Genomic DNA, 223,004 nt, shown 5'->3' with positions numbered 1-223,004 from the left:
GACGTATAGGGTGTGACGCCTGCCCGGTGCCGGAAGGTTAATTGATGGGGTTAGCGAAAGCGAAGCTCTTGATCGAAGCCCCGGTAAACGGCGGCCGTAACTATAACGGTCCTAAGGTAGCGAAATTCCTTGTCGGGTAAGTTCCGACCTGCACGAATGGCGTAACGATGGCGGCGCTGTCTCCACCCGAGACTCAGTGAAATTGAAATCGCTGTGAAGATGCAGTGTATCCGCGGCTAGACGGAAAGACCCCGTGAACCTTTACTGTAGCTTTGCACTGGACTTTGAGCCTGCTTGTGTAGGATAGGTGGGAGGCTTTGAAGCGTGGACGCCAGTCTGCGTGGAGCCATCCTTGAAATACCACCCTGGCATGCTTGAGGTTCTAACTCTGGTCCGTTATCCGGATCGAGGACAGTGTATGGTGGGCAGTTTGACTGGGGCGGTCTCCTCCTAAAGAGTAACGGAGGAGTACGAAGGTGCGCTCAGACCGGTCGGAAATCGGTCGTAGAGTATAAAGGCAAAAGCGCGCTTGACTGCGAGACAGACACGTCGAGCAGGTACGAAAGTAGGTCTTAGTGATCCGGTGGTTCTGTATGGAAGGGCCATCGCTCAACGGATAAAAGGTACTCCGGGGATAACAGGCTGATACCGCCCAAGAGTTCATATCGACGGCGGTGTTTGGCACCTCGATGTCGGCTCATCACATCCTGGGGCTGAAGCCGGTCCCAAGGGTATGGCTGTTCGCCATTTAAAGTGGTACGCGAGCTGGGTTTAGAACGTCGTGAGACAGTTCGGTCCCTATCTGCCGTGGACGTTTGAGATTTGAGAGGGGCTGCTCCTAGTACGAGAGGACCGGAGTGGACGAACCTCTGGTGTTCCGGTTGTCACGCCAGTGGCATTGCCGGGTAGCTATGTTCGGAATAGATAACCGCTGAAAGCATCTAAGCGGGAAACTAGCCTCAAGATGAGATCTCACTGGGAACTTGATTCCCCTGAAGGGCCGTCGAAGACTACGACGTTGATAGGTCGGGTGTGTAAGCGCTGTGAGGCGTTGAGCTAACCGATACTAATTGCCCGTGAGGCTTGACCATATAACACCCAAACAATTTGTGTGTTGTACGGTGAAGACGTAACGAACCGAAAGTTCGTGTGAACCGCAAATTACCTGTCACATACCCGAATCTGGATGAGCGTGTGCAACTGCCACGAGCGTCCATAAAGAATTGCTTGACGACCATAGAGCGTTGGAACCACCTGATCCCATCCCGAACTCAGTAGTGAAACGACGCATCGCCGATGGTAGTGTGGAGTTTCTCCATGTGAGAGTAGGTCATCGTCAAGCTCCTATCCCAAGACCCCTGGTCAGCTTCGCTGGCCGGGGGTTTTGCTTTTGCGCGCGGGAAAGTCACGTTCGCCTGGGTTGGCACGGCCGCTCGGTTTCCAGAGTTTTCGAGACAATTTCCGGGCACCGAATCGGAGGTTGTGTCGTCTACAATAGCGACAAATTTTCCCTGAGTGCCTACATGCCCGAAGTCGAAGGACATGCCTTGCAGGATCTGCCTCTGGAGGAGCTGACGGCTTGCCACGAGTGCGACCTGCTGATGCGCCGCGAGCCTGTTCCGTCAGGGCATCGCTCCGTTTGCCCGCGCTGCGGCTATGAGCTGGAGATCCATCGTCCCCATATGATCCGGCGTGCGCTGGCCCTGGTGCTGACGGCACTGTTGCTCTATATCCCGGCGAATTTCCTGCCGATCATGCACATCACCATTCTTGGCCAGACCAGCATGGACACGGTATGGAGCGGCGTAATCGGTCTGTACGAGTCCGATATGAAGGGCGTCGCGGTCCTGGTCTTCCTGTGCAGCATGGTGATCCCTCTGGCCAAGTTGCTGTGCCAGCTGTTTGTCCTGCTGACCATACGTTTCAAGGTCTGGCGCGACCAGGGGATGTTGTTGCTCCGCGGTTACCAGCACCTGCGCGAGTGGGGCATGCTGGAGGTTTACCTGATGGGGATCATCGTTGCCATCGTCAAGCTGATCGACATGGCCGAGTTGCATGTCAGTGTCGGCCTGGCTTGCTTCATCGGGCTGCTGTTCACCCAGGTGTGGCTCGAAGTGACCATGTCCCATCATCAGGTCTGGGGTGAACTGTCCGGGGAGTTCGATGATGCGAGCCATTGATGCCGATATTCTGGTTTGTGGCGAATGCCATCAGCTCAATCGCCGTGAAGTGGATGACGAGACCCATTGCAGCCGCTGCGGTGCGCTGGTGCATGAGCGACGCCCGAACAGCCTGACCCGTACCTGGGCCTTGCTGATCACCGCCGCGGTGCTCTACATCCCGGCCAACCTGCTGCCGATCATGACGGTCAACTTCCTCGGCAACGGTATGCCCGCCACCATCATGGAAGGCGTGGTGGAGCTGATCAATGCGGACATGCTGCCGGTCGCGGCGGTGGTGTTCATCGCCAGCATCCTGGTGCCGACGTTCAAGCTGGTGGGCATTGCGCTGCTGCTCTACTCGGTGCAGCGACACCAGCCGATGTCCGCCAAGCAACGCATCATCATGTATCGCTTCATTGAGTGGATCGGCCGTTGGTCGATGCTCGACATCTTCGTCATCGCGATCCTGGTGACGTTGGTGAACTTCGGCAATCTGGCGAGCATCGAGGCGAACCTCGGTGCAGCCGCCTTTGCCTGCGTGGTGGTCCTCACCATGCTGGCGGCAGTGACTTTCGATCCCCGGCTGATCTGGGATAACACGGACGCGGAAAACGACGATGAGTGATCTCCCCAAACCCAAGATGCGCAAGACCACCAACTGGTCGGCAATCTGGATCCTGCCATTGATCGCGCTGGCGATCGGTGCCTGGCTGGCCTGGCGTGCATACGACCAGGCGGGGATCGTGATCAACATCCAGTTCGAGAGCGGCGAGGGGATCCAGGCCAACAAGACCGAGGTGATCTTCAAGGGGATCGGCGTCGGTAAGGTGGTCGACCTTCACGTCAACCAGCCCACCCTTGGCGTCACGGCAACCGTGGAGATGCGCAAGGAGGCTGCCGAGTACCTCAGCAAGGGAACGCGTTTCTGGCTGGTCAAGCCGCGCGTCTCGATAGCCGGCGTCACCGGGCTGGAGACCCTTGTATCGGGCAACTACATCGCCATCGACCCGGTGAAGGGCGAACAGCAGAAGGACTTCACCGCGCTGAAAGAGCCGCCGCCGCTGTCCGACTCCCTGCCGGGCCTGCACCTGACCTTGAAGGCCGAGCGCCTCGGTTCGCTGGAGCAGGGGAGCCCGATCTACTACCGGCAGATCCAGGTTGGCCAGGTGAAGAGCTACCGCCTGGCGGAGGACCAGAAGACCATCGAGGTGAAGGTCCACATCGAGCCGGCCTATGCCAACCTGGTGCGCAAGCACACACGTTTCTGGAACGCCAGCGGCATCACCCTGTCCGGCAGCCTCAGCGGCCTGAAGCTGCGTACCGAGTCGCTGGCGAGCATCGCGGCCGGCGGTATCGCCTTCTCGACGCCTGACAATTACCCGGACAGCCCGCCCACCGACCCGACCAAGCCGTTCCGCCTGTATGAGGACTTCGACGCGGCTCAGGCCGGCCTCAGCGTCAAGGTGAAGGTCAGCGACGTCAGCGGCCTGACCCCGGGCAGTACGCCGGTGATGTACAACGGCGTGCAGGTCGGCACGGTGAAGAGCATCGACATGGACAAGGATTTCAATGGCGCCACCGCCACCTTGTCCATGGACCCGCGCACCGAGGACTTCCTCAACAGCAAGACCGAGTTCTGGATGGTCAAGCCGAGCATTTCGCTGGCGGGTATCACCGGGCTGGAGGCGCTGGTGAAGGGCAACTACCTGAGTGTGCGATTCGCCAGTGGCGGCGATCCGACCCGTGACTTCGTCATCCGCCCGAAGGCGCCCCCGTTGAATCTCGACTCGCCGGGCCTGCACCTGGTACTGACCACGGATCAACTGGGTTCGCTGGAGGTCGGTACACCGATCCTCTACCGCCAGATGAAAGTGGGCAGCGTGCAGAGTTACCAGCTCTCCCGCCGTGACCCCTCGCGGCTGATCATCGGTGTCCATATCGAGCCGGAGTACGCCAAGCTGGTGAACACCTCGTCGCGCTTCTGGAACATCAGCGGTGTCACCATCAGTGGCGGTCTGGACGGGATCAAGCTGAAGAGCGAGTCGCTGCAGACGCTGATCGCTGGCGGCATCGCCTTCGATACCCCGGACCCGAAGGCTGCGCCGGTGACCAAGGTGCGCCGCTTTGCGCTGTACGACAGCGAGGACGATGCGCACCTCAAGGGCCAGATCATCGACCTGCGCGCCGATACCGCGGATGGTCTGAAGGAAGGCACCGTCCTGCGTTACAAGGGCCTGGAGGTCGGTCGCGTCGAGCAGGTCGATCTGAGCAAGGATCTGCAGTCCGTGCAACTGAAGGCGCGCCTCACCCGGGGAGCGGATCGCATCGCTCGGCAAGGCACACGCTTCTGGGTAGTGGGCCCGCAGGTCGGTCTTTCCGGCGTATCCAACCTGAGCACCATCGTCAGTGGCCAGTACATCGAAGTGTTGCCGGCGCCCAAGGCCGGCCAGGCGCAGACCAGCTTCAGCCTGCTGGGCGGCGAACCCAACCGCCTCCTGGATGCTGACGGCCTGCGCCTGACCCTGAGTGCGTCTCGACGGGGTTCGCTCAAGGCCGGGGTTCCGGTGACTTACCGCGAGGTGCAGGTCGGGAAGGTTACTTCGTTCGAGCTGGGCGAGACGGCGGACCGCGTGCTGGTCCACATTCTCATCGAGCCACGTTATGCGGCGCTGGTGCGGACGGGCAGCCGCTTCTGGAATACCAGTGGCGTCGGTGTCGACGCAGGTTTGTTCAAGGGAGTGAAGCTGCGCACGGAGTCGATGGAAACCATCCTCTCCGGCGGCGTGGCCTTCGCGACACCGAACAACGACGAAATGGGTTCGCCGGCCAAACCCGGGCAGACCTTTGCGTTGTTCGACGAGTACGACGAGAAGTGGCTGGACTGGGCGCCGAAGATTCCGCTGGGGAAGGCGAACTGAGTTTCAGACGTACAGGAAAAGGGCCGCATCAGCGGCCCTTTTCATTCTACGCGTGCGGTGGATGCACGAGCAGCATTTGCAGGGTGGCTTGGTGCGCACCGGTACCCATCAGCATCGTCGCTGGAGGCATGGGTATCGGATAGGCTTCGGCGTTATGCGGTTCGCGAGCAAGCTCGCTCCCACAAGTGCAGGGCCACGCAGAGTCGGAAAGGAAAAAGCCCCGCATGGCGGGGCTTTTTCGTTAACGCTGCGAGAGCATCACGCCGGTTCGGCGCTGGCTTCCACGTCGTTGTGCGCAGCCTTTTCTGTGTCGCGCCGGCGGATGTACTTCCAGTCCGCCTCGTCGATGTAGATACCGTTGGGACCGCTGCCGCCCTCCAGGTCGATGGCCACCTGCGCCGACACCTGGGGCTTCACGCTCGCCAGGATCGGCACGAAGCCCAGTTGCAGGCTGGTCTCCAGCAGCGCCGACTGGTTGCGTTCGTCGATGTCCGCCGCCTCGTCGAGGTAGTAGGGCAGGCGCACGCGGCCGGCCTGCTCGCGGTCCATCAGGTGCAGCAACAGGTACATGTTGGTCAGCGCCTTGATGGTCATGGTGGTGCCGTTGGACGCGGCGCCGTCGATATCGGTGTGCATGATCGGCTGGCCGCCCAGCTTGGTGATCTCGAACGCCAGCTCGAACAGGTCCTTCAGGCCCAGTTGGTTGTTGTTCGCCGCCACCAGGCGCGACAGGTAGTCCTTGGCTTCCTCGTTCTTCGCATCCTGCTCGGCGCTCTGGGTCAGGTCGAAGACGGAGAGGTTCTCGCCCTCTTCGTACTGGCCGGCGCTGTGGATGATCTGGTCGATGTGCTTGAGCGCGTCCTTGTTGGGCGCCAGCACGATGCGGAAGCTTTGCAGGTTGGATACCTGGCGCTTGTTGATCTCGCGGTTGAACAGCGCCAGTTGGTGTTCCAGGTTGTCGTAGTCGCTGCGGATATTGCGCAGGGTACGGGCGATGTCAGTGACGGCTGCACGGCGCGCCTTGGCCAGGGTCATGGCTTCGTCGGTGCGGTGTGCGTAAGCGTTGATCAGCAGTTGCAGGCGACGCTCCGGATCATCCTCGCTATCGAACTTGGCCACGCCCTTGAGGCGCACCTGGGCGTACAGCGCCTCGATCTGACCGTCCACGCGCTGCAGCGATTGCCAGGTGTCCTGATAGTCGTTGAGCAGCGGCAGTAGGTTGTCCATGGAGTCGTCGACCGGGTCCATGAACGGGATGCCGAAGGGCAGGTTGGCCGGCAGCAGCTGGCGACGGCGCAGGGCGTCGTCGAGGGTGCGTTGCTTGGCTTCCATGTCGGCCAGTTGGCGGCCGATCAACTGCAGCTTGGCGGAGAGCTGCTGGACGCGTTCGGTGAAGGCGTCGGCGGAGCGCTTGAGCTCGTCCTGGGTGGCTTCCAGCTGGGCGAGCTGCTCCAGCTTGGCCGGCTCTTCGGCGTTGAGCGTCTGGCTGCGACGGAAGTCTTCCAGCGCCTTCTGCGCATCGAGCACGTCCTGATAGAACTTGTCCGCTTGCGCTTTGCTGGCGTTGCGGTCGGCGGCCACGGCCTGCTGGGTCTTGAGCTGCTTGAGCTCCTTCTCCAGGCGCTCCTTCTGGTCGCGCAGCGCGGCGCGGTCGGCCAGGGCCTGCAGGGCCGGCGGCTCGATGGTTGAAATGTCGATGGAGAGGCCGGGCACTTCGAAGCGCTCGCCCTTGAAGGCATCGAGGATCTTCTCGACGCTGCCGACCCACTGGCCGGCTTCGTCGAGGTCTACGCCTTTTTCGCCCAGCGGCAGGCTGAACAGCGCGCCGTTGAACAGACGCATCAGACGCTCCACGTCCTGCTGGGAGAATTCCTCGCGCAGGCGGGCATAGCTGTTGTTGTCGGCGTGCTCGAGTTGCTGGCGAACGCCCTTCAGGCGTTTTTCCAGATCGCGCATGCGTTCTTCCAGGTCTTCGCTGGAGAACTGCCGGGAGTGCGCCAGGGCGCCGGCCAGTTCGTCGTGAGCGTCCTTGGCGGCGAGCAGTTGCTGCTCCAGGACCTTGACGTCATCGACCAGCGCGAAGCGGTTCTTCAGCACGGCGAGTTCGCCCATCCAGCGCTGGATCTCGCTGATCTCGCGCTCCAGGCGCATCAGCTCGGCGGTGCTGCCGCGCTGCTCGTTCTGCAGGCCGTCCTGCTCGCGCTTGTAGTGCTCGGCCTGGATGACCAGCTCTTCCTTGCGCGCGCCGGAATAGTCTTCCCAGGTGCCCAGCAGGTTATCCAGCAGCGGCGAGAGGCGGTGCATCTTGCCGCGCAGCAGTTCGCGCTGCTGCACGCCGTTGGCCAGGGCCTCGACCAGCGGGCCGGCGGCGACCAGGGCCTGGTAGTCACCTTCCATGCGGCGTACGTCGCGGAAGGCTTCCTCGCAGGCGGCGATGTAGTCGACGCTGCCCGAACGCAGGCTGTGCTCGAAGGCATCGAGGAACAGCTGCTTGAGCTTGGCCGCGGTGATCTCGCGCATGTGCAGCAGGTTGATGAACAGCGAGCGGAAGGTCTTCAGGCTCTGTTCGCTGGTGGAGCGCAGCGGGATCAGGGTCAGGTCCAGCGGGATCGAGGTGTGGCCGCCGACCAGCAGGCGACGCAGCTCGTCGGGCTTCAGTTCATAGGACTTGATGCCCTCGCGCTCAAGGTTGGCATACAGCTCGCGCAGGCGCAGGCAGGTGCCGTTCTTCTGGTAGTGCTCCAGGTCCAGCTCGCCCTGGTAGGCGAAGAACTGGTGGCCGAAGCCGCCGCCTGGACCGCGGCCGCCGACGCCGATCACATGGCGGCCGTTGGGCAGGTCCAGCTCGATGAGGATGTAGCTGGTGTCGGTGGCGAAGTAGAACTTGCGCGAGGCTTCCAGGCTGTACTTGCCGAAGCTCATGTCGGACATGCGCGCGAGGATCGGGAACTGCAGCGCGTTGATCGACGCCGACTTGCCGAGGTTGTTCGCGCCGTACACCGACAGTGGCTGTTCCAGCGGGAAGATGCCGAGGCTGTAGCCGGCGGTGTTGAGCAGGGCGAAGCGGCGGATGCCGTAGCGTTCCTGGGTCATGCCTGGGCCTCCTGTTCTTCGGCGATGGCGCGGGCGAGGGCGTCTTCTTCGCTCTCTTCTTCCGCGACGGCAGCGGGTTCGTCGATCACCACGATGGCGTCTTCGCTGTCTTCCAGCGGTTCGTCGGCGTAGGACTCGAGGATCACCACCGGCTCGTCGTCTTCTTCCATCAGCGCGGGCGCGGTGAACTGCATTTCGCTGGCGTACAGGTTGCTGGCCAGGTCGCGGTCCTGCTGGACCGACAGGCAGACGTCGAGGAAGCGGTGGATGGGCGGCAGGAAGCGGTACACGCCGTTGTCCTCGGCGGCGAAGCCAAGCTGGGTGAGGCGACGCATGACCTTCTCTTCCAGTTCTTCCTGGGTGGTCACCTCGGCCTGCAGGAACAGGTCGCGGTACTTCTCCAGCAGCGGCGGCAGTTCGTCGCGGCCGATGCTGCCGCCGTCGAGGACGGCCAGCGGGTCGCGGCCCTGGTCGGCGAGGTGTTCGACCAGGATGAAGGTGAACAGTGCCAGGCGCTGGGCGGTCTTGTTCACCTGGGCGCCGGTCTGCTCGGGAACGAAGTAGTAGAAGCCGCGGGTATCGCAGACCAGCTCGTAGCCCAGGCTGCGGAACAGCGCGCGGTAGGCGTCCTGCTGGTTGGACAGCTGGCTGTACAGCTCCGGATCACGGCGGCTGATGTGGAAGCCCTTGAACAGCTCGCGGAAGATCGGCGCGAGCTGGGTCATTTCGGTGAGATTAATCTGCATGCGATTCGCTCTTGCTGTCCTTGCCAGCGGTCGGGCCGGCGATCAGGGCGAAGGAGCACAGGCTGACGCTGTGCTGGAGAGTGTCGTATTGGGCCCGCTCAAGGCGGTCGCGCTGGAAGCGGGCATCGCGCGACAGGCGCGAGAACCAGTAGAGCAGTTCGTCGGTGGCGCCTTCGGGTTCCTGCTCCAGCAGCCATTGCATCAGGTCCGGCAGGGGCAGCGCGGCCTGGCAGCGGTCGAGCATTTCCCGCGCGGTGCGCGGCGAACGCTGCGGGCCGTCGTTCTTGCGATTGCCGCTGGCCTTGGGGAAGTGCGCCGGCTTGGGCTGGAAGTTGGCGAGGGCGAAGACGTAGCTCTCGACCTGCGAGGCGGTGCCCAGGAAGTTGCTCTGTGGCCGGGTGAACATCGGCATCGCCGCCTGCGGCACTGCGTCGATGCCCTTGCGCCGGATGACTGACAGCGCCAGGGCTGCGCCGCGGGTGATCGCGTTATGCCGGCGCGCTTCCTCGCGCAGCGGCAGCAGCAGTTCGCGGGCGCGGCGCAGGGTGAGCTGGGCAGTGGTCTGCATCTCCAGGATACGCGCGTGGGTGCGCAGCAACTGGTCGTCGTCCACCAGTTGGCCCAGGCGTGCCTGTTCGCTGAGCAGGCGTAGCAGCACCTGTTCCACGCGGTGCACGCCCTGTTCGAAGGCGCCATCGGCGGAGACCAGCTGGATCATCGGTTCGACGTATTCGTCCCAGGTTGCCAGGACTTCGGCATAGCGCTGGCGCAGCGGAATCTGCCGGTCCTGGGTCTTGGCCCGATCGGCCACGGCGACCAGCGCCTGCTCGTCGTTGGCGAGCTTCTTCAGCACGTCGCGCACGCGCATGTCGAGCAGGCGCAGTTGCCGGGCAAGGTCGTTGCCGTCGCGTGCCTCGAAAGCCTCGCGAATGTAGCCGGCGAGGCGCTCGAGGTGGCGCAGGTAGGCTTCGATCTCCAGGCACAGGCCCAGGCGGTGCTCCTGGCGCAGGTAGGCGAGGAAGTCGTGGATCTGCGCGTTCAGCTCGAAGCGGTTGGGGCTCTTGGCCACCGGGACGAGGATGTCCAGGCGGACCCACTGGTCGAGCAGGGCGGTGATGTCCACCGGGGTACTGTCGGGCAACTGGCTGGTGAGCTGGATACGCAGCTCCACCAGGCTCAGGGTGCCGGCGTCGAAGCGCTCGCACAGCGGTTCGAGCAGCACCCAGTGTTCGGCGAGGGCGCGGAGTACGCGTCGTGGGTCGATCATCGGCTTGGTTGGGCCCGGAATGAACAAAGGGAGCGATTGTACTGCAAAGGTCCCCCCCTGGCCGACAGGGTGACGAAACGCGTCAGTTTGCGACCGCGACAGCGCCCAAGGTGTGCGCTGGTTCACGGAAAATCAGGGCTAACTCACTGAATTTTCTGGCAAGTTTTTTGCCATAGCCTGTTATCAGAGCCGGGATATCGAAAGGCTGATCGCTGCCATGACCTACGACGCCGCACTTGCCAAAGCCCGCTGGGCCGAACTGGAACGCCAGAACGACCTGGACTGGGACCTGGATGCGATCACCGATCGCAACGAAGCCATCGCTTTCCTGCAGCGCTTCGAAAATCGCTTGTGCATCTATTCGTCGTACGTCGAGAAGCTCTACAGCAACTACAGCTTCGTGATTCCGGAGAGCCAGGAGGGCGGCATCACCATCCTCCCCGACGAGCAGGCCTGGTTCGACACCTTCCACGACATTCCCGCCGAGGCGGTGGAGCCCACCGGCATCCATATCCTGCCCGGCGAGACGATGGGTTACAGCGGCCTGTACCTGAAGGTTCCGGGCGAGCACCGGCTGGTGGCCTCGCGGGAGTTGCCGTTCCAGGATGGCCTGAAGCTGCTGATCAACCGTTACCGCATGCGCGGGGACATCTTCCTGCCGGTGCTGGTGAAGGGTGACCTGCGCGAGTATGAGGCGCGCATGCCCTCGCTGCATCTGCACCGCTTGAACACCGCCAAGCTGCAGGCCCAGTCGCGGCTGAACCTGGATGCCATCAAGGGCGCCATCGCCGAGCATCTGATCGGTCTGTTCCGCCATCACTGAGCTTTCGGGCGCCCGAAGCTGTCACCCGGGTGTGACGATGGGTAACAACCTGGCCCGGACTTTCCTTTCCTCGTTTATCGTTCGAGGTGATTTACTCGACTATGGGTCGGCCCGCCGTGGCGGGTGAATTCCTATAGTGGCATCACGGCGCCGAGTCTCGACCTGTTTTCCGGCTCGCCTCGCCCGATGAATAACAACTAGGCGCTCACTCGACGTGCGCCAGGAAAGGAGAGTGCCATGCATCAGTCCTCCGGTCCGCTCATGCGTGCCCTTGCCTTGCTCTGCGGCGGCCTGCTGGCCTTTTCCGCTCAGGCGCGCATGCAGTCGATGGACGATGATGAGCTGTCCGCCATCTCCGGCCAGGGCGCGATGCTCACCGTCGACGCTTCCACCTACCAGAACTACCAGTATACCCGGCTCAACTTCGGCGCCGACATCAGCCTGCTGACCAACATCGATCAGTTGAGCCTGGGCAACTACAGCCGCACCGGCTCGACCACCGTCTCCGGCCAGCCGGCGGATATCCTGATCAACAACTTCGCCCTGGGCAGGGTCGACAACGCCAACTCTCCCGACGCCAAGGTGGTGCCGTTCCAGATCCAGGATCCGTACGTCGAGTTCGCCTTCCAGACCAACAACGGTGTGCGCCAACTGGTGGGCGCGCGCGTCGGTTTCGGCAAGGCGCAAGGCGATCTGTCCGGCGACATCCTGTCCCTTACCGGCAACCTGCAGGGGCAGATCTATGGGCCGGCGTCCATCGCCTACGACTACTACACCCGCAACGGCTGCCCGAATCTGATCAACTGCCTGGCGCTGGCCGTGGCCGGGGATACGCCGGTGTACGCCGACGTGGTGCTGCTCAAGGCCGGCACGGGCGAGGCCACCATCAACGGCCAACCGATCAACCGCGCCACGCAGATCGGGATCGCCAAGGGCGACTCGCTGCATTCGGACGCTGGCGGCCTGATCGCCGCGCTGATCCCGACCCTGTCGACCACCAACAATTGCCAGGCGCTGGGCCTGACTACCTGCTTCGACCTGACCAACTACAAGACGATCTATATCGGCAAGCCGGGCTCCACCGACATCAATACTGGCGCCCAGGGCATCTTCTTCTCCCTGCAGAACCAGAACGTGCCTTGGCAGGACCTGGCCAATGCCGGCAACTTCGTCAATACCCAGTCCGGCGCCTTCGCCAACTTCCCCAAAGTGGGCTCCGGCGCGGATTCGGTCTATCCGATCCTGATCAACCTCTACGATGCGTTGCGCGGCCTGCCCCGGCAGTCCACCTGCATGGGCGCGCAAGCGTCAGGTTGCTGAGATGAGGAGTGCTGAGATGAGCTGGCGCGCCGCGTTGTTCGCCTGCCTCGCCGGCTGCCTGGTCAGCCTCCCGGCGTTGGGCATGAAGGCCCTGGATGATGAGCAACTGGAAGAAGTCAGTGGCGCCGGCCTGGGCTTCTTCATCGACGGCTTCAGCTACGACCAGGCGACCGCCACCTCGAAGATCACCGGCGTGAAGAACAGCGCCAACCAGGACGTCCAGGTCGATATCACCGGCGCCTACATCAAGGGCGCCGGCAGCCAGCGCGGCACGCTGGACACCAAGGCCTACCTGGGCACGCCCATGCACCCCTTCACCCTCGGGCCGATCAAGTACAAGGCCGGGCTGAACATCCCGGCCAACCAGGAAGCGCTGCAACTGATGACGCCGACCTGGACCGACCCGATCAACGACACCCACAAGTTCGGCCTGTGGTCGTACTACCAGGGCTGCCTGTATGGCGACGCCGGTTGCACCAACCCGGCCCAGGCGACCAACAAGGTCAATGCCGAGCTGAGCGCGCTGAAGACCCAGCGCGACACGCTGCTCACCACGTATTCGAACAACATGGTAACGCTCAAGAGCGGCATCGACGCCGACATGGTGGTGGTCAACCAGCGGGAGACCCAGGTCGATGCGGCCCAGGCGGTGCAGAAGACCAACTACAACACCATGAACACTCGTTACACCTCGGCGCCTGCCCAGGTCTGCGGGCTCTGGTGCGTGGACCGCCCGGCGCTGGGGACGAAGTACGACTGCGGCATCCTCGCCGCCTGCAACAACAACACCGCGGTGAAGAACTACAACGCCTCGGTGGACACCTACAACACCAGCACCAGCGACCTCACGGCTGCCCAGCAGAACCTCAGCGCCGCCTGGAACGTCAGCCGCAACGGCGTCACCCTGAGCCAGCGCGCCAGCGACTACGACAAGTTCGTCCAGCTCTGCGGCGCCCAAGGCGGCAGCGCCACCACCTGCGTCAGCGGCACCATTACGCGCACCGAGAAGAATGTCTCCACGGTGCAACTGGTGGCCGGCGCCATGCAGAGCTCCTCCGGCACCCGCATCCAGGGACTGGATATCGGCATTGCCACCAAGTTCACCCTGCCCAGTACGGCCTACAACAGCAACGGATCGGCTGGCGCAACCACCTCGCGTACGGACTTCTTCTCCATCGCCCTGGAGAACTTCACTCTCAACGGCTCCTACCTCAACCTGTGGGGCGACGCCGCCGGGCTCAAGGCCTCCATGAGCCTGCAGATGTATGCTGACAAACTGATCATCGCCGGCTGCGAGAACTGCGCCGACAGCAACAAGGTGGTGGCCAAGAATGTCTACTTCGACCTCAACCTGGGCGACGCCAATTACCAGCCGGCAACGCTCTCCGTGGCCAGCAACGGTGACCTGGTGCTCAGTGCGCCGGGCGTTACCTGGGCCAACCACGAGGCCTTCTACCAGAACGTTCAGAAGAGCAATATCAGCATCGGAAACCTGAACATCAGCGGCACCGATGTCGGTTCCCAGGCCATTCGCGGCCTGCGTATCGACTACTTGAATGTCCGCACCGTGAACCTGCCGCGCTAGCGCAAGAGGAGACTCGCCGTGAACAGCGCACGACTTCCGCTTCTGGCAACGCTGCTGCTGGCCGCCACCACAGCCCACAGCGAGATGCGCGGCCTGGACGACAGCGAAATGGCCGATGTCAGCGGCCAGGACGGCGTCAGCCTGAGTGTCAACTTCAATCTTGCCGCCAACACCGCCGATACCCGCTGCACCGGTGGCTGCGGTGCGCGCCTGGCGATCCAGCCGCTCAACAGCACCGGCTATATCGTGCTGGACAACATCAAGGGCACCTTCAGTTTCGACGGCATGTCCATCGACATGGTGACCATCAACAATGGCTTCAACGGTGACGGCGCGCTGTTCAACCGCCAGGCCATGAAGATCGGCCTGACCAACGCCAGCGCCACCAACCTGCAGTTCACCCTGGGCGGCGCCAACCAGGGCAAGGTTTCCGGCAGTGGCCTGCAGCAGACCAACCTGCTCACCTACCAGGCTACCGGCGCGGTCAAGCTCACCGGCAACGTCTACGTCTTCGGCACTCCGTAAGCGAAACGCACGGGCTCTCCGCCCGCCGGCCTTTCCCCCCAGCGCGTTTCACGCGACAATCCCGCCTCGTCGTGTCGGCCTGCTCGCGCAGGCACCACCCACAGGTAAACGCCCCTTGATCGAAGAAGCCCGTCGCCGCGCCTACCTTGGCGCCATGCAGGTCGCCAGTTGGCTGCCGCGCGTGGTGCTGCCGTTCGCCGCTCCGTCGCGCCCGGAGTTGCTGGAAACGCCTGCGCCCGTCGTAGCCGAGCCGATTGCTCCTGCGTCCGTTGCGGTGGCTCGCGAGGCCGTCGCCCCGGTTGCCGCCCCCGCGCCTGCTGCACCGGCAATGCCTGCAGAACCCGGCTCGATCGCTGCGCGCCTGCTGCCCAAGGTCGGCGCTGCGGCCAAGCCGGCTGGCGCGGTCAAGGCCGAAGATCCGGCCGAGGCGGAAGCCGAACCGGCTGTCCGCGCGCCGATCGCGCCGCCGCCACGCTTCGCCCTGCAACTGCTGCGTGCCGGCGAATGCACCGTGCTGGTCGAACTGCCCACCGGCGAGCCGCTGGCCAGCCGCGACCCGGCCTACCTGCTGCTCAAGGACCTGCTGCGCGCCGCCGGCCTGCCGGACAGCCCGCAACTGATGGGCGAGCCGGTACGCTGGCCGCTGTTCTCCCGCGGCAACATGGACCAGGGCCCGCAAGCCGCCCGCGAGTTCGTCCAGGGGTTCGTCGCCGCGCGGCTGGAGGAGGGCGCCCCGTGTTCCTGCCTGTGGCTGGTCGGCATGCCCGCCGTGCGCTTCGCCGGCGAGGGCGATGAAGAGTCCCTGCTGCGCGAGCTGCAGGTCGAAGGCCTGGGCGTAGCCTGGGCACTGCCGGGCCTGGAGCGCCTGGCCGAAGAACCCACTTTGAAAGCCGACCTCTGGCGCGCCATGCGCCGAGTGCGGCAACGCTGGATGAGTCAGGCACCTGCATGAGCGACGCTGTTTCTTTCCGCCCGATGACCGAGGCGGACCTCGATGCCGTACTCAAGATCGAATACGCCGCCTTCAGCCACCCCTGGACGCGCGGCACCTTCGCCGATGGGCTGAAAAGCTATGAATGCTGGGTGATGTTCGAAGGTTCCCAGCAGGTCGGCCACGGCGTGATCCAGCTGATCCTCGATGAAGCGCACCTGCTCAACATCACCGTCAAGCCGGAGAGCCAGGGCCGCGGCCTGGGGCTGGCGCTGCTGGAACACCTGATGAAGCGCGCCCACGAGCGGGGCGGAGTGGAATGCTTTCTCGAAGTCCGCGCCTCCAATGGCCCTGCCTATCGCCTTTACGAGCGCTACGGCTTCAATGAAATCGGTCGTCGCCGCGATTACTACCCGGCAGTCGGCGGCCGTGAAGACGCGCTGGTGATGGCCTGCACGCTGGTCGACTGAGCGCCCACCACGCGGGCCTCTTTGCACTGACCAGGACGCAGGATGGGGGGGCGCGAAGCGACACTTATCAATCGGTGCGCCTGAGGCATGGGTATCGCTCCGCGCCACCCATCCTACGAGAACTTCCCCGACTCCCCGCGACCCCGCACGCCGGAATCCAGGAGTGCGTGGGAGCGGACGCTGTCCGCGATCATCTCCCCGCCGCACTGTTCGTTCCGACCTGTCCAGATCACTTCCATTCCGGGATAGCCCAAGCTAGAGCCCTCGACATTTTATCCCCCGCAAAGCCTGGAAATTTCCCACGATTCGGGTTTCTCCGAGGGCGATTCCTGGCTTACGCTTAAGCCCAATAACAACAAGAACATAGGGTCGCAGACATGAATCGCAGCGATGTGATCGTGGTGGGCGCCGGTATTTCGGGGCTGACCGCAGCCTGGCGTCTGGCGCAAGCCGGGCAACGGGTCAAAGTGATCGAAGCGAACAAGCGCGTCGGTGGGCGCACCCTCAACCATCGCTTCGCCAGCGGCGAGGTGGTCGAGGTGGGCGGCCAGTGGGTCGGCCCTACCCAGGAACGCATCCTTTCCCTGCTGGCCGAACTCGGCCTGTCGACCTATCCGCAATGGAACCAGGGCGACAACCTCACTCTCTTCGGGAATCGCCTGCGGCCCTATCGCGGCGCTATTCCGAAGCTTCCTCCCCATGTTCTGCTCGATGTCCTTCAGGCTCATGTACGCCTGGACCGCATGGCACGGGAAATCCCCCTGAGCGACCCCAGCCTGCACCCCAAGGCCGAGCTCTGGGACAGCCTCACCTTCGCCGAATGGCTGCGGCGCAACGTGCGCACGGCCGCCGGGCGCAAGGTCTTCGAGCTGATGAGCGGCGCCGTGCTTGCCGCCAGCCCCCATGACCTCTCGTTCCTCCATGTGCTGTTCTACATCCACAGCGGCACCAACCTGGATACCCTGCTGGGCGTCGAGGGCGGCGCCCAGCAGGACCGCATCCACGGAGGCTCCCAGCGGATCAGCGAAACACTCGCCGAGCGTATCGCAGACGTCATCACCGGCGAGCCGGTGCGCACCGTGCGGCAGAACGGCAGCAGCGTCGAGCTGATCACCGACCGCGGTACGCACCAGGCCGCCCGTGTCATCTTCGCCGTGCCGCCCACCCAACTGCTGCGGATCAGCCAGGAGCCGCTGCTGCCCAGCTGGCGCGACCAGTTGCTGCAACGCCTGCCGCAGGGCTCGGTGATCAAGTGCATGGCGCTCTATGACACCCCGTTCTGGCGCGACAAGGGCCTCTCCGGCCAGGCCACTAGCGAGATCGGCCCGGTCCGCCTGACCTTCGACAATAGCGTCCCCGACTCCGGACGCGGCGTGCTGCTGGGCTTTATCGAAGGCGACGAAGCGCGCCAGTGGAACGCCCGGCTTGCTGACGAGCGCCGCGGCCAGGTGCTGGAGTGCTTCGCCCGCTACTTCGGCGAGCAGGCGCTCCAGCCGAAGGATTACGTGGACAAATCCTGGGCCGAGGAACCCTTCGCCCGGGGCTGTTATGCCGCCCTGTTCCCGCCGGGACTGTGGAGCAGCGGCGCGGCGCGCCTGCGCGAACCCTACGGGCGTTTGCACTTCGCCGGCACAGAAACGGCGACGCGCTGGATGGGATATTTCGACGGAGCCGTAGAGGCCGGGGAGCGTGCGGCGCGGGAAGTGCTGGGCGCGCGGGAAGATCACGGGGAGGAAGACTATGTGCGACACCTTGGTATTGCGTAGCGGCGGGGCCACCTGGTTCGCCAAGAACAGCGACCGCGAGCCTGCCGAAACGCAACGCCTGATCCGCCTGCCTGCTGTGAGCGGCGACAGCGCGGCCAAGGTGCGCACCACCTATCTGGATATCCCCCAGACCTCCCATCGCCATGGCGTCATCCTCAGCCAGCCGGCCTGGCTGTGGGGCGCCGAGATGGGCGTCAACGACAAGGGCGTGGCCATCGGCAACGAAGCCGTGTTCACCAGACTGACCCAGCGCGACGGCGAAGCCCTGCTCGGCATGGACCTGCTGCGCCTTGGGCTGGAGCGCGGCAGCAGCGCCCGCGAGGCGTTGTCGGTGATCACCGGACTGCTGGAGCGCCATGGGCAGGGAGGCCCTGCCGGCTATCGCAACAAGCGCATGCGCTACGACAACAGCTACCTGATCGCCGACCGCGACGAAGCCTGGGTGCTGGAAACCGCCGGGCGCCTGTGGGCGGCGAAGAAGGTCGAGCGCTGGGCGATCTCCAATGCCCTGAGCCTCGGCCACGAGTATGATCTCGCCAGCCCTGACCTGGAAACCCAGGCGCGCCGCTTCGGCTGCTGGAATGGCCGCGGAGATTTCCACTTCGCCCGCGCCTTTGATGGACGCGTGCTGCCCTGGGTTGCCGGTGCCCACCAGCGCCGCCAGCTCAACGAAGACTTTCTCGCCCACTGCCCGGCGAAGGTCGACTGGCTGGCGCTGGTTGTCGCTCTGCGCAGCCACGGTCACCGCGGGCATCGCTTCGACCTGCACGACAACCGGCAGATCTGTCTGCACGCCGGCAGCTTCTGGCGCCCCTCGCAGACCACCGCCAGCCTCATCGCCCGGCTCGACGGTGAATCTCCGCGCCTGGCCGCCACCGGCACCTCTGCACCCTGCCTGTCCATGTTCCAGCCGCTGGGTTTCGAAGAGCGCGCCGGGGAAGGTCTGCTCAGTCTCGAAACCGACGCCGTGGAGGACTCGCTGTGGTGGCGCTTCGAGACTGTGCACCAGCGCGCCCTGGCCGATCCCGGTTTCGCCGATGCCTTGCGCGCCGGCCACGGCTGGCTGGAAACCGAGTTGCTCAGTGCCCTGGATCGGCGCACGCTGGACTGGCCGCGCCTCGCCGCCGAAGGTCAGGCCTGGCATGACGCCTGGTACCAGCTGGCGCTGCAGCAGGCGCCGCGTCCACCACGCTGGTGGCGGCTCAACGCCGTGCACTGATGCCGCTTGTCAGTCACGCCCGCGCTGCGTAAGGTGCCGCCAGCCAATGATGAGGAGCCGGACATGAGCGATCTGCAGGAACTGTTCGACAACAACGCCCGCTGGGCCGAAGCCATCAAGGAGGAGGACCCCGAGTTCTTCGCCAAACTGGCCCGCCAGCAGACTCCCGAATACCTGTGGATCGGCTGCTCCGATGCACGCGTGCCGTCGAACCAGATCGTCGGCCTGCTGCCGGGCGACCTGTTCGTCCATCGCAACGTCGCCAACGTCGTGCTGCACACCGACCTCAACTGCCTGTCGGTCATCCAGTTCGCCGTCGACGTGCTCAAGGTCAAGCACATCCTGGTCACCGGTCACTATGGTTGCGGCGGCGTGCGCGCCGCGCTGCAGCACACCCAGCTCGGCCTGATCGACGGCTGGCTGCGCACCATCCGCGACCTCGCCTACGAATACCGCGACCACCTCGGCCAGTTCGAGAAGGAAGAAGAGCGCGTCGACCGTCTCTGCGAGCTCAACGTCATCCAGCAGGTCGCCAACGTCAGCCACACCAGCATCGTCCAGAACGCCTGGCACCGTGGCCAGAAGCTCTCCGTGCACGGCTGCATCTACGGGATCAAGGACGGTATCTGGAAGGACCTCAACGTCACCGTCAGCGGTCTCGACCAACTGCCGCCGCAATACCGCCTGCGCCCACTCGGTCAGTCTTGAGCCGACGTCTTTGCGTCATCCCCGGTGACGGCATCGGCCGCGAGGTCGTGCCCGTCGCCATGGAAGTCCTGCACCGCCTGCTGCCCGATCTGCAGATAGAAGAGGCCGAAGCCGGCTGGGACTGCTTCCAGCGCCACGGCACTTCGGTGCCCGACACTACCTATGACCGCCTGCGCGACTGCGGCGCCGGATTGTTCGGCGCCGTTTCCTCGCCCAGCCACAAGGTCGAAGGCTACCGCAGCGCCATCCTCAGCCTGCGCCAGACGCTGGCGCTGAACCTCAACCTGCGCCCCGTGCGCTCGCGCCCAGTCGTCTCGCCGCGCGCAGGCATCGACTTGCTGGTCTTGCGGGAGAACAGCGAAGGCCTCTACAGCGGCCGTGAGCACTGGGAGGCGGAAGGCGTCGCCATCGCCGAACGAGTCATCAGCCGCACCGCCTGCGAACGCCTCGCCGCCGGCGCCGCGGAGCTTGCTCGCCTGCGCCACGCACGGCGCATCACCCTCGTGCACAAGGCCAACGTCCTGCCGCTCACCTGCGGCCTGTTCCGCGATACCTGCCGCGACCGGTTGGCCGAAGATGGCTGGAGCGACCTACTCGACGAACGCCTGGTCGATGTAGCCGCCCTGCAACTGGTCGAACGCCCGGAGTCTTTCGACCTCATCGTCACCACCAACCTCTTCGGCGACATCCTCTCCGACCTCGCCAGCCACTGGGGCGGCGGCCTAGGCCTTGCACCTTCGCTCAATCTTGGCGCCGGCATCGCCCTGGCCGAACCCGTCCACGGCAGCGCCCCGGACATCACCGGCACTGGCCGCGCCAACCCGCTCGCGGCCATCCTCAGTGCCGGCATGTTGCTGCGACATTACTGGCAGTTACCGGAACTGGCTGATCGCATCGATGACGCGGTGGATGCATTCCTGCGGGAGGAGGGGAGGGTGGACTTCGGGATCGAAACGACGCGGGTGATTGGGCAGGGTGTGTTGGAGCGGTTGGGCTGATTGAGCGATCTTGCCGGTCGCGGTGACCCTCGCTGACTATCGGCCCGAACTACGCTGAAAGCACCACTCTCCTGAGGTGCGCAGCATGTGCGGACGCTACGTCAGTCCTGAAGAGGCCGCCATCGAGCGCTACTGGCACATCGGTGCGCGCACACCGCCGCGCTGGTTGGAGGCCTGCTACAACGTCGCCCCGACCATGACCGTCCCCATCCTGCGCCACAACGAAAGCGGCCAGCTCGAACTGCTGCCCGCCCGCTGGGGACTGATCCCCAACTGGTGGAAGGACTCCACTCCGCCACGCTTCTCCTTCAACGCCCGCAGCGAAGAAGCTGCAGGCAAACCCCTCTGGCGGCACGCCCTGCGCAGCACTCGCTGCCTGATGCCCGCGCTGGGCTGGTATGAGTGGAACGAGAAGGAAAATCTGCGCAACCCGGCGGGCCGGCAAGTCCACCAGCCTTACTTCATCCACAGCGACACCGACCCCATCATCGCCATCGCGGGCCTCTGGTCCCTGTGGATGAGCCCCAATGGAGAGCCGGTCCTCTCTTGCGCCCTACTCACCAAATCCGCTGCGCCGAGCATCGAGAACATCCACCATCGCATGCCTGTGGTGCTGGCGCTGGAGAGCTCCGAGGAATGGCTGTCTACTGCCACCTGTAACGAGGCGGTCGACGACCTGATTCGTCACGCGCGGGAGGACTTTGCGGGACACCGGGTTTCCTTGCGGGTAAATGACACGCGGAATGATGGGGATGGCTTGCTGGCCGAGGCTGAGTAGTCGGGGAAAGAATGACTTTTCGCAGACAAATAAAAAGGGGTTTAGCTTTCGCTAAACCCCTTCTTTTATATGGTGGCTACACCGGGACTTGAACCTGGGACATCAGCATTATGAATGCTGCGCTCTAACCGACTGAGCTATGTAGCCGAGTGGCGCGCATTTTCCGCAGATCGAGGGGGGGTGTCAACCCCTTTTCTTGAATATTGTTCTGTTCTATCAATCGTTTAGCCGGTCGTGCGGGATTTTCGCGATGAGCGGCAGGGCGGGCAGCCATAAGAAAAAGCCCCGGCTGATGGCCGGGGCTTTTTCGTGTTTGGCTGGCGCTTAGACGTTGAAGCGGAAGTGCATCACGTCACCGTCCTTGACGATGTAATCCTTGCCTTCCAAGCGCCATTTGCCGGCTTCTTTCGCGCCCTGTTCGCCCTTGAACTGGATGAAATCGCCGTAGGCGACGACTTCGGCGCGGATGAAGCCTTTTTCGAAGTCGGTGTGGATCACCGCGGCGGCCTGCGGGGCGGTGGCGCCGACGCGCACGGTCCAGGCGCGGACTTCCTTCACGCCAGCGGTGAAGTAGGTCTGCAGGTGCAGCAGTTCGTAGCCGGCGCGGATCACGCGGTTCAGGCCGGGTTCTTCGAGGCCGAGGGATTCGAGGAACATGTCCTTCTCTTCGCCGTCGTCGAGCTCGGCGATCTCGGCTTCGATCTTGTTGCACACCGGTACGACCATGGCGCCTTCTTCTTCGGCGATGGCGCGGACGACGTCCAGGTGCGGGTTGTTCTCGAAGCCGTCTTCGGCGACGTTGGCGATGTACATGACGGGCTTGCTGGTCAGCAGGTGGAAGCTGCGCACGAGGCGCTTCTCGTCATCGCCCATGTTCTTCATCAGCGAGCGGGCGGGTCTGCCTTCGCTGAAGTGGGGGATGAGCTTTTCCAGCAGGGCTTTCTGGACCAAGGCGTCCTTGTCGCCGCCCTTGGCGTTGCGCGCGACCTTCTGCAGTTGCTTTTCGCAGCTGTCGAGGTCGGCGAAGATCAGTTCGAGGTCGATGATTTCGATGTCGCGCTTGGGGTCGACGCTGTTGGAGACGTGGATGACATTCTCGTCTTCGAAGCAGCGTACGACGTGGGCTATAGCGTCGGTCTCGCGGATGTTGGCGAGGAACTTGTTGCCCAGGCCTTCACCCTTGGACGCGCCGGCTACCAGGCCGGCGATGTCGACAAACTCCATGGTGGTCGGGATCACGCGCTCGGGCTTGACGATCTCGGCCAGCGCATCGAGGCGCGCATCGGGCATCGGCACGATGCCGCTGTTCGGCTCGATGGTGCAGAAGGGGAAGTTTTCCGCCGCGATGCCGGATTTGGTCAGGGCGTTGAACAGGGTGGACTTGCCGACGTTGGGCAGGCCGACGATGCCGCAGTTGAATCCCATGCTAGGTCCCTCGCGCCACGTGGCGGAAATAGAGGTGTAATCAGGCCTTCTGGCTGTGCAGCTTCTGCATCGCGCGGGTCCAATCCCCGTCGAGCATTTCCGGCAGCACGCCGAGGGCGAAGTCGATGCTGGTATCGAGCAGTTCCTGTTCGGCGCGCGGAGCGCGGCCGAGAACGAAACCGGAAACCAGGCTGCTATGCCCCGGATGGCCGATGCCAAGCCGCAGGCGATGGAAACCGTTCTGGTTGCCGAGCTGGGCGATGATGTCGCGCAGTCCGTTGTGCCCGCCGTGTCCGCCGCCCTTCTTGAGCTTGGCGACGCCGGGAGGCATGTCGAGTTCGTCGTGGGCCACCAGGATGGCTTCGACCGGAATGCGGAAGAATCCGGCGAGCGCCGCCACGGCCTGGCCGCTGCGGTTCATGTAGGTGGTGGGAATCAGTAGACGAACGTCGCGGCCCTTGTGGCTGAACTTGCCGACCAGGCCGAAGTACTTCTTGTCGAGAGACAGGTTCGCGCGTTGCGCGTCCGCCAGTCGCTCAACGAAAAGGGCCCCCGCGTTATGCCGGGTCTGGTCGTATTCAGGGCCTGGATTTCCCAGGCCAACGATCAGTTGTACGGCAGTCACGACGGGGGCCCCTTCCTTAAAGGCAATGGTGCGCGCGATTACTCGGCAGCAGCTTCGCCTTCACCTTCTTCTTTCACTACGCGGGAAGCGTGGATGTTGGCGACGGCCAGGTCGTTACCGTGGGCCAGTTGCACCAGCTCTACGCCTTTGGGCAGTTTCAGGTCGGACAGGTGAACGATCTGACCCAGTTCTACTTTGGCCAGGTCGACTTCGATGAATTCCGGCAGGTCTTTCGGCAGGCAGGAAACTTCGACTTCGGAGATCACGTGGGAGATCTCGCCGCCGCCAGTCTTGACGCCAGCAGCAGTAGCTTCGTTCAGGAAGTGCAGCGGAACGTGAGCGGTCAGCTTCTGGCCGGCAACGACGCGCTGGAAGTCAGCGTGCATGACGAAGCCTTTGGACGGATGGCGCTGCAGGGCCTTGATCAGTACGGTTTCCTTGGCGGAACCGACGTTCAGGCTGATCACGTGGCTGAAGGCAGCCTCGTTTTCCAGCAGTTTGGAAATCTCGCGCAGTTCCAGGGTGACGGATTGCGGGGCTTTTTCGCCACCGTAGATCACAGCCGGGATCAGGCCAGCATTACGACGCAGGCGGCGGCTCGCACCTTTCCCCAGGTCGGAACGCTCTTGGGCATTCAGTACAAAATCAACCATTTGACTATCTCCAAAATGACAAGATCGCCCGGACGCTTGCGACCAGCGTTCGGGCGATTTTGCTGATGCTCCGCCGACATGGCGAAGCGCTTTACGTCAGGCCTGTCCCGCCTTAGCGGAACATGGCACTGATCGATTCTTCATTGCTGATGCGGCGCATGGCTTCAGCGACAACCGGAGCGATGTCCAGCTGGCGGATGCGGCCACAGGCTTGTGCAGCAGCGGACAGCGGGATGGTGTTGGTCACCACCAACTCGTCCAGTACGGAGTTCTCGATGTTCTCGATGGCGCGGCCGGACAGCACCGGGTGGGTGCAGTAGGCGATGACCTTGGCGGCGCCGTGCTCTTTCAGAGCCTTGGCGGCGTGGCCGAGGGTGCCGGCGGTATCGACCATGTCGTCGACCAGTACGCAGGTACGGCCTTCGACATCACCGATGATGTGCATGACTTCGGACTGGTTGGCCTTCGGACGACGTTTGTCGATGATGGCCAGGTCGACGCCCAGGGACTTGGCGACGGCGCGCGCACGCACCACACCACCGATGTCCGGGGAGACGATCATCAGGTTCTCGAAGCGCTGGTCTTCGATGTCGTCGACCAGTACGGGCGAGCCGTAGATGTTGTCGACGGGGATATCGAAGAAGCCCTGGATCTGGTCGGCGTGCAGGTCAACGGTGAGTACGCGGTTGACGCCTACGACGGTCAGCATGTCGGCAACGACTTTGGCGCTGATGGCCACGCGAGCGGAACGCGGGCGGCGATCCTGGCGGGCGTAACCGAAGTAGGGGATGACTGCCGTGATACGAGTCGCCGAGGAGCGGCGGAAGGCATCGGCCATCACCACCAGTTCCATCAGGTTGTCGTTGGTCGGTGCGCAGGTCGGTTGAATCAGGAAGACGTCCTTACCACGAACGTTTTCGTTGATTTCAACGCTGATCTCGCCGTCGGAGAACTTGCCGACAGAAACGTCACCGAGGGGGATGTGCAGCTGCCGTACGACACGGCGTGCCAGATCGGGGTTGGCGTTCCCCGTGAAAACCATCATTTTGGACACGCTGCGGTACCTGTGTCGGCTTGAGGGTAGGCCCGGTTGAGCCAGAAGAAAATGGCAGGGGCGGCTGGATTCGAACCAACGCATGGCAGGATCAAAACCTGCTGCCTTACCGCTTGGCGACGCCCCTGTAGCTTACAACTTGCGGAGCAATGTGTTCGTTGACGCTGTACGTATAACCCCTTGGGTTAATGGCAGGGGCGGCTGGATTCGAACCAACGCATGGCAGGATCAAAACCTGCTGCCTTACCGCTTGGCGACGCCCCTGTATCGTACAACCGATTACATTACTGCTTCTCAGGCCTGGCCTTGCAGCTTTCGGTGCAACATCGAGATGTTACGGCCCTGGGCAACAAAACTCGGCAGAGTGGCCGGAAGTTGGCGGCGAACTTTATCAGCATCGCCCTTGTTTGGGAAGCTCCCAAACACACAAGCTCCGGTGCCGGTCAATCTCGCTTCGGTAAATTTACCTAGCTGGATCAGTGCGTTACGTACATCCGGGTAACGCTTCTCGACGACCGGCTGGCAGTCGTTATGACCGTCCACCCCGAGAAGGCTGCGAACTTTAATGGGCGGAGTATCCCGTGTCAACTCGGGATCGGAGAAAACTTCTGCTGTGGAGACAAAGACTTGCGGCACAACTACGAGGAACCAGGGCTCGTCGAGTTCCACTGGCGTGAGCTGCTCGCCGACGCCTTCGGCAAATGCCGCTCGGCCGCGTACGAATACCGGGACGTCTGCGCCCAGGCTCAGGCCCAGTGCGGCAAGGCGGTCTTCGTCCCAGCCCAGTGACCACAAATGATTCAGCGCCAGCAGGGCAGTGGCGGCATCGGAACTGCCGCCGCCAATGCCACCGCCCATGGGCAGGCGCTTGTCCAGCCAGACATCGGCACCCAGCTTCGTGCCGGATTGTTCCTGCAGCCGGCGTGCGGCTTTCACGATCAGGTTGCTGTCGTGGGGCACGCCTGCGATGTCGGTGTTCAGGCGGATTTCGCCGTCCTCGCGCACAGCGAACTGGAGTTCGTCGCCATGATCGAGAAATTGGAACAGGGTCTGCAACTCGTGGTAGCCGTCGGCGCGGCGGCCGGTGATGTGCAGGAACAGGTTGAGCTTGGCCGGTGCCGGCAGGGTCAGGCGGTCTTGCATGTCACTGCTGGCTCGCCTGGCCCAGCTGGCGCGGTTGCCAGGTTTTCACCACCAGGGTGACGTCCAGGTCCTGGCCGTGCAGCTTCAGGCGCTCGGGCAGCCAGTAGCCGTTCTGTTCGCTGTAGCGGGTGTATTCCACGTCCCAGCCGTCCTGTTGCAGCCTGGCCAGGCGGCTGTCGCTGTCGAGGGTTAGGCGACTCTTGCTGTCCGGGGCGGGCAGGCCGCGAATCCACCAGAGCAGGTGGGAAACCGGCAGGCGCCAGCCCATCTGCTGTTCCAGCAACTCTTCGGGGGAGGCGGCTTCATAGCGGCCCTGGCCGGCGACTTCGAGGGTCACGGCGCCTTCGCGGCCGGTCAGCCGCGCGGCGCCGCGGCCGAGCGGGCCGGACAGGCGGATGTCGTAGTAGTCCTGGCGCTGCAGCCAGAACAGGGTGCCGCTGCCCGAATCCTTGGGCGCGCGGATGCCGACCTTGCCGTCGATCTGCCAGCCGTCGAGGGTGGCGATACGGGCCTTGTGGGCATTCCAGGCGGTGGCGTTGCCCTGGCCTTCCAGGGCTTCGTGGGTGCCGAAGCTGGAGCAGCCGGCCAGCAGGGCCAGCGCGGCAGCGCCGATCAGGTGACGTAAACGCATAAATCAGAGGGTTCCGGAGCCGGTCAGGCGCAACATGGTGTCGCGCAGGACGGCGCTGTCAGGCTGGCTTTGCAGGGCGGTGGCCCAGACCTTGCGGGCTTCGCTCTGCTTGCCCTGGGCCCAGAGTACTTCGCCCAGGTGCGCGGCCACTTCGTGGTCGGGGAAGCGTTCCAGCGCCTTGCGCAGGTAGCTTTCCGCTTCGCTGAGGTTGCCCAGGCGATAATTCACCCAGCCCAGGCTGTCGAGGATCGCCGGGTCGTCCGGGTTCAGCGAGTGAGCCTTCTGGATCAGGTCGCGGGCTTCGCTGTAGCGGGTGGTGCGGTCGGCCAGGGTGTAGCCCAGCGCGTTGAGCGCCATGGCGTTGTCCGGCTCGCGCTGGATGATCAGGCGCAGGTCCTGCTCCATCTGCGCAAGGTCGTTGCGCTTCTCGGCGAGCATGGAACGGGTGTAGAGCAGGTTGAGGTCGTCCGGGAACTGCTTGAGGCCTTGCTGGATGACGCTCCAGGCGCGATCGACCTGGTCGCGGTTGGACAGGCCTTCCGCTTCGATCAGGTACAGCTGGATGGCGTAGTCCGGTTGGCGGTCGCGGGTTTCGGCGAGGCGGCGCGAGGCATCGTCATAGCGTTTCTGGTCCAGCAGGATCTCGGTGGAGCGCAGCTGGGCCGGGAGGAAGTCGTTGCCCGGTCCGACCAGGGCGTACTCCTTGAGCGCGGTTTCCGGGTCCTTCTGCTCCTCGGCCAGGCGGCCCAGGTTGAAGTGGGCGGAGTCGACGTGGCTGTCGCGCTCCACCAGTTCCTGCAGGTAGACCTTGGCTTCGTCCCAGGCCTGGGCTTCGAGGCAGACCAGGGCCAGGGAGAAGCGCAGGTCGTCGTCATCGGGGAATTGCTCGACCAGCGCGGAGAACTCGGCCTTGGCGTCTTCCAGGCGGTTCTGCTCCACCAGCAGGCGGGCGTAGGCGAGGTGGACGCGCTTGTCGTCCGGGTGTTCCTTGATGCCGGCCTTGAGCAGTGGCAGCGCTTCATCGCTGCGCTTCATGCTCTGCAGCAGGCGGGCGCGCAGCAGCAGCGGGGCGACGTCGTGCTTGCTGGCGGAATTGTCTTCGAGCAGGTGCAGGGCTTCCTGCGGGCGGCCGTCCTGTTGCAGCAGCAGGGCCTTGCCGAACAGCAACTGGCCGTTGTCCGGGTACTTCTTCAACAGGCGATCGAAGCTCTGCAAGAGGCCTGCGCGGGTATCCGGGTCGGTCTCGGCGGCGGACAGCGCGAGGAAGTCGAAGTGGGTGTCGCCCTGGCCATTGAGGACTTTCTCCATGTACACCATGGATTCGTCGTACTGCCCGGTGCGCGCCAGCTGGATGGCGGCGGCGCGCTGGGCGTCGAGGTTGTCCGGCGCGGCCTTGGCCCAGATCAGCGAGGTGTCCAGGGCTTCCTGGTCAGCGCCCAGGTATTCGGCGATGCGGAACGCGCGCTCGGCGACGCCCGGGTCGCGGGTTTCCTTGGCCTGCTCGACATAGTTGGCGAGGGCGATGTCGAAGCGGTTGCGCTGGCCTGCCAGTTCGGCGGTCAGTAGCGAGAACATCGTGTCCTCGCTGAAGGAGCCGTACTTCTGGTCCTTCTGGGCAGCCGCGGCCTTGTCCTTCTCCGCGGAAGCACTGTCGGAATTTTTCTGTGTAAGAGACTGGCAGCCGCCGAGCAGCAGCAGAGCAGTCAGCAGCGCAAGAGACTTGTTCATAGAGGAAGGACGAGGGCCTGACCTGCGAAATGGGACCATCATGACATAAGGAAAGTGCCAATCCCATGGGCAAGCGCCGCTGGATGGCCTGTATACGATTTGCAGTGTGCGATACGTCGCGGGTGGTTGTCCTTCACTGGCCTAAGTAGGACAATTGCGGGCTTTCCGATCAGCATCAGCGATTCTGCATGGCCTTCATTGCCCTCGGCATCAACCACAAGACCGCGTCCGTGGCCGTGCGCGAGCGCGTGGCTTTTACTCCCGAGCAGATGGTCGAGGCCCTGCAGCTGCTGTGCAGGCTGACCTCCAGCCGCGAGGCCGCGATCCTCTCCACCTGCAACCGCAGCGAGCTCTACCTGGAGATCGAACACCCGGATGCCGGCGACGTGCTGGCCTGGCTGGCCGATTACCACAACCTGGGCATCGATGACCTGCGCGCCTGCGCCTACGTCCACCAGGACGAGGAAGCCGTGCGCCACATGATGCGCGTGGCGGCCGGCCTGGATTCCATGGTACTGGGCGAGCCGCAGATACTCGGGCAGATGAAGTCCGCCTACGCGGTGGCCCGCGAGGCCGGCACCGTCGGGCCGATGCTCGGGCGCCTGTTCCAGGCTACCTTCAGCACCGCCAAGACCGTGCGCACCGACACGGCCATCGGCGAGAACCCGGTGTCGGTCGCATTCGCCGCTGTAAGCCTGGCCCGGCAGATATTCAGCGACCTGAGCCGCAGCCAGGCGTTGCTGATCGGCGCCGGCGAGACCATCACGCTGGTCGCCCGCCACCTGCACGAGCAGGGCGTGAAGCGCATCGTGGTCGCCAACCGCACCCTGGAGCGCGCCAGCCAACTGGCTGAGCAGTTCGGCGCCCGCGCCATCCTGCTGGCAGACATGCCGGACGAGCTGGTCAACAGCGACATCGTCATCAGTTCCACCGCCAGCCAGTTGCCCATCCTCGGCAAGGGCGCGGTGGAGCGAGCCTTGAAGCAGCGCCGGCACAAGCCGATGTTCATGGTCGATATCGCCGTGCCGCGCGATATCGAGCCGGAAGTCGGCGAGCTGGAAGACGTCTACCTCTATAGCGTCGACGACCTCCACGAAGTGGTCGCCGAGAACCTCAAGAGCCGCCAGGGCGCCGCCCAGGCCGCTGAGGAGCTTGTCGGCGATGGCGTCGTCGAGTTCATGCAGCGCCTGCGCGAACTGGCCGCGGTCGACGTGCTGCGCGCCTATCGCCAGCAGGCCGAGCGCCTGCGCGACGAGGAAACCCAGAAGGCCCAGCGTCTGCTGGCCAATGGCGCCGACCCGATGGAAGTCATCGCCCAGCTCAGCCGTGGCCTGACCAATAAATTGCTGCACGCCCCCAGCGTGCAGATGAAGAAACTCTCCGCCGAGGGCCGCATCGATGCGCTGGCCGTCGCGCAGGAACTGTTCGCCCTCGAGGAGGGCACTGACAAGCGATGAAAGCGTCCCTCCTGAAAAAGCTGGATATCCTCAGCGATCGCTTCGAAGAGCTCACTGCGCTCCTGGGCGACGCCGAGGTGATCAGCGACCAGACCAAGTTCCGCGCCTACTCCCGTGAGTACGCCGAGGTGGAGCCGGTGATCCTTGCCTTCCGCGAGTTCCGCAAGGTGCAGTCCGATCTTGAAGGCGCCCAGGCGCTGCTCAAGGACAGCGACCCGGACCTGCGCGAAATGGCCGAGGAAGAAGTCGCCGAAGCGAAGAGTGCGCTGGTTGGCCTGGAGGACCGCCTGCAGCGCATGCTGCTGCCCAAGGACCCCAACGACGGCCGCAACGTCTTCCTGGAAATCCGCGCCGGCACCGGCGGCGACGAAGCCGCGATCTTCTCCGGCGACCTGTTCCGCATGTACTCGCGCTACGCCGAGAAGCAGGGCTGGCGAGTGGAAGTCATGTCCGAGAACGAGGGAGAGCATGGCGGCTATAAGGAAGTGATTGCCCGCGTCGAGGGCGAAAGCGTCTTCGCCAAGCTCAAGTTCGAGTCCGGCGCACACCGCGTGCAGCGTGTGCCGGCGACCGAGTCCCAGGGTCGTATCCACACCTCGGCGTGCACCGTCGCGGTGCTGCCCGAGCCGGACGAACAGGCGGCCATCGAGATCAACCCAGCCGACCTGCGCGTGGACACCTACCGCTCCTCCGGTGCCGGCGGCCAGCACGTGAACAAGACCGACTCGGCGGTGCGCATCACGCACATTCCGTCGGGCATTGTGGTCGAGTGCCAGGAAGAGCGTTCGCAGCACAAGAACCGCGCCAAGGCGATGGCCTGGCTGGCGGCCAAGCTCAACGACCAGCAGCAGGCCGCGGCCCAGCAGGCGATCGCCAGCACGCGCAAGCTGCTGGTCGGTTCGGGTGATCGCTCCGAGCGCATCCGCACGTACAATTTCCCTCAGGGGCGCGTCACCGATCACCGCATCAACCTGACCCTGTATTCCCTGGGGGAAGTGATGGAAGGCGCGGTGGAGCAAGTGATCGAGCCCTTGCTGCAAGAGTTCCAGGCCGACCAGCTGGCCGCGCTCGGCGATTAAGAGAGCGACAGACCATGGCAACCATCATGACTCTGCTCAACGAGGCGCAATTGCCGGACTCGCCCAGTGCGCGCCTGGATGCCGAGCTGTTGCTCGCCGCCGCGTTGGGCAAACCGCGCAGCTTCCTGCGCACCTGGCCCGAACGCGTGGTCAGCCGCGAGGCGCACGACCTCTTCGACCGCTACCTGGCGCGCCGCCTAGCCGGCGAGCCGGTGGCCTACATCCTTGGCCGCCAGGGCTTCTGGAGCCTGGACCTGGAAGTCGCGCCGCATACCCTGATCCCGCGCCCGGACACCGAACTGCTGGTGGAGACCGCGCTGGCGCTGCTGCCGGCCTCGCCTTCCCGCGTGCTCGACCTGGGCACCGGCACTGGCGCCATTGCCCTCGCGCTGGCCTGTGAGCGCCTAAGCTGGCAAGTGCTGGGTGTGGACCGCATTCCCGAGGCCGTGGCCCTGGCCGAGCGCAACCGCGAGCGCCTGCGCCTGGCCAACGTCGCCTTCCGTGCCAGTCACTGGTTTTCTGCGGTCAATGGCGAGCGCTTCTCGCTGATCGTCAGCAACCCACCCTACATTCCCAGTACCGACCCGCACCTGAAGCAGGGCGACGTGCGCTTCGAGCCGTCGAGTGCTTTGGTCTCCGGCCAGGACGGGCTGGACGACATCCGCCTGATCATCAACCAGGCGCCGAACCATCTGGAAAATGGCGGTTGGCTGATGCTCGAACATGGCTTCGACCAGCCCGACGCCGTGCGCGACCTGCTGCTGGGCCGCGGCTTCACTGCCGTGGAAAGCCGCCGTGACCTGGGCGGCCACGAACGCATCAGCCTGGGGCGCTGGACATGCTGACCGACAACGAACTGCTGCGTTACAGCCGGCAGATTCTCCTGCCGCAGATCGATGTGGATGGCCAGCTACGCCTGAAAGACAGCCGTGTGCTGATCGTCGGCCTTGGTGGCCTTGGTGCGCCGGTGGCGCTGTATCTGGCCGCTGCCGGTGTCGGCGAGCTGCACCTGGCGGACTTCGATACGGTCGACCTGACCAACCTGCAGCGGCAGATCATCCACGACAGCGACAGCGTGGGAGTGAGCAAGGTGGATTCCGCCATTGCCCGCCTCACGGCGATCAATCCGGACGTGAAGCTGGTCGCCCATCGCCAGGCGCTGGACGCCGACTCCCTCGACGCCGCGGTTGCTGCCGTCGATCTCGTACTGGATTGCTGCGACAACTTCGGCACCCGGGAGGCGGTCAACGCCGCCTGCGTTGCCGCGAAGAAGCCGCTGGTGAGTGGCGCGGCCATTCGCCTGGAAGGGCAGCTCTCGGTGTTTGACCTGCGCCGTGAGGAAAGCCCCTGCTACCACTGCCTCTATGGCCATGGCAGCGAAGCCGAGCTGACTTGCAGCGAGGCCGGCGTGGTCGGTCCGCTGGTGGGCCTGGTGGGCAGCCTGCAGGCATTGGAAGCGCTGAAGCTGCTGGCTGGTTTCGGCGAGCCGCTGGTGGGCCGCCTGCTGCTGATCGATGCGCTGGGCTCGCGCTTCCGCGAGCTGCGGGTCAAGCGCGATCCGCAGTGCGCCGTGTGCGGAGCGGCACATGGCTGATGCCGCGCCGGTCGGTGTGTTCGACTCCGGCGTGGGCGGCCTGAGCGTCCTCCACGAAATCCGCGCGCGGCTGCCCCATGAATCGCTGATCTATCTCGCCGACTGCGGCCATGTACCCTACGGCGAGAAGACTCCCGAGTACATCCGCGCGCGTTGCCGTGCCATCGCCGAATTCCTTCTGGGCCGTGGCGCCAAGGCGTTGGTGCTGGCCTGCAACACTGCAACGGCCGCTGCGGCCGCCGACCTGCGCGAGCTTTATCCACAGCTGCCCATCGTTGCCATGGAGCCGGCGGTGAAGCCCGCCGCCGAGGCGACCCGCAGCGGTGTGGTGGGCGTACTCGCCACCACCGGGACCTTGAAGAGTGCGCGATTCGCCGCGTTGCTGGATCGTTTCGCCAGCGATGTGAGGGTTATCACCCAGCCTTGTCCTGGGTTGGTGGAGCGCATCGAGCTGGGCGATCTGGACGGCCCCCAGACCCGTGAACTGCTGATGAGTTATGTTGCGCCGCTGCTGGCCGAAGGCTGCGACACGCTGATCCTGGGCTGCACGCACTATCCTTTTTTGCGTCCGCTGCTGCGCCAACTGGTGCCCGCGGACGTTTCGCTGATCGACACCGGGGCCGCCGTAGCTCGCCAGCTTGAGCGGGTGCTGCAGGCACGGGGGATGCTGGCTGAAGGCCACGCAAAAAAAATTGAGCTATGGACCAGCGGCGCAGTCGAAGCCTTTGAACCGGTATTGCCAGTGCTCTGGGGAACTGACGAACCTGTCAGTCACTTCCCTGGCTGATGGAAAAATAGCTAGCTATCTACTTTGGTCTGTCAGTAAATGCTGACAAATGGCCTTATAATTGCCAGCTATTCGCGGGGATTTTTCATTCAGCTTTCTAATAAAGGACGTTTCGATGAAGAAACTGCTCTCGCTTGCCACTGTGGCAGCTCTGACTCTCGGATACATGGTCTCTTCGCAGGCAGCCAGCCTGACCGGCGCTGTCGGTTTCACCGGGCAGAACGACATGACCTACCGACTGGGCCTGGGTTTCGACTGGGACAAGAGTTGGTGGGAAACTTCGACGGGCCGCCTCACCGGTTACTGGGACGCCGGCTACACCTACTGGGAAGGCGGTGACCAAGCCAGTGGACGCCACTCGCTGTCCTTCAGCCCGGTATTCGTCTACGAATTTTCCGGCGAGAAGGTCAAACCCTTCGTTGAGGCAGGTATCGGCGTAGCCGTCTTCAGCGGTTCCCGTGTCGGCGACCAGGACCTGGGTGGCGCCTTCAACTTCGAGGATCGCCTGGGCGTCGGCCTGCGTTTCGGAGAGGGCCAGGCCTTGGGTGTCCGGGCCATGCACTACTCCAACGCCGGTATCAGCCAGCCGAACGATGGCATCGAATCCTACAGCCTTTATTACACGCATCCGCTGTAACAGATCGCTGATAAAAAGCCGGGCCCAGCGCCCGGCTTTTTTATGTGCGCCATATCGAGGTTCAGCCGCACCCACGAAGAGGGGCCTCAGCGGGAGTTTGCGAGGCTTTTGAACGCCTCCAGCGCCCGCTCCCGCGTGGCCGAGAGGTCGCACATCGGCTGTGGATAACCGTCAGGCCCGAACAGGCCCTGCTTCGACGGATCGTGCAGCGCGCGCCCCTGCAGTCCGGCCAGCTCCGGAACCCAGCGGCGGATGAATCGGCCGTCCGGGTCGAAGCGCTCGGATTGCGAGATCGGGTTGAAGATGCGGAAGTAGGGCGCCGCATCGGTCCCCGTGGAGGCGCTCCACTGCCAGCCGCCGTTGTTCGCCGCCAGGTCGCCGTCGATCAGGTGGCGCATGAACCAGCGTTCCCCCTCGCGCCAGTCGATCAGCAGGTTCTTGGTCAGGAACATCGCCACCACCATGCGCAGGCGGTTGTGCATCCAGCCGGTGGCGAGCAACTGGCGCATGGCGGCGTCGATGATGGGGAAGCCGGTACGACCCTGCTGCCAGTCTTCCAGGTCCTTCTTGTCCTGGCGCCACTTCAGCTTCTCGGTGTCTTCGCGGAATGCGCGGTGCCGGCTCACGCGCGGGAAGCCGACCAGGATGTGCTTGTAGAACTCGCGCCAGAGCAGCTCGTTGATCCAGCTGACTGCGCCACTGTTGCCGGTCTCGAACTCGCCATGGTTATTCGCCAGCGCCGCATGCAGGCATTGCCGGGGCGAGAGCACGCCAGCGGCCAGGTAGGGCGATAGGCGGCTGGTGCCGTCGCGGGCGGGAAGGTCGCGGGTGTCCTGGTAGGTCCTGAGGATCTCGTCGGTGAACAGCACGATGCGCTCGTGCGCGGCGTCTTCGCCGGCGGGCCATTCTTCGCGCAGTTGCGGCGGCGGAGGCTCGAAGCCTTCTATGTATTCGGGCACCTCATCGCTGGCGATATTCAGCTCCTGCTGTGAGCGGGGCGCAGGCACAAGGCTGGGTACGCTCAGGTTGAGGCGTTCGTAGCAGACCTTGCGGAACTGGCTGTAGACCTGGAAGTAGGTGCCGCTCTTGGTGAGGAGGGTGCCGGGTGTGAAGAACAGCTGGTCAAGGTGGCTGCGCAAGCGGACACCGCTGTGCACCAGCTCCCTCTCCACGGCGGCGTCGCGGGCCGTTTCGTTGACGCCGTACTCCTCGTTCACGTGCAGCGTCTCGATGTCCAGCTCGCGGCAGAGTTGCGCGATGACCTTCGGTGCCTCGTCCCAGTAGTCCGCTGTGCGGATGAGCAGCGGGATGTGCAGCTCGCCGAGGCCGGTGCGCAGCTCGCGCAGGTTGCGCAGCCAGAAGTCGACCTTGCTCGGTGCATCGTCGTGGCGTTGCCACTGGCTGGGGCTGAGCAGGTAAAGGGCTATCACCGGTCCGCGCTCGGCGGCGGCGTGCAGGGCACTGTTGTCGCGCAGGCGCAGGTCGGTGCGCAGCCAGACGAGTTGGCGCTTCATGCAGCCTCCCCGTTGAGCAGGTGCAGCTCGCGCAGCAGGTCGAACGCGGCGACTGGGTCGCTCGCCAGGTGCAGCGGCGGTTCGCCGATGGCCAGTTCCTGCAGCGCATCGGGGTGGATGGCAGTGGCGGGGCCGGCCAGCAGGCGCGGGCAGTCGACGCCAGCCAGCAGTCTGGGCAGTTGCAACAGATTCAGCGTGTGGCTGGAGTAGAGCAGCACGGCGCGTGGCTGCAGTCGCTCCACCGCCAGTGCCAACTCGCCCGGCGGTAGCGGGCAGTCGAGTATTTCCAGTGGGCAGCCGGCGCTGCTGGCCAGCCAGGCGGTGAGCCACAGGCCCGGCTCCAGCGGCAAGCCGGACTGGTTGACCAGCAGCAGCGGGGCACCGCGTTGCTGGCGGTTGTGGTGGTACAGGCGGGTGCCGAACTTGGTGCGCAGCCAGGTATGGAAGAACACCCGTTCCAGCTGCGCGCCGAACTGGCCCTGCCAGCGCCGTTCCAGTTCGTCCAGCAGCGGCAGCATCAATTGTTCGCAGAGTGTCTGTGCGGGGTAGATCGCCAGCGCGCCATTGAACAGTTCGTCCAACTGGCGCTCGCTGATTCGGCCGATGGCGGCGATGCATTGCTGGCGCAGGTCGTCCCAGGGGGAGGCGGAGGTGTCCACCGGCAGCGGCGCGTTGTCGTCGAGTAGCGCGCGGATCTTGCTCACTGCCACGCCTCGGCCGAGCCAAGTAAGGATGGCCTGGATGCGCGAGATCTGCGCTTCGGAGTAGAGGCGGTGGCCCTTGGGCGTGCGCTGGGGGACGACCAGGCCGTAGCGGCGTTCCCAGGCGCGCAGGGTGACCGGGTTGACGCCGGTGCGCCGGGATACTTCGCGGATCGGCAGCCAGCCGTCGGCCAGGGCCTGGCGGTAGTCGTCGTCCGACTCGCGGTGAGGGTGGTCGGGGTTCATGGGGATCCTGTGGGTACGTCAGATGGCATTGCGCAGGCTCAGGTCTTCCGGGTGCGGTTGCAGGTAAGCCTGAGCGTCGATGTAGGGGTGCGGGTGCAGGCGGAAGTGGTGCTTGAGCAGGGTCAGCGGCACCACCAGCGGTATCACGCCTTCGCGGTACTGATCGATCAGGCGCTGCATCTCGGCCTTCTCGGCGGAGGGCAGGTCGTGCTTGAGGTAGCCGGCCAGGTGCTGCAGGACATTGCTGTGGGTACCGCGGGTGGCGCAACTACCCAGGGCCTGCATGAAGTCGCGGAAATATCCCGGGGCGAAGTCTTCCAGCGGTTGTTCGCCGATCTTCGCCAGACGCTGGCCGAGGGCGCTGTACTGACGCGGGTTGTGTGCCAGCAGCTGGTACTTGTAGCGCGAGTGGAAGGTGATCACTGCATGGCGCGTGAGGCCCTGGGTACAGAGCTTCTGCCATTCGGCGCAGGCGAAGACGCGAGTGAGGAAGTTCTCGCGGATTACCGGATCGTTGAGCCGGCCTTCTTCTTCCACCGGCAGTTCCGGGCGCGCGGCGCAGAAGGTTTCCGTATACAGCCCGCGCCCGCCCGCTGAGCGCAACTGGCCGTCGAAGCGGTACAGCTTCACCCGGTGCAGGCCGCAGGAGGGCGATTGCTGCATGAAGATGTAGCCACAGATGTCCTGCTGCAGAGTGGCCTGCTGGCGGCCGAAATTGCGCAGGGCTTCGCTGACGTCGCGGCCGCCCTCGCGCTGGATCAGCGCGCGGGGATCATCCTGGTCGCCCACCAGACGCAGGGTTGGGCGTGGCACGCCGAGGCCGATGGCGACTTCTGGGCACAGCGGGACGAAGTCGAAATAGCGGCTGAGCACGTCCAGGCACAGTCGCGAGGCCTTGTGCCCGCCGTTGTAGCGCACCGGTTCGCCCAGCAGGCAGGCGCTGATGCCGAGCTTGGGACGTGGCGGGATGCTGGACATGGTTTTGACCGATTTCTTGTACATGATGATTTATTTGTACAACTATCGGCCAGGATAGACGCAAGCCTGTACAAGTGCAAAGCTTTGTACAGGGGCGGGACGCCAGCGTGGGGCTTCACGGCCTCTCCGGAAGGTGAGGGCCGTGCGCGATCAGAGGTGTTCGAGCAGGCGGCGGGCGGCTTCCAGGCCGCTCAGCCAGGCGCCTTCGACGCGACCGGAAAGGCACCAGTCGCCGCAGGCGTAGATGCCCAGGTCAGCATCGGCGAGGGCGCCGAACTGATGGGCTTCCATGGGCCGGGCGTAGAGCCAGCGGTGGGCGAGTGCGAAGTCGGGCGCGTGCACGGCGCAGCCGATCAACTCGGCGAAGGCCCCGCGCAGGTGTTCGATCACGCTTTCCTTGGGCAGGTCGATGTGCTGCTTGCTCCAGCCGCTGGCGGCGTGCAGCACCCAGGTGTCCAGTTGTTCGTCGCGCCCCGGCTTGGAGTGGTTGCTGGCCAGCCAGGACAGCGGGCCCTCGTGGACGAAGCAGCCTTGCACCGGCGTATCCAGCGGTTCGCGGAAGGCCAGGGCGACGGCCCAGGTGGGTTCCATGGGAATGCTCGCGGCGGCGGCGGCCAGCTTAGGCGCGCTGGCCAGGAGGGCGGCGGCCTGTGGCGCAGGGGCGGCGACCAGCACGCGGCTGAACGGACCGTGCGTCTGCCCCTCGGAGTCCTGCAGGTGCCAGTGCTCCTCGCCGCGGTATACCTCGGTGATGCGGCAGGCGAAGGTGACGACCTGGTCCTGCAGCAGTGCACGAGTAATCGCGCTCATGCGCGGGGTGCCGACCCAGCGTGGCTGCTCGTCGGGAGAGGGGCTGAGCTCGCCGTCGCGGTACTGGTAGAGGGCTGGGTCCCATTCGGCGACCCAGCCATGCTCGCGCCACTGCTGAATGGCGTCGAGGAAGCGGCGGTCGCGGGCGGTGAAGTACTGTGCGCCGAGGTCCAGTGCACCGGCCTCGCTGCGCTTGCTGGCCATCCGGCCGCCGCTGCCGTGGCCCTTGTCGAACAGCTGGACGTCCTGTCCGGCGTCACGCAGGGCGTGGGCCGCCGAGAGTCCGGCGATACCGGTGCCGATAATGGCAATGGGGGCGCTCATGACATGCCTCGTATTCTGGGTCTTTCAGCGTAACGAGCGGGATACTCTTGTACAAACGAAACTATCTGTACAATTGTGTTTCAGTTGCCTGCGCTCGTCATCGATAGGAATCCGATCATCGGAACCTTCGGTGCCGCATCGGTTCATTCAGAGATGAGCCCGGCTCGGGTTCCGGCACTTACAGCGTAGACCTCGCCGCAGAGGGAGTGTCAATGCAATCGCCTCCCTCTCGTCCAGACTGATGGAAGGTGGAACAACGCAACAAGGAGTTCGCCATGCATATTCTCTTGACCGGCGGTACCGGCCTGATCGGCCGCCGCCTCTGCCGCCAGTGGAGCGCCAAGGGGCACCAGCTCACCGTGCTCAGCCGCCAGCCGCAGCGCGTTCCGTCGCTGTGCGGCGAGACGGTGCGCGGCATCGCCGACTTCGAAGGCTATGGCGATGGGCCGCTGGACGCAGTGGTCAACCTGGCCGGCGAGCCGATTGCCGACAAGCCGTGGAGTGCCCGGCGCAAGGCCTTGCTGTGGGACAGCCGGGTGCGCCTGACCGAGCGCCTGGTGGCCTGGCTGGAAAGCCGCAGCCAACGCCCGGCAGTGCTGATCAACGGCTCGGCGGTCGGCTGGTATGGCGACGCGGGTGAGCGCCCGTTGGAAGAGAACAGCGCAGCGGCCGGCGAAGACTTCGCCAGCGAGCTGTGCTTGGCCTGGGAGCAGATCGCCCGCGAGGCCGAGGCACTGGGCATCCGTGTGGTCCTGGTGCGTACCGGGTTGGTGCTGGCGCCCGAAGGTGGCTTCCTCAAGCGCCTGTTGCCGCCGTTCCGCCTGGGCGCGGGCGGGCGATTGGGGGACGGTCGCCAGTGGATGTCCTGGATCCATATAGAGGACCAGATCGCCCTGATCGATTTTCTTTTGCGCAAGGCCGATGCCGAGGGTCCCTATAATGCTTGCGCGCCGCAGCCGGTGCGCAACCGTGACTTCACCCAGGAGCTGGGCCAGGCACTGCACCGGCCGACGCTGATGCCCATGCCGGGTTTCGCCCTGCGCCTGCTGCTGGGCGAGATGTCGACCCTGCTGCTGGGCGGCCAGCGCATCGTGCCGCGACGCCTGCTGGACGCCGGCTTCGAGTTTCGTTTCCCGGAGCTGAAGGAGGCCCTGGCCGACGTGCTTCGCGAGGCCCGCTGAACCCCGGCCTGCCGAGGCCCTGCGACATCGGTGACAGCCTCGGGGCCTCTTGATGGAGCGAGCTGCGTGTAAACTGCGCAGCCCGCACGATGACCGCCTACCGCACCGGTTTAAGGACACTGCATGACCCAAAACGCCCTCCTGCTGGTCAACCTGGGATCGCCGGCTTCCACCCGGGTCGAGGACGTGCGCCGCTACCTCGATCAATTCCTCATGGACCCCTACGTGATCGATCTGCCCTGGCCGATTCGCCGGCTGCTGGTTTCGCTGGTGCTGCGCAAGCGCCCGGAGGAGTCCGCCCATGCCTATGCGTCGATCTGGTGGGACGACGGCTCGCCGCTGGTCGTGCTGAGCCGCCGCCTGCAGGAGGCCGTCCGGCCGTTCTGGTCGCATGGCCCGGTGGAGCTGGGCATGCGCTACGGCGAGCCGTCCATCGAGGGTGCGCTGCTGCGCCTGAGCCAGCAGGGCATTACCCAGGTGACCTTCGCGCCGCTCTACCCGCAGTTCGCCGACAGCACCACCACCACCGCCATCGAGGAAGCCCGCCGGGTCATGCGCGAGCATGGCCTCAAGCTGGAGCTGAAGGTGCTGCCGCCGTTCTACGCGGAGCCCGAGTACCGCCAGGCGCTGGTGGATAGCGTGAAGCCCTATCTGGAGCAGCCCTATGACCATCTGTTGCTGAGCTTCCATGGCTTGCCCGAGTCTCACATCCGCAAGCTGGTGAAGGACAAGAGCCACGACCTCACCGCCAGCTCCAGCCGGGGCGTGCACGAGGACGTCATGGCTGTCTGTTACCGCAGCCAGTGCCTGCGCACGGCCGAAGACTTCGCCGCGGGTGCCGGGCTGGAGGACGGGCGCTGGTCGGTGTCCTTCCAGTCGCGTCTGGGACGCAACAAGTGGATCGAGCCCTATACCGAGGCACAGCTGGACAAACTCGGCAAGCAGGGCGTGAAACGGCTGCTGGTGATGTGCCCGGCCTTCGTCGCCGATTGCATCGAGACGCTGGAAGAAATCGGCCAGCGCGGCAACGAGCAGTTCCGTGCGGCAGGTGGCGAGGAGCTGGTGCTGGTGCCTTGCCTGAATGACCAGGAGTTGTGGGCGCGGGCGTTGGCGAAGTTGTGCGAGCGGACGCCGGCCGCGATCTGATCGACTTTGGCGCTCTGGCTTCCCCTCACCCTGACCCTCTCCCTGAGGGAGAGGGGAGCGTTCGGTACAGGATGAAAGCTCAGCGTCAGCCGGCTCGGATTGCACCCTCTCCCTTTGGGAGAGGGCTGGGGTGAGAGTATCTCCGGTACTTGCCTGCTCTTCGTAGGAGCGCCCCTGCTGAAACCCGGCGGCCAGCCTCTGACCACCCATTCATCAGCCAACGGCCGACGCACGCATTCAGAGACCTGATAGTGCGCGCGCTGTGTGTTCGCAATGCCTACTCTGCGGGTCTCCCCTTCGCCTTCGCCGCGATTGGCGGCGTATCAGGAGCCCGGCATGAACAACAACAATAACGGCTACCCCTCCAGTGCCGTGGCCTGGTCCACGGTTGCGATCCTCATGGTCGCCTATGTGCTTTCCTTCATCGATCGACAGATTCTCAACCTGCTGGTCGGCCCGATCCGTCGCGACCTGGAAATCAGCGACACGCAGATGAGCCTGCTGATGGGCCTGTCCTTCGCGCTGTTCTACACCCTGTGCGGCATTCCCCTCGGGCGCATGGCGGACAGCCGCAGCCGCCGCGGGCTGATCACCGTCGGCGTGCTGATCTGGAGCGCCATGACCGCCGCCTGCGGCCTGGCCAAGCAGTACTGGCACTTCCTGCTGTTCCGCGTCGGTGTCGGCGTGGGCGAGGCGGCATTGTCGCCGGCAGCCTATTCGCTGATCGCCGACAGCTTTCCGGCCAATCGCCGCGCCACCGCCATCAGCGTCTACTCCATGGGCATCTACCTCGGCTCGGGCCTGGCCTTCCTACTCGGCGGCCTGGTGATCAAGTTCGCCTCGGCCCAGGGCGACGTGCACCTGCCGGTCCTCGGTGAAGTGCGCCCCTGGCAGCTGATCTTCCTGATTCTCGGCGCGGCCGGCGTGCTGTTCACCCTGCTGATGCTCGCAGTCAAGGAGCCGACCCGTCGTGGCGTGGGGGCCGGCGTGGTGGTGCCAATGAGCGAGGTGGGCGCCTACCTGCGCGCCAACCGCAAGACGGTGATCTGCCACAACTTCGGCTTCGCCTGCATCTCCTTCGCCAGCTACGGCAGCGGCGCCTGGGTGCCGACCTTCTTCGTCCGCACCTATGGCTGGGACGCCGGCCACGTGGGCGTGGTGTACGGCAGCATCGTCGCCGTGTTCGGCTGCCTGGGCATCGTCTGCGGTGGCCGCCTGGCCGACTACTGGGCCAAGCGCGGGCGCACCGACGCCAACATGCGCGTGGGCCTGCTGGCCGCCATCCTGGCCATCCCGCTGAGCCTGGTCTACCCGCTGCTGGACAGTGCCAATGCGGCTGCCGCGATGATGGCGCCCATCGTGTTCTTCCTCAGCATGCCCTTCGGCGTCGCCCCGGCGGCGATCCAGGAAATCATGCCCAACTCCATGCGCGGCCAGGCCTCGGCCATCTACCTGTTCGTGGTCACGCTGCTGGGCCTGGGCGTCGGCCCCACCGCCATCGCCCTGGTCACCGACTACGTGTTTGCCGACGACATGGCGCTGCGCTATTCGCTGCTGATCGTCAGCGCCGTGGCCCTGCTGGCGGGCGCGCTGTTCCTGGCCAACGGCCTGAAGCCTTACCGGGCCAGCCTCGAGCACCTCAAGAGCTGGAGCCTGAAGGGCGACAGCGGCAGCGGCGCGATGCAACGCCAGCCGGCCTGATACTGCCAGTTCGGCACCGAGCCCCCGCGCAGCGATGCGCGGGGGCTTTTCTTTGTGCGTGGCACAATGCGACGGAACATGGGTTCGAGGGGAGATTTCCAGCATGGAAGGAAAGGGCATTCGTGCAGGGCTGCTTGTCCTGGGGGCACTGGCGCTGTGCGCTCCGGCAGGAGCGAACGAGCCTTGGGTGGCGTTCACGCAGAACGACCTCATCGGCTTCAAGGATGCGCAGGGCACGGTGCAGGTCCGGCCCAGGCTCAGCCCGATGTTCACGATGGCGCGGCGTTTCGAGCACATCATCGCCGCCGGGGAGGAAACCGCCGACGGTTACCGCACCTACCACCTGCTGCGCGATGGTCGTCGGGTGGCGCCGGATGCGGTCTACTTCTTCGACAACGCGCCGGTCTGCGAGAGTGAGAACAGCATCCGCTTCCGCGATCGCCAGCGTGACAAGGTGGGGTTCCTCGATGGCCATGGCCGGGTGCTGATCCCGGCCGAGCTGAGCGACGCCAGTGCCATGCGTAACGGCATGGTCGTGGCGCTGACGGGGGCCAGCCGAACCTGCGCCGATCCGGGTATCAGCCTGGAGCATTGTGAACACCGAGGCTGGAAGGGCGGCACCGAGTTGCTGCTCGACCGCCATGGCAAGGCGCTGGTGTCGAACTTCGACAGCACCCGTGCTGGCGCGCTGGACTGGTTCTCGCAGCAGGTGAGCGAACAACCCTCCAACGACCCGCGCCGCGTCTCCTTCCTGGGAGTCGACGGTCGTTACATCAGCTTCGTCGACATCGAGAAGGACTTCGCTCTCTGGTTCAGGGACGTTTTTCTCGCGCAGCTCGATGATGATTCGCTGAAGGCGCACAGCTACTCGCGAGTCTGGCACGGTCAGGGCAGCGAATCGCTGGATGACTGGCAGGCCGCTCCGGTGGACGATGTTTTGCGCCAACACGTGGCCGAGCTGCGCAAGCGCCTGGAAACCCTGCGTGCGTCAGGTGGCTATGGCGTGCGCCAGGACGACATGGGCTGGCCGTTCGACCCCGAGAGCGACCCGCAATACTTCGACAACTGCGGCGACTTCGCCCAGTGGACGACGCCCAAGGTCTCGGCCATGGAGCACTGGGAGCAGGGCTCATTCGAGCCGGCCAAGCATGCGAGTTTCGATTTCATCCGCACCGCCGACGGGTATCGGCTGGTGGCGTTTTCAATTCCGAAACAGTGAAGTCCCGGTTGTGCAGGAACTCTAGGAGCGAGCTTGCTCGCGAACGCGGTTTCGCCAGGGACATTGGCATCAGGCGGTTCGCGAGCAAGCTCGCTCCTACAAGGGCCAGGCGCGCGGATCAAACAGAGAAAAAAGCCCCGCGGATGCGGGGCTTTTTCATTCAGTGCGCCGTGGCTGGCGTGCCGGCTTCAGCAGGCTTCTTGTCCGGCTTGGCCAGCAGCGTGTACACGCAGGGCAGGACGAACAGGGTGAACAGCGTACCGACGCTCATGCCCGTGGCGATCACCACGCCGATGTCGAAGCGGCTCACCGCGCCGGCGCCGCTGGCGAACAGCAGCGGGGTCACGCCCAGCACCATCGCCGCGGTGGTCATCAGTACCGGGCGCAGGCGGATCGCCGCGGCTTCCTCGACCGCCTCGCGCACCGACAGGCCACGCTCATGGCGCAGCTGGTTGGCGAACTCGACGATGAGGATACCGTGCTTGCTGATCAGGCCGATCAGCGTCACCAGGCCGACCTGGGTGTAGATGTTCAGGCTCGACAGGCCGAGGAACAGCGGGATCAGCGCGCCACAGATCGACAACGGCACGGTGACCATGATCACCAATGGGTCGCGGAAGCTCTCGAACTGTGCCGCCAGCACCAGGAAGATCACTGCCAGTGCCAGGGCGAAGGTGATCATCAGCGCGCTGCCTTCCTGCACGAACTGCCGCGAGGCGCCTGCGTAGTCGAAGGAGAAGCCGCGCGGCGATTCCTCTTCGGCGAAACCGCGCACCGTCTCGATGGCCTCGCCCATGCTGACCATGGGCACGCCGGAGATGATTGCCGAGTTCAATTGCTGGAACTGGTTGAGCTGGCGCGGGCGGGCGCGCTCGTGGAAGGTCACCAGGGTGGACAGCGAGATCAGCTGGCCGCTCTGGCTCTTCACGTAGTAGTTGTTCAGCCAGCTCGGGTTGTCGCGGTAGGCGCGCTCGACCTGGGCGATCACCTTGTAGCTGCGCCCGTCGATGGTGAAGCGGTTGATCTCGCCTTCACCCAGCAGCGCGCCGAGGGACACGCCCAGGTCCTGCATGCTGACGCCCATCTGCGCCGCCTTGGCGCGGTCGATGTCGACCACCAGTTCGGGCTTGTCGAAGGCCAGGTCGAGGTCGAGGAAGGCGAACTTGCCTGATTCCTCGGCACGCTTCTTCACCCGCTCGGCCACCTGCAGCAGGGACTGGTAGTCGCTGGCGGTGTTGATCACGAACTGGAACGGCAGGCCCTCGCCGGTCCCTGGCAGCGACGGCAGGTTGAAGCCGAAGATCTGCAGGCCGGGAATCTTGTTCAGCTCTTCCTGTACCGCGTGCAGCAGCTCCATCTGGCTGCGGTCGCGCTCGTCCCAGGGCTTGAGCAGCATGCCGCCGATGCCGGTCTGCACGCCGTTGTAGCCGTTGATCTGGAACGCCGAATAGTACTCGGGGAACTTGCGGAAGATACCCTCGAACTCGGCGGTGTACTTCGACAGGTAATCCAGGTTCGCCGTCTGCGGTGCGTTGGCCATGATGAAGACGATGCCCTGGTCTTCCTCCGGCGCCAGTTCCTTGTGGGTGAACATCAACAGCAGCGGGATGATCGCCAGCACCAGCAGGGCGAAGACGATTACCACCGGACGGCTGTTCAGCGTGCCATGCAGGGCGCGCTGATAACGCTGCTTGAGACCCTCGAAGATCAGGTCCAGGCGATGCGCCAGGCCGCTGGGGTTTTCGTCGTGGCGCAGCAGGCGCGAGCACATCATCGGCGACAGCGTCAGGGCGACGATGCCGGAGATGATTACCGCACCGGCGAGGGTGAAGGCGAACTCCTTGAACAGCGCGCCGGTCAGGCCGCTGAGGAAGCCGATGGGCGCATACACGGCGGCCAGGGTGATGGTCATGGTCACCACCGGCACGGCGATTTCCCGCGCGCCCTCGATGGCGCCCTGGAACGGCGACTTGCCCTCCTCGATGTGGCGGTGGATGTTCTCCACCACGACGATGGCGTCGTCCACCACCAGGCCGATGGCGAGCACCATCGCCAGCAGCGTCAGCAGGTTGATCGAGTAGCCCATCATCTGCATGAAGAACAGCACGCCGATCATCGACAGCGGGATGGTCACCACCGGGATGATCACCGAGCGGAACGCGCCGAGGAACAGGAAGACCACGACGATGACGATCAGGATCGCCTCGGCCAGGGTCTTCACCACCTCGTCGATGGACGCCTGGATGAAGCGCGTGGCGTCGTAGGCGATGGAGACTTTCAGGCCCGGCGGCAGCTGTTCTTCCAGCTCCGGCATCTTGGCGCGGACTTCCTTGATCACGTCCAGCGGGTTGGAGCTGGGCGTGCCCTTGATGCCGATGTACACCGACGGGATGCCGTTGAACGAGCTGACCGCGTCGTAGCTCGCCGCACCCAGTTCGATGCGCGCCACGTCACCCATCAGCACGCGGCGGTCGCCTGCGGTCTTCAGCGGAATGGCGGCGAAGGCTTCCGGGGATTTCAGGTCGGTGGTGGCGTTCACCGAGGTGACCACCAGCTCGCCTTTCACCTCGCCGGCGGCGGAGAGGAAGTTGTACTCGCGCACTGCACTGGCCACGTCGCCGGCGGTAATGCCGTAGGCGGCCATTTTCACCGGGTCCAGCCACAGGCGCATGGCGAACACCTGGTTGCCGAGGATCTCGGCTTCGGCGATGCCCGGCAGGGTGGCGAGCTTGGGCTGGATCACCCGCGACAGGTAGTCGGTGATCTGCGGGTTGTTCATCTGCTCGCTGAAGAAGCTGATGTACATCAGCGCCGAGGCGTCGGCCGCTTCCTTGTCGAGGATCGGGTCCTCGGCATCCGGCGGCAGTTGGGTCTTCACCTCGCCGATCTTCGACAGCAACTCGGTGACCAGGCGATCGGTGTTGGCGCCGATGTGCGCGTAGATCGAGATCACCGAGTAGTTCTGCCGGCTCACCGAGGTCATGTAGTCGATGCCTTCGGCGCTGGCGAGGCTCTGCTGCAGCGGCTGGGTGATGTAGCCCTGGATGGTCTCGGCGTTGGCACCGGCATAGAAGGTGGTGACGGTGATCAGCGCGTTTTCCATCTGCGGATATTCGCGGATCACCAGCTTGCTGAACGCCTGCATGCCGAGCAGGACGATCAGCAGGCTGACCACGGTCGCCAGCACGGGGCGACGGATAAAGGGATCGGTGAACATAGCTCAATCCTTTAATGCGGACCCTGCCGGATGACGGCGGGGTCTGTTGGCGCGCAGCATCGAGCGACGCGCCGGCTATGCGATTACCGCGGGTCCTTGACGATGGCCACGGCGGTACCGTTGTCCAGCTTGAGCTGGCCGGAGGTCACCACTTCTTCGCCGGCCTTCAGGCCCTCGAGGATCACCACGTTGCCTTCGCGGCGTTCGCCGGTCTTCACGAAGCGGCGTTCGACTTCCAGCCTCGGTGCGTCTCCGGCCTTGGCCTCTGCGGCTTTCTCTCCGTCCTTGGGCTTGTGCGGCACCACCACGTACACCGAGTTGCCATACAGGGTGAAGGCCACGGCGGTTTCCGGCACCACGACGCGCGGCGCACTGTCGGGCAATTGCACTTCCAGGTTGGCGAACATCCCCGGCAGCAGCTTGCCCGCCGGGTTGGCCATGCTGGCGCGGACCAGCAGGTTGCGCGTCTGGTTGTCCACGCGCGGGCTGATGGCGTCTATCTGCGCGTCGAAGCTCTGGCCCGGATAGGCTGCCACGCGCACCACCACCTTCTGCCCGCGCTTGAGCAGCGGGAAGTCCTGTTCGGGCAGGAAGAAGTCCACTTGAAGGGTGGAAAGGTCCTGCAGGGTGACGATCTCGGTGCCGGGGGAAACGTAGTCGCCCACGTCCACCTGGCGGATGCCGATGGTGCCGGAGAACGGCGCGAGGATGCGCTTCTTCGCCAGCGCCGCCTTGAGCTGCGCGACGGTGGCGGTGGAGCGGTTCAGCTGGGCGGCGAGGCGGTCGTACTCGCTCTTGGAGATAGCCTGGCGGCCCACCAGGCTCTTGCCGCGCTCGTACTCGACCTGGGCCAGCCCCAGGTCCGCCTCGGCGGTGCGCAGGGTGGCCTGCTCGACGTCGGATTCCAGTTGCACGACCGGCTGGCCGACCTTGACCTTATCGCCGGAGACGAACTGCACGGCGCTCACAGTGCCGGAGACTTCCGCAGTCAGGGTCACGCCCTGGATCGCGCGCAGGGTGCCGATGGCTGCCAGACGGCTCTGCCAGTCGCGTTCTTCGGCTTGGGTCGCGTTCACGCTCACCGGCGGGCGGGGAGCCGAGAACATGGCGATCTGTTTGGTGATGGAGAGGTATTTCGAGCCGGCGAGCACCGCAACGATGACGGCAACTACGCCCAGCATGATCAGCATGCGGCGCAACATCTTCCTGTTCCTTGGTACGTGCCTGGCAGCTATCGAGCGCGATCGCTCGCCCACTATTGGCCGGGCGGCCTTCCGTTCGCGCAGATGTCGATCAGGCTCTGAAGCCTATACGTGGGACGCCCCATTGCGGGGCGCAATTGCGCACCTTATTCCTGAATCGGTGGCGAGTCAAAGGGCCGCGTTTACAAGACGTTTCCCGCTGAAACTGAAGGGTTTACGAGAAATGCGCGCTGAATCGGTGCAAATCTGGATGCAGCGCGCGGGCCGTAATCAAGCCAGGTGCAGGTGGTTGTCCCAGAAGGCCGGCGGCAGGTCCAGCGGCGTGCCGGCGATGCGTTCCTGGCGGCAGTCGTAAATGCGGCAGCGGCCCTGGCCGGAGGTGACGACAAAGCCGTCTTTCACCGCGCCGACGCCGGCGCAGTCGGGCAGCGGCGCGTCCAGGCGCACGGCGCCGGAGTCCAGGTCCCAGATGAAGAAGCGGTTGCCACGCGGCGCGGTGAGGGCGACCAGGCGCAGCTCGTTGTGCACGGCGACGCTGGCGGTGTACTGGGTCATCGCCAGGCGCTGCTCGTCGGCCAGCGGGAAGGGCTGGAAGGCCTCGCCGGGGCGCTTGATGGCGAGCAGGTCGGCGCGGTCGTGAGCATCGCCCATATACTGTTGACCGGCGACGATGGTGCCGTCCCCGGCGATGGCCAGGTGGCGCACGCTGTTCATCTGCTGCGGCAGGGTTTCCTTGGAGATCAGCGAGCCGTCGCGGCGCATCAGCACCAGGCTCGGCTCCATGGCGTCGAGGTTCATTTCCACGCGGCTTTCGGCTTCGGTACGGATACCACCGTTGGCCACCACCAGCGTCTCGCCATCGGGCATCCAGGACACCTGGTGCGGACCGAGGCCGTGGGTGGAAATCTCGCCGGTGTGGCTCAGGCGCTCACCGTCGAAGCGGTACACACCGAGCATCCCGCGCCCCGGATCGGTGGTGTCGTTCTCCGTCGCGTAGAGCCATTCGCCGTCCTTGTGCCACACGCCGTGGCCGTAGAAGTGGCGGTCGGCCTGCGAGTCGAGGGTCTGCAGCAGGCGGCCGTCGTTCAGGTCGATCAGGTAGCTCTGCCGGCCCGGCCGGCGGGCGACGAACAGCGCCAGTGGCAGCTCGGGATGCTGCACCACGTCGTGGCAGCGCAGGCCGACTTCGGTGGCGAAGGCGCAGCTGCCGTCCAGGCGATAGCCCACGGCGTAGTGCTTGCCATCCGCGTCGTCACGGGCGGACAGCACCAGGGGCTCCTTGCCCTTGCGTGACAGCGTCCAGCCGCCGAAGGTCAGGGCACCGAGCAGCAGGCTGCCCAGGCCGATCACGTGACGTCGCAACATGGCGTTCACCTCTATCACTTCTCGTATTCCATCGGTCTTGCGAGCTAGAGCCAGGTTAGGCGGAAAGGTGCGGCGAATGCGGAGTTGGCTTCCAGCCAATGAGCAATTCGACGTATTTTCCAACGACACCTGGCCGACGCGCAGCAGACCGAATCAGTCGCCGTCGTTGGCGTTGAACCCCAGCTGTACGCCGAGGGCTTTCGCCAGGTCGCTTTCATGCAGGCGGTGGACGACGTTGAGGCTGTCGTACAGCTCGTTCAGTTGCTTGATGCCGGCATCGTCCTGCAGCAGTTCGCTCAAGGGTTTATTGATGGCTTTCAGCTTGCCGTGGACATCGGCGTAGGCCGCGTCGATCTTGCCGGCCAGCTCTTTCTGCTCGGCCGGCAGCAGGGCGCGCAGGCCCTTCTTGTCGGTGCCGTCCCACAGCGCCTGGGCGCCGGTCAGGCTGGAGTCCAGGCTCGCCAGCGACATGTCGCTGCGCCAGCCTTCGGCCTGGAACGGCTGCGGGATGCCCTTGCTCTGGCGACCCAGCGGGGTGCCGAGTTTCTTCTTCAGCATGTCCAGCGCGGTGACCTGCACGCGCAGCAGTTCGGCGATGGCCTCGTGAGCGTCAGCGTAGCGGTCGTTGGGGAATTTGGAGAGCTGGGCGAGCATGCCGCCGTCCTGCTTCCACTGCGCCAGGATGTTCTCCGCCAGGGCTTGCTGGTGGCTGCCGATGGCTTCCAGCAGCGGGCAGTAGCGCGCCTTGGTCTCGGCGTTGGCCAGGTCGATCTTGGCGTCGTAGAGGATGTATTCGTAGGCGGTCAGGCCCTGGACCACGACGCTGGATTTATCCAGGGTCGCCGGGGAAATCGCGTTGCCGCTGCTCAGCAGTTGCTCGACCTGGCGCGCCACGAGGTTCTTCTTGTCCGGCCAGAACTGCACCTGCCAGGAACGGTTGCCTTCGGCCAGTGGGCCGACCAGCAGCGGCTGCAGCTCGGCCCAGGCCTTCTGGGCGGCCATGAAGTCGGCGCGGGCCTTGCTCAGGTCTTCCTTGCCCTGGCAGTAGGCCAGGGCGCTGGCGGCCAGCGCGCGGTCGGCGTCGACCCAGCGGCTGTAGGTCGGCAGGATCACCTGCTGGGCCAGCGTGGCGCTGGTGGTCGCCTGCGGATCGGTGGGCGAGCAGGCGCCCAGGGCGATGGCGAGGCTGGTGATCAGAAGTCGGGGGCGGAACATGGTGGGCTCGGCTCCTTAGAGTGAGTTCAGGAACGCCAGCAGGGCGTCGCGCTGCCCGGCGTCGAAGTTCAGTACGCGTTGCTTGGCCGCTTCGGCTTCGCCGCCGTGCCAGAGCACGGCTTCGAGCAGGTTGCGGGCGCGGCCGTCATGCAGGAACTGGGTATGGCCGTTGACCGTCTCGGTCAGGCCGATGCCCCACAGCGGCGCGGTGCGCCAGTCGCGGCCGCTGGCGAGAAATTCCGGGCGATTGTCCGCTAGTCCCTCGCCCATGTCATGCAGCAGCAGGTCGCTGTACGGGCGGATGACCTGGTTGGCCAGTTCGGGCTCGGCGGCGTTCGGCCCGGTGGTGAATTTGGGCGTGTGGCAGCTGGCGCAGCCGGAGTCGAAGAACAGCCCCTTGCCGGTCAGCACCTGTGGGTCGTCGACCTTGCGCCGCGCCGGTACCGCGAGGTTGCGGGCGTAGAAGGCGACCTGGTTGAAGATGTGCTGGCTGACTTCCGGCTTGCCGCCGTCGATGGCGTTCTTGCAGGCGGTCTGCGCTGCCGTGCAGTCGTCGCTGGGCAGCAAATCACTGGTCAGGCCCATGTCGCCGGAGAAGGCGTGGGCGTTCTGCTGGGCGACGTTGGGCTGCCCGGCCTTCCAGCCGAAGCGGCCGAGGACGGTCTGTTGCGTGGCATCGTCCCAGACCCGGTTCGGTCGGCCGTGGATGCCGTCGCCATTTTTGGCTTGGCGTTCCGCGTTGGCGAGGATGTCCGCCTCGCTGATGGACTCCAGCAGGCCCAGGCCGATCATCGGCGGGGCGATGCGCGCGGAGAACATCGTGTCCGCGTGCATCGGGCCGTAGCCCAGGTCGCTGATGCGCAGTTTCGGCTTGCGCAGCTCGACCACGGTGCCGTCCTTGAAGGTCACCGGCACCGCGTCGTACTCCACGCGGACCTTGCCTTCGGGCGCCACGCCGGGGATCGCCGAGTCCTGGAACTGGCCGCCGTACACCGGCTCGGGCACTACGCCCAGGCGCTTGATGGTTTCGGCGTCGGCGGAGCCGGCGGGGATCGACAGGCGTACCAGCATCGATACGGCGTTGACGTCGTTCAACTCCGGAGGATGGCCGCGGCCGTCCTTGATGTGGCAGTTCTGGCAGGCGTTGGTGTTGAACAGCGGGCCGAGGCCGTCGCGCGCGGTGGTGGTGGTCGGCGCGATCACCCAGGGATTGCGGAAGAAGCTGTTACCCACGGCGAAGTCCAGGCGGCGGCTCGGCGTGAGGTTGGCCGAGGGCATGGAATAGGCGTTGCGGTCGCTCTGCTTGACCGTGGTGGCGCCGCCGGAAAGCGCTTCGCCAGGTTCGCTCACGGCGTGCTGGGAGGTCTCCGGCTTGCACGCGGCAAGGGCGAGGGCAGTCAGCAGCGGCACGAGGTGCAGGGCGGTACGGCGGTGGAGCATCGACGGGTTCCAGAGCGGTGACATGGCAGCGAGCCATGTTATCAGGGGCGTCAAATGCAAATATGAAAAATTTGTATTTGCGAACGACATCGTTTGCCGCCCGGAAACGACAAAGCCCCGCAGTGCGGGGCTTTGCCTTTGCCATTTCAGTAGCTGCGGCCTGGAGCCGCAGTCACTTCAGGACGCGCGGATCAGAACTGGTGATCGGCGTTGTCCGGCTTCAGGTCCTGCACGCCGACCGCGGTAGCGGCCTTCTCGATGGCGCCGGTCTGCTTGACCAGCGAGGCGATGGCGTCGCGGATCTTCTGCTGATCGTCCTTGTCTTCCGGAGCGATCATCTGGTCGAAGTGCACACCGTCCTTCTCGGCACGGTCGACGATGACCTGCATCTTGGCTTCGGTGTTGGCCAGGTCATTCTTCAGGTCGGTATCGGCGGCGGCGTCAGCCTTGGCGACCAGGTCGGACAGGCTCGGGCCCTTCACGACGCTGCCGTCGGTGCGCTTGTATTCGCCCAGGTAGATGTTGCGGATGGACTTGGCGTTGAAGAACAGGGTGTTGTGGGTGTTGTCGCTGAAGCAGTCGTGCTCGTCTTCGGTGGAGTTGGCTTCCAGCGCGACTTTCATGCGCTCGCCGGCCAGCTCGCCGAGGGACAGGGAGCCCATGCCGAAGAACATCTTGCGCAGATTGTTCTCGGCGGTGTCGGCCTCGACCTTGGCGCGGTAGTTGTCGGCGACGCCGGACTTGAAGTTGCCGTGCATTTCTTCCAGGTCGGAGACCAGCAGGTCGGTGACGGCCTTCAGGTAGGCAGCGCGACGGTCGCAATGACCATTGGTGCAGTCCTTGCCCTGGGCGTAGTCGGTGTACTTGCGATCGCCGGCGCCCGGCTTGGTGCCGTTGAGGTCCTGGCCCCAGAGGAGGAATTCGATGGCGTGGTAGCCGGTGGCGACGTTGGCTTCGGAACCGCCCAGCTCGTTCAGGCCCTTGAGCTTCTCGCCGGTGATTTCCTTGACGTCGATCTTGTCTTCGCCGACCTGGATCTCGGTGTTGGCGATGATGTTGGCGGTGGCGCCGGCGTTGCCTTCGGCGTGCTGGTAGTCCTTGGCGACGTAGTCGATCAGGCCTTCGTCCAGCGGCCAGGCGTTAACCGCGCCTTCCCAGTCGTCGATGATCGAGTTGCCGAAGCGGAAGGCTTCGCTCTGCGAGTAGGACGGGCGGGAAGCGATCCAGGCTTCGCGGGCGGCCTTCAGGGTTTCTTCGCTGGGCTTGGCGATCAGCGCGTCGACGGCGGTCTGCAGGGCCTTGGCGGTGGTCAGGGCGTCGCCGTAGGTGGCTTCGGCGATGTCCAGGTAGTTCTTCACCACGGCCTTGACCGCGGCCTCGTCGACCTTGGCAGCCGCTGCCGGGGCAGTGCTCTGGGTGCTGGCAGCCGGCGCGGCGGCGGGGGCTTCGGCTTTCTTGTCATCGCCGCAGCCGGCGAGGGAAATGGCGATGGCGAGCAGGCTGGCAGTGGCCCAGGGCATACGAGTCATGACGGGTTCCTTTGCATGGAGAGGAGGCGCACGAAAAAGGACTGCGCAAGAAAATCCGCAACATAATGCGAAAGATTTGCATTTTTGAAAAGAGAGATCGCTGGCGCCATTCGCCGCGGGGCCAGTAAGTTGCCACCAGAGCGGCCGCTCGCCGGAGTATCACGTGATTTAAGCGGGAGGCCGTTGTAGGGTGAAAAACACCTCTGGCGTTATCCACCGACATTGGAAGCGCAGGCGCCGGATAAAGCGTTCCGCGTTATGAGGCCTGCGGTAAGGCGGAGTCAGTGACGTTCGACGGAACCGTTGGAGTTGCCGCCGGCAGCCTCGGCCAGGCGCCGCGCCTGCTTGAGGTAGAGGGTCAGCTCGCGCGCCGGCAGCGGCTTGCTGTAGAGGTAGCCCTGACCTTCGTGGCAGCCCTGGGCGATGATGTAGGCCTCCTGCTCGACGGTCTCCACGCCCTCGGCGATCACCTGCATGCCCAGGCTCTTGCCCAACTGGATGATGGCGCGAACGATGGTGGCGTCGTCGTCGTCCAGCAGCAGGTCCTGGACGAAGCTCTTGTCGATCTTGATCTTGTCCAGCGGCAGGCTCTTCAGGTAGCTCAGCGAGGAGTAGCCGGTGCCGAAGTCGTCGATGGCGATCAGCGCGCCGGCGCGGCGCAGGCTGAGCAGGTGCTGGGCGGCGGTGGAGATATCTTCCATCAGGCCGGTCTCGGTGACTTCCAGTTCCAGCGAGCGCGGCGGCAGGCGGTGCATCTGCAACAGGTTGCTGACCACGCGCGGCAGGGCGTTGTGGCGCAACTGCACGGTGGACAGGTTGACCGCCAGGCGCAGGTCGTCAAAACCCTGGTCGTGCCACTCGCGCAGTTGGCGGCAGGATTGGTCGAGCACCCATTCGCCGATGCTGAAGATGCTGCCGTTCTGTTCCGCCAGCGGGATGAACAGGTCCGGCGCGACCCAGCCCTGGGTCGGATGCTGCCAGCGCAGCAGCGCCTCGACGCCGACCACGCGGTGATCGCGGTAATCCACCTGCGGCTGGTACACGAGGTGCAGTTCGTTGCGCGCCAGGGCTTCGCGCAGGTCCTTCTCCAGTTCGCGGCGGCGGCGCATCTCGCTGTCGACGCTGGCGATGTAGAACTGGTAGCGGTTGCGCGAGCGGCTCTTGGCCAGGGTCATGGTCTGTTCGGCTTTCTGCAGCAGCTTCTCGGTGGTCTCGCCGTCCTCGGGGAACAGGGTGATGCCGATGGTGGCGCGCAGGTGGACCAGGTGCTGGTCCAGCTCGAAGGGCGCTTCGAGGTCGTCGAGGATCTGCTGGGCGAGTTCCGCTGCTTCGTAGGGCTGCTCGATGTCGGCCTGGACCAGGGCGAACTGGTCGCCGCCCAGTCGCGCCAGGGCGCCGAGGTGCGCGCTGCGGGTGCGCAGGCGGTCGGCGAGGGCGATCAACAACTGGTCACCGAACTGGTAGCTGTACTGCTCGTTGATGCCCTTGAAGTCATCCAGGCCCAGGCAGAGCACGGCGACGCGGCGCTGCAGGCGAGAGGCGCCTTCGAGGATCTGGTCCAGGCGCTGTTGCAGCAGCTTGCGGTTGGGCAGGCCGGTGAGGAAGTCGTACTGGGAGATGCGCAGCAGGCTGTCTTCGGCCTCGCGGCGCAGGTGGCCGTTGCGCTCGATGGAGGCCAGCAACTGGTTGGCGGTATTCACCCACAGGCCCAGTTCGTCCTTCTCGTGGCCGTCGGGCATCGGCAGCTTGTGCTGGCTGGGGCGGTCCGGGTTGATCGAGGCCAGGTGCTCGATGATCTTCGACAGCGGCTTGGTCAGCAGCCAGTGGTAGACCATGAACAGCACCAGGCTCAGGGCCATGGCGCGGAGGATGCCGGAGATGAAGATGATCACCGAGGTGGCGACGAAATCGTTGCCGTAGGGCGCGGTGTCGAGGGTGATCTTCAGGTCGCCGTAGTATTCGTTGGAGCCGCCCCGGCCAGCGAGGCGGATGGAGTAGTTCTGCTCGGCGCCGAGGATCGGGTCGGTCAGCCAGCGGGTGTTGGAGTCCAGCAGCGGGCGGGATTTTTCCGCCAGCATGGGTTCGTCCGGGTGGCCGATGGCGGCATAGCGCACGGCTTCGTGCTGGAACAGGCCTTCGAGGACCTGCATCGCCATGTCGCGGTCCAGGCTGTAGACGGCCTGGGTGGAAGGGTCGCGGACCATCGCCAGGATGCGCTGGGCGTCGTTGTGTACGTTCTGGCGCGCCTTGTGGGCGTCATAGACGATCTGGGCACAGCTGAGTACCACCCCGACCACGAGGGCCGCGAGCAATACCATTCGCAGCAGCTTGAGGGAGAGGCTGTGCCGGGGATCCAGTTTCAAGGTCTTTCCTTGTTTCTCGCCAGGGGCGAACGACTGGGGCTGAGTATTGGCAATTGGCGCAATGGCGTCAAAGGGCCATCGTTGTGTTTCGTGACTGTACCGGCCTTTCAGGTTAGCCGACACGAAGGCGTTACGCGCCCATTACGAAAAAACCCGGCACGGGGCCGGGTTTTTTCAGATCAATCGGGGTGCGATCAAGCAGCGAACTGCTCGGCCACGAAATCCCAGTTGACCAGGTTCCAGAATGCCTCGACGTACTTCGGACGCAGGTTGCGGTAGTCGATGTAGTAGGCGTGTTCCCAGACGTCGCAGGTCAGCAGCGGGGTGTCGCCGCTGGTCAGCGGGCAGCCGGCGCCGATGGTGCTGGCCAGGGCCAGGGAGCCGTCGGCTTTCTTCACCAGCCAACCCCAGCCGGAGCCGAAGGTGCCGATGGAGGTCTTGCTGAACTCTTCCTTGAACTTGTCGAAGGAACCGAAGGCAGCGTTGATGGCGTCAGCCAGGGCGCCGGTGGGCTGGCCACCGCCGTTGGGGCTCAGGCAGTTCCAGTAGAAGGTGTGGTTCCACACCTGGGCTGCGTTGTTGAAGATGCCGCCCGACGAGGTCTTGACGATGTCTTCCAGGCTCTTGCCTTCGAACTCGGTACCCGGAACCAGGTTGTTCAGGTTCACGACGTAGGTGTTGTGGTGCTTGTCGTGGTGGTATTCCAGGGTTTCCGCGGAAATGTGCGGCTCAAGGGCGTTCTTCGCGTAAGGCAGCGGCGGCAATTCGAAAGCCATGGTCTCTCTCCTATCTCACTCAGTCTGGGCTAGCGCGACGAGCGCGCGACCGGTACACGGGGCCGGTTCGATGTTTGTCGCGGCATCCGGGCGTAGCTGCAATGCGCCCCATCAAGAGGCAGGCAGCGCGCCAGTTGCGTCCGGAAGGCTCAGAGCCCGCCGGCGCCGCGAAGGTCGGATCATAGCACCCGACCTGTGGCATATCCACGCAGCAACTGTAGGGGCAAAGGCCCAAGGTCGCGGGCTGCGTGCAATCACTCCACCTTAGACTGACCGGGACGGCGGATCGTCGTTCGGACTATTTTCCCGCGAAGTGCTTGGATCAGGCGGCAAACACCAGTTGCGCGGCCATGCCCAGCATCATCACGGCGACCATCAGGTCCACCAGGCGCCAGGTGGCAGGGCGCGCCAGCCAGGGCGCGAGCCAGGCGGCACCGAAGGCCAGGGTGAAGAACCACAGCAGGGATGCGCTGGCCGCGCCCATGGCGTAGGCGCCGGGGGCGGCCTGCTGGGCGCCGAGTGAACCGATCAGCAGCACGGTGTCGAGGTAGACGTGGGGATTGAGCAGGGTAACCGCCAGCGCGGCCATCAGCACGGTGCGGCGCGAGCGCGGGCCGGTTTCTCCGGCGTTGGCCATGGCCTCGGGTGCGACTGCACGACGCAGTGCCTTGAGGCCGTACCAGACCAGGAAGGTGACACCGCCCCAGCGGGCGACGGCCAGCAGCGTCGGGTTCTCGGCGAGGATCTTCGCCAGGCCGAACACCCCGGCGCTGACCAGGATGGCGTCACAGGCCACGCACAGCGCGGCGACCGACAGGTGATGCTCGCGGCGCAGGCTCTGGGAGAGGACGAAGGCGTTCTGCGCGCCGATGGCGATGATCAGCCCGGCGGCGACCAGGATGCCGTTGAGATAGCTCTGCCACATGATTCAGATCCCTTCCGGGTCGAGCGTGAGCGCGTGCAAGACGTCCAGCGCGCGCGGGCCGTCGGCGTGGGCGACGAACAGATGGTCGTGGTACCAGGCGGCGACCACGTTGCAGCTGATCCCGGCCTTGGCCAGGGCCGTCGCGACGGCGGCGGTGAGGCCCACCGCCTGCAATGCCGAGTGCACTTCGAGGGTCAGCCACGCGGCGACGTAGTCGAAGGCCAGCCCGGCCTGTTCTGCCTCGGCGCGGGGCAGGATCAGCGTCAACCCTTCGCTTTCACGGAAGCTGCCCAGCGGCTGCAGGCCGGCGGGTATTTGCCCGTCGGGCAAGGTGCAGTAGACGTATTCGCCGTCATTGAGCACCGGGGTCATGTCGCGCAGCAGCGCGGCCAGGGAGGTTTCGCCAGCCATGAGGATCAGTCCGTCGAGTAGGGAGTGCTGGCGATTGTCTGGTTTTCGCGAGTATAAGAAAAACCAATACTGCTGATATCTCATTAGGAAAAATGATCATGTTCGACTACAAGCTGCTTGCCGCCCTGGCCGCCGTGGTGGAACAGGGTGGTTTCGAGCGCGGCGCCCAGGTGCTGGGGCTGTCGCAGTCGGCGATTTCCCAGCGCATCAAGCTGCTCGAGGCGCGGGTCGGCCAGCCGGTGCTGGTGCGCGCGGCGCGGCCGCAGCCGACCGATCTCGGCCAGCGCCTGCTCAACCATGTGCAGCAGGTGCGCCTGCTGGAGGGCGACCTGCAGCAATCGGTGCCTGCGCTGGACGACGGCGCTGCGCCCGAGCGCCTGCGCCTGGCGCTGAACGCCGACAGCCTGGCGACCTGGTGGGCGCAGGCGGTCGGGGACTTCTGTGGCGAGCGCCATGTGTTGCTGGACCTTGTCGTCGAGGACCAGGAAGTCGGCCTCAAGCGCATGCGCGCCGGCGAGGTGGCCGGTTGTGTCTGTGCCAGCCCGCGCCCGGTGGCCGGCGGGCGCTGCGAGGCATTGGGCGCCATGCGCTATCGCGGGCTGGCCAGCCCGGAATTCATTGCCCGGCATTTTCCCAAGGGAGTGAAGCCCGAAGGGCTGGTGCGCGCCCCGGCCATCGTCTACGGGCCGGACGATCAACTGCAGCACCGCTACCTGAAGGCCCTGGGCGTCGATGGTCACTTCAGCTACCACCTGTGCCCGTCTTCCGAGGGCTTCGTGCGCATGACCAGCGGCGGCCTCGGCTGGGGCCTGGTGCCCGAGCAGCAGGTGCGCGGCGAGCTGGAACGCGGTGAGCTGGTGGACATGCTGCCGGGGCGGGTGATCGACGTTCCGCTTTACTGGCACCACTGGCGCAACGGCGGCGAACTGCTCGCCGCGCTGACCCGGCACCTGCTGGCGAAGGCGCCGGGGCTGATGGTGCCGATCAGCCGCGAATGACGATGCTGCCGCTGCCGGGCAACTGCTCGATGCAGCGCGCGCCGAAGAGCTTCGACGGTGTGAAGTAGCCGACGCTGGTGGGATTGGCCAGCAGATGGCGCACCGCGAAGAGCACGCCGTGGATGGTCACGTCATAGCCGTTGGCCGTTTCCAGGCGCGCCGTGCAGCGTTCGCCACGGGCATTGCGCACTTCGCCCCAGACCCAGGTACGCAGCTTGCCGCGCGCCACTTCGTCCGGGCCTTGGACGCGCTTCTCCACCTGCTCCTTGAGCCAGTCCTGCACGCGGTCGCGGCCCAGCAGCGGGCGCAAGCTGTCCATCACGCGCATGCCGATGGCGGCGGCGGGCGGCACCGGCAGGTACACCGCGATGTCGCCGATGCCGGTGGAGTAATAGGCTGTCGCCACGTCGCCCCAGGGAATGGTCACGGCATGCTTGAGGCCGCGGCCGAAGTCGATGTCGCGGCGCTTGTAGCCCAACGGCACGTCGCGCAGGCGGCCGGCTTCGCGCACCTTGCCGCCCAGCTTGAGGCCTTCGACGGTGGTCTTGGCGGTACCCGGCGAAAGGCCGCTGCCGCTGTCGAAGCCCAGCGCCAGGGACGTGGCGTCGGGCATGGCTTCCTTGAGGCAGGCGGCGACGCAGTCGGTGGGGATCACGTCGAAGCCGACGCCGGGGCAGATCGCCACGCCAGCCGTGCGCGCCACTTCGTCGAGGCCGTGGGCGTATTCGAAGACGGATATCTCCCCGGTGATGTCGACGTAATGGGCGCCGCTGGCGATGCACGCTTCGATCATCGGCGCGGCGGTGGCGGAGAAGGGGCCCGCGCAGTTGGCGACCACGGCGATATCTTCCAGCGCGGCCAAGGCGGCGGCGCTGTCGTTCAGGTCGAACACCCGGCACTCCAGTCCCAGCGAACTGCCCAGCGCATGCAGGCTGGCCGGGTTGCGGCCGCCGAGGATCGGCGTCAGGCCTTCGCGTTGCGCCTGCTCGGCCACCAGCCGGCCGGTGTAGCCGTTGGCGCCGTAGATCATCCAGTGGGACTTGCTCATGATGTGGCCTCGTGGATACGCGTGAATGCCTCAAGGGTAGTCGCAACCACCCCCGGCATGTCGCCGATCTCAAGTCGTGCAACCCTGCCGGCTCGCTGCGGTCTGCAAGGATTCGTTTCTGGCGTGCAAGGCCAGAGTGGTAGCGTGCGGCGGCTGATAGAGTCGCCGGAAATAACAACAGGAGTGGCGTGCATGAAGATTCTGGTCACCGGAGCCAGCGGGTTCATTGGCGGGCGTTTCGCTCGCTTCGCCCTGGAGCAGGGGCTGGCGGTACGGGTGAACGGACGCCGCGAGGAAGCGCTGCAGCCGCTGGTGGCGCGTGGCGCGGAGTTCATGGCCGGCGACCTGTCGGACCCGGCGCTGGTGCGCGCGCTGTGCAGCGACGTCGACGCCGTGGTGCATTGCGCTGGTGCGGTCGGTGTGTGGGGCAGCCACGAGTACTTCCACCAGGCCAACGTGGTGATGACCGAGGCCATCGTCGAGGCGTGCCTGAAGCAGAAGGTCCGCCGTTTGGTGCACCTGTCCTCGCCATCGATCTATTTCGACGGCCAGTCCCATGTCGGCATCAATGAAGAACAGGTGCCCAAGCGCTTCGCCAACCATTACGGCTCGACCAAGTATCAGTCGGAACTGGTCGCCCTCGGCGCCCAGGAGTTCGGCCTGGAAGTGCTGGCGCTGCGCCCGCGTTTCGTCACCGGCGCCGGCGACACCAGCATCTTCCCGCGGATGATCGCCGCGCACCGCAAGGGCCGCCTGCGCATCATCGGCCAGGGCCTGAACAAGGTGGACTTCACCAGCATCCAGAACCTCAACGACGCACTGTTTTCCAGCCTGATGGCCGGCGACGCGGCGCTCGGCCAGGCCTACAACATCAGCAACGGGCAGCCGCTGCCGTTGTGGGACGTGGTGAACTACGTGCTGCGCCGACTGGACATGCAGCCGGTGGAGCGGCACATGCCCTACGGGTTGGCGTACAACCTGGCGCTGATCAACGAGGGCGTGTGCAAGGTCCTGCCCGGTCGCCCGGAGCCGACCCTGCATCGCCTGGGCATGGCGGTGATGGCCAAGGACTTCTCCCTGGATATCTCCCGTGCGCGCCAGTACCTCGACTACGACCCGCAGAACAGCCTGTGGGATGCGCTGGACGAGTTCTGTGACTGGTGGCGGTTGCGCGGCATGTAGAGGCTCGCTCCTGCGAGAGCCTTCTCTGCCTAGCGTGGTGCGCGAGCACCGCCACGCAGTGGGCCGGAATACTGTTGCTCGCCGCCGCCCTGCATTGGCAGGAAGCTCGGCTCCTGCACCAGGCGCGGTAACTGTATGCCGCTCAGCTCGCTGAGGCGCTCGCCCAACTGGCGGGTCTCCTCGCAACTGGAATCGGCACAGGCGCGCAGCATTCGCTCGATGGCATCGCTCTGCTGGTACTGGATCTCCAGCGCCTGTTCTTCACGCAGACGGCGGCGCAATTCGCGCATGCAATCCAGGATGGCCTTGTTGAGTTCGATCACCCGACTTCCTCCCCCGCGAAGGGCGCCAAAGCGGCGCCAAGTATCGGGAGCAGGAGCAAGGGGCGTGCCACGATGTCGCAAAGCCACTATTGGCGGGTCGCCTGGGGAACTGCGCCCTCCGTCACGGGTCTTCTGTGCGCCGACGAGGTGCGTGACGCCCTGTGATGGCACGCTGCTCCCAGGCTGCTCTCAGAGTCATGCGAACGGATATACTGCGCCCTGCGCAGGCAACACGCCGCTTCATCCCCACAGGTTCATTCCATGCGTAATGACACGTTCGACGAATTCGATGATGTGCCCCACCTTTCCACCGACGCCGCCGACCGCGACGAATTCGGCCATCACCCGCGCCGTGTGGTCGAGCCCAGCGGACGTCCGCTGCCCTCGCCGGTGAAACGTGGCGGCGGGACCGGTGCGCTGTGGGCGCTGGTCGCAGCCATGGCCATCGCCCTGGCCGGTGTGGGCTGGTGGAGCCACCAGCAACTGCTGCTCATGGAGCAGCAACTGATCGCCACCCAGGAAAGCTTCGCCAAGATCAGCGAGGAGGCCGCCGGTCGCCTGGACGACATCCGCGGCAAGTTCGTCGCCAACGAATCCAATGGCATGAGCGACCGCGAAGCGCTGAAGCTGCAGGTCAAGCAACTGCAGGGCCGCCTGGCCGAGCAGGCCAAGGCGCAGCAGATTTCCCTGTCGGAATTCGACGGCGCCCAGGGCAAGCGCCTGGCGCAGATCAGCGACGACCTCAAGGCGCAACAGGAAAGTGCCGCGCAACTGGTGGCCCAGCTGGACGCCAAGCTCAAGACCATTTCCGATGAGCAGGCCAAGTTCAAGAACGTGCAGGCCGACCTCGCCGCCGCCAACCAGCAGATCCAGGCGCTCAACACGGAAATCGCCAACCTGAAGAAGGACGGCAGCCAGTCCAAGGCGATCAAGAGCCTGCAGGACGACCTTTTCGTGCTGCGCTCCGAAGTCGATGGCCGCCAGGGCCAGGCCAACAGCGATACCAAGGAGTTCGATGTATTCCGCATCCAGGTGATGCGCAACATCAACACCCTGCAGCAGCAGATGCAGAACCTCCAGCAGCAGATCAGCACGCGCTGAACCGCGGTCTGAAAAAGGCCCCCGCACCGAACGGTCCGGGGGCTTTTCATTGGCCATCCCTCTTTGGGAGTAGTCACGGCAATTCTTGTCTTGAATCAGTTTCAGGGCGGGCTTCGAAGCGAATAATCGCTAACAAATGAGAGTTATTCTGATTCTCCCCTTGTTCGATCATTCGCCCGGAGGCTTTCCATGCACGATCTTCAAGCGCAACGCCGGTATCGCATCGCGGGGTACCGGCCCGGGATCGGCGCCGCCTTCCGCCAGCGACTGTTCTCCATGGGGCTGCTGCCAGGTGCCGAGCTGAAGGTTCGCCGCGTGGCGCCGCTGGGCGATCCGGTGCAGGTGGATACCCGCCAGTGCAGCCTGGTCCTGCGCCGCCGCGATCTGGCCTTCCTCCAGCTCGAAGCGCAGGACTGATCGACCCATGGATGAACTGCGCATCGGTTTGATCGGCAACCCCAACGCGGGCAAGACCACCCTGTTCAACCAGCTCACCGGCTCGCGCCAGCGCGTGGGCAATTGGGCCGGCGTGACCGTCGAACGCAAGGAAGGCAGCTTTCGCACCGCCCGCCACCACGTACGCTTGGTGGATCTGCCCGGCACCTATTCGCTGACCACCTTGTCGACCCAGGCCTCGCTGGACGAGCAGATCGCCCGGCGCTGCATCGTCGATGGCGAGGTGGACGTGCTGGTCAACGTGGTGGACGCCACCAACCTGGAACGCAACCTCTACCTCACCGTGCAGCTGCGCGAGATGGGCCTGCCCTGCGTGGTGGCGCTGAACATGCTCGATATCGCCCGCACCCAGGGCCTGAACATCGACCGCGAGGCGCTGGCGCGGGAATTGGGTTGCCCGGTGGTGCCGCTGGTATCGACCCGCGGCGAAGGCATCGATGCACTGAAGGAGGCCATCGACAGCCTGGGTGTACAGCAACCGCTGCAGGTGCCGTATCCTGCCGCGCTGCGGGACGCCGTCACTCAACTGCTACCGGCCGACGCACCGCCGGCCCACACCTGGATGGCCCTGCTGGCGCTGGAAGGCGACTTGCACAGCGCCAGCCAGCTCAAGCTCGACCCGACGAGCCTGCTGGCCGCGCGTGACTCGATTCGTTGCGCCTGTGGAGAGGACCCGGAACTGCTGCTGGTGGACGCGCGCTACCGGCTGATCGGCAAACTCTGCGAGCGCGCCAGCAACCACCGTGAGGCCGCGCCGCATCGCTTGACCCAGATGCTGGACAGCATCGCGCTGAACCGCTGGCTGGGCATCCCGGTGTTCCTCTTGGTGATGTACCTGATGTTCTTTTTCGCCATCACTCTGGGCGGGGCGCTGCAGCCGATCTTCGACCAGGGCTCCTCGGCGCTGTTCATCGACGGCATCCAGTGGCTGGGCGCGCGCAGCGGCGCACCGGACTGGTTGACCGCGCTGCTGGCCCAGGGCCTGGGCGGTGGCATCAACGCGGTGCTGCCGCTGATCCCGCAGATCGGCCTGATGTACCTGTTCCTCGCCCTGCTGGAAGACTCCGGCTACATGGCTCGCGCGGCCTTCGTCATGGACCGCCTGATGCAGGCCCTCGGCCTGCCGGGCAAATCCTTCGTGCCACTGATCGTCGGTTTCGGCTGCAACGTGCCGTCGATCATGGGCACCCGCACCCTGGATAACCCGCGCGAACGCCTGATGACTTCGATGATGGCGCCGTTCATGTCCTGCGGCGCGCGGCTGGCGATCTTCGCGGTATTCGCCGCGGCCTTCTTCGGCCAGAACGGTGCGCTGGCGATCTTCTCGCTGTACCTGCTGGGAATCGTCGTGGCGGTTCTTACCGGGCTGCTGCTCAAGCACACGCTGATGCGCGGCGAGGCCTCGCCCTTCGTCATGGAACTACCGCTTTACCACGTGCCGCACCTGCGCAGCCTGCTGCTGCAGACCTGGACGCGCCTGCGTGCCTTCATCGTCCGCGCCGGCACCGTGATCATCCTGGTCAGCCTGGTGATCGGCGGGCTGAACAGCGTCACCCTCGATGGCCGCCCGGTGCAGGGCGACATCGCCGACTCGGCGCTATCGAGTCTCAGCCACAAGGTCACGCCGCTGCTGGCGCCCATGGGCGTGCACCCGGACAACTGGCAGGCCACCGTTGGCCTGGTCACCGGCGCGCTGGCCAAGGAAGTGGTGGTCGGAACACTCAACACGCTCTACACCGCCGAGCACATCCAGGGCGAAGCGTTCGACGCCGACGGCTACGACCTCTGGGCCCAGTTGAAGCAGGCCGGGGCGGATACGCTGGACGGCCTGCGCGACTCGTTCAGCCTCAGCGTGTTGGCCAACCCGGTCGCCGCGAGCATGGCAGATGGCGAGATGGAAGAGGGCTCCATGGGCACCTTCGCTGCCAAGTTCGGCAGTCCGTTGGCCGCCTACAGCTACCTGGTCTTCGTGCTGCTCTACGTGCCCTGCGTGGCGACCCTTGGAGCGCTGACACGCGAAAGCGGCCGGGGCTGGATGACCTTCTCGGTGCTCTGGGGCCTGAACGTCGCCTACTCGCTGGCGACCCTCTGCTACCAGGTGTTCAGCTTTGCCGAACATCCGCCATACAGCGCGGTGGCCATCGGCCTGGTGCTGGTGTTCAACCTGGTGCTGTTCCTCATCCTGCGCTGGGTCGGCCGGCGCGGCCTGGAACTGAATGGCGAGCGAGAACTGCGCGCCACTCCGGCCGGGAGCTGCCACTGATGACCTCGGCAATCGCCGTGCGTAACCTGCTGGGTGAGATGGGCGAGGCGGATGTGCCGACTCTGGCTCAACGCCTCGGCGCTTCGAAGGCTCTGCTCGAAGCCCTGCTGGAGCGCTTGCTGGCGATGGGCGTGGTGGAAAAGGTCGCGTCCGAGCCGGCGGCCTGCGGGAGCTGCAAGGGATGCGCGGAGACGACGCCGTGCTCGACGACAGGGTATCGGTTGTCGTCGAGAAACACTGTTGCGCCACTGCGCTGGAGCTCTGTGTAGGGCGTATAACCCGGAACGGGTTATACGCCGCAATGGCGGATAACGCCTGAGGCCTTATCCGCCCTACGAATTGGCACCGGCATGGAAAAAGGGCGCCTTCGCAAGAAGGCGCCCTTTTCGTTGGCGCTGGTACCGGCGCTTACAGGCGCGGGTAGTCCAGGTAGCCGACCGGGCCTTTGCCGTAGAAGGTTTCCGGGTGCGGCTCGTTCCAGGCGGCGCCTTTCTGCAGGCGGGTTACCAGGTCCGGGTTGGCGATGAACGGGATGCCGAAGGCGACCGCGTCGGCCTTGCCGCTTTCCAGCCACTCGGTGGCGGTTTCCTGGGTGAAGCGCTCGTTGGCGATGTACACGCCGCCGAAGATTTCCTTCAGTTTCGGGCCGATGCTGTCGTCAGCGGCCTTCTCGCGGGTGCAGATGAACGCCACGCCGCGCTTGCCCAGCTCGCGGGCCACGTAGCCGAAGGTGGCCAGCGGGTCGGAGTCGCCCATGTCGTGGGAGTCCATGCGCGGCGCCAGGTGCACGCCGACACGGCCGGCGCCCCACACGCCGATCACGGCGTCGGTGACTTCCAGCAGCAGGCGCGCGCGGTTCTCCACGGAGCCGCCGTACTGGTCGGTGCGCTGGTTGGTGCTGCTCTGCAGGAACTGGTCGAGCAGGTAGCCGTTGGCGCCGTGCACTTCCACGCCGTCGAAACCGGCGGCCTTGGCGTTTTCCGCGCCGATGCGGTAGGCCTCGACGATGTCGGCGATCTCTTCGGTTTCCAGGGCGCGCGGGGTGACGAACTCCTTGATCGGACGCACCAGGCTGACATGGCCGGCCGGCTTGATCGCACTCGGCGCCACCGGGGTTTCACCGTTCAGGTACAGCGGGTCGGAGATGCGGCCGACGTGCCACAGTTGCAGGAAGATGCGGCCGCCATTGGCGTGCACGGCCTTGGTGACGTTGGTCCAGCCGCGCACCTGGTCGTCGGACCAGATGCCGGGAGTGTCGGGGTAGCCGACGCCCATCGGGGTCACCGAGGTGGCCTCGCTGAGGATCAGGCCGGCGTCGGCGCGTTGGGTGTAGTACTCGGCCATCAGCGCGTTGGGCACGCGGCCTTCGTCGGCGCGGCAGCGGGTCAGCGGGGCCATGATGATGCGGTTGGGCAGTTCCAGGTCACCGATGACGATGGGATCGAAAAGCGTAGTCATTGCATTACTCCGGGGCGTGAGGGTGGAGGTTCAATCGAGGACGGTTTGTGTCTGGTTGGGCTTGCCGCCGAACGCGATCATCACCGCGATCAGCGCGAGTACGGAGAGCACGGCGCCGGCCAGGGGCACGCGGGTCAGGCCCAGGCCGTGGTCGATGACGCTGCCGCCGACCCAGGCGCCGATGGCGTTGCCGACGTTGAAGGCGCCGATGTTCAGGGTGGCGACGAGGTTGGGCGCGGCGCCGCCGACGCGGACCACGTTGACCTGCAGGGCGGGCACCGCGGCGAAGGCGGCAGCGGCCCAGATGAACAGGGTGATTTCGGCCGGGATCAGCGCGGCGCTGGTCCAGCTCAGCACAGTGGAAACCACCGCCATGGTGGCGAACACGCCGGCCAGGGTGGTGCCCAGGCGCCAGTCGGCGAGGCGGCCGCCGATGATGTTGCCCAGGGTCAGGCCGAGGCCGATCAGTACCAGGCTCCAGGTGATGCCGCGCGGCGAGACCTCGGTGACTTCGCCGAGCAACGGCGCGACGTAGGTGAACAGCGCGAACACCGCGGCGGAGAACAGTACGGTGGTGCCCAGCGCCAGCCACAGCGGGCCGTTGCGCAGCGCGGAGACTTCCTTGCGCATGTCCACCGCTTCTTCATCGTGTTGCTTGGGCAGCACGCGCCACAGGCTGATCAATGCGATGACGCCGATCAGCGTGACTGCCCAGAACGGCGAGCGCCAGCCGGCGACCTGGCCCAGCGCAGTGCCGGCCGGAACGCCGAGCACGTTGGCCAGGGTCAGCCCGGTGAACATCAGCGCCACGGCGGAAGCCTTGCGGTTGGCCGGTACCAGGCTGGCGGCGACCACCGAGCCGATGCCGAAGAAGGCGCCGTGGCACAGCGCAGTAATGATCCGCGCCAGCATCAGCAGGCCGTAGTTGGCGGCCACGGCGCAGAGCAGGTTGCCCAGGATGAAGATGCCCATGAGCATCAGCAGCGCGGTCTTGCGCGGCAGGCGGGCCGTGAGCAGCGCCATGATCGGCGCGCCGATGGCGACACTGAAGGCATAGGCGCTGACCAGCCAGCCGGCGGCCGGAATAGAGACGGACAGGTCGCCCGCGACCTCGGGCAACAGGCCCATGATCACGAATTCCGTGGTGCCGATGGCAAACGCGGACAAAGCGAGGACGAGAAGCGAAGTGGGCATGCGCCTGCTCCTGGAGAGTTGAAATTGTCTTGGCTGGCAGTAGCCGGTCAAACCCGCCCTGAATCTGCTGCGCGTCGGCATAGCTGCGTTGAAAACAGACTCGGAATGCTCATTTACCGCTTGTAAACTGCGCTTCCTTGTCTGTTTTCGCCTTGCTCTGCTCTAGCTCGCAAGATTCTGAACGGGTTTGTTACAGCGCTTCGCTCAGGTGGCGAACAAAGGCCTGGATGGTTTCTTCGTTGCGTTTGAAGAAGTTCCACTGGCCGACTTTTCGACTGGTCACCAGGCCCGCGCGCTGGAGGGTGGCCAGATGCGCGGAAACGGTGGATTGCGACAGACCGGTACGCTGGTCGAACTTGCCGGCGCAGACGCCGATCTCGAAGGATTGGTGTTCCTGCTCGACGAAGAATTTCTCCGGGTCCTTGAGCCAGTGCAGCATGTCGCGTCGCACCGGGTGGGCCAGGGCCTTGAAGATTTCGTCGAGGTCGAGAGTGTGTTGTTCAGTCATGGGCGTATCGGTCTATCGCGTTGGGACGAACTATATATCGGTCAAAAACGATATGAATTCGTTTGGCGCGATAGTAATGATCACCGCCCGTGATAATAGGGGCGGGCTACCGTGGGAGCGTGCTCCGTCCGCGATGGTTCCGCCTCTGCTCCGTGCCGCTTTTAGTCGGTGCGGGGGGCGACCAGTCCTTGCTCGCGAACCGAGACTGCTCGGGGCCAATAGGTTCGCGAGCAAGCTCGCTCCTACAGCAGAGCATCGGTACGCGCTAAGCTCATCTCATGAACTACCTCGCGCATCTCCACCTGGGCGGCGACCGGCCCGCCCAACTGCTCGGCAGCCTTTACGGCGATTTCGTCAAAGGCCCGCTGGCCGGGCAGTGGCCCGCTGAAATCGAGGCGGCTATCCGCCTGCACCGGCGCATCGACGCCTTCACCGACAGTCATCCCTTGATACACAGTGCCAAGTCGCGCTTCCCCAGTGAGCGCCGACGCATGGCCGGCGTGCTGCTGGACGTGTTCTACGACCACTGCCTGGCCCGCGACTGGGAGCGTTTCTCCGGCGAGCCGCTGGAGCAGTTCACCCAACGGGTCTACGGTGTACTGGGCCGCACGCCCGGCCTGCCGGAGCGTCTGGCGCGCATTGCACCGCGCATGGCCGCGCAGGACTGGCTCGGCAGCTATCGGCAGTTCGAGGTGTTGCAGGACGTTGTCTCCGGCATGTCCCGGCGCCTGTCGCGGCCGTCCCTGCTGGATGGCGCCTGGGAGGAGCTGGATCGTCTTTACGAACCATTGAGCAGCGACTTCCGTGAGTTCTATCCCGAACTTCAGGAGTTCGTCAGAAATCCGCCGAAAGCGATGGACGGTCCGGCCTGACTTGATATGCGTCAACCGGCCGGCGGCCCATAGCGTGTGCAATAGACACATCTGAAGGACGACGAGAGGAGCAGCATGATGAAGTCGTTAATGGTCGCAACGGATCTGTCTGGCCGTTCCGAAAAGGCTTTGCACCGTGCGGCGGCGCTCGCCAAGCGCTACGCCTGTCCCTGGACCGTGCTCTACGTGGTCGATGAAGACCAGCCATCGGCGCTGGTCGAGCAGGAAGTCACCCAGGTGCGCCTGATGCTCGAAGCGCGGCTTGTGGAACTCACCGAACTGGGCGGCACCTGCCCGAAACTGCTGGTGGAGCGCGGCGATCCGAATCAGCAGATCCTCGCTGCGGCGAAGAAGCAGAACTGCGAGATGCTGGTGATGGGAGCCCACCGCAAGAGCGTGCTGCGCGACATCTTCGTCGGCACCACGGTGGAGCGAGTACTTCGCGCCGGGCAACTGCCGGTGCTGGTGGTCAACCAGCCCGCCGGCGGCCAATACCGCGACCTGCTGGTCGCCCTCGATACCTCGCCGGCTTCGGCCCATGCGGTGGAAGTGGCCGATGAACTGGGCCTGCTCGAAGGTGCCGTGCGCCGGGGTGTCTACGCCTTCAGCCCGCTGGCCAAGGGCATGATGCAGTACTCCGGAGTGAGCGAGGAGCGCATCGACGAATTTGTCGGCAGCGAGTCGCGCCAGGCGGTGGACGAGTTGAAGAAGTTCCTCCATGACCAGCACCTGGAGGAGCACATCGATGAACAACTGGTGGCCGTCGGGTTGCCGGGCAACGTGTTGCAGCGGATGGTCGACAAGCATCGGCCGGATCTGCTGGTCATGGGTACTCGGGGTATGGGCGGAATCAAGCGTGCCCTGATCGGCAGTGTTGCCGACTACGCTCTGCGCGAACTGGATTGTGACATCCTGGTCGTGCCGCCGGAGGCTTGAGCCTGCGGCGTCTGGAGACTGTTTTCAGGCTGCGTCGGGCGACTCGAGGGTGCCGCCCGGCGCAGTTTGAAAGCCGTTTCGTCAGAGTGGGAACCCGCCGGCCGTAGGTTACGGCGGGCTCCAATCCCTTCCCTTGTCAGCGAACGTCAGGCCGCAATGGCCGCCTCTTCCTGCGCTTCACACACCACTGCACGGATTGCCGCGTGCGCTTGCCTGGCCAGCAGGTTGCGGTCCTGGTGGGCGCTGGACAGCGCCGGCAAGAAGTGGATTTCCGCGACTCCCCGATCATTGTCGAACAGCCGCTTCAAGTGGCTGACCAGATCATCGTCACCGATGAAGGGCGCCAGTTCGCACGCCTGCCCGTTGCGCCGGTAGCGTAGCGCCACCGGCTGCACCGGCACGCCGGCCTCGATGGCGCTGGCCATCAGCCGGCCGTGGAAGGTACGCAGGCCCTGGCCGTCGGTGGTGGTGCCTTCGGGGAAGACCAGCAGGGAACGGCCGCGCGTCAGGTGCGTGGCCAATTGCGCGTTGATCATTCGGGCATCGCCAGAACCCCGGCGGATGAACAGCGTGCCGGCCTTTTCCGCCAGCCATCCGGCGACCGGCCATTGGCGCACTTCGGCCTTGGACAGGAAGGTCAGCGGCAGCAGCGCACCGAGCAGCGGGATATCGACCCAGGACACATGGTTGGACACCCACAGCATCGGCTGGCCGGGTAGCTCGCCGTGCACCTTCACCTTGAAGGGCAGGGCAGCCGTCAGGCGCGCCAGGTACCAGCAGGTCAGGCGCTGGCGCAGGGGCATCCAGTCGCGGCCGGGCAGGCGCTCCAGCAGGCTGACGAAGGCAGCCAGCACGAGGCCCACCGTCAACACCAGCAGCAGGCGGGCAACGCGCAGCCAGGCGCGCAGGCTGCGCATCAGACCGCAGCCTTGAAGTGGCGGGCGTAGCGCGGGCAGAGTTCGTCGCGCTTGAGCAGGATGAACACGTCGGCGACGCCGAAGTCCGGGTCCCAGCAGGGCTCGCCGCAGATCTTCGCGCCCAGGCGCATGTAGGCCTTGAGCAGCGGCGGCAGCTCAGCGGTGAGGTTGTCCGGCACGTCCAACTGCGGCAGCGGAGTTTTCGGCTCGGCGCGCAGGTTCTGCTGGCACAGGTAGCGGTCACGCAGGCGCTGCATCACCGCGCGGGCCTGAATGCCGCCGTCGCGCATGGGGATGCTGGCGCAGCCCATCAGGTAGCGGTAGCCGCCTTCATTCAGCACTTCGGCCAGCTCGCTCCAGAGCACGGCGATGGTGCCGCCATTGCGGTAGTCCGGGTCGACGCAGGTACGGCCGATTTCCAGCACCGGGCCCTGCAGGTTGTCCAGGCCGTCGAGGGCGAATTCCTCTTCGCTGTAGAAGCGGCCCAGGCGTTGTGCGGCACGGTGGTCGAGCAGGCGGGTGGTGGCCACCAGCGCGCCGGTGTTGAGGTCGCGCACGCCGATGTGGGCGCAGTGGCGGTCGTAGTCGTCCATGTCCAGCCCCTGGTCCGCGCCCTTGAGTTGGGCGTCGAATTCGCTGCTGAACACGCGGTAACGCAGGGCCTGGGCTTCGCGCAGGGCGCGGGCGCCGCGCAGACGCACGGCCTTGAGACGGCGCTGCGCCGGGGTGTCACAGGAGAGGGCGATCTGACTCATGCGAGTGCCTCCGTGAACCGGCCATGCGGGTTGCGGCCGGTCGGCTTTGTTGTGCAAGCTCAGGCTAGGAATGTCCGGTGTCACGCCCATGACGGTGCGGTGATGCTTGTATGACAAGAACAACGACCTCGAAGGAAGGAGCGCCGCGATGCCCTGGAAATGCCTGCTCGGCCCGCAGGACCGATTGCCGCCCGGCCTGGCCCTGGACGACTGGTACGCCGAACTGCTGGCGCGCGCCGGCCATAGCGGCAGCTTCGAGCTGGCAGTGCTCGGCGGGCGCCTGGCGACCTCACCGGGGCTGGCCTTCCTCGCCGGCTACCAGGCCGCCCTGCGCGCGCTCTGGCCGGCGGCCCCGCTCAGTCTCGGCGCGCTCTGCGTGACCGAGAAGAAGAGCGTGCGCCCCGCCGACCTGCAGACCCGCCTCGACGGTCTGGTGCTGCACGGTCGCAAGGACTTCGCCACCGCCGCCGACAGCGCCGCGTGGTGGCTGGTCGCCGCGCGTGACGAGGACGAGGGACAGCCTCCGCGCATCGCCATGACCGTGGTGCAGGCCGGCGCCCCCGGCGCGAAGCTGGAGGCGCTGCCGGCCCTGCCGCTGCTGCCTGACATCCCCCACGCCCGCCTGCTGCTCGACGGCGCCCATTGCGAACGCCTGCCCGGCGATGGCTGGGAGGCCTACAGCAAACCTTTCCGCACCCTGGAAGATACCCATGTGCTGGCGGCGATCTGCGCCTGGCTCTACGGCCTGGCGCTGGATAAACAGTGGCCGGCGGAGCTGGGCCTGCGCCTGACCGGTGTGCTGGCCGGCTGCGCGGAAGTCAGCCGGCAGCCGGCTTCGCAACCGGAAACCCACCTGCTGCTGGCCGGCGTGTTCAGCCAGTTCGAAAGCCTCGCTGCGACGCTGGATGCCGCCTTCGCCTCGGGCGACCCGGAACTGGCGGCGGTCTGGAGACGCGACAAGAGTGTGCTCGCCATCGCCGGCGCCGCCCGGGCCAAGCGCCTGGAGAAAGCGAGGGTGGCAATAGGCCTTGACCCACGTCAGTGAGGGCCTGGGGAGGGGACGTTAGCCTTACAGATGTTTCTGAGATACCAAGAAATTTCCGCAGGGCTACCCACTGTTTTCCCTCCCACTGCTTTAGGAAATCCCCTCATGCGACGCGAACCCATCGTGCTGTTCGACGACGGTAAACACCAATGCCTGTGTTTCGACGATCTGGTCAGCGGCGACGGTGTGCAATCCAACCAGTTCCTCATCGTCGACCACGACAAGCGCCTGCTGCTCGATCCGGGCGGCGACCTGACCTATACGCCGTTGTCCCTGGAACTCTCGAAACTGTTCTCGCTGCAGGACCTGGACTACATCTTCGCCTCGCACCAGGACCCGGACATCATCGCCGCGCTGGACAAGTGGCTGCTGCACACCCGCGCCAAGGTCATCTGCTCGAAGCTCTGGGCGCGCTTCCTGCCGCACCTGACGGCCAACTACCTGGCGGTCAGCCATGGCATCTCCACCTATGACCGGGTGATTCCGCTGCCGGACCGCGGCGAGTCGGTGCAGCTGGGCCGCTGCCAACTGAAGATGATCCCTGCGCACTTCCTCCACTCGGTGGGCAACTTCCAGATCTACGATCCGGTCAGCAAGATCCTCTTCTCCGGCGACATGGGCGCCTCCCTGGTGGACGACGCCAGCCCGGTGCAGGATTTCGCTGCGCACGTACCGCACATGGAAGGCTTCCACCGTCGCTACATGGCGTCGAACAAGGTCGCGCGGCTCTGGGCATCGATGGTGCGCGGCATGGACATCGAGATGATCGTCCCGCAGCACGGCCGGCCCTTCGTGGGCAAGGCCATGATCGGAGCCTTCCTCGACTGGATCAGCGACCTGCAATGCGGCATGGACCTGATGGGGCCGGAGGATTACCAGGTGCCACGCTGACAGGCCCCATGCTGACCGATTGCGCCAATCGTCCTTGATTACGGCACGATCGGCGCTTAATTCGTCATCTTCACCGTGCTAGGGTGCGGGCCGACCTGATAACAAGAGGCCCGCCGATGCCCTTCACTTCCTACAGGCCAGCGCTGCGCGCACTGGCCCTGGCCACTTGCCTGCTCAGCAGCCATGCCCACGGAGCCGACACCTGGCCCGAGGCCGACTGGCCCCACGGCGCCACGCCCAGTGGCGCTGCTGTCGAAGCCTTCGAAAGCTATGCCTTCCCCAACCGCGACGACGCGACCCGCAAGGGCGTGCGCACCGATGCGGTAGTGGTGATTCGCGACGGCCAACTGATCTACGAGCGCTACGCCGGCCCGACCAGCGCGCAGACGCCCCACCTGGCCTGGTCGATGAGCAAGAGTGTGATGGCCAGCGTCCTCGGCGTGGCCTTCGGCGAGGGCAAGTTCCAGCTCGACGACCCGGTCGCCCAGCATTACCCGGCCTTCGCCGACCATCCCGATATCAGGATGCGCGACCTGCTGCACTGGGCCTCCGGCCTGGCCTGGCAGGAAGAGTACGAATACGCGCCGGTGCGCTCCTCGGTGGTGGCGATGCTCTACACCCGTGGCCGCGACGACATGGCGAAGTTCACCGCCGGCTTCGCTGCCGATGCCGAGCCGGGCAAGCGCTTCCGCTACTCAAGCGGCGACAGCAACGTGCTTTCCGCCACGCTCAAGCAGATGGTCGGCAAGGACTACGCGAACTACCCCTGGACCGCGCTGTTCGAGCCGCTGGGCATCCAGTCGGCCGTCTGGGAGCGCGATGCCAGCGGTACCTTCGTCGGCTCGTCCTATGCCTACATGACTGCCCGCGACATGGCGCGCATCGGCCTGCTGATGGAGCGCGACGGGCGCTGGAAGGATCGCCAGTTGCTGCCGCAGGACTGGATGAAATTCGTTCTTGCGCCGTTCCCCGAGTACCAGCCTGATCCGAAGAAACCCAACGAAGCGGTGCCCGGTGGCCAGTGGTGGCTCAACCGCCCGGTGGCCGGCGCGCCGGTACCCTGGCCGGATGCGCCCGAAGACACCTTCGCCGCGCTCGGCCACTGGGGCCAGGCGCTCTACGTGATCCCCGAACAGAAGCTGGTGATCGTCCGCTACGCCGACGACCGCGACGGCAGCTACCAGCACGACGCCTTCCTCAAACTCGCCCAGGCGGCCTTCGCCCACGGGGAGGTGCAGCCATGATCCGCCGCCATCCGATCCTCAGCGTTCTCGTCCTTCTGATCGTCGCGCTGGCCGTGGTGATCTGGCAGAACCGCATCCATCTCGCGGCCTTCCCCGGCATCATCGGCGCCTACACCGCCAAGGAGTACTGCTCCTGTCGCTACGTTATGGGGAACTCGGCAGACTATTGCCAGGCCTATACCAAGCAGTACGTGCCGACCAGCGGCTTCCTCGACGACGAAGCGCGCAAGCGGGTGACCGCCCGCGGCCTCGGCAGTACACAGACAGCCGCCTGGCTCGGTGCGCGCGAGGGATGCCAACTGATGCCCCAGGCGGATGATTTGCCCGAATCGGGCAACCACTGAGAACGCGATTACGATCTGCTGCGCGTCGGCAGAACGGCGTTAAAAACAGGCTCGGACTGCTCATTTACCGCTTGTAAACTGCGCATCCTCGCCTGTTTTTGCCTTGTTCTGCTCTAGCTCGCGAGATCGTAATCACGTTCTGACGGGCGCGTTCCACGGAGCGGGGCGACCCGCTTCGGAGGACGAATGCATTCTTTTGTAACAGGAGCCGTGTGCGCATTGCTGGTGCTGGCCAGCCCCCTGGCGCTGGCCGAATGGCAACTGGACGGCGACACCTCGCGGATCAGCTTCGTCTCGGTCAAGCGCGGCAAGATGGCAGAAGTGCAGCGCTTCGACCGCCTTTCCGGACAGATCGACGACCAGGGCGCGGTGCGCGTGGTGGTGCCGCTGGAGTCCATCGACAGCGGCCTGGCGCTGCGCGACGAGCGCATGCGCAACTCCTTCTTCGAGATCGAGCGCTTCCCCGAGGCGATCGTCAGCAGCCAGCTGGACCTGAGCCGTTACGACGACCTGCAGGTCGGCCAGTCGCGCCAGGAAACCGTGGACTTCAACCTCGACCTGCACGGCCAGCAGCGCCGGCTCAAGTCACAGGTGCTGGTCAGCCGCCCCAGCGAGAGCCGCATCGAGGTGACGACCCTGGAGCCGCTGGTGCTCAAGCTGATCGACTTCGACCTGGAAGAGAAACTCGAGCCGCTCAAGGAAGTCGCCAACGTGCCTTCGATCACGCCCGAGGTGCCGGTGTTCGCGGTGCTGGGGTTCAGCCAGGTGATCAAGCAGGCGCCGTGATCGTTGTGGATCGGCATCTTCGTTCGTGCCGATCTTCTCTGCGATTCGCCGGCCAGGGCGGCGTTGGGCGGGTTCGCGAGCAAGCTCGCTCCTACAAGCCGGATGCTCCTCGTAGGAGCGAGCTTGCTCGCGAACCGCACGGCACAGCGTCAATCGCGAAAACAGCCAGCCTTAAGCCCGCGCCGCAATTGCCGGCAAGTCTGGCTGGAAGCGAAAGCCGGAGCCCACGCTGCAACTGGAAGCGCTGATGAACACGAAGGCGAGCAGCAGGATGGTTTTCATGGCGGTCTTCCTGTCAGTCAGGATCGGGCTACCTCCAGTGTAGGTCGTGCCGCCCGGCGCGCGCCGAAGGTCACGAAACTGCCCGCTGCGAACAGCCACGCGCTGACCCCACCGTAGCCCAGCACCCAGCCGAAGCCCTGCACCAGTGCCGCCCGCGCGCTGGCCGGGGCATCGGGGCCCAACTGGCCGGCGGCGATGCTGGCGGCCTGTTGCAGCTTCTCGCTGCCGTTCACGCCGTGCAGCCCGGCAGCGACGCCCCAGAACAGGATCAACCCCATCACCGCGATATTGATCGCCAGGGAAATCATCCGCGCGCTCATGTCGATGCCCGAGGCCATCCCCGCGCGGGCGGCGGGCACGGCGGCGGTGGAGGTGTTGGTCACCGTGGTGTTGGTCATGCCCAGCCCGATGCCGGCCAGCACGCAGCCGGGCAGCAGGGTCAGCCAGCTGGCGTGATCCAGGGCGCTACCCCAGAGCATCAGGAAGAAGCCGGTGCCGATCACGAACATTCCGCCGGGTATCACCCAGCCGGGGTGGAAGCGGTGCGCCAGCCGCTCGGCGATGGGCGGCACCAGCAGCGTCGGCAGCGTGTACGCCAGCAACGACCAGCCGGCCTTCACGTCGCCGTAACCGAGCACGCCGTGGTAGTAGACCGGCAGGTAGATCATCAGCGGCCAGAAGCTTGCGTTCATCCCCGCCGAGCCGAACATCGCGCCGGAAAACGCGCGGATGCGCAGCACGGAGAAGTCGAACATCGGGTGGGCGACGCGGCGCTCGATCAGGACAAAGGCGGCGAGGCTGGCCACGCTGAGCAGCAGGATCGCCAGCGCGGCCGGGCTGGTGAAACCCATGCCGGCGCCCTGGGTGATGTAGAACACGATGCCGAGCACGGCCAGTGACAGCGTGAGCATGCCGCCGATATCCAGCCGCTCGGCTTGCGGATCGCGCGACTCCACCGCGCCGTACTGCGCCAGCGCGAGGGTCAGCAGGGCGAGCGGCCCGTGTACCAGGAACACCCACTGCCAGCTGGCCAGGGCGACGATGGCGCTGCCGATGATCGGCCCGAAGCCCAGGCCGATGCCGAACACCACGCCCCAGGCGGCGAAGGCGCGCACGCGTTCGGTCGGGTCGCTGAACTGACTGGTCAGCACCGCCACCTGGCAGATCAGCATGACGCCGCCGGCGGCGCCTTGCAGGAAGCGCCCGGCGATCATGCTCGGCATGTCGCCCGCCAGCCCGCAGAGCAACGAGGTCAGGCCAAACAGCGCCAGGCTGATGACGAACAGGCGCTTGCGGCCGAAGCGGTCGGCCAGGGTACCGGCGGCCATCAGTACGCTGGTGACGGCGATGGTGTAGGCGTTCATCACCCATTGCAGGTCCTGGAAGTCGCCGTGCAGTACCCGCTCAAGGGCCGGCAGGCTCGCCGGTACGCTGGAGATTTCCAGGCCGAACATCATCGAGGACAGGCACACCGCGGCCAGGGCGATGAGGTTTCTGGGGTTATGGAGGGCGGTCATGAGGATGGCTCCGTGGGACGAACCACTATTCTGAAAAAGAACAAGGTTCCCCATTGGCGCCATTTAGTCCCATCATTGGGGCTCTTGAGGACTCAAAAGGGGCTGCCTGATGGATGACCAACTCGATGGCATTGCCACCTTCGTCCAGGTGGTGGATGCCGGCAGCTTCGCGCTCGCAGCGGAGCGTTTGAACCTCACGCGCTCGGCGGTCGGCAAGGCCATTGCCCGGCTGGAGGCGCGCTTGGGGGTGCGCCTGCTGCAACGCACCACGCGCAGCCAGAGCCTCACCGACGACGGACAGGTGTTCTACGACAGCTGCGTGCGTGCGCTGGCCGAGCTGGAGGCCGCGCACACTGCGCTGGAGGGCGGTCGGATGGAGCCGCGCGGGCGCCTGCGGGTCAGCGTGCCGATCTCCTTCGGCCACCTCTGCGTGGTGCCGCTGATGCTGGAGTTGGCGCGGAAATACCCTTCGCTGAAGATCGACATGTCCTTCACCGACCGTCGCGTCGATTTGGTGGAGGAGGGGTTCGACCTTGCAGTGCGCATTGGTCCGCTGGGCGATAGTGCAACGCTCGCCGCGCGCAGACTGGGTGCGCAATACACCAGCATCGGTGCGGCGCCGTCCTACATTGCCCAGTGTGGGATGCCCGTGGGCCTGGACGATCTTGTCGGCCACGCCGCCATCAGCTATTCGGTCGCCGGTGTCACCTCGCCCTGGAGTCTGCGTGACGATGACGGCCATCGGCGTCGTATCGACATTGATCCGCAACTGAGCATGGACGACCTGCAGGCGATCGCCGCAGCCGCCGTGGCCGGATTTGGTCTGGCTCGTCTGCCTTCCTGGCTACTGTCTCGGCATGTGAGGAGCGGCGAGCTGGTAGTCGTCAAGGGGCGTTGTAATCAGCCGCCGCAGGATATCCATGCGGTGTGGCAGAAGACCCGCTACATGCCGTCGAAGATCCGTTGCGCCATCGATGCGCTGGTGGCCGGGATTCCGGCGCTGCTGGCCGACTGAACCATTGGCGCCGGCGCCTGCCCAAAGGGCTCGCCGGTTGGCTGGTTTGCAAGCCGACGGCGGGCCGCTATCGTTGGCCGTTGGTCCATCCGTTTCCATGTAAGGGATTTCATGCGCTCGCTGTTCGCCTTCCTCTTCGCGGCCTGCTTCGCCGCTTCCGCCCAGGCTGCCTGGTACCTCGACTACGAGTCCTCGCGGCTGACCTTCGTCACCACCAAGAATGCCGATATCGCCGAGGTAAACCGCTTCCTGGTGATGCACGGCAAGGTGGAGGAGCAGGGGCAGGTGGAGCTGCGCATCGAGATGGATTCGGTGAGCAGCGGCATTCCGCTGCGCGATGAGCGCCTGCGCGACAAGCTGTTCGATACCGAGAAGTTTCCCGAGGCACGCATCACCTCGCGCATCGACCTGCGCCCGATCACCGAACTGGCCAGCGGCGTGCAACTGGAGATGCGCCTGCCACTGCGCCTGGAGCTCAATGGCCAGGCGAAGAACTACCGCACCGACGTGCTGATCACCCGCTTGGACGAGCACCGCTTCCAGGTGGTGACCCTGCAGCCGCTGGTGATCAATGCCGCTGACTTCGGCCTCGCGCCGGGCGTGGCGCAGCTGCGCAAACTGGCCGGGCTGAAGAGTATCGGCCTGTCGGTGCCGGTGGGCGCCGTGCTGATCTTCGCCTCGCGGTGAGCGGCCCGATCTTCCCCTGGCGGACGGGCAACCGTTTCGCCCTGCTCTGCGATGGCGAGCGCTTCTTCCCGCGCATGTTCCAGGCCATCGACAGCGCCGAGCGGCAGATCGAGCTGGAACTCTACCTGGTGGAAAGCGGCAGTTGCGCCGAGGCGTTGCTCGACCGGCTGCTGGCAGCCCTGGGGCGCGGCGTGAAGGTGCGTTGCCTGTTCGACGCCTTTGGCAGCCTGAAGCTTTCCAGCGCCTGGACGCGCCAGTTGCTGGAGGCCGGCGGCGAGCTGCGCCACTACAACCCGCTGAACTGGAAAGCCGGCCTGCGCAACCTGTACCGCGACCACCGCAAGCTGTTGCTGGTAGATGAGCGCATCGCCTATGTCGGTGGCACCGGCGCCACCGACGAGTTCTGGTCCGCGCGGGAGAACCGCAGCGACTGGCACGAAGTGATGGTGGAAATGACCGGGAACATCGTCGCCGACTGGCAACGTCTGTTCGAGCGCCAGTGGAATGCGTGCCTCGGCGTGCGGGCCTGGAAGCCGCGGGAGGAAGTGCTGCTGACCCGCCTGCCGCCGATTCCCAGCTACGGCGAAGGTTTGGCGCGCGTTGCCTATGCGGATGCCGGCCAGCATCGTGACATCCTCCAGGCGCTGGTTCGTTCGCTGCGTGGTGCGCACCAGCGCGTCTGGTTGGCGACACCGTATTTTCTGCCGACCTGGAAGGTCCGTCGCGCACTGCGCAAGGCTGCACAGCGCGGTGTCGACGTGCGCCTGCTGCTCACCGGCCGGCTCACCGACCATGCGCCCGTGCGTTACGCCGGTCAGCGCTATTACCCTGGACTGTTGCGCGCCGGGGTGAAGATCTTCGAATACCAGCCGCGCTTCCTTCATCTGAAGATGGTACTGGTCGATGACTGGGTCAGCGTCGGCTCGTGCAACTTCGATCATTGGAACCTTCGGTTCAATCTGGAGGCCAATGTAGAAGCGTTCGATCCGCCATTCACCGCGGCGGTGGCCGATTGTCTGGCTACCGACTTCGCGCAGAGCCGCGAGATCGACCTGGGTTTCTGGCGCGCGCGCCCCTGGTGGAAACGCCTTCGCGAGCGACTGTGGGGCTCGCTGGACCGACTGGTGGTGAACTTCCTCGACCGCCGCCGATGACGTCGCAGGGTTGTCTGTCGAGTAGGAGGTCGGTGTGGAAAAGATTCAAAAGGAGCGTTTCATCGGGCTGGAGTGGCTGCGCTTCCTGATGGGCCTGTACGTGGTGATCTACCACACGCTGCACAGTTACCCGGCGGAGCAGAAATTCGCCGGCCTCGATGACCTGACTGCCCTGGGCTTTTTCGCCACCAGCACCTTCTTCGTGCTCTCCGGCTTCCTGCTCTGCCACGTCTACGTCACCGACGGGCACCTGCGCGAGAGCCCGCGCAGCTTCTTCACCAAGCGCCTGTCCAACCTCTACCCGCTGCACATCTTCTCGATCCTGCTGACCATCGCCGTGCTGCTGGTGGTGAGCGGGCTGGGCATCGGCCCGGACCTGGACCAGGCGACGCCGCGCTTCGTCATCTACGACACCAACGAAGCCATCGGCCGGCTGCAGCCGGAGCTGTTCCACCACTGGATGAGCGACCGCGAACTGCTGTTCAACAGCATCCTCCAACTCACCATGCTGCAGGCGTGGAACCCGTATTACCTGACCTTCAACGCGCCGCTCTGGTCGCTGTCGACGCTGTTCTTCTTCTACCTCTGCTTCCCCTTCGTCGCCCCGCGCCTGGCACGTTTGCAGCACAAATGGCGCTGGCTGCTGGCGCTGTGGGTGCTCTACCTGATCCCGCCGATCCTGGTGGTTGCCAGCGAGCAGTACGGCATGCCCTGGACCGGCCTGCTGCACCGCAACCCGCTGCTGCGATTGCCGGAGTTCCTCAGCGGCATCCTCGCCTACGGGCTGTTCCGCGAGTACAAGGACGCCGGCCATCTGCCTGGCCGCGGATTGCTGGTGGCGATGGGCGCGTTCGTGCTGGCCAATTTCCTGGTTGCCGATTACCTCTACACCCACGGCGCGAAGTTCTGGTACTTCCTGCTACACAACGGCCTGTTGCTGCCGGCCCAGCTGATGCTGGTGTACATGAGCGCTTTGCTGCGCGATCCGAAGAGCAGCGTGATCCGTCATTGGTCGCCGCGATTGGGCGCTGCATCGTTGTCACTGTTCGCCTTGCACGTGCCGCTGTTCACGCTGTTCTCGCGAACGGAAAAACTGATTCGTGCACCGGGGGATTGCCTCGCGGACTGGGCTTTCTGTGTCGAGTCCGCGACCCATCAGCAGTTGTCGATCTGGCTGTATCCGTTGTTCCTGCTGTTCATGGTCGCCAGTTGCGTGCTGGTGCAGGAGCGCTGCGTGGTGCCGGTGCGCAAATGGCTGGTGCGCCACCTGTTGCCGGTGCCGCCCACACCGCCAGCCCCGCGGCGACGGGTGGTTACCGAGTCGTAATCCATCGTTGGGCCGTTCGCGAGCAAGCTCGCTCCGACAGGTTGCGCTCTTCGTAGGAGCGAGCTTGCTCGCGAAGCAGAAACAGCGCCGCCCTTCACCGGCTTCTGCCGACCTGCGCTGCCGGTGCTAGGTTTTCTGCAGTGCCGCCGCTGCGGCCCCTTGCGGAAGAAAGCCACCATGCCCATCGAGTTCCGTCTACTCAGCGGCGGCGCCCTTCGCCCGTTCATCGATGATCTGGCGCGACTGCGCATCACCGTGTTCCGTGATTATCCGTACCTCTACGACGGCGGCCCGGAATATGAAGCCGGATACCTCGACAGCCATGTGCGCTCGGCCTGGAGTCTGTGCGTACTGGTGATCGATGAGGGCCGGGTAGTGGGGGCTTCGACCGGGCTGCCGCTGGTGGACGAGGCCGAGGCTCTCCAGCAACCGCTCCTCGCGCAGGGCTGGAACCCGGAACGAATCTTCTATTTCGGCGAGTCGGTGGTTCTGCCGGAGTACCGCAGCACCGCTTTCGACCTGCGTTTCTTCGAGGAGCGCGAGCGCTTTGCGCGCGGCCTGGGACGCTTCGATTGGGCGGCCTTCTGCGCTCTTCGGCGACCACCGGAGCATGCCGCGCGACCTGCCGGTTATCGCTCACCGGACGCCTTCTGGCTGCAGCGCGGCTTCACTCCGCAGCCCTCCCTGCGGATCGAATACCACTGGCGCGATATCGGTGGGCAGCGAGAGACTGCGAAATCGATGATGTTCTGGCTAAAGGAACTGAGCTGACTCGGGTTCAGTAACCGGCTTCGCGCTGGTGGCGGATCGCGAGGATGACCAGTGTTTCTCCATCGATGTGGTAGCGAGCTATGTAGCCGCTGTCACCGAAGTCGATGGGCCATTCGCGGAATTCGATCGGCAGGTCATCGATCAGTCGCCCCATCTGCGGATAGGCCCCCAGCGCCTGGGTGGCCTGGAGAATGATCTGGCCGGCACGGCGGGCGGCGGTGGGGTTGGTTTCCCGGAGGAATCGGCGCAGGCGGTCGAGGTCGCGAAGCGCCGCGGGCGCGTAGATCACTCGCATTTTGGTGCGGCTTGCTCGTCCTCATCGCCCCAGCTGTTCAGCCAGCTCTCCACCGCTTCGGCAGTGACGTGCTGGCCGGTCGCCTGGAATTCTTCCCAGGCCTGCTCGGTGTCGCGCTTGAGCTTCTCGCGCTGCTCTTCACGCACGACGTATTGGCCGATGGCTTCACGCATGATCCAGTGCGGCGAGCGCTGGCGCAGTTCGGCCAGCTCGCGGACGCGGGCGAGCATTTCCTCGTCGAGTTTGACTGAAGTGGCCATGGCGGCACCTGTGTAGTTAAAGGTAATACCGGGTAATACTTCGCTCTGAGTGCAGCAGTGTCAAACAGGTTGGGATGAGCGGGGCTCGCCCTGGCGTTTGTGTGAGCTCTTCGACCCGGACTTTCGACGGGTGGCAAGCTCACGCGCCGTGGTTATGCTCCGGGCATAACCATAAGAGGGACTTTCCATGCTCCGACTGGCCCTGTGCGCCTTTCTCCTGATGCTGGCCGGCTGCAGTTCGCCCGGCGCCTTCTTCGGCGCGGTGGACGGGCCGCCGTACAGTGCGCAGCCCGCGGATTCGCAGCAGGCCACGGTGTACCTCTACCGGCCGCAGAACCAGTGGTCCGATGAAGAACTGGAAGCGCCGGGGCTGTTCCTCAACAACGAGCTGATCGGCAGCCTGCCGAGCAACGGCTACTTCACACTGCACTTCGCCCCCGGCAGTTATCCACTACAGATGCGCCGCCCGCTGCTGGGCAGCTTCTGGACCTTCTTCGCCGGTGGCAGTCTGGACTTCACCCTGATCGCCGGCTTCACCCTGGAGGCCCGCGCCGGCGAGGTTTATTACCTGCGCTACGACGAAACCCACACGCCACCCAAATACGAGCACACCGCCGGCCAGGGCGCTGGCCCCCTGCAACTGGTGGGCAAGGAGCTGGGCTCTCGGGAAATCCCCGCCACGCGCCAGGTGCAGGAGCCGGTGAGCATCGCCGCCAGTGGCAAGGAAGTCGAAGGGCCGGGCTTCTTCGAGCGCATCGGCCTCTGACCGTGCTGTAGTAGCGGCGTATTACCCCGCCGCCAGCGTGACTGTCTAAGCTCTCCCGCATGCCCCGCCGCCACGGCGGGGCCCTGCCGGGAGGATGCCCCAGATGGCCGCGAAGAAGATCCTGATGCTGGTCGGCGACTACGCCGAAGACTACGAAACCATGGTGCCGTTTCAGGCGTTGCTGATGGTCGGACACACCGTCCACGCCGTCTGTCCGGACAAGAAGGCCGGCCAGAGCATCCGTACCGCCATCCATGATTTCGAAGGCGACCAGACCTACAGCGAGAAGCCGGGTCACAACTTCGCCCTCAACGCCAACTTCGCCGATGTGCGCGCCGACGACTACGACGCGCTGCTGATCCCCGGCGGCCGCGCCCCGGAATACCTGCGCCTGAATGCGAAGGTGATCGAACTGGTGAAAGCCTTCGACACCGCGAAGAAGCCCATCGCCGCCGTCTGCCATGGCGCCCAGCTGCTGGCCGCTGCTGGCGTGCTCAAGGGGCGCGCGTGCAGTGCGTACCCGGCCTGTGGCCCGGAAGTCACGCTGGCCGGTGGTGAGTACGTGGACATCCCGGTAGACGCCGCCCATGTCGACGGCAACCTGGTCACCGCGCCCGCGTGGCCGGCGCACCCCGCCTGGCTGGCGAAGTTCCTCGACGTACTGGGCACCAGGATCAGCCTGTAAACTTGCCCGCTCCCGAAGCAGGAGAAGCCGTCCATGTGCGAACTCTATGTAAAGGCCGACCCGATCCTCTATGAGTCGCGCTCCCGCTCGCTACGCATCCGTGGCGTGGTCACCACGCTGCGCCTGGAGAACCAGTTCTGGGACATCCTGCGCGAGATCGCCGAGGTGGACGGCATGACCACCAACCAGTTGATCGCCAAGCTCTATGACGAGGTGATGGACTATCGCGGGGAGGTGGTGAACTTCGCTTCCTTCCTGCGGGTGAGCTGTACGCGCTTCCTCGCCCAGCGCCGTGACAACGTCGTGGAGCTGAACCGGGTGCCGCGCAGCGCCTGAGCCCTGCTGCCGACCGTTACGGGATCGGACTCATCCGCGATCGGCCTGCCCCTGCATCGAAGCCACAGACATTCACCCATGAAAAAGCCCGGCACATGGCCGGGCTTTTTCATGGGGCGGTCATGCAGTGATCACTGCACTTCCACCGCCAGGTTCTCGGCGATCTTCTTCTGCCAGATGGCCGGGCCGGTGATGTGCACCGACTCGCCATGGGTGTCGACCGCGACGGTCACCGGCATGTCCTTCACTTCGAACTCGTAGATCGCTTCCATGCCCAGTTCGGCGAAGGCCAGGACCTTGGACTTCTTGATCGCCTGGGCGACCAGGTAGGCGGCGCCGCCCACGGCCATCAGGTAGACGGCCTTGTTGTCCTTGATCGCCTCGATGGCGATGGGGCCGCGCTCGGACTTGCCGATCATGCCCAGCAGACCGGTCTGCTCGAGAATCTGGCGGGTGAACTTGTCCATCCGGGTCGCGGTGGTCGGGCCTGCCGGGCCAACCACTTCGTCACCGACCGGATCAACCGGGCCGACGTAGTAGATGAAGCGGCCTTTCAGGTCCACCGGCAGCTCTTCGCCCTTGTTCAGCATGTCGACCATGCGCTTGTGCGCAGCGTCGCGGCCGGTGAGCATCTTGCCGTTGAGCAGGATGGTCTCGCCCGGCTTCCAGCTCTGCACTTCCTCGGGGGTGATGCTGTCGAGGTTGACGCGGCGCGCGGACGGGCCGGCTTCCCAGACGATTTCCGGGTAGGCGTCCAGCGACGGCGCTTCCAGTTCGGCCGGGCCGGAGCCGTCGAGCACGAAGTGTGCGTGGCGGGTGGCGGCGCAGTTGGGGATCATGCAGACCGGCAGCGAGGCGGCGTGGGTCGGGTAGTCCATGATCTTGACGTCGAGCACGGTGGTCAGGCCGCCCAGGCCCTGGGCGCCGATGCCCAGCTGGTTGACCTTCTCGAACAGCTCGAGGCGCATTTCCTCGATCTTGTTCTGCGGGCCGCGGGCCTTCAGCTCGTGGATGTCGATCTCGTCCATCAGGACTTCCTTCGCCATCACCGCGGCCTTCTCGGCGGTACCGCCGATGCCGATGCCGAGCATGCCCGGCGGGCACCAGCCGGCGCCCATGGTCGGAACGGTCTTCAGCACCCAGTCGACGATGGAGTCGGACGGGTTGAGCATGGCCATCTTCGACTTGTTCTCGGAGCCGCCGCCCTTGGCCGCCACGTCCACCTCCACGGTGTTGCCGGGGACGATGGAGTAGTGGATCACCGCCGGGGTGTTGTCCTTGGTGTTCTTCCGGCTACCTGCCGGGTCGGCCAGGATGGAGGCGCGCAGGACGTTTTCCGGCAGGTTGTAGGCGCGACGCACGCCTTCGTTGATCATGTCGTCGACGCTCATGGTGGCGCCGGCCCAGCTCACGTCCATGCCCACGCGGACGAACACGGTGACGATACCGGTGTCCTGGCAGATCGGGCGATGACCGGTGGCGCACATGCGCGAGTTGATCAGGATCTGCGCCATCGAGTCCCGGGCGGCCGGCGATTCTTCGCGCAGGTAGGCCTCATGCATGGCCTGGATGAAATCAACCGGGTGGTAGTAGGAGATGAACTGCAGGGCATCGGCGACGCTCTGGATCAGGTCGTCTTGCTTGATCACGGCCATGGAGCACGGTCCTCTTCAGGCGGGTAGTACAGGCATGGGGCCTGTTACATCGGGAATTCGCCGACACGGCTGCGGCGAAAAAAGGCGCCGTAGTATACCGCCGCGGCCGCTCGCCGCGCACCCGCCAGCGATCCTACCTTGGTCCCAGATGGACTCTGAACCTTGCCAGGGCCGCCCATATTCCGATCGGCTAGGCACTGGGGCGCTTTGATAGTAGAGTGAGGGCAAGGTGCCATTACGGGACGGAGCCCCATGAGCACGCTGAAACCACCTCTGAAGCAGCACGCCTTACAAAAACTACTCATCAGGCGATTCGGCATGGCCCTCGGGACCTATGCCCTGGCGCTGCTGTTGTTGTGGTTGGCGGTGTTCGGCGAGTTCTATCGCGCGCCCGTCAGCTTCGCCCTGACCTGCACCCTGCTGGTCGCCGGCAGTCAGCTGGTGTTCGGCTGGCTATTCCTCACCGGGCGCAACCAGCGCTTCACCGACCCGAGCATGACCGAGCCGCAGGTCTTGGTGGCGGTGGTCTGGAACACCCTGTTCCTGGCCAACGTGGATACCGCGCGCGGCACGCTGATGGTGCTCTACGTGCTGATCCTGCTGTTCGGTGTCTTCCAGTTGCAGCCCAGGGTGTTCGCCCGCTGTGCGGCGCTGGCCTTCATCGCCTTTGCCGGGCTCAACCTCCACGAAGCCTTCCAGCAACGCCTGCAACTGCCGGCCCAGGCCGTGTTGCAGTTGCTGGTGCTGTTTATCGTGCTGACCTGGCTGAGCCTGTTCGCTGGCTATGTGCAGTCGCTGCGCCAACGCATGCGTCAGCGCCGCTACGCGCTGCAGGCGCACCAGGACACGTTGCGCGGCATGATGCGCCAGCTCGAAGACCTGGTCGCTACCGACGAACTCACCGGTCTGTTCAACCGCCGGCATTTTCTCCGTCTGGCCGGCCGTGCGCTGGAAGAAATGCGCGAAGGTCAGCGCCACGGCCTGGCGCTGATCGACCTCGATCACTTCAAGCGCATCAATGACGTTCACGGCCACGCCGCCGGCGACCGCGTGCTGCAGACCTTCGCCGCCGTGGCGCGGGCCTGCCTGCGCGAGGGCGATGTGCTGGCACGCTACGGCGGCGAGGAATTCGTCCTGCTGCTGCCCAACGCCGATGCCGACCGCCTGACCACCTGCTGTGAACGCCTGCGGATAGCCTATGCCGCGGCAGAGCCGGTGGGCGTGAACATCGAAAGCCTGAGCCTTTCCGCGGGCATGACCCTGCTCGATGCCAACGACGATCTAGACGAAGCCTTGCAACGGGCCGACCAGGCGCTCTACCGTGCGAAACGCAGCGGACGCAACCGCTGCGATGCCGCATGGGAGTGGACGCGTGCCTGAGATACAGGCCGGATCGCAACGCTTTTCGGTCAGCCCCGGAACCAACCTGCTCGATGCCCTGCGCGGGGCCGGCATCGCTGTGCCCTACAGTTGCCGGGCCGGCAGTTGCCATGCCTGCCTGGTACGTTGCACGCAGGGCGAAGTCCTCGATGCCCTGCCCGACGCCCTCGATGCGGCTCGGCGAGACCAGGGCTGGCGGTTGTCCTGCCAGTGCCGGGTGGTCGGCGACATTGCGGTGGAAACCTTCGACCCGCAACGCGACGGCCTGCCCGCCACGGTCGCCGAACTGGACTGGCCAGCCCCCGACGTGCTGCGCCTGCGCCTGGCCCCGCAACGCCCGCTGCGCTACGGCGCTGGGCAGCACCTGATTCTCTGGAGTGCCGACGGCATTGCGCGGCCGTACTCGCTGGCCAGCGTGCCGGGGCTCGATCCCTGGCTGGAGTTCCACATCGACTGTCGCGAGCGCGGTGCCTTCGCCGATTTCGCCCGTGAGCTGAAGATCGGTGACGCTGTGCGCCTGGGCGAACTGCGCGGAGGCGCACTGCACTATGACCCGGAATGGCACGAGCGGCCGCTGCTGCTGATGGCCTCCGGCACCGGCCTGGCACCGCTCTGGGGCGTCCTGCGTGAAGCGCTGCGGCAGCATCACAGCGGGCCGATCCGCGTCATTCACCAGGCCCATGATCGTGCCGGCCATTACCTCGCCCAACCCCTGCAAACCCTGGCCGCCAGCCACCCGGAGCTGGAGGTCACGCTGATGACCACGGCCGAGTCGACCGAGGTTTTGGCGCAACTCCGGCTTGTTTCGCGGCGAACCCTCGCCTTACTCTGCGGCCATCCCGCCAGCGTCGATGCCTTCGCCCGCCGCCTTTACCTCTGTGGCGTGCCCCGTGGCCAGACCCTGGCCGACCTGTTCCTGCCCCACGCCTGAACCGGTCGCTCCACTCAAAAACAACAAGGACTTGCCATGAGCGAACAGATTCTCGTCGAGCGCGAAGAGGGCCTGCTGACCCTGCGCCTGAACCGTCCGGACAAGATGAACGCGCTGACCCGCACCATGTATGCGGGGCTCGCCGATGCCCTGGAAGCGGCGCAGGAGGATCGTTCGGTGCGTGTGGTGCTGATCACCGGCAACGCCGAGTGTTTCACCAGCGGCAACGACATCGTCGACTTCCTCCAGGAGCCGCCGAGCGGCCCGGACAGTGCGGTGTTCCGCTTCATGCGCGCGCTGATGGAGTTCACCAAGCCGGTGGTCGCTGCCGTCGCTGGCCCGGCCGTGGGTATCGGCACCACGCTGCTGCTGCACTGCGACCAGGTATTCATCGCTAAAGGCGCCAAGCTGAAGATGCCCTTCGTCAACCTCGGCCTGTGCCCGGAGTTCGGCTCCAGCTTCCTGGTGCCGCGCCTGGTCGGCCCGGTGAAGGCTTCCAGCCTGTTGCTGCGCGGAGAAGGTTTTACCGGCGAGCAGGCCGTGGCCTACGGCATTGCCAATGAGGCGCTGAACGATGGCGCGGCTGCGCTGCAGCGTGCCCGCGAGGTCTGCCAGGCCTTCCAGCAACTGCCTCCGGCGGCGGTGGCGCTGAGCAAGCGCCTGCTGAAAGCGCCTTTCATCGAGCAATTGCGCCGCGTGGTGGCGGAGGAGGGGCAGCACTTCGTGCAGCGCCTGCACTCCCCGGAAGCCCACGAAGCGCTGAGCGCCTTCACCCAGCGCCGCCAGCCGGATTTCTCTAAGTTCCTCTGAGGCAGGTTGCCCACACAATCTGTGGAACGCGTTGTGGATAAGCTCTGGGGCAACCTGCAGAACCCACGCCGCGCATGGCCTGCAGGGGATTGAGCGGTATTTGAGCGATGCCGTGCAGGTTGCCCACAGTAGATGTGGAAGGCGTTGTGGATAAGCTCTGATGCAACCGCTGCAAGCCAGGCGCCATAGGCCTTGGCGCGGATTGGACAGGAATTGAGCAGCGCGAGCTTTTGCTCTTCGTAGGACCGAGGGGAACGCCCAGTGCTTGCTCGCGAACAAGCCCCTGCTGCGATCCTGGTTCGCGGGCAAACTCGCTCCAACAAGGTCCCTGCAACGGAAATGAAAAGGCCGCCCCGAGGGCGGCCTTTTTGTTGCTGACGCAGGGTCAGACCAGCAGGTCGCCCACGTGCAGCACCTTCATGGTGTTGGTGCCGCCCTGGGCGGTGTAGCTGTCGCCCTTGGTCAGGATCACCCAGTCACCCTTGGTCACTACGCCACGCTGCAGCAGCGCGTCGACGGCTTCCTGGCTGACGCGCTCCGGCGGCAGGGCGGCCGGGTCGAACGGGATGGTTTCCACGCCACGGAACAGCGCCACGCGAGCCTGGGTTTCGCGGTGCGGGGAGTAGGCAAAGATCGGTACCGAGGAGCGGATACGCGACATGATCAGCGGGGTGTAGCCGCTTTCGGTCAGGCAGATGATCGCCTTGATGCCCGGGAAGTGGTTGGCGGTGTACATGGCCGCCAGGGCGATGCTTTCGTCGCAGCGCTCGAAGGTCTGGCCGATGCGGTGGCTGGACTTCTTGGTGGTCGGGTGCTTCTCGGCGCCAGCGCAGATGCGTGCCATGGCCTTGACCGCTTCCACCGGGTACTCGCCGGCGGCGGATTCGGCGGAGAGCATCACGGCGTCGGTATAGTCGAGCACGGCGTTGGCCACGTCGGAGACTTCCGCGCGGGTCGGCATCGGGTTGTGGATCATCGACTCCATCATCTGGGTCGCGGTGATCACGGCCTTGTTGTAGCGGCGGGCGTGCAGAATGATCTTCTTCTGGATGCCCACCAGCTCGGCGTCGCCGATTTCCACGCCGAGGTCGCCACGGGCCACCATCACCGCGTCGCTGGCGCGGATCAGGCCGTCCAGGGCTTCGTCGTCGGCGACGGCTTCGGCGCGCTCGATCTTGGCCACCAGCCAGGCGGTGCCACCGGCTTCGGTGAGCAGGCGGCGGGCGTATTCCATGTCCTTGGCGTCACGCGGGAAGGACACGGCGACGTAGTCCAGGTCCATGCTCGCGGCCAGCTTGATATCGGCCTTGTCCTTTTCGGTCAGGGCCGGCGCGGTGAGGCCGCCGCCACGACGGTTGATGCCCTTGTGGTCGGACAGCGGGCCGCCGATCAGGACTTCGCAGACCAGTTCGTCTGCCTTCACTTCCTTCACCACCATGACCACGCGGCCGTCGTCCAGCAGCAGCTCATCGCCGATGCCGCAGTCCTTGACCAGGTCCGGGTAGTCGATGCCCACGACCTGCTGGTTGCCGTCGGTGCGCGGGTGGCTGGTGGAGAAGCGGAAGGTGTCGCCGACCGCCAGTTCGATGCGCTTGTTGGCGAACTTGGCAATGCGGATCTTCGGACCCTGCAGGTCGCCCAGCAGCGCCACGAAGCGGCCGTGCTTGGCGGCGATATCGCGTACCAGCTGGGCGCGGGCGCGGTGTTCGTCGGGAGTTCCGTGGGAGAAGTTCAGGCGGGCGACGTCGATCCCGGCGAGGATCAGCTGTTCCAGGACTTCGGGGGAATTGCTGGCTGGGCCGAGGGTGGCGACGATCTTGGTGCGGCGAAGGGACATGCGGGACTCCTAGGGGAAAGCAGCGGTCAGGTTGCCCCGCGAGCGGGTCCGAGGCAGCCAGGGCGCCATCTTACTCTCTTTCAGGTGACAGGTCTGATCACCAGCAGATCGCATTCGACTTCCTCGAAGACCCGCTCGGCGGTCTGGCCGATCAGCGCGTTGTCGAGCTGGCCGCGGGCGACAGCGCCCATCAGCAGCAGGTCGATGCCGTGCTCCTTTACATAGGTGGGGATTAGCTCCTCGGCGAAGCCTTGGCCCAGGTGAGTACGTGCGCGGTCGATCTGTGGATAACTGGCCAGCAGGGCGTCGAAGGCCTTGCGGTGATGCGCCTCGGTACGCAGTACGTAGTTATCGTAGTCGGCCAACAGTTCGGCGTTGAATGCGAGGGTGTGCGGCAGGGCCATGTAGGCGTGCAGGTAATGGGCGTCGAGTTGCAGGCGCTGCTCCAGTTCGCGGGCCACCGTGATCAGTCGATGGTCCAGCGTGGCGGGGACGTCGCCGCTGTGCAGCGGATCGACGGCGGCGCACAGGCTCCTGCCGGCCCACTCGCCATGCTGCACCAGCCACAGCGGCTGCGGGCAGTGGCGGATCAGTTGCCAGTCGTTGTTGGTGAGGAACAGGCGCTTGAGCAGGCTGTGGTGGTGCGCGGACTTGAGGATCAGGTCGGGCGTGGTCTGCTCGCAGTGGAGGACGACCTGGTGGTGCAGGGACTTGCCCCAGCGTACCTGGCAGTGCACATCGAGGCCGCCGTCGCGCAGCGGCTCGGCCAGCGCTTGCAGCCAGGCCAGGCGTTCGTCCAGCAGGTTGCGCTGGGCGGCGTCGAGGTCGCCGCGCTCCAATAGCAGCGCGTTGTCCAGCGCCGGGTTGTATTCGCAGGCCAGCAGCTCCAGGCGCGCGCCGCAGCGCTGGGCGATCCAGCGGGCGCGGGTGAGGGCGGGCTGGTCCTCGCGGGTCGGGTCGATGATGACGAGCAGGTGCTGCAGCTTCATGGCGGAGTCCTCGCTTGCTCTGCGCTCAATGCAGAGCAAGCGTAGACACTGGCGCCTGCCGTGCGCCTTGATGTGGCTCAGCGGCGCGCCGGGTTTGCCGTCAACTGCGTGGCGAGGTCTGGTTCAGCGCACGATCCAGATGGCGGGCGCCCTTGTCGGCCAGCTCGCCGTTGGGGAATTCGGCGAGCTGGCGGCGCAGGTAGGCGATGGCCTTCTCGCGGTCCGGGTGGGGGTTGTCCTGTGCCATGTACATCAACCCCAGCTGGTACAGCGCCTTCTCGCGGATGTCCGGCGGGATGGCTGGATCGTTGGCGCCCAGCAGGTAGAGTTGCGCGGCCTCGTCAACACGGTCCTTGAGGACGGCACGGCGTGACAGCAGGGTCATGTCCGGATCGAGGGTCGGCTTGTTCAGGTCCAGGTTGTACTGCGGCTGCCAATCGGCCAACAGTTGCTTCGCGGTTTTCTGCACCGGGTCCTTGGCGCGCTGGCGGATGATCAGCTCTCGCGCGTCGGCATGTTCGGCAGCCTGGGTGCCGGGGAACTCGCGGTCGATGCGCTGGAAGTAGTCCATGGCCTTCTGGTCATCGCGCTGGTCGTTGTAGCGGCTCATGTAGATCAGGCCGATCTGGTACAGGGCGATCGCCCGCACTTCCGGGCTGTAGCGGGTGTTGTCGTAGCCGGTGAGGTAGAGCTTTTCGGCCTCGGCGCTCTTGCCATCGCGGATGGCCTGGGCGCTGTAGGTCAGCAGGTCGCCTTCTTCTTCCACCGCGGCGGTCATGCGCTTGTTCTTGAGCTGTTTGTACTCCGCGACTTCACCGGTGGTGATCTGCGCGACGAACAACGGCGTGGTAGGGGCGCAGGCGGCGAGCCAGGGCAGCAGCATGACGAGGGGCAGGGCATGGACGAAACGCATGGCAACTCCTTTGCGCCAGGGCGAGGTCCACGTGAGTCTAGTGGCGGGCTACAGTACGGCCAAGACGGGCCGATACACTTCCCTACGGAGGATATGCCCATGCGAACCCTTTTCCTCGCGCTGCTGGCGCTGAGTGTTACCGGCTGCACCAGCTGGTCGATGAACTATCACCTGAACAACGCCTACCGCGCGTACAAGAGCGGCGACTGCCAGCGCGTGCAACTGGAGCTGTCCGAGACCGAGCGCAAGGCCCGCGCGCGGCCGTGGATCCAGCCGGAAATCTCCATGCTGCGCGGGCAGTGCCTGGAGCGTGAGAAGTTCTACGTCGACGCGGCGCAGACCTACCAGTTCATCATCGCCCGCTACCCCACCAGCGAGTATGCTTACCGGGCCAAGGCACGCCTGGAGACACTGCGTCTCAACGGTCGGCTGCCCGGCGATTCGCGTACCTACCCGGCTACCCCCTGACCGCCGGTCGGTGGCGAACTTGAGCCAGGCCGCTAGCTGGCTAATCTCTTGAGTGCTTTGTGCAAGGAGGTACGAATGCGCGCCCTGTGGCTTTGCGCCTGGTGTTTCCCCCTGCTCGCTTCGGCGGATATCTACCGCTGGACCGACGCTCAGGGAAAGGTGCACTTCAGCGAAACACCACCGCCAGGGGCGCAACGCGTCGAGGTCAAGCCGCAGGTTGTCGAACGTGACGCGGCGACCCGCGAGCGGGAGGAACGTACCCGCCGCTTCTACGATGCGCGTCGAGATGAAAGCGCGGCCGCGCAGAGCCAGGCGGCGCAGCAGCAGGCCAAGCTGGACCAGCAGTGTGCGAAGTGGCGTCATGACCTGGAGTCGCTCAGTCATGGCGGGCGCTACTTCTCGCAGGACGGCAGTGGCGACAGGACTTACTACAGCGATGCACAGATCGACGCCGCTCGTCAGGCGCTTAGCGCACGACTGGCGGAAGGTTGTCGTTAGGACTGGCCCCCGGCGGGCAGCATCGTCATACTGGACGATATCTCATAGCGAAACGCCATTATGCGTCATCAACGACATATCGAGCGCCATCAGCTGCCCTACTACCTGAAGGTGTTCAACAGCATCACCGACAAACCGATGGGTTACCTGGGCAACGTGTCGCTGGACGGGCTGCTCCTCATCAGCCAGCTGCCGATGCTGGTGGGTGGCCGCTTCGAAATGCGCCTGAAGATCCCGGGGCATGACGGCAAGCTGCAGCTGATCGAGTTCGCCGCCACCTGCCAGTGGTGCCGCGAAGACGTCAATCCGGGCAACTACGATTCGGGCTTCAGCCTGGCGGCGGCGCCGACGGAGTACGTCGAACTGGTCGACGCGCTGCGCCGTTATTTCAGTTTTCGCCGGCAGGTGGAGTCGGTCTGAAGCGCAGGACGCGCTGACCGATCTGCTCGGTGTGGGACGCCAGGGAGTCGGTGTCCGGTCGTGGCGCGCTGTTACAGCGCGCCAGCCTTCTTCCAGCCCAGGTAACGGCTGATCAGTTCCGGCCCCAGCTGGCTCGGCCGCGCGTCGAGCACCGGTACGCCATGGGCTGCCAGCTTTTCGTGCAGGCCGGCGCGGGCGTTCAGGTAATCCACCGCACCGCAGTACGCCAGGGCTTCCTCGAAACCTTCCACCGGCGCCTGGCGCAGGCGGTCCAGCACTTCCTCGCGCAGGCTCGCGACGAGCACACGGTGCTGGCGTCCGAGGCGCTTCACCGCGGCCACCAGTTCCTCGTCATCCTCGTCGCGCAGGTTGGTCACTATCACCACCAGCGCGCGGCGGCGCTGGTGCGTCAGCACGGCTTGCACGGCCGCCGGGTAGTCCGCCGGGCGCTGGCTGCTGCGCAGGTCGTAGACGCTGTTGAGCAGGGCGGTGAGCTGGGCGCTGCCCTTGGCCGGCGGCAGGTGGCGCGGTTGATCGCCGGCGAAGGTCATCAGGCCCACGGCGTCGCCCTGGCGCAGGGCGACGTAGGCCAGCAGCAGGCTGGCATTGAGCGAATGGTCGAAGTGCGAGAGGTCGCCGTCGTGGCTGCGCATGCGCCGGCCGCAGTCGAGCAGGAAGAGAATCTGCTGGTCGCGTTCGTCCTGGTATTCGCGGGCGATGGGCGTGCGCTTGCGTGCGGTGGCCTTCCAGTCGATCTGCCGCAGGGTGTCGCCGTCGCGGAACTCGCGCAACTGGTGGAAATCCAGGCCCAGGCCACGCCGCTGCCCGGAGCGCACGCCGATGCGGTTGAGCCAGTGGTCCACGGCCATCAGCTCGGCGCCGTAGAGGCGGGCGAAGTCCGGGTAGACGCGGGTTTCGTCGCGCTGTTCCAGGTAGCGCCGGCCCTTCCACAGACGCAGTGGGCTGGACAACTCGATCTCGCAGCGCTGGAAGACGAAATGCCCGCGGGACAGCGGGCGCACGCGGTAGCCCAGTTCAGTCTGTTCACCGGGGAGCAGTTCCACGGTCTGCGGCAGGTATTCGAACTCCATGCCGGCCGGCAGGTGGTCGAACACCGTGACGCGTTGTGGCTGGGCGTAGCGGTGATGGAACTGCAGACGTATCTCGCTCCAGCGGCCCAGCGGCAGGTTGCCGCTCAGTTGGCGGCGTAGCTCGGGCGAGGGCGTGCGGCGCAGCCAGAGCGCATCGGCCAGCGCCAGCAGGAGGAGCGCGCAGAGCGCCCCCCACCAGAGGCGGCCGAGCAGTGCCGATCCCGAGTCCAGGGCCTCGGCCGCGCCGAGGGCGATGGCAATCGCCAGCAGGGCGCCGAGCAACGCGAGGAGCGCGCGCGATGGCTTCATACGCGCGGCGCCGGTACCTGGTCGAGCAGTTGTTGCAGCACCTGGTCCACCGACAGGCCTTCGATTTCCAGTTCCGGCGACAGGCGCACGCGATGGCGCAGCACGGCCAGGGCGCTGCCTTTCACGTCGTCCGGAATCACGAAGTCGCCACTGCGCAGCAGGGCGCGGGCTCGCGCGCAACGCACCAGGGCGATGGATGCACGCGGGCCGGCGCCCAGTGCCAGGCCCGGCCAGTTGCGGGTGGTACGGGCGATACGCACGGCGTAGTCGAGCACTTGGTCATCGATGGGCAGGTCGGCAGCGATCTTCTGCAGCGCCAGCACGTCCTTGTCCTTGAGCAGGGCGCGCATGGGCGCCACGTCGAGCATGTCGCTGCGCGCCGAGCGGGTGACCTGGCGCACCAGGGTCTGTTCCTCGGCCTCCAGCGGATAGTCGATGCGCAGCTTGAGCATGAAGCGGTCGAGCTCGGCTTCGGGCAGCGGGTAGGTGCCTTCCTGCTCGATGGGGTTCTGCGTGGCCAGCACCATGAACGGCTGCGGCACCGGCAGGGCGCGGCCTTCGAGGGTGACCTGGCGCTCCTGCATCACTTCCAGCAGCGCGGCCTGGGTCTTGGCCGGGGCGCGGTTGATTTCGTCGGCCAGCAGCAGGTGGGTGAACACCGGTCCCTTGCGCAGCTTGAACTGCTCGGTGGCGAGGTCGTACACGGCGTGGCCGGTGACGTCGCTGGGCATCAGGTCGGGGGTGAACTGGATGCGCGCGAAGCCGCCGTCGAAGCAGCGGGCGAGGGCGCGCACCAGCAGCGTCTTGCCCAGGCCGGGCACACCTTCGATGAGCACATGGCCGCCGGCGAGCAGGGCGGTGAGCACGTCGTCGATTACGGCCTGCTGGCCGATCAGGGCCTTCTGCAATTCGTGGCGCAGCGCCTGGGCCAGCTGGCTGGCGCGCTGGCGCTGGGCGGCGGCATTGGGGGCGGTGGTGCTGGAGGGTTCAGGCGTCTGTTCGCTCATAGGGCATTCCTGAGGCTTTGCAGGTGCGCGACCTGGCGGGTGAATTCGGCGACGGTCATGCGCTGTTGCGGATAGGGGCGCATGGCCTGGCTGATGGCGCTGACCGACATGCGCGTCATGCGGCCCAGAGCTTGCCATTGTTCGGCGACCGGCAGGCGGTCGAAGCCGGGCTGGCGCTGCCGCGCCCGGCGCATCACATCTCGTTGCAGGCCTTGCAGCAGGGCAAGCTGGCCGCGCTGGCGGAGGATGAAGTCGGCGCCGGCGCGCAGGTGTTCTTCCAGTTGCCGACGGCTGCGGTCCGGATTGGGCTGCTGCGGGCCCTGGCGCAGGCCATTGCGCCAGAGCAGCAGTGCCAGCAACAGGGCGGCAGCCAGCAGTGCCTGCGGGAAATAGCGCATCAGCAGGGTCATGAGGCTGGTGCCGTCGGCGCGGTAGACCAGGGTAACGGCGCTGTCCTGGGCCAGGTACCAGAGCAGCCAGGCGTTGTCGTAGGCGTCGAGTTCGCCGTTCTGCCAGATCCAGTTGTCGGTGAGCACGGTGATCAAGCCCTGGCCCCGCTGCAGTTGCAGCAGGTGGGTGGAGTCGGCGCTGTTGGCCCAGGCGTAGGCGAGGTTCTTCGAATCGAACAGGTGATAGTCGGTGTCGAAGTCGATATAGGCCGGGGCCTTCTCGTTCTCCAGGTAGAGCTTGGTCAGGTTCGGGTAGGGATCGGCTTCTGCATCGGCCTTGTCGGTAGTGCCGGAGGTCTGGTCCGGGTGCTCGTGTTCCACTTCTGCCTTGCCGGTATCGTCGTCCGCGCGGTCCTCGGATGGGACTGCAGTCTGCTCGTCGGACTGAGTGGATTTCTCCTCCTCCTTGTCCTTCAGGTCGGCCGTGAGGAATTGCTGGACGCCCAGTTGATCCAGCAACAGGTCGCCACTCTTGCCTTCATCCTCGTCCCACAGGCTTTCGGCGGTGACGATGAGGTGGCCGCCGCGGCTGGCCCAGTCGAGCAGGCGGGCGTTCTGCGTCGGCGTGACGTTCTCGCGGGTGCCCAGCAGGATCAGGGTCTGGCCCTTGCTCGGCAGCTGGTCCAGCACTTCCATGCCGCGGGCGGTGGTGACGCGGATGCCGCGGCCACGCAGGTACATCTCGGCGGCAAGGTAGGGGTTGGCGCGGGCCTCCGGGGAGGCGCCGTGCTCGACGGTCTCGGTGTAGGGCTCCAGGTTGCGGTACAGGTAGTAGCCGATGCCGCCGAGCACCAGCAGGACGAGCAGTACCAGCAGGGCGAGGTTGCCGCGCTTCATGCCCGCACCTCGTTACCGAACAGGTGGCGCCATTCGCCGCACAGCTGCTGCTTGAGTTCGGCCCGCGGCGGGCGGTGCCCGTAAGCGAGCGCCTGCCACTGCTGGGTCAGGCTGCGGGCGAAATTGTCCAGCGGCGGGTCGTTGAGGTCGGCCACGCGTACAAGGACTTCCCCTTCGGTGGTGGACTCGCGCAGGGGCACGCGAAAATCGTGCAGCAGGCGGCTGAGCAGGGCGCGATAGAGCAGGCCGAGGGCGGCGCGTGGTTGCTCGTCCCACAGGTGCTCGGCCTCGCTGGCGACGTCACTGGGCAGGGTTTCCGGCGCCAGGTCCAGCCCGAACAGCACGCTGGGGGCTTCGCGGCGCGGCGCCTGCGGCAGGCCGATGCGCCCGACGAACAACCGCAGCCATTGCCGATACCGCCAGATGACCAGGGCGATGACGGTGAACAACAGGCCCCAGAGCAGTACCTCGATGCCCTGCGCGGCGAACTTGAAGGCCTTCCAGTTCTCCAGCGCTTCGAAGAAACTCTTCAGGCGTTTGGCGTCATTCGGGTCTGCCGGCTTTTCCTCTTTCTTGTCTTCGCTCAGGCGCCAGCCGGTGACCTTCTCGCTGTTCTTGAAGGGCGGCGCGGCGAGGATCCTTTCCGCGGCGCTGCGCGAGTCCTCGCTGTTGAGTTTCTGTTGGGTCAGCCGCGCACCCTGCGGGCCGTCGGGGTTCTGGTCGGGCAACGGGCAACTCTGGCTGGCCTTGCCGCCCGCTTCCGCGCCGGCCGCCAGCGCGTCATGGGCCGGCAGTAGCGCGAAGGCGCCGGCCACCACCAGCAGGAGGGCATAGGCGCTGCCGATCAGGCGCTGGCGCAGGCGACGGAACACCAGTTCGATGTCCCAGGCTTCCAGTTCGGTGCGGCGGTTGAGGTAAAGGGTGAAGCCGCAGGCGACGTACACCGGTTCCCAGACAATCAGTAGCAGGGCGTAGACCAGGTTGCTGATGTGCTCGAGCCACACCCAGTCGCCTTCGGCGGCGCTGATCAGCGACTTCCATTCCCAGTCTTCCACCCACTGGTTCGGCAGCATCAGGTACATCAGCGTGGTCAGGCCCAGCCACAGCGCCAGTTCGAAATGCATGCCGACGATGGTCAGCCAGGTGGCCCCGCCCGCGTTGCGCTGGCCGAGCACCACCAGGCGCTGGCTGCGAGCCTGGCCCTTGAGGCCTTCGAGCTGCAGCACCGGCAGGTCGAAACTGCGGGTCGGGCTCAGCCGTCGCCAGAGCAGGCTGGGCAGCAGCTGTGACTTGAGCAGTCCGGGGAAGGCCCTGAGCGCTTCCTTGAGCGTCGGCGTGTCGCCGAACAGCGAGCGCGAGAGGATGTACAGCGGCAGGCGTTCGAAGGCGGGCTTGAGCCACCAGAAGATCAGTATCGCCCAGCTGGAGTAGTTCCACAGCAGCACGGAGAGCAGCACGAACACCGGCAGCGTGACGATGGCCCAGCTGGCCATCAGCACACCGGCGTGGCGGCGCGCCAGGAGAATGCCCAGGTCCAGTGCCTCCCAGGCGCTGCGCGGGCGAATGGCGACGCTGGCGTCAGTCAGGCGCATGACGCCTCCGTCCGGCAAGGAGGAAGTAGCTGCCCACCAGCAGCCACAGGCAGGCGCCGACGATGTACTTCACGGTGGCGGAGAAATGCGTGACGGAGGACCAGTAGCCCTCGACGAAAGCGGCGATCAGCAGCATCAGGATCACCCCGCCGATCAACTGCACGGCGCGGGCGGCGGCCTGGCGCAGGGCTTCCAGGCGGCTCAGGCGGCCGGGGGCGAGCAGCGCCCAGCCGAGCTTGAGGCCAGCGCCGCCGGCGAAGGTGATGGCGGTCAGCTCGAAGGCACCGTGGCCAATGACGAAGGACCAGAAGGTCTCGATGTAGCCGACCTGGGTCAGGTGGCCGGCCACCGTGCCGATGATCAGGCCGTTGAACAGCAGGAAGAACAGGCTGCCGACGCAGAACAGCAGGCCGCTGGCAAAGGTCTGAAAGGCGATGCCGATGTTGTTCATGATGTAGTGGCCGAACATTTTCCAGTCATCGCCGGCGTCGCGCGTGCTCATGGGGCCCAGGCGCGTGGTGTCCGGCGAGTACATCGACTCCATCTCGGCCACTCGCTCCGGTGCCATGACGCTGTAGACCAGGTCGGGGAAGTGGTAGACGAGCACGCCCATCAGCAGCAGGCTGCCGTAGAACAGCAGGCTGGCGATGGCGATGCAGCGCCACTCCTCGCGCACCAGGCGCGGAAAGCCGGCGACCAGGAAACCGAGGATGCGCGCGCCCAGATGGCTGCGGTGCCGATAGAACTGCTGGTGGCCACGCATGGCGAGCTGCTGCAACTGGTCGATCAGGTGGCTGCTGTAGCCGCGCTCCTGGGCCAGGGCGAGCTGCTGGCAGATACGCCGGTAATCGGCGGCGAACTCGTCGGGCTTCTCGCTCGGTTCCTGGCGCTTGCCGCTTTCCAGTTGTTCCAGGCGCTTGGCGAAGCGTTTCCAGCTGCCCTGGTGGCGTTGTTCGAAGAAGGCCTGCTTCATGGGTGGCCCGTCCCGTTACCGAGCAGGCCGCTGGCGATGCGATTCAGGCGGGCCTCCGCCTGTTCCGGGGCGATGCCCAGCGGTTGCGCCAGAATGCCGGCCAGTTCCTCGCGGCGGGCGGCGGAGAGTTGCGTGCCGCGTTCGGCAAAGCTCATCAGTGCGCGTTGCTCTTCCAGCTTCAGCGGCCAGGGCGCCAGTTCGGGCGCAGCCTCTGACACCTGCGGGCGGCTTGGCGGCGGGTCGCGGTAGATCACCAGGGTGCCGGCGGCGAGATCCCCCAGGCGCTTGAAGGCCGAGTTGGACAGGCAGCTGAGCAGCCCGAGCGTGTAGGCGAACGGCAGGATATCGGCGAAGCGCAGCAGGTTGCGCAGCAGCGAGGCGGACCAGCCGATTGGCGTGCCGTCGTCGTGTACCACGCGCAGGCCCATCATCTGCTTGCCGGGCGAGCGGCCCTGGTTGAGCACTTCGAACAGCACCATGTACCACCAGGTCATGACGAAGGTGAGGATCAGCCCGAGGCCGGTGCCCAGTTCGCCGAGGAAGGCCAGCAGCATGAACAGCGCCAGCATCAGCAGGATGCGGATACCCAGGTCGATCAGGTAGGCGAGGGCGCGGGGGACGACACCGGCGGGACGCAGCAGCAGATCGATGCCTTCCGGAGTCTCCACGTGGTAGCGGGTGTCCAGGACGGGGGCATGGGAAGACGCTTGGGATGAAAGGTCTGCTGGGCTCAAGGGAAACCGCTGTCGATGGCTGAGAGCCAGATGCTAGCCAGCGCGGTGCGGCGAGGCAACCACGCTGGCAGGCTCAGGCCGGATTGATCACTTGGCCGGTGGCAGCACACCGAAGATGGTGCGATACAGCACGCCGATGGCGACGATCAACCACGGCATCACCCAGATCAGCGCGATACCCAGGGTCAGGGTGCTGAGCATGAACAGCAGGCCGAACACCAGCAGCAGGCCGAAGACCTTGAACCAGTGCTGGCTGATGGCCTTGCGCGAGGCTTCCAGCGCCGCCCAGGGCGACAGGCCGCGCTCGACCACCAGCGGGATGGCGAGCATGTAGGCGATGCTCAGGTAGATGCCCGGCAGCACGAAGAGGAAGTAGCCGACGCAGATCAGGAGGGTGCTGAGCAGCACGCAGACGACCACCTGGAAGGTGCGGCCGAAGTGGCTGAAGACTTCGTTGAAGCGCAGCGGTTGGTCGGCGGCGCGGCGGATACCGAGCATGTTCACGCCCGCCAGCAGCGGGTAGCACACGGCGGTGGCGACGAAGCTCAGGACGATGGAGCCGATGAAGAAGGCCACCAGCGCACCGACCGCCATGCCGCCGGCGGCTTCGCTATCGCCGAGCAGGCCCATCCCGGCGATGCCGGCGACACCGACCACGGTGAGGAACAGGCTGAGCAGGTTGACCAGGGCGAAGATCGCCGCATAGAAGACCACGAAGCCGCCAATGATCAGCCCCTTGGTGCCTTTGGTGCGGCGCCAGGATTCGCCCAGCAGTTCGTTGATGCTGAAGTTGTAACCGCGGCTCAGCGCCTCGGCGACGGAGGGAACGGCGCCCTGGGCTGCGCTCGGTTCGAGGTTGCTCAGTGGAGCGCTGTAGGGATTTTGTGCTGCGAGGTCTTGCATGAGGAAAGTCCTTTCCAGTGGGGTGTCCTTGCGACGGCCATCATAAAGGCGCGGGCTGGCTAGGTGCCAGCGAGGCGTTTTGGAAGTGTGGTCGGCAGCACTGTTAGACTGCGACGCACTCGCTTGCAGGCAAGGAAAAACGATGAACGCCAGCATCTTCTGGTACGACTACGAAACCACCGGCATCGACCCGCGCCGCGACCGTCCGCTGCAGGTGGCCGGCATTCGCACAGACGAGGACCTCAACGAGGTCGGTGAATCGCTGAACCTCTACTGCCGGCCCAGCGATGACATCCTCCCGCATCCGGCCGCCTGCCTGGTCACCGGTATCACCCCGGACCGCCTGGAGGAGCGCGGTCTGGGCGAAGCCGAATTCATGACCCGCCTGCACGCCGAACTGGCGCAGCCGGGCACCTGCGTGGCCGGCTACAACACCCTGCGTTTCGATGACGAGGTCACGCGCTACAGCCTGTACCGCAACTTCTTCGATCCCTACGCCCGCGAGTGGCAGGGTGGCAACAGCCGCTGGGACCTGATCGACATGGTGCGCACCGCCTACGCGCTGCGCCCGGAGGGCATCGTCTGGCCGGAACAGGATGGCGCCGTCAGCCTCAAGCTGGAACGCCTCACCGCGGCCAACGGGATCGACCATGGGCAGGCGCACGACGCGCTGTCCGACGTGCGCGCCACCATTGCCCTGGCCCGGCTGGTGCGCGACCGCCAGCCGAAACTCTATGACTACCTCTATCGCCTGCGCGGCAAGCAGGGCGTGCTGGATCAGGTTCGTGTGCTGCAACCGATGGTGCACATCTCCGGCATGTTCTCCGCGGCGCGGCACTACCTGTCCGTGGTGCTGCCGTTGGGATGGCATCCACGCAACCGCAACGCGCTGATCGTCTGCGACCTGGGCGTGGATGTTTCGCCGTTGCTGGAGCTCGATGCGGAATCGTTGCGCAAGCGCCTCTATACGCGCCGTGATGAGTTGGCCGAAGGCGAGTTGCCGGTGCCGCTGAAACTGCTGCACATCAACCGCTGCCCGGTGGTGGCGCCGTTGTCCGTGCTGCGTCCGCAGGATCGCGAGCGCATCGGCGTGGATCTCGATGCCTGCCTGGCCGCTGGGCAAACCCTGACCCAGGCGAAAGCGATCTGGCAGGACAAACTGGCGCCCTTGTATGCCGAGGAAAGTTTCGCCGGCAGCGAAGATCCCGAGCAGCAGTTGTATGACGGCTTTATTGGTGACCGTGATCGCCGATTGTGCGAACAGGTGCGTCAGGCTGATCCCGCGCGGCTGGCGAAAGAACAATGGCCATTCGATGATGCGCGACTTCCCGAACTTCTCTTCCGTTATCGGGCACGCAATTTCCCGGAAACTTTGAGTGCCACACAACAGCAACAATGGCAGGACTTCTGCCGCGCGCGCCTGAGTCAGGCCGAATACGGCGCACCGAATACTCTGGATAACTTTGCCGCGGCAATGAGCGAACAGCTGGTCAATGCCACGCCGGCCGGCCGTTTGGTGCTGGAAGAGTGGGAGAAGTATGCGCAGGTGTTGCGCGCGCGCTATCGCCTGTAGCGCCGCGCACTTTTCGGCAGGCAATAAAAAACGCCAGCGCGAAGCTGGCGTTTTTCATCTCCGCAAGGCTCAGCCCAGCAGTGTGGCCCAGCCTTCCACGGCTTCGGCGCCCCACTTGGCTTTCCATTCCTTGAGGGTCTTGTGGTTGCCGCCCTTGGTCTCGATGACTTCACCGGTGTGCGGATTCTTGTATTGCTTGACCTTGCGCGCGCGCTTGGCGACGGTGGCTTTTGCGGTGCGCGGCGATTTGCTCAGCTTCGCGTCCGGATCGAGCAGGGCGATGACGTCACGCAGGGACTTGCCATAGCTGGCCATCAGCGCGCGAAGTTTCTCTTCGAACTCAAGCTCTTTCTTCAGCTTGTCGTCCTGCTCCAGGGATTTCAGGCGCTCCTGAAGTTCCTTGATGGCTTCTTCGGTAGCGCGGTACTCGTTGATCAGCGACATGTTGGGTACCTTGTTCTGGGGCCAGCGGTGGCGGATAGTTTGTAGCAGACATAATAGTCAGCGAAGTTGTTCAAGTAAATGCTTGTGGAAAGTTTTGTCGTTAATTGTCGACTTATTTAACTAATTTATTCTCTGGTAATTAATCGATGCACTCGCAATGCACCGAACTGGCTCTCGTCGGCGCACTGCGGCAATGGCTGATCTTTTCCCCGGCAGCCGCTAGAATGGCGGCCTTCGCGATGTATCTGGAGTACACCCATGCGCACTTTCCGACTGGTGATCGCCTGCCCCGACGGGGTCGGCATCGTCGCCAAGGTGAGTAATTTCCTGGCCACTTACAACGGCTGGATCACCGAGGCCAGTCACCATTCCGACAACGACAACGGCTGGTTCTTCATGCGGCATGAGATTCGTGCCGACTCCCTGCCGTTCGATATCGACGGTTTCCGCCAGGCCTTCGCCCCCATCGCCCGCGAGTTCTCCATGGAGTGGCGGATCACCGACTCCTCGGTGAAGAAGCGCGTCGTGCTGATGGCCAGCCGCGAATCGCATTGCCTGGCCGACCTGCTGCACCGCTGGCACAGCGGCGAGCTGGACTGCGAGATTCCCTGCGTGATCGCCAACCACGATGACCTGCGCAGCATGGTGGAATGGCATGGCATTCCTTACTTCCACGTCCCGGTGGACCCGAAGAACAAGCAGCCGGCCTTCGAGCAGGTCTCGCGCCTGATCGACGAACACCAGGCCGATAACGTGGTGCTGGCGCGCTACATGCAGATCCTGCCGCCGGACCTGTGCCAGAAGTACCGCCACCAGGTGATCAACATCCACCACAGCTTCCTGCCGTCCTTCGTCGGCGCCAAGCCGTACCACCAGGCCTCGCTGCGCGGCGTGAAGCTGATCGGCGCGACCTGCCACTACGTCACCGAGGAACTGGACGCCGGCCCGATCATCGAGCAGGACGTGGTGCGCATCAGCCACCGCGACAACATCGAGGACCTGGTGCGCCTGGGCAAGGACGTCGAGAAGCTGGTGCTGGCCCGCGGCCTGCGCTACCACCTGGAAGACCGCGTGCTGGTGCACGACAACAAGACCGTGGTGTTCGACTGATCCACGCGGTCTCGTTCCAGACTGGGTACTCCGCATGCGCTCGCCGTCCACCGACGGCGGGCGCTGCGCCCAACGGAGACGCCGCCATGAGCGACCCGAAGAACCCCGGCACCGCCACCCCACCGCCCACCCTGGGCGAAGGCTGCACCAGCCGCTACGATCCCGACGCGCTGAGCGAAGAGGACGGCACCGAGTTTCCCGGCGCCGCCGAGCTCTGGGATTCGCTCAAGCCTGAGCAGAAGCAAGACAAGCCCGCCAGCGGCTGAGCTTCAGGCGCGTTCGCGCATCCCTATCAGCTTGCGCAGCAGCGGACGCCCCGCCATGAGGGCGAACACCGGCGCGCCCATCACCAGGTAGAAGTAGTAGGTCACCACGCGCCAGATCAGGATGGCCGCGGCCGCCGTGGATTTGCCCACCAGCGGGGCGAGCAGCGCGGCGCTGGTCAGCTCGGTACCACCCGCGCCACCGGGCAGCAGCGTGGCCAGGCCCGCCGCCAGCGACAGCAGCTGGATCAGGAAGGCCCAGGCCCAGTGCAGGTCCACGCCCAGCGCCTTGAGGGTGATGTAGAGCACCGAGAAGCGCAGGATCCAGTGGCAGCAGGTGAAGAAGAAGATCAGTGCTAGCCGGCGCTTGGGTTGGCGCAGGCAGCTGACCAGGGTGTCGCGGAAGTGCAGCGCCTTGCGCGCCCAGTGCAGGCGTGTGCGCGGCTTCATTCCCAGGCGCTGGAACAGCCGGCCGTTGGCCTTGATCACCCGGCGCTGGAAACGCGCCAGCAGTACCACGCCGAAGAAGATTCCGCCCAGCAGCACGCCGCTGGTGATCAGCGAGGTTTCCAGGTTCGGGCTGACGCTGTGGGACAGCGCCCAGACCAGCACCGCCGCCAGCGCGCAGAGGAAGAACAGCAGGTCGCTCAACTGGTCCACGGCGAAGATCGCGCTGCTGTGGGCCGGGCGCATACCGTGGCGCGCGAGTAATGCCATCAGCGTCAGCGGGCCGCCGGTGCCGCCGGGGGTCGCATAGAAAGCGAACTCCGAGGCCATGATGATGCCCACCGAGCGCACCTTGCCGATCTCCCCCGCGCGGCCATTGAGCAGCACGCGCAGCTTCTGCGCGTTGATCAGCCAGCACAGGCAGATCATGCCGAACATGATCAGCAGCTTGTCGAGAGGGAAGGCGAGGACGTGATCGAGCATTTCCCGGCCGCCGAGGGCGAGCGGGATCAGCGAGGCGCCGATCAGGCCGAGCAGCAGCCACCAGGCACGGCTCACGGGCGCACCTTCGGCGGCGGGAGGGGCAGGAGCGAGGCGGAGCGGATAACCAGAGGCTCCTGTCGGAATCGAACTGTCATGCTGAATGGACCGTCAACGGCATGCTGCGTTCGCCGAACTTTACCTGGTCAAGGCGCCGCGCTCAGTCGGCGCCCTTACCAATCACTCGGCGGATTTTCCGTCGTCGGCGCCTTGTTCCAGCGCCTTGTTCTCCCAGCCTTCTTCGCCCGGCAGGATCAGGTTCAGGAGGATCGCGACGATGGCGCACAGAGCGATGCCCTTCAGGCCGAAGTCGTCCGGACCGGTGCCGGTGCCGATCAGCACGCCGCCGATGCCGAACACCAGGGTGACCGAGACGATGCACAGGTTGCGCGCCTGGGACAGGTCGACCTTGTGGCGGATCAGGGTGTTCATGCCCACCGAGGCGATGGTGCCGAACAGCAGGCAGAGAATGCCGCCCATCACCGGTACCGGAATGCTCTGCAGGATGGCGCCGAATTTGCCGATAAAGGCCAGACCGATGGCGAATACCGCCGCCCAGGTCATGATCTTCGGGTTGTAGTTCTTGGTCAGCATCACCGCGCCGGTCACTTCCGCGTAGGTGGTGTTAGGCGGGCCGCCGAACAGGCCGGCGGTGGAGGTGGCGATGCCGTCGCCCAGCAGGGTGCGGTGCAGGCCCGGGGTCTTGAGGTAGTTCTTGCCGGTCACGCCGCCCACGGCGATGACGCCGCCGATGTGTTCGATGGCCGGGGCCAGCGCCACCGGAACGATGAACAGGATGGCCTGCCAGTTGAATTCCGGTGCGGTGAACTTCGGCAGTTCCAGCCAGGGTGCGGCGACGATCTTCGCCACGTCGACCACGCCGAAGGCGAAGGACAGGCCATAGCCCACCAGCACGCCGGCGATGATCGGCACCAGGCGCAGCATGCCCTTGCCGAACACCGCGACGATCAGGGTGGTCAGCAGCGCCGGCATGGAGATGAACATGGCGGTCTTGTAGGGGATCAGCTCGGTGCCGTCACCCGCCTTGCCCATGGCCATGTTGGCGGCGATGGGAGCCATGGCCAGGCCGATGGAGATGATCACCGGGCCGATGACCACCGGCGGCAGCAGGCGGTCGATGAATCCAGTGCCTTTGACCTTCACCGCCAGGCCCAGGAAGGTGTATACGAAGCCGGCCGCCACCACGCCGCCCATGGTCGCGGCCAGGCCGAACTGGCCCTTGGCGAGGATGATCGGGGTAATGAAGGCGAAGCTCGACGCCAGGAACACCGGCACCTGACGGCCGGTGACGATCTGGAACATCAGGGTGCCGAAGCCGGCGGTGAACAGCGCGACGTTCGGGTCGAGCCCGGTAATCAGCGGCATCAGCACCAGCGCGCCGAAGGCCACGAAGAGCATCTGCGCGCCAGAGATGATCTGGCGCCACAGCGGTTCGTTGAATTCATCGGCCATCGATCAGGTTTCCTTCTGCTTGGTGCCGAAGATCTTGTCACCGGCATCGCCCAGGCCCGGCATGATGTAGCCGTTCTCGTTCAGGCACTGGTCGATGGAGGCGGTATAGATGAGCACGTCCGGATGCGCATCGTTGACGGCCTTGATCCCTTCTGGCGCGGCGACCAGCACCATGGCGCGGATATCCTTGCTGCCGGCTTTCTTGAGCAGGTTGATGGTGGCGACCATGGAGCCGCCGGTGGCCAGCATCGGGTCGATGATCAGCGAACGGCGCTCGGCGATGTCCGGCGCGAGCTTTTCCAGGTAGGTGTGCGCTTCGAGGGTTTCTTCGTTGCGCGCGACCCCGACGGCACTGACCTTGGCGCCCGGAATCAGGCTGAGCACGCCGTCGAGCATGCCGATGCCGGCGCGCAGGATCGGCACCACGGTGATCTTCTTGCCGGCGATCTTCTCGACCAGCACCGGGCCGGCCCAGCCTTCGATCTCGTAGTTCTCCAGCGGCAGGTCCTTGGTCGCCTCGTAGGTCAGCAGGGCGCCCACTTCCTGGGCCAGCTCGCGGAAATTCTTGGTACTGATATCGTGACGGCGCATCAGTCCGATCTTGTGGCGGATCAGGGGATGGCGAATCTCGAGTACGGGCATGGACGGGTTCTCCGGACGGGCTGGCAAAAAAATTGCGGTAGCGTAATGCATCCTAGCTACCTTGGGCCACGATTGTCGGCGACATTCGTCCGCTGACCCTTGCTCCGTGGCACGCCGATAGGTACCTTTGCGCACTTTTTCACGGGAGAACCCCCATGTCCGTCGATCTCGCGCACATCCGCCAAGTCATGGCCGAAGCCGACTGCCTGTACACCAACGCCGAGGTAGAGGCCGCCATCGCCCGTGTGGCCGAGGCCATCAACGGCTCGCTGGCCGACACCAACCCGGTGGTGTTCTGCGTGATGAACGGCGGCCTGATCTTCTCCGGCAAGCTGCTCCCGCTGCTGAATTTCCCGCTGGAAGCCTCCTACCTGCATGCGACCCGTTACCGCAACGAGACCACCGGTGGCGAGCTGTTCTGGAAGGCCAAGCCGGAAATTTCCTTCATCGACCGCGAAGTGCTGATCATCGACGACATCCTCGACGAAGGGCACACCCTCTCGGCGATCATGGACTTCTGCAAGCACGCCGGCGCCAAGCGCGTGCACACCGCCGTGCTGATCGACAAGGACCACGACCGCAAGGCCCGCCCGGACCTGAAGGCCGACTACGTGGGCCTGTCCTGCATCGACCGCTACATCTTCGGCTACGGCATGGACTACAAGGGCTACTGGCGCAACGCCGCCGGCATCTTCGCCGTCAAGGGCCTCTGACGATGAGCGGGCCGCGTTTCCTCGACAGCGCGCTGTTCGACGAGATTGCGGCCCGTGCCGCCGCCAGCCCCCGGCGCCGGCAGAACCATAACTTCCATGAGCAGACCGAGCCCTGTCACCGTCTGCTCAATGCGCTGCAGCCCGACAGCTATATCCCGCCGCATTGCCATCGCCACCCGGACAAGGCCGAAAGCCTGCTGGTGGTGAAGGGCGCGCTGGGCCTGCTGATCTTCTCCGACTCCGGTGAGCTATTGACCACTCGCGAACTGCGCGCGGGCGGCGAGTGCGTCGGCGCAGACCTGCCGCCGGGCACCTTCCACGCCATCGTCGCGCTGGAGCCGGACAGCATCATGTTCGAAGCCAAGGCTGGCCCCTTCGTGCCGCTGGGCGAGGACGAGCGCGGGCAGTGGGCGCCGCGCGAGGGCGAGGCGGGCGCGACTGAATACCTGACGTGGATGCGTTCTCAATTCCCACTCTGAATTGCGTTCCTGCGCAAGGGCATGCATCGAGCAGTATCGATGTATGCATGGGTAAGCGCTCATTTTTGCCAATGCATGCTCCGCCTATCCTGCGACCCTCACAAGACAACCGCCCGAGGTTCGCATGTCCCGTCTCCTTTATATCGATGGCCAATGGCAGGCCGCCGACAGCGGCGCCGTCCTGCGCCCGATCGCTCCCGCTGCCCGTGAAGCGCTGCCGGAAGTTGCCTGCGCCGGTGTGTCCGACGTAGAGCGCGCCGTCGCTGCCGCCAGGCGCGCCTTCGCCGACTGGAAGCTGACCAGCGCCGCCCAGCGCGCCGGTTACCTGCGAGCTTTCGCCGAGCAGCTCGAAGCCCGCAGCGAAGCGCTGATCACCCTGCAGATGCAGGCCAGCGGCAAGCCGCGCCTGGAAGCGGAAATCGATATCGGTGACGCCCTCGCGACCTTCGCCTACTACGCCGAGCTGGCCGAGCAACTGGATGCCCGGCAGAACGCCGAGGTGGCTCTGCCCGACGCCGGCTACCGCTCGCAGACCCGTTTCGAGCCCATCGGCGTGGTCGGCCTGATCGTACCGTGGAACTTCCCGCTGGTGACCAGCGCCTGGAAGGTCGCGCCGGCCCTGGCAGCGGGCTGCACCGTGGTACTCAAGCCCTCGGAAATCACCCCGCTGATCGAACTGGTGCTGGGCGAGATCGCCGACGCCATCGGCCTGCCTGCCGGCGTGCTGAACCTGGTGCCGGGCCTGGCCGATGCCGGCGCTGCGCTGTGCAGCCATCCGGGCATCGCCAAGCTGTCCTTCACCGGCAGCAATGTCGTTGGCCGCAAGGTCATGGAAGCGGCCGCCGCGCGCACGCTGCCGGTGGGCCTGGAGCTGGGCGGCAAGTCGCCGATCCTGGTGTTCGAGGACTGTGATCTGGACGAAGCCGTGCAGTGGATCATCGCCGGCGTCTACTGGAACGCGGGGCAGATGTGCTCCGCCACCTCGCGCCTGCTGGTGCAGGAGTCCATCGCCGCACCGCTGCTGGCGAAGCTGAAGGTCGCGGTGGAAGGCCTGCGCGTTGGCGACTCGTTGCTGGGCGAGACCGACATGGGGCCGATGACCAGCCAAGCGCAGTACCGCAAGGTGCTCGACTACTTCGCCGTGGCCCGCGACGAAGGCCTGGCCTGCCTGACCGGTGGCGAAGCAGGCGAGGGCTGGTTCATCCAGCCGACCGTGTACACCGACGTGCCGGCGGACAGCCGCCTGTGGCGTGAGGAAATCTTCGGCCCGGTGCTGTGCGTACGTACCTTCAGCGATGAAGCCGATGCCCTGCGTCAGGCCAACGACAGCGATTTCGCCCTGGCCGCCACCGTGTGCAGCGCCGACCTCGAGCGTGCCCAGCGTGTCGCCGAGAACCTGGAGGCCGGCAACGTCTGGCTGAACTCGCCGCAAGTCGTCTTCCCGCAGACTTCCTGGGGCGGCGGCAAGCGCAGCGGCATCGGTCGCGAGCTGGGACCGTGGGGCCTGTCGGCATTCTTCGATATCAAGCACATCACCGCGCCGCGCTGATCGGCGTCACCCCGTGCTCCAGGCGCAGGTCTTCGACCAGCGCCTGGAGCGCTTCGTTGTGCCCCGGCTCGTCGCGCACCACCAGGCTGTGGGTGATGCCGTAGCCGAGGGTGTCCGGCAGCAACGCGCGCATCTCGCCCTGTTCGACCCAGCGCTCGGCGTAGTGCGTCGGCAGGTAGCCCAGGTGGGTCCCGGCACGCACCGCGTGCAGCACCGCTTCCATGTGCTGGGCGAAGGCCGTGCTGCGCTGTGGGTCGGCGGGCAGTTGCACGTCCGCCACCGCATAGCCGTGCTGGATCCAGTTGCAGGTTTCCAGTTCGGCGGCGGCGCGCACGTCCTTGTCGAACAGCGGATGCTCGCGCCCGCAGAACACCGCCACGCGCTCGTGGTAAAGCGGCTCATAGCGCAGGTTCGGCAGGCGCCGGCTGAAGCAGGCGATGGCCAGGTGCAGGCGACCGCTGAGTACCAGGCGCTCCAGTTCACTGGATGATTCGATGAGGAAGTGCAGGCGCACGTCCTGGTCGCGGCGGTTGAAACGCGCCAGGGTCTGGTGGATGCGTGCGTCGGGCAGCGTGGCGATATTGTCGGCCAGGCCCAGGTGCAACTCGCCGACCAGGCGCCCGGCCAGTGACTGTACCTGATCACGGAAGTCCCCCAGCGCAGCGAACAGGTTCTGCGCGTAGTCCAGCACCCGCTCGCCTTTCTCGGTCAGGCGGAAGCCGCTCTTGCCACGTTCGCACAGGCGGTAGCCCAGGCGCGTCTCCAGGCTGGCGATGTGCGTGCTGATGGTCGACTGGCCCATGCCCAGTTCGCCCTGCGCGGCAGAGAAGCCGCCGCAGCGCACCACACAGGCGAAGATGCGCAGCAGGCGCAGGTCGAGGTCGGAGACGTTGTGCAGCATGGCGGTTTCGATCGGAGGCCGGCGATGTATTGAGTTGGTAACTTCGAAGGCTATCAATGTATCGGCGGGCTTGCCATGCGTGCCTGTCGTCCTGCTCGACGTGCGTGCTAGAGTGCCCGGCCCTGTCCCGCGGAGGTGATGATGTCCGTTCGCATGCCGGGCGCCGTGCTGGCGCTGCTGTTCTGCATTCCCCTCGGCTTTGCTGATGCCGCCATCGCTGCGCCGATGCACGGCCAGTTCCTGCCGCCGGACGATGCCGGCCTGCGCCAGGGCGAGCCGGAGCAGCAGCAACTGCTGCAGGTCACCGAATACAGCGTGGTGCTGGGCAACCAGCGCCAGTCCAACCAACAGCCGATCCCGATTACCACGCCGTCGCTGCTGCGCCTCAAGGGCAAGCCGCTGAACAAGGGCGCGCAGATCAGCCAGGTGGTGATCAGCTTCGACGCCGAGGGCAAGAGCCTGAAGAAGCCGGCCTACGACGAAAAGACCCGCGTGCTCAGCCTGTATTACCCGCAGGCGGCTTATCCACAGCTGCTCGATCTACTGCGCAACGGCACCGTCTACGTGCAGTTCCTCACCTACGGCAACGGCCATATCTGGGCCGACCTGCATACCGGCGCGGTGCGTGCGCGTTGAGCCGCGCCCGGCGCGGGGGTAAACTGCCCGACCCGTGGTGCCCGGCCAGCCGTTGCCGGCCGCGATCCCCGAGACAGCCGTAGAGAGAAGCGAGCGATGCGTAAAGACAAGAAGCAGGTGATTGGCGAAGAGATCGACGACGCCGAGATCAAGCTGTTCCTCGACGTGGAACCGGCCGACGACACCCCGGCGTCCCTGCACAAGCTGGTCAAGGCCTACCGCGGCCTGCGCATCGACGACTTCGAGCGCTTCGTCGGCTTCTTCGTCGAAGCTGGGTACGACCTGTCCGCCAAGGATGCCCAGGGCAAGGATTTCGTCGCCCTGATCCAGGACCAGCGCCAGGCCGAGCCCTACATCGAAGTGATCAAGTCCGCTCGCGGCTGATTGCATCGATGCGCTGAAAAGCCCGCCTTGTGCGGGCTTTTTTGTTCGGGCGGCTCGCGAGCCAGCTCGCGAAAATAGCCCGCGGCGAGGCTTTTGAGGCCGCTCGGGGCACCGCTCCAAAATCCCCGCCTAGACTTCTCGGAAGAACGATAACGACAAGGCGAGGACGAAGCCGTGCAAGTACAGCCCTATCTGTTTTTCCATGGTCGCGCCGATGAGGCCATTGCCTTCTACCAGCATGCGGTAGGTGCTCAGCTCGGCGCGCTGATGCGCTTCGAAGAGGCCCCAGGACCGTCGCCGGTGCCCGATGGCTGGCTGGACAAGGTGATGCACGCCAGCCTGCAGATCGGCGAGACGGAGGTTTTCCTGTCTGATGGTCGCGGCGAGCACAACGCCAATTTCAACGGCTTCTCCCTGCACCTGACGCTGCGCAGCGTGGTGGCCGCGGAGCAGGCGTTTGCCGCCCTGGCGGAGAAGGGGCGGGTGGAGATGCCGCTGGAAAAGACCTTCTGGGCGCAGCGCTTCGGCATGCTCACCGACCGTTTCGGCGTCGGCTGGATGGTCAGTTGCCACTGATTCGCCCGAAACGAAAAAGCCCACCGGATGGCGGGCTTTTTCATGAGTGCAGCACTCAGGACGCGGCGACGATCTGCAGGCGGTCGGCGGTCATCTGGTTGACCTCGCGGTACACCGCGGCGTCGGTTTCCAGCTGCTTCTCGCGGGCCGGGAAGATCTCCTTGAGCTTCGCGGTCCACTCGGCCGACTGGTAGCGCTCGGGGAAGCAGCGCTCCAGCAGGCCCAGCATGATCGACACGGTGACCGAGGCGCCCGGCGAGGCGCCGAGCAGAGCGGCGATGCTGCCGTCCTGGGCTGCCACCAGTTCGGTACCGAACTGCAGGATGCCGCCCTTCTTCGGATCCTTCTTGATGATCTGCACGCGCTGGCCGGCGGTTTCGAGGCGCCAGTCGGCCGGGTTCAGCTGCGGGTAGAACTTGCGCAGGGCTTCGATGCGCTGGTCCATGGACTGCATGACTTCCTTCACCAGGTAGCGGGTGAGGTCCATGTTGTCGCGGGCCACGGCGAGCATGGGCAGCAGGTTGCTGGTGCGGACCGAGAGCGGCAGGTCGAGGAACGAGCCATGACGCAGGAACTTGGTGGAGAAACCGGCATAGGGGCCGAACAGCAGGGAAGTCTTGCCCTCGACCACGCGGGTGTCCAGGTGCGGCACGGACATCGGCGGGGCGCCGACTTCGGCCTGGCTGTAGACCTTGGCCTGGTGCTGCTTGACCACCTCGGGGTTGTCGCAACGCAGCCACTGGCCGCTCACCGGGAAGCCGCCGAAGCCCTTGCTTTCCGGGATGCCGGACATCTGCAGCAGCGGCAGGGCGCCGCCGCCGGCGCCGAGGAAGACGAACTTCGCCTTGACCTTGCGGGCGTCGCCGGTCTGGGTGTTCTTGATGTCTACCAGCCAGCCGTCGCCGCTGCGTTCAAGGCCGACCACTTTCTGGAAGTAGCGGACTTCGCTGCCTTCGCGGCTGGACAGGTAGCCCAGCAACTGGTTGGTCAGGGCGCCGAAGTTGACGTCAGTGCCGCTTTCCACGCGGGTCATCGCGACCTGCTCGTCAGCCGGACGGCCGGGCATGGTCAGCGGGGCCCATTCGGCGATCTTCGCGCGGTCCTCGGTGTACTCCATCGAGGCGAAGGCATGGTGCTGGCTGAGCAGTTCATGACGCTTCTTCAGGAAAGGAATGTCCTTGCCACGCACGAAGCTCATGTGCGGAACGGGGTTGATGAAGTTGCGCGGCGCGCCGAAGGCGTCCTTCCCGGTCAGATAGGCCCAGAACTGTTTGGACACTTCGAACTGGGCGTTGATGTTCACCGCCTTCTTGATGTCGATCGAGCCGTCGGCGGCCTGCGGGGTGTAGTTCAGCTCGCAGAGGCCGGCGTGACCGGTGCCGGCGTTGTTCCACGGGTTGGAACTCTCGATGGCTCCGGATTCCTGCAGTTCGACGATCTCCAGCTTCACGCCCGGATCGACTTCCTTGAGCAGGACAGCCAGGGTTGCGCTCATGATGCCGGCGCCGACCAGCAGCACGTCCATCGATTCGATTTCGTTCTGCGCCATTAACGCGTCTCCAAAACTATCAGCAGCCAGTTGTGACAGCGGGCTTGCACTCAATGGCAAAGCCGCATGTCCGAATTCTTCCCAGGTCACGAGGGACCTTTCGCGAATGTGTCGGGCCGGGATCGGAGGAGGGTAAATGCGCACCTTCTCGGCAGTCCACGGCGGACGAACTCATCCGCAAGTGCATCCGAAAGTGGCGCTCAGGCGCGGCTTCCGGTGCCGAAAAAGCGATTCAGTGCTGCGGGGTCAGACGTCAATGGTGCTACCAACGCAAAACTCTTCATTGCTCGCCACACTCTCGTGAAGTAGTGAAAAACCTTCGATCACGCTCTTTTGGAGGCGTGAAGCTCAAAGGGGATCGTCGTCGCGGGCCGGTCCGGTCTCCGTGCGGAGTGGGCGGCTGCATCCTTGCCAAGTTCTGCGCAACGAACGTACAAAGCGCGACGGCCAGTGACCGAGGCGAGTGGCGACTCTCTTTGAGGGGTGGCAGAGGCGAGACACGGTGTGTCGGCATCGTGCGGGGCCCGACCAGGAGGCGTCCTTATAATCGGGGGGCGATTATAACGGCGAAACACAAAAAAAAGCTCTGCACCTTAGACTTTTTTCCTAGTCTGCACCCCTTGATTTGCCAATTGTGCCCCGTCCCGGTGCGTCTCGCCTCCGGGTGGGTCAAGGCGGCCGATCGACGCGCGCACGGGAACCCTGAGAACGGGTTCTGCGTCCAATGGCCAAGCGCTATCTGACCGCGCTGCCCGCCGGTATACTGCCGGCCATCGCTTACCCCATGGAGAGATGAGCATGCTGCCTCGCCTGTTGCTCGGCTTTATCGCTGCCGCCAGCCTGACCTTGACCGGCTGCGCGCTCAGCCCGCAACAACTCAACCCGACTCCCGAATTCAAGGGGCCGGTCGCCGCGGTTGGCCAGGGCCAGCCGGTAGTGGTACGTGTCGTCGACGGTCGTCCCAGCACCGCGCTGGGCACCCGTGGCGGCCTGTATTCGGAAACCAGCCAACTGACCGTGCGCAGCGAGGACGTGATTCCCAAGCTGCAGCTGCAGGCTGAAACCGCCGTGCGCCTGCTGGGTTTCACCCCGTCGGCCAACGCCTACAACGCACCGCAACTGACCCTGACCCTGGCCGAACTGAAGTACCAGTCGCCCAAGGAAGGCATGTACGTCACCGAGGCGGACATCGGCGCCACCTTCCGTGCCGACGTGCAGAGCGGCACCCGTCGCTACAGCGGTCGTTATGGTGCCTCGACCAACCAGCGCTTCGGCATGGCGCCCAACGAGGCGACCAACACCAAGCTGGTGAGCGAAGTGCTCAGCGACGCGCTGACCCGGGTGTTCAAAGACCCGACCATCGGCCAGACGCTGAACCAGCGCTGATCGAGGCGGCAATGAAAAAGCCCGGCATCTGCCGGGCTTTTTCGTGGGCGGCCGATCGAAGGATCAGGCGGCCTGGTGGTACGGGTCGACCTCGACAAGGCGCACGCGCTCGTCGGCTTCCGGCAGGTCCAGGTGCTCGTGGCCACAGGCCTGGGTGTAGACCAGCCAATGGTCATCCTGGACATTGAACGAGAGTTCGGTGACGACGGCTTCGATTTCTTCCAGGTGTTCCATCAGATAGGCGTTTTCGTGGGGGACGATTTCGAGCATGGCGAATCTCCTTGGCGAATGACTTCGATTGGCAGATTTCGTGAAAGCCAGCAGCGTGCCAAAGCGCGGTAGAGGTCTTAGACCATTTCTCGATAACCTTTACGCTCGTCGTAAATAAGCGTAACGCGCTGGCTGCGAGGCAGGGCCAGCGGATAAAATGCGCGACCATTGTTTCTCATCCATGACGGGCCAAGCCCGTTCGTCCAGACTGACCCCCGCTTTGCTTCGAAGTCGATGGCGTGCAGTTCTGAAGCGGAGGTTGTGATGTCGCTGCAGGCGCTCTGGAGTCTTTTCCAGGCCCATCCCGGTCGTATCGTGAACGACCTGGCCCTGTTCTTCGCCCTGGCCGGAGGCTGGTTGCTGCTGGCCACCCGCCGCCGCGAACGCCTCGCCCTGGCTCGCCTGGCTGCCGAAAGCGAGATCGCACCGGTCCCCCTGGACAGCGTCCAGCCGACCGTGCGGATGAATCGCTTCTTCTACCGTTTCGGCTTTGCCTGCATGACGCTGGCGCTGGCCGTGAGCTGGTACAGCACGCAGCTGGGCCAGTAGCGAGTGGAAGCAAAAAGGCGCCCGAGGGCGCCTTTTTTCATACCTGCGGCTTGAGCCGGTACTGGTTCAACACCGGGTTGGCGTATTGCAGGATCAGGTGGCCGCGCTGCTCCACGGGGCATTCGCCCACGCGACGCTCCCATTCGGTGCGCGCACGCTGCAGTTCCTCGACCTTGAACAGGGTTTCGGCGCGGGGCACGTTCAGCGCTGCGTCGCGCAGGTCGGAGGCCTCGTAGGCGAGGTAGTGCACCGGGAACAGCCGGTAGTTGCCGAGGATCTGCCGGTCCAGCTCGGCGGCGAGCTGCTTGGCGTCGGCGAAGTCACCGGTGATCTCCTCGCCGAAGTTGATGTGCACTCGGCCCTTGTAGCCGGTGATGCCCTGCACGATGCTGCGGTCGTCTTCGCCTGGCGCCTTCCTGTACTCGCCGGTGGTGGCGCGGGTATACAGTTCGCGGGCCTTGGCGGCGTCGCACGGGTCGTATTCGTAGCTGATGGACACCGGGATCAGGTGCAGCTCGCGGATCACTTCGGCGAACGGCTCGTCCTTGCGGCTCATGTGGAACATCTTGAGGATCGCCGAATCGGTGCGGTCATCGCCGTCCTTGGCGCGGCCCTCGGCCTGGGCGATCCAGATCGACTGGCCGTCGTTTCGGATCGAGTGATTGATGTAGGCCGAGAGGTTCTGGTACGCCGCCAGCTTCTCGCGGCGACCGCTGATCGAGCGGTGCACGATGAAGCTCTTGTTCAGGCGCATCAGGTCGCTGACGAAGGACTTCTGCAGCAGGTTGTCGCCGATGGCGATGCGTGGCGTTGGCAGCTTCGCGTGGTAGATCGCGTAGTTGCAGAAGGCCGGGTCCACCACAATGTCGCGGTGGTTGGCGATGAACAGGTAGGCACGGCCGGATTGCAGGCGCTCGACACCCGAATAGGTGACGCCGTCGGTGGCGTGCTCGATGGTCCGGTCGACGTAGGGCTCGACTTTGTGCTGCAGCTCGCTGACGCTGCGGATGCCGGTGACTTCGCGGGCCAGCCGATGGGCTATAAGAGGTCTGAGCAGCCAGCCGAACGGACCGGACAGACGCGGGAAACGGTAACGCGCCAGGGCGCCGAGGAAGGCGTCATCGCTCAGCAGGCGCTGCAGGACAGCCGGGACTTCGGCGTCGTTGTACGGTCGGATGGCTTCGAACTCGCCCATCATGCTCTCTAATGAATGCTCGGGGGTATCACGGGTCGGGCCGCGATGTAGACGGTCCGGAAGGGTATGCCGCCGACTCATCGGTCAGGCGGGCGCCCCAAAAGACCGCGCGATTATAAACGGAAGTCACGGGGGAACCAGCGATGCTCGAAAGTCAGGCCTATTCCTGCCCTTATTGCGGCGAGCCGGCCGAGGCCACGCTCGACCTCTCCGGGGGCGACCAGAGCTACTATGAAGATTGCCCGGTGTGTTGCCGGCCGATCCTGTTCCAGCTCCGCACCGATGGGGTGGAATGGTCCCTGGAAGTCCAGCGCGAGGACGATTGATGCAGCGAATCTACGCACCTGCCGACCTGATCGAAGCCGAACTGCTGGGGGGCATGCTGGCCAACGAGGGCATTTCGTCGCACCTGGGCGGGCGTCACCTGGTCGGCGGCATCGGCGAGCTGCCCGGCATGGGGCTGTTGCACCTCTGGGTCGAGGACGAGATGGCCGAGCAGGCGCGCGAGCTGATCGCCGCGTACAATGCCGCGCAACCCCTGCCGGGGCCCGCTGACGATCACGAAGGCGGCCCAGGCGTTCTGCTTTGCTGAATTCCGACAACGAGTCCCGATGACCAGCCGCTACGCCCTGTTCCGCTGGAACCGCGAGCTGGCCGACAGCGCCGGCTTCCCCGCCGACCTGCGGCCGCAGTGGAGTCTCTCGCCCGGCGCGCGCGTGCTGATGCTGCGCGAGGAGAACGGCATTCGCCATGCCGACCTTGCGCGCTGGGGCCTGACGCCCGCCTGGTTGAAGGACTTGTCGCGCACTCCCGCCCATGCCCGCGTCGAAACCATCGCCGAACAGCCGATGTTTCGCGACGCGTTTGCCCAGCGCCGCTGCCTGTTGCCGGCCAACGGCTTCTACGAGTGGCGCGGCGTGCGCAAGCGGCCGCACTGGGTTTCCGGCGGCGGGCTGATCTGCTTCGCGGGCGTTTGGGAGGCGTATCCGGTGGAGGGCCACACCTATTACAGCGTGGCGATGCTGACCCAGGAAGCGGGCGGCATGCGTCGGCCACTGGTTCTGGATTTCGCCGAGCAGGCGCAGTGGCTGTCGAACGAGACCGGGACGGCGCGGCTGATGGAGTTGCTCCTGCTGCCCCAGGCGCGGCTGCGCGAGCAGGCGCTGGCGAACTTCATCAACGACCCCACCTGCAATGGGCCGGAGTGCCTCACTCCCGCCTGACGACGCACCCTGCAGGATCAACAGCGCTCTCACCCTCTCCCGCAAGCGGGAAAGGGGACGCACTTGCACGGCCGTTCAGAAGAAGACAGTTGCGCCGACGGGATCAGCGCGCGGAGCTGGCTCTACACCTTGAACTGATTCACCAGCCTGCGCTGTTGCTCGGCCAGCTTGGTCAGTTCGGCGCTGGCCTGGGAGGCTTCGTCGGCGCCGCCGGCCACCTGGTTGGCGACCATGCCGATGTTGCTGACGTTGCGGTTGATGTCCTCGGCCACCGCGCTCTGCTCCTCTGCGGCGCTGGCGATCTGGGTGTTCATGTCGTTGATCACCGACACCGCCTGAGTGATCGACTCCAGCGCCTGAGCTGCTTCGCCGGCGTGGCGCACGCTGTCCTCGGTCTTGTCCTGGCTCTGCTGCATCACCTGCACCACTTCGCGGGTGCCGTTCTGCAGTTGCTGGATCATCGACTGGATTTCCTCGGTGGCCTGCTGGGTCTTCTGCGCCAGGTTGCGCACTTCGTCGGCGACCACCGCGAAGCCGCGGCCCTGCTCACCGGCGCGGGCGGCCTCGATGGCAGCGTTGAGCGCCAGCAGGTTGGTCTGTTCGGCGATACCGCGGATGGCCACCAGGATGGCGTTGATGTTCTCGCTGTCTCGGGCCAGAGACTGCACCACGCCCACGGCGCGGCCGATTTCGCTGGCCAGCGCCTGGATCGCAGCCGAACTGCTTTCGACGATGCGCTTGCCGTGGTGCGCGGCCTGGTCGGCGTGGTTGGCCGCTTCTGCCGCGTGGGTGGCGTTGCGCGCCACATCTTGCGCGGTAGCGGTCATCTCATGGACGGCGGTGGCAACCAGTTCGATCTCCGCCAGTTGCTTCTGCACGCCCTGGTTGGTGCGGATGGCAATGTCGGCCGTGTGCTCGGAGGAGTCGCTGACGTGCTGCACCGAGGTCACCACCTGGCCGATCATGCCCTGCAGCTTGACCAGGAAGGTGTTGAAGCCCTTGGCGATGGAACCCAGTTCGTCGGCGCGGTCGCTGGTCAGGCGGCGTGTCAGGTCGCCTTCGCCCTGGGCGATGTCATCGAGCATGCCGACCAGCTGGCGCAGCGGGCGGGCGATGCCGTGGCCGACCAGCCAGATCACGGCCAGGCCGATGGCGGCGATCAGCAGGCCGACCAGGGTCATGCCCAGGGTGTCGCTGTCGCGCTGGGCTTTCAGGTCGCTCTGCAGCTGGTTCAGGTCACCCAGAACGGCTTCCTGCGGCAGCTGCAGCATCAGGGTCCAGCGCGCGCCGGAGTCGGCGATGGTGAAGGGCAGGAACAGCTCGATGTGACCGTGCTCCTTGTCCACCGAGGTCAGCGGCTGGTCGAGGGTGAGCTTGGCCAGGTTGGTCACTTCGTTGGCGTCCAGCACGCTGCTGGCGGATTCACCGAGCTTGGACGGGTCCTTGGTGTAGGCGACCAGGCGGCCGTTGGTGGAGATCAGCGCCATCTCGCCAGCGCCGTTGTAGAGCTGGCTGTCGGCGGTCTTGAGCAGGTCCTGGATGAAGTCCAGGGACAGGTCCACGCCGACGGTGCCCTTGAACTGGCCCTTGACCATGATCGGCGCGTTGAACGAGGACATCAGCACCATCTTGCCGCCCATCTCGTAAGGTGCCGGGTCGATGATGCAGGGTTTGTGCTTTTCCTTCGGGCACAGGTAGTACTCGCCTTCGCGCACGCCAGTGGGCTGCATCTTCTGGCTTTCCAGGGTGTCGCCCATGGCTTCGACAGTCAGGCTGCCGTCCTTGCGGTACCACCAGGGCATGAAGCGGCCGCTGGCGTCATAGCCGGGCAGGCCCGAGTACTGGCTGTCGTTGCCGGCGAAGGCGTCGGGCTCCCAGCCGGCGAAGGCGTCGAGCAGCTTGGGGTTGAGTTCGACGGTCTGGCGCAGCAGGTTGGACATGCCGGCGCGGCCGATGCCCAGCAGCGGCTGACCGTTGGCGTCGGTCGCATCGATCAGGGCGTTGGTGTTGGCCAGGTCACGGGCGACGGTGAGCGGGTATTCCAGCTCGCGCTGGATCTGGGCGACCTGGCCGCGCGCCAGGGCCACCAGGCGTTCATTGATGACCTGTTCGAGCAGCGCCTGGGTACGATCCTGCACCAGCGCCTGGGTTCTTGACCCGGCGAAGAGCGCGTACAGGACCAGTGCGGCGACCACCGCCAGAACGCTGGCACCGGCCAGCGCAACCACGGAAAACTGGATCGACTTGAATTTCATACGGGTACCCGGAATTCGCCAGAAGCCTGCGTGTCTTTCTATATCGGCAGAACCCGCGAAAATCCTTAATCGGTCCTTGTAATGGGTTGTAACGCGGCTGTTCGCCGCTTGTCGCAGGATTGTCGGCGTCGACCGGGCGGTCTAGCAGGTGATGGCTCAATGCGATCATCTGTCCCGCGGTCGCCGGCGAGCACGTTGCGGCAGGTCTCAAATGTCCGTAACTCCCTGCTGTGCCAGCGTTTTTTGCGATAGTTGCCGGCCGCCGGGGCTGGGCCTACCATGCGCGCTGTCCCCGGGATAATGCATTGATTCAGGAGAGCATCATGCCCAGCGTCTTTCGTGTAGCCGGCCTTGCCGCCGCCCTGCTGCTGACCGCCTGCCAGCAGGTGAACACCACCAGCGGCGGCGTCGTCGGCGTGGATCGCAAGCAGACCATGTTCAGCATGCTGTCCAGCGCGCAGGTCGATCAGATGTATGCGCAGTCCTACCAGCAGACCCTCGGCGAGGCCTCCAAGGCCGGCAAGCTGGATGCCAGCAGCAGTGACGCCAAGCGCGTGAAGGCCATCGCCGCACGGCTGATTCCGCAGACCGGCGCCTTCCGTCCGGACGCGCCCTCGTGGAAGTGGGAAGTCAACGTGATCCAGAGTGATGAGCTCAACGCCAACTGCGGCCCCGGCGGCAAGATCATCGTCTACACCGGGCTGATCGATAAGCTTAAGTTGACCGACGACGAACTCGCTGCCGTCATGGGGCACGAGATCGCTCACGCGCTGCGCGAGCACGGTCGCGAGGCGATGTCCCGTGCCTATGCCGAGCAGGTTGGCCTGGGGCTGGGCGGCCAGTTGCTGGGCCTTGGCCAGACCAGTGTCGACCTGGCGCATCAGGTGGTGGAGTACAGCCTGACGTTGCCCAACAGCCGGCAGAACGAGAACGAAGCCGACCTGATCGGCCTGGAGCTGGCGGCACGAGCCGGCTATAACCCCAACGCCGCGATCACCTTGTGGCAGAAAATGGGCCAGGCTGGCGGCGACGCGCCACCGGAAATCCTCAGCACCCACCCGGCGGACAGCACACGGATGGCCAACCTGCAGGCGGCTATCCCGAAAGTCATGCCGCTTTATGAGCAGTCCAAGACTCGCTGATTCCTCTTTGCCATCGGTCAGCGTATGGTTGCGCTGTTTTGCCCCGTGAACAGGGAGTATCCGTGAAAATCGCTGTACTCGGAGCCACTGGCCTCCTGGGCCACCATGCCGCCCGCGCGATCAAGGCGGCGGGCCATCAACTGGTGCTGATCCACCGACCCTCGTCGCAGATCCAGCGCCTGGCCTATCTGGAGCCGGAGTGCCGGGTGGCCGAACTCTTCGATCACCAGGGCATGGCCCGCGCGCTGAGCGGCCTGGATGCGGTGATCTTCAGCGCCGGTTACTACCCGGTGCGGCCGCGTCGCTGGCAGGAGGAAGTCGCCAGCGCGCTGGACCTGACCAACCACTTCTACGCCGCCTGCCTGCAGGCCAGGGTGCCGCGCATACTCTATGTCGGCTCGGCGTTCGCCATGCCTTTGCATCCGCAGGGGTTGCCGGGGCATGAGGGGCTGTTCTACGAAGGCTTGCCCACCGGCAAGAGCGCCTACGTGATGTGCAAGTGGGCGCTGGACGAGCAGGCTCGTGAACAGGCTCGCGGCGGGCTGCCGGTGGTGATCGGGATTCCCGGCATGGTGCTGGGCGAGCTGGACATCGGCCCGACCACCGGCCGTCTGATCACCGCCATCGGCCGCGACGAGATGCTGCATTACGTGCCGGGGCGGCGAAATGTCATCGATGCTTCCGAAGCCGGGCGCGGTCTGCTCAAGGCTCTGGAGCGCGGCCGGGTAGGGGAGCGTTACCTGCTCACCGGGCACAACATCGAAATGGCCGAGCTGACCGCGACCATCGCCAGGTTGCTGGGCAAGCCGGCGCCAACGCCGATGCCGCTGCACCGCGCCCGCGCGCTGGCGACCCTGGGGCGCTGGCGTTATCGCCTGACCGGCAAGATGCCGTTGCTCGATGACACCGCCATCGAGGTGATGGCCGGCGGGCAGTTCCTTGACGGCCGCAAGGCACGCGAGGAGCTGGGCTTCGAGTCGCATGTGCCGTTGCAGGACACGCTGGAGCGCGCCATTTCCTGGTTCCACGCCAACGACTACCTCTGATTTCCAGGGCCAGCAGTTGTAGGTGAACGCGAGCCAGAACAACAAGCCCGGCACATGCCGGGCTTTTTAACTGATCAGGGCAGCGCCTTCTCGGCGAAGGGCCGGTTGGGCAGCCCCATCTGCGCACGGAAACTTTCCATGTCGAACAGCGTGCACAGCTCCTGTACCTGGTCCTGGCTGTTGAACACCCAGAAGCCCATGGCCGAGATGCTGACGATGCGGTCGCTGGCCGGGTAGCCCAGTACGGGCCGGACAATGCAGCCCATCAGTGTGCTCCAGGTAAAGACCTTGTTGCCCTCGCGGATGCATTCCTCGACGGCCACTTCCAGATCGTCCATGCCGCCGCGGATTTCCTCCACCAGTGCGCGGTAGCCGGTATTGTCCAACGGTTGCGCGGTGAAGGCGCTCTTGTAGATGAAATCCGGACTGTGCAGTTGCTCCACCAATGCCAGGTGTCCCTTGTTCCAGGCGAGGTCGATGTGCTGGCGGGCGATCTTCTTCAGGTCTTTTTCCGGCATGGCGACTTCCTTTGTCGTAGGAGGCGGAATCGCCACTGTGTATCGCAGGCGATACACAGGCATTGGCCGGCGCGCCAGCCTCCCATCGAAAAGCTCTCGGTCAGAACACGCCGCCCAGTTTCAGCGCGTGGTACACGGCGGCCAGGCCGAGGACGGCGAAGGCCGCGGCAGCCAGGCGACGGATCAGGTTCAGCGGCAGGCGCTCGGCGGCGAAGTTGCCGGCCAGCACTACCGGCACGTTGGCGATCAGCATGCCCAGAGTGGTGCCGATGACCACCAGCCAGAAGTGCGGGTACTGCGCGGCCAGCATCACCGTGGCAACCTGGGTCTTGTCGCCCATCTCGGCGAGGAAGAAGGCGATCAGGGTGGTGAGGAAGGGGCCGAATTTCTTCAGCGAGCCTTCTTCGTCGTCATCCAGTTTGTCCGGGATCAGGGTCCAGCCGGCAACGGCCAGGAAGGATACGGCCAGTACCCAGCTCAGCGTGGCTTCGGAGAAGAAGCTGGCGACCCAGCTGCCGACGGCGCCGGCGGCGAAGTGGTTGGCCAACGTGGCGGCGATGATCCCGGCGATGATCGGCCAGGGCTTGCGGAAGCGCGCGGCGAGGACGAGCGCGAGCAGTTGTGTCTTGTCGCCGATTTCCGCGAGGGCAACGATCAGGGTGGGGACGAAGAGGGATTCCATCAGGCTTCCTAAGGGGCGGGTCGACGAATCACCATGACACGCGCCACCTGCCCGCCCCGGGTCAGGTTGCTCGTGTCATAGGTCTTGTCAAACCCCGGCCTGAACGCTGCAGGCCTGGATCGTACGCGCCATGGTCTGCGGACCAAGTGTGTTGACGCGTACCGGGCGAGCGGGTTGCTCGCGGGAGACTACTCCCCTAGGACGGGGCGCATTCTGCCCAAGTCCTGGGACTTGGGCAAGCCTGCGTGTCGGATCATTCGCGGGTGGGGCGAATGTCCATGTCTTCGTAGCGGATGAAGCGGGTGCCGTTCTTCCAGCGATAGCCCAGCCAGATGGCGAGGAACAGCGGGATGGTGATGTAGGTGGCGACCAGTCCCGCCCAGTCCACGTGCTCACCGACGAAGGCCTGGTAGTTCTGCCCCAGGGTGATGATCAGGCAGAGGACGAACGCGAACAGCGGGCCGAAGGGGAACCACTTGGCGCGGTAGGGCAGGTCGCCGAGGTTGCCACCTTGCAGGACGAAGGCCTTGCGGAAGCGGTAGTGCGACACCGCGATGCCCAGCCAGACGATGAAGCCGCACATGCCCGACGCGTTGAGCAGCCAGGTGTAAACGGTCTTGTCGCCGATGAAGCTGGTGAGGAAGCACAGCGCGCCGATCAGCGTGGTGGCGTACAGCGCGTAGCGCGGCACGCCGCTCTCGGACACCTGGGTGAACATTCGCGGCGCCTTGCCCTGGGTGGCCATGGTGTAGAGCATCCGGGTGGAGGCGTACATGCCCGAGTTGCCGGCCGAGAGAATCGCCGAGAGGATCACCGCGTTCATCACGCCGGCCGCGGCCGCCAGGCCCGCACGCTCGAACAGCAGGGTGAAGGGCGAGGTGCTGATGTCGCTGCTGTCAGTCTTGAGCAGGTTCGGATCGGTGTAGGGAATCAGCATGCCGATGACGAAGATCGACAGGATGTAGAACATCAGGATTCGCCAGAACACCTGGCGGATGGCGATGGGAATGGACTTCTGCGGATTCTCCGATTCACCGGCGGCGACGCCGATCAGCTCGGTGCCCTGGAACGAGAATCCGGCGATCATCGCCACCCCGATCATCGCCTGCAGGCCGCCGACGAAGGGCGCATCACCGGTGGTGAAGTTGCTGAAGCCGGGGCTGTCGATGCCATGCATGATGCCGATGATGCTGGCCAGGCCGATGCCGATGAAGACCACCACGGCTACGACCTTGATCAGCGCGAACCAGAATTCGCTTTCGCCGAAACCCTTCACCGAGAAGAAGTTGAGCATGAACATGATGCCCAGGAAGCCGGCGCTCCAGTACATGCCCGAGACTTCCGGGAACCAGAATTTCATCACCAGCTGCGCCGCCACCAGCTCGGCGGCAATGGTCACCGCCCAGTTGTACCAGTAGTTCCAGCCCATGGCGAAGCCGAAGCCATCGTCGATGAAGCGGCTGCCATAGGTGCAGAACGAGCCGGAATCGGGAATGTAGGCCGCCAGTTCGCCGAGGCTGGTCATGAGGAAGAACACCATCAGCCCGATCAGCGCGTAGGCCAGCAGCGCACCGCCGGGGCCTGCGGTGGCGATGGTGCTGCCGGAGGCGACGAACAACCCGGTGCCGATGGAGCCGCCGATGGCGATCATGTTCAGGTGGCGTGGCTTGAGAGAGCGCTTGAGGTGATGCGGCTTCTCTTTCGGCCCCATGGCGAATGTCAGTTCGACGTCGTCTTTGATTCTGCGATTCACGGGTGTCCTCGATAGTTCAGGGCGAGCGGCGATGCGCCGATCCGGGCAGGCTCGGTGGAGTGTAGTGCGAGCCTGGGATCAGCGCCGGGCGCTGTAGAGTCGGAAGCCGTCGGCCTCGGCCAGGGTGCGGCAGGGGCCCAGGTGCTGTTCGATCAGCGGCGGGTATTTCAGGAAGCTGTTGGCCACCAGGCGCAGCTCGCCGCCGGGCGCCAGGTGGCGGGCAGACTGGCGCAGCAGGTGTTCGGTGGCGGCGTAGCTGGTGTGCACGCCCTGGTGGAAGGGCGGGTTGGTGACGATGGCGGCGAGATCGCTTGGCGCGGCGTCGATGCCGTCGCCAGCAATCACCTCGCCTTCCAGTCCGTTGGCAGCCAGGGTCAGGCGGCTGCTTTCGACGGCGAAGGCGTCGACGTCCAGCAAGGTCAGCCGGCTTTGTGGATAACGTCGCTTGAGCGTCGCGCCGAGCACGCCTGCGCCACAGCCGAAGTCCAGCAGGTGGCCGACGGGCAGATTGTCCAGGTGCTCCAGCAGCAGGGCGCTGCCGCGATCCAGGCGGCCATGGCTGAACACGCCGGGCAGGGTGATGACGTGCAGCGGGCCGTCGGCCAGCGGCAGTTCATAGCGTTGCGCGAGGGCATGCAGGTCGGGCGCTGCCGGGGCGCCGTCGATGTGCGTGTGCCACAGCTGGCAGTGGCGAGCGCTGTCGAGCTTGCTGGCGCGGCCGAATTCGCCGAGCTGCTTGCTGGCGCGCTCGACACCGGCACGTTTCTCGCCGACCAGGTACAGCTCGCCGTCCGCCACGCAGCTGGCCAGCGCGGCCAGCAGGTAATCGGTCAGTTCGCGGGACTTGGGCAGGAACAGCACAGCGGCGTCGAACTGGCCCTCGGGCGGTGTGGCGCCGAAGTGGCAACGGCCGGCGTAGCGGGCTTCGAGCTGTCGGGCCTCGCCGGCGTGCCAACTCCAGCCTTGCGCCTGCGGCAGGTCGCCGAGCAGGGCGTCGGCGGGCAGGCCGGCGAGCAGGACGCGGCCCTGGAAGCGCTCGATCTGGCGCAGCAGCACTTCACTGGTGGGGGCGTTGGACATGCGGCCTCCTCGAAAAAAGGGCGCGAGTTTAGCAGGGCTGCCGCGGCCGAGCCTAGGCGAGCCGCACCTCGGCGTTCTTCCAGAAGTCCTCGCCACGCAGTTCCAGGGCGCCGGCCGCGACTTGTGCGCGCAGGCGCCAGGCGGCCAGCAGGTCGCTGACGAACAGGCCGTCGACGTAAGCCATGGTCGGCCCGATCAGCGATTGCACCGGGCGCCAGGACTCGCTGGCGCTGTCCAGGAGGATGCGGTCGATATGTGCGTAACCGGTGCCGCTCAACTGGCCATCGAGCCACAGGCGCAACTCGGCGTTCTCAAGCAGCGCACGCTGCCAGTCCGCGCCCAGGCGCTGGCGCTCGGTGGCTTCCAGTTCATGACTGCCGGCCAGGGCGTTGGCCAGTTCCTCGGGTTTGAGCATGGCGATGGCGTGGCGGTCCTCGCTGCGGCACTGGCCGCTGCCAGCGCCAACGCTGCGCAGGGTGACGTGCGCGGGTAGCAGCGCGCAGACGCGCCGCAGCAGCAATTGCTCGCTGGCGCTGTCGCCGTGCCAGAGGGTGACGGCGGGTACGTCGGGGCTGCGCAGCCAGTTCACTTCGGTGGCCATCTCGATGGCGATTTCCCGGTTCTGCAGGGCGTCGCCGCCCAGTTCGTGCCAGAACGCGGCGCGTTGCTGGCAGGGCGGGGTGTCGACGTCACTCAGCGGGCCGACGGCCAGGTCGTCCGGCATCACGCGGATTTTCTTCTCGGTCAGCACGCCTGCTTCGACCGCGCGGCGCAGGGCATCGGCGGCGCCGTCGCCGCAAACCAGGTGCAGGCTCATGGCGCCACCACCCGGCGCGGCTCGCCGGCAAAGAAGCCGGCGGCGTTCTCGCTTAACTGGCCGACGATGCGCTGCCGTGCCTCGCGGCTGCCCCAGGCGCTGTGCGGGGTGAGGATGAAACGCGGGATATCGCCGGCCAGCAGCGGGTTGCCGTCCTTGGGCGGCTCCACGCTGAGCACGTCGAAGGCCGCACCGCCCAGATGGCCGCGACGCAGGGTGTCGGCGAGCGCCTGTTCGTTCACCAGCCCGCCGCGGGCGGTGTTGATCAGGAAGGCGCCGGGTTTCATCAGGTCCAACTCGCGCTGGCCGATCAGGTTGCGCGTGGCGTCGGTCAGCGGGCAATGCAGGGTGAGGGCATCCACCTGCGGCAGCAGGTCGTCCAGCGCCAGGCGATCGGCGCGTGGTGGGCGGCCGGGCAGGGCGCCGAGCAGCACGCGCATGCCGAAGGCTTCGGCCAGCTTCGCCACCGCGCCGCCCAGTTCGCCGTGGCCGAGCAGGCCGAGGGTCTTGCCCTCCAGTTCGACGATGGGAAAGTCCAGCAGGCAGAACTGCGGCGCCTTCTGCCAGCGGCCTTCGCGGATCGCCGCCTGGTAATCCGGCAGGCGGGTGGCCAGGGCGAGCAGCAGCATCAGAGTGTGCTGGGCCACCGACGGGGTGCCGTAGCCCTGGCAATTGCTCACGGTCACGCCGTGCTGGCGCGCGGCCTCAAGGTCGACGTTGTTGGTGCCGGTGGCGGCCACCAGGACCAGTTGGAGGTCCGGGCATTGCTCGAACACCTCGGCAGTGATGCGAACCTTGTTGCTGATCGCCACCTGTGCGCCCTGCAGCCGCTCGGCCACCTGCTGAGTCTCGCTGCGCCCGTGCAGGACCAGTTCGCCGAAAGGTGCGCGCAGCGGCGCGAGGTCGAGGTCACCGAGGTCGAGGGAGGCATGGTCGAGGAAGACGGCGCGAGCAGGATTCATGAGCGATGACACCTTGATCGGAAGGGCGGGATGAGGGGGATTCTCGGCACAACCGCCGTTGCGGACAACCCGCGCTTCCCGCACGTGCACGGCTGGGCTGTCTTGCTTTGATGGTAGATGTTTGATTGAAAAGTCTGACGGGCGTTTCAGTTTTCCCTCATCTGCCAAGCGTCAACGGCTTCGTAGATTGCACTCATCGAAATCCTGAGGTGAGTCGCGATGATGGGATGGATTCTTTCCAGCCTCACAGCTATCCGGGCGCTCGGCGCACGCGTCGGGCTGCGCGGTGATGGGCATTTTCCCGGTCCACGGGCGCGGCGGCGCCGACCGAGTACCCCGGCTGGCCCCGAGCCCCTGCTGTGCTTCGGCGCACTGATGGCAGCCTGTAACGGGGCGCTTGGGCATTCGCTGGCTGGCGAGTGCTCGGAGGTCGCCGCCGGCCTGGACAGGGAACTGGGTGAATGCTGGGGCATAGACGATGCCGGTTCGGCTCGCAGCACCTTGCAGGATATGTTGCTCGAAGCCCATGGCCAGCAACTGGACGGTGACTTTCAGCGACTGCAGCGCAATGAATCCAGTGCTTTCGACGGTGAGCAGCGGTTGCGCTGGCAGCGGGCGAAGCAGGCCTGGGTCAAGGCCGGCCTGACGTTGCCGTGTCACTTGTCGATGGCGGCCCATGACTACGAATGCATCGCCTGGCTGGCACGTCGCTGCCGTGCCTGTGGATACCTCACCGAAGCCGAGGCCTGGTTGACCCTGGCCTGGGTTGCCGACGCGGCGATCCGCAGCTTCGCCAACTGGCAGGACTACGCCGCCTCCTTCGTGCTGGGACGGGCAACCCTGCTGCGCGACGGGCAACAGACTGCGTTGGCGATCCGTGCGTTCAAGGAGCTCATGGGGGAGAGGCGTAAAGGCAATGCGGTGGCTGGCCTGTGGCAGGCGCATCCGCTGGCGGGCATACAGGTGGCCGAGGTGGTCCTGCACTCGGAACACCCGGTCGAAAGGCCCGGCCTCCCTGCGCGGCGGGCACTGCTCGCCTTCGGGGCGCTGATCGCTACCAGTGGCGGCGCGCGTGCCGATTCCCTGGCGATCGCGGACCATGAACGGGAACTGAACCGGGCCTGGCTCGCCGAACGTTGGAACGCCACCGACCAGAATGGCGTTCTCCAGCGTATGGAGTGGCTGATGGACCATGGCAGCCGACTGAAGCTGGACCCCTTGCTAGGACAACTGGGCACCGTGGGTGGTAAGCGGAAAACTGACGGAGTGGCCTGTGGGGCGCGCTTCGAGCAGGCGCGGCGGGCATTGCTCAAGGCCGGGCACGATCCGGAGATGATCGAGGACTGTCAGACCCTGCTGGCCTACGATCTGGAGCGTGCAGCCTTCGGTGCGCGGCTGGCTTTCAGTGCTGGGTTGCTGGATGAAGAGACACTCTGGAATGCCCTGCGCCACATGGCTCGTCAGGCCCGTGCGGCGTTCGATTGCTGGGAGCAATACCTGATCTCGATGGTGCTCGGCCATGCCCTGGCCAACGAGGATTGGGAGGTCGGCAAGCGCCTCATCCGTAGCGGCATGGAACTGCTGGACGGCATCAGCCCTTTCGCCGACTATCTTTCGCCCTGGCAGGCCTGCCCGCTGCGTCAGCTTCCGCTGCTGCACGCTCTTGGCCACGCCGGCGCGCGCTAGTTTCCGCGTCTCCTGCCAGCGGCTTGTCGGTTGCCCGTCGCTTCGTATAGAAGATGAGCTTTTCTCGGCGGTTGTTCGGAGGTGCGATGTACTGGGCGGAATTTCTCACGGTGGCGTTCATTCACCTGCTGGCGGTGGCCAGCCCCGGCCCGGATTTCGCCGTGGTGGTGCGCGAGAGCGTGACCCACGGCCGCCGTGCCGGCACCTGGACGGCACTGGGCGTGGGTAGCGCGATCTTCCTCCACGTCACCTACTCGCTGCTGGGCATCGGCCTGATCGTGTCGCAGTCGATCGTGCTGTTCAACGCACTGAAATGGCTGGCAGCGGCCTATCTGCTGTACATCGGCTTCAAGGCTTTGCGTGCGCGCCCGGCTGATCCGGCGGCGGCAGAGACGATGGCGGCTCCGGTCGCCCGTTCGGCTCGTGGTGCCTATGTCGCCGGTTTCGTCACCAACGGGCTGAACCCCAAGGCCACGCTGTTCTTCCTTTCACTGTTCACCGTGGTGATCAACCCGCATACGCCGTTGCTGGTCCAGGCCGGTTATGGCGTGTACCTGGCCTGTGCCACGGCGGTGTGGTTCTGCCTGGTGGCGCTGCTGTTCAGCCAGCAACGCGTGCGCGCCGGTTTCGCTCGCATGGGCCACTGGTTCGACCGGCTGATGGGCGTGGTACTGATCGGCCTGGGGATCAAGCTGGCCTTCACCGAGTTGCGCTGAACGCTCCTGCAGGAATGCTTTGTTCCGAATGAAAAAGGGGCGCCCGAGGCGCCCCTTTTTTCATGCCTGACGAAGTATCAGACCAATTCGATCGCCACCGCGGTAGCTTCGCCGCCGCCAATGCACAGCGAGGCCACGCCACGCTTGCCGCCCTTTTTCTGCAGGGCGTTGATCAGGGTAACGATGATCCGCGAGCCGGTGGAACCGACCGGGTGGCCCTGGGCGCAGGCGCCGCCGTAAACGTTGACCTTGGCGTGGTCCAGACCGTGTTCGCGCATGGCGAGCATGGTGACCATGGCGAAGGCTTCGTTGATCTCGAAGAGGTCGACGTCGTCCTTGCTCCAGCCGGCCTTCTTGAACAGGTTGGCCATGGCGCCGATGGGCGCCAGGGTGAATTCGGCCGGGTCCTGGCTCTGGGTAGCGTGGGCGACGATTTTCGCCAGCGGCTTGAGGCCACGGCGGGCGGCTTCTTCGGCGGTCATCAGGACCAGCGCGGAGGCGCCATCGGAGATGGAGCTGGCGTTGGCGGCGGTGATGGTGCCGTCCTTGCGGAAGGCCGGGCGCAGGCCGGGGATCTTGTCCAGGTTGGCGGTCAGTGGCTGCTCGTCGTCCTTCACCACGGTCTCGCCCTTGCGGGTGGTGACGGTGACCGGGACGATTTCCGAGGCCAGCGAGCCGTCCTTGATGGCGGCCTGGGCGCGTTGCAGGGATTCGATGGCGTAGGCGTCCATCTCTTCGCGGGTGACGTTGTACTTATCGGCAGTTTCCTGGGCGAAAGAACCCATCAGGCGGCCGGTGCGGGCGTCCTCCAGGCCGTCGAGGAACATGTGGTCCTTGATCTCGCCGTGGCCCATGCGCAGGCCGGTGCGGGCCTTCTCGATCACGTAGGGAGCATTGGACATGCTTTCCATGCCGCCGGCGACCATCACGCTGTTGGTGCCCGCCTTGAGCAGGTCGTGGGCCAGCATCACGGCTTTCATGCCGGAGCCGCAGAGCTTGTTGATGGTGGTGCAGCCGGTGGCGGCGGGCAGGCCGGCGTTCAGCGACGCCTGGCGGGCAGGGCCCTGTTTCAGACCGGCGGGCAACACGTTGCCCATGATCACTTCCTGCACGTCTTCGGGCTGGATGCCGGCACGGGAGATGGCTTCGCGGATGGCGATGGCGCCCAGGTCGACGGCGGAAACGCCGGACAGGCTGCCCTGGAAGCCGCCCATGGGAGTACGGGCGCCGCTGACGATGACGATCTCGGACATGACTAACCTCTTCGCTCTTGTTGTAGGAGTCCGCGTAGGACCGGCTGCGCATCGGTAGAACTGCGTTGGAAGCAGGCTCGGAAGCCGCTTGCGGCTAACGCGCTTCAGCGCGGCCCCGCAGGGGCGAGCGAAGCGAGTCATGCTCATTTACAAGATGTAAACCCCGCTCCCTCGCCTGCTTCCGCCTTGTTCTGCTCTAGCTCGCAGGCCCTACGCGGACTCCGGGTAAAGGTACCGGCCGTGAACGGCCGGGCGTCAGTATTCTACCGCGTGACCGGATGTCGCCAAAGAGTCATCGGCAAATCACTCTTTTGACTGATGAATGGCTCGGCGCAGCGCTCTAGAGTCGGTCTCATCCTGATGAGACTCAACTCGAAATCCAGCCTTGAGAGTGCGCACGCCATGCTGAAAACCCGCGTCATCCCCGCTGCTCAGAACGCCTATCAGTACCCGTTGTTGATCAAGAGCCTGCTGCTGTCCGGCAGTCGTTATGAAAAGGGCAGGGAGATCGTCTATCGCGACAGCGTGCGTTACACCTATGCCACGTTCAACGAGCGTGTGGCGCGACTGGCCAACGTACTGACCGACGCCGGTGTGAAGGCCGGTGACACGGTGGCGGTGATGGACTGGGACAGTCACCGTTACCTGGAGTGCATGTTCGCCATCCCGATGATCGGCGCGGTGCTGCACACCATCAATATCCGTCTTTCGCCGGACCAGATCCTCTACACCATGAACCACGCCGACGACCGCTTCGTGCTGGTCAACAGCGAATTCGCCGCGCTCTACCAGGGCATCGCTGGGCAATTGACCACGGTGGAAAAGACCCTGCTGATCACCGACGGTGCGGACAAGACCAGCACGCTGCCCAACTGTGTCGGTGAGTACGAGACCCTGCTGGCTGCCGCCAGTCCGCGCTACGCGTTCCCAGATTTCGACGAGAACTCGGTGGCCACCACTTTCTATACCACCGGCACCACCGGTAACCCCAAGGGGGTGTACTTCACCCACCGTCAGCTGGTGCTGCATACCCTGGCCATGGCTTCGACCATCGGCAGCCTGGACAGCATCCGCCTGATGGGCACCGACGACGTCTACATGCCAATCACACCGATGTTCCACGTCCACGCCTGGGGCGTGCCGTACGTGGCGACCATGCTGGGGGTGAAGCAGGTTTACCCGGGGCGTTACGAGCCGGAGCTGCTGTGCAAGCTGATCCGTGAGGAGAAGGTGACCTTCTCCCACTGCGTGCCGACCATCCTGCAGATGATGCTCAACGCCGCCAGCGCCAGGGATCACGACTTTGGTGGGCTGAAGATCATTATCGGGGGCAGCGCCCTTAATCGAGCGCTCTACGATGCCGCCAAGGCCCGCGGCATCCAGCTTACCGCCGCTTACGGGATGTCCGAGACCTGCCCGCTGATCTCCTGTGGCTACCTCAACCAGGAACTGTGCGCCGGCAGCGAGGACGAGCGCACTACCTACCGCATCAAGGCCGGTGTGCCAGTGCCGCTGGTGGAGGCGGCGATCATGGATGAACACGGCGAATTCCTGCCGGCCGACGGCGAATCCCAGGGCGAGCTGGTGCTGCGCGCGCCCTGGCTGACCCAGGGCTACTTCCGGGAGCCGCAGAAAGGCGAGGAGCTCTGGACCGGCGGCTGGATGCATACCGGCGACGTGGCGACCCTGGATGGCATGGGCTTCATCGATATCCGCGACCGGATCAAGGATGTGATCAAGACCGGCGGCGAATGGCTGTCCTCCCTGGAGCTTGAAGACCTCATCAGCCGCCACCCGGCGGTGCGCGAAGTGGCGGTGGTCGGCGTGCCCGATCCGCAGTGGGGCGAGCGCCCATTCGCCCTGCTGGTGCTGCGCGATGGCCTCGCGCTGGATGCCAAGGGGCTGCGCGAGCACCTCAAGCCTTTCGTCGAGCAGGGCAACATCAACAAATGGGCGATTCCATCGCAGATCGCCGTTGTTACTGAAGTTCCCAAGACAAGCGTTGGTAAGCTCGACAAGAAGCGCATCCGGGTAGACATCGCCCAATGGCAGGAGGCCGGCAGCGCCTTCCTCTCCACGGTGTGACCGACGACCGGCAAGTCACGGTTGGCGGGCGGCCGTGCCAAGCAAGCGCTTGGCACGGCGCAGCCCAGTGATCACGCCACCTCGGGGCCTGCGCAAGCGTCTAGTCAGGGCCTTTGTAAGACAAATCACACTTTCGAGCGATCAAGCGTTGTGGGGCGCTGGATATAGTCGCCACTACTCATAACAAAAAACACATGGAGTAGCGTCGATGAAAACCATGCAACATATCTGGCGCCTGGCACGGTTGCCGCTGGCAGTCAGCCTGGCTTCTTCGCTGGCGGCTCCCGCTTCCGCTGTCAGCTTCAACATCGGGGAAATCGAAGGCTCGTTCGACTCGACGCTGTCCGTGGGGGCCAGTTGGTCGACACAGAACCCCAACAGCAATCTCATCGGCGTGAACAACGGCGGCAAGGGCCTGTCCCAGACCTCCGACGATGGTCACCTGAACTACAAGGCCGGCAAGACCTTCTCCAAGATCTTCAAGGGCATCCACGACCTCGAACTCAAGTACGGCGACACCGGCGTGTTCGTACGTGGCAAGTACTGGTATGACTTCGAGCAGAAGGACGAAAATACCGAGTTCAAGCCGCTCTCCGACCACAACCGCAAGGAAGCCGCCCAGGCCTCCGGCGGTGAGATTCTCGACGCCTTCATCTATCACAACTACAACATCGCCGACCTGCCGGGCACCGTGCGCCTGGGCAAGCAGGTGGTGAACTGGGGTGAAAGTACCTTCATCCAGAACGGCATCAGCGTGATCAACCCGTTCGACGTCACCGCCTTCCGCCGCCCGGGCTCCGAGATCAAGGAAGCCCTGGTGCCGGTGAACATGTTCTACCTGTCGCAGAACCTCACCGAGAACCTCTCCGCCGAAGGCTTCTATCAGCTGGAGTGGGACCAGACGGTGGTCGACAACTGCGGCACCTTCTTCTCCCAGCCGGACGTGGTGGCTGATGGCTGCACCCAGAACCTGGCGGTGCTGACCAACAATCAGGCATCGATCAACACCCTGAACTCCTTGCTCGGCCCAAGCCTGGCCCTGACTCCCTCGCCGTGGAACGAGGGTATCGTGGTGCGCCGTGGCCCGGACCGTGACGCCCGCGACAGCGGCCAGTACGGCTTCTCCCTGAAGTACTTCGCCGACAGCCTGAACACCGAGTTCGGCGGCTACTATATGAACTACCACAGCCGCTTGCCGATCTTCAGCGGCCGTGGCGCCGACACCGCCAAGGTGGCGCAGATCAACCAGTTGATCACCAACATCGCGGCGATCAGCCCGTCCCTGGCGGCCCAAGCCGGCGCGGCGGCGATGGCGGGGAACTCCAGCTACTTCATCGAGTACCCCGAAGACATCCGTCTGTACGGCCTGAGCTTCTCCACCACGCTGCCCACCGGCACCGCGTGGCAGGGCGAGATCAGCTACCGTCCGAACGCCCCGGTCCAACTGAACACCACCGACATCCTGTATTCCGGCCTGGACCCGGTGTCCATCGGCGGCAACCACGTCTACGACAACGCCTCCGTGCTGACCGGCACCGCCGGCCAGGACCTGCATGGCTACCGCCGCAAGGAAGTTACCCAACTGCAGACCACCTTCACCCACTTCTTCGACCAGGTCATGGGCGCCGAGCGCCTGACCCTGGTGGGCGAAGTTGGCTGGACCCACGTCGGCGGCCTGGAAAGCCAGAACAAGGCGCGCTACGGCCGTGACCCGGTCTTCGGTCCTGGCCCGCTGAACGGCAGCCTCAACGGCCGTCCGACGTGCGAAGCGCTCAACATCTCCACCCTGGGCACCGCCAACGCCAACAACGTCAGCCGCAACTGCGAAAGCGAAGGCTTTACCACTGCCGACTCGTGGGGCTACCGCGCCCGCGCCATCTGGGACTACAACGACGTCTTCGCCGGTGTGAACCTCAAGCCCAACGTGGCCTGGCAGCACGACGTGGACGGTTACTCCCCCGGCCCTGGCGGCAACTTCGAGGAAGGCCGCAAGGCGATCAGCCTGGGTATCGACGCCGACTATCTGAACACCTACACCGCAAGTCTGGCCTACACCAACTACTTCGACGGCAAGTACAGCACCGTCGACGATCGTGACTTCGTCAGCCTGAGCTTCGGTGTGACCTTCTAAGCCGGCCGTTCAACCGGCAACCGGCCCGCCCGCGTGGCGGGCCATCCGCGCGGGCGGGGTGACCCGCCCCGCGCGAGCAGCAGACAAGACCCGCGAACCGCGTTTGCAAGCGCGGCCACCGCGGTGGGCAAAGACTCAACGAGGACGATAAACGAATGAGAACAACAAAGATCCTGCTGCACACGGGCGCCCTGGCGCTCAGCCTCATCGCCTCCCAGGTGATGGCGGCCGTCTCTGCCGATGAAGCGGCGAAGCTGGGTTCTACCCTGACTCCGATGGGCGCAGAAAAGGCCGGCAACGCCGACGGCAGCATCCCGGCCTGGACCGGCGGCCTGCCCAAGAATGCCGGCACCGCCGACAGCAAGGGTTTCCTCAGCGACCCGTTCGCCAACGAGAAGCCGCTGTTCACCATCACCGCGCAGAACATGGATCAGTACAAGGCCAAGCTGACCCCCGGCCAGCAGGCCATGTTCAAGCGCTACCCAGACACCTACAAGATGCCGGTGTATCCGACGCACCGGACCGCCACCGTGCCGGACAGCGTGCTCGCCGCGACCAAGCAGAACGCCACCAATACCAAACTGCTGCAGGGCGGCAACGGCCTGGAAAACTTCCAGACGGCTAACCCCTTCCCGATTCCGAAGGACGGCCTGGAAGTCATCTGGAACCACATCACCCGCTACCGTGGCGGCCACGTACGCCGTCTGGTGACCCAGGCCACGCCGCAGGTCAACGGTTCCTACTCGCTGGTGTACTTCCAGGACGAATTCGTCTTCCGCACCGACCTGAAGGACTACGACGCCAGCAAGCCGAGCAACGTGCTGTTCTACTTCAAGCAGCGTGTAACCGCCCCGGCGCGCCTGGCCGGTAACGTGCTGCTGGTGCACGAGACCCTCGACCAGGTGAAGGAACCGCGCCTGGCCTGGCTGTACAACGCCGGTCAGCGCCGCGTACGCCGTGCGCCGCAGGTCTCCTACGACGGCCCGGGTACCGCCGCCGACGGCCTGCGTACCTCCGACAACCTGGACATGTACAACGGCGCGCCGGACCGCTACGACTGGAAACTGGTGGGCAAGCAGGAGCTGTACATTCCGTACAACAACTACAAGCTCGATGATCCCAAGCTCAAGTACGCCGACATCATCAAGCCCGGCCACCTGAACCAGGACCTGACCCGCTACGAGCTGCACCGCGTATGGCACGTGACCGCCACCCTGAAACCGGGCGAGCGCCACATCTATGCCAAGCGTGACTTCTTCATCGACGAAGACACCTGGCAGGCCGTGGAAATCGACCACTACGACGGTCGTGGCACCCTGTGGCGCGTAGCCGAGGCGTTCAACCAGTACTATTACAACTACCAGGTACCGTGGTACACCGCGGAAACCCTGTATGACCTGCTGTCCGGCCGCTACCTGGTGCTGGGGCTGAAGAACGAGGAGAAATCCGCCTACGACTTCAACTACAGCGCTTCGGAAAGCGACTTCACCCCGGCAGCGCTTCGCCAGGAAGGCGTGCGCTGATCCCCCGATCCCCACGGGTGGTTCCGCGGTGAAAAAAGACCGGCCTTCGGGCCGGTTTTTTTATGGAGCATCATCTGTCAGATGAATGGAGGGAAGAATGTCGGACTTATTCCAGTCATCTTGTGAGCAAAGGTAACAAAATCGACTTCTATTCCTGGCCGTGAGCGGCTAGGCTCGGACGGCAGTGTGACCTTCGTTGACATAGCGATAAGAGCTAGAGCAAGAGCCAGGCCGATGACCGACTTCTCGACTCTGCCAAGTCTGACCGATATTCCCCCCAGCACGGCCGGCAGCCGCTTCTTCCGGCCGCCGCTGCCGCATGGCCACGTCGCCCGCTCGCAGCTTTGTCAGCGCATGGCCGCCGGGCTGGAGGGGCGGCTGATACTGGTGTCCGCGCCGGCCGGATTCGGCAAGAGCTCGCTGGCCATCGAATTCTGTCAGACCCTGGAAAGCCAATGGCGCAGTCTGTGGCTGGGGCTCAGTGGCAGGGACAGTGACCCCGGCCGATTCCTCGAACGCCTGCTCGAAGGCCTGCGCCTGCATTTCCCCACCCTCGGTGAAGAAGCCCTGGCGCTGCTGAAAATGCGCCAGCGCCACCAGCCGTTCGCTTTCGAATCCTGGCTCGATGACTTGCTCGATGAACTGGTCGGCAGCCTGTCCGTCGACCGCCCATTGCTGCTGGTACTGGACGACTACCACCTGGCCCAGGGCGCGGTGCTCGACCGCTGCCTGCAGTTCCTCCTCAATCACCAGCCCGCCGGCCTGGTCGTGCTGGTCACCAGCCGCCAGCGGCCGGACTGGCACCTCGCGCGCCTGCGCCTGTCGCGGCAACTGCTGGAGTTCACCGAACAGGACCTGCGCCTGACCGTCGAGGAAACCGCGCAACTGGTCTCGGCAAGCGGCGCCCAGCTCGACGACAACGCCCTGGACAACCTCGTCGAGCGCAGTGAAGGCTGGATCGCCGGCCTGCGCCTGTGGCTGCTGGCCCATGGCGACGAACTGGCGGCGAACGTGCCCGATCTTTCGGTGCATGGCGCGGAGGAACTGATCCGCGACTATCTATTGGAGGAGGTGATCGACAAGCAGTCGCCGGAGGTCCAGGTATTCCTGGCCCAGACCGCGCGTTTCGAACGCTTCTCTGCCGAGCTTTGCGACGCGCTGCGTGACGCACACGACAGCGCATCGATCCTGCGCCATCTACAGCAGCACCAGGTGTTCCTCGTGCCGCTGGACGAGCAAGGCCAGTGGTTCCGTTATCACCACCTGTTCTCCGACCTTCTGCTGGCGCGCCCGCTGCCTGGCTCAGGGCCGTCCACCGCTGCGCTGCACCTTCGCGCGTGCCGCTGGTTCAGCGCCCAGGGACTGTTCGATGACGCGGTGGAGCAGGCCCTGCGCGCCGGCCATCCGGAAGTCGCGGCGAGCCTGGTACAGAGCCTTTCCGAAGAACAACTGCTGGCCGAGCAGAACGTCGCCACGCTGCTGCGCTGGAAGATGGACCTGCCCGACAGCCTGCTGGCCAGCACGCCGCGTCTGATCGTGCTGTACAGCTGGGCGCTGGCGCTGGCCTGCCAGCTGGATGCGGCGGAGGAACTGGCTACGCAGCTGTCGCGCTTCCTGCCCGCCGCCGATGCCACGGCCCAGCGCGATCTGCTGGCGCAATGGCAGGCTCTGGCCGGAGTGATTGCCCGTGGCCGCGGCGAGATCGATGCGGCCGAGCGCCACTGCGAAGAGGCCATGCACGGCCTTGGCCCGGAACGCTTCGGCCCGCGCCTGTTGTGCCTGTCGACGCTGAGCAACCTGGCCATCGTGCGCGACGATCTGTGGCGCGCGCGCGGCCTCAACAGAGAAGCGCTGGAGCTGGCGCAGCGCTTCGGCAATCCGCTGTTCGAGGCCATGGTCCATTACGACCGTGCCCGCGTACTGCAAGCACGCGGTGAAGTGCTGCGTGCCGAAGACGAAGTGCGCCAGGGGCTGGCGCGGCTTTCCGGTCTGTCCTCGCAGCGGCGCTATGCCGTGCGTGGCCGGCTGATGCTTTACCAGGGCTACCTGCGCAGCCTCGCGCTGCAACCGGACGAGGCACGCAAGTGCCTCAAGGCCGGCATCGAGGAAGCCCGCGCCTGCCGCGACATCAGCCTGGTGATCGGCTTCTGCGTGCTGGCAAGTCTGGAGGGGCGGCTGGGCAACTACACCCGTGCCTTCGCCCACCTCGCCGAGGTCGAGCGGATGATGCATGTCTGGGACGTGCCGCCGGTCTATTACCTGTCGGCCATCACCCTGATCAAATGCGAGCTCTGGCTCGGCCAGGGCCAGGTCGAACTGGCCAGTGCCTGGCTGGAGCGTCTGCGCGACACCTACACCGGCGCCGAGCCGGCCACGCCACCGGAATGCTCGCCGCAGCTGCCGCGCAATGTGGAAATGCTCCAGGCCCAACTGGAGCGCCGCGAAGGCCGTATGGCCGAGGCCGAAGCACGCCTGCGAGCCGTGGCCAGCGGCGCCCTGCAAGGTGGTGCGCAGTTGCAGGCGCGCTTTGCCCAGGGCCAGCTGGTTGCCTTGCTGCTGCAGGATGGCCGCGAGCGCGAGGCTTCCTTCGAGTTGGGCGAGTGCCTGAGCGGCCTGGCCGCCGGCCTGACGATCCCGCTTCAGGAAGTGCTGCAGCAACATCCGGAATGGCTGCGCGAGCAACTGGCCGTGCGGGTCACCTCGCCAGCCATCGAGGCCCTGCGTGAACGCTTGCCGGCGGCACCGGAGCGCAGCACGACGCTCACCGACTGCCTCAGCGGCCGTGAGCTGGCCGTGCTGGAACTGATCGCCCAGGGCTGCTCGAACCAGGAGATCAGCGATCGCCTGTTCATTTCCCTGCATACCGTGAAGAGCCATGCCCGGCACATCAACGACAAGCTCGGCGTGGAACGTCGTACCCAGGCGGTGGCGCGGGCGAAGGAGATGGGGTTGCTGCGATAGGAGCTCCTCTACCTGGGTTTCCCCTCTCCCTAAGGGAGAGGGGACTGATCGGAGCAGGGAGTGGCCAAGGCATCAGCCGGCGCGAACGGCTCCCTCTCCCTCTGGGATAGGGCTGGAGTGAGGGTGCCGAGCCGTGGGCTCCGATGCTGGGCTGATCTTCAGCTATCTAAACAGCGATCCGCTGGCTCCAGGCTCACATCCCCTTCTTCTTCTCCGCCTCCGCCGGCGCACTCAAATCCAATCCCTTGGGCGCGGCCTGCCCCTTGGCTGGCGCGGCCAGCTGTTTCTGAACATCCGCCTGGATCGCCTGCAGCACCGGCAGCAGGTCGCGCATGTTCTCGCGCACCTCTGGGTAGGCGTGCTTCTGCGCCAGTTCATCCACGCGCATCAGCAGTTGCACGCGCACTTCCGGCGGCAGGTGGATGAAGAGTTCAGGCAACTGCTTTGCCAGTTCGGCGCTGTAGAGCACCAGGTCCTGGCGATCGAACTGGGCAGTCAGGCCGAGGTAGTCCAGCGCGCTGCTGGTGAGCATCGAGGCGGCGGCCTTGGCTTCCTGCATGCCCTGCAGGCGTACCGGGTTGCGCTGCTCGCTCTGTGCCAGGGTCATCCAGAACTCCACCGTCAGGTTGAACAGGATCGCCTGTTCGCGCAGCGAGTAGCTCATCAGGCCCAGCGCCTCGGCACCGTAGGGCTGCTTGGCGGCGCGGAAGTTGAAGTACAGGCGCATCAGCTCCTTGAGCTTGAACAGCACCTCGCGCGCCTCGTTCTGCCGCAGCTCCAGCGGCGCGTAGATGTTCAGCTGCGGGCGGAAATTTTCCTCGCTGACCATGCGCTGGTAGATCGGCCCGGTGAACTCGCCGCTGCGACGGGGCAGGCCGTTGACCTGGGTCTCGTCGATCTTCTTCAGCGCGTCGATCAGCACCTGGTAGTCGGCGCTGGTCCAGTTGCGCTGGATGTCGGGAATCTTCTGGCCCAGGTAATAGAGATCGGCGGACAGGGCCGGGCGGCACAGGAGCAGCAACAGCACGGCCAGCGGCCACAGCGAACGGCGAGTCAGGATCGGCACGAACGGGCTTTCCTTGCGCGAGGGCGGGTCGGGCTAGGTTAACCAGGTGCAAGGCCTGCGTCATCCCGTGACGGGCCTCGACACTACCTAGGTTGGGCGCGGCGACGTGGACGCTGTGGTGTGATTCGGGTTTGAGAACAACAAGCACGGGAGTCACTCGTCCATGACCGCCACATTGTCTGTGCAACCGCCGCTGGCCGAGGGCCTGGCCCGCTATGGTTTCGGCCCCCTGCCGCTGGCTGCGCTGAAGGCACGCTACGCTTCGCCCGAGTCCGGTTCGAAGTTCATCCACGTCGACGGCTTCGACATCCATTACCGCGACGAAGGCAGCCCCGACAAACCGGTGCTGGTGATGGTCCACGGCGTAATGGCCTCGCTGCATACCTGGGACGGCTGGGTCGCCGAGTTGTCCGAGCACTTCCGCATCATCCGCCTCGATGTTCCCGGCTTCGGCCTCACTGGTGGCGGCCAGGACCGCGAGTACGACGGCGAGCGCCTGGTGAAGGTGTTCGGCCTGTTCCTCGACCGCCTGGACCTCAAGCAGGTGTCCATCGCCGGCAACTCGCTGGGCGGCTACATCGCCTGGAACTATGCGCTGGCCAACGCCCACCGCGTCGAGCGGCTGATCCTCATCGACCCGGCCGGCTACTACATGCAGAAGGTGCCGCTGATGATCGCCAGCGCCGTACTGCCCGGCGCCGGCATCATGATGCCGATGTGGATGCCGCGCGCCCTGGTGGCGCAGGGCATCAAGGAAGTCTACGGCGATGCGCGCAAGATCAAGCCGGGCGTGATCGATCGTTACTACGACATCAGCCGCCGGCCGGGTAACCGCCGCGCGATGATCGACATCTTCCGCGTACTGGTGAAGGCCAACCGCGAGGAACTGCCTACCACCCCCAACCGCGTCGCCGCGCTGAAGGTGCCGACGATGCTGATGTGGGGTGAGCGCGATCGCTGGATTTCGCCACGCCATGTGCCGATGTGGCAGCGTGACGTACCGGGGATCGAGGTGAAGGTGTACCCGGGCGTGGGGCATATCCCGATGGAGGAAATCCCCGAGGAGTCGGCGGCGGATGCGCTGCGCTTTCTGCATGCTTGACTGTTGATCGCCCCAAGAAAGAGCCCGGCCAAGCGCCGGGCTTTTTTCTCTAACGGCTTTTTGTAGGAGCGAGTTTGCTCGCGAACCGCATGAGCGCCAGATTCTCCAGCCGAGTAAAGAGCTTCGCGAGCAAGCTCGCTCCTACAGAGGTCCGCAAACGACACCGCCCCGACAGGGCGGGGCGGTGTTCGAAGCGAGGCGCGGATCAGCCAGCGTGTGCCAGCGGCTGTGGGTCGTATTCCTTGCGCACCTCGTAAAGCACATCGAGGTTGTTGTGCTGCCATGGATGGAAGTCGGACTTGAAGAAATCCAGGTACTCGCGCAGCAGCGGGCGGAACACGCCGTGCTTGCCCCAAGTCCACTTGATGCCGTCGCGCCAGACGCGCCAGTTCCACAGCAGGCCGTCCACCTTGAGCATGTGCACCAGGCCGCGGAAGGTATCCAGCACGAAGAAGAAGGTCGCCATGCGCATCGCCCGGCGCAGCAGCTTGCGGCTGCCGCAGACCTGGTTGTAGACGTCGAAGGCCACCGCCTTGTGCTCGGTTTCCTCCAGCGCGTGCCAGCGCCACAGGCGCTGCATCACCGGGTCGGCGCCTTCCATGGTGCGCGCATCGGTCAGCAGCCCGTTGGCCATGATCGCGGTGATGTGCTCCAGCGCCGCGGTCGCGGCCAGTTGTCGCTTGGCGGGGAATTTCTTCTGGGTGAAGCGGATGCGTGCCTGGGCACGTTTCTCGATGGCGGTGACGTCGTAACCCAGGTCGCGCAGGCGCTGGCTGTAGGTCAGGTGCTCGCGGCTGTGGTGACCTTCCTGGCCGATGAAGCCGCGGATCTGCTCTTTCAGCACCGGGTCGCTGATCTGGTCGCGGAACTGCCGCACCGAGTCGATGAAGAAGCGCTCGCCGTCGGGGAAGAGTACCGACATGGCGTCGAACAGGTGGGACTTGAAAGCGTCTCCGCCGTGCCAGTGACGCGGCAGCGGATCGGGCAGGTCGAAGTCCATGTGCCGGGGCTTGATCTCCAGTCCTGCGGGGGTGGTGCTGGCCATGGCGGCTCCAGTGTGGTGGTTGTCCATGGTCATTACTCTGGGCTTGTAGCGGAAGCGTCACAAGGTTATTGTCTGCCAACTTTCCGGTCATATCCGGCCAGCGGTCAACATAAGAAGAACGATGAAGCAACCGCTCAATTTCACCGCCGAACTGGTGCCGGTCGCCTATGCGCAGGCGCTCCTGGACCTTGCCGAAGAGCTTGGCGTGCCGCGCGCGCGCCTGTTCGAGCTGGCCCGCGTGCGCCCCGAAGTACTGCAGAGCCCCAACGGTCGGTTGTCCTTCGTCGATTTCCATCAGTTGTCCAGCGCCGCCCTGGCGCACTGCAACGAACCCGCCTTCGGCCTGCTGCTGGGGCAACGGCTGAACGTCTCCACCCACGGCATCCTCGGCTACGCCGTGCTGTCCAGCGCCAATCTCGAGCGTGCCATCGCCTTCGCCCTGAAGTACTACCGCGTGCTGGGCCTGGCCTACGATCTGGAGATGGTGGAAGACGGCGGCGTGTCCTACCTGCGGGCCAGCGAGTCGATTCCCCTCGGGCCGACGAGCCGCTTCGCCGCCGAGGGTCTGATGACCAGCCTGCACACCATCGCCCGCTTCCTGGTGGGCGAGCCGTTGCAGGGCGTCAGTGTTGGCTTCGCCCATGCCGAGCCGGACTACGCCGAGCGCTACGCCGAGGTATTCGGCGGCGAAGTGCTGTTCGACCAGCCGTTCCACTTCATCGGCCTGCCCAGCGAATACCTGGCGCGGCCCATGGCGCTGGCCAACCCGGCCACGGTGCAGATGTGCGAGCAGCAGTGCGAGGCGCTGCTGGCCACGCTGGACGTGCAGGAAGGCCTGCTGACCCGCATCCGCCGCCTGCTGCTGGCGCGCCCCGGCGAGTTTCCCGACCTGGAGGCGGTGGCGGCGGACCTGCACACCAGCGGCCGCAGCCTGCGTCGACATCTTTCGAACCTGGGTACCACCTACCAGGAAGTGCTCGACGACGTGCGCAAGCGCCTGGCCCTGCAATACCTCACCACGACCCACTTGCCGCTCTACGAAATCGCGCTGTTGCTGGGCTTCAACGATCCGTCGAACTTCCGCCGGGCGTTCCGCAAGTGGACCGGCAAGCTGCCCACGGATTACCGCCAGGGCGACTGAACCGTCGACCGGGCCGGCTCGCCAGGGCAGGGGGAATCAGCGAAAATGGGCGTCGTGTACTTCCGCCACCCAGCGAGCCCTTGATGAGCGAACAGCCTGCCCTGATCCGCGAAACCTTCCCTGTCGGCCCCTTGCAGTGCAACTGCACCATCATCGGTGATCCCGTGACGAAGAAGGCCATCGTCGTCGATCCGGGTGGCAACCACGAGCTCATCCTGCAACGTCTCGACGCACTGGGGCTCAAGGTGGTCAGCATCATCCATACCCATGCGCACCTGGATCACTTCCTCGCCTCCGGGCAGATGAAGGAAAAGACCGGCGCGACCCTGCACCTGCACAAGGACGACCAGTTCCTCTGGGACAACCTGGAAATGCAGTGCCGCATGTTCGGCGTGCCCTATACGCCGGTGCCGTCGCCGGACCAATGGCTGGCCGACGACGAGGAACTGGCCTGCGGCTGCGGCGTGGCGCTGCATACGCCGGGGCACACGCCGGGCTCCATGAGTTTCTGGTTCCCGAAGGACAAGCTGCTGATCGCCGGCGACACGCTGTTCCGCCGCAGCATCGGCCGCACCGACCTGTGGGGTGGCGATTACGCCACTATCGAGCGTTCGATCCGCGAGCGTCTCTATTCCCTGGACGAAGAAGCCACCGTGGTTACTGGCCACGGTCCGGATACCAACCTGGGCGACGAGATGCGGGAGAATCCCTTCATCCGTGCTTAAGGTTGCTACGGAATTATTTGCACGACCTAAGCTCTAAACTGCCGCCCGCTACTGGGTGTTTCGCTAATTCGAGGAGTCATCCGACATGTTCACCGCACGTAGTCTGTCCATGGTCGCGGCTGCCACCGCCTTTGCCCTCATGGCCGGTTGCGCCTCCCAGAACCCCTATGATCCCAACACCCAGGTTCCGGCCGAAGGCGGAGTGAGCAAGACCGCCAAGTACGGTGGGCTGGGTGCTCTGGCCGGTGCCATCGCCGGTGCCGCCATCGACCACAACAACCGTGGCAAAGGCGCGCTGATCGGCGCCGCCGCCGTGGGCGCCGCGGCGGCGGGCTACGGCTACTACGCCGACAAGCAGGAAGCCAAGCTGCGCCAGCAGATGCAGGGCACCGGCGTGCAGGTCGAGCGTCAGGGTGACGACATCAAGCTGATCATGCCGGGCAACATCACCTTCGCCACCGACTCGGCGAATATCGCGCCGTCCTTCTATACCCCGCTGAACAACCTGGCCAACTCCTTCAAGGAGTTCAACCAGAACAGCATCGAGATCGTCGGCTACACCGACAGCACCGGCAGCCGCCAGCACAACATGGACCTGTCCCAGCGCCGTGCGCAGTCGGTTGCGACCTACCTGACCTCCCAGGGCGTCGACGGCACCCGCGTCAGCACCCGTGGCATGGGCCCGGACCAACCGATTGCGTCCAACGCCGACGCCAATGGCCGCGCCCAGAACCGCCGCGTGGAAGTGAACCTGAAGGCCCTGCCGGGGGCGCAGACCCAGCAGTACCAGCAGTAAGCAGCGCCCATGAAAAAGCCCGCCGATTGGCGGGCTTTTTCGTTGTAGCGTGACCGACGCTGGGTCAAGCCTTGGCGGCCGGGAACTCCCGGTGCAACTGGGCCAGTAACTGGTCCTTGCGCTCCCACAGCTGGTTCACCCACAGCTGGAACTCGGCGCGATAGCCTTCGTCCTGGTCGTAGCTCCTGCCGACGAACTGGCGGGGAATTTCCATCTCTTCGAAACGCACCACCACCGAGCGCAGGCGGCCGGACAGCAGACACCAGAAGGTCGGGCGGCCGTCGGGATAATGAATGGTGACATTCACCAGGGTGCGCAGCTGTTCGCCCATGGCGTCGAGGACGAAGGCGATGCCGCCGGCCTTGGGCTTGAGCAGGTGCCTGAACGGAGAGGCCTGCTCGTCATGCTTTTCCGGGGTGAAGCGGGTGCCTTCGAGGAAGTTGAAGATCGCCACGGGAATGCGGCTGAACTTGGCGCACGCCTTGCGGGTGGTTTCCAGGTCCTTGCCTTTCTTTTCCGGGTGCTTGGCGAGGTACGCCTTGGTGTAGCGCTTCATGAAGGGGAAGTCGAGCGCCCACCAGCACAGGCCGATCACCGGAACCCAGATCAGCTCCTGCTTGAGGAAGAAGCGCAGCAGTGGAATGCGGCGGTTGAGCTGGTACTGCAGCACGAGGATATCGACCCAGCTCTGGTGGTTGCTGGTCACCAGATACGAGTGGTCGTACTCCAGCCCCTGCAGGCCCTGCACGTTCCAGCCGGTACGGCGGACCAGGTTCATCCAGCCTTTGTTGCAGGCGATCCAGCCTTCGGCGATCAGGCTCATGATCTTGCTGCACACCTGCTGCGCGGCGGCGAAGGGCAGCAGCAGCTTGACGATGGACATGGAGAGCAGCGGAATGCACCAGCACAGTGTGCTCACCACCAGGATCAGGGTGGCGAGAATGCCGCGCAGTGTGTGCGGGAGAAAACTCAACATCGAGGAATGGTCCTTGTACGTAGGCGCCCGGTTGGCCGGGCGCGTGATGCGTTCACGGGCACATCCCTAGTGCCTGGATTATCGGCCGTCCTTGCCGCTGTCCGCCTGGATCGCCGTCAGCGCGATGGTATAGACGATGTCGTCCACCAGCGCCCCGCGTGACAGGTCGTTCACCGGTTTGCGCAGGCCCTGCAGCATCGGCCCGATACTGACGCAGTCGGCGCTGCGCTGGACCGCCTTGTAGGTGGTGTTCCCGGTGTTCAGGTCGGGGAACACGAACACGTTGGCGCGTCCGGCCACCGGGCTGTCAGGCGCCTTCTGGCGGCCCACGCTGGCGATGGCGGCGGCATCATACTGCAAGGGGCCGTCGATCAACAGATCGGGGCGTTTTTCCTGCGCGATGCGTGTCGCTTCGCGGACTTTATCGACATCTGCGCCGGTTCCGGAGTCGCCCGTGGAGTAGCTGATCATCGCCACGCGCGGGGTGATGCCGAAGGATTGCGCCGAGGCGGCACTCTGCAGGGCGATCTCCGCCAGGTCACTGGCCGAAGGATCGGGATTCACCGCGCAGTCGCCATAGACCACCACCTGGTCGGGCAGCAGCATGAAGAACACCGAGGACACCAGGTTGTAGCCCGGCGCCGTCTTGATCAGCTGCAGGGCGGGGCGGATGGTGTTGGCGGTGGTGTGGATGGCGCCGGAGACCAGCCCGTCCACTTCGTCCAGAGCGAGCATCATGGTGCCCAGCACGACGTTGTCTTCCAGTTGCTGCTCGGCCATCGGCGCGTTCAGGCTCTTGCCCTTGCGCAGCTCGACCATGGGTTCGACGTATCGGCTGCGGACCAGGTCCGGGTCGACCACTTCCAGGTCCTCGGGCAGCACGATGCCCAGCATCTGCGCCACGGCCTGCACATCGTCGGGCTTGGCCAGCAGCACGCAGCGCGCAATGCCGCGGGCATGGCAGATGGCGGCGGCTTGCACGGTACGCGGCTCGCTGCCTTCGGGCAGGACGATGCGCTTGCCGGCGCGGTTGGCGCGCTGGGTCAGTTGGTAGCGGAATACCGGTGGTGACAGACGCAGCTCGTGGGGAGCGCCGCAGCGGTCCTTCAGCCACTCGAAATCGATGTGTTCGGCGACGAATTCGGTGACGCGCTCGGCGCGCTCGCGATCGTCCACCGGAATTTCCTTGTTCATCCGCGACAGGTCGCCGGCGGTGTCGAACGAGCCGGTCTTCACCGTCAGCACCGGCAGGCCGCTCTGCAACGCACTGCGGCACAGCTCCATGACCCGCGCGTCCGGCACCAGGCCCGAGCACAGCAGCAGGCCGGCCAGGGGCACGCCGTTCATGGCGGCGAGGCAGGCGGCGAGGATGATGTCGTCGCGATCGCCCGGCACCACCACCAGCACGCCGGGCTTGAGCAGGTGCACGGTATTCGGCGCGGAGGGTGCGCAGAGGATGATCTTCTGCACGCGGCGTTGTTCGTAGTCGCCGGCGTTGAGCACGCTGGCATCCAGCAGGTCGGCGACGTCGCGGGTGCGCGGTGCGTTCATCTCGTCCTGCCAGGGGATGCAGCCGAGCAGGCGCACATCGCCGTCGCGCAGCAGCGGCGAATGTTCCTTCAGGCGCTCGCCGAACAGCCGCGCGGCTTCCACGGCGTCGCGCGGCATGTCGTCGCTTTGCCCGCCGCGCACCTTGTTCACGATCAGGCCGGCCAGGTGCGGGTCGCGTGGGCCGCCGAACAACTGGGCGAGGATCTCGATGCGGTCGGACAGTTCGCTGACCGTTTCGTTGTCCGGCGCGGAGACGAGGATCACTTCGGCATCCACGCTGCGCGCCAGGTGCGCGTTGATGCGTGCGGCGTAGCTGGCGTGCTTGGTCGGCACCATGCCTTCGACGATCATCACGTCCTTGTCCGCAGCGGCGTTGTTGTACATGCCGACGATGTCTTCGAGCAGTTCGTCGAGCAGGCCGTCGCCGAGCATGCGCTCGACTTTTGCCAGCGACAGCGGCGTTGGGGCGTTGAGTCCGTGGGTGCGCGCGACCAGTTCGCTGGAGCGCTCGGGGCCATCGTCCCCTGCATGGGGCTGGGCGATGGGCTTGAAGAAGCCGACCTTCAGACCGGCGCGTTGCAGGGCGCGGATCAGGCCCAGGCTGGTGGACGTCAGGCCGACACCGAAACCGGTCGGCGCGAGAAAGAAGGTGTGCATCCGGGCTCCTTAAGCCGTGCGGGAATGGTCTGTGCCCTTGTGGGGCGCAACCGATGAATCTTCAGTCGAGGACAGCCAGGGTGTCGAGTGCGATCTGCTTTTCCTCATTGGTCGGGATGACCAGCACGCGCGGGTGCCCGGCGAGGTGGATCGGCCCGCCGACGCCGCGCACGCAGCGGGCGTTGGCCTCGCCGTCGAGTTCGAGGTTGAGCACGTGCAGGTGCTTGACCGTGAGGTTGCGCACCAGCGCGGAGTTCTCGCCGATGCCGCCGGTGAAGATGATGCCGTCCAGCCGCGGCAGCGCACAGGTCAGCGAGGCCAGCGACTTGGCCAATCGGTAACAGAATACTTCGATGGCCAGTGCCGCATTGGCGTGGCCCTGCTCGCGGGCATGCTCCAGGGTGCGCATGTCGTTGGACAGCCCCGACAGGCCGAGCAGGCCGCTGTCGTGGTTGAGCATGTGGTCGATCTTTTCCAGGCTCCAGCCCAGGGTGCGCGCCAGGTGGCTGTGCAGGTTCGGGTCAACGTCGCCCGAGCGGGTCCCCATCATCAGGCCTTCCAGCGGGGTCAGGCCCATGCTGGTGTCGCGGCTCTGGCCGTTGGCGATGGCGCAGGTGGAGCTGCCGTTGCCCAGGTGCGCGGACAGCCAGTAGCTGTCGCCCACCGCCAGCCCGCTCATCTCGGCCGCCTTGTGGCTGACGTAGCGGTGGCTGGTGCCGTGGAAGCCGTAGCGGCGTACGTGCTGCTCGCGGTACAGCGGCTCGGGGATGGCGTAGCGATAGGCGCGCTCGGGCAGGCTCTGGTGGAAGGCGGTATCGAACACGGCGATGTGCGGCAGGGCCGGGTAGAGCGCCATGGCGGCGTCGATGCCCACCAGGTTGGCCGGGTTGTGCAGCGGCGCCAGGGGCGAGGTCTCGCGGATGGCGCTGAGCACTTCATCGGTCAGGCGCGAGGCCTGGGTGAAGCGCTCGCCGCCGTGTACCACGCGGTGGCCGATGGCGTGCAACTCGCCCTGCGCAGCCTGGGCCACCAGCGGCAGCAGGCGGGCGAGGGCGGCCTTGTGGTCGCCACCGGGCAGCTCCAGGGTCTGCGGCTGCTCGTCGGTCTCGCCCTGCCAGCGCAGGCTGGCGCCGTTGGAGCCGAGGCGCTCGGCCAGGCCGTGGAGGATGAAGTCTTCGCGCCCTTCTCGAACCAGAGCGAACTTGATCGAAGAACTGCCGCAGTTGATCACCAGGATATTGCGAGCCGGCATGCCTACTCCTTGTTGCTGTCGGAATCCTTGGCGCACCAGCCGCAGGGGAACCAGCGGCCGATCTGCGCCTTGCGTTGCTGCGGATCCAGCACCCAGGGCCGTGACTGCCAGGGCGGCTGGTGGCGCAGGTGCTGGGTGTGGCCGCAGGACAAGACTGCCACCCAGTGGCCGTCTTCGTCCTGATGAAAGTCAAGCAGGCGCGGTGGCCCCGCGTTGTCCCGTCCGTCCGTCTTCGGGTCGCATTCGGGGGCGTCGCCGCGTAAACTTACGCGCTCAACTTCTATATCAGATAGGTTTCGAACCATGCAGATCGCGGCCAACAAGGCGGTTTCCATCGACTATACCCTGACCAACGACGCAGGTGAGGTCATCGACAGCTCCGCCGGCGGCGCTCCGCTGGTCTACCTGCACGGTGCCCACAACATCATTGGCGGCCTGGAAAAAGCCCTCGAAGGCAAGCAGGTCGGTGATGAACTGGACGTGACCGTCGAGCCGGCCGAGGCCTATGGCGAGTACAGCGCCGAACTGGTCGCCACCCTGACCCGCGAGATGTTCGAAGGCGTGGACGAGCTGGAAGTCGGCATGCAGTTCCACGCCTCCGCTCCGGACGGCGGCATGCAGATCGTCACCATCCGCGACATCGACGGCGATGACGTGACTGTCGACGGCAACCACCCGCTGGCCGGCCAGCGCCTGAACTTCAAGGTGAAAGTGGTCGACATCCGTGACGCTTCGGCTGAAGAAGTCGCCCACGGCCACGTCCACGGCGAAGGTGGTCATCACCACTGATCGCTGCCACCCGGTCGCTCATCGAGATCGGGTGGAGCCATCATTGAGCTGCTAAGCTCAATCGGGAAAGGCGCCTTCGGGCGCCTTTCTCATGCAATCGGCTTCAACTGCAAAGAATGCCAGGGCATTTTTCCCGCATCGACTGGGATTGCGCAGCACGTCGGACACATTGTCCGCCCCTGCGCGGGCACTTCGTGCCTACTTCTTCAAGGAGCAAGCAATGAGCGCTTTTCACGATCTGACGCTGCATGGTCTCGACGGCCAGGATCTGCCGCTGGCCCCGCTCAAGGGCAAGGTCGTGCTGGTGGTCAACGTCGCCTCGAAGTGCGGCCTGACTCCGCAGTACGCCGGTCTGGAGAAGCTCTACCAGCAATACAAGGATCAGGGGTTCGTGGTACTGGGGCTGCCTTGCAACCAGTTCGCCGGGCAGGAGCCGGGCAGCGAATCCGAGATCCAGTCGTTCTGCTCGCTGAACTATGGGGTCAGCTTCCCCATGTCGGGCAAGCTGGACGTCAACGGCTCGGAACGTCATCCGCTGTACCGCCTGCTGGCGGGCGAGGGCGCCGAGTTCCCCGGCGACATTACCTGGAACTTCGAGAAGTTCCTGCTCGGTCCGGACGGCCGCGTGCTGGCGCGCTTCAGCCCGCGCACCGCACCGGATGATCCGGCGCTGGTCCAGGCTATCGAGAAGGCGCTGGGCGCCTGACCGCTGCCGGCGGGAGAGGGCGCTTGCGCCATTCCCGCTGGCATTTCTTCCTTTACGTTGTTTCGCGCAGCGTGCGGCGGCTTAATCGGGCGACCTGCTTCCGGAGCCCGCCATGAGCCGTTTCGCCGCCGAGTCCGCCTGCTTGCCTGCCACGCCTGATGCCCTGCGCGCCTTGATCGAGCAGCGTCGTTCGGTTCGTCGCTTCCACGACGAGCCTGTGCCCGATACCGTGCTGCGCGATTGCCTGGAGCTGGCGGTGCTCGCTCCCAATGCCTGCAACCTGCAGCCCTGGAGTTTCCAGGTGATCCGCGATGCCCAGCTGCGGCGCCAACTGGTGCCGGTCTGCCTGGGGCAGAACGCAGCGCGCACGGCGCCGGTGCTGATCGCCGTGCTGGCGCGGCCGGATACCTGGCGCGAGTCCTGCGCCGACATCCTCGAGCAATGGCCCGAACCGCAGGTGCCGGAGAAGGTCCGGCGCTTCTATGAGCGCACCGCGCCTTTCCAGTACGACCAGGGCGCATTGGGCTTGCGCGGGCTGTTCAAGCGCGCGCTGTATTCGGTCGTCGGGTTGCGCCGAGCCCTGATGCGGCAGCCCAACAGCCACGCCGAAATGCGCCTGTGGGCGGTGAAATCCACCGCGCTGGCGGCGCAGAACCTGATGCTCGCCCTGCAGAGTCACGGCTTCGCCAGTTGCCCCATGGAGGGCTTCGATGAAGTGCGGTTACGCAAGGTGCTGCAGATTCCCCGCCGCGCGGTGCCGATCATGCTGCTGGCGGCAGGGCGGGCTGCGGACAACGGCGTCTACAACCCGCGCCTGCGCTTCCCGCTGGAGCAGCGCGTCAGCTGGCACTGACCGCATCGGGGCGCGTCAGCACGCCCATGCGCCCGCCGCCGAAGGACCAGTCGTCCGCCTCGCTGGTGGTGATCTGCACCATCACGTCCTCGCTGGCGATTCCCAGTCGCTCGCCCAACAGCGCGTTCAATCGCCGGTAGAACGCCTGTTTGGTCTGCGAGTCGCGCGGGCGGCCGATGGTGATGGCGATGAGGACGAAGTCGTCGCTGCGCGGGCCGCCGAGGTAGTCGCGGTTGTAGACGAATTCCTCCGCTTCATGCTGGTGGATCATCACGAACTGGTCACCTTCCGGGACGTTGAAAGCCTCGTGCATGGCGTCGTACACGGTGTCGGCCAGCTGGCGCAGGTACTGCGGTTGCTTGCCTTTGCGCAGGGAGATGCGGACGGTGGGCATGATGTCACTCCTCGTCGAGACGGTTGAGAGCGGAAGCGGCCGTCGGCCAGCCGCCGTAGAAGGCCAGGTGGGTGATCAGCTCGACCAGCTCCTCGCGGGTCAGGCCGTTGTCGCGGGCCAGTTCGAAATGGAACGGCAGTTGTTCCTGCCGGCCTTGCACCACCAGGGCAGCGACGGTTGCCAGGCTGCGCTCGCGCGGACTCAGCTGTGGGCGTTGCCAGACATCCCCGAACAGCACCTGCTCGGTGATTTGCGCCAGCTTCGGTGCCTGCTGTTGCAGGGCAGGGGAGACCTGGGGTGGACGAGACATGCTGCCGTTCCTCTTCTGTGGCTTGACGGAATCAGGCTAGCGCGGCAGGTTTGTTCTGAAAATCAGGAAATATTTGACTGATAGTTCGATTAATCAGAATGGTTGCCATGGCTCGCATCAACTTCGATCTGGACGTGCTGCGCACCTTCGTCACCGGCATTGAGCTGGGCAGCTTCGCCCGTGCGGCGGACCGCCTGGGGCGCTCCACGTCTGCCGTCAGCGCGCAGCTGAAGAAGCTGGAAGAGCAGGCCGGCACCCCGGTGTTGCGCCGCGAAGGACGCGGCATGGCACTGACCGAGGCGGGGGAGACGCTGTTGGCCTACGCCCGCCGCCTGCTGGAGTTGAACGACGAAGCCGCCGGCGCGTTGCGCGGTGGTTCGCTGGAAGGCCGGGTGCGCCTCGGCCTGCAGGAGGACTTCGGCGAAACCCTGTTGCCCGCCGTGCTCGCGCGCTTCGCCCGTGCTCACCCCAAGGTGCGCATCGAGGTGCGTACCTCGCGCAATCAACAACTCATCGAAGGGGTGCGCAGCGGCGAACTGGACCTGGCGCTGGCGTGGGCAACCGGTGAGCGCACGCCCTACATGGAACGCCTGGGGGCAGTGGCGCAGTGCTGGATCGGTGCACCGGATGCGCCCTTGTTTCCCACTGCCCAAGCGCTGCCGCTGGTCATGCTGGAGGCGCCCTGCCTGCTGCGCAGCGCGGCAACGACGGCCCTGGACAGGGCCGGCGTGCCTTGGCGCGTGGCCTTCACCAGTGCCGGGCTGTCCGGCATCTGGGCCGCCGTCGGCGCGGGGTTGGGGATCGGCCTGCGTACTCCCATCGGCTTGCCGGTCGGCGTCGAGCGGCTGGATGCCGGGCGCGCCGGGCTGCCGACCATGGAGCCGCTGGGCCTGTGCCTGCATTGCAGTGAAGCCGAACCTGAAGCCGTGGTGGAGCGCCTGCGTGAGTTGCTGAAGGAAGGCGTGGCGGAGCTGCTGGAAAGCCCGGCGCTTCGCTGATCCGCTTCTGAAGGAAAATCACTGCGATCAATGATGCTGGCAAAAGCGAGACGACCGGTCATATTCTTGCCGCCATGAACAGCATCCGACTCGACAAGCGTGACCTGATCCTCGCCAAGGGCTCCCTGGCGATGACCCGCAGCGGCTACCACGGCACCGGCGTGCAGGACATCGTCCAGGCCGCCGGCATCCCCAAGGGCTCTTTCTATCACTACTTCGACAGCAAGGAAGACTTCGCCCTGCAGGCCCTGGAGCACCTGTACGCGCCGCGTCTGGCCCGTTACGCCGAGGCGCTGGGCAACCCGGCCCTGGGGCCGCGTGCGCGCATCCTCACCTATTACCGCGAACTGCTGGCGCATTTTGCCCGCCAGGAGAAGCTCGAGTACCACTGCTTCATCGGCAGCCTGAGCTTCGAGATGGCTGAGCTGTCGCCGCCCATTGCCGAGCGCGTCGACGGCATCCTCCAGCAGTCCATCGACACCCTGCGCGACTGCCTGGCCGACGCCCAGCGCGCCGGGGAATTGCCCGCCTCGGAGAACGTCGAGCAACTGGCCGAGTTCATCGGCAATGCCTGGCAGGGTGTGCTGGCGCGCATGAAAGTCAGCGCTTCGCTCAAGCCGGTGGAACGCTTTATCGAGCGTCTGGAGCACTTGCTGCAGGCCTGATCTGCCTGAGTCATCACTCATTTTTTCAGCCCCACTCAAAAACGAGACGACCGGTCGCCTGGCCGTCATGGAGACTTCAATGACTGCATCCGTAGATACCCTGTTCTCGCCCTTCCGCCTGGGCGGTCTGGAACTGCCCACGCGCATCGTGATGGCGCCGATGACCCGCAATTTCAGCCCCGGCGGCGTGCCTCACGCGCAGGTCGTCGAGTACTACCGCCGTCGCGCTGCTGCCGGCGTTGGCCTGATCGTCACTGAGGGCACCACGGTCAACCACAAGGCTGCCAACGGCTATCCGAACGTGCCCCGCTTCCATGGTGAAGACGCCCTGGCTGGCTGGAAGCAGGTGGTCGACGCCGTGCACGCCGAAGGCGGCAAGATCGTCCCGCAGCTGTGGCACGTCGGTGCCGTGCGCCGCCTGGGTACCGAGCCGGACGCCAGCGTTCCGGGCTATGGCCCCAGCGGCAAGGAAAAGGACGGCACTGTGCTGGTCCATGAGATGACCAAGGAAGACATCCAGGAAGTCATCGCCGCCTTCGCCCAGGCCGCTCGCGACGCCAAGGCCATCGGCATGGACGGGGTGGAAATCCACGGCGCCCACGGCTACCTGATCGACCAGTTCTTCTGGGACGGCAGCAACAAGCGCACTGACGAATACGGCGGCAGCCTGGCCAACCGTTCGCGCTTCGCCATCGAGCTGATCCAGGCCGTGCGCGCGGCCGTCGGCCCCGACTACCCGATCATCTTCCGTTTCTCCCAGTGGAAGCAGCAGGACTACAGCGCCCGTCTGGTGCAGACCGCCGAGGAGCTGGAAGCCTTCCTCAAGCCGCTGGCGGAGGCCGGCGTGGACATCTTCCACTGCTCCACCCGCCGCTTCTGGATTCCGGAATTCGAAGGCTCCGACCTCAACCTCGCCGGCTGGACCCGCCAGCTCACCGGCAAGCCGACCATCACCGTCGGTAACGTCGGCCTGGACGGCAGCGAGTTCCTGGCCTTCTTCGGCAACACCGAGGAAATCGCCCAGCCATCGGGCATCGACGGCTTGCTGGAGCGTCTGAACAAGGAGGAGTTCGACCTGGTCGCCGTCGGTCGTGCTCTGCTGGTCGACCCGGACTGGGCAGTGAAGGTCCGCGACGGTCGTCTTGCCGATATCAAACCGTTCAGCCGTGACGCGTTGATGTCGCTGGCCTGATTCGCCCGCGCCTGATGCAGGAAAGCCCCTGGCACCGATGGTGCCAGGGGCTTTCTCGTTTCTCTAGGAACGAGGGCGTCCCCCTCGCTCCTACCAGCGATGCCTTGTTTATGGTGGATTATTGATTGTCTGAATGGTCTGAAAGCACCGTCCCAGGCGTTTACAAATCTTTTCCGAGACCCACCTTTCCGCATGCTGACTTCCCAGTCCGAAACGGGCAGAGTATGAACGCGTTCACACAACAATAGGCCGGGAGACGGCCATAGGAGTAAGTCATGCGGATCGGCTTGGTAGTCGATGCAACCTGCGACCTTCCCCCCGAATTCCTTGCTGCCCATAACATTCGCGTCCTCCCCATCGGTATCCGTGTGGGCGAGCGTCGCATCGTCGATGATCGCGATCCCGACACCACCCTGAAGTTCTATTCCCAGGACCTGCCCAAGGTCGGCCCCGAGGACGGCAGCGAGCCGCTGACGCCGGCGCAGACCCACGACTGGTTTCTGGAAAAGCTGGTCACCGATTTCGACTATGTGATCTGCCTGACCGTCAGCAGCCAGCGCAGCCCGATCTTCGACAACGCCACCCAGGCCTCCTTCAGCCTCCTGCAGAGTTATAAGGAGCGCCGCGCCGCCGCCGGTATCGCCGGGCCCTTCGCGCTGCGGGTGATCGATAGCCAGACCGTGTTCGCCGGCCTGGCCGTGCTGGCCGCCGAAGGCGTGCGCCTGCTCGGCGAAGATCAGCACCCCAACGCCGTGCGCACCCGCCTGGAGCAGCTCAGCCAGCAGATGAACACCTTCCTGGTCGCCAGCGACCTGGGGCACATCCGCCGCCGTGGCTTCCAGAAGGGCGACCGCAGCAGCATCGGCGACCGCCTGCGTGGCGCCTTCCTCGGCCTGGGTTCGATGCTCGACATGAAGCCGGTGCTGAGCCTGGTGCAGGGCGAGGACAAGCCCGTCTCGGTTTCGCCCAACTACGAGAAATCCGCCGAGCGCCTGCTCAATTTCGCCCGCTCGCGGGTCGAGGCGGGCGACTTGCTGGCGCCGCAGATGAGCCTGAGTTATGCCGGCGATCCGTCCGCGCTGCGTGACCTGCCGGGCTTCGCCGCGCTGGAAGCGGCCTGCCAGGCCAAGGGCGTGCAGGTGCACCTGGCGATGCTCAGCCCCACTGGCGGCATCAACCTCGGCGCCGGCGCCATGAGCCTGTCCTTCGCTGCCGAGCCCAAGCCCTTCGCCTGATCGCTACTTGTGGGTTTCAGGGTGACCCAGGCCGCCGGAGTTCTTCCCCGGCAGGCCCGCGCGGCAGGCTTCCTGCAGATAGCCCGCGAAGCGCTCGACCACCGTGTCCCACGCCTGGTGGATGGCGTGGTGACGAGCGTTGAGGCGCACCCGGCGCAAACGCTCCGGGTCCGCCAGCAGCCAGCTCGCTGCTTCGAAGAAGCTCTGGCTCTCGCCCGGAACACCGAGTACGCCGTTGTGCCCGTGGCGGATGTGCTGGCCGGCGGCCGCCTGGTCGAAGGCCACCACCGCCAGCCCTGAGGCCAGCGCCTCCAGCACCACATTGCCAAAGGTTTCCGACAGGCTGGGGAACAGGAACAGATCGCCGCTGGCATAGTGCCGGGCCAGTTCCTCGCCACGCTGCAGGCCGCAGAACAGCGCTTCGGGCAGTTCCCTCTGCAGGTGCGCGCGCTGCGGGCCGTCACCGACTATCACCAGGCGGAGTTTCAGTTGCGGGTGTTCGGCGCACAGGGCGCGGAAGCTGCTGCCCAGCAACGACAGGTTTTTCTCCGCAGCCAGCCGGCCTACATGCAGCACGGCGATATCCCGTTCGCCCAGGCCCCATTCGCGACGCAGCGCTTCGTCGCGGCGGGCCGGGTTGAACAGTTGGCTGTCGACGCCGCGCGAGAGCTGCGCCAGGCGCTCGAAGCCGCGCCGCTGCAGCTCCATGGACTGGCTGGCGCTGGGCACCAGGGTCTGCTGGGTGCGGTTGTGGAACCAGCGCAGGTACAGGGTCGCCAGGCGCATCAGCGGGCCAAAGCCGTAGTGCGCGCTGTACTGCTGGAAATTGGTGTGGAAACCGCTGATCACCGGGATTTTCAGGCGCCGGGCGGCGCGCAGGGCGGCGAGGCCGAGGGGGCCTTCGGTGGCGATGTAGAGCACATCCGGGCGGGTGCGTTTCCAGTGGCGCAGCAGCTTGTGCAGGCACGACTGGCCCCATTGCAGGCCAGGGTAGCCGGGCAGCGGCCAACCACGGGTCAGCACCAGCTCGCCATCGCTGTGTCGGCCTTCGTCGCTCTGCTGGCGCGGGCGGACGACCTGGATCTGGTATCCGAGAAGCAACAGCCCTGAGGCCAGCCGGCCGAGGGTGTTGGCCACGCCGTTGATTTCCGGCGGAAAGGTTTCGCTGATCAGCGCGATGCGCAGGGGAATCGTGGTCATGCTCGCAGTGTCCCGGCGCGCGGTGGCGCGCCGATGACAATGCGATGATCGATAGGTGACAGCCGCTCAGGCGCGGCGGCGGGTTACTTCACCAGCGCCTTTTCACCACCCTCGCGCACCCAGAACAACACGGCGCCGGCCACGGCGGCGGGCATGGCGACCAGGTTGACCAGCGGGATCAGCAGCGCCAGGTAGGTGATGCCACCGAAGCCCATGCAGGCCCAGCGCTTGCTGCGCAGCCAGGCGAGCATCTCGTTCCAGCCCAGCTTGTGGTTGTCCGCCGGGTAGTCGATGTACTGCACCGCCATCATCCACACGCCGAAGATCAGCCACAGCGGTGCAGCGATCAGGTTCAGGCCGGGGATCAGGCTGAGGATGAACAGCGCGATGGCGCGTGGCAGGAAATAGCCGAGCTTGCGCAGCTCGCGGCCGATGGTCCGCGGCACCATGGCCATCAGCTCGCCCCAGCTGAATTCGGGAAAGTCGTCGGTGCCGCGCACCACGACTTCGACCTTCTCCGCCAGGAAGCCGTTGAAGGGCGCGGCGATGATGTTGGCGATCATGGTGAAGGTGAAGAACACGATCAGCAGGACCAGCGCGACGAAGAGCGGCCAGAGGATGAACTGCAGGAAGCTCAGCCAGTCCGGCAGGGTCGGCATCAGCCAGTCGACCCAGTGGCTGAACTGGTTGATGGCGAAGCCGATCAGGCCGACGAACAGCAGGATGTTGATGCTCAGGGGCAGCAGGACGAACAGCCGCAGGCCGGGGCGCATCATCAGTTTCAGGCCTTCGCCGAGGTATTGCGGGCCGCTCAGGGTGGACATCGGACTCTCCAGGGTTGAACCGTAGGCGACCTTAGCAGACCCGGCGAAGGCCCGGCGAGCCGTCTGTTTTGCCGGGTATGTGCATCGCAGCCGCGCGTTCAGGCGACCGTGTAGCGATAACAGCGGTTGCGTTCCTGCTTGGCCTGGTACATGGCGATGTCGGCGGCGCGGGTCAGGGCGTCGGCATCGGCGGCGTCCTGCGGGTAGAAGGCGATGCCGATGCTGGGGGTGACGAAGTCGATGACCTGGCCGCCCAGGCGGTACTCGGCGCCGAGTACACCCAGCAGGCGCATGCCAAGGGCTTCGGCCTGATCCGGCTGGGCATTTTCCAGCAGCACGGCGAATTCGTCGCCGCCCAGGCGGAAGGCCTGGTCCGGCTGGCGCAGGCTGCCGCGCATGCGCTCGCCGACGGTGCTGAGCAGCGCATCGCCGATGGCATGGCCGAAGCGGTCATTGACCTGCTTGAAGCGGTCCAGGTCGATGTACAGCAGGGCCACCCGATTGCTGTGCACGATGGCGCGCTGCAATTGCTCGTTGAAGGCTTTGCGGTTGCCCAGTGCGGTCAGCGTGTCTCGGTACGCGAGGTTGATCAGCTGTTTCTGGTAGGCCACCTGCTCGCTGATGTCGCGCAGGATGCCGCGGAAGCCCTGGAATCCACCCTGGCCATCACGGATCGCCGAGAGCCGCGTTTCGCAGCTCACCAGCCGACCATCGCGGCGCTTGAACGGGGCGGAGAAGGTGGTTTCCTGCTCGTCGTCGCGGACCTTGTCGTACAGGCTCTGGGCACGGTGATAGTCCTCCTCCTGCAGGAGGATGCCGAAGTGCTGGCCGTTGAGCTGGTCGGCGGCGTAGTCGAGCATCCGGCACAGTGCTGGGTTGACGGTGCGGATGATGCCCCGGGTGTCCATCTCGAAGTAGCCATCGCGGATGGCATCGAGGATGGCCCGATCGCGCGCTTCGCTCTGCGCCAGGCGATCGAGGGTACGGTTCATCTCGTTGGCCAACTGGCCCAGTTCGTCCGTCCCCTGTGGGCTCAGGCGCAGGGCGGTGCGGTCCTGCCCGATGACCGCCACTTCGCGGTTCATCCTGCTGACCCGGCGGATGATCCGCAGCTCCAGGGCCACGTAGGCGAGCAGGATGGCGCCGCCGAGCAGGGCCAGGGTCAGGTAGAGGAACAGGCTGACCGACTGCCGGCCTTGCTGGTACAGCGGCCGCGGGCTGGTCAGTTCCAGGCGCAGTTGCGGCCGGCCGCGGGAGTCGAGATAGAGCAGGGACATCTGCTGACTGTTCCCGTCCAGCAGATGCCGCGAGCTGAGCAGGGTGGCACCGCGCCCGGTGGGGATGTTCAGGGTGCGCCAATCCTTGTTCTGCACCGGATCCTGGGCTAGGCGCAGGCTTGCGCCCATCTGGGTCTGCAGGTTGTACATGCGCGCGCTGTCGAGCAGTACGCCAGCGATGACCACACCGGCCGGCTCGGCGGTACCCGCGGTATTGCTGATGGGATAGCTGAGCAGCATCTGGGGGACGCCTTCGATTTGCAGCAATTGGTCCAGGCTGTGGCGCGGGTCGCCATCGATATCCAGCGCGCCCAGTTCCAGCGCGGTGCGCAGGATGCCGTCGCGCAGCCGGGTGGTGCCGGGCACCGGCTGGCCGGGGAAGCGCCGGGCCAGTTCGTCGAGCTTCCATTGCTGGGCGAGAATGTGCCCGGTGCGGTCGACGAACAGGACATAGTCGAAGCCGAGGATGCCCAGCAGGTCCTGGTCCAGGTTGTCCTCGACGAAGCGCGCCTGCGGCAGGCGCATGAACTGGTAGCTGGCGTCCCACCAGGCATAGCTATGGACGATGTCGAGGTTGCGCTGCTTCTCGTAGGCGATGCGGTTGTGGACGATGCGTACCTCGTCGGCCAGGCGCTGGCGGTCCCCGCGGTCGAAGCGGTCGAGCAGGATCATGTCCGACAGCAGCCAGACCCCTGCGAGGCTCGCGACGAACAGGGGCAGGCACAGCCAAAGCAGGCGGGCGCGAAGGTTCATGGTGGACCGGGTGACCTCTGGTTTGCTTGAGTCTAGACACAGGTGCAGTGGCTGCCCGCTACATAGGGGCAGCCTATGGGGGGCATTGAGATTGGGCATTTCAGCAGGACGCTGCGGCGGCGGTAAGCTGCGCGCCATCTGGTATCGAACGAGTTCGAGGGTCGATCCGACACTCCCTGACTTATCTCAAGGAGCGCAGGACGACCGCGGAAATCCCTGACTTATCTCAAGGGTTTTCCGGAGTTCTGCGGGACAATGCGATCCGTGACTCAGGTCACACCGCATTGTCCTCAGTCTCCGGGCCGTGCGGTCCGCGCAAGAAACCTTTCAGTGGAGCTGCCGCCCTCCCAACCTTCCCCCTGGTGCTTTGGCAGCTCCCTTTTCTTTTGCATCCCGCTCTTCACCCGAGCACTGGAGGCTGTCATGTCCGATCGTCACGCGCGCGTCATCATTCTGGGTTCGGGGCCTGCGGGTTACAGCGCTGCGGTCTACGCCGCCCGCGCCAGCCTCAAGCCGCTGCTGATCACCGGCATGCAGGCCGGCGGCCAACTGACCACCACCACCGAAGTCGACAACTGGCCGGGCGACCCCCATGGCCTGACCGGCCCGGCGCTGATGCAGCGCATGCAGGAACACGCCGAGCGCTTCGAGACCGAGATCGTCTTCGACCATATCCATGGCGTCGACCTGGCCGGCAAGCCGTTCGTGCTCAAGGGCGACAGCGGCACCTACACCGCGGATGCCCTGATCATCGCCACCGGCGCCAGTGCGCGTTATCTCGGCCTGCCGTCGGAAGAGGCGTTCATGGGCAAGGGCGTGTCCGCCTGCGCCACCTGCGACGGCTTCTTCTACCGCAACCGCGAAGTGGCGGTGGTGGGCGGCGGCAATACCGCCGTGGAAGAGGCGCTGTACCTGGCCAATATCGCCAGCAAGGTGACCCTGGTGCACCGCCGCGACAGCTTCCGTTCCGAGAAGATCCTGCAGGACAAGCTGCGTGCCCGCGTCGCCGAGGGCAAGATCGAACTGCGCCTGAATGCTCAGGTGGAAGAAGTGCTGGGCGATGCCATGGGCGTCACCGGCGTGCGCCTGCGCCATAACGATGGCGAGGCTTCGGAACTGAAGGTGGACGGCCTGTTCGTCGCCATCGGCCACACGCCGAACACCTCGTTGTTCGAAGGTCAGCTTGAGCTGAAGGACGGCTACCTGGTGGTCAACGGCGGCCGCGAAGGCAACGCCACGGCGACCAGCATCCCCGGCGTGTTCGCCGCCGGCGACGTGGCCGACCATGTCTACCGCCAGGCGATCACGTCCGCCGGCGCCGGCTGCATGGCCGCGCTGGACGTCGAGCGCTACCTGGATTCCCTGTAACGGCCCGAAGAGCCGGCGTGCAGGAAGAGGCCCCGCTTTGCGGGGCCTTTTTCTGCCTGGCTAGGGGGCGCTTTTCGCGCAGCGTGCTTGCTCGCGGACCGCTTGGCACGATGCTTTGCAGCTTCGTGAGCAAGCTCGCTCCCACAACCGGGTTTCGCGCCGTTGGGCATTTGGATCGCCCAAGAAAAAGCCCCGCATCGGCGGGGCTTTGCATCGAGCGAGTAGCCTCAGCCGCGGCGCGACAGCGGCTGGCGCTCGAAGTTGACGCCGGCCAGTCCAGTCACCTGGAGGGCGCGGATATTGGCGTGATCGGTGCCTTCGGGGTGCTCGCGCACGGCGCGGTAGTGCTCGCCGAACGCCAGCAGGCTCTCTTCCTGGCTCAGGCCTTCGAGAATGGCGAAGCCCAGGGTCTTGCAGGAGCCCTCGTTCTGCCCGGCGGGGTTCTCCACGCTGCCGTTGGTGAAGGCGCTGGGGCTGTAGCTGTAGTGCTCGGCGATATACGCCAGGGTGTCGGTGAACAGGTGCTGCTCGCTGCGCAGGCGCACGCGAAAATCGGTGAGGGTCATCAAGGCAAACTCTTAGTGTTTCTTCGCGTTGTCGAAGGCCGTCTGCTGGGCAGGGGTCGCTTCCGTCTGGTACTTGGCCTTCCATTCGGCGTAAGGCATGCCGTAGATCTCTTCGCGGGCCTGATCCGGGCTGACAGGCAGGCCCATATCGTCCGCCGCGGCCTTGTACCACTTGGACAGGCAGTTGCGGCAGAACCCGGCAAGATTCATCAGATCGATGTTCTGCACATCCTTGCGGGTACGCAGGTGCTGCACCAGGGTGCGGAACGCGGCGGCTTCCAGTTCGGTGCGCTGCTCGTCGGTCAGGGTCATCGGCTCGGTCATGGCAGGTCTCTCAACAAGGGCGCATCGGAGGCGCATGGCGGGGCTGGCGAGATTCTAAGAGGCGGGCGATCTGCCAGCAACGCCCGTTGGCCGACTGGCACGGGCGTGCAGGATGGAACAAAGGTGTCAGCGCTGGGCGGCGAGGGCGATCGACACCGATTCGGCGAAGCGCAGGGCGTGGGGCTTGTCCACTTCCACCTCGGCATAGCGTACCGCCGGGTTGGCCATGACCAGGTCGAGCAGCTCCTGGGTCAGGCGCTCCAGCAGGGCGAAGCGGTTTTCCTCGACGTGGGCGATGATCGCCTTGGTGATGGTGCGGTAGTTCAGCGCGTGGTCGATGTCGTTGACCTGCACCGCGTCGCCGGCCGGATAGAGGATGGTGAGGTTGATCAGCACATCCTGCTTGTTGAGGATTTCCTCTTCCTTGATGCCGATGTAGGTGCGTACGCGCAGGTCCTTGACCCGGATCCGCGCCATGCCCGGCTGCAGTTGCGTCATTTCACTTGCTCCGTCCGATCAGTTGCAGGAATTCCTGGCGGGTATTGGTCGATTCGCGGAAGGCGCCGAGCATCACCGAGGTGTTCATCACCGAGTTCTGCTTCTCCACCCCGCGCATCATCATGCACATGTGCTGTGCCTCGATCACCACCGCCACGCCAGCGGCGCTGGTGACCTGCTGGACGGCCTCGGCGATCTGCCGGGTCAGGCTTTCCTGGATCTGCAGGCGACGCGCGAACATGTCGACGATGCGCGCCACTTTCGACAGGCCCAGCACCTTGCCGGTAGGAATGTACGCCACATGGGCCTTGCCGATGAAGGGCAGCAGGTGATGTTCGCACAGCGAGTAGAGCTCGATGTCCTTGACGATGACCATTTCGTCATTGTCCGAGGCGAACAGCGCGCCGTTGACGATCTCGTCCAGCGTCTGTGCGTAGCCGTGGCAGAGGTACTGCATGGCCTTTGCAGCGCGCTTGGGGGTGTCCAGCAGGCCCTCGCGGGTCGGGTCTTCGCCGAGCCCGAGGAGAATCTCACGGTAGTGGTGAGACAGGTCTTCGATCATGGTGGGAGTTCCTCGTGCCCGCACCGGGCGGGTCATTTGAGGTGCCGGCCGCCGTTGACGGTCAGGGTGGTGCCGGTCACGTAGGGGCTGTCGAGCAGGTAGCGCACGCTCTGGTAGATCACATCCGGGCCGGGCTCGATGCCCATGGCGGATTTCGCCAGGGTGCGGGCGCGGTACTCGGCGTCGTCGCCGGGATTGAACATGATCAGTGCCGGCGCGATGCCGTTGACCTTGATGCGCGGTGCGAGGCTGGCGGCGAAGGACAGGGTGAGGTTGTCCAGGCCGGCCTTGCTGGCGCAGTAGGCGATGCGGTTGGCGCTGCCCTTGCGGGCGACGTCGTCGCTGAGGTGAATGATGTCGGCCGGGGCGCCGCGCCCGGCGGCGTCGCGCTCGAGCAGTTCGGCGCAGCGCAGGTTGATCAGGTAGGGCGCGAGCATGTGCACGCGGAACAGCGACTCGAAGGCCTGCGCCTCTTCGCCGGGCTGCTCGGCGATCCACGCCGAGGCGTTGTGGATGATCGCACGCAGCCGGTCGGTGCGGGATTTCAGCTCGTCGATGAAGGCCTGGATGCCGGCCTCGTCGGCCAGTTCGGCGTGCAGGCAGGTGGCGCCCAGTTCGCGCAGCTCGGCGATGCCGGGTTTTTCCTGGCGATAGGTCGCGATGACCGGCTGGCCGTCTTGCAGCAGGCGTTTCGCGCAATGCAGGCCGATGCGCTGGCTGGCGCCGGTGATCAGGATGGGGGCTGGGGTCTGGCCCATGCACGCCTCGCGAAAATCCACAGGGGAAGCGCCGCGATGGACAATGTCCGAGCGGCCGGGTAGGGCAAAACTATACCAGCCCCGGCGCGGTGCGGCACGGATGGGGCATAATGGGCGGCCTTGTCTTGCCTTGTGGGAGTGAACATGAAAGTCGCCATCCTGTCCGGATCGGTCTACGGCACCGCCGAAGAAGTCGCCCGTCACGCCAAGCGCCTGCTCGAGGCCGCCGGCTTCGAGGCCTGGTTCGACCCGCGCGCCACCCTGGATGCGGTGCTCGATTTTTCTCCCGAAGCCTTCCTGGTGGTGACTTCCACCACTGGCATGGGCGATCTGCCGGACAGCTTCCAGCCCCTGTTCCATGCCATCCGTGATCGCCTGCCCGCGCGATGGCGCGGTTGCCCCGGCGGCGTGCTGGCGCTGGGCGACTCCAGCTATGGCGACACCTACTGCGGTGGTGGGGAGCAGGTGCGTGAACTGTTCGCCGAGCTGGGCGTACGGGAAGTGGTGCCGATGCTGCGCCTGGACGGCAGCGAGACGGTGGACCAGGAGACCGACTCCGAGCCATGGCTGGGCGAATTCATCGCCGCGCTGAAGGCCTGATGCATCCCCGCGCCCGCCAGCTGATCGACACGCTGCAGCTCGCCCCGCACCCCGAGGGCGGCTTCTACCGACGTGTGTTCGAGTCGCGGCTGAAGGGCGCCGATGGCCGGCCGCAATCGTCGGCCATCCTGTTCCTCCTGCCGGCGGGAACCGTCAGCCGCTGGCACCGCGTGGATGCCGACGAGCTCTGGCACTTCCACGAGGGCTCGCCGCTGGAGTTGCTGATCGCCGACGCTCCGGAGTCTGTCGTGCGCATCGAAACCCTCGGCCCGGTGGGCGAGGGCAGCCTGCCGCAACGCGCCGTGCCCGCCCATGCCTGGCAGGCGGCGCGCTGCCTGGGAGACTACGTGCTGGTGGGGTGTACCGTGTCGCCGGCATTCGAGTTCGCCGGGTTCCAGTTGCTTGCCGATGATGAGCAGGCGCTACGGGATTGGCCGAAGCTGGCCGGCGAGTTTCCCGAGCTGCTCTGAACCCGCTTCACTGAGGATGCAACGGCATCTCGATCATCAACGCCAACCAGGCCTTCGCCGCATTCGACAGGTAGGCGTCGCGCCGCCAGATGAAACTGATGTCCCAGCGCAGGTCCGGTTGGCTCAGCAGTACGCGCACCAGGCCCGGCCGCTCCAGGTCCTTCGCTACCACGCGGGGCAGCAGTACCGCGCCCTGGCCGGCAGCGACCAGCGCGCCGAGGAAGTCCGCCTGGCCGCTGCGCCCGCCTTCCTTGGGCTCGAAGCCGGCTTCGCGGCAGGCGCGCAGCAGGCGGTCGTTGAGGGTGAAGCTCTGCTGGTAGAGCAGGAAGGGCGTGTCGGACAGTTCCACCAGTTCCAGGCTTTCCCGCGATGCCAGCGGATGATCGGCCGGCAACAGAACGTCCAGCGGCTCGTTGCAGAACGGCTGCCAGTCGAAGCCGGGCTCGTCCGGCGTGAGGCCGCCGCCCAGTTCCAGTTCGCCGCTGCGGACCATTTCCTCCATGGTCTTGCTGCCGCCCTCGATCAGGTGCACGTCGATGTTCGGGTAGCGCCGCCGGTACTCGGCGAAGCGCCCGGCAAACAGCGCGTCGGCGCCCAGCAGCGGTAACCCAAGGCGCAGTTCGCCGCGGTGCAGGTGGGTGAGGTCGTCCAGTTCGGTATGCAGCTCGCGGCGCAGACGCAACATGTCCTCGGCGCGGCGCAGTACCACTTCGCCGGCGGCCGTCAGGCGGATGTGCGGGCCGCTGCGCTCCAGCAGTTGTACGCGCAGGCTCTGCTCCAGCTGCGCGACCTGCTTGCTGACCGCGGACTGGCTGGCGTTCAGGTGCACCGCCGCCTGGGTGAAACTGCCGTGGCGCACCACTTCGGCGAAGGTGCGCAGCTGCTTGAATTCCATTCTGGAATGGCTCCGATTCTATCTATTCGCTTTGGGGATGATAGGCGCGGGAGTAGGCTTTGCGCCATTCCCAACCGATTTATTCACCCACTCAACGCATCGAGATCGCCGCCATGTTTCGCCGCGCCGCCCGCCTGATTTTCGAACTCGCCGTCCTGGTCGCCTTCTGGTGGATCGGCGGCTGGGTTGCCACGCTCACCGGGCTGCCGCTGCCCGGCGGGGTGATCGGCCTGGCGCTGCTGCTGGTGCTGTTCGCCTGCGGGGCGATCCGCCCGGCGCTGTTGCAGGGTGGCGCTGGCCTGTTGCTGGCGGAGATGCTGCTGTTCTTCATCCCCGCCCTGATGAGCCTGCTGGACTACGGCCCGCTGCTGCGCAGCGAAGGCTGGAAGATTCTGCTGGTGATCACCGCCAGTACCGTGATGGTGATGCTCTCCACCGCCCTGGCGGTGGAATGGATGTGCAACAGGAGTTCGCGCCATGAGCCTCGATAAGCAAGCGCTGTTCTGGTTGGCCGTGACCCTGGGCGGCTATCTGCTCAGCCGTACCCTCTACCGCCGTTTCCAGCAGTACTGGTTGTCGCCCATCGTCTTCGTGCCGGTGCTGCTGTTCGCCCTGGCGATCCCGATGCAGGCCCGCTACGCCGACTACGCCCGCGACACCAGCTGGCTGGTGGCGCTGCTCGGCCCGGCCACCGTGGCGTTTGCCATTCCGATCTGGCAGCAGCGCGCCTTGCTTGCGCGCCACTGGCCGGCGCTGCTGACCGGCATGCTGGCCGGCTCGACCATGGCCATCGGCAGTTCCTGGGCCCTGGCCCACGCGCTGGCGCTGGATGGCCAGGTAACGCTGTCGCTGATTCCGCGCTCGATCACCACGCCCTTTGCCATGGAGATGTCCCACGACCTGGGCGGCGTGCCGGCGCTCACGGCAGCTTTCGTGATGATCACCGGGGTATTTGGCGCATTGATCGGCGGCGTGCTGATGAAAATGCTGCACCTGCGCTCCGCCCTGGCCCGTGGCGCGCTGCTGGGCGTTGGCGCCCACGGCGCGGGTACCAGTCGGGCTTACGAGTTCGGCGGTGAGGAAGGTTCGGCGGCGGGGCTGCTGATGGTGCTGACCGGGCTGTTCAACCTGCTGATGGCCCCGGTCCTGGCCTGGTGCCTGTAAGGCTCAGCTGAGCTCGTAGGCATCGAGCATGCGCGAGGTGTCGGCGGGGGAGTTGAACATCATCACATCGATGATCGACAGGCCGGCCTCGAAGGTCGGCCGCTTCTGCTCGTAGGGCACCAGCTTGGGCTCCTGGAAGCGCAGCGTCAGCCCGGCAGCGTCGTACTTGCGGCGGTCGAAGAAGCTCTGGCCACCTGGCGGGTTCCAGTATTCCTCCACGCTGCCCAGTGCCTTGCAGATGTTCAGCGCCCATTCGTCCGGCGCTTTCGGGCGCTCCATCGGCAGGTCCATGCGCGAAAGCACCGGCATCTGCCGGGGGAAGCCCAGATAGGCGCAGGTTGCCTCCAGGGTGGTCTTGTTCAGCGAGACGATGTCTTCGAACGGATGGTCCAGGGAGGCGGCTATCATCTCCCGCACATCGCGGTAGTAAGGGGCCACCTTGCGGTACACGTCCAGCTGCGAGAACAGGCTGCGCCGCCAGTCCTGGCTGTTGTCCAGGCGCACGTCCTTGATCAGTGTTTCGCGGTGGTGCTTGATCCGCGGCACGCGGATGTACAGCCAGCCGTCCTGCTGCTTGAGGATGCGGTTGCGCTCGATCCAGCCGTGATGGATGTACTGCACGGTATCGAACAGGACGAACAGGTCGGTGTGCTTGATCAGGCTGAAGTAGCCCAGGTAAGGAAAGAAGTAGGGCTGCATGATGGCGGTTCGTTTCACGTCGGCTGCCTCGTTGGCCGAACTGGAGTCTCCTCCCGACTCCCAGGTACTGCTGCGGAATGTTGCCAAAGATATTGCGAAATGTTTCCAGGTGGATCGAAAGCGCCGGATCAGGCGTCGGGGGCAGGGCGGCAAACGAGCACGCTTCCGCCAGCCCGGACCTGCGATCTGGCTGCCGCACTGTCTGGATAGCGCCTTTGGAAGGAGTTGCCGGCGCGCCGGGTCCCGCTGGCGCCACTCAGTGCAACTTCGCCCACTATAGGTGGTGAGACTCGCCGCGCAAGGCGGCTCATCGGTCCGCGCTTATGGGGGAACATTCGCCAGACAGTGACAGAGGCAACTGTCAGTTCCGTGACAGTCGCTTCGCCGCGCTGCTGACTAGACTGCGCCATCGAACAACAACAACGAAGAGGCTACCGACCATGCACGCCGCTCATCCGCTGCCCACCGTGAACGTCAAGGACCAGGTCTCCGCCGCCGAATGGCAGACCCGCGTGGACCTCGCCGCCTGCTACCGCCTGATCGCCCTGCAGGGCTGGGACGACCTGATCTTCACCCATATCTCGGCCAAGGTCCCCGGCACCGAGGACTTCCTGATCAACCCCTACGGCATGATGTTCCACGAGATCACCGCGTCGAGCCTGGTGAAGGTGGATGCCTCGGGCAAGAAGCTGATGGACAGCCCCTACGACATCAACCCGGCCGGCTACACCATCCACAGCGCCATCCATGATGTACGCCACGACGTCGCCTGCGTGCTGCACACCCACACTGCCGCCGGCATCGCCGTTTCCGCGCAGAAGCAGGGCCTGCTGCCGATTTCCCAGCAGTCGCTGTTCGTCCTTTCCAGCCTGGCCTACCACGGCTACGAAGGCGTGGCGCTGAACCATGACGAGAAGGCGCGGCTGCAGGCCGACCTGGGCGAAGCCAACTTCATGATCCTGCCCAACCATGGCCTGCTGACCTGCTCCGCGACCATCGCCGACACCTTCCTGATGATGTTCACCCTGCAGCGCGCCTGCGAGATCCAGGTGCTGGCCCAGGGCGGCGGCGCCGAGTTGATCATGATTCCGCAGCAGATCCTCGATGGCGCCCGCGCCATGGCCGCAGCCGTTACCAAGAGCAAGCAGGGCATGGGCGGCGCGCTGGCCTGGCCGGCACTGCTGCGCAAGCTCGACCTGCAGAACCCCGGCTACCGCGACTGATGGCGCTGGCCGGCATCACTCTGCGCGACTGGCGCGCGCAGGGCTGCGACTTCACCTTCCGTGGCCACCCGATCAGGTACTGGAGCGCCGGCAGCGGCGCTCCGCTGCTGTTGATCCACGGATTTCCCACGGCATCCTGGGACTGGCATTTTCTCTGGCAGCCACTGGCCGAGCGCTACCGGGTTATCGCCTGCGACATGCTCGGCTTCGGCGACTCCGCCAAACCCACGGGGCACGACTACCGCATCCTCGAACAGGCCGACCTGCAGCAGGCGCTGCTGGAGCACCTGGGTGTGCAGGAACCGGTGCACCTGCTGGTGCACGACTACGGCAACAGCGTCGGCCAGGAGCTGCTGGCGCGGCACGAAGAGGGAGCTTTCAAGCTGGCTTCGCTGGCCTTCCTCAATGGCGGGCTGTTTCCGGAGACTCATCGCGCCGTGCTGTCGCAGAAACTCCTGCTCAGCCCGCTGGGTGGTTTCTTCGGCAAACTCTTCGATCGCCGGCGACTGGCGCAGAACTTCGCCAAGGTGTTCGGCCCTGGTACGCAACCGTCCGAAGCGGAACTGGATACCTTCTGGGAACTGATCCGCCACAACGACGGGCCGAAAGTCATGCACCGGCTCATCCACTACATCCTCGACCGTCGCGAGCACCGTGAGCGTTGGGTCGGGGCGATGCAGCGCACCGACGTGCCGCTGCGGCTGATCGACGGACCGGAGGACCCGATCTCCGGCGCGCACATGGTGGTGCGCTATCGCGAACTGATACCGCATCCCGATACGGTGGAGTTGCCCGGTATCGGCCATTACCCGCAGGTCGAGGCGCCGGAGCAGGTACTGCAGCATTATCTGGCCTTTCGACAGGAGCGTGCCGAGCAGGTACGGACTGATCCGCCCGTAGATTAGGAACTGGCTGATAGGCACACTCTGAGTGGCAGCGGTAGCTTCCCCGGCTTTGTTCCGCCGGAGGCCGCTACCATGCCACTCAGATCCGTCATTCCCGTCCGCCAGCCGCAAGGCTCGCTGCGCTACCGGGTGTTGCTGCACATGCGCCAGGACTTCGTCTGGATCGCCATTCCGCTGCTGTTGCTGCTGCTGGCGGCCAGCGCGGCCGGTTGTTACTACGCCTGGCTCCTGCAGCACTGGGCGCCTGCCGCTGGCGCTGCGTTGGCGATGCTTGCGGCGGTGGGGCTGGTGCTGTTCTGGAGCGAGTACGACTGGTGGCTGTTCAAGCTCGGCCCGCGCGGCAACCTGAACATGCCCATGCGCTGACGGATCATCCCCTGGCCTTATCGGGCACCATTCAGCCGTGGTCGTCTTGGTTGTGACCGGATCGTGACTGCCGGACACTTGATGAAAAACCATCCTGTCTGGAGCCCCAATCATGAGTGATGCCCTGCACTTCGACGGAAAAGTCGTGATCGTTACCGGAGCCGGTGGCGGCATCGGCCGTGCCCACGCCCTGCTGTTCGCCAAGTACGGCGCCAAGGTGGTGGTGAACGACCTGGGCGGCAGCACCCATGGCGAAGGCGCCAATGCCTCGGCCGCCGACCGCGTGGTCGCCGAAATCCGCGAAGCCGGTGGCATCGCCATCGCCAACCACGACTCGGTGACCGATGGCGAGAAGATCGTGCGCCAGGCCGTCGAGGAATTCGGCCGCATCGACGTGGTGGTGAACAACGCGGGCATCCTGCGCGACAAGACCTTCCACAAGATGGAAGACGCCGACTGGGACCTGGTCTACAAGGTCCATGTCGAGGGCGCCTACAAGGTAACCCGTGCCGCCTGGCCGTTCATGCGCGAGCAGGGCTATGGCCGCGTGATCTTCACCTCGTCCACCTCCGGCATCTACGGCAACTTCGGCCAGAGCAACTACGGCATGGCCAAGCTCGGCCTCTACGGCCTGACCCGCAACCTGGCCATCGAAGGCCGCAAGAACAACATCTTCGTCAACGCCATCGCCCCCACCGGCGGCACCCGCATGACCGAAGGCCTTATCCCGCCGCAGGTATTCGAGCAGCTCAAGCCCGAGCTGGTCAGCCCGCTGGTGGTGTACCTGGGCAGCGAGGCCTGCCAGGAAACCTCCGGCCTGTTCGAAGTGGGTGGCGGCTGGATCGGCAAGGTGCGTTGGGAGCGCAGCCTGGGCGTGGGCTTCGACCCGCGCAAGGGCTTCAGCGTCGAGGACGTGGCGGCCAACTTCGCGCAGATCTGCGACTTCGAGAATGCCGCGCATCCGAAGGACAACGTCGAGGCGCTGCGCGAAATGATGGCGAACCTGCAGAAATACGTCAGCTGATCCGGTCAGCCTGACCGGCGGAACCGCCAGCGGGGCTGTTCCGGGGCGGTGAACGCAGTAAGGTGAAAGGGCCGGCTGAATGCCGGCCCTTCGCTTTTCCGCTTCCAGGCTCGAGGAGTTCGCCATGAGCGTGATAATCCAGAAGAACGGCCCGGTGACCACCCTGGTCATCGCCCGCCCTGCGGTGCGTAACGCTGTGGACCTGCCCACTGCCCAGGCGTTGGCCGATGCCCTGCGCGAGTTCGAACAGGACGACGAAGCCCGCGTCGCCGTGCTCACCGGTGCCGGCGGGAACTTCTGTGCCGGCGCTGACCTGGGGGCATTGGCGGAGGGCGGTGAGCGACGCAACCGACTGGAAACCGAAGGTGATGCCCCCATGGGGCCGAGCCGGATGCAGTTGTCCAAGCCGTTGATCGCCGCCATCGAGGGCTACGCCGTGGCGGGCGGCCTGGAGCTGGCGCTGCTGGCGGACTTGCGGGTGATGGCCGAGGACGCGGTCTGTGGGGTTTTCTGTAGACGCTTCGGCGTGCCCTTGATCGATGGCGGCACTGTGCGTTTGCCACGGATCGTCGGCCAGGGCAGGGCGCTGGACCTGATTCTTACCGGCCGCCCGGTGGGCGCACAGGAAGCCTTCGCCATGGGCCTGGCCAACCGTGTGGTGGCCACCGGCACGGCACTGGAGGCGGCGGAAGAGCTGGCGCGGGAGATCGCCGATTTTCCGCAGAGCTGCATGCTGGCCGACCGGGCGAGCGTGTTCGCGCAATGGGAGCTGTCGTTCGACGTGGCGCTGGCCAACGAATTCCAGGGTGGAATGGCGGTGATCGAAAGTGGCGAGACGGTGGACGGGGCGAAGCGCTTTGCCGGCGGAGCGGGGCGGCACGGAGAGTTCTGACAGGGATTCTGACGATAGGAGCGAGCTTGCTCGCGAACCCGGTCAGCGCTGGTCCTGCCGGTAAGTCTGTTTGCGAGCAAGCGTGCTCCTACAAATACTGGCTTACACCGCGTTGCGCATGGCTCCAGGCAGCTGAGGAGAGGGAAAGCCCGAGTGCCGGGGCTTCCCATCACCCCAACTGGCCGATCAATCGCGCTCGATGATCACGTAGGTCTTGCGCGTGGTTTCCTGGATGTCCCAGATGCCGAGGCTGTTCTGCGGCAGGAGGAAGGCGTCGCCGGCCTGGAAGGCGATCGGCTCGCCGCCGTCCGGGGTGAAGGTGCCGCGGCCGGAGATGAAGTGGCAGAACTCCTGCTCGACGATCTGGCGGCGCCAGCGACCGGGGGTGCATTCCCAGATGCCGGTTTCCACGCCGTCCGGACGCTCAACAGATTCCACGCGGGTCTCGGAAATCGGCTCGCCCAGGGGCACGGCGACCGGGTTCGCCTCACCGAGTTGAGCGTGCAGGGTGTCTTTCAGGTGGGTCAGTTTCATACGGGGCTCCAGTGGGCTTTCTATTCGGGGACTGGCTATTCAGAAGAGGTCGGTGAATCAGCCGACCTTCCAGGTCATCAGGTTTTCCATGCTGGCGGCGACCTTCTCCGCCAGCCGGCGACGCCAGGGCGCGCTGTTCGGGTTGGCCAATACATCGTCCTCGTGCACGAAGCTGCGGATGATGGCGTTGTAGCCGATCCAGCGGCAGGGTTCCGGCTCCCAGCCGCGCAGGCCGTCCTGCACGCTGCGGTCGTTTATGACCCAGGGCTGGCGGGTGAGGGCGCTGTCCTGGCCGAGGATCAGGTCGGCCAGCGTGCGGCCGCCCAGGTTGGTGGCGCCGACGCCTTCACCGCCGTAGCCGCCGGCGAGGGCGATGCCGTTGCGGCGGTCGACCAGCATGTGCGGGTGGAAGCGCCGCGACATGCCCAGGTTGCCGCCCCAGGTGTGGGTGATGCGCACGTCCTTCAATTGCGGGAACAGTTCGCTGAACAGGTAGCGGCGCAGCTCCACTTCATCATTGGTCAGGCTGAAGTCGTTGCGCAGCTTGCCGCCGAAGCGGTAGCCGCCACGGGCGCCAAAGGCCAGGCGGTTGTCCGGGGTGCGCTGGCCGTAGGTGACCTGGCGGCTGAATTCGCTGAAGGCCTGGCCCTTGTCGAGGCCGATCTCCGCCCAGACCGATTCGGGCAGCGGCTCGGTGGCCACCAGCAGGCTCTGCACCGGTAGCTGGTAGTTGCCCAGCGGGGGCAGGTCGGCGGCGTAGCCTTCGATGGCCGGCACCACCCATTGTGCTTTCAGTTCACCCTGCTCGGTGCGCAGCAGGCCGGGTGCCCAATGCGTGACGCGGCTCTTCTCGAAAATCTGCGTACCCTGGCGTTCAACCGCCCGGGCCAGGCCACGCACCAGCTTGGCCGGGTCGATGGTGGCGCAGTGCGGAGTGTGGATGGCGCCCAGTGCGCTGGGAATGCGCAGCTGTTCGGCCAACTCGCTCTTGCTCAGCCAGCGGTAGTCGTCCTCGGTCAGGCCTTCGCTGTGCAGATGCTTGAGGTAGTCGCGCAGACGGGTTTCCTGCTCCGGGTAGCGCGCGGCGGTGTAGAGCACGCCAGCCTTGCGGTAGTCGCAGTCGATGCCTTCGCGGTCGAGGACGCGGGCCACTTCATCGGGAATGTCGTGCAGCAGGTCGTAGGACGCGCGGCGCTGCTCGGGCGACAGGCCGGCGAGCAGACGGTCTTCGCCGAGCATGTTGCCCATCAGCCAGCCGCCGTTGCGACCGGATGCGCCGAAGCCGGCGGTCTCGGCCTCGACGATGGCGATCTTCAGCTGCGGCGCGCGCAGCTTCAGGTAATAGGCAGTCCACAAACCGGTGTAGCCGGCACCGGCGATGGCCACATCGACGTCCAGGGTGCCCTGCAGGGATGGCCGCGGGACGAGATCATCGTCCAGCTGGTTCATCCACAGACTGATATGACGCCATGCCGACATAGACGACTCCAAAAGGAAGAAGGGGGAATGTCGGCAAGCCTAGATTTGGCGCGGGGTTCTGTCGTGCGCGCGGGTACGCGAGGATTGCTCGCGTACCCGCCGGCAGGGGCGCATCAGGCCTCTGCCTGTTCCTCGCGCAGGCGTTTCAGATACTCGCGGGGAGACTGGCCGGTCTGCTGGCGGAAGCAGCGATAGAAGGCCGAGAGCGAGTTGAAGCCGGCGGAGAAGGCCAGTTCGTCGATGCGCGAAGGCAGCGGCGGGCGCAGCTGGCTGAGCAGGTGGGTCAGGCGGGTCTGGTTGACGTACTGGTAGAAGCTCAGGCCCATCACCTGGTTGAGCAGGTAGGAAATCTGGTTGCGCGTGTAGCCGGTGGCAGTGGCCACCTGGGTCAGGTCCAGGTCCGGCGCCAGGTACGGCTGGCTCTTGCTGAAGTAGTCCTCCAGGTCGCTGGCCAACTGGCTGAGCTGGCGCGGCGAGAGGCCCAGGCGGCTGGTGGCCGGACGCGGGTCGATGGCCTGTGGACGGCTTTCGCCGCCTTCGCGCACGACCGAAGCATATTCGTTGATGCGCCAGATCAGGCCGTCGCGCACGGTGATCGCTTCGCTGGAGTGGAAGGTCGCCAGGCGGCCGCTCAAGGTGACCGCGATGCGGTACTGGATGAAGGCGGTGTCGCCGTCCACGCGGATGCGGTCGATGTGGTCGAGGAACTCTTCCGGGCGGCTGGGCATGGTGGCCTGCACGTAGTCGCGCAGGTCGGTGTAGCCCAGGGTGCGGTTCTGGAAGAAGTCGTTGTACTGCACCTGCGCGTGATACAGCGTGAGCACCGCTTCGAGGTCGCGATGCTTCCAGTACTGATGGTAGCGCAGCACCACCTCGCGGGTCTGCTCGGTCAGGTGGCTGTCGGTCGGGCGTTGGTCGATGGCATGCATAGGGGGCTAAGGATGCCCCAGACAGCGCTTCTCGGGTAGTGGAAAAGCACCTGCCGGGCGCAAGGCACTATCCATCGTCTCGATGATCCGTCATCGCTTGCGCCAATATCGCCCGCCAGAGCCCATGGCAGAGGGGGGATTCACTCTTTCGGGCGACACGCCAAATACCACCTTGGAGCGCTTACTCCCCGTCAGGTCGCTCAGTAGGGTAAGGCCACCTAGACACCGTCAGGAGAGCCGCATGACAACAAAAACAAGGCGCGGATTCTTCCAACCGCAACTTCTCGCCACTGCTGTCGCCCTGGGATGCGCCACCCAGGCTCAGGCAATCAACTTCAATATCGGGGAGATCGAAGGTCAGTTCGATTCCAGTCTGTCCGTGGGGGCCAGCTGGAGTACCCAGAGTCCGAAAGAGGACCTGATCGGGGCCGCCAACGGCGGCCACGGCATGACCCAGACCAACGACGATGGCCGTCAGAACTTCCGCAAGGGCCATACCTTCTCGAAGATCTTCAAGGGCATCCACGACCTGGAGCTGAAGTACGGGGACTTCGGCGTCTTCACCCGGGGCAAGTACTGGTATGACTTCCGTCTGAAGGATGAAGGCGTAGCCTTCAAAGACCTTTCGGACGACGGCCGCAAGGAAGGCGCCAAGGCTTCCGGCGCCCAGTTGCTCGATGCCTTCGGCTACTACAACTACGCGATTGCCGACATGCCCGGCACCGTGCGCCTGGGCAAGCAGGTGGTGAGCTGGGGGGAGAGTACCTTCATCGGCAACAGCATCAACACCATCAACCCCATCGACGTCTCCGCCTTCCGTCGTCCTGGTTCGGAAATCAAGGAAGGCCTGATCCCGGTGAACATGCTCTACCTGTCGCAGAGCCTGACCGACAGCCTGTCCGTCGAAGGTTTCTACCAGCTGGAGTGGGACCAGACGGTGCTCGACAACTGCGGCACCTTCTTCTCCACCACCGACGTAGCGGCCGACGGCTGCAAGACCAACTACAACATCCTCGACCCGGCCACGGTCAACTCGCTGAACGCCCCGGCGACCAAGGCGCTGCTCAATTCCCTGGGCGTCACCGTCACACCCGAAGGCCTGATGGTGCCGCGCGGCGCCGACCGCGACGCACGTGATTCGGGCCAGTGGGGCCTGGCCCTGCGCTGGCTGGGCAGCGATGTGGAATACGGCGCCTACGCCATGAACTACCACAGCCGCACGCCCATCGTGAGCATGAAGAACGCCGGCACCGCCGACATCGGCAACGTGCTCCGCGCGCTGTCCGTACCGGGTGGTGCAGCACTCGCACAACCGCTGCTGCTCGGTCGCGGCAATTACTTCCTCGAGTACCCGGAAGACATCCGCCTCTACGGCCTGAGCTTCTCCACCACCCTGCCCACCGGCACCGCGTGGAACGGCGAGATCAGCTACCGGCCGAACATGCCCCTGCAGCTCAACACCACCGACATGACGCCATTGCTCGCCACTACCGTGGTCGGCGGCTTCACCAGCGGTGGCGCTGCCGGTGCGCTGGCCCAGGCCGGCCGCGTCAGTCACGGCTATGTGCGCAAGGAAGTGACCCAGGCGCAGACCACCTTCACCCACTTCTTCGACCAGACCATGGGCGCGGACCGCCTCACCCTGGTGGGCGAAGTCGGCATGACCTACGTGGGTGGCATGACCAATGAGGTCGGCGAGCGCTACGGCCGCGACTCCGTCTACGGCGTCCCGGAGAACGCCACCGCGCGTAACGAGTATGGCAGCGGCGGCTTCTACACCTCGTCCTCCTGGGGTTATCGCGCCCGCGCCATCTGGGACTACAACAACGTCTTCGCCGGGGTGAACCTCAAGCCGAACATCGCCTGGTCCCACGACGTGCACGGTTACGGCCCGGTCTTCAACGAAGGCAGCAAGGCGGCCAGCGTCGGCATCGATGCGGACTACCAGAACACCTACACCGCGAGTCTGAACTACACGAACTTCTTCGGCGGCGATTACAACACCATCGTCGACCGGGACTTCCTGTCGCTCAGCTTCGGCGTGAACTTCTGACCTGCCTGCTCAAGGAATCGACATGAGAACGACAAGAATCCTCCAATGCGGCGCGCTGGCCCTGAGCCTGCTGTCCGGTGGCGTGATGGCGGCGGTGTCCGCCGACGAAGTGGCCAAGCTGGGTACGACCCTGACGCCCATGGGCTCGCAGAAGGAAGGCAACGCCGACGGCAGCATCCCGGCCTGGACCGGGGGCATCTCCCGCACCGCCGGCAAACTCGACGGCAAGGGCTTCCTTTCCAACCCCTTCGCCGACGAGAAGCCGCTGTTCACCATCACCGCGCAGAACGCCGATCAGTACAAGGACAAGCTCTCCGCCGGCCAGTTGGCGATGTTCAAGCGCTACCCGGATACCTACAAGATCCCGGTGTACAAGACCCACCGCACCTTCGCGCTGCCCGACGACATCTACGCCGCCATCAAACGCAGCGCCGAGTTCGTCCAGCCGATCAACGATGGCAACGGCCTGGAGAACTTCGAGAAGAGCCGCTACTACGCCTTCCCGTTGCCGCAGAACGGCGTGCAAGCGCTGTGGAACCATCTGACCCGTTACCACGGCGGTAACATTTCCCGCACGGTAGTACAGGTGGTGCCGCAGACCAACGGCAGCTACACGCCGATCCGCTTCGAAGAATCGATCGCGGTGCCGCAGAGCATGACTGACCAGGACGCCGGCAAGACCGGCAACATCCTCACCTACTTCAAGCAGCAGGTAACGGCGCCGGCACGCCTGGCCGGTAACGTCCTGCTGGTGCACGAGACCCTGGACCAGGTGAAGGAACCTCGCCTGGCGTGGATCTACAACGCCGGCCAGCGCCGTGTTCGCCGTGCACCGCAGGTGGCCTACGACGGTCCGGGTACCGCCTCCGATGGCATGCGCACCTCGGACAACTACGACATGTTCTCCGGCGCGCCGGATCGTTACGACTGGAAACTGGTCGGCAAGCGCGAGATGTACATCCCGTACAACAGCTACCGTCTGAACTCGCCGGACCTCAAGTACGACGACATCGTCAAGCCGGGTCACATCAACCAGGACCTGACCCGTTACGAACTGCACCGCGTGTGGGAAGTGGTCGGCACCCTGAAGTCCGGCGAGCGCAACATCTACGGCCAGCGGCATTTCTACCTCGACGAGGACAGCTGGCAGATCGCCGTGTCCGAGCTGTATGACGGCCGCGGCCAGCTATGGCGCGTCGGTGAAGGCCACGAGATGACCTTCTACACCGAACTCGCCACCGGCTACGCCGCTGAGTCGCTCTACGACATCCTCGCCGGCCGCTACGTGACCTTCGGCCTGAACAACGAAGAGAAGCGCGGCTATCAGTTCGGCCAGAAGGCCAGCATGGCCGACTTCACCCCCGCAGCGCTGCGTAACGCCGGCGTTCGCTGATCCCGCAGTCCGCTCCTTGGCCCCGGCATTCCAGGTGGATGCCGGGTTTCTTTTTTTGCGCTGCGGTCAAGCGGCGCGCCCTCTACTTCGGGCCTGGGCGCAGTCTGCGCTATACCGTCCCATGAGTCTGGCTGATGGTCCTTTGCCCGCTCTGCCCACGGGCATAGTCTGGCCTGCAAATGGCCGGAAGAAGCCCATGTCGACAATCGCCCAGCACAGCGCGGCGCTGCCTCGCCTGCCCCGCCAGCACCTGCCCCGCGAACGGCTGCACGCCAGCCTGAGTGCCACCGAGTGCCGCTTGCGCCTGCTGGTGGCGCCGCCCGGTTGCGGCAAGACGGTGCTGATGAGCGAATGCGCACGCCTGGTACCGACCGGAACTCGCGTGGTCTGGCTGGGGCTGGGAGGGAGGGCGTTGCAGCCGGAGCAGTTCTGCGAGCGGCTGGGCGAGGCACTGGGCGTGCCCTGGGCCGGCGAGGCGGCACTGGCGAGCTGGCTGGAGAACGCCAGCGAGCCGGTCTGGCTGATGCTCGATGACTATCCCCGCGCGCCCGATCCCGCTCTCGACGACTGCTTCGACCGCCTGCTTGCCGTCGCTTCTCCGCTGATCGGCTGGTGGCTGGCCAGCCGTCGTCGCCCGGCCTGCAACCTGACCCGCCTGCTGCTCGAAGGCGAGCTGCTGGAGCTGGGTGCCAGCAGCCTGGCCCTGACCCAGGGCGAGCTGGACGCCTACCTGCAGACCGCCGGCCTGGAGTGGCCCCAGGCCCAGCGCCAGGCGCTGCAGGACGCGACCCATGGCTGGTTCGCCGGCGTGCGCCTTCGCCTGCTCAGCCTGGGCAATGAGCCCATCGCGCCCTGCGCTACACTGGTCGCCGAGACCGGCAACGGCCTGCTGCAGGATTACCTGCAACGCGAAGTCCTGGCGAGCCTGCCGGCAGAGCTGGCGGAGACGCTTTGCGGCCTCGCGCAGATTGCCCGCTTCAACCGCGAGCTCTGCGATTACCTGTTCGATGAGCCCGGTCTTGGCCTGGACGGCTTGCAAGCCTGGGGAGTGCTGATCGAAGCGGTGGACAACACCCAGCACTGGTTCCAGGTGGCACCCATGCTCGCGACGGCGCTGGCCAGCCTGTCACGCTGGCCGGCGGCGACCCTGCATCGGCGCGCCTGCCAGTGGTTCACCCAGTGCGGTGAGATCCACTCGGCTTTCGAGCATTCTCTGTACGCCGAGCAGCCGGATGTTTCTGCCAGCCTGCTGCAACGCCTGACCGAAGAGCAGCTCTTGCACGGTCGCAATGTCGAGCGTGTGCTGCAACTGCGCGAATCGCTGCCCGAGGAGTTGCTGTGCAGCACTCCGCGCCTGCTCATCCTCAACGCCTGGACCCTGTTGTTCGTCGGTCGCCTGGATGACGTGGAAGCGCTGCTGGCCGGCTTCGATCGTTTCCTGCCGATGCCCGGCGAGCACCGCCAGCGTGCGCTGATCGCTCAGTGGCAAGGGCTCAACGGCATGCTTACCCATGCCCGTGGCCTGCGTGGCTCCCGCGAGCAACTGCGCGAGGCATTGGCGTACCTGCCGGAGGAGGCCTGGGCGCAGACCCTGATCTGCCTGTCCGCGCTGACCCAGCAGGCCCAGGCCGAAGGGCGCCTGGCCGAGGCACGGCTGATCAACCGCGAGGCGCTGCGGCGAGCGCGCCTGCAAGGCAGCACCACGTTCGAAGCGCTGCTGGAACTGGATCGTGCCCAGTGGCTGGAGCAGCGCGGCGAACTGCAGCGGGCCGATGCGCTGCTGGCGCGGGTGCAGGAATACCTTGATGAGATGCGCATCACCTGCAATGCCATGGCCGGCCGTGTTGCTCTGCGCCGCGGCTGGCTGTGCCTTCGCCAGGGGCGTGACGACGAGGCCCGCGAACTGTTCATTGCCGGGTTGAACGAAACCCGCCGCAGCCACGACCCGAGCTCGATCTATGGCTTCACCGGTATGGCCTGGCTGGATGCGCTGGACGGCGACACCGACGGCGCCTTCAGTCGCCTGCTCGAGGTCGAGCGGCTGATGCAGCTGCAGCATGTCCCGGAACCCATCTACCGTGGGCCGCTGCTGCTCGCCAGCGGCGCGTTGAACCTGCGGCAGAACCGGGCGGGGCCGGCGCGGGAGGTCCTGCAACGCGTGGCTGCGCGCTACCGTAGCGACTCTCTCTGCCCGCCGGCGGCGGCGCCGGACCAGATCCTGCGGGTCGAGCACCACCTAGCGCTGGCCGAGCTCTACGACGGCGACGTGGATGCCGCGCAGCAGAGGCTGCTGGCAATGTTGCCTGACCTGCTGCGTCAGGGACGCAACACCCTGGCCTGCGACGTCTGGCTGGCGCTGGCCGAAGCACATTTCATCGCCGGTAGCCTGGACGAAGCGCGCAGCGCGCTGGACGAGGGCGTTGCTCTGGCCCAGCGTTTCGGCCTGGTCTCCACCCTGCGCGACACCCAGCGCAGGCAGCCGGGCCTGTTCGGTCTGCGCCCGCATGCCGGCGAGATGGCCCCGCACAACCTGCTGAGCCTGCGTGAGCTGTCGGTGCTGGAATTGATCGCCCGAGGGTGTTCGAACCTGGAAATCGGCGAGCGGCTGTACATCTCCCTGCACACGGTGAAGACCCATGCGCGCCGGATCAACGGCAAGCTCGGCGTGGAGCGACGCACCCAGGCGGTGGCGCGGGCGAAGGAATTGGGGTTGTTGAAGGTCTGAGGCGTCAGTGCAGTGCCTTGGGCGGCACGCTGATGTCGGCCAGACGCTGGGCCAGGCGCATCTGCTCGGCGGCGTCGTCGCTGAGCAGCATGGCCCGTTCGAGGTCGTAGCGTTCCGCCTGCGGGCAGTCCAGCACGTGGTAGAGGTCGGCGCGCGCGAGATGATCGCTGGCGCTGGGCGGCCCCAGTTCCAGCACGCGCTGGGCATCTTTCAATGCCGCCAGCGGTTCCCCGGCGGCGAGGTGCAGTTGACGCAGATTGCGTGACAGGCGCTGGAGCATGTCGGTGGCGCTGGCCGTCCGCAGGTGCTCGGCGGACAGCTCGACGTTGGTTCCCATCTGGCGCGCCAGCAGGTCGCGGCAGTCGCGGGTATAAAGACGGCGGCCGGTGGTCGGGTCGAGCAGGTGGTCGGCACCGGGCACCCGCAGGAGGAAGCGGCCAGGGAAATTCACGCCGACCAGGGTGATGCCGTTGCGGCGCGCCATCTCCAGGGCGATCAGCGCCAATGACAGCGGTTGGCCGTGGCGGCGTTGCAAGACCTGGGGGAGCAGGGCGGCGCGCGGGTGCAAGGGGTGCTCGTCATCCTCGGCAAAGCCCAGTTCGCTCAACCGGCGCAGCAGGAACTGCGCGCGCTCCGCATCGCCGGTACCCTGCGGCAGCGCCACTGCGACTTGGTGCGCGAGCGAGTCGAAGAGCCGCAGCGCATGCTCCGGCGGCAGGTGCGGCTCGTGCTCGGTGGCGATCCACAGAGCGGCTTCGAACAGGGCGGGCGGGTCCTGGGCAAGGCAGGCAAGGCAGGCTTGACGCGGGTCCATGGCGTTCTCCGGCTGACTTTGCGGTTGTAACCGGAGCAATGGGCACTCGTCCAGTGGTGCGGTCGTCGCCCGTGAAGGTGATGTGACAGGCGCTGCCTATACTCAGGAGGGTCCTTCGACGGACCGTTGTCCACCCACAGCAAGGGAGCGCCGCCATGTTCGACATGATGGAAGCCACCCGGCTCGAGTCGCTGCATCTCTTCCAGGACCCGGCCACGGGACTCAAGGCCATCATCGCCATCCACAACTCCCGGCTCGGGCCGGCCCTGGGGGGCTGTCGCTACCTGCCCTATCCGAGTCAGGATGCCGCACTGCGCGACGCCGCACGCCTGGCCCAGGGCATGAGCTACAAGGCGGCGCTGGCCGGCCTGCGCCAGGGGGGCGGCAAGGCGGTGATACTGCGCGCGCCTCACGTCAACAACCGTGGCGAACTCTTCGAGGCTTTCGGCCGCATGATCGACACCCTCGGCGGCGCCTACATCACGGCGGTGGACAGTGGCACCTCCAGCGCCGATATGGACTGCATTGCCCAGTTCACCCGTCATGTCACCAGCACCACCAGCGGTGGCGATCCTTCCCCGCATACCGCACTGGGCGTTTTCGCCGGCATTCGTGCCAGCGCCCAGGCGCGCCTGGGCAGTGATGATCTCGATGGGCTGCGTGTAGCGATTCAGGGGCTGGGGAACGTGGGCTATGCGCTGGCCGAACATCTGTCGGCCGCAGGGGCGGAACTGCTGGTCAGCGACATCGACGCAGGCAAGGTCCAATTGGCCGTGCAACAACTGGGCGCACGGCCGGTGCCCAACGAAGCGCTGCTCACCACGCCATGCGATATCCTTGCGCCCTGTGGGTTGGGCGGTGTGCTGACGTCGCAGGTGGTCGGCCACCTGCGCTGCGCTGCCGTCGCCGGGGCGGCCAATAATCAGCTGGCGCACCCTGAGGTGTCGGATGAACTGGAGGGCAGGGGCATCCTCTACGCGCCGGACTACGTGATCAACTCCGGTGGCTTGATCTACGTGGCCCTGCAGCACCAGGGCGAGTCACTGCCGACCATTACCGCGCACCTGTCTCGTATCGCCGAGCGCCTGACCGAAGTCTATGCCCACGCACAGGCCGATCATCTGTCGCCGGCCCGGGTAGCCGACAAGCTGGCTGAGCGGATTCTCTACGGGGAATATTCGGGGCACTGAGCTTCGTGCCGCCGTACGTCACTCCTCGGCGGCGCCCTCGCTGAAGATGTCGTTGAGCGCATCGGGCTGGTTCTTGAAGGCCCGGGCGAAGGCGTCGCGATTCTTGGCCATGAAGATGCCGATCTCCTCGAGCTGATCTTCCTTGAGCGAAGGCACCGCCTTCTCCAGTACCTCGGCCAGCGTTTCCGCCAGTTCCAGCATCTTGTCGTGCCGGTCGGCTTCTGCCTTATCCATGAACAGGCGCTCCGGATCGCGGCTGCTGCGGTACACCACTTCGACGGCCATTCATCACCTCTGTGCCTTCTCTTTGATTGGGGGGAGCAAATTTACTGGTTGTTTATACAGTAAATTGATTGCGCAATGCTACTGCTGGTGTGCGAATCGTTGTCAGCAGCGTAGACGCAGGAAGGGGAAGTGCCTGTATCTGGCCACCATCGGTGGGCGGCCCAAAGCGGTGCGCACGCCCTGTGGGCGCGCGCCAGCGAGCCAGGTGACTGGCGCAATGAATCGTCAGTCAGATGGCTCTGAGGGAAGCAATTCTTGCAGAGGGGAACGTCAGGACGCGATCGGCAGGCCTTTATCGCCGCGCGTCATGGCAGCCAGCAGCTGCGGCGCTGTGCCGCCTTGCTCGATGGCGATGCCGAACCGGATGCTCTGGATAAAGCGCTGGAGTTGCTCCGGGTCCTGCAGCTGGGGATTGCGGATCAGGCGGCGCGCGGTCACACCCTCTTCGGTGGAGAGGGTAAGGACGATGCTGCCGTCGGGCCGTTCAACGCTGAAGTTGACGCGGTATTGGTCCTGAAAGGCGTCGGTCAGCGTCTGAAAGGGACTATCCATCACTCGTTCCTGCCTGTTGTGGGGCGTGCCTCTGGATGGACCGGGGCGCAGCCGAAAAAGTTCGCAGTCATATTCGCGCAGTCGATCTGTGCCATGACTGTGCAAGATCAATGGCGTAGCACTTGCAGGCTTCACGCCAACCAAGCCTTGTATTGCGGAGAACCGACGAATGAAACAGAACTGGGCCGAGCGCCTGAGCGAACGGATGCACGGCTGTGCCGAATCCCTGGGCAATCTGCTGGTGGAGGGCTTCCACTACCTGGCGCTGTTCGCCATCGGGGGCACGGTGTTCTGGTCGGCGGCGGTGGCCTTCGGCGAGATGGTCGGCAAGGGCCATGCGAGCATCGACGACATCCTGCTGCTGTTCATCTACCTCGAACTGGGTGCGATGGTCGGCATCTACTTCAAGACCAACCACATGCCGGTGCGCTTCCTGATCTACGTGGCGATGACCGCGCTGACCCGGCTGATGATCGCCGACATCCAGCACAACCACGTGCCCGACGACGGCATCATCCTGGTTTCGGTGGCATTGTTGCTGCTGGCGCTGGCGATCCTCGTGGTGCGTTACGCCTCCTCGCGCTTTCCCTCGCCGAGTTCCTCGCAACGGGGGGGCGGTGAGCGCGATCTGATCAGCGACGACGAGCGCTGATCGCCCGCCGGCTTGATCCAGAGCCGCCGCTCGGGCGGCGGATGCACTACCATCGGTGCATCCGCCGCCTGAGAAGACCACTCCATGAAGGGATGGAAGCTGTTCGCACCCCTGCTGATCCTGGTGATCATCGCCATCACCCTTTACCTGCGCCTGCACACCCAGCCGCTGTTGCTGCAGGGTGAAGCGGACGCCACCAACGTCATTGTCGCCTCCAAGGCCAAGGGTCGGGTCGAAGTGCTGCATGTGCGGCGTGGCGACGACGTGAAGCAGGGCCAGGTGCTGATTTCCCTCAGCAGTCCGGAGCTAGAGGCCCAGCTGGATTCCCTGCGCGCTGCACGTAACCAGGTGCAGGCCAATCTCGACGAATCTCTCCATGGCACCCGCGAGGAAACCCTGCGCGCCCTGCAGGCCAGCCTGTCCCAGGCCCAGGCCGAGCTGCGCAATGCCGAGCTGGAGTACCAGCGCAATGAAGAACTGGCCGGGCGCGGCTTCGTTTCCCAGGCGCAGATGGACCTTTCCCGTCGCGGCCGCGACGTGGCGCGCAACCGCGTTGCTGAGGCCCAGGCCAATCTCGACCAGGGCAACCAGGGCGACCGCGAGGAGCGCCGGCAGGCGCTGGAAGCTGCCGTGCGCCGGGCCGATGCGCAGATCCTCGAACTGCAGGCCCAGACCGACGACCTCAACGTGGTGGCACCGGTGGACGGCGAGGTCGGGCCGATCCCGGCGGAGCAGGGCGAACTGGTCAATGCCTACAGCCCGTTGCTCACGCTGGTGCGCCTGTCCGACAGTTATTTCGTCTTCAACCTGCGGGAGGACATCCTCGCGGATGTGAAGAAAGGCGATGAAGTGGCCATCCAGGTTCCGGCATTGAAGGGCGCCGAGGTGAAGGCCAAGGTCAGCTATATCGCACCTTTGGGCGACTTCGCGACCAAGCGTGCCACCCGTGCCACCGGTGACTTCGACCTGAAGACCTTCGAGGTCCGCCTTTATCCGGAGCAACCGGTGCCAGGCCTGCGACCCGGGATGAGCGCGCTGTGGCAGTGGAAGCAGTAAGAAGCAACCTGCGGCGCTTCGCCCAGGCCTTCGGTAGCGAGACGCGGGTCGCCCTGCGCAGCTGGACCATCCACTGGCTCGGCTGGCTCTGGCCGTTGCTGCTGTTCGTGGTGATCAGCGGCGTGTACCAGGCGGGCACGTTGCTGGACATGCCGGTGGCGGTGGTCGATGCCGACCACAGCAGCCTGTCGCGACGCATCGTTCGTGAGCTGGATGCCGGCTCCCACGCCAAGGTCGAGGTGCTCGGCGGCGGCCTGCAGGAAGGCCTGCGCCGCCTGCGCATGGCCGACGACTATGCGCTGCTGTATATCCCCCGCGACTTCGAGGCGGATGCGCTGTCGGGTCGCCAGCCGGTTGCCGAGCTCTACTACAACTCGCTGTTCTATTCCGCCGGCTTCTACTCGACCCAGGATTTCAGCGGCCTGATGAGCTCGGTCAACGCCGAGTTGCGCCCACGCCTGGCCGTGGGCATGGATCGCAGCATGCCGGCGCTGGCCAGTATCAGCGTGTCCTATGAAAGCCTGTTCAATGCCAGCGGCAACTACATCTACTTCCAGCAGTTCGCCGCCATCGTGCATCTGCTGCAGCTGTTCGTGATCGTTGCCACGGTGCATGTGCTGGCCCGGGAGGCACCGGAGCTGCGCGCGTCCTCGCCACACATCCTGCGGGCCAAGGCCCTTGGGGCGCGTCTACTGGGCAAGATGGCGCCCTACACGTTGCTGTTCAGTACGTTGCTGATGGTCGAGTTGTTCCTGCTGGTGGAGATCAATGGCGCGCGGATCAACGGCAATCCGTGGTGGATGCTGGCGATCACCGTCTGCTATGTGGCAGCGGCGCAGAGCGTGGGGCTGATGCTGTTCATCTTTACTGCCAACCGCTTCAGCGCCTATTCGCTGATCGGCCTGCTGATCGGTGTGGCGCAGACCTATTCCGGCGTGTTGCTGCCGGAGCTGGCGATGCCGCAGATCGCCCGCATCATCTCCGAGGCCGAGCCGCTGACCCATACCCTGCACGGCCTGTTCGACCAGTTCCTGCGCAGGGCGCCGGCCGAGTCCGGGCTCTATACCTGCTGCAAGCTGCTGCTCTACCCGCTGATCGCCTACATGATCGCCAAGATGCGCCTGCGCCGGCGCCTCGACCTGAGCCCGGCGTAAGGAACCGCCATGCAGAACTTCTGGACCGTCTTCCGCCAGTCCCTGGGCAACATGCTCGGCAAGCCGCTGTGGCTGTTGATGGTGTTGTCGGTGACGCTGACCACCCTGCCATACGCCCATCGCACCATGGACGACCTGCCGGTGGCGGTGATCGACATGGATCACAGCTCGGTGTCCCGCGAGCTGATCCGCCAGCTCGACGCCGCGCCGAAGATCGCCGTGCGTGCCTACGACCAATTGCCTGAAGCCCAACGCGATCTCGCCTGGCGCGAGCTGTTCGGGATCGTGGTGATTCCCGTGGACTTCGAGAAGCGCGTGCTGCGTGGCGAGGCGGTCACCGTGCCGATCTTCGGCGATGCCACCAACCGCATGGCCAACGGGCAGATCCAGCAGGATATCAGTGCCACCTACACCGAACTGTCGCTGCGCTACAACCGCGAACGGCTGATGCGCGGGGGCTTCTCCGAGCAGCAGTCGAACGTCCTGCTGCAACCGGCCATCGGCCAGCTCACCGACCTGTTCAACCCTGGCACCAGCTTCGCGGCCATTGTGCTGCCGGGGCTGGTGACGCTGATCCTGCAGCACAGCCTGTTGCTTTCCTGCACGCGGGTGAATCTCAACCTGCGCGGCGGCACGCCGCGTTCGCTGCGCCAGCCGGCGTCCACGCGCTTTGGCCGGTACGCCGCCCAGCTGTCGATCTGGACGGTGCTGGCGATGCTCTTCTATGTGATCTGGCCGTGGATGATGGGTTACCGGCAGACCGCGTCGTTCTTCATGCTGATGGGGCTGGTGTTGCCGTTCCTGCTGGCGGTGATCGCCATGAGCGAATTCATCGCCGAGGTGCTGCCCTCGGAAGAGGCGGTCTACCTGACCATGACCTTCATCACCCTGCCACTGTTCTACATGGCCGGCTTCACCTGGCCGCCCCAGGCCATGCCGCAGTGGGTGCAACTGCTGGCCGACGCGATACCGTCCACCTGGGCGATTCGCGCGGTGGTGGAAATGAACCAGATGAACCTGCCGCTCTCTGCCGTTGCCGACAGGATTCTCATCCTGTTCGCCATGGCGGCGGCCTACGGTTTACTGGGTACTCTGGTCTACCAGTACCGCAACTGGCGCTGGGACCAGCTCAAGGGCTGGTAGGCGGCCACTTTCGTTCTGCCCCCTGTTCGACGGCGTGCTCAGCGCCGCCACCGACACCCTGGTGCTGCCGTATACGGTCTATCGCCAACAGCGCGACGGCAATATCGAGCTGACGCGCGACTGATCCGTCTAGAGTGAGAGTTCCTACCTCTGCGGGAGCGCTGTGATGAATCCATTGAATGGCAAGGTTGCGGTGGTCACCGGCGCGGCCAGTGGCATCGGCAGGCAGATCGCCCTGACGCTGGCACAGGCGGGCGCGGCCGTGGCCATCGCCGACTTGCAGCAGGTCGCCGCCCAGCGTGTGGTGGACGAGATCGGGGCAGCCGGCGGAAAGGCCTTGGCGGTGGTCATGGACGTCACCGACGAGCAGGCGGTGGACAATGGCATCGATCAGGTGGCCGCCACTTTCGGCGGCATCGACATCCTGGTCTCCAACGCCGGTATCCAGATCGTCAACCCGATCCAGGACTTCGCCTTCGCTGACTGGAAAAAGATGCTCGCCATCCACCTGGACGGCGCCTTCCTCACCACCCGCGCCGTGCTGCGCCATATGTACCCGGCCAAGCGCGGCGGCGTGGTGATCTACATGGGCTCGGTGCACTCCCATGAAGCTTCGCCGCTGAAATCCGCCTATGTCACCGCCAAGCACGGCCTGCTCGGGCTGGCCCGTACCCTGGCCAAGGAGGGCGGGCCGCAGGGCGTGCGCTCCCATGTGGTCTGCCCCGGCTTCGTGCGCACGCCGCTGGTGGAGAAGCAGATTCCCGAACAGGCGAAGGAACTGGGCATCAGCGAGGAAGCGGTGGTCAAGCAGGTGATGCTCGGCGGCACCGTGGATGGCGAGTTCACCACCGTGGAGGATGTGGCGCAGACGGTACTGTTCCTGGCCAGCTTCCCCTCGGCGGCGCTCACCGGGCAGTCGGTGCTGGTCAGCCATGGCTGGGGGATGCGCTGAAGCGCAGGTGTAGCGCCAGAAAAAAGCCCCGGCTCAATCGATAGGCGAGCCAGGGCTTGGGGACAACATCTGCGCCGGCAAGCGCTCCGGTTCTGCTGGAATTTCTGCCTGTTCCGGGGTCGGGGCTGGTTGATTCGGCGCAGCAGTAGATTCCCCTGGATCGGGGCCGAGCGATGTAGTGGGTTTACCGTTCGGTCTGTCAGGCAATTCTCCATCGGCTGGCGCGTCCGATTTGCCGTCGGGCGATTGCCGCTGGCTCGTCGTCCCCGGTGGCGACAAATGGCACTTCCGTCCCTGCCGATGATCGTCACGACACACATGGTGCTTGCCGTGGCGGGGCCGCCATGGCGCATCGTGTTCAAACAATAATATTTCGTATTTAAGATGAAAAGCCTGATGCTGCTTGCCGGTACCGCGGCGGTGGTGGGCAGTGGAGGCCTGGGCCTGCGCGAATCGCCCTGGCTGGCGCAGTAGCGCACCTCGGTGGGCGAGCGCCGACGCATCGCCCTGCCTGATGGTGGTTGGCTGCAACTCAATACCGACAGCGTCGTGGATATAGCCTACGACGCCCACACTCGACGCGTGCGCCTGTCCGCCGGCGAGATGCTGGTACAGACCGCTCCGGACAGCGCCGGCCGTGCCTTCTGGGTCGATACGCCGCTGGGGCGCCTGCAGGCGCTGGACACGCGATTCGCCGTACGCCTGGACGGCAGCGATGCGCGGCTTTCGGTGCAGGAGGGTGCGGTGGCGGTCATGCTGGCGCTGCGCCATGAGTCGGCCGGTGTCATCGAGGCCGGCCGCCAGGCCCGTTTCGACCGCAAGGGGCTGTACGGTGAAACGACGCTGGAGGCCGATTCGCTGGCGTGGAGCGAGGGCTACCTGGTGGCGCGGCAATGGACGCTCGGCTGCCTGTGTGCCGAACTGGCGCGCTATCGCCCCGGCGTGCTGCGCTGCGATCCGGCGGTTGCCAAGCTGGCCATTTCCGGCGTGTTCTCCCTGGACCAGCCCGAGCAGGCCATTGCCGCGCTGCAACGCAGCCTGCCAGTGCGCGCGCACTACCGTACGCGCTGGTGGGTGACGCTGGTGCCGTTGGCCTGAGGCCAATGTCCAAGGCTCCCGAGGCGAGCCTGTTCGTTTGCGCAACGCTCCGCTGGCAATCACACCGCCTTGGGCAGCGGTGCGAAGAGTGCGTCGATATCCGCGTCGTCCAGTTGCCAGTCGGCGCCGGTACCTTCGAGGATGCCGGCGGCCAGCGCGGCCTTGTCGCGCTGCAGCCGCTGGATCTTCTCTTCCACCGTGCCGCGGGCGATCAGCTTGTAGACGAATACCGGCTTGTCCTGGCCGATGCGGTAGGCACGGTCGCTGGCCTGGTTTTCCGCGGCCGGGTTCCACCAGGGGTCGTAGTGGATCACGGTATCGGCGGCGGTGAGGTTCAGGCCTACACCACCGGCCTTCAGGCTGATGAGGAACAGCGGCACGCGGCCTTCCTGGAAATCCTTCACCGGCGCGCGGCGGTCGCGGGTGTCGCCGGTGAGCAGGGCGTATTCCAGGTTGCGTTCGGCCAGCGCCTCGCCGATCAACGCGAGCATCGAGGTGAACTGCGAGAACACCAGTACGCGGCGGCCTTCGGCGAGCAGCTCTTCGAGCATGTCCAGCAGGTAGACCAGCTTGCCCGAGGTCACCGCGCGGGCGGATTTGCCGGTGGGCGGCGGCGCTTCCTTGTTCACCAGGCGGATGTCGCAGCAGACCTGGCGCAGCTTGAGCAGCGCCTCGAGGATGATGATGCGGCTGCGCGCCAGGCCTCGGCGGGCGATCTCGTCGCGCACTTTGCGGTCCAGCGCCAGGCGCACGGTTTCGTAGAGGTCGCGTTGCGCCTCGCTGAGTTCGATGTGCTGGATGAACTCGCTCTTGGGCGGCAGCTCCGAGGCGACCTGTTCCTTGGTGCGGCGCAGCAGGAACGGGCGGATGCGCGCGGCCAGGTGCGCCAGGCGGCCCTGGTCGCCGTGGCGCTCGATGGGCGTGCGGTAGTCCACGGCGAACTGCCGGGCGTCGCCCAGCCAGCCCGGCAGCAGGAAGTGGAACAGCGACCACAGCTCGCCCAGGTGATTCTCCAGCGGCGTGCCGGTCAGGCACAGACGATTGCGCGCGCGCAGGTGGCGCGCGGCCTGGGCCGCCTTGGTGGTGGCGTTCTTGATGTTCTGCGCCTCGTCGAGGATCAGCAGGTGATATTCGTGCTGCCCGAGCTTCTCGGCATCGCGCGGCAGCAGGGCATAGGTGGTGAGGATCAGGTCGTGCTCGGCGATCTTCGCGAACGCCTTGCGCCGGCCGGCTCCGTGCAATGCGAGCACGCGCAGCTGCGGAGTGAAGCGCTCGGCTTCGTCGAGCCAGTTGGGGATCAGGCTGGTGGGCATGATCACCAGCGCCGGGCTGGTCAGGCGCCCGGCCTGCTTTTCCAGCAGCACGTGGGCGAGGGACTGCAGCGTCTTGCCCAGGCCCATGTCGTCGGCGAGGATGCCGCTGGCGCCGACTTCGCGCAGCGTTTGCATCCAGCTCAGGCCCTCGTGCTGGTAGGCGCGCAGCTCGGCGTTGAGGCCGGCGGGGATCTGCGCCGGTTGCGCGCGGTAGTCGCGCAGGCGATGCGCTATTTCGCGCAATTGCTCGCCGCCCTGCCAGGTCAGCGGCAGTTCCTCCAGTTCAGTCAGGCGCGCGGCGTCCGGCGCGCCCATGCGCAGGCGGCGTACCGGCAACTGTTCGCCGAGATAGAACTCGGACAGCGTGCCGAGCATCGGCTTGAGCTTGCCGAAGGGCAGCGAGACGCGCAGCGGTCGGTCCGAGGCGGTCTGCCAGGTGTGGATCGGGTTGCGCCCGGCATCCAGGCGCAGCACCAGTTGTTCATCGTCGGCATGGCGGGCGAGGGCGACCGGGTCGAGCAGCGCGGGCATGCGCCGGATCAGTTCGATCAGCGCCGGCAGCAGGCTGATGCGTCGGCCTTCCACCTCGATGCCCAGTTCCAGGTCGAACCACTGGCGGTCGTCGGTTTCCTCAATCTCGGCGTACCAGTTTTCCACCGGCGTGAGGTCGAAGACGAACTCCGGGCGGATGTCGATTTCCCAGCCCTGCTCGCGCAGCCGGGGCAGGCCCTCGCGCATGAACTCTTGCCAGGCGCTGTCGTCGGGCAGTTCGAACATTTCCCCGGCGCTGTCTTCCAGGGCGTCGCTGCGGCGCATCGCCGGCTTGAAGCCGAGTTCGCGCAGGTCCAGGCGCCAGGCTTGCTCCAGTTCCAGTTCGCGGCTGACACGGACGATCTGGTCATCGCGGAATACCCGGATCTCGCGGCCCGAGCGCGGAGTGACGCTGCCCGAGACCGGCATGTCGCCATACAGGAAGGCCAGCGCGGCGCGGTGCCGGGAGATGTTCTGCATGCGCCCGCTGCGCAGGTCGAAGCCGCTGTGCACGTGGCTGCCCAGGGTCAGCCGTGGCCGGGGCGCGAGTTCGTCGCGCTCCACGGCAGGCAATGGAGATTCGGCGGGTGGCTTCATCCGAGTGTCCTTCCGGCAGTCCAGCCGAGTACGCAAACGCCCGATGATACCGCGATTTTTCTCGGGCGGGACGCGGAAGGAAACCGGCGGTCAGCGGGCGAAGCGTTTCGCCCCGGCGACGCACAGCACCACGGCGACGGTGGCACCGGCCATCAGCGGGCTGATCTGCTCGTGCAGCAGCAGGCCGGCCAGCGCCAGGCCGAAGAACGGCTGCAACAGCTGCAGCTGGCCGACCGCGGCGATGCCGCCGGTGGCCAGGCCGTGGTACCAGAAGAAGAAGCCGATCAGCATGCTGAACAGCGACACGTAGCCCAGGCTCAGCCAGGCCGGCCAACTGGCGCCGCTGAAGGTCTGCGGCTGGGTGTACCAGGCCAGCGGCAGCATCAGCGGCAGGGACAGCACCAGCACCCAGCAGATCACCTGCCAGCTGCCCAGGTGACGGGCGATGCGGCCACCCTCGGCGTAGCCCAGGCCGCAGACGACGACGGCGGCCAGCATCAGCAGGTCGCCGGTGAAGTTGCCCGCGCCGCTCTGCGACAGGGCGAAGCCGGCCACCACGGCGCTGCCCAGCAGCGAGCAGATCCAGAACGCCGGGCGCGGCTGCTCGCCGGCGCGGATCACGCCGAACAGCGCGGTAGCCAGGGGCAGCAGGCCGACGAAGACGATGGCGTGGGCAGAGTTGACGTGCTTGAGCGCGAGCGCGGTGAGCAGCGGGAAACCCACCACCACGCCGCCGGCCACCACCAGCAGGGGAATCAGGTCCTTGCGCGCCGGCAGCCTCTGCCGCAGCAGGATGAGGATCGCCGCCGCCAGCAGGCCGGCGATGCTGGCGCGGGCCAGGGTGAGGAAGGTCGGATCGAAGTGGGCTACCGCTACCCGCGTTGCCGGGAGCGAGCCGCTGAAGATGAGCACGCCGAGAAAGCCACTGAGCCAGCCGCTGAGGTGGCTGTTCGAGGCGAGGGTGTGGGAGTTGTTCATGGGTAGCATCCGGCAGGAGAGCGAGCCTGGAGGATGCGCGCAGAGCCGCCCGGCGGCCAGTGACAGAAAGGTACAATTTGCGCAAACTGTCCGTAAATTATCCCGGTACAAAATCCAGGGGCAGGCGAGGGCGGCATGGGCAGGCCAAAGAGCACACGGGTCGATTCGGTAATGCAGCATGTGCGCGAGCGCCTGGCGGCGCGGGCGCTGGTGCCGGGGGAACGGTTGCCGTCGATTCGCCAGTTGGCCGAGCAGCTGGAGGTGTCCAAGACTACCGTGGTGGAGGCTTACGACCGCCTGGCCGCCGACGGCGTGATCGCTGCGCGGCGTGGCTCCGGTTTCTATGTAGCCGGCCATGCGCCGCCGCTGTCCCTGGCGGACGTCGGCCCGACGCTGGACCGCAGCATCGACCCGCTGTGGATTTCCCGGCAATCCCTGGAGGCCGCGGATACCTCGCTCAAGCCCGGTTGCGGCTGGCTGCCGCCGTCCTGGCTGCCGGAAGAGGAGCTGCGCCGCGCGCTGCGGCAGATTGCCCGCGCGCCGCAATCCAGCCTGCTGGAATATGGTCGCCCCTATGGCCACTCCGGCCTGCGCGAACAACTGGCGCGGCGGCTGGGCGATTACGGCGTGCCGGTGGGCCCGCAGCAGATAGTGCTGACCGACAACGGCACCCAGGCCATCGACCTGATCTGCCGCTTTCTGCTGGAGCCCGGCGACTGCGTGCTGGTGGACGACCCGGGCTACTTCAACTTCCAGGCACTGTTGCGTGCCCATCGGGTGCAGGTCGTCGGTGTGCCCTATACGCCGACCGGGCCGGACGTCGCCGCCATGGCTGGCCTGCTGGAGCAGCACCGGCCGCGCCTGTACATCACCAACTCGGCCTTCCATAACCCCACCGGCGCGGTGCTCTCGCCGCTGGTCGCCCATCGCCTGCTGAAGTTGGCCGAGGCCCATGACCTGCTGATCGTCGAGGACGATATCTTCGGCGACTTCGAGCACGAAAGTGCGCCGCGCCTGTCGGCCTTCGACGGGCTGGAGCGGGTGATCCAGGTCGGCAGCTTCTCCAAGACGCTGTCGGCTTCGGTGCGCTGCGGCTACATCGCCACCCAGCCGGAATGGTGCGAGCGCCTGGTGGACCTGAAGCTGGCGACCAGCTTCGGCAACAGCCCGTTCAGTGCCGAGATGCTCTTCGAGCTGCTGCGCAAGGGCAGCTACCGCCGCCACCTGGATAGCCTGCGCGGGCGCCTGGCCGACGCCATGGGCGAGACGCTGCTGCGCTTGCGCGCGCTGGATATCCAGCCCTGGCTGGAGCCGCGCGGCGGGGTGTTCGTCTGGGCCTGCCTGCCGGGAGGGCTGGACGCCGCCGAAGTCTCGCGCGCGGCCCTGGCGGACAACCTGGTGCTGGCGCCGGGCAACGTTTTCAGCCTGAGCCAGAGCGCCACAGGTTACCTGCGCTTCAACGTCGCGCAGTGCCTGTCGCCTCGTGTGTTCGAGGGGCTGGAGCGGGCCATGGGGCAGGTGGCGAATCGCCCGTAAAGGCGATAACTCCTGTATCGACCGAAACGGCTGCGGAAAATTGAACAGTTGTACAAGGGAATCTGAAAAATACCACTTCACGGTCGAACGGGTGGGTGAACTGCCAGCAGGAGCGAAGCTCTAGGATTATCGATTCAGCCGTTCGGGGCGCACTGAGCATCCCGAGGTGAATCGTTGGATCAGAAAAAGAGGACACCCCATGGCCGAGCCGTGCCAGTTGTACCTGAAGGTTGCCATCAGCCGCTTCAGGTTTGAGGCCTTTCTTTCCCAGGAGGCGGGTTCCGCCGCCTGTTTTGGCGATCTCGAGCGATGGCTGGATGGCGATCACCACCGGCGAGGCGGCCTCACCTGGAGCGAACTCTGCGAACTGGGGCAGGGCACCACCGCGGCGGCCTGGGTCGCGGGCTGGAGCCGGCACCTGCGCTCGCCGGCCTGGAACCACTACGACGATGCGACCCAGACCTGGAGCCTGGGCGTGCTGGAGTTCACCGAAAGGCGCGACTGGATCATCGGTGCGATCAACGTGCTGCGCAGAATCGCTGAGTACAAGGACCTACCGGACACGGACTATCTGCTGATCTACGAATACCTGTTCGGCAAAGGCACGGTGGTGGCCGCCGTCGAACTGACACCCGGTGCTTCCCGGATACTGCCGGGGCCGCCGCCCCTGCGTGTCACGGCCGAGGCCGACCTGATGATGAACAGTCTGTTGCGCGCCATGGATGTGACCGCGGCCTATGCCGTTCAGCGAATTTCCGACACAGATACTCACAAACGGCGCTGCTGAGTTCTTTTAATTGAGAAGCAATATCATATAATTCCGCTTTTCAATCGCGCGCCTGGGCTGTGCCCGGGCCGCCTCGCAGGATTCACCTCGATGTGCGTCTCACCGCGCCTGAACCGTTCGAGCACCCAACCATGAGCGCAACCCAGGCCGGCGTCATCGCTGCCCGCATCCTCAGCGCCGTGGTCGGCGGCTATGCCCTGGCCTACACCGCCACTGCCTTCTTCAGCGTCTACCTGCCGATGTCGCGCTCGGATCGCGTGTCGCTGGCCAGCCTGGCCTGCTTCATCGTCTGGGTCGCGGCGATCCTCTACGCCTTCGGCGCGAAAAGCCCGTGGCGCGCGGTGTGGGTGCCGGTGGCGCTGAGCGTCGTGCTGGGCCTGGCCGCCTTCCTGCCGACCGCCTACGGGGTGCGCCCATGAGCCTGCGCCAATCCATGTCCGGCCTGCACACCTGGAGCGGGCTGCTGGTCAGCTGGATTCTCTTTGTCGTGCTGTTCTCCGGCACCGTCGCGGTGTTCGACAAGGAGCTCACCCGCTGGATGACGCCGCAGTTGCACACGCTGGACGAAGTGAAAGTCGGTGCCGACCAGGTGCGTGAGCTGATCGTCGAGCGTGCGCCCAAGGCCCACGGCTACTGGATGCACCCGCCCACCGAACGCATGCCGTACTGGACGGCTGGCTGGGAGCCGGCGGACTTCAGCGAGTTCCAGTCGTTCCTGGTGGACGCCCAGAGCGGCGAGGTATTGCCCAGGACCGTCGGCGGCAACTTCTTCCTCGAACTGCACTACGAGCTGCATGGCGGGATGATCGGCCTCTACGTGGTCGGCGTGGCCGGTGTGTTCATGCTGGTGGCGCTGGTCAGCGGGGTGATCGTCCACCGGCGCATCTTCAAGGACTTCTTCACCCTGCGTCCGAAGGCGGCGAAGCAGCGCGCCTGGCTGGATGCGCACAACGTGCTGGGCGTGCTTGGCCTGCCGTTCCATCTGCTGATGGCGTACACGGGGCTGGCGGTCTTCATCACCTTCTATATGACCGCCGGCATCAAGGTGGCCTACAAGAACGACATGGAGCATTTCTTCCATGACGTGCAGGGTGCCTTCGACCGGGAAGCGCTGGGCAAGCCGGCGAAGGCGACCAAGTCCATCGACAACATGATCCTCAAGGCCCGTGAAGCCTGGGGCGACGACAGCCAGGTCGGCTGGATCAATATCGAGAACCCGGGGGACGCCGGCGCGATGGTGCAGATCCGCAAGGCGGTGGACAAGGGCATGGTCAACGACCAGCGCACCGTGTCCTTCGACTCCGGCAGCGGCGCGCTGCTGCACGTGCAGAAGCCCTACAAGCCGGGCTACAAGACCTACGCCTGGTTGACCGGCCTGCACATGGCGCAGTTCGGCAACGACCTGCTGCGGGTGATGTATTTCGCCCTCGGCCTGGTGGGCTGCGTGATGGTGTTCGGCGGCCTGCAAGTCTGGGTGAGCAAGCGTGAAACCCGTGGCCACCGGGGCGTGGCGCTGGTACGCACGCTCAACGGCGCGGTGTGCGGCGGCCTCCCGGTCGCCTCGCTCGGCCTGCTCGCGGCTTCGCGGTTGTTGCCGGCCGATCTGCTCCAGCGCACTCGCTGGGAAGCCACCGCCTTCGTGGTGATCTGGCTGCTGGCGCTGCTCCATGCGCTGCTGCGCCGGGGTAGCCGGGCCATGGCCCGCGAGCAGTTCGTCACCCTGGCAGCGCTGGCGTTTTTGCTGCCGGTGCTGAGTCTGTTCGGCCCCGAGCCGGGACGGATCACGACCCACTTCGCCAATGGCGACTGGACGATGGTCGGTATCGATCTTGGTCTGCTGCTGGTCGGCAGCCTCTGCGCCTTTCTTGGCTGGCGACTGGGCCAGGAGCGCGCCGAGCCCGCCCGCGCAGGTCGTGCCCGTAACGAGGAGTTCGCCTGATGCTGCTGGTGTTCGGTCTCAATCTGCTGGCGCTGGCGGCGGGCTGCCTGTCGCTGTCGCGCCATCACCGCGATCTGTTCGGTAATGCGCCCTCCGAGTCCCGTGTGCGTCTGCTGCGTATCGTGGCGCTGGTGGATGGCGCGCTGGCGCTGGCCTACGCGATCCACGTCATCGGCATGGAACTGGGCATCGTCTATTGGGCGTGCCTGTTGATGATCGCGGGGGCTGTGCTGGTCCTGCTGCTGGCCTGGCGGCCGCGCTGGGCGCTGCCGACGGCGGCGGCGATGCCGGTGATTGGTGGTGTGTTGGCCGTACTCGGCTGACGCTTCAAGCTTTTATAGGAGCGAGCAAGCTCGCTCCTATAGGTCGGGTGTTCGCGCAGGATCGGCCAGCGGCCTACTCCTCGAACGCCTGCCGATATTCCCCCGGTGTGCCACCCACCACCGACCTGAAACGGTTGGCGAAATGACTGGCGCTGGAGAACCCGCACGCCAGCGCCACCTGGCTCAGCGGCTGGCGCGTATCGCGCAGCAGGCGCTGCGCCAGGGCCACGCGGCGGGCCAGCACGTACTGGTGCGGCGGCATGCCGAAGCTTTCGCGGAACATCCGCGCGAAGTGGTATTCCGACAGCGCCGTCTGCATCGCCAGCTCGCCCAGCGACAATGGCTGGTCCAGGCGCTGCTCGATGTACTCGGCAACCCGCCGGCGCATCACCGGTGCCAATCCGCCCTTGAGCTTCAACCCTTCCCGCAGGCCGACCTGATTGAGCAACAGATGATCGATCAGGTCATGGGCCAGGGTACTGGTGCGGATGCGTTCGCCCGGCTCGTGCCAGTCCAGCTTCACCAGTTGGCGGAATCGCGCAGCCTGCTGCGGGTCATCGAGGAAGGTGCGTTCGTGCAGTTGCAGTTCACGCGGCTCGCGGTCGAGCAGGCGGATGCAGCCGAGGGAGAACTGTTCCTGGCCGATATAGAGGTGCGCCAGGCGGATGTCGCCGTTGACGATCCAGGCCGACTCGGCGCCGGCCGGCATCACACAGAGTTTGTCTGGTGCACCCTTGCTGCCCGGCGCGCCGCGGCGAAAGGTGCCGGTGCCGTCGTTCAGGTAGCAGGACAGCGTGTGGTGGCTGGGCGCGTGGTAGTCGCGGGCATCGTGGCTGTTGCTCCAGATCGCCGCGGACAGCCCGTCGCCCAGCTCCGCGCAGCGCTCCAGGCGGGCGTTGGGCGAGGCGTTCATCGACTGAAAGACTTCGAGCTGCGAAATGGCTGACATGGGCGTTCCTCTGCTGCCTTCACTCTACCCGCGCGGGCGCGCCTTGCCAGCCCGGCTGTCGCAATAAGCGCAAGAATCTGCAAGCCGGTCCCGGGCCTGGGCGGGAGACTGTTTCTCCAGTCATCCGGAGATCGCCATGAATCTCTCGCTCTACCTGCTCACGGTGCTCATCTGGGGCACCACCTGGATCGCCATCAAGCTGCAGGTCGGCGCCGTCGCCATTCCGTTGTCCATCGCCTACCGCTTCAGCCTGGCGGCGCTGGTGCTGTTCGCCCTGCTGCTGGTGTCGCGGCGGTTGCAGCCGCTGGGCCGGCGCGGGCAGGCGATCTGCTTCGCCCAGGGGTTGTGCCTGTTCTGCGTGAACTTCCTGTGCTTCTACACCGCGAGCCAATGGATCCCCAGCGGGCTGGTCGCCGTGGTGTTTTCCACCGCCACGCTGTGGAATGCGCTGAATGCGCGGATTTTCTTCGGCCAGCGCATTGCGCCCAACGTGCTGGGCGGCGGCGCATTCGGCCTTGCAGGGCTGGCGCTGCTGTTCTGGCCGGAGCTGTCGGGGCACCAGGCGACGCGGGAGACCTTCTACGGCCTGGGCCTGGCGCTGCTCGGCACCTTGTGTTTCTCGGCGGGCAACCTGTTGTCGAGCCTGCAGCAGAAGGCCGGGCTGCGGCCGCTGTCGACCAATGCCTGGGGCATGCTCTACGGCTCGCTGATCCTGCTGGGCATCTGCCTGGTGCGGGGCGTCCCGCTGACCTTCGACAGCAGCCCGCAGTACGTCTGGTCGCTGCTGTACCTGGCGATTCCCGGCTCGGTGATCGGCTTTACCGCCTACCTGACGCTGGTCGGGCGCATGGGGCCGGAGCGTGCGGCCTATTGCACCGTGCTGTTCCCGGTGGTGGCGCTGAACGTCTCGGCCTTCGCCGAAGGCTACCAGTGGAGCCTGCCGGCGTTGGCCGGGCTGGGGCTGGTGATGGCCGGCAACGTCCTGGTGTTCCGCAAGCCCAGGCCAGTGCTGCAGCCGGCACGGGCGTGAACCTGTAGGAGCGAGCTTGCTCGCGAACAGCCTCACTGCGATGCTGGTTCGCGAGCGAGCTCGCTCCTACATCGATATCCTGGCTTCAGCGCTGGGACATCAGCTTCGTAGGGCGAATAACGCGCCAGCGTTATCCGCCGCCGAGGTGCCGGCGGATAACCTGTTCCAGGTTATGCGCCCTACGAAAAGCGCATCAGGCCTTCCACGACTGCGGGTTGACCAGGTTCTTCGGTCGCTCGCCACGCAGCGCCGCCTCGAAGTTGTCCAGCGCGCACTCGGCCATGGCCTGGCGGGTTTCGTGGGTCGCCGAGCCGATGTGCGGCAGGGTCACGGCGTTGGGCAGGGCGAACAGCGGCGACTCGGCCAGCGGTTCCTTCTCGTAGACGTCCAGGCCGGCGGCGAGGATGCGCTTCTCCTGCAGCGCTTCCACCAGCGCGGCTTCGTCGATCACCTGGCCTCGGGCGATGTTCACCAGGATGCCGGTGGGCTTCATCAGTTCCAGCTCGCGCTTGCCGATCAGCTTGCGGGTCTTGTCCGACAGCGGCACCACTACGCAGACGAAATCCGCCTCGCCCAACAGTTCATCGAAGCCGCAGAAACGCGCGCCCAGTTCCTGTTCCAGCTCCGGCTTGCGGCTGTTGCCGTGGTAGAGGATGTCCATGTTGAAACCGAAGTGGCCGCGGCGGGCGATGGCGGCGCCGATGCGGCCCAGGCCGAGGATGCCGAGCTTCTTGCCATGCACGTCGACGCCGAACTGCTGGGCGTCCACGGTGCGCTTCCACTGGCCGGCCTTGGTCCAGGCATCCAGCTCGGCGGTGCGCCGGGCGGCGGCCATCATCAGGGCGAAGCCGAGGTCCGCAGTGGTTTCCGTGAGCACGTCCGGGGTGTTGGTCAGCGGGATGCCGCGCTGGTTCAGGTAATCCAGGTCGTAGTTGTCATAGCCCACCGAGACGCTGGAGATGACTTCCAGCTGCGTGGCCTGGGCCAGTTGCTTCTCGCCCAGCGGCCGACCGACGCCGATCATGCCGTGGGTTTCCGGCAGGGCCGCGGCAAGCTGCGCGTCGACGTCGCCCTGCTTGGGGTCGAGCACGGTGACGTTGAACTGGGCGCGCAGGCGGTTGAGGTGTGCCGCGGCAAGGCGGCTGAAGACAAAGACATTCTTTTTCATGGCTCTCGGACGGCAGGGAGGCGGGGGGGCTTAACCCTACCACTGCCGGGCTAGAGCGGCACAAGGCTTACGTGTGCGCTGGGCGGTTATCGAACGACGAACACCCCGGGTGGTGCGGGGGAAAGTGGGTCGCGGGCAAGCTCACTGAACACCGGGGTAGGGAGTTACACAGTGAGCTTGCCCGCGAAACACGACGAAAGAGGGTGGTCAGGGTCCCACATCGGCGAGGCCGGCGCCATCGGCCTGGAGCACGCCGGGGAGGTTCTCGCGCAGGTAGGCTACCCAGGTCTTGATCTTCGCGTCCAGGTACTGCCGCGACGGGTACAGCGCGTAGACGTTGAGGATCTGCAGCTTGTAATGCGGCAGCACGCGCACCAGCGAGCCATCGCGCAGGCCGTCGATCGCCGAGTAGACCGGCAAGGCGCTGATGCCCATGCCGGAGCCGATGGCCTCGGTCATGGCGTCACCGACATTCACCTGGAAGGGCGAGGGGCCGAGGGTGATCATTTCCTGGCCGTTGGGACCGTCGAACAGCCATTTGTCCAGCGGCAGCACCGGGCTGATCAGGCGCAGGCAGTCGTGCTCCATCAGTTCGGTGGGTGTCTTCGGCGTGCCGCGTCGGGCCAGGTAGTCGGGCGAGGCACAGAGGATGCTGTAGGTCTCGCCGATGCGCTGGGACACCAGGCCCGAATCGGGCAGTTCCGAGGCGACCACGATGGCCACGTCGAAGCCTTCGTCGAGCAGGTCCGGCACGCGGTTGGCCATGGTCAGCTCGAAGGTCACGTCCGGATGCAACTGGCGATAGTTGGCGATGGCGCGGATCACGTAGTGCTGGCCGATGCCGGTCATCGAGTGCACGCGCAGGCGGCCGGCAGGGCGGGCGTGGGCATCGCTGGCCTCGGCCTCGGCCTCCTCGACATAGGCGAGGATCTGCTCGCAGCGCAGCAGGTAGCGCTGGCCGGCCTCGGTCAGGGCGATGCGCCGGGTGGTGCGGTTGAGCAGGCGGGTCCGCAGGTGGGACTCCAGATTGGCGACCGCGCGGGATACGTAGGCGGTGGTGGTGTTCAGCTGCTGCGCGGCGGCGGTGAAACTGCCGGTTTCCGCGACACAGGCGAACGCACGCATGGTCTGCAGTGTGTCCATTGGGGCCTCGTCAGTGGGGCGTCTGTCCCGGGTGGCGACGTCGATGCAGCGATACGTCGCCGCCGCCGGCATGTCCTTGATGGGTGGCAATGCGCGGAGCAGAGCGGGGGCGGCCTATTGTCACATGGATGACGACACACATTGTTTCATTATCGGTAATAAACAATCACAAAACAGCCGGCTTATCCGTTCCCTTTCCCGTCCCTAGAATTCAATCGCCGCAACTGGCTTTGCCGGCTCTCCACGCTTAAAAGCCCCACGCTGAAAAGCTAGACCACTTCCAGGACCTCCACCGTGTCGCGTCACCTCGTGAAAGGACTGACGTTCGTCGGCTCCTTTGTCATTTTTTCAACAATCGCCGGATGTATCAGCACCAACGGCATCGCCCCGCAGGAACAGCGCATGGGCGACACCGAGCTGGCCACCGACGCCGCCATCGCGCACGCCAACCAGGAAGCTGGCTGGCCGGCCGAGCAGTGGTGGCGTGCCTATGGCGATCCGCAGTTGAATAGCTGGGTGCAGACTGCGCTGGACGGCAGCCCGACCCTGGCCCAGGCCGAGGCGCGGGTGCGCATGGCCATGGCCATGGCTGGCGTCGCCGAGTCCGCCGAGTCGCCGCAGATCAGCGGCGATGCCTCGCTGACCCGCCACCGCTGGCCGACCGACTATTTCTATGGCCCCGGCGACCTGGCCGATACCACCACCTGGAACAACAACGCCGCCCTGGGCCTGAGCTATTCGCTCGACCTCTGGGGCCGCGAGCGCAGCAACACCGAGCGCTACCTCGACATCGCCAAGATGACTGCCGCCGAGGCACGGGTCGCCCAGCTGGAGCTGGAGAGCAACATCGTCCGCGCCTACATCCAGCTGTCGCTGCAATACGCCGAGCTGGACATCGGCAAGGCCATGCTGGCTCAGCAACAGGGCATCCTCGCGCTGGCCCAGCGTCGCCTGGCCGGCGGCATCGGCACGCATTTCGAAGTCAGCCAGGCGGAAGTCCCGCTGCCGGAGACCGAGCGCAAGATCGAAGCGGTGGACGAGGAAATCCAGCTGACCCGCAACCAGATCGCCGCCCTGGCCGGCAAAGGCCCCGGCGCCGGCGCCTCGATCCAGCGCCCGAGCCTCAAGCTCGCCAAAGGCCCCGGCCTGCCCAGCAAGCTGCCGATGGAGTTGCTCGGGCACCGCCCGGACGTGGTCGCCAGCCGCTGGAAAGTCGCCGCCCAGGCCAAGGGCGTGGACGTCGCCCGCGCCGAGTTCTACCCCAACGTCGACCTGGTCGCGAGCATCGGCTACAGCGCGGTCGGCGGCGGCATGCTGGAATTCCTCAATGCCGAGAAATTCACTTACGGCGTCGGCCCGGCCATCTCCCTGCCGATCTTCGACGGCGGTCGTCGCCGCTCGCAGCTGAGCCAGGAAGCGGCGGGCTACGACGCCGCCGTGGCGCAGTACAACCAGACGCTGATCAACGCGCTCAAGGGCATCTCCGATCACCTGATCCGCATGCACTCCATGGAGCTGCAGCAAGGCTTCGCCGCCAAGTCCGTGGCCTCGGCCCAGCGCACCTACGACATCGCCACCAAGGCGTACCGTGGCGGCCTGACCGACTACCTCAACGTGCTCAACGCGCAGACCCGCCTGTTTCAGCAGCAACTGGTGGAGCAGCAGGTACGTGCCGCGCGCCTGGCGACCCATGCCGGCCTCGTCGTTGCCCTCGGCGGCGGCCTGATGGACAAGCAGGAAGGCCCGCGGGAGCAAAAGATGGTCCCGGAGACAGTCGACGTGCGTGCGGCACAGGGCGCCGGACGCTGATATGGCGGCGAACGACTTCAGCGCCCACCCGGCGCCGCTGGACGCCCTGCGTCGCGCGCTGCTGGAATGGGGCCGCAGCGACGGCATCACCTGGATCTATATCGCCAAGGTGCTGCTCGCCGCGCTGCTGACCCTGTGGCTGGCGATGCGCCTGGAGCTGCCGCAGCCAAGCACGGCGACCATCACCGTGTTCATCGTCATGCAGCCGCAGAGCGGCCAGGTGTTCGCCAAGAGTTTCTACCGGATTCTCGGCAGCCTCGTCGGGCTCTCCGTGATGGTTGCGCTGATTGCCATCTTCGCCCAGCAGCGCGAGCTGTTCCTGCTGGTCTCGGCGCTGTGGATCGGCCTGTGCACCGTCGGCGCCGCGCGCTACCGCGACTTCCGCTCCTACGCCTGCGTGCTCGCCGGCTACACCGCCACGCTGATCGGCCTGCCCGCCACCCTGCACCCGGAAGCCGCGTTCATGTCGGCCATCTGGCGCGTGCTGGAAATCAGCCTGGGGATTCTCTGCTCCATGGTGGTCAGCGCCACGCTGTTCCCGCAGACCTCCAGCACGGCCATGCGCAGCGCGCTGTACCAGCGTTTCGGCGCCTTCGCCGGCTTCGTCCTGGACAACCTCGGCGGCGGTGATCGGCGCAGGTTCGAGGCATCCAACGTCGCCTTCGCTTCCCAGGCCGTGGGCCTGGAGGCGCTGCGCAGCGTTACCCGCTTCGAAGACCCGCACATGCGCCTGCGTTCGGGTCGCCTGTCGCGCCTGAACAACGAGTTCATGGTCCTCACCACCCGTTACCACGCGCTGCACCAGTTGCTCTCGCGCCTGCGTGCGCAGGAGGCCGAGGCGGTGCTGCGCGCGTTGCAACCGTGCCTGGATGAACTGACTCAGGTGCTCGCTCCATGGCGTGGCCAGTCGGTTAGTGACCGTGATGCCGAATACCTAGCCGCGCAGCTGGAAAGCCATCGCACGCGGATGATGCAGTGCATCCGTTCCGGCCGCGCGCAGCTGCTGGACGAGCAGGATGATCCTGCCGCGCTGCTGGACTACAACACCGCCGGCGAGCTGCTCTACCGCCTTGCCGACGACCTCTACAACTACGCCCTGACCCACGCCTCCCTGGCCGCGCACAAGCACGAGCGGGAGAACTGGAAGCACGGCTTCTCGCCCAAGGCCAACCTGGTCGCCTCGCTGGTGGCGGGCGGGCGTACCGCGCTGATGGTGCTGGTGTTCGGCCTGTTCTGGATCGAGACCGCCTGGCCCAGCGGCAGCACCTTCGTGCTCAACGCCGCCGCCGTCGCCGCGCTGGTTTCGGCCGCGCCGGACCCGGCGAAGATGGCCATGCAGATGGCCGTGGGCACCTTCTTCGCGGCGATCCTCGGCTTCTCGGAAACCTTCTTCGTGTTCCCGCACCTGGACGGCTTCGCCTTGCTGGCCTTCGCCCTGGCACCGGTGTTCGCGGTGGGCGCGTTCTTCTCGATCAAGCCCAAATACGCCGGCTACGGCCTGGGCCTGCTGGTGTTCTTCAGCTTCGGCGCGATCCCGGCGAACCTCACCGTCTACGATCCGGGCCGCATGCTCAACGAGTACATCGCCCTGGTGCTGTCGCAAAGCCTGGCCGCGGTGGTCGCCGCGGTGATCATGCCGCCCACCAGCGCCTGGCTCTGGCGGCGCCTGGAGAAGGACCTGCGCCTGCGCGTGGTGGAAGCCATCAGCGGCAAGCTCGACGGCCTTGTCTCGTCGTTCGAGAGCGGCACCCGCGACCTGCTCAACCAGGCCTACGGCGTCGCCGCGCGCAGCCCGCAGATGCAACGCCGCCTGCTGCGCTGGACCTTCGTGGTTCTGGAAATCGGACATTCGATCATCGAACTGCGTGTCGAGCAGGAGAACCTGCCGAGCGAGCCCTGCTATGCGCAATCGTCGCCCTGGCGGCAGTCGATCCGCGCCATGGGCCGTGCGCTGATCCGCCTGTTCGTCAAGCCCTGCGAAGCCAACCTTGAACGCGCCCTGATTGCCGTGGAGCAGGCCATCGATTGCGTGAAGACCACTGACGAGCCGCGCGCGCCGGACTTCGAAAGCTCGCCGCTGCGCCGCGTGCTCAGCTACCTGCACTTCATCCGCAGCAGCCTGCTCGACCCGCAGTCGCCGCTGCGCGATGGCGAAACCTCTTCTGGAAGATCGACTCATGTTGCCTGACCTGCCCCGCGAGATCGCGTTCCACGGGGTCTACATGCCGACCCTGACCCTGATGTTCCTCGTCGCCGCGGTGATCTGCTGGGGCATCGACCGCATCCTCGCTTCGGTCGGCCTGTACCGCTACACCTGGCACCCGGCGCTGTTCCGCGTGTGCCTGTTCGCCTGCCTGTTCGGCGGGCTGTCCCTCACTGTCTATAAGTAACGAGCGTGCACCCATGACTCTCAAATCCATCATCAGCCTGCTGGCGACCCTGATCATCCTGGCGGTCGCCGCGTTGATCGGCCGCGCCCTCTGGGTGAACTACATGGATACGCCCTGGACCCGCGACGGCCGGGTACGCGCCGATATCATCAACGTCGCCGCCGACGTCTCCGGCGTGGTGGTCGACGTACCGGTGCGCGACAACCAGCAGGTGAAGAAAGGCGATCTCTTGATGCAGATCGACCCGGACCACTACCAGATCGCCGTGAAGCAGGCCGAAGCCCTGGTCGCCTCGCGCAAGGCCACCCTGCAGATGCGCCAGCTCAACGCCAAGCGCCGCCGCGCCATGGATGAAGAAGTGGTCTCCCGCGAGAGCCTGGACGATGCCAGCAACACCGCCGCCGCCTCCGAGGCCGACTACCAGCAGGCCCTGGCCGCGCTGGACGCCGCCAAGCTGAACCTGGAACGTACCCAGGTGCGCGCCTCGGTGGATGGCTACGTGACCAACCTCAACGTGCACCGTGGCGACTACGCCCGCGTCGGCGAGGCGAAGATGGCCGTGGTCGACGAGAACTCCTACTGGATCTACGGCTATTTCGAAGAGACCAAGCTGCCGCACATCCGCGTCGGCGACCCGGCGGAGCTGCAACTGATGAGCGGCGAGCGCCTGAAGGGCCACGTCGAAAGCGTCGCCCGCGCCATCTACGATCGCGATAATCCGGAAAGCCGGGAGCTGGTGGCCGACGTCAACCCGACCTTCAACTGGGTGCGCCTGGCCCAGCGCGTGCCGGTGCGCATCCATATCGACGAGGTACCGGACGGCGTGCTGCTGGCGGCGGGCATCACCGCCACCGTGATCGTCAATCCGCAGAGCCGCAACGCGGAGCATTCCGACGGCGCAGCTGCGACGGCGCAGTGATCTGATCCAGTGAAAAACGGGAGCTTCGGCTCCCGTTTTCGTTGGCGGCCAGATCGCGGCGCTCTTACGGCGGCATGCAAGTCGCGTAGGGCGGAGCGGAGCCCAGGGGCTCTTCGTAGGAGCGAGCTTGCTCGCGAACAGCCCAGCTCCGGTGCCATGCAGTTCGCGAGCAAGCTCGCTCCTACGAAAGCGGTTCAGCCCTCGGCATGCTCGCGCTTGCGGTTCTTGTAGCTGCCGCGGATGTTCATCGCCGCCAGGCACAGCTGCAGGATCACCAGCGCGTAAGCGTGGGCGGGCAGGCCCCAGGCGATCCACAGCGCGTTGCTGGCGATGAATACCCAGAAGCCCACCTTGCGCCGCTTTCGGTCGCGGGAACCCACCAGCCAGGCGGCGAGGACGGTGACCAGCATGGCCGGCCATTGCAGCAGGTCGATCAGTTCGTTCATGGGGGCAAGCTCAGGCGTTTGTCCTGAACTCAGACCAGCCCCGGCGCGGCAAAGTGCGGACGAATTGGATAGCCATCGAGCAGAGCGTTCGTCCTTTCCGGGTCCAGCCCGCCGTTGAAGGGCACGCCCAGCGCCTGGCGATGGATGCCGGTGGATGCCAGCCACAAGGTGTCGATGCGCGCGGCCAGCGCGCCGGGGACGTCGGTCACCAGCGAATCGCCGACGAACAGGATGTGCTTCGCGCCGCGCGCTTCCAACTGCCGTTGGGCGATGCGGAACGCGGAAGGATCGGGTTTGCCGTACCAGTGCACCTTGCCGCCTTCTTCGGCGAAGGCTTCGGCGAGGCGACCGGCGCCGAACACCGTTTGCCCACCGGAGACCACCACGCGGTCCGGGTTCGCGCACAGGAAGGGTTTTTCGGTGGCGCCGCGCAGCGGGGCGAAGCGCTCTTCCAGTTCGTCCTGCGGGAAGCTGCCGACGCCCAGAATCAGCGATGCAGCGTGGATGTCATCGCAGAAGCGCTCGCGGATGTCTGCCGGCCAGGTGGTCAGCGCATCGCCCACACCGACGGTATAGATGCCGCCGCGCTGGAATTCGCGTTCATGGGTGAAGGCGTCGATGGCCAGTTGGCCGGAGGTGGTGATACCGGCGAACAGCTCGCGGGAGACGCCCAGCCGCACCAGGGTGTCGGCCATCTCCGGGACGCTGCGCGAGGCGTTGCTGAGGAACCACACCGGCTTGCCTTCGGCGGCGCGGCGGGCGAGCCAGGCGAGGGCGCCGGGGAAGACGTTGACGCCGTCGATCAGTACGCCCCAGAGATCGAGCAGGAAGCCGTCGTAGTCGGCGCAGAAGGCATCCAGGCCGGTGTGGTCGATATAGCGGGTGTGGGTAACGGCGCTGAAGCGGGAAGCGGTCATGGTGAGCCTGTGAAACGGTGAGGGTGCGGATAAGCTACCGCACTCTCGCCGATTCGGTGTGACAGGTCGCCGATCAGTGCGCCGGGTGCGGCGACCGTTCCTCGCCGAAGGTGTCCGCCAACCAGCCCTTGAGCTGGCAGCCGGCGAAGGCCGAGGTGCTGCATTCGCCGCTGGCCAGGGCCTGTTGCAGCTGGCCGATGTCGGCCTTCTGCACATAGGCGATGGCATCCTGCATGTCATCCTCGGTGCCGAAGCCGCCCTGGGTCATTTCCTTGAGCGCGTCTTCCTTGCTCCAGCCCTGGATCACGGTACGGTACATGGCGGCGAACAGGCCGGTGCGATCACGCCCGTGCTTGCAGTGCATCAACACCGGGCCGTTCTGCTCGGCGCTCTGCAGGATACGCAGGACCTTCAGCACGTCGGCGTCATCGACGCGGTCGGCGTGGGTCGGGAAGCTCACTGCCTCGATGTTCTGCTGGCCGATCCATTCGCGGTCGTCGTCCTTGATGAAGCTCACCACGGTCTTCACCTGCAGGCGCTGCAATTCGGGCAGGTCGGCACTGCCGGGCAGTGCGCTGCGGTAGAGCGTGGGCGACATCTGGTAGAGGTTGAACGATGGGTCCACCGGCCTGGCCCAGTCGGACGGACTCTCGCCGGCGGCCAGGGCGAGTGGGCCGAAGGTCAGCAGGGCAGCGGCGATGGCGCCGCGAAGGGAACGGGGCAGGGACATGGGGACTCCTCCAAGGTCTGCGTCACCTTAGGCGGGGTCGGGTCGTGCCGGGATGAAATGCAGGTGAAGAAAGCGTGAAGTCCGCTCAGCGCCTGTCGGCTGGCAGGAAGCGCAGCAGCACGCCGGGGCGGAAGAACCACCAGACGCACAGCGGGTAGCACAGGTAATTGAGGAAGTAGAGCAGCAGTGCTGCCGGGCTGGGCGTGTTCTTCCACGCCGCCATGCCCACCAGGAGGGTGTAGAGCAGGGCCAGGCCGCCGCCATACAGCGCAGTCAGCCGCCAGCGTTCACCGGTTTCCGCCAGGCGCTTGTGCCGGCGGGCGAACCAGAAGGCCATCGCGGCGGCGATCACCGCCGCCACCAGCAGGGTCGCCGGCACGCCACCGACCCGCAGCAACCCGCGCGCTACCACATTGAGGAAGAAGGCGGCGAGGATACCGGCAAGGGCGAGGTAGCGGACCTGGTATGTCATCAGAGTTGTCCATCGAGGCCGAAGCGCTTCTTCAGCACCTTATCCAGCAGGCCGGTGGGCAGCCAGCGCGAGAGCAGTGGCAGGGCGCGGCTGCCGTTGCCGATGCGCACCAGGCGCGGACGCGGGGACTTCTGCGCGGCGGCCAGCAGCTTCTGCGCGAAGTCGCTGGTTGGGGTGGGCTTGTCCTGGGAGGCGGCGGCACGCGCCTGGATGAATCGGCGCAGCGGCCACCAGGCGGAGTCCTCGCCGACCACCGCGGCCATCTCGCGGCTGGCGTTGGCGCCGAAGTTGGAGGCGATGGCGCCGGGCTGCACCTCCATCACCTCGATGCCGAAAGGCGCCAGTTCCAGGCGCAAGGCGTCGTTCAGTGCGTGCACAGCAGCCTTTGACGCGCAGTAGGCGCCGGCAAAAGGCGTGACCAGCACACCGGACACGCTGCCGATGTTCACCACCAGCCCGCGACGTGCGCGCAGCGCCGGGAACAGCGCGCGGGTGACGCCGACCACGGCGAACACATTGGTTTCGAACTGCCGGCGTATCGCCTGGCTGCCGCCATCGAGCAACGGCCCCATGGCGCCGTAGCCGGCGTTGTTGATGAGCACGTCGAGCCCGCCGGCTTCGCGCTGCAACTGCTCGGCGAGACGTTCGACGGCGGGCTCGTCATTGACGTCCAGCAGCACGCCGCGAAGGCCGGCCTGGCCGAGTGCGGCGACGTCTTCATCGCGGCGGGCGGTGGCCCAGACCTGGTACCCGGCGGTCTGGAAGGCTTCGGCTAGAGCGCGGCCGATACCGCTGGAGCATCCGGTGATGAGGGCGACGGGCTGGGGCATGGTCTGGTAGTCCGTGTCTGTGGGCGGGACTACCGTACCGGATTGTGCGGGGCAGGTGAATCAGTTGCCAAAACGGCCGTTCACCCGCTCGGCGCGGAATTCCAGGGTGCTGGCGCGGTAGCCGGGCCGCAGCGGCGGCAAGGGGAGGCAGTCGCTCCAGCTGTCGCCGGCGAGCAGCGCGCCGGGGCCGCGGTAGCGCGGGGCTTCGTAGAGGTTTTCGGCAAGATCGGTGGTATCGCCAGGGCGGTAGGCGGCGACCTTCCAGCGCAGTTCCAGCAGCGGGCGGGAAGAGCCGTTCTTCAGGCTGACGGCCAGCGGGCGGCCGGGCTGGCACTGCTCGGGCTGGTAGGCGATGCGCAGTTCCAGGTGCTCGAGTTGGCGTGCGTCACTGTTGTCCTGCCAGATGGCGATGGCGATCACACAGGCCAGCCCGACCAGTCCGGCACCGGAGATCGGCAGGGCGCGGGAGGGGTAGCGGATCAGCAGGATGATCCAGGTGACGATCAGCAGGATGCCGTACAGCATGGAGCGCTCCGCGGGGGATGTGTGGATACCTTAGCAGGAGCTTCGCGGCGGTGGGTTGATGTGGCGCCGGCAAAGCGCCAGCCCATAAAAAAGCCCCCGCACCGAATGGTGCGAGGGCATTGGCGCCGATGGGGGGAAGCGCCGGGTCCCGGGGCTTAGCGAACTACAGCCTGGAGTTCCACGTTCTCCGTGGTGCGGCCGTAGACGTCCTCCAGACGCTCGATGTCGTCTTCGCCCAGGTAGCTGCCCGATTGCACCTCGATGATTTCCAGCGGGATCTTGCCGGGGTTGGCCAGGCGATGGACCGAGGCGATCGGGATGTAGGTGGACTGGTTTTCGGTGAGCAGGAAGGTCTTGTCGTCACAGGTCACCTGCGCGGTGCCGGAGACGACGATCCAGTGCTCGGCGCGGTGGTGGTGCATCTGCAGTGACAGACGCGCGCCCGGCTTGACCGAGATGTGCTTGACCTGGAAGCGGCCGCCCATGTCCACCGAGTCGTAGGAACCCCACGGACGATAGACCTGGCAGTGGTTCTGGGTCTCGCTGCGGCCGGCGGCGTCGAGCTGGTTGACCACCTTCTTGACGTCCTGCACGCGGTCCTTGTGGGCGATCATCATGGCGTCCTTGGTCTCGACGACCACGATATCCTCCAGGCCGATCACCGAGACCAGCTTGCCGTTGCCGTGCACCAGGCAGTTGTGGCTGTCGTGGACCATCACGTCGCCCATGGTGACGTTGCCGTCATCGTCCTTGTCGTGCACTTCCCAGATCGACGACCAGCTGCCGACGTCGTTCCAGCCGGCGGACAGCGGCACCACGCAGGCGCGGCGGGTCTTTTCCATCACGGCGTAGTCGATGGAGTTGTCCGGGCAGCACTCGAAGGTGGCGGCGTCGATGCTGATCAGGTCGCCATCGTGCTGGCTGCGCTCCAGGGCCAGCAGGCAGGTGTCGTAGATGTCGGCGTCGTGCTTCTTCAGTTCCTCGAGGAAGCGGCTGGCGCGGAACAGGAACATGCCGCTGTTCCAGAAGTAGCCGCCGTCCTCGACGAACTGCTGGGCTCGGACTTCGTCGGGTTTCTCGATGAAGCGCTCGACGCGGATGACGCCGTCCGGCAGGCCGCGCTCGTCGCCGGCCTTGATGTAGCCGTAGCCGGTTTCCGGACGGTTGGCAGGGATGCCGAATAGCACCATCTCGCCCTTCTCGGCGGCGTTGGTGGCCAGCGCCAGGGCACGCTGGAAGGCGCGCTGGTCGTCGATCACATGGTCGGCCGGGAGGATCAGCAGCAGTTCGTCGCGGCCTTCGGCGAGCAGCTTCATGGCGGCGATGGCGACCGCTGGGGCGGTGTTGCGGCCGAAGGGTTCGAGGAGGATGGACTGGGTCTTCAGGTTCAGCGCTTCGAGCTGCTCCTGGACGATGAAACGGTGTTCCTGGTTGCTCACCACGACGGGCGGCTCCATGCCTTCGAACACCAGGCGTTCCAGCGTCTGCTGGAACAGGGTGTGGTCGCCGGTCAGGGCCAGGAACTGCTTGGGATACTGTTTGCGCGAAAGAGGCCAGAGTCGCGAGCCGCTGCCACCGGAAAGAATTACTGGGATCATCGGGTTTCTCCTTAAGCGTTTGCGTTCTGTCTGCCGAGCCGCGTCGTGCGGACCGGCCTGCGGTTTGGGTGACCTCTCCAGTGCTTGCCGTCGCTGCGGCGCACGGGTTCTTCTGCCGGTGCTGGGCCGGTCTTGTTGTTCTGGGTGGAGCGGGGCGCGTCAATTGCTCGCGCGCCCCAGGACCCTCGCCGAGGGGAGGGCAGGCAGTTCGTGCCAGCGGGAGGTGTGGCGCCTCGCGCGCACTCCGGTTGGGAGTGGCCATGCAGCATCCGCCGGCGCATGGATCAGTCCGCCTTCACCGGGCGCTTGACCCACACCGGGTTCAGCTTGCTGTCACCGGTGACGTAGAGGCAGACCACTTCGCCGCGCTCGAGGGTGACGGGCTTGAGGTCGCTGACTTTCTTCGCGCCGTCGAACAGGGCGAGGTTGACTTTCACCGGGTTGATCTCGCGGTCGCCGTGGCTTTGCGGGGCGACGTTGCTGACCACTTCGGTCTTGCCGTCGGCGGTCTTCAGGGTGAGGGCCTTGCCGCTGAGGTTCTGCACGCGGACCAGGGCCTTCTGCTTGTTCTTGAACGGCGGCTCGGGCACCAGGCGCGGCTGGCCGCCGGGCTGGCTGACGAGGGTGTAGTAGGCGTCCGGGTCAAGCTTCACCGGCAGGCTCTGGGAGCCGACCTTGGCGGTGTAGTTGCCCGGCGGGAGGAACTTGAAGTCGCTGGAGCCCAGCGGTGAGATGTCGTTGAGGGTGGCGTTGCCGACGCTGACGGACAGCTCCGAGCTGCCGGCGTTGTAAGCCCGCACGAAGGTGGAGCCCTTGGGTGCCTGCGGGCCGTAGAGCGCGCCTTCACCGCCGGCGAAGGCGCCGAAGGAAGCGGCGCCCAGGGCGAGGGCGAGGGCGGACGACTTCAGGGTGCGAATGCTCAGTCGGTTCATGGGGTGTACCTCCGTCTTTCTCTCTTGGGGGGCACAAGAGGTGCCCAGTTCCAGCGCTTGGTGCGCCGTGGGTGTTCGGGTCAGTGAGCGGCCTGGTTGGAAGCCAGGCGTTCGTCGCGGTTACCGTCCGCACGCAGTTGCGCCAGCCAGTCCTGGTTGAACTGGCTGAGGTCGCTGTGCATCGGCAGGTAGCGTTCGGGGAATTCCCAGACCAGCAGCTTGGCCGGGGCTTTCTTGAAGCCTTCGTCCTGCAGCAGTTCGAGCATCGGTTCCAGGGGGCCCTTGCCCTCCTTGGCGTAGTTGATGACGTCTGCCGACAGCGCCTGCTTCAGCGCGCCAGCGAAGTTCCAGCGCGGGTTGGCGCTGTAGCTGGTGCCGACCAGGGCGATCTGCGGCTGGGCGCTGTCGCCGAACAGGTCGCCGCCACCTTCGGATGCCGCCGTGGCGTCGTCGGCCGGGTGGGTCTGGCGCTGTTCCAGCTGGTCTTCGGGCGGCAGCAGCTCGGTGAACAGCGGGTCCAGCGGCAGGAAGGTGAGCAGGTCGCCCTTGTGCGCGCCGCTCTTGCCGGCCTCGGTGACGAAGGTCTGGGTCGGCAGGTCGGCACCCTGGCCCTGGCGGATGCTTTCGCCCAGGCGCTGCGCCACGGCCTCGGCGCCCAGCGGAGTCCAGTGGGTGTCGGTGCGCAGGAACACCTGGCCGTTGTCCTTGGCTTTTTCCAGCGTCCCCAGCAGCTCGGGCGCGGCCATGCCGGCCTGGCGGGCGCGTTGCAGGAAGTCGCTGTAGAGCGAGGCGTGCAGGGCGGCGGGTTGTTCCTTGCCGACGAACTCGGGATACAGGCGGGTCTTGGCCGGGATGATCGCCAGCACCAGCTTCACGCCGCGGCGTTCCAGCTCCTGCTGCACACCGCGCACCAGCGCCCAGTTGTCGTCCAGCTGCTGCTGGGTCGGCGCGGGCTTGAACTCTTCATCGGTGAACAGCCAGCCGTCCTTGCCGATCACCACGCCGGGGCGGCCCTCGTCGAAGACGGTGTAGTCCAGCGCGGCCCAGAGGTTGGTGCCCAGGCGCTTGATGGGGAATTCGTCGTCGTAGTGGCCTTCGAAGGCGTGGGCCAGCTTGCCGTTGAGCACGGTGGTGCCTTCGGCGGCGGAGAAGCTCGGGAAAGCCTTCAGCGACCAGCCGGCCAGGCCCAGCAGCATGCCGCCGAAGGCGGCGATGTAGGCGTACTGCAGGGGTTTGCTGATCTTGGGTTGAGTGGTCGATTGCATGATCCGGCCTCGCTCAGAACTGGAAGTAGAGGAACGGCGAGTAGCTCTGCGCCGAAAGCTTGAGCACCGAAGCGGCGAACAGCAGGAGCAGGGCGAGTCGGGTGGCCAGTACCGGCAGCTGGGACATCCAGTGCGGCTGGTAGACGGCGGCGCCGCTGGGCGAATAGGCGATGGCGGCCGGGTCCTGCCGGGCCATGGCCGGGGTACGCGGCTGGGCGCTGGCCGGGCCGTCGGCGTTGACCTGTTCAGTCTTCGCGGCGGCCTTGGGTGCCTTGTCCTGCATCGGCTGGTTGTAGAACTGGCGGATGCCGAAGAAGGCCAGCACGAGGTAGGCGATCACCAGGGTGCCAACCTGCAGGCCGGTGAGGCTGGCGCGGTTGAGCTCGGAGAGCTTCCAGTCGCCGAAGCTGAACATGGCTTCGTACATGCGCCAGGCCACGTGCAGGTTCTCGGCGCGGAAGATCACCCAGCCGACGATCACCAGCAGGAAGGTGAAGGCCCACTTCAGCGGGTTGAGCACGCGCGGCGCGGCGTTCACCCCCAGGGCGCGTTCGATGGCCAGCCACACGCCGTGCCAGGCGCCCCAGATGATGTAGGTGACGTTGGCGCCGTGCCACAGGCCGCCCAGCAGCATGGTGAGGATCAGGTTGCGGTAGGTCTGGAAGGTGGTGCCGCGGTTGCCGCCCAGGCTGATGTACAGGTAGTCGCGCAGCCAGGTGGAGAGGCTGATGTGCCAGCGCCGCCAGAACTCGGTGATCGACTGGCTGATGTAGGGCTGGTTGAAGTTCTCCATGAAGCGGAAGCCCATCATCAGGCCCAGGCCGATGGCCATGTCGCTGTAGCCGGAGAAGTCGAAGTACAGCTGCGCGGTGTAGGCCAGCGCGCCGAGCCAGGCGTCACCCGTGGTGGGGTTCTGCAGGGCGAAGCAGTGGTCGGCCACCGCGGCCAGGGTGTCGGCGATGAACACCTTCTTGACGAAGCCCTGCATGAAGCGGGTGCAGCCTTCGGCGAACTTGTCGACGGTGTGGGTGCGGTGGTTGAACTGGTCGACCAGGTCCTTGAAGCGCAGCACCGGGCCGGCGATCAGGTGCGGGAAGATCGCCACGAAGGCCGCGAAGTCGATCAGGTTGTGCGTGGCCGGGGTATCGCCGCGGTACACATCGATGATGTAGCTGATCGATTCGAAGGTGTAGAAGCTGATGCCGATGGGCAGCAGGATGTGGGTCAGCACGAAGGGCTGCATGCCGAACGAGGTGATGATCTCGTTGAGGCTGTCCACGCCGAAGTTGGCGTACTTGAAGTAGCCCAGCACGCAGAGGTCGACCACCACGCCGAGCAGCAGCCAGCGCTGGGCGGCCTTGGTGCGTACGCCGGCGGCGCCGATGCGCAGGCCGATCCAGTAGTTGAATACGGTGACGCCGGCGAACAGCAGGAGGAAGTCCACCCGCCACCAGGCGTAGAAGATGTAGCTGGCGACCAGCAACAGAAGGTTCCGGTAACGGTTCCCGCTCAGGTAGTACAGGCCGAGGAAGACCGGCAGGAACAGGAACAGGAACACGTTGGAAGAAAAGACCATTCCGCGTCTCTCTCTGGAGCTTCAAACCTTGAGTGGCTCCGGACCTTCCGGCGTCTTCTCGACGCCTTGAGGAAAGGCCGGGGCAACCCGCCAATTCCTCCCCATGTGGTGCTCAATCTGTTGCGCCCGCTCACGTCTTTATTGCGTGGGTCGGGTGGTGTTGCTGTTGCTTCGGAGCGAGGGTTTGCCCTCACCCCAGCCCTGGCTGCGCGCCCCGCTCCGAAGGGAGAGGGGGTATCCGTGCGGCGGTTGTTTTCGCGCTCGCCGGCTGGCTCAGTGCTGCCCGAATGCTCGGACGGTCCCCTCTCCCTCTGGGAGAGGGTCAGGGTGAGGGTCTCTGGCCTCCTCAAGGAGGCGGGCGC

213 protein-coding genes, 3 tRNA genes, 2 rRNA genes, 1 pseudogene and 1 riboswitch (1 of these 220 cut by a window edge) are annotated in these 223,004 nt (G+C 65.5%); of the genes and pseudogenes, 116 read left to right on the top strand and 103 right to left on the bottom strand.

Features of this window, described 5'->3' with window-relative positions; translation table 11 throughout:
- From LDJ84_RS25310 to LDJ84_RS25290, 5 genes are all read left to right on the top strand, one after another.
- A 23S ribosomal RNA gene (locus tag LDJ84_RS25310) occupies positions 1-1,091 on the top strand (it extends 1,801 nt beyond the left edge of the window).
- Positions 1,092-1,226: 135 nt separating this feature from the next.
- Positions 1,227-1,342 (top strand): 5S ribosomal RNA (rrf, locus tag LDJ84_RS25305).
- Positions 1,343-1,523: 181 nt separating this feature from the next.
- Entirely contained in the window at positions 1,524-2,180 is a 657-nt protein-coding gene (locus LDJ84_RS25300; RefSeq protein WP_024766605.1) for a paraquat-inducible protein A, read from the top strand.
- Positions 2,167-2,787, top strand: coding sequence for a paraquat-inducible protein A (locus LDJ84_RS25295; protein WP_024766606.1), 621 nt, complete (start codon positions 2,167-2,169; stop codon positions 2,785-2,787). The genes LDJ84_RS25300 and LDJ84_RS25295 overlap by 14 nt, the downstream gene beginning before the upstream one ends.
- Complete coding sequence (locus LDJ84_RS25290; protein ID WP_024766607.1) at positions 2,780-5,080, top strand: PqiB family protein; 2,301 nt, start codon at positions 2,780-2,782, stop codon at positions 5,078-5,080. The genes LDJ84_RS25295 and LDJ84_RS25290 overlap by 8 nt, the downstream gene beginning before the upstream one ends.
- 258 nt (positions 5,081-5,338) lie before the next feature.
- Here the strand turns inward: LDJ84_RS25290 and mksF are convergent, their stop codons facing one another.
- From mksF to mksB, 3 genes are read right to left on the bottom strand one after another with little or no spacing between them, the layout of a single operon-like run.
- On the bottom strand, positions 5,339-8,173 hold the full coding sequence (mksF, locus tag LDJ84_RS25285) for an Mks condensin complex protein MksF (RefSeq protein ID WP_024766608.1): 2,835 nt from the start codon (positions 8,171-8,173) through the stop codon (positions 5,339-5,341).
- Positions 8,170-8,919 carry an Mks condensin complex protein MksE gene (gene mksE, locus LDJ84_RS25280; protein WP_084358775.1) on the bottom strand — a complete coding sequence of 250 codons (750 nt, stop codon included), beginning with the start codon at positions 8,917-8,919 and terminating at the stop codon, positions 8,170-8,172. Before mksE ends, mksF begins: the two co-directional genes overlap by 4 nt.
- Positions 8,909-10,186, bottom strand: coding sequence for an Mks condensin complex protein MksB (gene mksB, locus LDJ84_RS25275; RefSeq protein WP_084358774.1), 1,278 nt, complete (start codon positions 10,184-10,186; stop codon positions 8,909-8,911). Before mksB ends, mksE begins: the two co-directional genes overlap by 11 nt.
- A gap of 217 nt (positions 10,187-10,403) precedes the next feature.
- Between mksB and LDJ84_RS25270 the strand changes: the two genes are divergently transcribed.
- The 11 genes from LDJ84_RS25270 to LDJ84_RS25220 all read left to right on the top strand — a co-directional run bounded on the left by LDJ84_RS25270 (position 10,404) and on the right by LDJ84_RS25220 (position 21,309).
- Positions 10,404-11,009 carry a hypothetical protein gene (locus LDJ84_RS25270; protein ID WP_226045580.1) on the top strand — a complete coding sequence of 202 codons (606 nt, stop codon included), beginning with the start codon at positions 10,404-10,406 and terminating at the stop codon, positions 11,007-11,009.
- A gap of 237 nt (positions 11,010-11,246) precedes the next feature.
- Positions 11,247-12,329, top strand: a complete 1,083-nt coding sequence (locus LDJ84_RS25265; RefSeq protein ID WP_065327298.1) for a hypothetical protein — start codon at positions 11,247-11,249, stop codon at positions 12,327-12,329.
- A gap of 16 nt (positions 12,330-12,345) precedes the next feature.
- A complete protein-coding gene (locus LDJ84_RS25260) occupies positions 12,346-13,914 on the top strand; it encodes a hypothetical protein (RefSeq protein ID WP_024766612.1) in 1,569 nt (522 codons plus the stop codon).
- Between the two features lie 18 nt (positions 13,915-13,932).
- A complete protein-coding gene (locus LDJ84_RS25255) occupies positions 13,933-14,439 on the top strand; it encodes a DUF6160 family protein (RefSeq protein WP_024766613.1) in 507 nt (168 codons plus the stop codon).
- 115 nt (positions 14,440-14,554) lie between these two features.
- Positions 14,555-15,391 (top strand): hypothetical protein, encoded by an 837-nt coding sequence (locus LDJ84_RS25250; RefSeq protein WP_024766614.1) that lies wholly within the window; start codon positions 14,555-14,557, stop codon positions 15,389-15,391.
- Positions 15,388-15,840, top strand: coding sequence for a ribosomal protein S18-alanine N-acetyltransferase (gene rimI / locus LDJ84_RS25245; RefSeq protein WP_024766615.1), 453 nt, complete (start codon positions 15,388-15,390; stop codon positions 15,838-15,840). The genes LDJ84_RS25250 and rimI overlap by 4 nt, the downstream gene beginning before the upstream one ends.
- 377 nt (positions 15,841-16,217) lie before the next feature.
- Positions 16,218-17,606 (top strand): flavin monoamine oxidase family protein, encoded by a 1,389-nt coding sequence (locus tag LDJ84_RS25240; RefSeq protein WP_226045579.1) that lies wholly within the window; start codon positions 16,218-16,220, stop codon positions 17,604-17,606.
- The gene (locus tag LDJ84_RS25235; protein WP_024766617.1) at positions 17,581-18,825 is read left to right on the top strand and encodes a C69 family dipeptidase; all 1,245 of its coding nucleotides are present in this window, start codon (positions 17,581-17,583) and stop codon (positions 18,823-18,825) included. Before LDJ84_RS25240 ends, LDJ84_RS25235 begins: the two co-directional genes overlap by 26 nt.
- Positions 18,826-18,888: 63 nt before the next feature.
- Positions 18,889-19,533: a carbonate dehydratase gene (can, locus tag LDJ84_RS25230; protein ID WP_024766618.1), complete on the top strand. Its 645-nt coding sequence runs from the start codon at positions 18,889-18,891 to the stop codon at positions 19,531-19,533.
- A complete protein-coding gene (locus tag LDJ84_RS25225) occupies positions 19,530-20,531 on the top strand; it encodes an isocitrate/isopropylmalate dehydrogenase family protein (protein WP_226045578.1) in 1,002 nt (333 codons plus the stop codon). The genes can and LDJ84_RS25225 overlap by 4 nt, the downstream gene beginning before the upstream one ends.
- Positions 20,532-20,616: 85 nt before the next feature.
- Entirely contained in the window at positions 20,617-21,309 is a 693-nt protein-coding gene (locus tag LDJ84_RS25220; RefSeq protein WP_024766620.1) for an SOS response-associated peptidase, read from the top strand.
- 70 nt (positions 21,310-21,379) lie between these two features.
- On the opposite strand, the gene LDJ84_RS25215 is transcribed toward LDJ84_RS25220, so the two are convergent.
- The 10 genes from LDJ84_RS25215 to LDJ84_RS25170 form a co-directional block, all read right to left on the bottom strand.
- A tRNA-Met gene (locus LDJ84_RS25215) sits at positions 21,380-21,456 on the bottom strand.
- Positions 21,457-21,633: 177 nt separating this feature from the next.
- Positions 21,634-22,734 carry a redox-regulated ATPase YchF gene (ychF, locus tag LDJ84_RS25210; RefSeq protein ID WP_024767096.1) on the bottom strand — a complete coding sequence of 367 codons (1,101 nt, stop codon included), beginning with the start codon at positions 22,732-22,734 and terminating at the stop codon, positions 21,634-21,636.
- A 40-nt stretch (positions 22,735-22,774) separates the two neighbouring features.
- Positions 22,775-23,359 carry an aminoacyl-tRNA hydrolase gene (gene pth / locus LDJ84_RS25205; RefSeq protein WP_024767097.1) on the bottom strand — a complete coding sequence of 195 codons (585 nt, stop codon included), beginning with the start codon at positions 23,357-23,359 and terminating at the stop codon, positions 22,775-22,777.
- Between the two features lie 38 nt (positions 23,360-23,397).
- Positions 23,398-24,012, bottom strand: a complete 615-nt coding sequence (locus LDJ84_RS25200) for a 50S ribosomal protein L25/general stress protein Ctc (RefSeq protein ID WP_024767098.1) — start codon at positions 24,010-24,012, stop codon at positions 23,398-23,400.
- 112 nt (positions 24,013-24,124) lie between these two features.
- On the bottom strand, positions 24,125-25,066 hold the full coding sequence (locus LDJ84_RS25195; protein ID WP_015478849.1) for a ribose-phosphate pyrophosphokinase: 942 nt from the start codon (positions 25,064-25,066) through the stop codon (positions 24,125-24,127).
- A gap of 52 nt (positions 25,067-25,118) precedes the next feature.
- Positions 25,119-25,193 (bottom strand) — tRNA-Gln (locus LDJ84_RS25190).
- A 62-nt stretch (positions 25,194-25,255) separates the two neighbouring features.
- Positions 25,256-25,330, bottom strand: a tRNA-Gln gene (locus LDJ84_RS25185).
- A gap of 30 nt (positions 25,331-25,360) precedes the next feature.
- Positions 25,361-26,209 carry a 4-(cytidine 5'-diphospho)-2-C-methyl-D-erythritol kinase gene (ispE, locus tag LDJ84_RS25180; RefSeq protein WP_170859804.1) on the bottom strand — a complete coding sequence of 283 codons (849 nt, stop codon included), beginning with the start codon at positions 26,207-26,209 and terminating at the stop codon, positions 25,361-25,363.
- 1 nt (position 26,210) lies between these two features.
- On the bottom strand, positions 26,211-26,840 hold the full coding sequence (gene lolB, locus LDJ84_RS25175) for a lipoprotein insertase outer membrane protein LolB (protein WP_024762571.1): 630 nt from the start codon (positions 26,838-26,840) through the stop codon (positions 26,211-26,213).
- 3 nt (positions 26,841-26,843) lie between these two features.
- Positions 26,844-28,610: a tetratricopeptide repeat protein gene (locus LDJ84_RS25170; protein ID WP_226045577.1), complete on the bottom strand. Its 1,767-nt coding sequence runs from the start codon at positions 28,608-28,610 to the stop codon at positions 26,844-26,846.
- A 146-nt stretch (positions 28,611-28,756) separates the two neighbouring features.
- Here LDJ84_RS25170 and hemA point away from each other — a divergent pair, with 146 nt between their 5' ends.
- The 6 genes from hemA (at position 28,757) to LDJ84_RS25140 (ending at position 34,122) form a co-directional block, all read left to right on the top strand.
- Positions 28,757-30,025, top strand: coding sequence for a glutamyl-tRNA reductase (gene hemA, locus LDJ84_RS25165; protein WP_038803562.1), 1,269 nt, complete (start codon positions 28,757-28,759; stop codon positions 30,023-30,025).
- Positions 30,022-31,104 (top strand): peptide chain release factor 1, encoded by a 1,083-nt coding sequence (gene prfA / locus LDJ84_RS25160; RefSeq protein ID WP_024762573.1) that lies wholly within the window; start codon positions 30,022-30,024, stop codon positions 31,102-31,104. The genes hemA and prfA overlap by 4 nt, the downstream gene beginning before the upstream one ends.
- A gap of 14 nt (positions 31,105-31,118) precedes the next feature.
- Entirely contained in the window at positions 31,119-31,949 is an 831-nt protein-coding gene (gene prmC / locus LDJ84_RS25155; protein WP_084358748.1) for a peptide chain release factor N(5)-glutamine methyltransferase, read from the top strand.
- Positions 31,943-32,698 (top strand): molybdopterin-synthase adenylyltransferase MoeB, encoded by a 756-nt coding sequence (locus LDJ84_RS25150; RefSeq protein ID WP_084358747.1) that lies wholly within the window; start codon positions 31,943-31,945, stop codon positions 32,696-32,698. The genes prmC and LDJ84_RS25150 overlap by 7 nt, the downstream gene beginning before the upstream one ends.
- Positions 32,691-33,485, top strand: a complete 795-nt coding sequence (gene murI / locus LDJ84_RS25145; protein WP_024762575.1) for a glutamate racemase — start codon at positions 32,691-32,693, stop codon at positions 33,483-33,485. The genes LDJ84_RS25150 and murI overlap by 8 nt, the downstream gene beginning before the upstream one ends.
- Positions 33,486-33,600: 115 nt before the next feature.
- Entirely contained in the window at positions 33,601-34,122 is a 522-nt protein-coding gene (locus tag LDJ84_RS25140; protein WP_084358746.1) for an acyloxyacyl hydrolase, read from the top strand.
- 86 nt (positions 34,123-34,208) lie between these two features.
- Here LDJ84_RS25140 and phrB read toward each other — a convergent pair whose 3' ends face one another.
- From phrB to LDJ84_RS25120, 4 genes are all read right to left on the bottom strand, one after another.
- Positions 34,209-35,636: a deoxyribodipyrimidine photo-lyase gene (phrB, locus tag LDJ84_RS25135; protein WP_196912739.1), complete on the bottom strand. Its 1,428-nt coding sequence runs from the start codon at positions 35,634-35,636 to the stop codon at positions 34,209-34,211.
- A complete protein-coding gene (locus LDJ84_RS25130; protein ID WP_084358744.1) occupies positions 35,633-36,583 on the bottom strand; it encodes a MerR family transcriptional regulator in 951 nt (316 codons plus the stop codon). Before LDJ84_RS25130 ends, phrB begins: the two co-directional genes overlap by 4 nt.
- Before the next feature lie 18 nt (positions 36,584-36,601).
- The gene (locus tag LDJ84_RS25125) at positions 36,602-37,561 is read right to left on the bottom strand and encodes a YbgA family protein (RefSeq protein WP_037011966.1); all 960 of its coding nucleotides are present in this window, start codon (positions 37,559-37,561) and stop codon (positions 36,602-36,604) included.
- 150 nt (positions 37,562-37,711) lie between these two features.
- On the bottom strand, positions 37,712-38,695 hold the full coding sequence (locus LDJ84_RS25120) for an NAD(P)/FAD-dependent oxidoreductase (RefSeq protein WP_226045576.1): 984 nt from the start codon (positions 38,693-38,695) through the stop codon (positions 37,712-37,714).
- A 275-nt stretch (positions 38,696-38,970) separates the two neighbouring features.
- Here LDJ84_RS25120 and LDJ84_RS25115 point away from each other — a divergent pair, with 275 nt between their 5' ends.
- The 4 genes from LDJ84_RS25115 to LDJ84_RS25100 all read left to right on the top strand — a co-directional run bounded on the left by LDJ84_RS25115 (position 38,971) and on the right by LDJ84_RS25100 (position 43,942).
- Complete coding sequence (locus LDJ84_RS25115; protein ID WP_084358743.1) at positions 38,971-39,876, top strand: TIGR01777 family oxidoreductase; 906 nt, start codon at positions 38,971-38,973, stop codon at positions 39,874-39,876.
- A 123-nt stretch (positions 39,877-39,999) separates the two neighbouring features.
- Positions 40,000-41,022 carry a ferrochelatase gene (gene hemH / locus LDJ84_RS25110; RefSeq protein WP_024762582.1) on the top strand — a complete coding sequence of 341 codons (1,023 nt, stop codon included), beginning with the start codon at positions 40,000-40,002 and terminating at the stop codon, positions 41,020-41,022.
- A 336-nt stretch (positions 41,023-41,358) separates the two neighbouring features.
- Positions 41,359-42,723, top strand: coding sequence for a spinster family MFS transporter (locus LDJ84_RS25105; RefSeq protein WP_084358742.1), 1,365 nt, complete (start codon positions 41,359-41,361; stop codon positions 42,721-42,723).
- Between the two features lie 187 nt (positions 42,724-42,910).
- Positions 42,911-43,942, top strand: coding sequence for a hypothetical protein (locus LDJ84_RS25100; protein ID WP_226045575.1), 1,032 nt, complete (start codon positions 42,911-42,913; stop codon positions 43,940-43,942).
- A gap of 160 nt (positions 43,943-44,102) precedes the next feature.
- On the opposite strand, the gene LDJ84_RS25095 is transcribed toward LDJ84_RS25100, so the two are convergent.
- From LDJ84_RS25095 to LDJ84_RS25050, 10 genes are all read right to left on the bottom strand, one after another.
- Positions 44,103-47,159 carry a multidrug efflux RND transporter permease subunit gene (locus LDJ84_RS25095; RefSeq protein WP_054909822.1) on the bottom strand — a complete coding sequence of 1,019 codons (3,057 nt, stop codon included), beginning with the start codon at positions 47,157-47,159 and terminating at the stop codon, positions 44,103-44,105.
- 83 nt (positions 47,160-47,242) lie between these two features.
- Positions 47,243-48,361 carry an efflux RND transporter periplasmic adaptor subunit gene (locus LDJ84_RS25090; protein ID WP_024762586.1) on the bottom strand — a complete coding sequence of 373 codons (1,119 nt, stop codon included), beginning with the start codon at positions 48,359-48,361 and terminating at the stop codon, positions 47,243-47,245.
- A gap of 270 nt (positions 48,362-48,631) precedes the next feature.
- Positions 48,632-49,726 carry a DUF1513 domain-containing protein gene (locus LDJ84_RS25085; RefSeq protein WP_037009471.1) on the bottom strand — a complete coding sequence of 365 codons (1,095 nt, stop codon included), beginning with the start codon at positions 49,724-49,726 and terminating at the stop codon, positions 48,632-48,634.
- A gap of 153 nt (positions 49,727-49,879) precedes the next feature.
- Positions 49,880-50,941, bottom strand: a complete 1,062-nt coding sequence (locus LDJ84_RS25080) for an imelysin family protein (protein ID WP_226045574.1) — start codon at positions 50,939-50,941, stop codon at positions 49,880-49,882.
- Positions 50,942-50,956: 15 nt separating this feature from the next.
- Positions 50,957-52,381, bottom strand: coding sequence for a di-heme oxidoredictase family protein (locus LDJ84_RS25075; protein WP_065084428.1), 1,425 nt, complete (start codon positions 52,379-52,381; stop codon positions 50,957-50,959).
- A gap of 191 nt (positions 52,382-52,572) precedes the next feature.
- Entirely contained in the window at positions 52,573-53,910 is a 1,338-nt protein-coding gene (locus LDJ84_RS25070; RefSeq protein WP_024762589.1) for an imelysin family protein, read from the bottom strand.
- A gap of 281 nt (positions 53,911-54,191) precedes the next feature.
- A complete protein-coding gene (locus tag LDJ84_RS25065; protein WP_024762590.1) occupies positions 54,192-56,273 on the bottom strand; it encodes a putative bifunctional diguanylate cyclase/phosphodiesterase in 2,082 nt (693 codons plus the stop codon).
- A 194-nt stretch (positions 56,274-56,467) separates the two neighbouring features.
- Positions 56,468-57,049, bottom strand: a complete 582-nt coding sequence (gene sodB, locus LDJ84_RS25060; protein ID WP_024762591.1) for a superoxide dismutase [Fe] — start codon at positions 57,047-57,049, stop codon at positions 56,468-56,470.
- A gap of 322 nt (positions 57,050-57,371) precedes the next feature.
- A complete protein-coding gene (locus LDJ84_RS25055) occupies positions 57,372-57,974 on the bottom strand; it encodes a LysE/ArgO family amino acid transporter (RefSeq protein WP_226045573.1) in 603 nt (200 codons plus the stop codon).
- A 3-nt stretch (positions 57,975-57,977) separates the two neighbouring features.
- Positions 57,978-58,385 (bottom strand): ACT domain-containing protein, encoded by a 408-nt coding sequence (locus LDJ84_RS25050; RefSeq protein WP_037009458.1) that lies wholly within the window; start codon positions 58,383-58,385, stop codon positions 57,978-57,980.
- Positions 58,386-58,477: 92 nt separating this feature from the next.
- Between LDJ84_RS25050 and LDJ84_RS25045 the strand changes: the two genes are divergently transcribed.
- Entirely contained in the window at positions 58,478-59,383 is a 906-nt protein-coding gene (locus tag LDJ84_RS25045; RefSeq protein WP_226045572.1) for a LysR family transcriptional regulator ArgP, read from the top strand.
- Here the strand turns inward: LDJ84_RS25045 and LDJ84_RS25040 are convergent.
- Positions 59,370-60,431, bottom strand: a complete 1,062-nt coding sequence (locus LDJ84_RS25040; protein ID WP_226045571.1) for a saccharopine dehydrogenase family protein — start codon at positions 60,429-60,431, stop codon at positions 59,370-59,372. The genes LDJ84_RS25045 and LDJ84_RS25040 overlap by 14 nt on opposite strands.
- Before the next feature lie 192 nt (positions 60,432-60,623).
- On the opposite strand from LDJ84_RS25040, the gene LDJ84_RS25035 reads away from it, so the two are divergent.
- Positions 60,624-61,613, top strand: a complete 990-nt coding sequence (locus LDJ84_RS25035) for an NAD-dependent epimerase/dehydratase family protein (protein WP_024762596.1) — start codon at positions 60,624-60,626, stop codon at positions 61,611-61,613.
- 29 nt (positions 61,614-61,642) lie between these two features.
- Here LDJ84_RS25035 and LDJ84_RS25030 read toward each other — a convergent pair whose 3' ends face one another.
- Positions 61,643-61,933, bottom strand: coding sequence for a hypothetical protein (locus LDJ84_RS25030; RefSeq protein WP_037009468.1), 291 nt, complete (start codon positions 61,931-61,933; stop codon positions 61,643-61,645).
- A gap of 264 nt (positions 61,934-62,197) precedes the next feature.
- Between LDJ84_RS25030 and LDJ84_RS25025 the strand changes: the two genes are divergently transcribed.
- From LDJ84_RS25025 to LDJ84_RS25010, 4 genes are all read left to right on the top strand, one after another.
- Positions 62,198-63,037 carry an ATPase gene (locus LDJ84_RS25025; RefSeq protein WP_024762598.1) on the top strand — a complete coding sequence of 280 codons (840 nt, stop codon included), beginning with the start codon at positions 62,198-62,200 and terminating at the stop codon, positions 63,035-63,037.
- A 189-nt stretch (positions 63,038-63,226) separates the two neighbouring features.
- On the top strand, positions 63,227-63,454 hold the full coding sequence (feoA, locus tag LDJ84_RS25020) for a ferrous iron transporter A (protein WP_024762599.1): 228 nt from the start codon (positions 63,227-63,229) through the stop codon (positions 63,452-63,454).
- Positions 63,455-63,461: 7 nt separating this feature from the next.
- Positions 63,462-65,756: a Fe(2+) transporter permease subunit FeoB gene (gene feoB, locus LDJ84_RS25015; RefSeq protein ID WP_065084430.1), complete on the top strand. Its 2,295-nt coding sequence runs from the start codon at positions 63,462-63,464 to the stop codon at positions 65,754-65,756.
- Positions 65,756-66,025, top strand: a complete 270-nt coding sequence (locus tag LDJ84_RS25010) for a FeoC-like transcriptional regulator (RefSeq protein ID WP_024762601.1) — start codon at positions 65,756-65,758, stop codon at positions 66,023-66,025. The genes feoB and LDJ84_RS25010 overlap by 1 nt, the downstream gene beginning before the upstream one ends.
- A gap of 139 nt (positions 66,026-66,164) precedes the next feature.
- Here the strand turns inward: LDJ84_RS25010 and LDJ84_RS25005 are convergent, their stop codons facing one another.
- The 3 genes from LDJ84_RS25005 to LDJ84_RS24995 form a co-directional block, all read right to left on the bottom strand.
- Positions 66,165-67,214, bottom strand: coding sequence for an alkene reductase (locus tag LDJ84_RS25005; protein WP_024762602.1), 1,050 nt, complete (start codon positions 67,212-67,214; stop codon positions 66,165-66,167).
- A 30-nt stretch (positions 67,215-67,244) separates the two neighbouring features.
- Complete coding sequence (locus LDJ84_RS25000) at positions 67,245-68,408, bottom strand: MFS transporter (RefSeq protein ID WP_065084432.1); 1,164 nt, start codon at positions 68,406-68,408, stop codon at positions 67,245-67,247.
- 190 nt (positions 68,409-68,598) lie between these two features.
- Positions 68,599-68,916, bottom strand: a complete 318-nt coding sequence (locus LDJ84_RS24995) for an ArsR/SmtB family transcription factor (RefSeq protein WP_024762604.1) — start codon at positions 68,914-68,916, stop codon at positions 68,599-68,601.
- Positions 68,917-69,194: 278 nt separating this feature from the next.
- On the opposite strand from LDJ84_RS24995, the gene LDJ84_RS24990 reads away from it, so the two are divergent.
- Positions 69,195-69,788 (top strand): ACP phosphodiesterase, encoded by a 594-nt coding sequence (locus tag LDJ84_RS24990; RefSeq protein WP_065084433.1) that lies wholly within the window; start codon positions 69,195-69,197, stop codon positions 69,786-69,788.
- 75 nt (positions 69,789-69,863) lie between these two features.
- The gene (locus tag LDJ84_RS24985) at positions 69,864-70,724 is read left to right on the top strand and encodes a universal stress protein (protein WP_226045570.1); all 861 of its coding nucleotides are present in this window, start codon (positions 69,864-69,866) and stop codon (positions 70,722-70,724) included.
- A 146-nt stretch (positions 70,725-70,870) separates the two neighbouring features.
- Here LDJ84_RS24985 and LDJ84_RS24980 read toward each other — a convergent pair whose 3' ends face one another.
- Both LDJ84_RS24980 and olsB read right to left on the bottom strand, forming a co-directional pair.
- Positions 70,871-71,641 carry a lysophospholipid acyltransferase family protein gene (locus LDJ84_RS24980; RefSeq protein WP_226045569.1) on the bottom strand — a complete coding sequence of 257 codons (771 nt, stop codon included), beginning with the start codon at positions 71,639-71,641 and terminating at the stop codon, positions 70,871-70,873.
- Positions 71,641-72,396 carry an L-ornithine N(alpha)-acyltransferase gene (olsB, locus tag LDJ84_RS24975; RefSeq protein ID WP_038803564.1) on the bottom strand — a complete coding sequence of 252 codons (756 nt, stop codon included), beginning with the start codon at positions 72,394-72,396 and terminating at the stop codon, positions 71,641-71,643. Before olsB ends, LDJ84_RS24980 begins: the two co-directional genes overlap by 1 nt.
- Before the next feature lie 148 nt (positions 72,397-72,544).
- On the opposite strand from olsB, the gene LDJ84_RS24970 reads away from it, so the two are divergent.
- The 5 genes from LDJ84_RS24970 (at position 72,545) to LDJ84_RS24950 (ending at position 76,706) form a co-directional block, all read left to right on the top strand.
- On the top strand, positions 72,545-73,441 hold the full coding sequence (locus LDJ84_RS24970; protein WP_024762608.1) for an acyl-CoA/acyl-ACP dehydrogenase: 897 nt from the start codon (positions 72,545-72,547) through the stop codon (positions 73,439-73,441).
- Positions 73,442-73,546: 105 nt separating this feature from the next.
- Positions 73,547-74,332, top strand: coding sequence for an MBL fold metallo-hydrolase (locus LDJ84_RS24965; protein ID WP_024762609.1), 786 nt, complete (start codon positions 73,547-73,549; stop codon positions 74,330-74,332).
- A gap of 116 nt (positions 74,333-74,448) precedes the next feature.
- On the top strand, positions 74,449-75,576 hold the full coding sequence (locus tag LDJ84_RS24960) for a serine hydrolase domain-containing protein (RefSeq protein ID WP_065084435.1): 1,128 nt from the start codon (positions 74,449-74,451) through the stop codon (positions 75,574-75,576).
- Positions 75,573-75,920, top strand: coding sequence for a hypothetical protein (locus LDJ84_RS24955; protein WP_024762611.1), 348 nt, complete (start codon positions 75,573-75,575; stop codon positions 75,918-75,920). The genes LDJ84_RS24960 and LDJ84_RS24955 overlap by 4 nt, the downstream gene beginning before the upstream one ends.
- Before the next feature lie 186 nt (positions 75,921-76,106).
- Positions 76,107-76,706 carry a YceI family protein gene (locus LDJ84_RS24950; RefSeq protein ID WP_226045568.1) on the top strand — a complete coding sequence of 200 codons (600 nt, stop codon included), beginning with the start codon at positions 76,107-76,109 and terminating at the stop codon, positions 76,704-76,706.
- A 299-nt stretch (positions 76,707-77,005) separates the two neighbouring features.
- Here LDJ84_RS24950 and LDJ84_RS24945 read toward each other — a convergent pair whose 3' ends face one another.
- Positions 77,006-78,505, bottom strand: coding sequence for an MFS transporter (locus LDJ84_RS24945; protein WP_226045567.1), 1,500 nt, complete (start codon positions 78,503-78,505; stop codon positions 77,006-77,008).
- 109 nt (positions 78,506-78,614) lie between these two features.
- Here LDJ84_RS24945 and LDJ84_RS24940 point away from each other — a divergent pair, with 109 nt between their 5' ends.
- From LDJ84_RS24940 to LDJ84_RS24920, 5 genes are all read left to right on the top strand, one after another.
- Positions 78,615-79,520, top strand: coding sequence for a LysR substrate-binding domain-containing protein (locus LDJ84_RS24940; RefSeq protein WP_226045566.1), 906 nt, complete (start codon positions 78,615-78,617; stop codon positions 79,518-79,520).
- Positions 79,521-79,631: 111 nt separating this feature from the next.
- Positions 79,632-80,207: a YceI family protein gene (locus tag LDJ84_RS24935; protein WP_024762615.1), complete on the top strand. Its 576-nt coding sequence runs from the start codon at positions 79,632-79,634 to the stop codon at positions 80,205-80,207.
- On the top strand, positions 80,204-81,361 hold the full coding sequence (locus tag LDJ84_RS24930) for a phospholipase D-like domain-containing protein (RefSeq protein WP_226045565.1): 1,158 nt from the start codon (positions 80,204-80,206) through the stop codon (positions 81,359-81,361). The genes LDJ84_RS24935 and LDJ84_RS24930 overlap by 4 nt, the downstream gene beginning before the upstream one ends.
- An 88-nt stretch (positions 81,362-81,449) precedes the next feature.
- Entirely contained in the window at positions 81,450-82,688 is a 1,239-nt protein-coding gene (locus LDJ84_RS24925; RefSeq protein ID WP_263987035.1) for an acyltransferase family protein, read from the top strand.
- 183 nt (positions 82,689-82,871) lie between these two features.
- Positions 82,872-83,459, top strand: coding sequence for a GNAT family acetyltransferase (locus tag LDJ84_RS24920; RefSeq protein WP_065084471.1), 588 nt, complete (start codon positions 82,872-82,874; stop codon positions 83,457-83,459).
- A 7-nt stretch (positions 83,460-83,466) separates the two neighbouring features.
- Here LDJ84_RS24920 and LDJ84_RS24915 read toward each other — a convergent pair whose 3' ends face one another.
- Positions 83,467-83,754, bottom strand: coding sequence for a type II toxin-antitoxin system RelE/ParE family toxin (locus LDJ84_RS24915; RefSeq protein WP_024762619.1), 288 nt, complete (start codon positions 83,752-83,754; stop codon positions 83,467-83,469).
- A complete protein-coding gene (locus LDJ84_RS24910; protein ID WP_024762620.1) occupies positions 83,745-84,014 on the bottom strand; it encodes a CopG family ribbon-helix-helix protein in 270 nt (89 codons plus the stop codon). The genes LDJ84_RS24915 and LDJ84_RS24910 overlap by 10 nt, the downstream gene beginning before the upstream one ends.
- Before the next feature lie 187 nt (positions 84,015-84,201).
- On the opposite strand from LDJ84_RS24910, the gene LDJ84_RS24905 reads away from it, so the two are divergent.
- The 3 genes from LDJ84_RS24905 to LDJ84_RS24895 all read left to right on the top strand — a co-directional run bounded on the left by LDJ84_RS24905 (position 84,202) and on the right by LDJ84_RS24895 (position 85,801).
- Positions 84,202-84,780 (top strand): DUF2846 domain-containing protein, encoded by a 579-nt coding sequence (locus LDJ84_RS24905; protein WP_037014955.1) that lies wholly within the window; start codon positions 84,202-84,204, stop codon positions 84,778-84,780.
- Between the two features lie 103 nt (positions 84,781-84,883).
- Positions 84,884-85,465 carry a DJ-1/PfpI family protein gene (locus LDJ84_RS24900; RefSeq protein ID WP_065084442.1) on the top strand — a complete coding sequence of 194 codons (582 nt, stop codon included), beginning with the start codon at positions 84,884-84,886 and terminating at the stop codon, positions 85,463-85,465.
- A gap of 33 nt (positions 85,466-85,498) precedes the next feature.
- Positions 85,499-85,801, top strand: a complete 303-nt coding sequence (locus LDJ84_RS24895) for a ribbon-helix-helix domain-containing protein (protein ID WP_017519692.1) — start codon at positions 85,499-85,501, stop codon at positions 85,799-85,801.
- 131 nt (positions 85,802-85,932) lie between these two features.
- Here the strand turns inward: LDJ84_RS24895 and LDJ84_RS24890 are convergent, their stop codons facing one another.
- Positions 85,933-87,456 carry a fumarate hydratase gene (locus LDJ84_RS24890; protein ID WP_024762623.1) on the bottom strand — a complete coding sequence of 508 codons (1,524 nt, stop codon included), beginning with the start codon at positions 87,454-87,456 and terminating at the stop codon, positions 85,933-85,935.
- A gap of 252 nt (positions 87,457-87,708) precedes the next feature.
- On the opposite strand from LDJ84_RS24890, the gene LDJ84_RS24885 reads away from it, so the two are divergent.
- The 3 genes from LDJ84_RS24885 to LDJ84_RS24875 are packed head-to-tail and all read left to right on the top strand — an operon-like array spanning position 87,709 to position 90,577.
- On the top strand, positions 87,709-88,836 hold the full coding sequence (locus LDJ84_RS24885; protein WP_226045563.1) for a sensor domain-containing diguanylate cyclase: 1,128 nt from the start codon (positions 87,709-87,711) through the stop codon (positions 88,834-88,836).
- A complete protein-coding gene (locus LDJ84_RS24880; protein ID WP_084358730.1) occupies positions 88,829-89,767 on the top strand; it encodes an iron-sulfur-binding ferredoxin reductase in 939 nt (312 codons plus the stop codon). The genes LDJ84_RS24885 and LDJ84_RS24880 overlap by 8 nt, the downstream gene beginning before the upstream one ends.
- 36 nt (positions 89,768-89,803) lie before the next feature.
- Positions 89,804-90,577, top strand: a complete 774-nt coding sequence (locus LDJ84_RS24875) for an enoyl-CoA hydratase-related protein (RefSeq protein ID WP_024762626.1) — start codon at positions 89,804-89,806, stop codon at positions 90,575-90,577.
- Positions 90,578-90,962: 385 nt separating this feature from the next.
- On the opposite strand, the gene pyk is transcribed toward LDJ84_RS24875, so the two are convergent.
- The 3 genes from pyk to LDJ84_RS24860 all read right to left on the bottom strand — a co-directional run bounded on the left by pyk (position 90,963) and on the right by LDJ84_RS24860 (position 94,316).
- Positions 90,963-92,414 carry a pyruvate kinase gene (pyk, locus tag LDJ84_RS24870; protein ID WP_024762627.1) on the bottom strand — a complete coding sequence of 484 codons (1,452 nt, stop codon included), beginning with the start codon at positions 92,412-92,414 and terminating at the stop codon, positions 90,963-90,965.
- An 80-nt stretch (positions 92,415-92,494) separates the two neighbouring features.
- Positions 92,495-93,403 (bottom strand): universal stress protein, encoded by a 909-nt coding sequence (locus LDJ84_RS24865; protein WP_226045562.1) that lies wholly within the window; start codon positions 93,401-93,403, stop codon positions 92,495-92,497.
- A gap of 100 nt (positions 93,404-93,503) precedes the next feature.
- Positions 93,504-94,316, bottom strand: a complete 813-nt coding sequence (locus LDJ84_RS24860; RefSeq protein ID WP_024762629.1) for a tetratricopeptide repeat protein — start codon at positions 94,314-94,316, stop codon at positions 93,504-93,506.
- Between the two features lie 99 nt (positions 94,317-94,415).
- Between LDJ84_RS24860 and LDJ84_RS24855 the strand changes: the two genes are divergently transcribed.
- The 3 genes from LDJ84_RS24855 to LDJ84_RS24845 all read left to right on the top strand — a co-directional run bounded on the left by LDJ84_RS24855 (position 94,416) and on the right by LDJ84_RS24845 (position 95,702).
- Positions 94,416-94,784 carry a lipoprotein gene (locus LDJ84_RS24855; protein ID WP_024762630.1) on the top strand — a complete coding sequence of 123 codons (369 nt, stop codon included), beginning with the start codon at positions 94,416-94,418 and terminating at the stop codon, positions 94,782-94,784.
- A gap of 75 nt (positions 94,785-94,859) precedes the next feature.
- On the top strand, positions 94,860-95,282 hold the full coding sequence (locus LDJ84_RS24850; RefSeq protein WP_024762631.1) for a DUF4124 domain-containing protein: 423 nt from the start codon (positions 94,860-94,862) through the stop codon (positions 95,280-95,282).
- Positions 95,283-95,342: 60 nt separating this feature from the next.
- A complete protein-coding gene (locus LDJ84_RS24845; RefSeq protein WP_024762632.1) occupies positions 95,343-95,702 on the top strand; it encodes a PilZ domain-containing protein in 360 nt (119 codons plus the stop codon).
- Positions 95,703-95,773: 71 nt separating this feature from the next.
- On the opposite strand, the gene LDJ84_RS24840 is transcribed toward LDJ84_RS24845, so the two are convergent.
- From LDJ84_RS24840 to LDJ84_RS24810, 7 genes and pseudogenes are all read right to left on the bottom strand, one after another.
- The gene (locus LDJ84_RS24840; RefSeq protein ID WP_084358727.1) at positions 95,774-97,102 is read right to left on the bottom strand and encodes a DUF58 domain-containing protein; all 1,329 of its coding nucleotides are present in this window, start codon (positions 97,100-97,102) and stop codon (positions 95,774-95,776) included.
- On the bottom strand, positions 97,099-98,109 hold the full coding sequence (locus LDJ84_RS24835; protein WP_038803565.1) for an AAA family ATPase: 1,011 nt from the start codon (positions 98,107-98,109) through the stop codon (positions 97,099-97,101). Before LDJ84_RS24835 ends, LDJ84_RS24840 begins: the two co-directional genes overlap by 4 nt.
- Positions 98,106-99,395, bottom strand: coding sequence for a DUF4350 domain-containing protein (locus tag LDJ84_RS24830; protein ID WP_226045561.1), 1,290 nt, complete (start codon positions 99,393-99,395; stop codon positions 98,106-98,108). The genes LDJ84_RS24835 and LDJ84_RS24830 overlap by 4 nt, the downstream gene beginning before the upstream one ends.
- The gene (locus LDJ84_RS24825) at positions 99,392-100,987 is read right to left on the bottom strand and encodes a DUF4129 domain-containing protein (RefSeq protein WP_226045560.1); all 1,596 of its coding nucleotides are present in this window, start codon (positions 100,985-100,987) and stop codon (positions 99,392-99,394) included. Before LDJ84_RS24825 ends, LDJ84_RS24830 begins: the two co-directional genes overlap by 4 nt.
- A complete protein-coding gene (locus LDJ84_RS24820) occupies positions 100,974-101,960 on the bottom strand; it encodes a stage II sporulation protein M (RefSeq protein WP_226045559.1) in 987 nt (328 codons plus the stop codon). The genes LDJ84_RS24825 and LDJ84_RS24820 overlap by 14 nt, the downstream gene beginning before the upstream one ends.
- Positions 101,957-102,674, bottom strand: a pseudogene (locus tag LDJ84_RS24815) (RDD family protein). Before LDJ84_RS24815 ends, LDJ84_RS24820 begins: the two are co-directional and overlap by 4 nt.
- Positions 102,675-102,781: 107 nt before the next feature.
- Positions 102,782-103,597, bottom strand: a complete 816-nt coding sequence (locus LDJ84_RS24810; protein WP_226045558.1) for a DUF975 family protein — start codon at positions 103,595-103,597, stop codon at positions 102,782-102,784.
- Positions 103,598-103,739: 142 nt separating this feature from the next.
- On the opposite strand from LDJ84_RS24810, the gene sbcB reads away from it, so the two are divergent.
- Entirely contained in the window at positions 103,740-105,170 is a 1,431-nt protein-coding gene (sbcB, locus tag LDJ84_RS24805) for an exodeoxyribonuclease I (RefSeq protein ID WP_226045557.1), read from the top strand.
- Between the two features lie 69 nt (positions 105,171-105,239).
- On the opposite strand, the gene mvaT is transcribed toward sbcB, so the two are convergent.
- Positions 105,240-105,614, bottom strand: coding sequence for a histone-like nucleoid-structuring protein MvaT (gene mvaT, locus LDJ84_RS24800; RefSeq protein WP_024762638.1), 375 nt, complete (start codon positions 105,612-105,614; stop codon positions 105,240-105,242).
- Between the two features lie 258 nt (positions 105,615-105,872).
- Here mvaT and purU point away from each other — a divergent pair, with 258 nt between their 5' ends.
- Positions 105,873-106,724, top strand: a complete 852-nt coding sequence (gene purU, locus LDJ84_RS24795) for a formyltetrahydrofolate deformylase (protein WP_017519713.1) — start codon at positions 105,873-105,875, stop codon at positions 106,722-106,724.
- 86 nt (positions 106,725-106,810) lie between these two features.
- Entirely contained in the window at positions 106,811-106,990 is a 180-nt protein-coding gene (locus LDJ84_RS24790; protein ID WP_024762639.1) for a hypothetical protein, read from the top strand.
- Positions 106,991-106,993: 3 nt separating this feature from the next.
- Here the strand turns inward: LDJ84_RS24790 and LDJ84_RS24785 are convergent, their stop codons facing one another.
- From LDJ84_RS24785 to upp, 3 genes are all read right to left on the bottom strand, one after another.
- Positions 106,994-107,992: a lysylphosphatidylglycerol synthase transmembrane domain-containing protein gene (locus tag LDJ84_RS24785; protein WP_024762640.1), complete on the bottom strand. Its 999-nt coding sequence runs from the start codon at positions 107,990-107,992 to the stop codon at positions 106,994-106,996.
- Positions 107,993-108,154: 162 nt separating this feature from the next.
- Positions 108,155-109,447: a uracil-xanthine permease family protein gene (locus tag LDJ84_RS24780; RefSeq protein WP_024762641.1), complete on the bottom strand. Its 1,293-nt coding sequence runs from the start codon at positions 109,445-109,447 to the stop codon at positions 108,155-108,157.
- Positions 109,448-109,450: 3 nt separating this feature from the next.
- Complete coding sequence (upp, locus tag LDJ84_RS24775; RefSeq protein ID WP_054908629.1) at positions 109,451-110,089, bottom strand: uracil phosphoribosyltransferase; 639 nt, start codon at positions 110,087-110,089, stop codon at positions 109,451-109,453.
- A 155-nt stretch (positions 110,090-110,244) separates the two neighbouring features.
- On the opposite strand from upp, the gene LDJ84_RS24770 reads away from it, so the two are divergent.
- The 3 genes from LDJ84_RS24770 (at position 110,245) to LDJ84_RS24760 (ending at position 112,830) form a co-directional block, all read left to right on the top strand.
- Positions 110,245-110,802, top strand: coding sequence for a hypoxanthine-guanine phosphoribosyltransferase (locus LDJ84_RS24770; protein WP_017519718.1), 558 nt, complete (start codon positions 110,245-110,247; stop codon positions 110,800-110,802).
- A gap of 2 nt (positions 110,803-110,804) precedes the next feature.
- Positions 110,805-111,281 carry a WbuC family cupin fold metalloprotein gene (locus LDJ84_RS24765; RefSeq protein WP_226045556.1) on the top strand — a complete coding sequence of 159 codons (477 nt, stop codon included), beginning with the start codon at positions 110,805-110,807 and terminating at the stop codon, positions 111,279-111,281.
- 124 nt (positions 111,282-111,405) lie between these two features.
- A complete protein-coding gene (locus LDJ84_RS24760; protein ID WP_226045555.1) occupies positions 111,406-112,830 on the top strand; it encodes an aldehyde dehydrogenase family protein in 1,425 nt (474 codons plus the stop codon).
- Here LDJ84_RS24760 and LDJ84_RS24755 read toward each other — a convergent pair.
- Positions 112,814-113,731, bottom strand: coding sequence for a LysR family transcriptional regulator (locus LDJ84_RS24755; protein ID WP_193452080.1), 918 nt, complete (start codon positions 113,729-113,731; stop codon positions 112,814-112,816). The two genes, LDJ84_RS24760 and LDJ84_RS24755, sit on opposite strands and share 17 nt — an antisense overlap.
- A gap of 153 nt (positions 113,732-113,884) precedes the next feature.
- Here LDJ84_RS24755 and LDJ84_RS24750 point away from each other — a divergent pair, with 153 nt between their 5' ends.
- From LDJ84_RS24750 to LDJ84_RS24740, 3 genes are all read left to right on the top strand, one after another.
- The gene (locus tag LDJ84_RS24750; RefSeq protein ID WP_413247469.1) at positions 113,885-114,367 is read left to right on the top strand and encodes a hypothetical protein; all 483 of its coding nucleotides are present in this window, start codon (positions 113,885-113,887) and stop codon (positions 114,365-114,367) included.
- A gap of 96 nt (positions 114,368-114,463) precedes the next feature.
- The gene (locus LDJ84_RS24745; protein ID WP_024762646.1) at positions 114,464-114,751 is read left to right on the top strand and encodes a PA4642 family protein; all 288 of its coding nucleotides are present in this window, start codon (positions 114,464-114,466) and stop codon (positions 114,749-114,751) included.
- A gap of 174 nt (positions 114,752-114,925) precedes the next feature.
- On the top strand, positions 114,926-115,327 hold the full coding sequence (locus tag LDJ84_RS24740) for a VOC family protein (RefSeq protein WP_024762647.1): 402 nt from the start codon (positions 114,926-114,928) through the stop codon (positions 115,325-115,327).
- Positions 115,328-115,382: 55 nt separating this feature from the next.
- Here LDJ84_RS24740 and mqo read toward each other — a convergent pair whose 3' ends face one another.
- Positions 115,383-116,876, bottom strand: coding sequence for a malate dehydrogenase (quinone) (mqo, locus tag LDJ84_RS24735; RefSeq protein WP_084358722.1), 1,494 nt, complete (start codon positions 116,874-116,876; stop codon positions 115,383-115,385).
- Positions 116,877-117,674: 798 nt separating this feature from the next.
- On the opposite strand from mqo, the gene LDJ84_RS24730 reads away from it, so the two are divergent.
- A complete protein-coding gene (locus LDJ84_RS24730) occupies positions 117,675-118,262 on the top strand; it encodes a YajG family lipoprotein (RefSeq protein WP_024762649.1) in 588 nt (195 codons plus the stop codon).
- A gap of 63 nt (positions 118,263-118,325) precedes the next feature.
- Here the strand turns inward: LDJ84_RS24730 and LDJ84_RS24725 are convergent, their stop codons facing one another.
- Positions 118,326-118,532: a hypothetical protein gene (locus LDJ84_RS24725; protein WP_024762650.1), complete on the bottom strand. Its 207-nt coding sequence runs from the start codon at positions 118,530-118,532 to the stop codon at positions 118,326-118,328.
- A gap of 264 nt (positions 118,533-118,796) precedes the next feature.
- On the opposite strand from LDJ84_RS24725, the gene LDJ84_RS24720 reads away from it, so the two are divergent.
- Positions 118,797-119,081, top strand: a complete 285-nt coding sequence (locus tag LDJ84_RS24720) for a hypothetical protein (RefSeq protein WP_024762651.1) — start codon at positions 118,797-118,799, stop codon at positions 119,079-119,081.
- Positions 119,082-119,118: 37 nt separating this feature from the next.
- Here LDJ84_RS24720 and LDJ84_RS24715 read toward each other — a convergent pair whose 3' ends face one another.
- Positions 119,119-120,279: a 1-acyl-sn-glycerol-3-phosphate acyltransferase gene (locus LDJ84_RS24715; RefSeq protein ID WP_226045554.1), complete on the bottom strand. Its 1,161-nt coding sequence runs from the start codon at positions 120,277-120,279 to the stop codon at positions 119,119-119,121.
- 140 nt (positions 120,280-120,419) lie between these two features.
- Here LDJ84_RS24715 and LDJ84_RS24710 point away from each other — a divergent pair, with 140 nt between their 5' ends.
- From LDJ84_RS24710 to LDJ84_RS24700, 3 genes are read left to right on the top strand one after another with little or no spacing between them, the layout of a single operon-like run.
- Positions 120,420-120,602 (top strand): CPXCG motif-containing cysteine-rich protein, encoded by a 183-nt coding sequence (locus LDJ84_RS24710; RefSeq protein WP_024762653.1) that lies wholly within the window; start codon positions 120,420-120,422, stop codon positions 120,600-120,602.
- The gene (locus tag LDJ84_RS24705; protein ID WP_024762654.1) at positions 120,602-120,868 is read left to right on the top strand and encodes a putative signal transducing protein; all 267 of its coding nucleotides are present in this window, start codon (positions 120,602-120,604) and stop codon (positions 120,866-120,868) included. The genes LDJ84_RS24710 and LDJ84_RS24705 overlap by 1 nt, the downstream gene beginning before the upstream one ends.
- Positions 120,869-120,887: 19 nt before the next feature.
- Complete coding sequence (locus LDJ84_RS24700; RefSeq protein ID WP_196912693.1) at positions 120,888-121,499, top strand: SOS response-associated peptidase; 612 nt, start codon at positions 120,888-120,890, stop codon at positions 121,497-121,499.
- A 122-nt stretch (positions 121,500-121,621) separates the two neighbouring features.
- On the opposite strand, the gene LDJ84_RS24695 is transcribed toward LDJ84_RS24700, so the two are convergent.
- Positions 121,622-123,754 carry a methyl-accepting chemotaxis protein gene (locus LDJ84_RS24695; protein WP_024762656.1) on the bottom strand — a complete coding sequence of 711 codons (2,133 nt, stop codon included), beginning with the start codon at positions 123,752-123,754 and terminating at the stop codon, positions 121,622-121,624.
- 323 nt (positions 123,755-124,077) lie between these two features.
- Between LDJ84_RS24695 and LDJ84_RS24690 the strand changes: the two genes are divergently transcribed.
- Positions 124,078-124,896: a M48 family metallopeptidase gene (locus LDJ84_RS24690; RefSeq protein ID WP_024762657.1), complete on the top strand. Its 819-nt coding sequence runs from the start codon at positions 124,078-124,080 to the stop codon at positions 124,894-124,896.
- Positions 124,897-124,934: 38 nt separating this feature from the next.
- Positions 124,935-125,942, top strand: a complete 1,008-nt coding sequence (locus LDJ84_RS24685; protein ID WP_089285733.1) for an NAD-dependent epimerase/dehydratase family protein — start codon at positions 124,935-124,937, stop codon at positions 125,940-125,942.
- 74 nt (positions 125,943-126,016) lie between these two features.
- Here LDJ84_RS24685 and LDJ84_RS24680 read toward each other — a convergent pair whose 3' ends face one another.
- The 6 genes from LDJ84_RS24680 to LDJ84_RS24655 all read right to left on the bottom strand — a co-directional run bounded on the left by LDJ84_RS24680 (position 126,017) and on the right by LDJ84_RS24655 (position 131,754).
- Positions 126,017-126,460 carry a ketosteroid isomerase-related protein gene (locus LDJ84_RS24680; RefSeq protein WP_024762659.1) on the bottom strand — a complete coding sequence of 148 codons (444 nt, stop codon included), beginning with the start codon at positions 126,458-126,460 and terminating at the stop codon, positions 126,017-126,019.
- 100 nt (positions 126,461-126,560) lie between these two features.
- Positions 126,561-127,142: a TMEM165/GDT1 family protein gene (locus LDJ84_RS24675; RefSeq protein WP_024762660.1), complete on the bottom strand. Its 582-nt coding sequence runs from the start codon at positions 127,140-127,142 to the stop codon at positions 126,561-126,563.
- Between the two features lie 15 nt (positions 127,143-127,157).
- Positions 127,158-127,351: riboswitch (yybP-ykoY riboswitch) on the bottom strand.
- A 44-nt stretch (positions 127,352-127,395) separates the two neighbouring features.
- A complete protein-coding gene (locus LDJ84_RS24670) occupies positions 127,396-128,853 on the bottom strand; it encodes an amino acid permease (protein WP_024762661.1) in 1,458 nt (485 codons plus the stop codon).
- Between the two features lie 120 nt (positions 128,854-128,973).
- On the bottom strand, positions 128,974-129,975 hold the full coding sequence (locus LDJ84_RS24665; protein ID WP_226045553.1) for a class I SAM-dependent methyltransferase: 1,002 nt from the start codon (positions 129,973-129,975) through the stop codon (positions 128,974-128,976).
- 52 nt (positions 129,976-130,027) lie between these two features.
- The gene (locus LDJ84_RS24660) at positions 130,028-130,792 is read right to left on the bottom strand and encodes a DUF1835 domain-containing protein (protein ID WP_226045552.1); all 765 of its coding nucleotides are present in this window, start codon (positions 130,790-130,792) and stop codon (positions 130,028-130,030) included.
- Positions 130,789-131,754 (bottom strand): 2-hydroxyacid dehydrogenase, encoded by a 966-nt coding sequence (locus LDJ84_RS24655; protein ID WP_226045551.1) that lies wholly within the window; start codon positions 131,752-131,754, stop codon positions 130,789-130,791. Before LDJ84_RS24655 ends, LDJ84_RS24660 begins: the two co-directional genes overlap by 4 nt.
- Positions 131,755-131,973: 219 nt before the next feature.
- Between LDJ84_RS24655 and LDJ84_RS24650 the strand changes: the two genes are divergently transcribed.
- Positions 131,974-133,440, top strand: a complete 1,467-nt coding sequence (locus LDJ84_RS24650) for a DUF1266 domain-containing protein (protein ID WP_226045550.1) — start codon at positions 131,974-131,976, stop codon at positions 133,438-133,440.
- A gap of 86 nt (positions 133,441-133,526) precedes the next feature.
- The gene (locus tag LDJ84_RS24645) at positions 133,527-134,156 is read left to right on the top strand and encodes a LysE family translocator (protein WP_226045549.1); all 630 of its coding nucleotides are present in this window, start codon (positions 133,527-133,529) and stop codon (positions 134,154-134,156) included.
- A gap of 77 nt (positions 134,157-134,233) precedes the next feature.
- Here the strand turns inward: LDJ84_RS24645 and LDJ84_RS24640 are convergent, their stop codons facing one another.
- Positions 134,234-135,409 carry a thiolase family protein gene (locus tag LDJ84_RS24640; protein ID WP_065084506.1) on the bottom strand — a complete coding sequence of 392 codons (1,176 nt, stop codon included), beginning with the start codon at positions 135,407-135,409 and terminating at the stop codon, positions 134,234-134,236.
- A gap of 402 nt (positions 135,410-135,811) precedes the next feature.
- Here LDJ84_RS24640 and LDJ84_RS24635 point away from each other — a divergent pair, with 402 nt between their 5' ends.
- From LDJ84_RS24635 to LDJ84_RS24620, 4 genes are all read left to right on the top strand, one after another.
- On the top strand, positions 135,812-137,494 hold the full coding sequence (locus tag LDJ84_RS24635; RefSeq protein ID WP_038803569.1) for a fatty acid--CoA ligase: 1,683 nt from the start codon (positions 135,812-135,814) through the stop codon (positions 137,492-137,494).
- Positions 137,495-137,702: 208 nt separating this feature from the next.
- Positions 137,703-139,625 carry a DUF1302 domain-containing protein gene (locus LDJ84_RS24630; protein WP_024762667.1) on the top strand — a complete coding sequence of 641 codons (1,923 nt, stop codon included), beginning with the start codon at positions 137,703-137,705 and terminating at the stop codon, positions 139,623-139,625.
- Positions 139,626-139,780: 155 nt separating this feature from the next.
- The gene (locus LDJ84_RS24625) at positions 139,781-141,148 is read left to right on the top strand and encodes a DUF1329 domain-containing protein (RefSeq protein ID WP_024762668.1); all 1,368 of its coding nucleotides are present in this window, start codon (positions 139,781-139,783) and stop codon (positions 141,146-141,148) included.
- A gap of 234 nt (positions 141,149-141,382) precedes the next feature.
- Entirely contained in the window at positions 141,383-144,109 is a 2,727-nt protein-coding gene (locus LDJ84_RS24620; RefSeq protein WP_226045548.1) for a LuxR C-terminal-related transcriptional regulator, read from the top strand.
- A 193-nt stretch (positions 144,110-144,302) separates the two neighbouring features.
- Here the strand turns inward: LDJ84_RS24620 and LDJ84_RS24615 are convergent, their stop codons facing one another.
- On the bottom strand, positions 144,303-145,175 hold the full coding sequence (locus LDJ84_RS24615; RefSeq protein WP_024762670.1) for a hypothetical protein: 873 nt from the start codon (positions 145,173-145,175) through the stop codon (positions 144,303-144,305).
- 163 nt (positions 145,176-145,338) lie between these two features.
- On the opposite strand from LDJ84_RS24615, the gene LDJ84_RS24610 reads away from it, so the two are divergent.
- Complete coding sequence (locus LDJ84_RS24610) at positions 145,339-146,277, top strand: alpha/beta fold hydrolase (protein WP_038803570.1); 939 nt, start codon at positions 145,339-145,341, stop codon at positions 146,275-146,277.
- Positions 146,278-146,482: 205 nt separating this feature from the next.
- Here LDJ84_RS24610 and LDJ84_RS24605 read toward each other — a convergent pair whose 3' ends face one another.
- Positions 146,483-147,322 (bottom strand): metal-dependent hydrolase, encoded by an 840-nt coding sequence (locus LDJ84_RS24605; protein WP_226046619.1) that lies wholly within the window; start codon positions 147,320-147,322, stop codon positions 146,483-146,485.
- 121 nt (positions 147,323-147,443) lie between these two features.
- Between LDJ84_RS24605 and LDJ84_RS24600 the strand changes: the two genes are divergently transcribed.
- The 3 genes from LDJ84_RS24600 (at position 147,444) to LDJ84_RS24590 (ending at position 149,984) form a co-directional block, all read left to right on the top strand.
- Entirely contained in the window at positions 147,444-148,463 is a 1,020-nt protein-coding gene (locus tag LDJ84_RS24600) for an AraC family transcriptional regulator (protein WP_024762672.1), read from the top strand.
- Between the two features lie 83 nt (positions 148,464-148,546).
- Positions 148,547-149,188 (top strand): MBL fold metallo-hydrolase, encoded by a 642-nt coding sequence (locus LDJ84_RS24595; RefSeq protein ID WP_024762673.1) that lies wholly within the window; start codon positions 148,547-148,549, stop codon positions 149,186-149,188.
- A gap of 85 nt (positions 149,189-149,273) precedes the next feature.
- Positions 149,274-149,984, top strand: a complete 711-nt coding sequence (locus LDJ84_RS24590) for an OmpA family protein (protein ID WP_024762674.1) — start codon at positions 149,274-149,276, stop codon at positions 149,982-149,984.
- A 64-nt stretch (positions 149,985-150,048) separates the two neighbouring features.
- Here LDJ84_RS24590 and LDJ84_RS24585 read toward each other — a convergent pair whose 3' ends face one another.
- From LDJ84_RS24585 to LDJ84_RS24570, 4 genes are all read right to left on the bottom strand, one after another.
- Positions 150,049-150,960: an acyltransferase gene (locus LDJ84_RS24585; protein WP_024762675.1), complete on the bottom strand. Its 912-nt coding sequence runs from the start codon at positions 150,958-150,960 to the stop codon at positions 150,049-150,051.
- A 78-nt stretch (positions 150,961-151,038) separates the two neighbouring features.
- Positions 151,039-153,168 carry a phosphate acetyltransferase gene (gene pta, locus LDJ84_RS24580; RefSeq protein WP_226045547.1) on the bottom strand — a complete coding sequence of 710 codons (2,130 nt, stop codon included), beginning with the start codon at positions 153,166-153,168 and terminating at the stop codon, positions 151,039-151,041.
- A 61-nt stretch (positions 153,169-153,229) separates the two neighbouring features.
- Positions 153,230-154,420: an acetate kinase gene (locus tag LDJ84_RS24575; RefSeq protein WP_024762677.1), complete on the bottom strand. Its 1,191-nt coding sequence runs from the start codon at positions 154,418-154,420 to the stop codon at positions 153,230-153,232.
- Between the two features lie 2 nt (positions 154,421-154,422).
- Positions 154,423-154,755 (bottom strand): DUF3565 domain-containing protein, encoded by a 333-nt coding sequence (locus LDJ84_RS24570; protein WP_164488281.1) that lies wholly within the window; start codon positions 154,753-154,755, stop codon positions 154,423-154,425.
- Here LDJ84_RS24570 and LDJ84_RS24565 point away from each other — a divergent pair.
- From LDJ84_RS24565 to LDJ84_RS24555, 3 genes are all read left to right on the top strand, one after another.
- Positions 154,724-155,209: an FKBP-type peptidyl-prolyl cis-trans isomerase gene (locus tag LDJ84_RS24565; RefSeq protein ID WP_037015096.1), complete on the top strand. Its 486-nt coding sequence runs from the start codon at positions 154,724-154,726 to the stop codon at positions 155,207-155,209. The two genes, LDJ84_RS24570 and LDJ84_RS24565, sit on opposite strands and share 32 nt — an antisense overlap.
- Positions 155,210-155,429: 220 nt before the next feature.
- On the top strand, positions 155,430-155,915 hold the full coding sequence (locus LDJ84_RS24560; protein ID WP_037015094.1) for a glutathione peroxidase: 486 nt from the start codon (positions 155,430-155,432) through the stop codon (positions 155,913-155,915).
- 112 nt (positions 155,916-156,027) lie between these two features.
- Entirely contained in the window at positions 156,028-156,768 is a 741-nt protein-coding gene (locus tag LDJ84_RS24555; RefSeq protein WP_226045546.1) for a nitroreductase family protein, read from the top strand.
- Here the strand turns inward: LDJ84_RS24555 and LDJ84_RS24550 are convergent.
- Together LDJ84_RS24550 and LDJ84_RS24545 are read right to left on the bottom strand one after the other, a co-directional pair.
- The gene (locus tag LDJ84_RS24550) at positions 156,755-157,162 is read right to left on the bottom strand and encodes a tautomerase family protein (RefSeq protein WP_037015090.1); all 408 of its coding nucleotides are present in this window, start codon (positions 157,160-157,162) and stop codon (positions 156,755-156,757) included. The genes LDJ84_RS24555 and LDJ84_RS24550 overlap by 14 nt on opposite strands.
- A 4-nt stretch (positions 157,163-157,166) precedes the next feature.
- A complete protein-coding gene (locus LDJ84_RS24545) occupies positions 157,167-157,472 on the bottom strand; it encodes a carboxymuconolactone decarboxylase family protein (protein WP_038803571.1) in 306 nt (101 codons plus the stop codon).
- A gap of 107 nt (positions 157,473-157,579) precedes the next feature.
- Here LDJ84_RS24545 and LDJ84_RS24540 point away from each other — a divergent pair, with 107 nt between their 5' ends.
- The 4 genes from LDJ84_RS24540 to LDJ84_RS24525 all read left to right on the top strand — a co-directional run bounded on the left by LDJ84_RS24540 (position 157,580) and on the right by LDJ84_RS24525 (position 161,562).
- Entirely contained in the window at positions 157,580-158,470 is an 891-nt protein-coding gene (locus LDJ84_RS24540; RefSeq protein WP_226045545.1) for a LysR substrate-binding domain-containing protein, read from the top strand.
- 74 nt (positions 158,471-158,544) lie between these two features.
- Positions 158,545-159,135, top strand: coding sequence for a TetR/AcrR family transcriptional regulator (locus tag LDJ84_RS24535; RefSeq protein WP_024762683.1), 591 nt, complete (start codon positions 158,545-158,547; stop codon positions 159,133-159,135).
- Positions 159,136-159,214: 79 nt separating this feature from the next.
- Positions 159,215-160,327 (top strand): NADH:flavin oxidoreductase, encoded by a 1,113-nt coding sequence (locus LDJ84_RS24530; RefSeq protein WP_024762684.1) that lies wholly within the window; start codon positions 159,215-159,217, stop codon positions 160,325-160,327.
- Positions 160,328-160,602: 275 nt separating this feature from the next.
- A complete protein-coding gene (locus LDJ84_RS24525; RefSeq protein ID WP_024762685.1) occupies positions 160,603-161,562 on the top strand; it encodes a DegV family protein in 960 nt (319 codons plus the stop codon).
- Positions 161,563-161,565: 3 nt separating this feature from the next.
- Here the strand turns inward: LDJ84_RS24525 and LDJ84_RS24520 are convergent, their stop codons facing one another.
- The 3 genes from LDJ84_RS24520 to LDJ84_RS24510 all read right to left on the bottom strand — a co-directional run bounded on the left by LDJ84_RS24520 (position 161,566) and on the right by LDJ84_RS24510 (position 165,616).
- Positions 161,566-162,762, bottom strand: coding sequence for a glycosyltransferase family 4 protein (locus LDJ84_RS24520; protein WP_226045544.1), 1,197 nt, complete (start codon positions 162,760-162,762; stop codon positions 161,566-161,568).
- 83 nt (positions 162,763-162,845) lie between these two features.
- A complete protein-coding gene (gene cysZ, locus LDJ84_RS24515; protein ID WP_024762687.1) occupies positions 162,846-163,586 on the bottom strand; it encodes a sulfate transporter CysZ in 741 nt (246 codons plus the stop codon).
- 98 nt (positions 163,587-163,684) lie between these two features.
- Positions 163,685-165,616 (bottom strand): diguanylate cyclase domain-containing protein, encoded by a 1,932-nt coding sequence (locus LDJ84_RS24510; RefSeq protein ID WP_024762688.1) that lies wholly within the window; start codon positions 165,614-165,616, stop codon positions 163,685-163,687.
- Between the two features lie 423 nt (positions 165,617-166,039).
- Between LDJ84_RS24510 and trxB the strand changes: the two genes are divergently transcribed.
- Complete coding sequence (gene trxB / locus LDJ84_RS24505) at positions 166,040-166,984, top strand: thioredoxin-disulfide reductase (RefSeq protein WP_226045543.1); 945 nt, start codon at positions 166,040-166,042, stop codon at positions 166,982-166,984.
- 227 nt (positions 166,985-167,211) lie between these two features.
- Here the strand turns inward: trxB and LDJ84_RS24500 are convergent, their stop codons facing one another.
- The 5 genes from LDJ84_RS24500 to folM form a co-directional block, all read right to left on the bottom strand.
- Complete coding sequence (locus LDJ84_RS24500; protein ID WP_024762690.1) at positions 167,212-167,550, bottom strand: HopJ type III effector protein; 339 nt, start codon at positions 167,548-167,550, stop codon at positions 167,212-167,214.
- A gap of 12 nt (positions 167,551-167,562) precedes the next feature.
- Complete coding sequence (locus LDJ84_RS24495; RefSeq protein WP_169889002.1) at positions 167,563-167,862, bottom strand: DUF1244 domain-containing protein; 300 nt, start codon at positions 167,860-167,862, stop codon at positions 167,563-167,565.
- A 138-nt stretch (positions 167,863-168,000) separates the two neighbouring features.
- Positions 168,001-168,372 (bottom strand): dihydroneopterin triphosphate 2'-epimerase, encoded by a 372-nt coding sequence (folX, locus tag LDJ84_RS24490; protein ID WP_017519088.1) that lies wholly within the window; start codon positions 168,370-168,372, stop codon positions 168,001-168,003.
- Between the two features lies 1 nt (position 168,373).
- Positions 168,374-168,934, bottom strand: a complete 561-nt coding sequence (folE, locus tag LDJ84_RS24485) for a GTP cyclohydrolase I FolE (RefSeq protein ID WP_054908683.1) — start codon at positions 168,932-168,934, stop codon at positions 168,374-168,376.
- Between the two features lie 32 nt (positions 168,935-168,966).
- Positions 168,967-169,692 carry a dihydromonapterin reductase gene (folM, locus tag LDJ84_RS24480; RefSeq protein ID WP_084358709.1) on the bottom strand — a complete coding sequence of 242 codons (726 nt, stop codon included), beginning with the start codon at positions 169,690-169,692 and terminating at the stop codon, positions 168,967-168,969.
- A 144-nt stretch (positions 169,693-169,836) separates the two neighbouring features.
- Here folM and LDJ84_RS24475 point away from each other — a divergent pair, with 144 nt between their 5' ends.
- Positions 169,837-170,292, top strand: a complete 456-nt coding sequence (locus LDJ84_RS24475; RefSeq protein WP_024762694.1) for a flavodoxin — start codon at positions 169,837-169,839, stop codon at positions 170,290-170,292.
- Positions 170,292-170,762 (top strand): cupin domain-containing protein, encoded by a 471-nt coding sequence (locus LDJ84_RS24470; protein ID WP_038803572.1) that lies wholly within the window; start codon positions 170,292-170,294, stop codon positions 170,760-170,762. The genes LDJ84_RS24475 and LDJ84_RS24470 overlap by 1 nt, the downstream gene beginning before the upstream one ends.
- 7 nt (positions 170,763-170,769) lie before the next feature.
- Here LDJ84_RS24470 and LDJ84_RS24465 read toward each other — a convergent pair whose 3' ends face one another.
- Complete coding sequence (locus LDJ84_RS24465) at positions 170,770-171,657, bottom strand: LysR family transcriptional regulator (RefSeq protein ID WP_024762695.1); 888 nt, start codon at positions 171,655-171,657, stop codon at positions 170,770-170,772.
- 113 nt (positions 171,658-171,770) lie between these two features.
- On the opposite strand from LDJ84_RS24465, the gene LDJ84_RS24460 reads away from it, so the two are divergent.
- The gene (locus LDJ84_RS24460) at positions 171,771-172,148 is read left to right on the top strand and encodes a CidA/LrgA family protein (protein WP_024762696.1); all 378 of its coding nucleotides are present in this window, start codon (positions 171,771-171,773) and stop codon (positions 172,146-172,148) included.
- Positions 172,135-172,821, top strand: coding sequence for an LrgB family protein (locus tag LDJ84_RS24455; protein ID WP_064979867.1), 687 nt, complete (start codon positions 172,135-172,137; stop codon positions 172,819-172,821). Before LDJ84_RS24460 ends, LDJ84_RS24455 begins: the two co-directional genes overlap by 14 nt.
- Before the next feature lie 3 nt (positions 172,822-172,824).
- On the opposite strand, the gene LDJ84_RS24450 is transcribed toward LDJ84_RS24455, so the two are convergent.
- On the bottom strand, positions 172,825-173,538 hold the full coding sequence (locus tag LDJ84_RS24450; RefSeq protein ID WP_024762698.1) for a WbqC family protein: 714 nt from the start codon (positions 173,536-173,538) through the stop codon (positions 172,825-172,827).
- Between the two features lie 422 nt (positions 173,539-173,960).
- Between LDJ84_RS24450 and LDJ84_RS24445 the strand changes: the two genes are divergently transcribed.
- The 5 genes from LDJ84_RS24445 (at position 173,961) to LDJ84_RS24425 (ending at position 177,930) form a co-directional block, all read left to right on the top strand.
- Entirely contained in the window at positions 173,961-174,743 is a 783-nt protein-coding gene (locus LDJ84_RS24445) for a class II aldolase/adducin family protein (RefSeq protein ID WP_024762699.1), read from the top strand.
- Positions 174,743-175,648 carry an alpha/beta fold hydrolase gene (locus tag LDJ84_RS24440; protein ID WP_024762700.1) on the top strand — a complete coding sequence of 302 codons (906 nt, stop codon included), beginning with the start codon at positions 174,743-174,745 and terminating at the stop codon, positions 175,646-175,648. Before LDJ84_RS24445 ends, LDJ84_RS24440 begins: the two co-directional genes overlap by 1 nt.
- 72 nt (positions 175,649-175,720) lie before the next feature.
- Positions 175,721-176,014, top strand: coding sequence for a hypothetical protein (locus tag LDJ84_RS24435; protein WP_024762701.1), 294 nt, complete (start codon positions 175,721-175,723; stop codon positions 176,012-176,014).
- A 112-nt stretch (positions 176,015-176,126) separates the two neighbouring features.
- A complete protein-coding gene (locus LDJ84_RS24430) occupies positions 176,127-177,038 on the top strand; it encodes an SDR family oxidoreductase (protein WP_024762702.1) in 912 nt (303 codons plus the stop codon).
- Positions 177,039-177,162: 124 nt separating this feature from the next.
- On the top strand, positions 177,163-177,930 hold the full coding sequence (locus LDJ84_RS24425) for a crotonase/enoyl-CoA hydratase family protein (protein ID WP_226045542.1): 768 nt from the start codon (positions 177,163-177,165) through the stop codon (positions 177,928-177,930).
- Between the two features lie 186 nt (positions 177,931-178,116).
- Here the strand turns inward: LDJ84_RS24425 and LDJ84_RS24420 are convergent, their stop codons facing one another.
- The 3 genes from LDJ84_RS24420 to LDJ84_RS24410 form a co-directional block, all read right to left on the bottom strand.
- Positions 178,117-178,464 (bottom strand): cupin domain-containing protein, encoded by a 348-nt coding sequence (locus LDJ84_RS24420; protein ID WP_038803573.1) that lies wholly within the window; start codon positions 178,462-178,464, stop codon positions 178,117-178,119.
- Between the two features lie 57 nt (positions 178,465-178,521).
- Entirely contained in the window at positions 178,522-179,943 is a 1,422-nt protein-coding gene (locus tag LDJ84_RS24415; protein ID WP_024762704.1) for an NAD(P)/FAD-dependent oxidoreductase, read from the bottom strand.
- 113 nt (positions 179,944-180,056) lie between these two features.
- Entirely contained in the window at positions 180,057-180,872 is an 816-nt protein-coding gene (locus tag LDJ84_RS24410) for an AraC family transcriptional regulator (RefSeq protein WP_037006572.1), read from the bottom strand.
- 241 nt (positions 180,873-181,113) lie between these two features.
- Between LDJ84_RS24410 and LDJ84_RS24405 the strand changes: the two genes are divergently transcribed.
- From LDJ84_RS24405 to LDJ84_RS24395, 3 genes are all read left to right on the top strand, one after another.
- Positions 181,114-182,925, top strand: a complete 1,812-nt coding sequence (locus tag LDJ84_RS24405) for a DUF1302 domain-containing protein (RefSeq protein WP_024762706.1) — start codon at positions 181,114-181,116, stop codon at positions 182,923-182,925.
- Between the two features lie 22 nt (positions 182,926-182,947).
- On the top strand, positions 182,948-184,318 hold the full coding sequence (locus LDJ84_RS24400) for a DUF1329 domain-containing protein (RefSeq protein ID WP_084358705.1): 1,371 nt from the start codon (positions 182,948-182,950) through the stop codon (positions 184,316-184,318).
- Between the two features lie 196 nt (positions 184,319-184,514).
- Complete coding sequence (locus LDJ84_RS24395; RefSeq protein ID WP_024762708.1) at positions 184,515-187,043, top strand: LuxR C-terminal-related transcriptional regulator; 2,529 nt, start codon at positions 184,515-184,517, stop codon at positions 187,041-187,043.
- A gap of 4 nt (positions 187,044-187,047) precedes the next feature.
- Here the strand turns inward: LDJ84_RS24395 and LDJ84_RS24390 are convergent, their stop codons facing one another.
- Positions 187,048-187,857, bottom strand: a complete 810-nt coding sequence (locus tag LDJ84_RS24390; protein ID WP_024762709.1) for a SirB1 family protein — start codon at positions 187,855-187,857, stop codon at positions 187,048-187,050.
- A gap of 155 nt (positions 187,858-188,012) precedes the next feature.
- Here LDJ84_RS24390 and LDJ84_RS24385 point away from each other — a divergent pair, with 155 nt between their 5' ends.
- Positions 188,013-189,047 (top strand): Glu/Leu/Phe/Val dehydrogenase family protein, encoded by a 1,035-nt coding sequence (locus tag LDJ84_RS24385; RefSeq protein ID WP_024762710.1) that lies wholly within the window; start codon positions 188,013-188,015, stop codon positions 189,045-189,047.
- Positions 189,048-189,065: 18 nt separating this feature from the next.
- Here LDJ84_RS24385 and LDJ84_RS24380 read toward each other — a convergent pair whose 3' ends face one another.
- Positions 189,066-189,332, bottom strand: a complete 267-nt coding sequence (locus tag LDJ84_RS24380) for a YebG family protein (protein WP_024762711.1) — start codon at positions 189,330-189,332, stop codon at positions 189,066-189,068.
- Between the two features lie 270 nt (positions 189,333-189,602).
- On the bottom strand, positions 189,603-189,884 hold the full coding sequence (locus LDJ84_RS24375; RefSeq protein WP_024762712.1) for a DUF3509 domain-containing protein: 282 nt from the start codon (positions 189,882-189,884) through the stop codon (positions 189,603-189,605).
- A 169-nt stretch (positions 189,885-190,053) separates the two neighbouring features.
- Between LDJ84_RS24375 and LDJ84_RS24370 the strand changes: the two genes are divergently transcribed.
- The 6 genes from LDJ84_RS24370 to LDJ84_RS24345 all read left to right on the top strand — a co-directional run bounded on the left by LDJ84_RS24370 (position 190,054) and on the right by LDJ84_RS24345 (position 195,939).
- Positions 190,054-190,536 carry a phosphate-starvation-inducible protein PsiE gene (locus tag LDJ84_RS24370; protein ID WP_024762713.1) on the top strand — a complete coding sequence of 161 codons (483 nt, stop codon included), beginning with the start codon at positions 190,054-190,056 and terminating at the stop codon, positions 190,534-190,536.
- 84 nt (positions 190,537-190,620) lie between these two features.
- Positions 190,621-191,592 carry an HlyD family secretion protein gene (locus tag LDJ84_RS24365; protein ID WP_065086658.1) on the top strand — a complete coding sequence of 324 codons (972 nt, stop codon included), beginning with the start codon at positions 190,621-190,623 and terminating at the stop codon, positions 191,590-191,592.
- Positions 191,574-192,746, top strand: coding sequence for an ABC transporter permease (locus tag LDJ84_RS24360; RefSeq protein WP_024762715.1), 1,173 nt, complete (start codon positions 191,574-191,576; stop codon positions 192,744-192,746). The genes LDJ84_RS24365 and LDJ84_RS24360 overlap by 19 nt, the downstream gene beginning before the upstream one ends.
- Positions 192,747-192,755: 9 nt before the next feature.
- Positions 192,756-193,889: an ABC transporter permease gene (locus tag LDJ84_RS24355; protein WP_054910113.1), complete on the top strand. Its 1,134-nt coding sequence runs from the start codon at positions 192,756-192,758 to the stop codon at positions 193,887-193,889.
- A gap of 166 nt (positions 193,890-194,055) precedes the next feature.
- The gene (locus tag LDJ84_RS24350) at positions 194,056-194,841 is read left to right on the top strand and encodes a 3-hydroxybutyrate dehydrogenase (RefSeq protein WP_226045541.1); all 786 of its coding nucleotides are present in this window, start codon (positions 194,056-194,058) and stop codon (positions 194,839-194,841) included.
- A 483-nt stretch (positions 194,842-195,324) separates the two neighbouring features.
- A complete protein-coding gene (locus tag LDJ84_RS24345; RefSeq protein ID WP_226045540.1) occupies positions 195,325-195,939 on the top strand; it encodes a FecR domain-containing protein in 615 nt (204 codons plus the stop codon).
- Between the two features lie 59 nt (positions 195,940-195,998).
- Here the strand turns inward: LDJ84_RS24345 and LDJ84_RS24340 are convergent, their stop codons facing one another.
- The gene (locus LDJ84_RS24340; RefSeq protein WP_128082470.1) at positions 195,999-198,029 is read right to left on the bottom strand and encodes a DEAD/DEAH box helicase; all 2,031 of its coding nucleotides are present in this window, start codon (positions 198,027-198,029) and stop codon (positions 195,999-196,001) included.
- Positions 198,030-198,470: 441 nt separating this feature from the next.
- Positions 198,471-199,358 carry a DMT family transporter gene (locus tag LDJ84_RS24335; RefSeq protein ID WP_226045539.1) on the bottom strand — a complete coding sequence of 296 codons (888 nt, stop codon included), beginning with the start codon at positions 199,356-199,358 and terminating at the stop codon, positions 198,471-198,473.
- Between the two features lie 135 nt (positions 199,359-199,493).
- Here LDJ84_RS24335 and LDJ84_RS24330 point away from each other — a divergent pair, with 135 nt between their 5' ends.
- The 5 genes from LDJ84_RS24330 to LDJ84_RS24310 all read left to right on the top strand — a co-directional run bounded on the left by LDJ84_RS24330 (position 199,494) and on the right by LDJ84_RS24310 (position 203,943).
- The gene (locus LDJ84_RS24330) at positions 199,494-200,894 is read left to right on the top strand and encodes a PLP-dependent aminotransferase family protein (RefSeq protein ID WP_226045538.1); all 1,401 of its coding nucleotides are present in this window, start codon (positions 199,494-199,496) and stop codon (positions 200,892-200,894) included.
- 199 nt (positions 200,895-201,093) lie between these two features.
- Positions 201,094-201,681, top strand: coding sequence for a hypothetical protein (locus LDJ84_RS24325; RefSeq protein ID WP_024762721.1), 588 nt, complete (start codon positions 201,094-201,096; stop codon positions 201,679-201,681).
- Between the two features lie 131 nt (positions 201,682-201,812).
- Positions 201,813-202,100 (top strand): DUF3649 domain-containing protein, encoded by a 288-nt coding sequence (locus LDJ84_RS24320; RefSeq protein WP_065086696.1) that lies wholly within the window; start codon positions 201,813-201,815, stop codon positions 202,098-202,100.
- Positions 202,097-203,620, top strand: a complete 1,524-nt coding sequence (locus LDJ84_RS24315; RefSeq protein ID WP_226045537.1) for a PepSY-associated TM helix domain-containing protein — start codon at positions 202,097-202,099, stop codon at positions 203,618-203,620. Before LDJ84_RS24320 ends, LDJ84_RS24315 begins: the two co-directional genes overlap by 4 nt.
- Complete coding sequence (locus tag LDJ84_RS24310) at positions 203,620-203,943, top strand: DUF3325 domain-containing protein (protein ID WP_024762724.1); 324 nt, start codon at positions 203,620-203,622, stop codon at positions 203,941-203,943. Before LDJ84_RS24315 ends, LDJ84_RS24310 begins: the two co-directional genes overlap by 1 nt.
- 73 nt (positions 203,944-204,016) lie before the next feature.
- On the opposite strand, the gene LDJ84_RS24305 is transcribed toward LDJ84_RS24310, so the two are convergent.
- Positions 204,017-204,892, bottom strand: coding sequence for a helix-turn-helix domain-containing protein (locus LDJ84_RS24305; protein ID WP_024762725.1), 876 nt, complete (start codon positions 204,890-204,892; stop codon positions 204,017-204,019).
- A 136-nt stretch (positions 204,893-205,028) separates the two neighbouring features.
- On the opposite strand from LDJ84_RS24305, the gene LDJ84_RS24300 reads away from it, so the two are divergent.
- The gene (locus tag LDJ84_RS24300) at positions 205,029-205,922 is read left to right on the top strand and encodes a DMT family transporter (protein ID WP_226045536.1); all 894 of its coding nucleotides are present in this window, start codon (positions 205,029-205,031) and stop codon (positions 205,920-205,922) included.
- 193 nt (positions 205,923-206,115) lie between these two features.
- Here the strand turns inward: LDJ84_RS24300 and LDJ84_RS24295 are convergent, their stop codons facing one another.
- Together LDJ84_RS24295 and LDJ84_RS24290 are read right to left on the bottom strand one after the other, a co-directional pair.
- Positions 206,116-207,090, bottom strand: a complete 975-nt coding sequence (locus LDJ84_RS24295; protein WP_226045535.1) for a 2-hydroxyacid dehydrogenase — start codon at positions 207,088-207,090, stop codon at positions 206,116-206,118.
- 207 nt (positions 207,091-207,297) lie between these two features.
- Positions 207,298-208,233 (bottom strand): LysR family transcriptional regulator, encoded by a 936-nt coding sequence (locus LDJ84_RS24290; protein ID WP_017519048.1) that lies wholly within the window; start codon positions 208,231-208,233, stop codon positions 207,298-207,300.
- A gap of 294 nt (positions 208,234-208,527) precedes the next feature.
- On the opposite strand from LDJ84_RS24290, the gene LDJ84_RS24285 reads away from it, so the two are divergent.
- Genes LDJ84_RS24285 through LDJ84_RS24270 form a run of 4 tightly spaced genes read left to right on the top strand, consistent with a single transcriptional unit; the run spans position 208,528 to position 213,351 of the window.
- Positions 208,528-210,042: an efflux transporter outer membrane subunit gene (locus LDJ84_RS24285; RefSeq protein ID WP_413247436.1), complete on the top strand. Its 1,515-nt coding sequence runs from the start codon at positions 208,528-208,530 to the stop codon at positions 210,040-210,042.
- Position 210,043: 1 nt separating this feature from the next.
- Positions 210,044-212,230, top strand: a complete 2,187-nt coding sequence (locus LDJ84_RS24280) for an FUSC family protein (protein WP_226045534.1) — start codon at positions 210,044-210,046, stop codon at positions 212,228-212,230.
- A gap of 1 nt (position 212,231) precedes the next feature.
- On the top strand, positions 212,232-212,432 hold the full coding sequence (locus LDJ84_RS24275; RefSeq protein WP_024765858.1) for a DUF1656 domain-containing protein: 201 nt from the start codon (positions 212,232-212,234) through the stop codon (positions 212,430-212,432).
- 13 nt (positions 212,433-212,445) lie between these two features.
- A complete protein-coding gene (locus LDJ84_RS24270; protein WP_024765857.1) occupies positions 212,446-213,351 on the top strand; it encodes an HlyD family secretion protein in 906 nt (301 codons plus the stop codon).
- 194 nt (positions 213,352-213,545) lie between these two features.
- Here LDJ84_RS24270 and LDJ84_RS24265 read toward each other — a convergent pair whose 3' ends face one another.
- The 10 genes from LDJ84_RS24265 to LDJ84_RS24220 all read right to left on the bottom strand — a co-directional run bounded on the left by LDJ84_RS24265 (position 213,546) and on the right by LDJ84_RS24220 (position 222,642).
- Entirely contained in the window at positions 213,546-213,797 is a 252-nt protein-coding gene (locus tag LDJ84_RS24265) for a hypothetical protein (RefSeq protein WP_024765856.1), read from the bottom strand.
- 29 nt (positions 213,798-213,826) lie between these two features.
- Entirely contained in the window at positions 213,827-214,714 is an 888-nt protein-coding gene (locus tag LDJ84_RS24260; protein WP_226045533.1) for a TIGR01459 family HAD-type hydrolase, read from the bottom strand.
- Between the two features lie 73 nt (positions 214,715-214,787).
- Positions 214,788-215,444, bottom strand: coding sequence for a dual specificity protein phosphatase family protein (locus LDJ84_RS24255; RefSeq protein WP_024765854.1), 657 nt, complete (start codon positions 215,442-215,444; stop codon positions 214,788-214,790).
- Positions 215,445-215,529: 85 nt separating this feature from the next.
- Positions 215,530-215,916, bottom strand: a complete 387-nt coding sequence (locus LDJ84_RS24250; RefSeq protein ID WP_024765853.1) for a hypothetical protein — start codon at positions 215,914-215,916, stop codon at positions 215,530-215,532.
- Complete coding sequence (locus LDJ84_RS24245) at positions 215,916-216,746, bottom strand: SDR family oxidoreductase (RefSeq protein ID WP_226045532.1); 831 nt, start codon at positions 216,744-216,746, stop codon at positions 215,916-215,918. Before LDJ84_RS24245 ends, LDJ84_RS24250 begins: the two co-directional genes overlap by 1 nt.
- 60 nt (positions 216,747-216,806) lie before the next feature.
- A complete protein-coding gene (locus tag LDJ84_RS24240; protein ID WP_084358691.1) occupies positions 216,807-217,271 on the bottom strand; it encodes a multidrug transporter in 465 nt (154 codons plus the stop codon).
- Between the two features lie 155 nt (positions 217,272-217,426).
- Entirely contained in the window at positions 217,427-218,869 is a 1,443-nt protein-coding gene (locus LDJ84_RS24235; RefSeq protein ID WP_024765850.1) for a mannose-1-phosphate guanylyltransferase/mannose-6-phosphate isomerase, read from the bottom strand.
- 284 nt (positions 218,870-219,153) lie between these two features.
- On the bottom strand, positions 219,154-219,801 hold the full coding sequence (locus tag LDJ84_RS24230) for an alginate O-acetyltransferase AlgF (RefSeq protein WP_024765849.1): 648 nt from the start codon (positions 219,799-219,801) through the stop codon (positions 219,154-219,156).
- A gap of 80 nt (positions 219,802-219,881) precedes the next feature.
- Positions 219,882-221,066 (bottom strand): alginate O-acetyltransferase, encoded by a 1,185-nt coding sequence (locus LDJ84_RS24225; protein ID WP_051445682.1) that lies wholly within the window; start codon positions 221,064-221,066, stop codon positions 219,882-219,884.
- A 13-nt stretch (positions 221,067-221,079) separates the two neighbouring features.
- Positions 221,080-222,642 (bottom strand): MBOAT family O-acyltransferase, encoded by a 1,563-nt coding sequence (locus LDJ84_RS24220; protein ID WP_024765847.1) that lies wholly within the window; start codon positions 222,640-222,642, stop codon positions 221,080-221,082.
- Between the last annotated feature and the right edge of the window lie 362 nt (positions 222,643-223,004).

The sequence above is a fragment of the Pseudomonas sp. HS-18 genome, assembly GCF_020401845.1.
GTDB classification, from domain to species: Bacteria; Pseudomonadota; Gammaproteobacteria; order Pseudomonadales; family Pseudomonadaceae; genus Pseudomonas; species Pseudomonas nitroreducens.
Note: the sequence above shows the minus strand (reverse complement) of the source record. Positions and strands in the feature narration are given on the sequence as shown.

Bases quoted from the DNA above. Each gene is read 5' to 3' on its own strand.
- LDJ84_RS25300 (WP_024766605.1), top strand. From the start codon at position 1,524: ATGCCCGAAGTCGAAGGACATGCCTTGCAGGATCTGCCTCTGGAGGAG.
- LDJ84_RS25295 (WP_024766606.1), top strand. From the start codon at position 2,167: ATGCGAGCCATTGATGCCGATATTCTGGTTTGTGGCGAATGCCATCAG.
- LDJ84_RS25290 (WP_024766607.1), top strand. From the start codon at position 2,780: ATGAGTGATCTCCCCAAACCCAAGATGCGCAAGACCACCAACTGGTCG.
- mksF (WP_024766608.1), bottom strand. From the start codon at position 8,173: ATGACCCAGGAACGCTACGGCATCCGCCGCTTCGCCCTGCTCAACACC.
- mksE (WP_084358775.1), bottom strand. From the start codon at position 8,919: ATGCAGATTAATCTCACCGAAATGACCCAGCTCGCGCCGATCTTCCGC.
- mksB (WP_084358774.1), bottom strand. From the start codon at position 10,186: ATGATCGACCCACGACGCGTACTCCGCGCCCTCGCCGAACACTGGGTG.
- LDJ84_RS25270 (WP_226045580.1), top strand. From the start codon at position 10,404: ATGACCTACGACGCCGCACTTGCCAAAGCCCGCTGGGCCGAACTGGAA.
- LDJ84_RS25265 (WP_065327298.1), top strand. From the start codon at position 11,247: ATGCATCAGTCCTCCGGTCCGCTCATGCGTGCCCTTGCCTTGCTCTGC.
- LDJ84_RS25260 (WP_024766612.1), top strand. From the start codon at position 12,346: ATGAGCTGGCGCGCCGCGTTGTTCGCCTGCCTCGCCGGCTGCCTGGTC.
- rimI (WP_024766615.1), top strand. From the start codon at position 15,388: ATGAGCGACGCTGTTTCTTTCCGCCCGATGACCGAGGCGGACCTCGAT.
- LDJ84_RS25240 (WP_226045579.1), top strand. From the start codon at position 16,218: ATGAATCGCAGCGATGTGATCGTGGTGGGCGCCGGTATTTCGGGGCTG.
- LDJ84_RS25235 (WP_024766617.1), top strand. From the start codon at position 17,581: ATGTGCGACACCTTGGTATTGCGTAGCGGCGGGGCCACCTGGTTCGCC.
- can (WP_024766618.1), top strand. From the start codon at position 18,889: ATGAGCGATCTGCAGGAACTGTTCGACAACAACGCCCGCTGGGCCGAA.
- LDJ84_RS25220 (WP_024766620.1), top strand. From the start codon at position 20,617: ATGTGCGGACGCTACGTCAGTCCTGAAGAGGCCGCCATCGAGCGCTAC.
- ychF (WP_024767096.1), bottom strand. From the start codon at position 22,734: ATGGGATTCAACTGCGGCATCGTCGGCCTGCCCAACGTCGGCAAGTCC.
- LDJ84_RS25200 (WP_024767098.1), bottom strand. From the start codon at position 24,012: ATGGTTGATTTTGTACTGAATGCCCAAGAGCGTTCCGACCTGGGGAAA.
- ispE (WP_170859804.1), bottom strand. From the start codon at position 26,209: ATGCAAGACCGCCTGACCCTGCCGGCACCGGCCAAGCTCAACCTGTTC.
- lolB (WP_024762571.1), bottom strand. From the start codon at position 26,840: ATGCGTTTACGTCACCTGATCGGCGCTGCCGCGCTGGCCCTGCTGGCC.
- LDJ84_RS25170 (WP_226045577.1), bottom strand. From the start codon at position 28,610: ATGATGGTCCCATTTCGCAGGTCAGGCCCTCGTCCTTCCTCTATGAAC.
- hemA (WP_038803562.1), top strand. From the start codon at position 28,757: ATGGCCTTCATTGCCCTCGGCATCAACCACAAGACCGCGTCCGTGGCC.
- prfA (WP_024762573.1), top strand. From the start codon at position 30,022: ATGAAAGCGTCCCTCCTGAAAAAGCTGGATATCCTCAGCGATCGCTTC.
- prmC (WP_084358748.1), top strand. From the start codon at position 31,119: ATGGCAACCATCATGACTCTGCTCAACGAGGCGCAATTGCCGGACTCG.
- LDJ84_RS25150 (WP_084358747.1), top strand. From the start codon at position 31,943: ATGCTGACCGACAACGAACTGCTGCGTTACAGCCGGCAGATTCTCCTG.
- murI (WP_024762575.1), top strand. From the start codon at position 32,691: ATGGCTGATGCCGCGCCGGTCGGTGTGTTCGACTCCGGCGTGGGCGGC.
- LDJ84_RS25140 (WP_084358746.1), top strand. From the start codon at position 33,601: ATGAAGAAACTGCTCTCGCTTGCCACTGTGGCAGCTCTGACTCTCGGA.
- phrB (WP_196912739.1), bottom strand. From the start codon at position 35,636: ATGAAGCGCCAACTCGTCTGGCTGCGCACCGACCTGCGCCTGCGCGAC.
- LDJ84_RS25130 (WP_084358744.1), bottom strand. From the start codon at position 36,583: ATGAACCCCGACCACCCTCACCGCGAGTCGGACGACGACTACCGCCAG.
- LDJ84_RS25125 (WP_037011966.1), bottom strand. From the start codon at position 37,561: ATGTCCAGCATCCCGCCACGTCCCAAGCTCGGCATCAGCGCCTGCCTG.
- LDJ84_RS25120 (WP_226045576.1), bottom strand. From the start codon at position 38,695: ATGAGCGCCCCCATTGCCATTATCGGCACCGGTATCGCCGGACTCTCG.
- LDJ84_RS25115 (WP_084358743.1), top strand. From the start codon at position 38,971: ATGCATATTCTCTTGACCGGCGGTACCGGCCTGATCGGCCGCCGCCTC.
- hemH (WP_024762582.1), top strand. From the start codon at position 40,000: ATGACCCAAAACGCCCTCCTGCTGGTCAACCTGGGATCGCCGGCTTCC.
- LDJ84_RS25105 (WP_084358742.1), top strand. From the start codon at position 41,359: ATGAACAACAACAATAACGGCTACCCCTCCAGTGCCGTGGCCTGGTCC.
- LDJ84_RS25095 (WP_054909822.1), bottom strand. From the start codon at position 47,159: ATGTTCACCGATCCCTTTATCCGTCGCCCCGTGCTGGCGACCGTGGTC.
- LDJ84_RS25090 (WP_024762586.1), bottom strand. From the start codon at position 48,361: ATGTTGCGCCGCATGCTGATCATGCTGGGCGTAGTTGCCGTCATCGTT.
- LDJ84_RS25085 (WP_037009471.1), bottom strand. From the start codon at position 49,726: ATGTTGCGACGTCACGTGATCGGCCTGGGCAGCCTGCTGCTCGGTGCC.
- LDJ84_RS25080 (WP_226045574.1), bottom strand. From the start codon at position 50,941: ATGTTCCGCCCCCGACTTCTGATCACCAGCCTCGCCATCGCCCTGGGC.
- LDJ84_RS25075 (WP_065084428.1), bottom strand. From the start codon at position 52,381: ATGCTCCACCGCCGTACCGCCCTGCACCTCGTGCCGCTGCTGACTGCC.
- LDJ84_RS25070 (WP_024762589.1), bottom strand. From the start codon at position 53,910: ATGACTCGTATGCCCTGGGCCACTGCCAGCCTGCTCGCCATCGCCATT.
- sodB (WP_024762591.1), bottom strand. From the start codon at position 57,049: ATGGCTTTCGAATTGCCGCCGCTGCCTTACGCGAAGAACGCCCTTGAG.
- LDJ84_RS25055 (WP_226045573.1), bottom strand. From the start codon at position 57,974: ATGTGGCAGAGCTATCTCAACGGCATCCTGGTCGCCGCCGGGCTGATC.
- LDJ84_RS25050 (WP_037009458.1), bottom strand. From the start codon at position 58,385: ATGGCTGGCGAAACCTCCCTGGCCGCGCTGCTGCGCGACATGACCCCG.
- LDJ84_RS25045 (WP_226045572.1), top strand. From the start codon at position 58,478: ATGATCATGTTCGACTACAAGCTGCTTGCCGCCCTGGCCGCCGTGGTG.
- LDJ84_RS25040 (WP_226045571.1), bottom strand. From the start codon at position 60,431: ATGAGCAAGTCCCACTGGATGATCTACGGCGCCAACGGCTACACCGGC.
- LDJ84_RS25035 (WP_024762596.1), top strand. From the start codon at position 60,624: ATGAAGATTCTGGTCACCGGAGCCAGCGGGTTCATTGGCGGGCGTTTC.
- LDJ84_RS25025 (WP_024762598.1), top strand. From the start codon at position 62,198: ATGCGTAATGACACGTTCGACGAATTCGATGATGTGCCCCACCTTTCC.
- feoA (WP_024762599.1), top strand. From the start codon at position 63,227: ATGCACGATCTTCAAGCGCAACGCCGGTATCGCATCGCGGGGTACCGG.
- feoB (WP_065084430.1), top strand. From the start codon at position 63,462: ATGGATGAACTGCGCATCGGTTTGATCGGCAACCCCAACGCGGGCAAG.
- LDJ84_RS25010 (WP_024762601.1), top strand. From the start codon at position 65,756: ATGACCTCGGCAATCGCCGTGCGTAACCTGCTGGGTGAGATGGGCGAG.
- LDJ84_RS25005 (WP_024762602.1), bottom strand. From the start codon at position 67,214: ATGACTACGCTTTTCGATCCCATCGTCATCGGTGACCTGGAACTGCCC.
- LDJ84_RS25000 (WP_065084432.1), bottom strand. From the start codon at position 68,408: ATGCCCACTTCGCTTCTCGTCCTCGCTTTGTCCGCGTTTGCCATCGGC.
- LDJ84_RS24995 (WP_024762604.1), bottom strand. From the start codon at position 68,916: ATGACTGAACAACACACTCTCGACCTCGACGAAATCTTCAAGGCCCTG.
- LDJ84_RS24990 (WP_065084433.1), top strand. From the start codon at position 69,195: ATGAACTACCTCGCGCATCTCCACCTGGGCGGCGACCGGCCCGCCCAA.
- LDJ84_RS24985 (WP_226045570.1), top strand. From the start codon at position 69,864: ATGATGAAGTCGTTAATGGTCGCAACGGATCTGTCTGGCCGTTCCGAA.
- LDJ84_RS24980 (WP_226045569.1), bottom strand. From the start codon at position 71,641: ATGCGCAGCCTGCGCGCCTGGCTGCGCGTTGCCCGCCTGCTGCTGGTG.
- olsB (WP_038803564.1), bottom strand. From the start codon at position 72,396: ATGAGTCAGATCGCCCTCTCCTGTGACACCCCGGCGCAGCGCCGTCTC.
- LDJ84_RS24970 (WP_024762608.1), top strand. From the start codon at position 72,545: ATGCCCTGGAAATGCCTGCTCGGCCCGCAGGACCGATTGCCGCCCGGC.
- LDJ84_RS24965 (WP_024762609.1), top strand. From the start codon at position 73,547: ATGCGACGCGAACCCATCGTGCTGTTCGACGACGGTAAACACCAATGC.
- LDJ84_RS24960 (WP_065084435.1), top strand. From the start codon at position 74,449: ATGCCCTTCACTTCCTACAGGCCAGCGCTGCGCGCACTGGCCCTGGCC.
- LDJ84_RS24955 (WP_024762611.1), top strand. From the start codon at position 75,573: ATGATCCGCCGCCATCCGATCCTCAGCGTTCTCGTCCTTCTGATCGTC.
- LDJ84_RS24950 (WP_226045568.1), top strand. From the start codon at position 76,107: ATGCATTCTTTTGTAACAGGAGCCGTGTGCGCATTGCTGGTGCTGGCC.
- LDJ84_RS24945 (WP_226045567.1), bottom strand. From the start codon at position 78,505: ATGACCGCCCTCCATAACCCCAGAAACCTCATCGCCCTGGCCGCGGTG.
- LDJ84_RS24940 (WP_226045566.1), top strand. From the start codon at position 78,615: ATGGATGACCAACTCGATGGCATTGCCACCTTCGTCCAGGTGGTGGAT.
- LDJ84_RS24935 (WP_024762615.1), top strand. From the start codon at position 79,632: ATGCGCTCGCTGTTCGCCTTCCTCTTCGCGGCCTGCTTCGCCGCTTCC.
- LDJ84_RS24925 (WP_263987035.1), top strand. From the start codon at position 81,450: ATGGGCCTGTACGTGGTGATCTACCACACGCTGCACAGTTACCCGGCG.
- LDJ84_RS24915 (WP_024762619.1), bottom strand. From the start codon at position 83,754: ATGCGAGTGATCTACGCGCCCGCGGCGCTTCGCGACCTCGACCGCCTG.
- LDJ84_RS24910 (WP_024762620.1), bottom strand. From the start codon at position 84,014: ATGGCCACTTCAGTCAAACTCGACGAGGAAATGCTCGCCCGCGTCCGC.
- LDJ84_RS24905 (WP_037014955.1), top strand. From the start codon at position 84,202: ATGCTCCGACTGGCCCTGTGCGCCTTTCTCCTGATGCTGGCCGGCTGC.
- LDJ84_RS24900 (WP_065084442.1), top strand. From the start codon at position 84,884: ATGGCCGCGAAGAAGATCCTGATGCTGGTCGGCGACTACGCCGAAGAC.
- LDJ84_RS24895 (WP_017519692.1), top strand. From the start codon at position 85,499: ATGTGCGAACTCTATGTAAAGGCCGACCCGATCCTCTATGAGTCGCGC.
- LDJ84_RS24890 (WP_024762623.1), bottom strand. From the start codon at position 87,456: ATGGCCGTGATCAAGCAAGACGACCTGATCCAGAGCGTCGCCGATGCC.
- LDJ84_RS24885 (WP_226045563.1), top strand. From the start codon at position 87,709: ATGAGCACGCTGAAACCACCTCTGAAGCAGCACGCCTTACAAAAACTA.
- LDJ84_RS24875 (WP_024762626.1), top strand. From the start codon at position 89,804: ATGAGCGAACAGATTCTCGTCGAGCGCGAAGAGGGCCTGCTGACCCTG.
- pyk (WP_024762627.1), bottom strand. From the start codon at position 92,414: ATGTCCCTTCGCCGCACCAAGATCGTCGCCACCCTCGGCCCAGCCAGC.
- LDJ84_RS24865 (WP_226045562.1), bottom strand. From the start codon at position 93,403: ATGAAGCTGCAGCACCTGCTCGTCATCATCGACCCGACCCGCGAGGAC.
- LDJ84_RS24860 (WP_024762629.1), bottom strand. From the start codon at position 94,316: ATGCGTTTCGTCCATGCCCTGCCCCTCGTCATGCTGCTGCCCTGGCTC.
- LDJ84_RS24855 (WP_024762630.1), top strand. From the start codon at position 94,416: ATGCGAACCCTTTTCCTCGCGCTGCTGGCGCTGAGTGTTACCGGCTGC.
- LDJ84_RS24850 (WP_024762631.1), top strand. From the start codon at position 94,860: ATGCGCGCCCTGTGGCTTTGCGCCTGGTGTTTCCCCCTGCTCGCTTCG.
- LDJ84_RS24845 (WP_024762632.1), top strand. From the start codon at position 95,343: ATGCGTCATCAACGACATATCGAGCGCCATCAGCTGCCCTACTACCTG.
- LDJ84_RS24840 (WP_084358727.1), bottom strand. From the start codon at position 97,102: ATGAAGCCATCGCGCGCGCTCCTCGCGTTGCTCGGCGCCCTGCTGGCG.
- LDJ84_RS24835 (WP_038803565.1), bottom strand. From the start codon at position 98,109: ATGAGCGAACAGACGCCTGAACCCTCCAGCACCACCGCCCCCAATGCC.
- LDJ84_RS24830 (WP_226045561.1), bottom strand. From the start codon at position 99,395: ATGAAGCGCGGCAACCTCGCCCTGCTGGTACTGCTCGTCCTGCTGGTG.
- LDJ84_RS24825 (WP_226045560.1), bottom strand. From the start codon at position 100,987: ATGCGCCTGACTGACGCCAGCGTCGCCATTCGCCCGCGCAGCGCCTGG.
- LDJ84_RS24820 (WP_226045559.1), bottom strand. From the start codon at position 101,960: ATGAAGCAGGCCTTCTTCGAACAACGCCACCAGGGCAGCTGGAAACGC.
- LDJ84_RS24810 (WP_226045558.1), bottom strand. From the start codon at position 103,597: ATGCAAGACCTCGCAGCACAAAATCCCTACAGCGCTCCACTGAGCAAC.
- sbcB (WP_226045557.1), top strand. From the start codon at position 103,740: ATGAACGCCAGCATCTTCTGGTACGACTACGAAACCACCGGCATCGAC.
- mvaT (WP_024762638.1), bottom strand. From the start codon at position 105,614: ATGTCGCTGATCAACGAGTACCGCGCTACCGAAGAAGCCATCAAGGAA.
- purU (WP_017519713.1), top strand. From the start codon at position 105,873: ATGCGCACTTTCCGACTGGTGATCGCCTGCCCCGACGGGGTCGGCATC.
- LDJ84_RS24790 (WP_024762639.1), top strand. From the start codon at position 106,811: ATGAGCGACCCGAAGAACCCCGGCACCGCCACCCCACCGCCCACCCTG.
- LDJ84_RS24780 (WP_024762641.1), bottom strand. From the start codon at position 109,447: ATGGCCGATGAATTCAACGAACCGCTGTGGCGCCAGATCATCTCTGGC.
- upp (WP_054908629.1), bottom strand. From the start codon at position 110,089: ATGCCCGTACTCGAGATTCGCCATCCCCTGATCCGCCACAAGATCGGA.
- LDJ84_RS24770 (WP_017519718.1), top strand. From the start codon at position 110,245: ATGTCCGTCGATCTCGCGCACATCCGCCAAGTCATGGCCGAAGCCGAC.
- LDJ84_RS24765 (WP_226045556.1), top strand. From the start codon at position 110,805: ATGAGCGGGCCGCGTTTCCTCGACAGCGCGCTGTTCGACGAGATTGCG.
- LDJ84_RS24760 (WP_226045555.1), top strand. From the start codon at position 111,406: ATGTCCCGTCTCCTTTATATCGATGGCCAATGGCAGGCCGCCGACAGC.
- LDJ84_RS24755 (WP_193452080.1), bottom strand. From the start codon at position 113,731: ATGCTGCACAACGTCTCCGACCTCGACCTGCGCCTGCTGCGCATCTTC.
- LDJ84_RS24750 (WP_413247469.1), top strand. From the start codon at position 113,885: ATGCCGGGCGCCGTGCTGGCGCTGCTGTTCTGCATTCCCCTCGGCTTT.
- LDJ84_RS24745 (WP_024762646.1), top strand. From the start codon at position 114,464: ATGCGTAAAGACAAGAAGCAGGTGATTGGCGAAGAGATCGACGACGCC.
- mqo (WP_084358722.1), bottom strand. From the start codon at position 116,876: ATGGCGCAGAACGAAATCGAATCGATGGACGTGCTGCTGGTCGGCGCC.
- LDJ84_RS24730 (WP_024762649.1), top strand. From the start codon at position 117,675: ATGCTGCCTCGCCTGTTGCTCGGCTTTATCGCTGCCGCCAGCCTGACC.
- LDJ84_RS24725 (WP_024762650.1), bottom strand. From the start codon at position 118,532: ATGCTCGAAATCGTCCCCCACGAAAACGCCTATCTGATGGAACACCTG.
- LDJ84_RS24720 (WP_024762651.1), top strand. From the start codon at position 118,797: ATGTCGCTGCAGGCGCTCTGGAGTCTTTTCCAGGCCCATCCCGGTCGT.
- LDJ84_RS24715 (WP_226045554.1), bottom strand. From the start codon at position 120,279: ATGATGGGCGAGTTCGAAGCCATCCGACCGTACAACGACGCCGAAGTC.
- LDJ84_RS24710 (WP_024762653.1), top strand. From the start codon at position 120,420: ATGCTCGAAAGTCAGGCCTATTCCTGCCCTTATTGCGGCGAGCCGGCC.
- LDJ84_RS24705 (WP_024762654.1), top strand. From the start codon at position 120,602: ATGCAGCGAATCTACGCACCTGCCGACCTGATCGAAGCCGAACTGCTG.
- LDJ84_RS24700 (WP_196912693.1), top strand. From the start codon at position 120,888: ATGACCAGCCGCTACGCCCTGTTCCGCTGGAACCGCGAGCTGGCCGAC.
- LDJ84_RS24695 (WP_024762656.1), bottom strand. From the start codon at position 123,754: ATGAAATTCAAGTCGATCCAGTTTTCCGTGGTTGCGCTGGCCGGTGCC.
- LDJ84_RS24690 (WP_024762657.1), top strand. From the start codon at position 124,078: ATGCCCAGCGTCTTTCGTGTAGCCGGCCTTGCCGCCGCCCTGCTGCTG.
- LDJ84_RS24680 (WP_024762659.1), bottom strand. From the start codon at position 126,460: ATGCCGGAAAAAGACCTGAAGAAGATCGCCCGCCAGCACATCGACCTC.
- LDJ84_RS24675 (WP_024762660.1), bottom strand. From the start codon at position 127,142: ATGGAATCCCTCTTCGTCCCCACCCTGATCGTTGCCCTCGCGGAAATC.
- LDJ84_RS24670 (WP_024762661.1), bottom strand. From the start codon at position 128,853: ATGGGGCCGAAAGAGAAGCCGCATCACCTCAAGCGCTCTCTCAAGCCA.
- LDJ84_RS24665 (WP_226045553.1), bottom strand. From the start codon at position 129,975: ATGTCCAACGCCCCCACCAGTGAAGTGCTGCTGCGCCAGATCGAGCGC.
- LDJ84_RS24660 (WP_226045552.1), bottom strand. From the start codon at position 130,792: ATGAGCCTGCACCTGGTTTGCGGCGACGGCGCCGCCGATGCCCTGCGC.
- LDJ84_RS24655 (WP_226045551.1), bottom strand. From the start codon at position 131,754: ATGAATCCTGCTCGCGCCGTCTTCCTCGACCATGCCTCCCTCGACCTC.
- LDJ84_RS24650 (WP_226045550.1), top strand. From the start codon at position 131,974: ATGATGGGATGGATTCTTTCCAGCCTCACAGCTATCCGGGCGCTCGGC.
- LDJ84_RS24645 (WP_226045549.1), top strand. From the start codon at position 133,527: ATGTACTGGGCGGAATTTCTCACGGTGGCGTTCATTCACCTGCTGGCG.
- LDJ84_RS24640 (WP_065084506.1), bottom strand. From the start codon at position 135,409: ATGTCCGAGATCGTCATCGTCAGCGGCGCCCGTACTCCCATGGGCGGC.
- LDJ84_RS24635 (WP_038803569.1), top strand. From the start codon at position 135,812: ATGCTGAAAACCCGCGTCATCCCCGCTGCTCAGAACGCCTATCAGTAC.
- LDJ84_RS24630 (WP_024762667.1), top strand. From the start codon at position 137,703: ATGAAAACCATGCAACATATCTGGCGCCTGGCACGGTTGCCGCTGGCA.
- LDJ84_RS24625 (WP_024762668.1), top strand. From the start codon at position 139,781: ATGAGAACAACAAAGATCCTGCTGCACACGGGCGCCCTGGCGCTCAGC.
- LDJ84_RS24620 (WP_226045548.1), top strand. From the start codon at position 141,383: ATGACCGACTTCTCGACTCTGCCAAGTCTGACCGATATTCCCCCCAGC.
- LDJ84_RS24610 (WP_038803570.1), top strand. From the start codon at position 145,339: ATGACCGCCACATTGTCTGTGCAACCGCCGCTGGCCGAGGGCCTGGCC.
- LDJ84_RS24605 (WP_226046619.1), bottom strand. From the start codon at position 147,322: ATGGCCAGCACCACCCCCGCAGGACTGGAGATCAAGCCCCGGCACATG.
- LDJ84_RS24600 (WP_024762672.1), top strand. From the start codon at position 147,444: ATGAAGCAACCGCTCAATTTCACCGCCGAACTGGTGCCGGTCGCCTAT.
- LDJ84_RS24595 (WP_024762673.1), top strand. From the start codon at position 148,547: ATGAGCGAACAGCCTGCCCTGATCCGCGAAACCTTCCCTGTCGGCCCC.
- LDJ84_RS24590 (WP_024762674.1), top strand. From the start codon at position 149,274: ATGTTCACCGCACGTAGTCTGTCCATGGTCGCGGCTGCCACCGCCTTT.
- LDJ84_RS24585 (WP_024762675.1), bottom strand. From the start codon at position 150,960: ATGTTGAGTTTTCTCCCGCACACACTGCGCGGCATTCTCGCCACCCTG.
- pta (WP_226045547.1), bottom strand. From the start codon at position 153,168: ATGCACACCTTCTTTCTCGCGCCGACCGGTTTCGGTGTCGGCCTGACG.
- LDJ84_RS24575 (WP_024762677.1), bottom strand. From the start codon at position 154,420: ATGCCGGCTCGCAATATCCTGGTGATCAACTGCGGCAGTTCTTCGATC.
- LDJ84_RS24565 (WP_037015096.1), top strand. From the start codon at position 154,724: ATGCAGATCGCGGCCAACAAGGCGGTTTCCATCGACTATACCCTGACC.
- LDJ84_RS24570 (WP_164488281.1), bottom strand. From the start codon at position 154,755: ATGGAAACCGCCTTGTTGGCCGCGATCTGCATGGTTCGAAACCTATCT.
- LDJ84_RS24560 (WP_037015094.1), top strand. From the start codon at position 155,430: ATGAGCGCTTTTCACGATCTGACGCTGCATGGTCTCGACGGCCAGGAT.
- LDJ84_RS24555 (WP_226045546.1), top strand. From the start codon at position 156,028: ATGAGCCGTTTCGCCGCCGAGTCCGCCTGCTTGCCTGCCACGCCTGAT.
- LDJ84_RS24550 (WP_037015090.1), bottom strand. From the start codon at position 157,162: ATGCCCACCGTCCGCATCTCCCTGCGCAAAGGCAAGCAACCGCAGTAC.
- LDJ84_RS24545 (WP_038803571.1), bottom strand. From the start codon at position 157,472: ATGTCTCGTCCACCCCAGGTCTCCCCTGCCCTGCAACAGCAGGCACCG.
- LDJ84_RS24540 (WP_226045545.1), top strand. From the start codon at position 157,580: ATGGCTCGCATCAACTTCGATCTGGACGTGCTGCGCACCTTCGTCACC.
- LDJ84_RS24535 (WP_024762683.1), top strand. From the start codon at position 158,545: ATGAACAGCATCCGACTCGACAAGCGTGACCTGATCCTCGCCAAGGGC.
- LDJ84_RS24530 (WP_024762684.1), top strand. From the start codon at position 159,215: ATGACTGCATCCGTAGATACCCTGTTCTCGCCCTTCCGCCTGGGCGGT.
- LDJ84_RS24525 (WP_024762685.1), top strand. From the start codon at position 160,603: ATGCGGATCGGCTTGGTAGTCGATGCAACCTGCGACCTTCCCCCCGAA.
- LDJ84_RS24520 (WP_226045544.1), bottom strand. From the start codon at position 162,762: ATGACCACGATTCCCCTGCGCATCGCGCTGATCAGCGAAACCTTTCCG.
- cysZ (WP_024762687.1), bottom strand. From the start codon at position 163,586: ATGTCCACCCTGAGCGGCCCGCAATACCTCGGCGAAGGCCTGAAACTG.
- LDJ84_RS24510 (WP_024762688.1), bottom strand. From the start codon at position 165,616: ATGAACCTTCGCGCCCGCCTGCTTTGGCTGTGCCTGCCCCTGTTCGTC.
- trxB (WP_226045543.1), top strand. From the start codon at position 166,040: ATGTCCGATCGTCACGCGCGCGTCATCATTCTGGGTTCGGGGCCTGCG.
- LDJ84_RS24500 (WP_024762690.1), bottom strand. From the start codon at position 167,550: ATGACCCTCACCGATTTTCGCGTGCGCCTGCGCAGCGAGCAGCACCTG.
- LDJ84_RS24495 (WP_169889002.1), bottom strand. From the start codon at position 167,862: ATGACCCTGACCGACGAGCAGCGCACCGAACTGGAAGCCGCCGCGTTC.
- folX (WP_017519088.1), bottom strand. From the start codon at position 168,372: ATGACGCAACTGCAGCCGGGCATGGCGCGGATCCGGGTCAAGGACCTG.
- folE (WP_054908683.1), bottom strand. From the start codon at position 168,934: ATGATCGAAGACCTGTCTCACCACTACCGTGAGATTCTCCTCGGGCTC.
- folM (WP_084358709.1), bottom strand. From the start codon at position 169,692: ATGGGCCAGACCCCAGCCCCCATCCTGATCACCGGCGCCAGCCAGCGC.
- LDJ84_RS24475 (WP_024762694.1), top strand. From the start codon at position 169,837: ATGAAAGTCGCCATCCTGTCCGGATCGGTCTACGGCACCGCCGAAGAA.
- LDJ84_RS24470 (WP_038803572.1), top strand. From the start codon at position 170,292: ATGCATCCCCGCGCCCGCCAGCTGATCGACACGCTGCAGCTCGCCCCG.
- LDJ84_RS24465 (WP_024762695.1), bottom strand. From the start codon at position 171,657: ATGGAATTCAAGCAGCTGCGCACCTTCGCCGAAGTGGTGCGCCACGGC.
- LDJ84_RS24460 (WP_024762696.1), top strand. From the start codon at position 171,771: ATGTTTCGCCGCGCCGCCCGCCTGATTTTCGAACTCGCCGTCCTGGTC.
- LDJ84_RS24455 (WP_064979867.1), top strand. From the start codon at position 172,135: ATGAGCCTCGATAAGCAAGCGCTGTTCTGGTTGGCCGTGACCCTGGGC.
- LDJ84_RS24445 (WP_024762699.1), top strand. From the start codon at position 173,961: ATGCACGCCGCTCATCCGCTGCCCACCGTGAACGTCAAGGACCAGGTC.
- LDJ84_RS24440 (WP_024762700.1), top strand. From the start codon at position 174,743: ATGGCGCTGGCCGGCATCACTCTGCGCGACTGGCGCGCGCAGGGCTGC.
- LDJ84_RS24435 (WP_024762701.1), top strand. From the start codon at position 175,721: ATGCCACTCAGATCCGTCATTCCCGTCCGCCAGCCGCAAGGCTCGCTG.
- LDJ84_RS24430 (WP_024762702.1), top strand. From the start codon at position 176,127: ATGAGTGATGCCCTGCACTTCGACGGAAAAGTCGTGATCGTTACCGGA.
- LDJ84_RS24425 (WP_226045542.1), top strand. From the start codon at position 177,163: ATGAGCGTGATAATCCAGAAGAACGGCCCGGTGACCACCCTGGTCATC.
- LDJ84_RS24420 (WP_038803573.1), bottom strand. From the start codon at position 178,464: ATGAAACTGACCCACCTGAAAGACACCCTGCACGCTCAACTCGGTGAG.
- LDJ84_RS24415 (WP_024762704.1), bottom strand. From the start codon at position 179,943: ATGTCGGCATGGCGTCATATCAGTCTGTGGATGAACCAGCTGGACGAT.
- LDJ84_RS24410 (WP_037006572.1), bottom strand. From the start codon at position 180,872: ATGCATGCCATCGACCAACGCCCGACCGACAGCCACCTGACCGAGCAG.
- LDJ84_RS24405 (WP_024762706.1), top strand. From the start codon at position 181,114: ATGACAACAAAAACAAGGCGCGGATTCTTCCAACCGCAACTTCTCGCC.
- LDJ84_RS24400 (WP_084358705.1), top strand. From the start codon at position 182,948: ATGAGAACGACAAGAATCCTCCAATGCGGCGCGCTGGCCCTGAGCCTG.
- LDJ84_RS24395 (WP_024762708.1), top strand. From the start codon at position 184,515: ATGTCGACAATCGCCCAGCACAGCGCGGCGCTGCCTCGCCTGCCCCGC.
- LDJ84_RS24390 (WP_024762709.1), bottom strand. From the start codon at position 187,857: ATGGACCCGCGTCAAGCCTGCCTTGCCTGCCTTGCCCAGGACCCGCCC.
- LDJ84_RS24385 (WP_024762710.1), top strand. From the start codon at position 188,013: ATGTTCGACATGATGGAAGCCACCCGGCTCGAGTCGCTGCATCTCTTC.
- LDJ84_RS24380 (WP_024762711.1), bottom strand. From the start codon at position 189,332: ATGGCCGTCGAAGTGGTGTACCGCAGCAGCCGCGATCCGGAGCGCCTG.
- LDJ84_RS24375 (WP_024762712.1), bottom strand. From the start codon at position 189,884: ATGGATAGTCCCTTTCAGACGCTGACCGACGCCTTTCAGGACCAATAC.
- LDJ84_RS24370 (WP_024762713.1), top strand. From the start codon at position 190,054: ATGAAACAGAACTGGGCCGAGCGCCTGAGCGAACGGATGCACGGCTGT.
- LDJ84_RS24365 (WP_065086658.1), top strand. From the start codon at position 190,621: ATGAAGGGATGGAAGCTGTTCGCACCCCTGCTGATCCTGGTGATCATC.
- LDJ84_RS24355 (WP_054910113.1), top strand. From the start codon at position 192,756: ATGCAGAACTTCTGGACCGTCTTCCGCCAGTCCCTGGGCAACATGCTC.
- LDJ84_RS24350 (WP_226045541.1), top strand. From the start codon at position 194,056: ATGAATCCATTGAATGGCAAGGTTGCGGTGGTCACCGGCGCGGCCAGT.
- LDJ84_RS24340 (WP_128082470.1), bottom strand. From the start codon at position 198,029: ATGTTCGAACTGCCCGACGACAGCGCCTGGCAAGAGTTCATGCGCGAG.
- LDJ84_RS24335 (WP_226045539.1), bottom strand. From the start codon at position 199,358: ATGAACAACTCCCACACCCTCGCCTCGAACAGCCACCTCAGCGGCTGG.
- LDJ84_RS24330 (WP_226045538.1), top strand. From the start codon at position 199,494: ATGGGCAGGCCAAAGAGCACACGGGTCGATTCGGTAATGCAGCATGTG.
- LDJ84_RS24325 (WP_024762721.1), top strand. From the start codon at position 201,094: ATGGCCGAGCCGTGCCAGTTGTACCTGAAGGTTGCCATCAGCCGCTTC.
- LDJ84_RS24320 (WP_065086696.1), top strand. From the start codon at position 201,813: ATGAGCGCAACCCAGGCCGGCGTCATCGCTGCCCGCATCCTCAGCGCC.
- LDJ84_RS24315 (WP_226045537.1), top strand. From the start codon at position 202,097: ATGAGCCTGCGCCAATCCATGTCCGGCCTGCACACCTGGAGCGGGCTG.
- LDJ84_RS24310 (WP_024762724.1), top strand. From the start codon at position 203,620: ATGCTGCTGGTGTTCGGTCTCAATCTGCTGGCGCTGGCGGCGGGCTGC.
- LDJ84_RS24305 (WP_024762725.1), bottom strand. From the start codon at position 204,892: ATGTCAGCCATTTCGCAGCTCGAAGTCTTTCAGTCGATGAACGCCTCG.
- LDJ84_RS24300 (WP_226045536.1), top strand. From the start codon at position 205,029: ATGAATCTCTCGCTCTACCTGCTCACGGTGCTCATCTGGGGCACCACC.
- LDJ84_RS24295 (WP_226045535.1), bottom strand. From the start codon at position 207,090: ATGAAAAAGAATGTCTTTGTCTTCAGCCGCCTTGCCGCGGCACACCTC.
- LDJ84_RS24290 (WP_017519048.1), bottom strand. From the start codon at position 208,233: ATGGACACACTGCAGACCATGCGTGCGTTCGCCTGTGTCGCGGAAACC.
- LDJ84_RS24280 (WP_226045534.1), top strand. From the start codon at position 210,044: ATGGCGGCGAACGACTTCAGCGCCCACCCGGCGCCGCTGGACGCCCTG.
- LDJ84_RS24270 (WP_024765857.1), top strand. From the start codon at position 212,446: ATGACTCTCAAATCCATCATCAGCCTGCTGGCGACCCTGATCATCCTG.
- LDJ84_RS24265 (WP_024765856.1), bottom strand. From the start codon at position 213,797: ATGAACGAACTGATCGACCTGCTGCAATGGCCGGCCATGCTGGTCACC.
- LDJ84_RS24260 (WP_226045533.1), bottom strand. From the start codon at position 214,714: ATGACCGCTTCCCGCTTCAGCGCCGTTACCCACACCCGCTATATCGAC.
- LDJ84_RS24255 (WP_024765854.1), bottom strand. From the start codon at position 215,444: ATGTCCCTGCCCCGTTCCCTTCGCGGCGCCATCGCCGCTGCCCTGCTG.
- LDJ84_RS24250 (WP_024765853.1), bottom strand. From the start codon at position 215,916: ATGACATACCAGGTCCGCTACCTCGCCCTTGCCGGTATCCTCGCCGCC.
- LDJ84_RS24245 (WP_226045532.1), bottom strand. From the start codon at position 216,746: ATGCCCCAGCCCGTCGCCCTCATCACCGGATGCTCCAGCGGTATCGGC.
- LDJ84_RS24240 (WP_084358691.1), bottom strand. From the start codon at position 217,271: ATGCTGTACGGCATCCTGCTGATCGTCACCTGGATCATCCTGCTGATC.
- LDJ84_RS24235 (WP_024765850.1), bottom strand. From the start codon at position 218,869: ATGATCCCAGTAATTCTTTCCGGTGGCAGCGGCTCGCGACTCTGGCCT.
- LDJ84_RS24230 (WP_024765849.1), bottom strand. From the start codon at position 219,801: ATGAACCGACTGAGCATTCGCACCCTGAAGTCGTCCGCCCTCGCCCTC.
- LDJ84_RS24225 (WP_051445682.1), bottom strand. From the start codon at position 221,066: ATGCAATCGACCACTCAACCCAAGATCAGCAAACCCCTGCAGTACGCC.
- LDJ84_RS24220 (WP_024765847.1), bottom strand. From the start codon at position 222,642: ATGGTCTTTTCTTCCAACGTGTTCCTGTTCCTGTTCCTGCCGGTCTTC.